Below are 191,300 nucleotides of genomic sequence, written 5' to 3'. Positions count from 1 at the left end.
CGAATTAAACCACATGCTCCACCGCTTGTGCGGGCCCCCGTCAATTCCTTTGAGTTTCATTCTTGCGAACGTACTCCCCAGGTGGGTTACTTATCACTTTCGCTTAGCCACTCAGACCGAAGTCCGAACAGCTAGTAACCATCGTTTACGGCGTGGACTACCAGGGTATCTAATCCTGTTCGCTACCCACGCTTTCGTCCCTTAGCGTCAATACATTATTAGTGATCTGCCTTCGCAATCGGTATTCTAAGTAATATCTATGCATTTCACCGCTACACTACTTATTCTAACCACTTCATAATGATTCAAGACCTGCAGTATCAATGGCAATTTTCCGGTTGAGCCGAAAACTTTCACCACTGACTTACAGACCCGCCTACGGACCCTTTAAACCCAATGATTCCGGATAACGCTTGGATCCTCCGTATTACCGCGGCTGCTGGCACGGAGTTAGCCGATCCTTATTCGTAGAGTACCGTCAGAGTTCCACACGTGGAACTGTTTCTTCCTCTATAAAAGTAGTTTACAACCCATAGGGCAGTCTTCCTACACGCGGCATGGCTGGATCAGAGTTGCCTCCATTGTCCAATATTCCTCACTGCTGCCTCCCGTAGGAGTCTGGTCCGTGTCTCAGTACCAGTGTGGGGGATCTCCCTCTCAGGACCCCTATCTATCGTTGCCTTGGTATGCCGTTACCATACCAACTAGCTAATAGAACGCATAGCCATCTTATAGCAATAAATCTTTAATGATTAAATGATGCCATCTTATCATACTATAAGGTATTAATCCAAATTTCTCTGGGCTATCCCTTACTATAAGGTAGGTTCTATACGCGTTACGCACCCGTGCGCCGGTCGTCGTCAAGTGCAAGCACTCACGTTACCCCTCGACTTGCATGTGTTAAGCCTGCCGCTAGCGTTCATCCTGAGCCAGGATCAAACTCTTCATCGTGTATTCTTAAATATTATTTAACAATAACAACAGGAATTTTAAATCGTATCTCAAAAATGCTTCTAGTCTTAATTCTTATTGTAATATGATCGTAATTAAATACAACCATAATACGCGCTGTCAATCAATATATCAATGAACTTTTTTAACTAACTGAAAACAATCTTCATTGCCAGTCGTTAATCGAAAATTAACAAGGAATCGAACCCTATAAATGAACCTAATCACTCTACTCCAGTACAACTTTTATTCTTATGAACTTCGCTTGTTTCTCAAAGCGGGTGCAAATATACAACCTCTTTTTAATTCCACAAAACTTTTTTGAAAAAAATAAAGTTTTTTTTAGAACCTGAACCAAATCTACAAAAGCATCTAAACCTCAGTAAAACCTAACTCAAACAAACAAAATCAATCTCAATGAACACAACAAAACAATATCCCGTTTTGCGGGTGCAAACATACAACCCTTTTTCTAATCAACAACAACTTTTTTGAAGAAAATTTTAATCTTTTTATAACAACCTAGAAACATACGGTTTACACAAACAAAAAAATAGAAAACAATCCACAATAAATCAAAACAATAATATCAAATTAAATAACAACCTGTCCTTATTATTATACCACATTAATAAAACAACTTAAAACATCTATTAAATTGGCATCTACAGCAAACAATAGCATATTAATATTTTGATAAATCTAGTCCTTAATTATTGTGAGGATTTTATTATCGTATTATCTTTGTGTCTTAATAATTTAAAGAATAATGATCAAGATTACATTACCGGATGGTTCGGTTAGAGAGTTCAGTGAAAGTATCACTGCTATGGATGTCGCAAAAGACATTAGTGAAGGATTTGCAAGAAATGTTATTTCGGCAAAATTTAATAACACTATTATCGAAACCTCAACGGAACTAACTACCGATGGAAATTTGGTTTTATTCACCTGGAGAGATAAAGAAGGGAAACAAGCTTTTAGACACTCTACCTCTCATGTTCTTGCACAAGCTTTAGAAGAATTATACCCAGGAGTTAAATTATCTATAGGACCAGCTATAGACAATGGTTTTTATTATGACGTAGACTTAGGAGACAAAACTATTTCTGAAAAAGACTTTAAAGCAATTGAAGACAAAATGTTAGAAATTGCTAGAGGAAAACATGAATTTAAAATGAGATCCGTTTCTAAGTCTGATGCTCTCGCTAAATACAAAAAGGAAGGAAACGAATACAAACTAGAATTGATAGAGAATCTAGAAGATGGAACTATCACATTCTGTGATCATGATACTTTTACTGATTTATGTAGAGGAGGACATATTCCTAATACTGGTTTGATCAAAGCCGTTAAAATAATGAGTGTTGCTGGCGCGTATTGGAGAGGTGACGAAAAAAACAAACAACTTACTCGAGTTTACGGAACTTCATTCCCAAAACAAAAAGAACTTAAAGAACACCTCGCACTATTAGAAGAAGCTAAGAAACGTGACCATAGAAAGCTTGGAAAGGAATTAGGATTCTTTACATTTTCACAAAGGGTTGGTCAAGGATTACCTTTATGGCTACCTAAAGGTGCAGCTTTACGTGAACGTTTAGAGCAGTTCTTAAAAAAGGCTCAGAAAAAAGCTGGATACGAAATGGTGGTAACACCTCATATTGGTCAAAAGGAATTATATGTTACTTCTGGTCATTATGCAAAATATGGGGAAGATAGTTTTCAACCAATAAATACTCCTGCAGATGGTGAAGAATTCTTGCTTAAGCCAATGAATTGTCCTCACCATTGTGAAATATACAAGAGTGGACCTTGGTCATATAGAGATTTACCTATACGGTACGCAGAATTTGGGACCGTTTACAGATATGAACAAAGTGGTGAACTTCATGGACTTACACGAGTTCGTGGTTTCACACAAGATGATGCACATATATTTTGTACACCTGATCAATTAGATGATGAGTTCAAAAAGGTTATAGACCTTGTTCTATACGTTTTTGGTTCTTTAGGTTTTGAAAATTTTACCGCACAAGTATCATTAAGAGATCCTGATAATCCTGAAAAGTACATTGGAGATGTTGAAAACTGGGAAAAAGCAGAAAACGCAATTATAAGTGCTGCAAAAGACAAAGGTCTTGATTATGTTATTGAAAGCGGTGAAGCTGCTTTTTATGGACCTAAACTTGACTTTATGGTAAAGGATGCTTTAGGAAGAAGTTGGCAATTAGGAACTATACAGGTAGACTATAACCTACCAGAACGTTTTGATCTTGAATACAAAGGCAGTGATAACGAAATGCATAGACCAATAATGATCCATAGAGCTCCTTTTGGTAGCATGGAAAGATTTATCGCTATTTTATTAGAACATACAGCTGGTAACTTCCCTTTGTGGTTAATGCCTGAACAAGTTATTGTCCTATCAATCAGTGAGAAATATGAAAAATACGCTGAAAAAGTTTTAAATTTGTTAGAAAATAACGAAATTCGCGCCCTTGCTGACCATAGAAATGAAACTATGGGTAAAAAAATTAGAGAGGCAGAAATGAAAAAAATTCCTTACATTGTTATTGTGGGGGAGCAAGAAGAAAAAGATAACACAATATCTGTTAGAAAACATGGTGGAGAAGATATTGGAGCGATTAGTATTGAAAAGTTCACTGAAATAATCACCGAAGAAATAAGTAGAACGTTAAAACCATTTAACGGATAATAAAATAAATTTTAAGTTTAATTTAAATTTTTAAGTCATAGCAATAAGAAGAAGAAGGTCTCAGAAACCACTAAGAGTAATTAAAGAAGATGCTCACAGAATCAATCACAAAATTAGGGTTGACGAAGTACGTCTTGTAGGCGACAATGTAGAAGTTGGTGTATATCCAACCAAAAAAGCACTGGCACTTGCTGAAGAGCAAGAATTGGATCTTGTAGAAATTTCTCCAAAAGCGGTACCTCCTGTTTGTAAAATAATGGACTATAAAAAGTTCTTATATGAACAGAAAAAAAGGGACAAAGCTCTTAAAACCAAGGCGACTAAGGTCACAATAAAGGAGATTAGATTTGGACCTAACACAGATGAACATGATTACGAGTTTAAGAAAAAACACGCAATCAAATTCTTAAGTGAAGGAGCTAAATTAAAAGCATATGTTTTCTTTAAAGGTCGTTCTATAATCTATAAAGATCAAGGTCAAATCTTATTATTAAGATTAGCCCAAGAATTAGAAGATTATGGTAAAGTAGAGCAAATGCCAAAATTAGAGGGTAAGAGAATGATTATGTTCATTGCTCCAAAGAAATCAAAATAAAAAAGAAGCTTTTTTTAAAGAAAAGCTCTAAAGATAATAAGTGAGATTATTATAAAAACAAGGATACAATGCCTAAAATGAAAACAAAATCCAGTGCTAAGAAGCGTTTCAAGCTTACCGGTACTGGTAAAATCAAAAGAAAGCACGCTTTTAAGAGTCATATTTTGACAAAAAAATCTAAAAAGCGTAAGCTAGCTTTAACGCACTCTACGTTAGTGCACAAAAGCGATGAAAATAGTATTAAAGAACAATTACGTTTAAAGTAATCGCTTTTTAATCAGGTTAAAATTATTACAAACCCAGGAGTTGGGCCTTTAGAAATTAGAGATCTAATATTTAGAACTCAAATTAGCAAAAAGACGAAGAGTCAATTTATTGACCGCCTACTACTAAAAAATTTAAAATTATGCCAAGATCAGTAAATTCTGTTGCGAAAAGAGCTAGAAGAAAAAGAGTTCTTAAGCAAGCAAAAGGTTACTTCGGACGTCGTAAAAACGTTTGGACAGTAGCGAAAAATGCAGTTGATAAAGCAATGTCATATGCTTATAGAGACCGCAGAAACAAAAAAAGAACTTTCCGTGCTTTATGGATTACTCGTATTAATGCGGGTGCTCGTATACACGGTATGTCTTATTCTCAATTTATGGGAAAAGTAAAAGCTAATAATATCGAATTGAATCGTAAGGTTCTTGCCGATTTAGCGATGAACAACCCAGAAGCTTTTAAAGCAATTGTAGAAAAAGTAAAGTAATTTTTAAATAAAATATTTTCTCACTTATAGTAAAAACCTCATCATTACGATGGGGTTTTTGCATTTCTAAAAGCATCTATTAAAAAACTAAAATTTAATACCTTATCTATATGACTAACCAATAATTAGTATATAGCGTTAACATACTTACACACTACAATCTTAGCTTCGTAAAAATACCTTTTCTATAATTCATTTAACACTCGTCTTAGTATATTTGCCTCTATGCTTAAACAAATTACCAGTATACAAAATCCAAAAATAAAATTCTTAAATCAGCTTAAGGAAAAATCCAGAATTCGTAAAAAGGAAAATCGTTTTTTTATTGAAGGAAGACGAGAAATCTCCCTTTCAATTTCTGGCGGATATAAAATAGAACATATATATTATTGCCCATCCATTATCACTTCTGAAGAAATTACAGGAATTCTAAAAAAAGCTAATGACCCTATTGATTTATTTGAAATTACTTTAGAGATTTACCAAAAATTATCTCATCGATCTACAACAGAAGGTATTATAGCAATTGCAAAATGCAAAGAAATATCACTTCAGCACTTAGTACTTGAAACAAAAAACCCATTAATTTTAGTTGCAGAATCCCCAGAAAAACCGGGAAATATTGGTGCGTTATTACGTACTGCGGATGCTGCAAAAGTAGATGCGGTTCTAATTGCAAATCCTAGAACAGATATCTACAACCCAAATATAATTAGATCAAGCGTTGGGTGTGTATTTACTAATAATGTAGCAACTGGATCCACTTCTGAAATTATCTCCTTTCTTACTGGTCAAGGTATTGATATATATGGAGCTGCATTACAATCCTCTGAAAATTATTACACACAAGATTATACTAAACCTACTGCCATTGTCGTTGGTACAGAAGATAAGGGCTTAACCGATGAGTGGTTGAATAACACAACACAAAATATTAAAATCCCAATGAGTGGTGTTATAGATTCAATGAATGTTTCAGTAGCAGCAGGAATACTAATTTTTGAAGCAAAACGACAACGTGATTTTGTTGTGTGATACTTAAAAAATCATTAACTTACTAAACCTACAAATCCCAAAGCTACAAACCTATAAAAATGACGTCAAACACGCTCTTTCAACTATTGATTGCTATTATTGTAATAGTATTTCTAATAGATTCTTTACTGGATATTTTAAACGCCAGACATTATAATAACGATATCCCTGATGAACTCTCTGATGTATACCCTGAAGATGAGTATCAAAAATCAATAGCTTATAAAAAAGCGAATTACAAGTTTAAGCTAATATCTTCTTTAGTTTCCTTATGCATTATGCTTATGTTCTTTTACTTAGATGGTTTTGCTTGGGTAGATGCTATAGCAAGAAGTTTTTCAAACAATTCTATTATTGTAGGACTTCTATTTTTTGGTATTATAATGATTAGCAGTGACATTTTATCGACACCTGCCGCATATTATAAAACCTTTATTATAGAAGAACAATTCGGGTTTAATAAAACAACTATCAAAACTTTTTTTATCGATAAAATCAAAGGCATTATTATGATGATCATTGTTGGAGGTGGTCTTTTAGCATTAATTCTGTGGTTTTATGAAATTACTGGAAAATATTTTTGGGTTTATGCTTGGGCATTAATTTCTATTTTCACATTAGCCATGAATATGTTCTATGCTAAATTGATAGTTCCATTATTTAACAAACAAACGCCTTTAGAACCAGGAGAATTAAGAGATACAATTCAAGAATACTCTAATAATGTTGGTTTTCAATTAAGAGATATTTTTGTAATTGATGGATCAAAAAGAAGTACTAAAGCGAACGCTTATTTTTCTGGTTTAGGTAGTGAAAAAAGAATCACATTATACGACACACTGATTAAAGACCTTAATAAAGAAGAGATTGTAGCGGTATTAGCTCACGAGGTTGGCCACTATAAAAAACGTCATGTAATAATGAATCTTCTATTATCAATTTTACTCACAGGAGTAACGTTATGGTTTTTATCTTTGTTCATTGCGAATCCACTTCTTTCGGAAGCATTAGGTGTAGAAATACCTTCATTTCATATTGGATTAGTTGCTTTTGGAATTCTGTACAGTCCAATATCTGAGATAACTGGGCTTATCATGAATGTTGTTTCCCGTGCTTTTGAATACCAAGCAGACGACTATGCTAAAAGTACATATGATGGTGAAGCCTTGATAAATAGCTTGAAAAAATTATCTAAAAACAACTTAAGTAATCTAACACCTCATCCAGCAATGGTGTTTATTCATTACTCGCATCCGACTCTTTTACAAAGGATTAAAAATATACGCAAATAAATGAGGTAAGATAGTCTTGGTGGTTACAATTCTTAATTGTATTTTTAACTCTTACTCGATGTTTAGAATCAATTATTTTTAACCGTTAAGTAAGCACACAATCACATTAAAACAGGCTTTCAAAGTAAACTTTATAGTATGACCGAAGCCGCTATAGAACAGGAAAACAAACAAATTGCTAAGCAATACAAGGAATTGCTTCGTATTAGTTATCGAGACCTTAGTAAGGACGATAAAAAATTAATACGGCAGGCATTTGATATTGCTGTAGATGCACATAAAGATCAGAGACGTAAGAGTGGAGAAGCCTACATCTTCCACCCTATTGCTGTTGCCAAAATAGTAGCAAGTGAAATAGGACTAGACGCAACTTCTATAGCCGCAGCATTACTTCACGATGTAGTTGAAGACACAGAATATACTTTAGTAGACATTGAGCAAATGTTTGGAGAGACTGTAGCTCGTATTGTGGATGGGTTAACAAAAATATCTTCTCTAAAAAAGGATAAGGATATCTCTCTTCAGGCTGAGAATTTTAGAAAAATGTTACTTACTCTTAATGATGATGTAAGAGTGATTATTATTAAAATAGCCGATCGTTTACACAATATGCAAACGATGGACGCAATGCGTCCTGACAAACAAGTTAAAATTGCATCGGAAACCTTATACATTTATGCACCATTGGCACATAGAATAGGGCTTTACAACATTAAAACAGAATTAGAAGATCTAGGATTAAAATATACAGAACCTGAAGTTTACAAGGATATTTTAGAGAAAATTAAAGAAAGTAAAGAAGAACAAGATGCTTATATAAAACGGTTTTCTAATAAAATAAAAGAAGGACTTGATAAAGAAGGTTTAGATTATGAAATCAAAGGAAGACCAAAGTCAATTTTTTCAATCAGACGTAAAATTCTGAAACAGAATATTTCATTTGACGAAGTTTATGACAAATTTGCCATAAGAATCATATACAAAGCAGATGATATCGAAAACGAAAAATTCATCGCTTGGAAAATATACACGATCGTTACTGACTACTATCGTCCTAATCCTATTAGACTAAGAGACTGGATTTCTCAACCAAAATCTACTGGATATGAAGCATTACACATAACTGTAATTGGTCCTGATAGTCAATGGGTCGAAGTGCAAATACGCAGTGAACGGATGCATGAGATTGCAGAAAAAGGATATGCTGCGCATTATAAATATAAAAACACCGAAGAAAAACAAGATCAAGGGCTTGATGGCTGGTTAAATAGATTACAAGAAGCACTAGAAAATTCTGAAACAAACGCAGTTGATTTTGTCGAAGAATTCAAACTTAATCTGTACGCAAAAGAAATCTTTGTCTTTACTCCTGAGGGAGATTTAAAATCCTTACCAAAAGGAGCAACAGCATTAGACTTTGGTTTTAGTGTACATACAGAAGTTGGACTGAGAACTAGAGGAGCTAGAGTAAATAATAAATTAGTTCCGTTAAGTCATGAACTTAAAAGTGGAGATCAAGTAGAAATTATTACTTCTACTAAATCAAAACCTTCCTCAAACTGGTTAGATTATGCAACTACCGCTAGAGCAAGATCTAAAATTAAATCTGCCCTACGTGATGAAAAGAAACAGATAGCCGAAGAAGGAAAAGTAGTTCTTAAACGTAAACTACGTTCCCAAAAAATAACCATGGGAGAAAAAGTAGTTAACGAACTGGTTCTATACTTTAAACTCAAAACTAGTCAAGATCTTTTCTATAGGGTTGGTATCGGAACTATTGATAACCAAAAAATTAAAGAGTTTGCTACTACGCGTAGCAATGTCTTCATGAATTTTATTAAAAATAAAATTCGACGAGGAAATGCCAAAGATGTAAATAAAGATGAAATTACGTCTAAGTATGATCTTTTAGTGTTTGGTAAGGATTCTGAAAAATTAGAATACAAACTATCCAATTGCTGTAATCCTATAGCTGGAGATAATGTTTTTGGCTTTATAACAGTTAACGAGGGCATAAAAATTCATAAAAAAGATTGCCCTAATGCATTACAGCTGCAGAGTAATTATGCATATCGCATTATTCAGGCAAAATGGATCGATTCTAGTCAAGAAGTATTTAAAGCAGTTATTAGACTCAATGGTATTGATAATATTGGTGTAGTGAATGAAGTGACCCAAATCATATCCAATAATATGCATCTTGCCATCTACAATATGAACTTTGATACAAATGATGGCGTATTTACAGGTAAAATTACTGTAGGTGTTAAAAATAAAAACACCTTAAAAACAGTTATTCAAAACCTTTCTAAGGTAAATGGAATTGATAAAGTAATTAGAGAATAGCTCTTTCTATTTTTTATTAATAAGTATTTATAATTTGGACTCGAACTTGTAAAAAATAATGTAAATTTGCTTTTTTAAGCATTATGAGTACCAAAACAACTACGCAAAACGATCAGAATATCGTTAAGAATGTGTTTACTAGTTTTCTAGAGGAAAATGGTCATAGAAAAACACCTGAGCGCTACGCTATACTTCAGGAAATTTATGAAAGTGAAGAACATTTTGATATAGAATCACTTTATATAAAAATGAAAAACAAAAACTATCGTGTTAGTAGAGCAACACTCTACAACACTATAGAGCTTTTATTAGACTGCAAACTAGTTCGTAAACATCAATTTGGTCAAAGTCAGGCTCAATATGAAAAATCATATTTCGACAGGCAACATGATCACCTTATTTTAACTGATAGTGGTGAAGTCCTGGAGTTTTGTGATCCAAGAATACAATCCATAAAAAAAACAATCGAAGAAATTTTTGACGTAGAAATTACAAATCACTCACTATATTTCTACGGAACCAAAAAGAAACCCACTAATCAAGAAAACTAATGGCGGTAAACTTATTACTTGGTCTTCAATGGGGAGACGAAGGTAAAGGAAAAATTGTAGACGTTCTTACAAAAAATTATGATATAATTGCGAGATTTCAAGGAGGACCTAATGCAGGACATACTTTGGAATTTGATGGTATCAAACATGTATTACATACGATTCCAAGTGGAATTTTTCATGATAAAGCAATCAATTTAGTAGGTAACGGTGTCGTAATTGACCCAGTAATATTTAAAAAAGAATTAGATAATCTTGCTAAGTTTAATTTAGATTATAAATCAAAACTTGTTATATCAAGAAAAGCACATCTAATATTACCAACACATAGAATTCTTGATGCAGCATCCGAAGCTTCTAAAGGAAAAGCAAAAATTGGTTCTACTCTAAAAGGTATTGGACCAACGTATATGGATAAGACCGGTAGAAATGGTATCCGTGTTGGAGATCTAGAACTAAGTGATTGGAAAGAACGTTATAGAAATCTTGCTAACAAGCACGAAGCTATGATAGATTTCTACGATGCAAAAATTGAATATGATTTAGAAGAATTAGAAGCTGAGTTTTTTACAGCTATAGAGACTTTAAAATCTTTGACTTTTATTGATAGTGAAGAATACCTATACCAAGCACAAAGAGATGGTAAGAAAATATTAGCAGAAGGAGCACAAGGATCTCTATTAGATATAGACTTTGGAACATATCCTTTTGTAACATCTTCTAATACAACTGCTGCAGGAGCTTGCACAGGATTAGGAGTTGCTCCTAATAAAATCAAAGAAGTATTCGGAATTTTTAAAGCATACACCACTCGTGTAGGAAGCGGACCATTTCCAACAGAATTGTTTGATGAGGATGGAGAAACTATGGGCCGTGTAGGTAATGAATTTGGAGCTACAACCGGAAGAGCACGAAGATGCGGATGGTTAGATTTAGTTGCATTAAAATATGCTGTTCACGTTAATGGTGTTACTCAATTAATGATGATGAAAGGTGATGTATTAAGTGGTTTCAAAACTCTTAAAGTATGTACTGCTTATAAATATAAAGGAGAAACGATCACTCACCTACCCTACAATATTGAACCAGAAAATGTAACTCCGGTATATACAGAAATGAAAGGTTGGTCAGAAGATCTTACTAAAATGTCTGATAAATCAGAGTTTCCAAAAGAGTTAAATGAATACATCGATTTCTTGGAAAAAGAATTAGAAACACCAATTACTATTGTTTCTGTTGGACCAGATAGGACTCAGACAATTCATAGATAATTTTACACATAAATTATTATAAAATATATTCCTCAAGCAGTAAAATGCTTGAGGATTTTTTTTTCATAAAGCCAAAAGCTCACTTCGAATACAAACGGTTTGTTTATTAACCTCCCAAATTTTCTATTCCGGAATATGGTTGATTAATTATAATTCAAAACCTTTTTTAGCTATATATATTAACTATACTTTTAGTAAGTTTTAAGAGTAGATCTTATATTACTTTTAAGAAGAATAGTATATTTGCAGCGAATTTGAAAAACCCTTAATTGAGAGTCTTTTTTTCTATATTAATATTCATTGCTTTTGCTTTAAGACCAGCAATAGAAATAAGTAATGTACTCTACTATCAGTTAAATATTGACACCATTGTAGAAAAATATTGTGTTAATAAAGAAAGGCCAAAATTAAACTGTAACGGAAAATGTTATCTAATGACTCAAATGAAGATGAGTAAGACGACTTCTGATACCCAAAACAGTTCTTTAACGGTTATTGTAGAAGCTTTTATTCCTCTCTTTTTTGAAGACAATATAATTCAAATCAAAAACATCTCTCAATTCTATTTTGAGGATAATTCTAATTGGAAACCAATTCACTTACACACTAAAAATGTTTCCAATAATATTGATCGCCCACCAGAAGTTTCTTTCTCTTAATCACTTAAGTAGTGATCTTTTTTTTAGTGAAATCGGCCAAGAATTATTCTAGGTTGATCAACTCTATATATTATTTATTTAAAGTTGTTTTAATCAAGTTACAATATCTGTATGTGATAATTTCTTGAATAAACAGCTATACAACTACAAATCATTTATCAAATGAAAAAATATATCTATGTCATTATTATAATGACAGCACAATTTATATCTGGGCAGGAAGAAAGCAAAGAAAATAAATGGTCAGGATCAAGACCTGATGGACACGCTCCTATATCCGTAATGGGAGATCACACACACGGAAAAGGTGAATTCATGTTTAGCTATCGCTACATGTATATGAATATGGAAGACCTTAACAGAGGCAGTGAAAATGTAGGTTTCTCTAATGCGTTACGCCCTAATGATGTATATATGGTTACGCCTACAAGTATGCCAATGAATATGCATATGTTAGGAATGATGTATGCGCCAAGTGATAAAATAACCTTGATAGCAATGGTAAATTATCTATCACAAGAAATGGATCACCTTACTGCTATGAACGGAGTATTTACAACAGAATCTTCTGGATTTGGCGACACAAAGATTGCGGCTTTATATAAATTCTTTAACAAAAACAAACAACAATTACACGGTCAAATAGGAATATCCATACCTACCGGTAGTATTGACGAAAAGGATGTTACTCCAGCTTCTACTCCAAATGAAGTGATACTACCCTATCCTATGCAAATTGGGAGTGGAACTTGGGATACTGAAATTACTCTAACCTATTTAAAACAATGGAATATTCTTTCGTTTGGTACACAGGCAAGAACTACACTTAGGGTTGATGAGAATGATAATGAATATCGTCTAGGAAATAAATATAGTTTAAACAATTGGGTAGCTATAACTGCTACTAATTGGTTAAGTTTTTCTGGAAGATTTGAATTTGGCGCTATTGATAAAATAAACGGAACTAATCCAGATCTAAATCCAATGATGGTAATCACAGCAGATACTGCTAATTCCGGAATGACCTATGCGAATGCAGGTTTAGGTTTTAATTTATATGCTTTTAAAGGGAGTCTTAAGAACCTTCGTCTTGGTTTTGAAGCTGCTATTCCATTATTCCAAAATATGAATGGAGTACAATTAAGAAATAAAGAAACCATTACGTTAGGCTTTCAATACGCCTTATAACATACTTACTTAAATAATTAACGAACTAGGTGTTCATCTATTTAATGATGATCCTGCCTATATTTTACATATAATGAAAAACGTACTAATGTTAGCTATATTCCTTGTTTATGGAATTCATAGCTACGCACAATCTTTTCAAGGAAAAGTTGTAGATAATTCTAACAATCCATTACCAGGAGCAACAATAATAGCATCTAATACTACTACAAATGGAGTGATGAGTGATATCAATGGAAGCTTCACAATAACACTTCAAAATTCAAATCAAGTTACCATTAGCTTTTTAGGATATACAACTAAAACGGTTTCTCTTACTAGTGGTGTTAACATTATTCGTTTATCCCTTGATAACGTAGCATTAGAAGAAGTTTTTGTGACTTCTGCTAGTAGAGAAATTCAGAAACGTTCTGATGTTCCTGGATCTATCGCTACTATATCCGCAAAAACTATAGAAGAGACAAAAGCTTTTGGTATCGATCAATTGGTGAATCAAGTACCCGGAGTTTTTATGTCTACTTCTAGAGCTGCTAGCAATGAACAGCATTTTATGGCGGTTCGATCGCCTATTTCTACAAAAGCTTTGTTTTTGTATCTCGAAGATGGATTGCAAATACGACCTACCTCTGTATTTAATCATAATGCATTATTAGAAATGAATGATATTTCTTATGATCGCATAGAAGTACTTAAAGGCCCCGCATCTAGTATTTACGGTAGTGAATCTATTGGAGGTAGTTTTAATTTTATCACCAAAAAACCAACAGAAAACCTTAGTGGTAGCTTAGGATTCCAGACGAATGATATTGGATTAACTCGTTATGAATTAGAAGTTTCTGACAGAACCAGTGATAAGTTTGGGTTTTATTTAGGAGGACATTATGTACAACGAAAAAATGGCCCCATAGAACATAGTGATTATGAAAAACTAGCTGTTACATTTAAGACGGTGTATGATTTTTCTACAACTACAAAATGGACAACAGTTCTAGATATTGTAGATTACAGATCAGATATGACTGGCTCTTTAAGTGAGTCTGATTATTTTGGTGGTAATTTCGAAAGTGATCAAACCTTTACTGAACGAGAAGCTTTAGCTTTTAGACTAAGAACGACATTAGATAAATTCTGGAATGATCGTAACAAAACCTCTTTCAATTTTATTTTTAGAGATAATACAATGGATCAAAATCCATCGTACAGAGTACGCCAATTTAGAAACCAAGGCCAATTGACTGGATTTGGATCCGGAGAAGTAAACTCTAACCAATTTAAGAGTTTTGTAGGTTTAATACAACATAAACTAGATTTCAACTTTGCTAACTCTTCTTTGATACTAGGTGCTACAGGTGATTTTTCTCCACAAAAATATGTAGCAGAAACAACTAGTGTTATTGTTGACACAGAAACAGGAAGGAATACAGACTTTATACTCAACTCAGGAGATTTTATATTGAATTATGAAGCAAATATTTTTAATTATGCTGGATTTCTACAATATGAAATATCGCCAATAGAACCTTTAAAAATTACAGCTGCCATACGATATGATGGATTCGAATATGACTATGACAATCAAGCCAATGGTACTGTAGGTGTAGAAGATGCAGTAGATAATTTTAATAATCTTACTCCTAAATTAGGAATTAACTATAATTTTTCCGATAGAACTGGGATCTACGCTAATTATTCTCAAGGGTTTACGCCTCCACAAGTATCCACATTATATAGAAATCGTAATCAAGTACAAGGTATCAAACCCAGTAGATATAATAATTATGAAATTGGAGGGTATTATTCGCTTCCATCAAAACTTACTTTAGATGCTTCAATATATGTTTTAGAAGGAAAAAACACACTTATTACGCTTCGAGATGATGATGATAATTTCTTTAATACAAATGCCGGTAAGACTAGATCTTACGGAGTAGAATACGGCATTACTTATAAAATCCTTAAAGAATTATCCATTTCACACAACGGTAGTTATGCGAAGCATGAATATATCGACTTTTTTGATTCGGGTATAGATTATTCTGACACAGAAAGAGAAACTGCTCCTAGCCTATTAGGGACTTCTGCTATCACCTATCGCAAGGGTTTTGGAAACCTTGGCTTTAGCATATCAGGAGAACACGAACTTGTAGGAAGCTATAATACTAGCTTTGAGAATCAAGTAGAAAATGATGATGGCTCTTTTAGTACAGCCACTTATGATGGCCATAACGTTTTTAACCTTAGAGCATCATTAAGTTATAAAGGAATTGAAATATGGGGGCACGCTTTAAATATTTTCGACGAATTGTATGCCGCAAGAGCTTCATATAACCGATTTAGAAATGAAAACAGTTTCACCATAGGAAATCCAAGAGCTTTTCATCTTGGAGTTCGATATAATTTTTAAAACCAGATGTTTTAAAATATAATTATGATCTACTGTCATATTAAATATGTGTTTAAAGAGTCGACATCTCTACAATTGGTATGTATTTACTGTTTTCTATTATGGGGTAATAGGAAATAATGACAGTAGATCTTTTTATAAACCTCTGATAATTATAAAATCATGAAAAAAAATTCAAAACTTAATAAATGGCTTTGGAAATGGCATTTCATAGCAGGATTAATATCTCTTCCATTTATTCTTATACTTTCTATTACCGGAATTATTTATTTATTTAAATCTGATTATGAGACTCCGAGACAAAAACACATAAAAGAAGTAGTTGTTACAGATAGTCCTATTTCCCTACAAGAACAATGGAAGATAGCTAATGAACTAGCTATTAAAAAGCCAAACTCTATTGTTATACCTAGTTCACCTAAACAGGCTACAGAGTTTGTCTCAGGCAGATTTGGTGGTAAGAGTAGTTTATTTATAAATCCATATTTGGGTACTGTTTCTGGTGAGATCGTTGCCAAACAAACGGATATGCATACGGTTCGAAAATTACACGGAGAATTGTTAATGGGTAAATTTGGTACTAAAATCATCGAATTGATTGCAAGCTGGATGATTGTTTTGATACTTACTGGCTTATATGTTTGGTGGCCAGAAAGGGGATGGAAATTAAAGGGATATTTTATACCAAGAACGAATCTAGACCGTAGAACGTTTTATAGAGATATTCATTCCATTTCGGGTTTTTGGATATCTATTTTATTAGTAATGATCTTACTAGGAGGTTTTCCTTGGACAGACATTTTTGGAGAAAATTTCAAAACCGTTCAAAAGTTAACAAATACTGGATATCCAACAACCTGGAGAGGCCATCAACTAAAATCGAATATTACTGGAACACCATTAACCTTAGATCAAATGGTGCAAAAAGCAAAAACTATAAAACTTCCAGGTGAGGTAACGGTAAGTTTTCCTAAAGGACCTAAAGGGGTATTTAGTGTATCTAACTTTAATCCTTCTGATTTAAACACCCAACAAAAAATACATTTTGATCAATACTCCGGTGAACCCATTCTAAAACTTACCTGGAAAGATGTAGGAGTTTTAATGCGCGCAAGAATGTGGTTTATGGCGTTTCATCAAGGTCAGTTCGGTATCGTTAATTGGTGGTTAATTCTTCTTACTGCGATCACGTTAACCATAATGAGTGTATCAGCCATTCTATCTTATTTATTAAGAAAACGAAAAAAAAGTTGGGGAGTTCCAAAAGTTCCTTCATCTTTTAAAGTTGGATATGGAATTATAATCCTACTTATACTACTATCGTTAGTATTCCCATTATTTGGAGCAAGTCTATTATTAATTTTAGGAATGGAATACCTAAGAAAAAAACAATCTCGTAAAATTTCCTAATCTATAATATATCAGAATAATACATATTCAAAAAAGTAATACATTTGAACTATTAAAAACCAAGACCAATGAAAAGTAAAAACATATATTTCTTAATATTAATTACCGGACTTCTAACAAACTTTGCGTGTAACAAATTGTCTCAAGAAGAGCAAGAGTTCGATGCTTTGATGCAAAAAGTAATTGACGTACACGATGAAGTAATGCCTAAAATGGGATCTATGAGCTCTTTAATAAAGGAATTGGAACCTAAGATTGATACCACTTCCGTTGGAAAACCATATGAAAAAGCACAAAAAGATCTTAAGGATTCTTATGATTTTATGATGGATTGGATGAGTGATTTTAGCTCTAAATTTCCTCACGGTGAAGAAAATACCGTTGATGACATGGAAAAGTTCACCGCAAAAATGAAAATGCTACAAGAAGAAGAAATCAAAGTTAATAAGTTGAAACAGCAAATTAATTTGAGTATTGCTAATGCCGAAAAGCTTTTGAAAAAGTCATAATTCTTCTTTCTACATATAGTTTCTAAAATTGTTTTATTTTTGCTGCTGCAACAAATCGCTTAAACCAATGAGAAAAATTATTTTATTAGCCTCTGTACTATTATTTACCAATTCGTTTGTACATGCACAAAAAAAGAAAGACCTAATTGCGGAAATTGATAAGCTTAGACAAGAACTAAAAGGCACCCAAGGAGAGCTCACAGAAGCCAAAAAGAATGAAAGAGTAAGCGAATCTAAGGTTAAAACTATGGAAGCGCAAGTAGCTGATCTTAAAGAAACCAACGCTAGTCTTTTGGCTAACATGAATAGTTTCACTGAATTATCAAATAAAAAAGCTACTAACTTACAAACGTCTCAAGAAATCATTAAAGCAAAAGATAGACAACTAAATGTTATTAATGATGCTATTACTGCTAATGATTCAACGAATTTAGCTGTATTTAGTCAATTTAAAAACGCCATTGGAGGCGATAATATAAAGATTAGCGGAAGTACTATATTTATAATTCTACCTAATACAACTCTTTTTGGAGAAAATGACAAAAATTATATTGTAGATGATAAAGCGAAACCAACTTTAGAAAAAATAGCTGCTACATTGAATGCAAATCCTAATCTTACTATTACAGTAGAAGGAAACAGCAATGCACTAAAGCTTGATGGAAAAAAACTAATTGACAATTGGGATTTAAGTTCTAGACAAGCTGCATCAGTAGTTAGAGTACTTCAATCTGATTATAAAGTAGATCCAAAACGCATGGAATCTTTAGGTAAAAGTGAATACGGTACGGAAGGTATAGAAACAATAACTCGTATTATAATTGATCCTAAATTTGATCAGTTTTATAACCTAGTTAAAGATAATATGAAAAATTAGTCTTTTAAAAGAATCTAATAATACAAATTAAAAAGCCCAACTAGTAATTACTAGTTGGGCTTTTTAATTATCATGATTAAGAATTTAGTAACTTATACTATGAATTAGTGAGTTTTCTATTTTTAAATTCTGTTGGATTCATAGTAGTATGTTTCTTAAAAAACTTAGAAAAATGTCCTGCTTCTTTATATCCCAATTCGTAAGCAATCTCTTCTGATGTTTTATCAGAATATAGCAACAATCTTTTTGCCTCTAGCACTATACGTTCATTAATTGTTGCCAATGGCGATTTATCACTGTATTTATTAAATAAATTAGACAGTGTCTTAGGTGATTTAAACAACAGCTCTGCGTATTCCGCTACTTGATGTTTTTCTCGAAAATGTTGTTCTATAAGAATATTAAATTTTCTAATTATGTCTAACTGGTTATTCGGAATCTCAGATTCTGGTAAGTCTTCCTTAATTAATCTTCTCGATTTTATCAAAAACCTTTTTAAAAGTGTCTGAAGCATTTCTCCTTGGATCTGATCTTTATTTTCAAATTCTTCTCTAAAAGAATCAAACATCGTAGAAAAACTTACTTTTTCTTTTTCATCAAGGGATAATATTTGCGGAACTGAAGAACCAAAAAACAAAAAACCATTACAAGATACTTCTTGATCATGATCCCTTATACAATAAAATTCTCTATTAAATACCAGCGAAATAATTCCATCCGTATTGTTTTCTATTTCTAATACATTAAGTGGAGTACAAAAAATAATTTGATCTTTTTGTAATTCTATAAGAGATCCATCTATACGAAAACTCACTTCATGATCTTTACTCCATATAATCTTATACAACCCTTTATTTCTGAGTAAATCTAGTGATGAAGAACAATTAAAATTCGTAAGAATAAATGAGCTCTCATCTTTTATACTTGAATAATCTAATCTCATATTCAAATTAACAAATAAATTTTATCAAAAAAGAAAAATCTACCATTCTTAAGGAATAATTATCATTACAGAACCTCTATTACCAGACTAACTTTGCATATATAATTAATCTTTAAATAAAATACATATGGAAACTACAATAGAAACCAATTTAAAACATGTTCATCAATTATTAGCTAAGGGAGCTTTCATCGAAGCAATGGAAACTTATTTACACGATGATGTAGAATTAAGAGAAAGCAATGACAAACCTAAAAAAGGAAAGGAATTCAATTTAAAATTTGAACAAGATTTTATTGATAACCAGCTTTCTGAATTTATTAGATATGAGGTTAGAAATTACGCCGTTAACGGAAATCATTCTTTTTATGATGCTATTATGGAACTGAAACTTAAAGATGGAAGTACTATGCTTTCTGAACAAACAGTAGTAACAGAATGGAAGGATAATAAAATCTATAGAGAGCGATATTATCACGCATAAGAAATCTTCTTTTTAAAAAGAAAACTTCCAATACATATTAAGATCCAATCAATTATTGATTGGATCTTAATATGTAAATACGTTAATAACGATATTCCTTTCTAAATTCTAAAGGTGTTTTATTTGTTTTTAATTTAAATACCCTAGAAAAATAAGCATAGTCCTCATAACCTAAATTTTGCCCTATTAATGACAAAGAGTTATCAGAGTGAACTATTAATCGTTTTGCTTCTAACATGACACGTTCTGTTATCAAATCTGTTGTAGTTTTATTCAGTGTGTTTTTTGCAATTCTGTTTAAATGTTTTGGAGAAATGCTTAGTTTTTCTGCATAAAACTTAGCTGATTTTTCATTTTTATAAAACTGTTCTATAACCACTTCTAGAGAAGCGAGGGTTTTTAGGTACGTTGGAGTTGATGATGAACATTCCGTCTTTCTATTAATATACAAACGGGATAAATCAATATAAATTAGATCTACTAAACTCACTATTTTATCCTTATTAAAAACCAACGTTTGGTTATATTCTGAATTTACTTGTTCAAAATATGATTTAATTACAGGCATCTCATCTTTAGTTAAGTACAAATAAGGAGGGTTTTTATATGAATAATAAAAAGGAAATCGTAAAAGTTTTTTGTTAGAAAACTGAAATTCATAAAAATCTTGAGAATGAAAAAAGATATACCCCTCTGGTTGTTCTTGAAATTTCCAATAATGTGTCTGGCCAGGCATCAAAAAAAATACACTTCCCGGTTTTACAGTATAAGAATCAAAATCAACCTCGTGCAGACCAGAACCTCTCGAAAAAAACACACATAAGAAAAAATCATGCTTATGTGGCTTATGAAAGATGTTCTTGTTTTTAATTAAATGATTTTTTAGATCATTACTGTAAAAATCGGTTAAAGATTCTTCCTTATCAAATTGCGTTATATTTAATATTGGGATCATTTAAATATATATATGTCTTAAAAGTACAAAAAAATGCAACAAACCTATGAAAACAAAAACGACACGGATTACTAATTTTGTAATCAAATAATGCATTTAATCATTTTATTTTAAGAATGAGTAACAAATCACAAAAGTCGTTAACTTACAAATTAAGAGCAGATGAATTTTTTAAAAGGAACAAAAGCTTATAGTATCATAAAAGGAACTTGTCCAGTTTGTCAAAACGAAAGTATGTATTCTAAGAAAAATCCATATTTAATTAAGGATACGCTAAAAATGAATGAACGATGCAGTTCTTGTAATACAAAATATAAAATTGAACCTTCTTTTTTTTATGGAGCTATGTATGTTAGCTATCCAGTAGGTATTATATTTGCCGGCACCGCCTTTATTCTGTCTTATCTTTTACTAGGTATCAACCTGATACCAACCTATTGCATAATTGTAGCGGTTATGATAGTTTCTCTTCCCATAATTCTTAGAATATCTAGAAACATTTGGATCAACTTTTTTATGAGTTATAAATAACTACGGGTTTAACATACAACATAAAACAACAACCCGTAAACAGCTAGTATACTTGCAAAAAAACAGCTTTCACTGAATAAAACCATCCATTCACAGAAAATAAAAAGTCATCTAGCAATACTTACAAACGTTCTACTGAAAGCTCCATTTCCTTCAACAATATTAGTCGTAATTATCAAGTTATTTCTTTTGAATTCGCTTAGCTAAGTATTTAAAGAAATTTTGATTTTGGATCAATCTACATTGTGAAGATATTATAAATATCATTTTAGAATTCGACACTTACTTTTTTAAATATTATTTGACGTCGAAATAATATTTAGAAAGCCGTATTCTCCAATCAGAAATGATAGAGCACGGTTTTTTAATCTAACAATTAACTATACAATTTATGAAACTATCAAACTTTAGAATACTACTAGTATTCTCTATTACGGCTATTTTTATACAATCTTGTTCATATGACAATGAAGAAATAGACTCAGAAACATTGGATACTGAAACCATTGATGATCTAAACAAAGGTCCTAATGAATCTGATACCACTATCGATTTGATCACTGACTGGAACTCTTTATGGGTCGAATTAGATCAATACGCATTCGGGATGCGACCTAATGCAACCGCTAGAGCTTTAGCGTATATACACTTAGCAGCATATGAAACTGCTGTGCACGATATGAGAGGATATCGTTCTATAGAAAATAGACTGGATGGATTGCAAATAAATGATCGCGAAAGAGATAGAAATATCAGTCTAGACTTAGCATTAAACACATGTTACGCTATTGTTATGGATCATTTTATGAATAACATTGATCCATCTATAGACAATAAGATAGGCCTACTACAATCTGAATATGAAGATCAACTTTCGCAAAGATTAAGACGACGAGATATCAGAAACTCTATCGAATGGGGAACCCACGTAGCAAAACAAGTTATTGCTTATAGTCAAACGGATACAGAAGCAGAAACACAAATTTTAGAACCACAACCACTTGATTACGAACCGCCTGTTGGTCCAGGTTTATGGAGCTATAGTGCAGAACCAGAACGTGGTTTATTTCCTTACTGGGGAAAAGTAAGAACTTTTGTAATTTCTTCTGAAGAAACTACTAGTATTCCTCCACCATTAAATTATAGTACAGATCCAAATAGTGATTATTTTGCAGAAATGAATGAAGTGTACACAGTAAGTACAAGAGCTGCAGAAGAAAATAATGAAGAATTATGGATCGCAGAATTTTGGTCAGATGATGTAGAAGGTTTAATGGTAAGTCCTCCTGGAAGACAAATTGCTATCGCTAATCAATTAATAGAAAAATACGATCTTGATTATGATAGATCATTAGCTATGCTCCTTAAACTAGGTTTTTCTTTAAATGATGCAGCTGTTTCTTCATGGGCTGATAAGTATGAGTATTTAGTAATGCGACCAAGTGTTTATATTCAAGAATTCATTAACCCTGATTATCAAACAAACTTATTTAAATTTATTTTTTGGCCAAACCCTACATTCCCAGGATACCCATCTGGTCACTCTACATTTGCTTCTGCTGCTGCAGGAATATTCATAGATGAGTTTGGAAACGATACTAATTTCACGGATCGAACACACGAAGGTAGAACAGAATTCTTAGGTCAACCAAGACAATTTGATTCATTTACAGAAATGGCCGAAGAAAATGCTTTTTCAAGAATTCCACTAGGAGTGCATATTAGGATCGATTGTACAGAAGGATATCGTTTAGGGTATGAAATATCCGATGCAGTAAATAGATATCGATTAAGAAACTAATCATATGTTCAAACTTATTCTAATATAAATTGATCTTATATTATAGTTTCTACGTATTCTGTTTTAATGATCTTTTATAAAAGAAGAGATAAAAAATCCAATCAGTAATGATTGGATTTTCTTTTGTCGGGTAGAGAGGATTCGAACCTCCGATCTCTGGTCCCCCAGACCAGCACTTTAACCGGACTAAGCTACTACCCGAAATTTGGGAAACAAATATAAAAATACTTTTGTTATAGAGAAGGGTTCTTATTCTGTTCTAAAATTTTAATCATTTTAAACGATTTCAAGAGATGAAATAAACCCGGAAGAATAACCGCTCCACCAATAATTAATGATATTCCTAGTACATTAATCACACTATCAGGAGCTATTTGATCTAATAAGCTTATACTTCCATTTTTACTAATAATAATATTAGGAAAATGTGATATTAATGCAGCAAGTAAAATTAAAAAAACCTGTAATCCAGCAAAAAGTCTGCTTAGCACTCTCCTACCCTTTTTTATAGTAAACCAAAGAGGTATTAATAATATTCCCGAAATTATCATGGATACAATAGCATAAGGATCTGTGATAAAATTCTTTACAAAAAAATAATCATCGACATATCCATATATAAAAGTTATCAAACCCATAACAAAAACTACAATGGTCGCTATGGCTGCTTTTCTTATATAAATATTTTCTTTTCCATCTTCAGATTCACCAATAAGCAATACTGATGATAAGAATGCACATAAAGCTGCAAAAAACAATCCCACTAAAATACTAAAAGCATTAAACCAAGGTTTTACAAAAATCTCGTAAAAAGTTAAATTACTCACATCTTCGGAAAGCTGAATTTGACCGCTAATTAATCCCCCAAATACCATCCCTAAAAATATCGGGGTAATCAAACTCGATATTTTAAACATAGCATCATACAATTTTTGAGAATTATCAATTATCGCATCATAATGTCTAAAAACAAAAGCAACTCCTCGTAGCGTAACTCCTAATAACACTATTGTTAGAGGAATATGTAGATTAACTACCAATATATTGTAATATGCAGGAAAAGCAATCCACAAAATAACGATCATAATGATAATCCATATATGATTTGCTTCCCAAACAGGACCCATTACTCTATAAATTGTTTTCTTTGTTATTTTTTGATTCTCTTCTGAAGAAAACAGTTCTACAATCCCTGCTCCATAATCTGCACCTCCTAAAACCACATATAAATACAAAGAAAATATCAAAAAGAATAATACTACATACAACATAAACTAATCATTTTTGGCATTAAGAACTTTAATTTGGCGAATCATCAACCAAGTAACGGCAACAGATAGTGCTAGATATACTACTATATATGTGTAGAAACTAAAAACGATTCCTGGCATTGGAGTCACCGCATCTTTAGTTCTCATTATTTTATGAATAATCCAAGGTTGTCTTCCTACTTCCGTTACAATCCATCCAGCCTCTAAGGCTATAAAACCAAGAGGAGCTAATAAAACAAAGAGTATCCAATATTTATTATTATTCAACCATCTTTTCTTTTTTAAAGAAATAAAATATAACAGTCCCGCAAGCATCAATATTCCCCCAATACCAACCATTGTCTGAAAAGCATAATGCACTATAGGAACATTCGGACGTTCATCCTCTGGAAAATCATTCAACCCTTTAACCTCAGCATCAAAATCTCCAAACGCTAGAAAGGATAGCATCCCAGGAATAGCAATTTTATATTTTACTACTTGGGTATCTGCATCAACGATACCGCCCAGATATAATGGAGCACCTTTTTCTGTATTGTAGTGTGCTTCCATTGCCGCTAATTTCACCGGTTGTCTCTCCGCGATATCTTTTGCTGATATATCTCCACTAATTGGTTGTAATATTGCAGCAATCGCTCCGAATGTTAATGCAATTTTAAAAGCTTTGGTATGCAGTGCTACCTTTCTTCCTTTATATACTTGATACGCATGAATTCCTGCTACAGCAAAACCAGTTGCTGTAAAAGCAGCTAATGTCATATGTAATGCCTGGGTAAACCAAGCCGGATTTAGCATCGCTTGTACTGGATCAATATTTAAAAACTGACCATCTATATAATCAAATCCACTAGGAGAATTCATCCATCCATTTGCTGCTACAACCAAAATTCCAGAAGCGACTCCGGATAATCCAATTATAACACCAGTAAACCAATGAAATTTTTCTGGTAATTTATTCCAACCATATAGATAAAATCCTAGCGCTATTGCTTCTACAAAAAAAGCTGCCCCTTCTAGTGAAAAAGGCATTCCTATAATAGGACCCGCATGCTTCATGAATTCTGGCCATAACAAACCTAATTCAAAAGACAAAGCAGTCCCTGAAACTGCACCAGTAACAAAAAAAATTGCCACTCCTTTTTGCCAAGCTTTTGTTAGCGTTAAATAAATTTGATCTTTAGTTTTTAACCACTTATAATGTGACACCACCATAAAAAAAGGCATTACCATTCCAATACATGCAAAAACAATATGAAATATTAAGGTAAATGCCATCTGGAGTCTTGCTGCATCAAGGTTTTCCATAGAAAATTTTTAGAGAAAGAATGCTATTCTAATTACTCTATAAAGATACGACTCAAAGCCCATTCTAAGAAGAAAAACAGTAAGTCTTTTACTTTTTTTTCCATTAAATTTTAAAGCTTACAAATATTAAAAAAACATAAAATCAAACCCATTATAAATCTATTAACATCTTCTCATAAAACTCAATAACTTTTTGATGATTATAAGTAGTATTTCTTAAATACACTTATCTTTAATAACACTTTACATTGAAATCTTTATTTTCGTGGAAAGACCAATTTATTTTACACAAATGTAATGGACATAATATCTATTAGAAAAATACTTATATGCATAACATTATGCTATTCTTTTCTTTGTATTGGGCAAGAATCGATTAGTATACAATTAGATAGTGCTATTGATTCTTTAGACGCTAATCCTAATTATTCTTATAGCGTTTTATCCAAAATTTCTAGAGATAAAGAACAACAAGATTCCATAAAATCTAAAGCCAAACTTTATCTAGGAAGCTACTTCAATTCCATAGGTGTTGTGGATTCATCTATGTATTACACAAGAGCCTCCTTAATCCACTTAAGAAATAAAAAACATTTAGCACAAGCATATAGATTATTAGGTTCCAGTTTTAGACGAAGCGGTAACATGGATGAAGCTATAGAAATGTTATATAGAAGTCTTAAGATTTCTGAAGAAATTGATTATATAGAAATGATTACTAAAGTCAAATCTGATTTTGGAATTTTAAACGCTAATAATGAAAACTATGATAAATCTATTCAGTTTTTTGAAGAAAGTAATGCAGCCACTACAGATAAAAAAATCATTTCATCTAATTACATAAATATAGGAGCTGTATATTTTAGAAAAAAAGATTATGACAATGCAGAAAAATTCTTTCTCAAAGCTTATGAAATGATTCCTCCTAACACCTCTCCAAAGGCCTCTGCTACGTTAGCTTTAAATATTGGAGATGTTTTACACGAAAATAAGAAATATGAAGAAGCTTTAGCATATTTTAATGATAGTAAAAAGATTGCTGATCTTCATGGTTTTAAAGACAAAAGTATCAATGCCATAGTCCACAAATCTAAAGCCATAGCTGCACTGGGAAAACCGCAGGAAGCTATTAACCTACTAAATAATAGCTTAGCTCCAGCAAAGCTGATCTCAAATTTAGAAATACAAAAAAACATTTATGAAAACCTAACGAATATTTACACTTCAATTGATGATTATAAATCCGCAAATCTAGCTTTAAACAATTTTCATACTTTAAAAGATTCTATTAGTGATAGTAGACAAAAAAAGACAATAACTGAATTAGAAGTAAAATATGAAACTGCAACTAAAGAAAAGGAAATTTTACTTTTAAAAGAAGATCAACTCTCTAGCGAAGCAGAAATAAAACGACAACGTTTATTAAGACGGTTTTATATTATTGGTTTTATCATTGTTCTAATCCCAATTATTGGTTTACTTCTAGTATATTATCAAAAACTACAAGTAAAAACAAAATATAATGCTCAGAAAGAAGAAATCAATCGCCAGAAAACTGCTTCTTTTCTAAATGAGCAAGAATTAAAACTGGCAAACACCTATGTAATCGCTCAAAACGAAGAACGAAATAGAATTGCAAGAGAACTGCACGATAGCATTGGAGGAAATATAGCAGCTATAAAATTACAGATGATTAACATCGAAAAAGATAAAAAAACACAAGCTACGATTATCGATCAATTAGATAATACATACCAACAAGTTCGAGAGATTTCTCATAATTTGATTCCAAAAAAAATTAATCAAACTGCATTTGCCAATTATATACGAGAATACATCGATACTATAGAAAAAGTTACAGATCCAGACATTACATTTATACCACATCCAATAGAGAAAATTAATACAATTAATGATAATCAAAAAGTAGAAATTTTTAGAATTATACAAGAACTAATGACCAATGCTCTTAAACATGCTAAAGCAAGAGTCATTGAAATATGTCTTAATGCATATAATGATTCTATAGAAATTATTTTTGAGGATGATGGTATTGGTTTTGATTCTAAAAAGGAAACAAATGGTATTGGTTTAGAAAATATAAAAAAGCGCTTAACGTTATTAAAAGCAAAAATCGACATTGATTCTGCTATTAATCGTGGAACGGCTATACGGATTGAAATACCCATTGTACTAAATGACAAAAAGTAATACATATAAACTAGTAGTAGCTGATGATCATAAAATGTTCTTAGATGGTCTCTTAAGCATCATATCACACGAATCTGATTATGAAATTGTGTATACTGCTAGTAACGGTTTGGATCTTAAAAAATATTTAGATATTAATACTACTGATCAAATTGATTTAGCGATATTAGATATTAATATGCCAAAAATGGATGGGGTAGCATTAAATCATTATATCAAAGAAAACCATCCCACTATTAAAACTCTTATTGTTAGTATGTTATCTGAACCTCAGAAAATTTATGAATTAACACAGGCATCGGTTAATGGATATATCCCAAAAAATGCTAAAAAAGAAGAGCTTCTTAAAGCAATTGAAACCATTTTAAAAGGTTCTAATTATTTTTCAAACAGTATCAAAGAAGCTTACACAAAAAGTATTTTTGAGCAAAAGCAGCATAACGAAATAAATCTCAGTAAGCGTGAGAAAGAGATATTACAGCTTATCGCAAAAGAATATACTACTCAAGAAATTGCGGATCAATTATTTTTAAGTAAATATACAATTGAGGGATATCGTACAAGTTTGATTTCTAAGTTGAATGTAAAAAATGTAGTTGGACTAGCTAAGCACGCTATTAAATTAGGTTTAGTTGATTAAAGATTAATCTCTAAACCTTTTACATACATCCTACACCAGCATCAATTACAATTTCAGTCCCTGTATTTACTAAATCACATACAGCATTTGGCATAGAAAAAATGTTATTTTCCGAAATATCCAATACTTGTAAATTTATCAAATTACTAAGTTTAACAGGTATTTCTTCTATCATATTCGTTTTTAACAACAGGTTTTCTAAAAGAAATAAATCCCCTACGTTCTCATTAATATCAACTAAATTATTTCCAGATAACTGAAGTCTTCTTAGATTGGATAGTTTTGTAATTCCTGAAGGAATAGTACTTATACCTGCATTGTAAATATCTAACCTAGTTAATGTCTCTATTTCTAAAACATGATCTGGTACGGATCCTAATTGATTGGAGGAGATTCCTAAACTAGTTAATTTAGATAGGTTTGTTATTTCTTGTGGCACCTCTAATAATTCGATATTATTAATGAATAATGTATTTAATTCCGAGAGTTCAAACAGTTCTGAAGGCAGTGTTTGTAAAGCATTATTAGACAAACTCAAATATCTCAGTTCTGTAAGTTTATTAATATCAGCTGGTATATCTACTAACATATTGGTATACATTCTTAGATCCGTTAGTTTTTCTAGGCTAAAAAATTCTCCTGGAATTATTTCTATCTGATTTCCACCGAGATTCAACACTCTTAAGTTATTAGACAAATCTTCAATCTGTCTTGGAATTTCTGTAATCATATTACCTTCTAACGATAATGTTTTAAGGTAAAACAAGTCACAGATTTCTGGCGGTAATATGGTAAGCCCTTTTTCATCTAACTCTAACCCTATTATCTTCTCATCTATAACTACGATACCTTCCCAAGCAGAAACATTGTCACTAGTTATATCCCAGCCAAGTGTATTATCAGGGTTTTGATTAAAAATAGTAAGTAAAATCTCTTGATCTGTACTAGCAACAACTCGTACTCTTACTGTATAGTCTGAAGTTGTACCATCTTCTGCAATCACGCTATAATTTAAAGGATCGGAAAAATCTACAAAAATATCTGTACCTTGGATAATGGATGCAGATTCTGAAACTTTTATATTGGGTTTCAATGCTCTAACTGGAGTACCATATGGTAATACTACAGATATTATCTTATCATTCTGATCTATACGAGCACTAACATCAATCTCTAATTCTTCATTATCTGATGAGAGAAATGTAAATTCTAATATTTCTTTTTCGTTATTTAGTAAAATAACATCTGACCCATCTATTTCTTTAGAACAAGAAAATATGATCAAACTACACATTACTAAAAGTAGGTTTTTATAGGTTAATAAGCCCTTCATAGGTATTGGTTTTAAGAGTTTTATTATTTGTGTGATATCTCTAAATCAAAAGTAGGAAATAAGGCTAGCGCGTACATCCATGATTTCCATAGAAAACATCCCCTGAAAACCACTGGATTTAGTATAGTATTTTTATTCTAAACGGACAGTTTTATAAAAAAATCATTTAATCAGAAATAAAACCAAGGTTACTCTTTTTTCAATTTGTATAACTTTTTATTAGTTTCACCAATAAGAGAATCTAAATGAGGGCTCTGCAAGAAATATTCTTTATCCTTGTAAATAATAGTTCCAAGATTTAGTTGTCCATTCGCATTATTTTCCACTAAGTCTTGTTGCACTAGATCAATAATATTTTTGCTCTTTTCAATAGGAATGAGTGAGTAGTCTTCTTCCTCGATATAACTAAACAACTTGAATACGGTAGAATCCTTAGAAATATTTATACTCATAGAAGCCCAAGCTCTCGGATCTGCTGACTCTTCTTTTATCCTTAAAAAGGCCCCTTCATAACTACCGTACCAATGCGATGAAATTTTTGAAGAATTTACTTCTTTATATTTTTCTGTATAACTTTTTTCGTCTTTAAGTAATGTTTGAATATCATTTTTAATAATCTGTTCAGAGTCACCTGAATCTATTTTGGTTAATAATTCTAATTCCTGTAATTTATCATTTACCTCAATATATAATTTCTCAGTTTTTTCATCAAAACAAAATAATCCTTTGTCAAAAGATTCGGTACCATATTCCCCCAAATATATTATGGAAGCCTTTTCAAACTTATAAGCTGCATAGGTAGCAAATTGTTCAGTGAATGAAGGAAATAATACATAACCACGATCCTTGTAGTTTCTATTTATCAAAAGATGAATGTCTTTCTCAGCACTTTCATAAGAATTATCGTAAAAGAAATTAATATTGACTAAATGCCATTTCGCATCTTTTTTTGATTGATTCTGAACTTGAATATAAGCCCTTTCATCTAAGTACTTTATAGTTAGGTGTATTGGTTGATATTGGATAGATAAAGTCTTAATTTCAGATTCATAATCAGATTTCCCAATAAAGACAACCTCTTTAAAGATGGTTTCGGTAATTTGTTGCCCAGTTTCGTAAACAGTTTTCTCATTGCTAATCGCAGTTTCCTTACTTTTGGGATCGAAACACGAAATCAGTAATAGTGCCACTAGTATTAGATATTTGATCATCAGCTTCATTTTATTGGTCTTTAAGGTGTTTTTCTTGTAATTTTTCAGCACCTACATATTCATTGATATAACCTCTGTTTTTTTCTGTGGTTTGTTCTATTTTCTCTGCTTCGGATTGCTCACTAAAATGCTTATACGGTACATAATAAGCTGGATTATAACAGTATCTAGTACCAGAAGGTTTTGAATATGTCGAAAAAATTTCAAAGTGTAAATGTGGTGCGTGCGTACCATCTCCCCCTATTCCTGATCTACCACATTTGCCTAAAACCTGACCAGACTTTACTTCTTCTCCAAATGAAAATTCATTTACACTATCTAAATGAGCGTAAAAAAGATAAATGTCCCCATTTTCGTTCCAATCAGACCCAGATTCATCTTCTCGTGTCGACTTATGTGTATATTGTCTTTTCAACGTCAAAAAGGCCTTTGGGTCCTTGACTTTGATTGTCACTGTATTCCCGTAACCACCGTGCCATCTTCTATTATATATGGTTCCGTCTACGCAAGCATAAATGTTGCTCCCTGTTGTTGCGAACAAATCTAAACCTGAATGCTTTCTATTAACTTCTCTCCTGACATCATCACCAAATAAACCCCATTGCTGTGCTACAATACCAGCATTGCCATTTTGAAAATAATTGGTAGAAATAGGATTATCAACAGGATCGTGCCAACCACTTGGTTGATCATTACAACAACCATAACCAAACTCTTTCAAAAACCCAGGCTCTAAATGTAAATAACTTTCTCCTGCTAATTCTTCTTTCAAAAATGTTTCATAATGTTCTAAAACTTTTTCCATTGGAGTAGCAGGCTGTAATTCTCCCCTAAACCTATATCTACTATTATCACCTACATGAGGTAAACTTGCCCAAATTCTACTACCACAGTTTCTTGTTGTTTCTTCTATTTTATCATTAATAATATCGTCGATAAACGTGGCGCATCCGCTATGATGTTTCATAAGAGCTAGACAATATAAATCTTGATTCATCTCATCAAAACCGGTTATACCATATTTCTTGGCATAATCTCTATTTTCAAAATAAACTCCCGTTTTATAATAAACACCAGAACTATTTTTTTTAACCTCAAAACCATTCCATTCCCACCAAGTATATTGCATTATTTGATAAGCTCCTGCTGCAGAAGAACCAGAACCTGGTCTTAAACCAGGATGTGTACTCATATCGCTAAATTGAACATTTCCAAATCTAGTTGTATAACCTCTTTGAGGATCTATTGGATTACCATCCTTATCTATTTCTCCCGTTCCTTCACCTATTCTTAACATTCGCATATAAGCTCTTACTTTTGCTTCACATTCACAAATATCTCCTATTCTAAAATATGTCGTATCATCTTGGTTCAAAAACTCTTCATTATGCTCTTCTTCTCCTCCATAAGCATGTGCCTTTAACCATAAAAATTCTGTTTGCGATCCTTTTTTATATTTGGGAAACACAAAAGAAGTAGTATTATTGTACGTACTACCTTCTACCAAAAGCTCAATAATATCTTCCTTCTTTACAATATGATCCGTTAAAGTATTATTACTATTGTTTTGAATATTTGTTGCAATAGCATCTGCATCTCCAGTGACCGAAAATTGATTTTTCACTTGATAGGAATGCATCCCATCTTCAGTACCACCCTTCAATTTCTCTGTCCAAGTTTGTAAATCTTCTGCAGATTTAGGGCGTAATTTTATTTTCTTTTTGGCTATTCCTTCTTCTACAACAGCTTTGATCTCGGTTATCTCGTTTTCTTCTGCATCCTTTTCTTCAGATTCTTCTGAAGTAGTTTCACTTTCTTGTTGGGAATCTGTAGAAGCTGAGCTTTCATCTATAGTCTCATTGTTTTCAGAAGTTTCTGTGTCTCTTGTCTCATTAGTACCACCTTCCATTCTTTCTTCATTGCGAGTATGGGTTTGATTTTCCCTAGCATTCTCTTGCTCTTCTTCTGGCATCTCTAAAACTGGTAACGGGGCATCTTTTGCTACCAATAATTCTTCTTTTTCTTGTATAGTGATTGTAACCGTTTCTTCATCAAGATTGGTGGTTTTTGCTACAATGAATACTTCACTGCTTAGCGGTGCACTATCAATTTTTTCATATTCGGGAATCATTTTGTAAGTAATAAAACTGATGGTATCTCCCTCACTATATGTATCCTTAGTAATACCATTCAGAATGGCTTCTTTTGTTGTAAACTCTTTCTTAGCATTCAATATACTTCTTGTATTTTCTAAGATATAATCAGCATCACCTTCTTTATTTCCTTGATTTTCGGGGTAATTCTTATCGTTTCCAAATCTATATTCATTGTAGGTTCCCGCTACTTCTTCTCCTTTTTCTACAAATATTTCTTTGGCAAAATAAGCATCATTAATACCATCTTCTTTAGCATCATTTGCTGCAGTAGAATTATCTGCTAATTCCTCTGTTGGTTCTTCTTGTCCGGAAGATTCTTCTTCTTCGGTTGTCTCTACATCTGTTTCGGTTGTTGGTTCCTCATCTACAGCTCCTTGACTATCAGGAACCAGATTTTCTGGTCGTGCTTCTGGACGTATTACAGGTTCTGTTTCTATTCCTCGTAAAACTTCTTCTATTTCTGCAGCCATATCCTTATCTGGAACAGGAATATCTGGTGTAGATGGAATAAGTGTATCTTTTACATTTGGATAAGCAAAAACCCCCACTACCACAACTACTGCAACCACTGCTATTAATAGTAACATATTAAAATGTTTTAATAAATTATAATATAAGTTCTATAGATACATCCTCAAAATGTATGTTAGAATACCAAAAAAAATCTCCACCTAGTTCTTGATCTTTTCTATAATTATGATAATTGGAAGCTGTAATTTTAAAACTCTCTTCTTCTATTACAGGTTCTTTACTAAAAACCACTCTATCTTTATCTATAATTTCGCAATAACTTAAAGACATCTCTTCATTATCTCTATTAAAGGTATATTGATCCTTTATATAAAAACCTAGACGCTCTATAAGAATTCCTATATGATCTTTCTCTTTAGTTATTTTACCTAAAGCAATTACTCTAAGCACGCAATCTGTAAATAATAAACCATCCATCTCATCATCAATCCCATCAACAACATACTCTTGTAACGATGCTTCATAAAAATGAAAGGTGTCAAATTTAGGCACTAACATATCATCTATATTCATTATTGTAGTAGCTATGCTGCCAAAATCATATATCCTCTCCTCTCGATAAATATCAATAACTTTCTGTATCTGATTGACCATTTTTTTTTTGATTTCATTTCTGTTAGATCTAGATATTTGAGCTATAACTTTTTCACAATGTTTTTGATAGAAACTCTTAAACAATGACGAAGTCTCTAATAAGGTTGTAAATTCTATATAACTAGTTTCTGGGTTTACTATTTCTGCATTATCTTCTGATGGTAAACAAAACCATTTGCTATGAGCTTGTTTAGCTTGTCTATATCCAGATATCTCTAACAATTCTGGTACATATTTTATAAAATGTACCCTATAGGGATTCGGAATTGAATTTTCTTCGTTTCCTATACAAACTGAAAAATAGAAATCTATACAATTTGGTAGTGCACTTTCTATACTCTTTATATATTTTGCTACTCTAGTATAATACCAATAATCTATATCCAAAAAATAAGCATTCTCCTCTAGCTTAATATTCATAGGGTCAGAAGTGTAAATCAGTACTTTATTACAATTTAGGAATGGGTTTTTTGCATACGCCTTTATGGCGTATTGATCTTGCTTAATTCCTAGCTCTGGTAGGAAATTTAATGTTACTCTATTTGTTTCAAATTGAAGTATCATAAGAAATTAATTAATTCGAGAATTTTGAAGATGTCAATGTGGTAGATACGGGTTCATCTGGAGTTATTCCATCTACATCAGTTGATTCTATAGCTTCTGGTTCTGATTTTTGAATGTGATCTTTAATTTTAATAGTTGCTCCACCATAACTACATTTTATAGTAGAACACTCTAATAAAGCTTTATTCCCTTGAATTAGAATTTCTCCAGTATTTATCCATTTTATAGGAGCTATAATTGCTTTACATGGAATTTTTTGTTTTGGGCTTTTTATACATTTACCACTAAATTTTAAATTAGCTTTTGTTTTATCCTTAATATTAGCCCAGGTTTTGTCTTGTAATTTTATCGAGTTAGAAGTCACCTTTAGTTTCCCAATAGGTTTGGTACATAAGGGACACTCGATTTTTGCACCATTGCAAACGTATTTCTTTCCACTCATACCTTTTGTTTTATTATACTTCTTGCTTTAACTGATAATTCTGAATTTTTCTATAATTTTCGCCGTACTCTGTCACAATATTAAGAGTAACACTATCAAAAACACCCATCTTTTTATCGTATCTATATTCTCCTTTGTAATCTGTCAATTTAATTGTATTAGCATCTAAAATATTTTTTCTTTTAAATAAGTTTTGAATTTTAGCAGCATACAGTTGTTCTTTATCTAAAACTCCAGAAATACTAAGAAGTGTATTATGATCATCTTCTTTTTGAAGTAATACTTTTTCTCGTATTGATAATGGCAACTGATATACCATATTTCCGTGTACGCGCGTTCTACTTTGAGCTTCTTTTGGATCATTAGAATGGTAACCAAATAAATCATTAAATAGTAATCCGTATAATCGATATTGTAAACAATCCGAAATTAACTTATCGTGATGGAGTATTTTTTTTTCAACTCCTATTAAATAACGTTCTACTGCTTGCCCCCTATATCTTTCTTTTAATTTCGGTTTATAACTCTTCCAAGTATCTATAATTTCTCTATGGTTTAGAATTTCGATTAACTCTCCTTTCCAATTCATACGAAATTCTATACTTTTTAATATCCCATAAATTTCCTTGGTTAAATTTTCTTGTTTTTTAAGTAAAGAGCCTAATTGCATCTCTATATTTTTTGTAACAATTTTTACTGTAAAAAACATAGGGTTACATTCTAAAATCTGCACTTCCATATCTTTAGTAAGTTTTTGCTGTTCCAGGCGATTACGGCAGTTAATTTCCGAATGTATTTTTTGATGATAGTTTACTATTCCACTGATAGGTAGTATACTAATTGCTACTTGATCTTCTATAAATGTTCTCATTCCCTAACCTTTACTAATTTTAACATCAGAATTACCTTGTAACGTGGAAATACCTTTGGCATGCATTGTTAAATCTCCAGCCACAGATATTAAACTCGTACTACCCGCGGATTGCATATACGCCATATTAACGTTAACCGATTTTGTTTGTGATGCAAACTCTATGCTTTTGCTCGTATTGATTTTATGAGTTTTATTTATTCGCTCCGTTTTATCGTTCCCTACATTAATGTCTAAATTTTCATCTACATTAATCTCCATGTTTTTAGAATTCAATGTCATGGTTTCCAATGCAGTGATGGTAATGTTATTATTGGCGGTATCAATATGAATTAGATTTTCATTCTTATCCTTTATAGTAATAAACTCCCCTTTATCAGTATCATTTAATTCAATGGTATGGCCACTTCGAGTTCTAATAGCTTTTACATTGTTTTTATCTGTTTTCCATCCTGATGGATTCTCAGATCCATTATACAATGCGCCCATGACAAAAGGCCTCTCTGCATTTCCACCCTCAAAACCTATTAATACTTCTTCTCCTACCTCTGGAATAAAATGAAATCCTTTATCTCCTCCAGAATGCGGAGTCATTACACGAAGCCAAGGCGTGTAAACTCCCAGCGGTTTTTGCCAATTTAATTGTACTTTTATTCTACCTATTCCTTCTGGATCATCATTAGCGGTAACTGTAGCGACCTCAGTCTCACTTTTAGGTATCTTAAAGATATTTGTATTAGGATATACATCTTGATCTACTGCAATTCCTTCAAAAAAATTTATATACTTCCCATTTTCGGTTGCTGTATGCGTTATTTTGATAATTCTATAAACGCCTTGATCGTTATTTTTTTCTTTTATTTTTACTATTCTTCCTAAACTAACACCAGGATTATCACTTTTACCGGTAATAATTACCTGTTTAATTTCTTCTGCCTTTTTTTGTTCCTTTACTAAATTACCAAGTCTTTGTTTAGTTTGAGTATCATTATAAGTATTTAAAAATACTTGTGTTTTATGAGGGAACATTTCTTTGCTTTTATTCGAAGCAAATCCATTATGCCCATTAATAGAACTTGTAATTTCTGAAGTGCCAACTTCATGTTTCTCATTACTTAGATAATCATTAGTAAAAAAAGAATAACTATTAGATCTAGGCTGTAAACGTCTAGAAAATTCTTGAAGATCAAACCCATAAGTTAGTGCAACTTCTTCTGAATTTTGAGGTTCTCCAAATATTAAATTTTCGCCATCATAATAAAACCATTCTCCGTATTGAGCGGATAGCCTACTCGCAAATTGAAAACTACTTTCTCCTTGCTGCACACAATAATGCAATGGATTATTAAATCTTGTAGTTATTGTAGTATTTAATTTTGAACGATCATATTTCTGAAAAACATCCGTAAGAATGGATGTTAGGTTTTCGTCACTAAATGATGCATAATGAGGCCCATCATCTGTAAGTATAGAATTACTTTTAGCATTGATTAAAATAGAATCTCCCATGGATTGATGAAACCCATTGGTCACTTTTACTTCTGTAACAACGCCATTAAACTTTAATTCTTTATAAACATTAACGGAATCTAATGATGAAATAGAAATAATAATAGTTTGCCCTAAAAAATCATTGCTTTCATCCTCATAAAGATCAGAAACCTTTTCTAAAACATCTTTACGACATAAAATTTCTAGTGTATGATGATCGTCTATTTCTTGCTTAAGTGTAAGTTTCTTAAATGCTTTTATAGAAACTCCCCCAATAAAAATTTGGATATTAGATTGAAGTGCCATTGCTGAGTTTTAAGATTAATTTGTGTAACCAATTAAAGTAACAAGCTATTATTCTTATTAACTAAATGTATTCAATGACAATAAATTAGGTTTCGAAGAATAAACAATAGTTCTTTTTGGTTATTCCAAATTTAGAAAACAACACCTCTTAGATCAACCAGATATTCAGTGAAAATATACCCCTGAAAACCACTATGATTATCAACGGTTCGTTACTAAAAAAAATAAGGATTACCCGTAAAAAGATTAATTAGACTAAAAAAATAAATGAGAAATTATTTGATCCCAATCAAATAGAAAAGAAAAACTGGATATAAAATAGATTCATATCCAGTTGTTAAAAGTATGTAGTATACATTTTGTTTTGGGGTTTAAATTGGTAAAAGTCTATCTATGAATTGCATGACTACTAGCCGCTGGTAATTCTTGTAAAAACTTTCTTAATATACTCCAATTGATTTTTAATGAAATAAAATTTGTCATGATTTCCTTTTTTTAAATTAATAAACATTTTTCAACCGATATTTTTATTGCCCTATCAGTTGCTTAGTAATTTTCAAAACGCGTGCCAAACTTTTCCTAACTCAAACAAAACAACAATAAACTACTGAAAAACAAATAATTAAATCGTTAAAAAAAATATTCCAAAATTACTTTACTAACTTAAAAAAAGTACTCATTTTAAAAACACACTTGATATTTAATCAAAAAAAAACCTGTTAAGGATATTCTCTAACAGGTTTCTATTTATTTCAATAAAATAATAATCTATTTAACCATTTTCATCACCTTCACATTCTTATTAGAAATTATCTTTAGAAGATAAATCCCCTTAGGAAGGTTTGCTGTATCCATGGTTATTGTATTTGTTTTGTTATCCTTGATAAGTGTAGTATTCGTATTCTTTCCTGCAAGGTTAAATATTTCTATACTAACACGATTATCATTCATATTTCCGGTAAAAGATAATGTCAAGGATTCAGTAAAAGGATTCGGCCAAGCTTTTACTAGCTGCAATGAGTCATTTCCCGGAACTTTATCGGAAAAAGAGCCTTTGATATCATCTACAGATGGACACTCATTAGGACAACTATCAAACCATTGATTATCATACCAACCATTACTAGTCCTAAATATGTCATCACTTTGTGATCCTCCATTATCATTAAAAACAATTCCTACTTCAACAGATTCATCAATTACATAAGAATACCAAGGGGATCCAATAATCTCATTCATCTCTACTCCGGGCCAAGCCGGAGCTCCAGATATCGAAGTATTTGCATTTTTATCATACAAATAAATAAAAGCAGTATTCCAAGAAGAAGGCTTTTTAAAATAAACATCAAATGAAGTATCAACAATTACTCCCGGACATTCTCCAGGACAGGTATCTGTCCAACTGCTATTATACCAACCATCTGTTCTTCTGACCAAATCATCCGTCTGAGATCCTCCGTTATCATTAAAAACAATACCAACCTCAACAGATTCTTCAATTGTATAAGAATACCAAGGAGAATCACTTAGTTGAGTCATTTGTATTCCTGGCCAAGCAGGAAACCCTGGAATTGCTGCATCCGCATTTCTATCATATAAATAAATATAACTTGTACTCCAATTATCAGGTTTTCTAAAATTAACCGTATATCCAGATACATCTTGGATAGTATAATTCTTACTAATTACTGCAGAACTTCCCGTACTATTTATAGCAATTGCATTTAATTCGGTAATTCCTACCTCAGATATTATAAAAGATCCATCGTACAAAGTACTTGTAACATCAGGAACTGATCCATCCAAGGTATAATATATAACTCCAGAATTAGTAGCATTCATACTAACTTGCACATTTCCAATAAATGTACCTGAGTCCGGAGAAACTGTCAACACTGGAGGTTGTGAAATAGTAGGGCATTCACTTGGACAACTATCAAACCATTGATTATCATACCAACCTTCTGTTACTCTTGTTAAATCGTCTGTTTGATCTCCACCATTATCATTAAAAACAATACCAACCTGTACATCCTGATCAATATTATAAGTAAGCCAAGGAGTACCTTCTACATTATTCATAATAACTCCAGGCCAAGCTGGAAATCCAGGTAGTGCATCTCCAGTATTTTGATTAAATAAATAAATATTTGCAGATGACCAACTAGATGGTTTTTTAAAATAGACATTAAAAGGTTCTCCATCACCTATTACATAGTTACGTGTAATAACTTCTGATTCATTTCCTTCTGTATCGATAGCTATCGCTCTTATAATAGTCGTATTACTTATATCAAAAGATGAAGAATATAAAGTACTGGATGCAGTAGGATTAGAACCATCGGTAGTATAAAAAATAGATGTAGCCGAACCTGAAGAGGATGTCGCACTCATCGTTACCAATAAAGGTTCAGTATAGAGTCCTGATACAGGGTTTATAGATAATGTAACATTATCAATTTGTATTGTAGAGGCAGGAACTCCAATTAAAACTAAACCAAAGCTAGTACCGAAATTTACATCACCTCCAGAAACCGTTGCTACATTTCCTGAAAAGTAATCCTTTAATTGCGTCCCATCCGGCCACATTCCAAAAACATCTAAGGAGCCATTAAAATCTCCATCATTTCCGGAATATACTAATGTCTTATCTGAACCTTCGGCTCCATTATATTCTCTTTTAAAAGTATATGGACTATCCTGTAATTTACTATGTCGCCCTCCTCCTACAGAAATATGTTCTCTTCTAAATCTTCCTAATTTTTTAAAATGTTCTAGTGTAAGATACGCTTTAGAATTAGTATTAGACAGCTCATTAAAATTCATATTAGAACGCAATGTAGCATCACCAAATGCACCTCCTCCGGGTGTTAACGTTCGTGCAGTCTCATCTCCATAATAAATTTGAGCTGGACCAGGAGTAAGCAGTAATTTTGTACCTGCTTCAAAAGTCCTTGTTCTGTCACGATCAAAAACTTGTTCTGTATCATGATTCGCTAAAAAATTCAAAGCACTTTTTCCACTACCCAACTGGTTAAAAAGCAAATTATCGTATTTACTAAAAATACTTTCTAACCCATCATTTGCATTAAATCGAAACTCGAAATTAATCAAATTGTCAAATCCATTGTCATAATAGTCTATATTAAACCCATCCCCGGTAAATCTTCTTCCCATACTTGGAGCCATATAGTTAAAGATTTCTCCAGTCATCCAGAAATCTCTATCATCAATCTTTTTATTTGGATTATTATTCTTCCATTCTCTTAGTGCAATTCTGCCTTCTTCTTCCAATTCTTTCCAAACAAATTCTTCTACATGTTTTACGGTATCTACTCTAAAACCATCTACTCCAAATTTTCTAACGTAATCAGTCAACCACTTAATTATATACTGTCGTGGAGAACGTGATTTTCCTGTTCTATTGAAAAAATCATTCAACTCTGCTTCTTCTTCTCCTCTTCTACCTTCATTACTCCATTTATCTAGTAACCAACCTGGCAAACCAACATTGTTATTCGATTCTGTAAGTATATCCGGTAAATTATCAACTAACTCGCATGGAATATTACCTCCTGGACCTTGGAAGTTACAAGTCGGATCCCTACGAACCCACTCATTAGGCCATGATTGATCTGCAGAATTATCTGGGCCAACATGATTTAAAACCACATCCATAATGACTCTTATACCATGCTCATGAGAAACATCAACAAATTGTCTAAAAAGATCTTCAGATCCTAAATTTTGATCTATTGTAGTCCAATCTTTTGCCCAGTATCCATGAAAAGCATATCCGGCATCACCGATAGATCCATGAATATTTTCATAAGGTGGTGTAATCCATATTGCACTAACTCCTAAATCATCAAAATATCCTTCATCTAATTTATTAATCAACCCCTGAAGATCTCCTCCTTCAAAGCTTCTTAGTGCAGGTCCGTTTCTTTGTCTTCCATAAGAAAAATCATTAGACGGATCTCCATTTTCAAAACGATCTGTCAAAACAAAATATACATTAGCATTCTCCCAAGCGAAAGGAAGATCTTTATCTGATTGTGCGGTTCCTAATTTGGGGATCAATAGATAGAATAATAGACCCCATAAAATTGTTTGTTTCATAATAAAAAGTGTTTGTGTGTGTGTTAAAATAATTGAGGGAAAAATCCCTTTTTGTGTAAAATATTCAAACGTTATAGTAAAGATGTTTAAAAAAACTCTTCACCATCACAAACAGGCTATCTTTTTTGTTACGCAAACGTTTGAGTGTTAATATTTATCATGTTTAAATGATAACATCTCATATTTATAGTTAAAAAACCACCAAATACCTAATAAAAGAAAAATACACTCAGCATCTATAACGATTCTTAATTTATTACATTTCTAAAATTTATCAATATTATTTTAAACAGTTTCTATAATCTAAAACCATTCATAACACAACACTCTTAATTCAACTCAATTTCTAGGACAATTAAAAGTATTTGTTCCTAGTTTATTTTCTCCACACTATACTCCTTCTTAATTAAAAAAGCTTTTCTCTTTTCAATAAAAAAAACCTGCCAAGGATAATCACTTCCTCAACAGGCTTCTTACTTCAGCAAAATAATCGTTTATTTAACCATTTTCATCACCTTCACATTCTTATTAGAAATTATCTTTAGAAGATAAATCCCTTTAGGAAGGTTTGCCGTATCCATGGTTATTGTATTTGTTTTGTTATCCTTGATAAGTGTAGTATTCGTATTCTTTCCTGCAAGGTCAAATATTTCTATACTAACACGATTATCATTCATATTTCCGGTAAAAGATAATGTCAAGGATTCAGTAAAAGGATTCGGCCAAGCTTTTACTAGCTGCAATGAGTCATTTCCCCGAACTTTATCGGAAAAAGAGCCTTTGATATCATCTACAGATGGACACTCATTGGGACAACTATCAAACCATTGATTATCATACCAACCATCACTAGTCCTAAATATGTCATTACTTTGTGATCCTCCATTATCATTAAAAACAATTCCTACTTCAACAGATTCATCAATTACATAAGAATACCAAGGGGATCCAATAATCTCATTCATCTCTACTCCGGGCCAAGCGGGAGCTCCAGATATTGAAGTATTTGCATTTTTATCATACAAATAAATAAAAGCAGTATTCCAAGAAGAAGGCTTTTTAAAATAAACATCAAATGAAGTATCAACAATTACTCCCGGACATTCGCTAGGACAGGTATCTGTCCAACTGCTATTATACCAACCATCTGTTGTTCTGACCAAATCATCCGTCTGAGATCCTCCGTTATCATTAAAAACAATACCAACCTCAACAGATTCTTCAATTGTATAGGAATACCAAGGAGAATTATTGAGTTGAGTCATTTGTATTCCTGGCCAAGCAGGAAACCCTGGAATTGCTGCATCCGCATTTCTATCATATAAATAAATATAACTTGTACCCCAATTATCAGGTTTTCTGAAATTAACAGTATATCCTGCTGTATCTTCGATAGTATATATTCTATTAATTACTGAAGAACTTCCTGCACTATTTATAGCAACTGCATTTAATTCATTAACTCCTAAAGAAGAAATGACAAAAGATCCTGAATACTCTGTACTTGTAGCATCTGGGACTGATCCATCCAATGTATAATATATTACTCCAGAACTAGTAGAACTCATACTTATATCTACATTTCCATTAAACGTACCAGAACCAGGAGAAACTGTTAACACAGGAGGTTGTGAAATAGTAGGGCATTCACTTGGACAACTATCAAACCATTGATTATCATACCAACCTTCTGTTACTCTTGTTAAATCGTCTGTTTGATCTCCACCATTATCATTAAAAACAATACCAACCTGTACATCTTGATCTATATTATATGTAAGCCAAGGAGTATCTTCTACGTTATCCATAATAACTCCAGGCCAAGCTGGAAATCCAGGTAGTGCATCTCCAGTATTTTGATTAAATAAATAAATATTTGCAGATGACCAACTAGATGGTTTTTTAAAATAGACATTAAACGGTTCTCCATCACCTATTACATAGTTACGTGTAATAACTTCTGATTCATTTCCTTCTGTATCGATAGCTATCGCTCTTACAATAGTCGTATTACTTATATCAAAAGATGAAGAATATAAAGTACTGGATGCGGTAGGATTAGAACCATCGGTAGTATAAAAAATAGATGTAGCCGAACCTGAAGCTGTTGCAGATCCATTCATTTCAACAGTTACAGTATCAGTATAAACTCCTGAAATTGGATTTACAGATAATGTAACAGAATCTGAAAGGTCAAAAGGCTCTCCAACCAAAACAATTCCAAAAGTTGTTCCAAAAGTTATAGTTCCGCCAGAGACTGTTGCCGTTGTATCAGAAAAATAATCCTTAAGTACAGTTCCATCTGGCCACATTCCGAAAATATTAAGTGCTCCTTCGAAGTCATTATCTTGACCCTGGAATACTAATGCTTTATCATTTTGACCATTACGATTATATTCACGCTTAAAAATATAAGGAGCATCACTTAGTTTCTGATGTGAACCTCCACCGATGGAAATATGTTCTCTTCTAAACTTTCCTAATTTCCTCCAATGTAATAACATGGCATCATCTATAGAATCCCAATTCATATCAGAACGATAGCCAGCATCCACATATGTTGTAGCATTAAAAAACTGACGTCCTGATTCATCACCATAATAAATCTGCGCTCCACCTGGAGATAACAATAACTTTACAGCTCCTTCAAACATATTACCCGTGTAGAATTCACTAAAGTCATGAGATCTCAGATAGCTTATCATGTTGTACTCTCCAGGGGTACCAAAACCACCATCATTATTATTTAGTTTTGCAGCAAAAGAACTAAATATTTCTTCCTGACCTAAATCGGTATAAGCTTCTTTCGGAGAACGAAAATTAATCATACTATTGAATTTTCCTACGGTAAAATCATCTGGTAATTGATCTCCAACATTACCTATTATATTTACCCCAGAATGCTCTCCAGTCATGTAAAAATCTAAATCATCCAATTTTTTAGTTGGATTGTTTTGTTTCCATTCTTTTAACGCTGAAACAGCCTCATCTTTAAGCTCAGCCCAAGCATCAACACCTACATGTCTTTCGGTATCTACTCTAAATCCATCAATTCCATATTCTCTAACCCAATCGGTTAACCATTTTATTAAGTAATATCTCGGAGCTCTAGGTTTCCCTGTTCTAGCAAAATATGCATCCAATTCATCTATTTCTTGTTGCCTTCTGCCTTCTACATCCCACTTATCTAATAACCATTGCGGAAGATTAACTGTATTAAAGGATTCCGTTCTAATATCCGGTAAGCCAAAAAGAGGAGTTGTTAAATCATCACAAGGAAGCTCTCCATTCTCAGTTCCGCATTGTAATCGTACCCAATCTGAAGGATAATCTTCATCGACAAACTCTAACTGTCCATTTACACTCTTATATGTTCTATAGCCAGAATGATTCATTACAATATCTACCAATACTCTTATTCCGTGATCATGTGCCGTATCAATAAACTCTTCAAAATCTTCAGCACTTGTAAAATTAGGGTCAAAGGCTGTCCAATCATTTGTATGATATCCATGATATGGATAATCTCTGAATGCTGGATCATCTGCAGGTGGATTATTAAATCCATGTCTATTCTCTACAACTGGTGTAACCCAAATAGCACTAACTCCTAGCTCATCAAAATATCCTTCTTCAAGTTTTTGTGTAACTCCAGAAATATCTCCTCCATGGAAATCCAATTCATTGTTTCCACTATCCTGAAATCGATCAAAGTTAGAATCATTAGTAGTATCTCCGTTATTAAAACGATCCGTAATAAGGAAATAAACTGTAAGATTGTCCCAAGAAAATGGGAGATTTCTTTCTGACTGTGCACTACCTACTCTAGGTATACATAAGCACAATAATACCCCTAAATAGAGTAATTTTCTCATAATTAAGTTTGGTTTGTGTGTTAATAAAAGACGCTCTAGAAAACATCCCTTTTATAAGGGAATTACTCAAACGTTGTAATAAATATTTCTAAAAAAAAACGGGAAAATATAATTATCGAAGAATCGATTTTACACGAAAACGATTGAGTGTTGATATTTAATTCTTATAGAGTTAAAATTATGAAGAATGATTAAAAAATTAGCAAGGAATATAACAAATAATCTGTTTTGTTAACTCACAAACCTAATTCTTAAAATTCTTTAATTATTGAAGTAAAGAATTAACAAATTATAAAAACAACAACATTAATAAACCAGTAAAAACAAGTTTTTAAGGATATCTAAAGACTATCTATAAGCTAGTGACAATCAAATAAAAATCTTTTAATACTATAATTTTAAAAGACAAAAATGCGAGTATTAACTTATCACTTTTAACTTCGCAAATCTTAATAAAAGCTTTTTTATACCTCCATTCTCAAAATTAATTTCAGCTTTTTTATCTTGCCCTACTCCTTCTAATTGAAGAACCTTCCCTTTTCCAAAACGCATATGTTCTACAATAGTTCCCGGTACTAAATCTCCATCAAAAAGATTTGTTTTAGGAGTACTTGTTGTTCCATTAGACACAGGTCTTAGTTTTCGTAATTTACGTAGTTGTTCTTCTGATGGTTTATGAGAAACCGGAGGTGATCCAGAAACAGGTTTTTTAAGTCTTAATTTACTTTTATCAACTTCGCCAAAAATATCAGTATCCACTAAAGGTTTATAACGATAAGTATCGACTGGAGTGATATATTCTAAATATTGATCATCAATTTCTTCTATAAAACGGCTAGGTTCTGCATCTACTAATTTCCCCCATCGATAGCGAGATTGTGTATAAGTTAAATATGCCTGCTTCTCGGCTCTTGTAAGTGCTACATAAAACAGTCTTCTTTCCTCTTCTAACTCTGATCGGGTATTCATACTCATCCCAGAAGGAAATAAATCCTCTTCCATACCTACAATGTACACGTACGGAAACTCTAATCCTTTTGCTAAATGTATAGTCATTAAAGCTACTCTATCATCATCTCCAGTATCTTGATCTAAATCTGTAGCTAACGCTACATCCTCTAGAAACTCAGCCAAAGTTCCCGTCTCGTCAGCTAATTCTTTCTGTTCTTCAACAAAATCACGAATACCATTTAACAATTCTTCTATATTTTCAATACGGGCAATTCCTTCAGGTGTACCGTCCTTTTTAAGTTCTTGTAGTAAACCAGTATTTTTAGCGACCATTTCGGATAACACAAAGGCATCGGAACTCTGATTAGTTACCTGAAAACTCTTGATCATATTCATAAAGTTTTCAAGTCTAGTTTTTGTACCACTGTTAATCTTAAGATTAATACGATCCAAATTTTCTATAACTTCAAAAATAGATCGATCATAATGATTGGCAGCTACTACCAGTTTATCCACAGTTGTAGCTCCTATTCCTCTTGCTGGGTAATTGATAACTCGCTTTAAAGCTTCTTCATCTTTTGGGTTGATAATCAACCTAAGATATGCTAAAACATCTTTAATCTCTTTTCTTTGGTAAAACGATAATCCCCCGTAAATTCTATATTTAATATCTCTTTTTCGAAGTGCATCTTCCATAGCTCTGGATTGTGCATTTGTCCGGTAAAGAATAGCAAATTGACCGTTAGTCAGTTGATGTTGCATTTGATTTTCGAAAATAGAACTTGCTACATATCGACCTTCGTCCCCATCAGTCAACAACCTGTTTACTAATATTTTAGGACCAGGATCATTAGCTGTCCAAACAACTTTATCAAGTTTTGTTTTATTTTTGTCAATTATAGAATTTGCGGCTTCAACAATATTCTTTGTAGATCGATAATTTTGCTCCAATCTATACTGTTGTACATTATCATAATCCTTCTGGAAATTTAGAATATTATTAATATTTGCTCCACGAAAAGCATATATACTTTGAGCATCATCCCCTACTACACATATATTCTGAAATTTATCTGATAATGCTTTTACAATTAAGTATTGTGAATGATTTGTATCTTGGTACTCATCCACCAATATATATCTAAAACGATTCTGATATTTGGCTAAAACATCTGGAAAACGGTTTAATAATTCATTAGTCTTAAGTAATAAATCATCAAAATCCATGGCACCTGCTTTAAAGCATCGATCTACATAATGCTGATAGATTTCTCCCATTCGCGGTCTTTTTGCCATGGCATCTGCTTCCACTAATTCAGCATTCTGAAAATATGCTTTTACCGTGATCAAACTATTTTTATACGAAGAAATACGAGACTGTACTTGTTTATATTTATAAATATCTTTATCCAATCCCATTTCTTTAATCACTGAAGAAATTAGTCTCTGAGAATCTTGCGTATCATAAATAGTAAAGTTAGATGGATATCCTAATTTATCAGCTTCTATTCTTAATATCTTAGCAAAAATAGAATGAAACGTTCCCATCCATAGATTCTTTGCCTCACTTGCACCAACAATATCAGCAATACGTTTCTTCATTTCCCGTGCTGCTTTGTTGGTAAAGGTTAGAGACAGTATATTAAATGAATCTACTCCTTGATTCATCAAATAAGCTATTCTAAAAGTAAGAACTCTCGTTTTTCCTGATCCAGCACCAGCAATCACAATCATAGGGCCATCTTTCTGCAGTACAGGAGCACGTTGTGCATCATTCAATCCAGCTAAATATTCTTCCAAGTTTTCTGTGTTTTATAAGCCTCGAAATTTAAGTAAACTATCTATTTTATTGAACTAATATTAATGATACTTATAAACAAGTCATCAACGTCTTACCTACATTGTCTCCAACCAAATTTAAATATCAAATGACACCTATTTCTTATAGTATTGATAATTTTTTAAGTAAAAAAATCGTTTAAATGCATTTTTGTAAGATAAAATACATATATTTAGCATAATTAATAATCTTAACAGATTATACAAACCCCAAAATTAACCTAATTTTTTTCCTATGTCCCCAAACATAAATCCCCAGCCTATAGAAAAAGAACAAATAAAGTTCCTAACATTTCCAAAAGAGGATGTCCTTAATAAAAGAAAAGATCAAATAGATAGAATTCTAGAATTACAAAGAGCACTATCGTTAGGAAATTTAGAGCGTCAAAAAGTAAGAATTGTATTTGTTGATAGTAAAGGTTTAAAAAAAGTAGAAACCACTATTTGGGGAATTACTGATAAGGAAGTAATTCTAAAACAAGCTACAATAATTCCTTTGGAAAGAATAATAAGTATCTCTTAAAAATTTTAAGTGTTATTGCCATGAAAGCTCTCAATATTTTCTTAATGATATATTGAGAGTTTTTATTTATCAATTTTCAAACAATAAACTCTTTTCAGAGATGTTATGTTGATTATTAATCAACGCATAACCATTTTACTAAAAAAAAACTAATAAACCTATACTAATTAATGATTTAAAGAAATCTAAAAATGATTAAAATCTACCTCAAAAGTTTCATCTCAACCCTTTTTATAATTAATACTTTTGCTACTTATGCGCAGCAAAATTCTTCACAATTAATTGCAGATAATGTGGAGGGTCTTATTAAAAATCTTACTACTAAATCAAGGAGTTTTTCTATTAGTTTACCTGCAAAAAATGCTTCTGTATCCTTAACAACTAAAGTAGAAGAGGTTCAAGATGATCAAACTACTTACATCGGAAGTATTGATAACGAAAAACTCTCCACTTTTACAATATATAAAACAAAAGATAAAATAGATGGGACTTTAGTGCTTAGAAATAATAAAACGGGGTATGAAATTTTCACGAATGATCTAGGAAAGGTATACATAAAAGAAGTTGATATTAATTCTCTAGTTTGTATAGACTTTGAAGCAATTAAAGAAGAAAATCAGTTAAACAAAAATGATACGTCTTCGAGAATGCCTCCTCAATTAGAAAGTCTTCCTGGAGCGTCAGGAATTATTTATTTAGATTTTGATGGAGAGGTCGTTTCTGGAACAAGTTGGGTAAGTGGAGGAACAATTAATGCGCAATCTCCAAATTTTTCTGATCAAAAAATAATAGATATTTGGAAAATAATGGCTGAAGATTTTAGTGCTTTCAACCTAAATGTAACTACTAGAAGAGATTTATATGATGCAGCTCCACAAAACAAAAGAATGATGTGTATTTTTACTCCTACTAATGACGCAGCGCCTGGTTCTGGTGGTGTAGCGTATTTAGGTTCTTTCTCTTCTACTAGGACTGATAATCCTTGTTGGGTATATAACTTATCTACAAGAGCCGCTGGAGAAACTGGATCACACGAAGTAGGACATACATTAAGACTAAGTCATGATGGTAGGCCTGGAGAAGAATATTATGCTGGTCACGGACAATGGTCTCCTATAATGGGATGGAGCGCCAGCAAACCAATAGGCCATTGGAGTATGGGAGAATATGATGATGCTACACAACAACAAGATGATATAGAAATTATCGCTGGATCACAAAATGGTATCGGTTTTAGAGAAGATGATCATAAAGATGTTCTAGCAGAAGCAACTCCTATTCTGGTAGATACGGATGGAAATGTCAGTGCTGATCAAAATTTTGGCTTTATTCATAATCGTACCGATAAGGACATCTTTTCTTTTGTAATTGAAACAGGAAATGTATCCTTCAATTTCAATCCCAGCCCAGACAACCCTAATCTTAATATACAAGCTCGTATTCTAAATGGTATTGGAGAAGAAATTGCTACTTCAGACCCTTCTGGTCTTAGTGCTAATATTGATTTAGATCTTACGTTTGGAACGTATTTTATAGAAATTGATGGTGTTGGCGAGGGTAATCTAAGTAATGGATATTCTGATTACTCTTCTATCGGTAATTATTATATATCTGGTAAATATATTCCGGGTGATAATAATCAACCACCAATAGCAAATTTTGAAGCAGCAACAAATTGTTCTACAGTTAATTTTAATAGCACCACAATAAATAATGTAAATACATATTCTTGGGATTTTGGAGATGGAAACACTTCTACAGAACAGAATCCAACTCATACTTATGCCAATAGTGGAACGTATAGTGTATCACTTACTACATCCAATAGTGCTGGTGAAGATACTAGACAAAGAGATGATTTTATTACTATTAATATTCCGCAACAACCAATTGGCGAAAATCAAAGTATTTGTATTGGTGAATCCGCTTCTTTAACTGTTACCGGAAATAGTGAATTTGAATGGTATGATGCTCCAACTGGTGGAAATCTATTATATACAGGAGCAACGTATGAAGCTAATACTTTGCAAACAAGTCAAACGTATTATGTATCAGGGTCCTTTGATAACTGTACAACAAATACTAGAACGGAAATACAAGTAATTGTCGAGGAGAACCCACAACCTCCTACCCTTTCAATTCCGGACACCAAAAATCTAACAGTAGAATCAATATATGCACAATACCAATGGTATTTTAATGGTGTAATGATAACTGGAGCTAATGATTCTCAGTATAGACCCGATCAAATAGGAGATTATAGTGTAGAAGTTTTTAATGAAACTGGCTGTAATGCTATTTCATCAATATTCTCAGTAGATTTATCTCAATTAAATCTAAGTCAAGGATCCAGTGTTTTCAATTTTTATCCAAATCCTACAAGAGATATACTTATCATTGATGGACTAACTATTAACGAAAAAGATATAAGAATTGTAAATACATCTGGACAAGTCGTAATGAATACGATCATACAGCCTCAAGTAGATTTAACTAAATTATCTAGTGGACTTTATATGATTTTAATAAATAATAAATCTGTTGGTAAATTCGTGAAACTATAATAAAATTAAGCCAGCATCAAAAGCATATTTTTAAAATATAAAAATATGCTTTTTTGTTTCATAATGATCAAAAATGCATTTTAACTTTCCTTTAATAGATTTTTGAATATCTTTAGAAACCAAAATTACTAGGCTTGAAACACACATTTTTATTTCTCCTCGCTTTACTCCCTGGGATGCTTTTTTGTCAAAAAGAACCCATAAAAGGAACTATTATTACAGAATATGGTAAAACATACGATGTTAAGAACCCAGATTTTAAAACTGATCTCGCAAATGATTTAAAAGCAGTTTTTGATGTAGGGCGATCCTTTAATGATAGTACTAAAGTAAATCCTTTAATAAATACAGCTGCCAGATATCTTAACATGCACGTACATGCTGGAGTATCTGTAAAAAAACTTAAAGTTGCGTTAGTAATACATGGGAGTGCCGCTAATGATATATTAAATGATGAAAATTATAATTCGAAATTTGGTATCAATAATCCTAATACTGCTTTAATTTCTGCACTTGCAGAAAAAGGAGTTCAAGTTATTTTATGTGGGCAAACTGCGGCTCATAGAAACATTTCTAAATCTGATACACATCCAAAAGTAAAATTTTCGTTATCGGCAATGACTGCTTTAGTGCAATTACAAAATAAAGATTTTAGACTCATTAATTTTTAACTCAACGTACTTTATGAAAAACAACATACTAATCGTCATACTTCTGTTATGTTGCGGTATACAGGCGCAAAAAATAGACCCTTCCATAAATTCTATGTCAGAAAAAGTAGAAAGTAAGGTGATAGAATGGCGAAGAGATTTTCATCAAAATCCAGAACTATCGAATAGAGAATTTGAAACAGCAAAAAAAATTGCAAAACATCTAAAAAGCCTTGGTATTGAAGTAACAGAAAATGTAGCTAAAACTGGAGTTGTAGGAATTCTAAAAGGTGGTAAAGAAGGAAAAGTCGTCGCTTTAAGAGCAGATATTGATGCATTACCTGTAACGGAAAGAGTAGAAGTCCCTTTTAAATCGACTGTAAAAACTACTTTTCTTGGTTCAGAGGTTGGTGTAAGTCATGCTTGTGGACACGATACGCATACTGCAATATTAATGGGAGTTGCAGAAGTTTTAAGTAAGAATAAAGAAAAGATAAGTGGTACTGTTAAATTTATTTTTCAACCAGCAGAAGAAGGTCCACCACCAGGAGAAGAAGGTGGTGCTAAATTAATGATCAAAGAAGGGGTTCTTAAAAACCCGGATGTAGATGCGATCTTTGGACTTCACATAAATTCAGGAACACCAGTAGGAATGATACGATACAAACCAGGTGGAACCATGGCTGCTGTAGAGCGTTTTGTAATCGATGTAAAAGGAAAACAAACTCATGGATCTGCTCCATGGACAGGAGTTGATCCTATTTTAATTTCTGCAAAAATTATTGACGGTTTACAAACTATTATTAGTAGAGAATCTCCTTTAGTAGATGAAGCAGCAGTTATAACAGTAGGAAAAATAACTAGTGGTGTACGATTTAATATTATACCAGAAAGTGCAGAAATGATTGGTACGGTAAGAACACTTGACCCAAGAATGCGTCAAATGATTATACGTCGTATGAATGAGATGGTTCCCGCTATTGCTAAAGCGTATGGTGGAGAAGCAACCATAACTTTTCAGAACAATACTTCTATCACTTATAATGATCCCGCTCTTGTAGCAAAAATGTTGCCTACCATAGAAGGAATTGCTGGAAAAGAAAATGTAATTTTATCCAAAGCTACTACCGGAGGAGAAGACTTTTCGTATTTTCAAGAAGTGGTACCTGGTTTTTACTTCTTCTTAGGAGGAAAATCACCAGATGAAAAAAAAGCGGCTTCGCACCATACACCTGATTTTTATATTGATGAAAGTGGTTTACTATTAGGTGTAAAAGTGATGTCGCAATTAACATTAGATTATTTAAATGCTCAATAATTTTAATTAATAAATGGATACTGTATTAGATTTTATTAGTTCTATATCTTGGTGGATGTGGATTTTAATCGCTCTTATATTCATTGCGATTAGAGATATATTCTTTAACAAAAAACATACGGTTAGTCATAATTTCCCTATCGTTGGACACCTTAGATACCTTCTGGAAAGTATCGGGCCAGAAATGAGACAATACTTTGTAGCTAATAATAGAGAAGAACTTCCTTTTAATAGAATTGAAAGAGGATGGGTATATGCTTCATCTAAAAATGAAAACAACTATGAAGGGTTTGGTACTGATCGAGATATTTATCAGCATCAACATATTTTTATAAAAAATTGTATGATTCCTTTTCAGATGAATACGGATCATCCTAATAAGCTTGATAAAACCTTTTTACCTTGTGCAAAGGTAATGGGAGCATATAATCAACGTAAAAAACCATATCGCCCCGCATCTGCAATCAATGTCTCAGCGATGAGTTATGGTTCATTATCCGCTCGTGCTATTGATTCTCTTAATAATGGAGTAAAAAAGGCAGGTGCTTATCATAATACAGGAGAAGGTGGATTATCACCATATCATAGTAATGGTGGGGATGTTGTTTTTCATTTTGGCACAGGGTATTTTGGTGTTCGTACAGAGGATGGAAACTTTTCTATGGAAAAAATGAAAACTTTAGTTGAAAAAAATCCATTTATAAAAGCCATCGAAATTAAACTTTCTCAAGGAGCTAAACCCGGTAAAGGTGGTGTACTCCCAGGTGCAAAAATCACATCAGAAATTGCTAAAATTAGAGGGGTAGAAATAGGTAAAGATGTCTTATCACCTTCCACTCATAAAGCTTTTAAAGATGTTCCAGAATTATTACAATTGATTGAGGATATAGCTTCAGAAACGGGATTACCTGTTGGGATCAAAGCCGCAATTGGTAAAACTGAACAATGGGAACTACTTGCGGAGTTAATGGTAAAATCTAATAGAGGCCCCGATTTTATTACAATTGATGGTGGCGAAGGAGGAACAGGTGCTGCTCCCCCAAGTTTTGCTGATCACGTATCGCTACCTTGGATTTATGGTTTTAGTGCTATTTATAAAATATTTCAAAAACACAATCTAACAGATAGAGTAGTTTTTATCGGTAGTGGTAAATTAGGTTTTCCTGCAAAAGCTGCCATGGCTTTTGCAATGGGGGCAGATTGTATTAATGTAGCTAGAGAAGCAATGATGAGTATCGGTTGTATACAAGCGCAAATTTGTCATACTAATAAATGTCCTGCAGGAATTGCTACACAAAGTAAGTGGTTACAAAAAGGAATAAACGTACCTCTTAAATCTGATCGACTGGCGCAATATTTTAAATCGTTTCGGAAAGAACTAATAGAAATAACCCACGCGGCTGGATATGAACATCCTTCTCAATTTACAATGAAAGACATTGATGTAAATGTGGATGATGGTGAGCTCACAAAAACCTTAGAACAATCTTTTAAGTATAGCAAAACCCCTGTAGAATTTACTTGTACTCAAGATTTAAAAGATTGCGCTCATCTTGGAGGAAATTATAAAGAAATAACTAACAAATAGTAAAACAATATACATGAATCTCGAAATTATTCCATTACTAATCTCACTAATACCTTCTCTCTTTATTACGATATTGGCACTCTTTTATTTCAAAACGCATACAGATAATGAAGAAAAGCGAAGACGGTTTTTATTACATCAAGAAAATCAAAAACAAGCACTTCCTTTAAGATTACAGGCTTATGAGCGCATGGCTTTATTTTTAGAAAGAATTTCTCCTGGTAAGCTATTACTAAGAACGGCTCCTATAGATGATGATAAAAAAAGTTATGAATCATTATTGGTAAATACAATTGAACAAGAATTTGACCATAATCTTACCCAGCAGATTTACATATCCGATGAATGTTGGAATATCGTAAAAGCTGCTAAAAATGGAACTATTGCTTTAATTAGAAAGACAGTAATGAAAGAAGAAATAGACTCTGCTAATAAAATGAGAGAATTTATCCTAACAGAGATCATAGAAAAAGGTTCGCCTAGTGATACCGCTTTATCTGCTATTAAAACTGAAGTTGAAGACTTATTTTAATCGTATTTAGAATTTCACATATAATCAATATCCTATTGACCTGAAACAAATAAAATCATATATATAAAACATTAAAATTATGTTGACTGATATTAATCCCAAGCTACCAATGAGAAATAAAAATGTTACTAAAGGTTTCTATATTGATAAATTAGGGTTTAAAGAGTTTGGGAATACTAATTTTAATGAATATTTAATGATCGAAAAAGATGAAATTCAAATTCATTTTTTTGAGTTTAAAAAAATCGATCCTAAAAAAAATTATGGACAAGTTTATATTAGAACTAATAACATAGAACAACTATATCAGACTTTATTAAGTAATAATGTAAGTATCCACCCGAATGGAAAATTAGAACCTAAACCTTGGGGACAGAAAGAGTTTTCTTTACTTGATCCAGATAGTAACCTTCTTACATTCGGTCAAGCTATTTAAAAAACGAATAAATAATTGCATATTATTATCTCTTCCCTTGTTGTAGCTGTATTTTATATTATTGAAGTTATTTTTAAATGGATTTGAAATTATATATACCAAAAATTGTCACTCTTTTTATTGGGCTATTCATGTTTTCACTTTCCAGTTCAATGGTAAGCATAACCAGTCCATCTACTATTGAATCTAGTATTATACCAATTTCAATTAATCAGAAAGGGGAAATACTATGTAAAACACGTTTTTCAAAAAATGAAATGGGGGCTTATAGTCCAATGGAAATTCAATATGGATTTTGTATTATCACAAAGGATACAATTAATGAATTCATAACTAAAACCCTACTCCCTACTCCCGAATCATCATATTTTAAACAAAAGGATTATTGGGATATCATCTTTAAATCAAAAACAAACCAACAACAACTGGACGAAATAAATAAAATAATACTAAAAAATAAATATAGCTTTTCATTAACGGATCTAAATATCTTTAAAATCAATAAAGTACTTTCTATTTCTAAATTTGAAAAGAATAAAAATACTTCGCTAAAAAACAACAAACAGAAAGGATTGAAGGGTGCAAAGAGTAAAGAATATTTTAGTGATAAAAAAATACGGGTATTGTATGATTTTGGCAACATAGTAATTCTTGAGAATGATAATAATATTGATCAAAACGAATTAGAATTGGGTGCTAATTTTGACTATCATAATTCTTCAAACATCACTACAGATAATAATGGTAACAATATAAGTTTAGGATTTGATATTAGTCAAGTAACGGGTATATTGATCATTAATAATATAAATCCAAAATGAAAGAAACTCTTTTAGGAATATTGATTATTATACATCTTGGATGCAAAGGACAAAACAAGGAACAAGTTTTACATAAAGAGACTCACAAAACAACTAGAGCTTCTTATCAACAAAAAACCAAATACATACAAACATTAAAAGAACTAAAATTAGCAACTGATTCGTCCAAAAGTTATGAATCAATAAAAAGCGGCATACAAGCTAAAAAGCTAGATTACAAGGGATCATCAACTGATTCCTTATCTAATTTATTCACAATTTCTTTAGTAAATCGAATAATCCCATTTTGGGAAGGTACAGAATGGTCTTTTGAAGGACATACATCCGTCCCGAAGAAAGGGAAAATCGCTTGCGGGTATTTTGTTTCAACAACTCTAAAACATATTGGTGTAAATATCAATAGGTATAAACTAGCTCAACAAAGCCCAATTAATGAAGCACAAAGTTTAGGAGTGGAATCTAAAGTCTTGAAAATTTCAGAAAATTCTATTGATCAAAATATCTCTAAAATTAACTCGACTCTAACAGAAGGAATTCATTTTATTGGATTTGATACTAGTCATGTTGGATATATTCTAAAAACAAAAGATCAACTATATCTAATTCATTCAAATTACATTGATTCTAAAGGAGTAGAAATAGAAAGAATTGAAGATTCAGATGTTTTTGCTTCTTATTCCGTTTATTACATTTCTGAACTTAGCACCAATAAACATCTTTTAAAAAATTGGATACAAGAAACTGAAATTCAAGTAATCAGTGCAAAATAAAATCCAATAGGAAAGCACATAAAAATAAAAAAAGCACTCCTAACTTAATCACGCTATAAAAAGATGATCTTTTTTTCAATCTTGATACGTTTATAAATACTAAAAGACATTTTTTCTTGTTATAAAACATATGTTTTACTCTGTAAAACAATAGTACATACTCCTGTGTTTGATGAATTTGCTTAGAAGAACCCAGACACTCTTCTAATCAAGCTGTCCTAAACCAGAATATTTAATTGGAAGCTGTTCATCATTCTTCCTCCTTTTTACGCACGGGTATTTATAAATATCAAGAAGACTATGTTTTCTTGATAAGCAAGTCATTTGTATAAGTGAATCAAACCATTATCAACAAATTCAATATCAAGTCAAATGAAAAAAATTGCACTCTTAAAAACAAAAAACCAACATTATTTTAAACAAAAGCAACACAGCTTTTTAAAAATACTTAGTTTATTTCTACTATGTGTTTTTTATCATAATACTGCATTCTCGCAAGAAAATGAATCATACCTTTTGGGAAATGAAAAGACTTTTACACAAACCTTTTGGAATAAAAAATCTGACATAATTACGCTCGACGTTTCAAAAGATATATCCTATAAAGGAAAGATCACCAAAACAGAAGGAAACACAGATACATACTCTATTATTGGAAGTATAAATGATGATAATACTTCTACATTTCATATTACAAAACAAAATAATATCATTTCTGGCCATATCGTATTATACAAAGAAAAAATAGCATATCGATACTACTCCGATGATGTGAACACTGTTCTCGTTCAAAAAATCGACATTCATAAAGTTCTTTGTATAGATTATGAAAAAGTAACTTCAGAAGAAACTAATACTAATAAAGCATCTTCTAGAGCACCTATATTATCTAGTCTTCCTGGATCTGCATATACCGTATATTTAGATTTTGATGGAGAAGTAGTTAGTGATACCTGGTGGGTTAATGGAGGTACGATTAATGCACAACCAACAGGATATAGCGATGCTAAAATCACAGAAATATGGAGAATAATGGCCGAAGATTTCAGACCTTTTGATATTAATATTACTACAGATAGAACTGCTTTCGAAAGTACTCCAATCAATCAAAGGATGATGTGTATTTTCACACCTACCACAGATGCAGCTCCTGGATCCGGAGGTGTCGCATATCTCAATTCTTTCTCTAATACCAATATAGATAACCCATGTTGGGTATATAATAGTGGAACCAGGTCAGCTGGAGAAACAGGATCTCACGAAGTTGGTCATACCTTAGGCCTATCGCACGATGGTGTGCCTGGAAATCAATATTATGCTGGTCATGCAGATTGGAGTCCAATTATGGGATGGAGTGCTAGTAGACCCATTGGACAATGGAGTAAAGGAGAATATGACAATGCAATTACACAAGAAGATGATATGGCAATCATATCAGGAAATAGAAATGGTTTTGGATATAAAGAAGATGACCATTCGGATGACATAGCACAAGCCACACCTATACAAGTAAGTACAGATGGAACCGTTAATCCATCATTACATCAAGCCTTAATTTCTACAAAAGGGGATAAAGATTTATTTTCTTTTATTACTGCTGGTGGCGAAGTGAATTTTAATATTGATCCAGATCCATTTTACCCAAATCTAAATATCCAGGCTAGAATAATTAGTGGTACAGGAGAAGAGCTTGCTATCTCTAATCCAACTAATAGTCTTAGTGCTAGTATTAATGCTACATTAGCGGGAGGAACATATTTTATAGAAATCGATGGTGTTGGAGAAGGAAATGTTTCTAATGGGTATTCGGATTATTCCTCTGTTGGTTTTTACGAAATCTCAGGATCCTATGCTCCCGGAAACAATAATCAGCCTCCTATTGCTAATTTCGAGGCATCTATAAATTGCGATCAAGTACGTTTTTTAAATACGTCTATCAATACAATTACTTCGGTTTCTTGGGATTTTGGAGATGGAACTACTTCTACAGAACTGAATCCTACGCATACCTATACGACAAACGGTACATATACGGTTTCACTAACAGCGACTAATACAATAGGGGAAGATACTAATACCAAAGAAGATTTAATCACGATCAATATTGCAACATTACCAGAAAACATGAACCAATCCATATGTCCTGGAAATACCACCACTATAACAGCATCGGGTAGTTCTGGTTACATCTGGTATGACGCTATAGATAGTAATACAGCTATTGCTACAGGTGCCGACTTAGATGTTTCTAATCTTACAGAAGACCAAACATTTTATGTAGCAGGAACTATTGAACCTATTATATCTGCAGTAACTGGAATACAAGACATATCATCTAATTCTGGAGATATTCATCAAGGAGGGTTTAATCTAGTTTTTGATGTAAATCAGCCTATTATCCTTAAAAAAGCGAAAGTAATAGCAGAAGGATCTGGAAACAGAACATTACAACTTATTGATGCGGCTGGAACTGTACTAGAAACAAAAACTATAAATATTCCTGATGGAGAAAGTATCATTGATATCAATATGAATATTCCTGTAGGAACAGATTTGGAAATAGGTTTTCTTGAAGAGGCAAATCTTTTCAGAAGTAATGACAATATTAACTATCCTTATATTGTAGAAAACGTAATTAATATTAAAAGAAGTTCTGCAACCACTGCGCCAGAAGGCTTTTACTACTATCTATATAATTGGGAAATTTCTACTTTAGGTGGATGCCAAACTACAGAACGTGCAGTAGTCGAAATAAGTATCTCAGATGCTCCAGCATTACCAACAATGAATATTAATGCAGAAACAAATGAAATTTCGGCGGTAGAACCGTATACCTCATATCAATGGTATTTTAATAACCAAGAAATAGAAGGTGCTACCGGTTCTAGCTACATAGCCGAAGAAACAGGTACTTACGCATTAGAAGTATTTAACGATGTTGGATGTAGCATATTCTCTGAGAATATTGAAATTCAGCCATTATCTATTATCGATATTGAATCACCAGAAAATCAAATCATCTTATATCCTAACCCGGCAAGAGAAATCTTAAATATAGGTGGAGTATCTGCATTAGAAGATAAATATTCTCTAAAAGTAGTAAATAGTTTAGGTCAGACAATCATAAATAGATCTGATATTCCTGAAACTTTAAATACTAGTTCTCTTCCAGAAGGGTTATACTTCTTACTTATCAATAATAAATTAGTAGATCGATTTATTAAAACAATAAATTAAGAATAGTATCGAATAATCTTATGTAAACTAGGCCATACTAAGTTTCTTTATTTTAGACTTACTTAGTATGGCTTACTTATAGTATAAACACAGCTAGAAAATTACCCTGCCATATCAATATTTTTTAATTTATTTTCTTCTGCTTGCTTTGCTTTATCGGCTGCATATTCGAATCCTTGCTGCCACCAATTACGCATCAATTTTTTATTAAATACAAGTGAGTTTTCTGTCAATTTAGAAGGTGTATAATATAAATTGAGTACTACATTTTTATTTTTTGCAGCCAACTTTCCTACCACAGTATCGTGACCTTCTACCTGATCAAACATAAAACTAAACAAGTTTACCATTAAAGAAAAAGGATTCTTACCTAGTATTTTATTATGTTCCATATTTTCGGATTCTAGGATAACAGCATCAACTTCGGTAGCACCTCTTTTGATTGCTTCTCTAATAGGAACCATTGAACCAAAGCCACCATCAGCATATTCGCAACCATTTTTGGTTACTAAACTCATAAAAGGAACATAATTACAAGATATCCAGATCCAATCACAAAAATCCTCATAAGAAAAATCCTTTATAGACTTATACTCCGTAGTATTTTTTGTTAAATTAGATACTGTTACAACAATGTCTTCCACCTTTTTTTTAGCAAGTTCAAACTCTATTTCAGAAAAATTTCTACGAATATTTCTTCTAAGATTCTTGCTTTCTCCAAAGGTTCTTTTTCGCTTCAGGAATTGTACAACCGTGTTAAAGAAATTAATTGAAACAAATTCTCGATTACCTTTCTTTCTGGTTCTAAAAGGATTTACACTAAAAATAGTACTTTGATTTACATTGGTATAGATATCATATACTTTATCAATGTTTCCTAATGCTAATTGAGGTATTAACAAACTTCCGGTAGAAGTTCCGAGAAAAAGATCATACTTCCTTCCTTCCTCCTGCATTAAATATTGAGCTACGCCACCTGCGTATGCTCCTTTACTTCCTCCTCCGGATATGACTAATGCGCGCATATATTTTGATTATAGTCTATTTGATATATTTTTTTCTTTGGCAAATTCATAGCCTTTTTTCCACCATTTTTTCATTTTCTCTTTTTCAAATACTAATGAATTCGTGGTTAATACTGTAGGTGTGTAATATAAATCCATAGCCACATCTTTTCTAGTCGCTATAAATTTACCAATTCTAATATTTTGATGCTCTATAGTATCCATCATAAAATCTACCATACTCGTTATTAGAGTAAATGGATTTTTTGTAGGCATGCGATTAAGGTAATTAATTTCGGTTTCTAGAACAATCACATCAACCTCTGTAGCCCCTCTGCGAATAGCTTCTTCTATAGGTACCATCGAACCCAATCCTCCATCAACATAATCACAATTGTTTTTCCTTACCAAACTCATAAAGGGTGGATAATTACAAGAAATCCATATCCAATCACAATACTCCTGATATGTACACTCTTTAATAGATTTATACTCTACTTCATTGGTTGATAAATTTGTCACCGTAATAATAACATCCTTATCAGTTTGTTTAATTTTATGAAAATACGTTTCTGTTACTGATTGCTTAATAAGATCTCTAAGGTTTCTACTATCCCCAAAAGATTTATTACCTTTTATTAAATTTCGGAATACATTAAAATGATTAATTGAAATTTCATTGTACCCTCTTTTCTTTTTAATAACAAAAGGGCAATTTCTAAAAATTGAAGATTGATTAACAGAAGTATATATATCTTTGATCTCTTGTATTTTAGCGAGAGCTAAATGAGAAATCAAGAGACTACCAGTAGATGTCCCTACATATAAGTCGTATTCCCTTCCTAAATCCTGAATTAAATACTGTGCTACTCCACCTGCAAAAGCTCCCTTACTTCCTCCTCCGGAAATTACTAATGCACGCATATCATAGTTTATGGGGTTAATTTCTTTTCTAAAAACTCTTGTTGCCTCTTCGGCAAATTATTCTTTAAATCTACATATTTCTTTTGAAAATTAGGACTCTTCAAAAGGTTATCCAAAACTTTTCTACAAAAGTTTCGAAATCTCCAATTATAATGTACCGCTCCATCAACAAGATCTATAAGGGATTGGTCGGAAAAAGCCTGTAAACTTTCTAAATATGTAAAAGCATTTTCTCTAGTACTAAAATGATGTTTCGAAGATGAATACCCTGATAATTCTGTATAAAAGTCTTGATGCTTCTCGCTTTGATATTCTTTGGTACTTAATGCTAAGACCAACCACAGAATTCGAACATTTTTATCATTAAATCCAATGATATCTTTAGTTTGCTCTAAATATCTACTTCGCTCCGAAGGAAAATTAGCCCATAAATGGTATAGTGCCGGTTCTATAGTAGCATATGATTGATCTTCTAATAAGGACTCATACTGTTTTTGTAAACTTTTAGGAATACTACTCATCGTATTGGCAATTGCTTGTCTAACATATATGTTATTAGTCTCAAATGCTTTTGTAAACAATGCCAATGCTTCTTGTGATGTATCTCCTTCTAATTGATAGATCACCTCTTGACCTAAATATTCGTTTATGGGAAAGTCTAAAGCTGTTGCTAACGTTCCCCATTTGCCCGCAATGGGTTGCGTTCGCTCTGCAGCAAGATTTAAATATTTTTTAATAAATGTAGACTTTGTCAATATATCTAGTGCTTCTTGCGAAGGAAACTCAATTGCTTCCAACCATATTTTTTGATATTCTGATAAATCTGCGCCACTTACTTCTTCAGCAATAGTAATAAAATCAGATGTGGTCACATTACCGTATTTATGTTTCTCTAAATAATTATTAATTGTTACCTTAAAATGCGCTTCACCAATATCATTTTTAAGAGCGTGTAGTGCCCAGGCACCTCGCTGATAGAACGTAAGAGAACTGGCCTTAGGATCTAATAAAGAAGTAGCATTATTAGCTTTAGATTGCTCTGTAAGTTGTTCTGCACTTTCATATAATTTATACTGAAAATATTCTTCACCAAAAATTTCTCTTTCTGCTAGCAATGCGTAATACGTAGCAAACCCTTCTTGAAGCCAATGATGTTTCCCTTCTGTTTCTGTAACTAAATCACCAAACCATTGATGAGCTAATTCATGAGCATTTACATTAATATAATTACGATCATTGAAACCAATATTATCAACTACAAAAGCATCAGAAAAAATCGTTGTTCCTGTGTTTTCCATCCCCGCATATAAAAAGTCTTTAACCGGAATTTGCTTATAATTTTGCCAAGGAAAAGCATATCCAATCTCTTTTTCGAGAAAATCAAATAGCTGTTTACTGTGCTTATAAGTAGGTTCGAATTTGTCTTTATCCTCTGGATAATAATACATTTCTAATGGAATACCACTTTCCGAGGTTTCCACCACTTTTTCATATTTACCAATAGCCAATGCTAGTAAATAACTACTCATAGGGTGTACCATATCATATTCCCATCGTTGGATAGAATCATTTACCGCTTGCTTGCTAACTAATTTACCATTAGCAATTACTTCATAATTTGAGTTATAATTGATTGTCAAATCAAATATGACCTTCTCATTCATATCGTCAAAACTAGGTAACCAATTAGATGTGTATTTACCTTGTCCTTGCGTCCATATTTGATCATTACCCTGATAATCATTTAAGAAATAAAGTGCCTTTTTAGGAGCAGCTATATACTGTATTTCGATAGTTTGCTCAGCTCCTAACTTAAAATCAGAAGTGATTTCTATTTTTTTATCATCATATACTACATCTATCTTCTCGCCATCTAATAAAACATTCATAATTCGCATGTTTTGTGCATCAATAAAAATAGATTGCGTAGGTTGCTTTATCCGAAAGGTATAAATTACTCTTCCTTCTACTTTTCTATAATTCGCATCTAGAAATATATTTACCTTTCCTGTTATAAAATCTACAGAGGATTGTTCTTTTTTTGTGTTTTCAAGTAAACTATCTACTTGCTGAGCATTGATTCCTATGGAAGCAACACTTATAATTAGACATAAAATAAATCGCATATCATTCAATAATCAAACGTTCTGCCAAAATAACGATTTTACTCTGGTTATGTGACAAATTTTACATTGAAGATTTTTATGATTAATAGTATCTTCGCTTTAATGAATCCTAATATTTTACAAACTCCAATTGATTATCTAAAAGGTGTTGGACCATCCAGAGCCGATCTATTGCGCACTGAGTTAGGAGTACATACCTGTCAGGATTTAGTAAACTTATTTCCAAATAGATATATAGATAAAACGAATTACTATAAGATAAGTGAGTTACAACGTACTTCTGCAGAAGTACAAATGGTTGGTAAAATTGTTCACATTAAAATGGTAGAGCAAAAACGAGGAAAACGTTTAGTGGCAAAGTTCATAGATGATACTGGAGAAATGGAATTAGTCTGGTTTAGAGGTCATAAATGGATAAAAGAAAACCTAAAACTTAATACGCCTTATGTTATTTTCGGAAAAACTAAGTATTATAATGGTTTCAGTATGCCGCATCCAGAAATGGAATTACTTTCGGAACATGAAAAGAATCTGAAAGTGATGATGCAACCAGTATATCCTTCAACAGAAAAATTATCAAATAGGGGTATTACTAATCGAGTGCTGAGTAAGATGATGCAACAATTATTTTTGGATACAAAAGCACGATTTTATGATACACTTTCTGAAGAAATTAGATCAGAACTAAAATTAATTCATAAAAGTGAAGCAATTCTTAATATTCACTTTCCTAAGAATCAGGAATTATTGGCTAAAGCGCAATACCGATTAAAATTCGAAGAATTATTCTATATCCAATTACAATTAATTACTAAAAAGTTAATCCGTAAACAAAAGATTAAAGGATTTCCTTTTACCGAAGTCGGTGATTACTTCACAAATTTCTATAACAATCATCTCCCTTTTGAACTCACCAATGCGCAAAAACGAGTGATTAAAGAAATTCGAAAAGATATTGGCAGCAGTGCCCAAATGAATCGATTGTTACAGGGAGATGTTGGATCAGGTAAAACAATTGTAGCCTTAATGACAATGTTATTGGCTATAGATAATGGATTTCAGGCATGTTTAATGGCTCCAACCGCGATTTTAGCCAATCAGCATTATCAAGGAATAGTAGAACTAACCCAAGAATTAGACATCAATGTACGGTTACTAATGGGTAGCTCTAAAGCAAAAGAACGTAGAGAAATCCATCAAGAATTAGAAGAAGGAACATTACATATCCTTATCGGAACTCACGCTGTTTTAGAAGATAAAGTAAAATTTAAAAATCTAGGTTTAGCGATTATAGATGAACAACATCGATTTGGAGTTGCACAACGTTCTAAATTATGGCATAAAAACACCTATCCTCCACATATTTTGGTAATGACAGCAACACCCATCCCTAGAACGCTAGCGATGAGCCTTTATGGTGATTTAGATATTTCTGTTATTGATGAATTACCACCAGGTAGAAAATCTATTAAAACAGTACATCGATATGATAGTAATCGCTTAAAAGTTTTCAAATTCATTGCCGAAGAGATTCAAAAAGGAAGGCAAATATATGTAGTCTACCCTTTGATTCAGGAATCAGAGGCTCTGGATTATAAGGATCTAATGGATGGATACGAAAGTATTGCACGCTCCTTCCCTACTCCCAGCTATCAAATCTCTATAGTACACGGCAAAATGAAACCTGCAGATAAAGACTATGAAATGGAACGTTTCGTAAAAGGCGAGACGAATATTATGGTTGCTACTACAGTAATCGAAGTAGGTGTTAATGTGCCTAATGCCAGTGTAATGATTATAGAAAGTGCAGAACGTTTCGGACTCTCACAATTACATCAATTACGTGGTCGCGTAGGTCGCGGTGCAGAACAGAGTTTTTGTATATTAATGACCAGTCATAAACTATCATCAGACAGTAAGACAAGATTAGAAACCATGGTACGCACCAATGATGGTTTTGATATTGCAGAAGTAGACCTAAAATTAAGAGGTCCTGGTGATATTATGGGTACCCAACAAAGTGGCGTTCTTAATCTTAAAATAGCAGACATCGTAAGAGATAATGATGTGCTGCAAACGGCAAGATATTACGCTATGAAAATTCTAAAAGAAGACCCAGCATTATCTCTAGAAAAAAATAAAGTACTATTATTTACTTATCAGCAACTTGCTAAACATAAAAATATCTGGAACTATATTAGCTAGGGCGTCCGAGCGGGCTATCCATTATATCTTTTTTTTAGAGCAGTGTTCTTCGAGAACCTAAGAATACTGCTCTAAAAAAAAGGATGCCATTCCTATCCCTGACGCAATTAAGCCTTATTCATATATGATTGCCATTGGATTAACACATATTTTTCTTTTTCGTTCTCCTTAATAGTCAAAAAACCATATTCATAACAGAATAAGTATACCTGTCCTTTATTATTTTTCCAATAATGAGTGAAATACTTAGGATCGAAACCTTCTTTTAGAAGCTTTTCTTTACGAATAGTTACTAACCCAGCTTTATTATAGTATTTTAAAACTTTTCGATTCTTTTTTAATTGTTTGTCTATTTTTTTAAATAAAGAATATTCTTTCTCTTTATTTTTCTGATAATAAAAAGCAGACCTGCAATAAGAAGAACAGAATTTTTTTCCTACCCTTCCCTCGATTTGTTCTTTACAATACGTACACTGTCGTTCCATAACACACCTTTGTAAGATAGTGTCTTCAAACCCATAAATGTTACCTATCCATCGAATTAAACGTTTATTAAACGTTTAATTCGATGTCTTATATTGTGATTGATTATAAAACAATACATCTTTGGAACAAATGAAACATATTAGTAAAAACATCACCTTAAAACACTTAATGATTGATCAACAAAAAATGATTGGTTTGCAATTTTATCCGGATAAAATAATCCAAGCTTTAATCAAAGAGCTACCTAATCCTAGGTGGAGTAGTCAATACGGAATGGTATATATTGTGAATACTAAGAGAAATTTAGATTTAATTTTTAATAAGTTTAAAGGGGTAGCCTGGATCAACACTAATACTTTTTTTAAAGATAAACCTTTATCCAATGACAACAAGGCTATCGACATTAACTATTACAGAAATAGGGAAAAAAGCGATAACTTTAGATTTTGCCCTGATACATATTTACTAAAATTAGAATTAAAAAAATATGCGCCTAACACAGTTAGAGCTTATGTTAATGCTTTTGAAACATTTATAAACTATCATAAAACAAAACCATTAATAGAGATCAATGAAAATGATATTAGACAATATCTACAATACATGATTAATAACAACAAATCTGATTCTGCCATAAATATTGCTGTGAATAGTATCAAATTTTATTTTGAAATTGTACTAGATATGCCTAATCGTTTTTATCAAATAGAACGACCACGGAAAAAAGAAAAACTGCCCGTAGTAATAAGTAAACAAGAGGTTAAATCAATGATCAATCTTACGACTAATATAAAACATCGTGCTATTATAAGTTTATTATACTCATCAGGTATGCGACGTGGTGAGTTATTAAACCTCAAACTTACTGATATTGATAGTAAACGAATGCTTATCAAAATTCATGATGCAAAAGGCGGAAAAAGTAGGATAACCTTACTATCTAAGAACATTTTAGATGAATTACGAACATATTTTAAGGAATATCATCCAAAAACATACTTATTTGAAGGGCAAAAAGGTGGGAAATATGGTGCTAATAGCACTTTAAAACTTGTAAAAATGGCAGCAAAGCGTGCTAACATAGAAACCGAAGTCACACCACACGTATTACGACATAGTTTTGCTACTCATTTGATTGAAAGTGGCACTAGTATTAGATTTATCCAACAACTATTAGGACATAATTCTATAAAAACAACAGAAATCTACACTAACGTATCTACCACCTATTTTAATGAAATAAAAAATCCATTAGATGAACTCTGATAAAGGAGATATATCACTACTTTTACGGATATACAATTGTTATCTGTAATTGCAATGACTGTAACCAAATATCATATTGAATTGTATAAAAAAGTTGGAGGTGATGTAGACCATCTTCAGCGAATAGGAACTTCCGAAGAAAAAAGTATCGCCAATCAAAACATCATTGTAGAGATGGAAGAACTTGTTTCTAATTTGGAATTAATAAAAAATGGAATGACCTCGAATCAATATGAGGAAGAAATAAACGCAAAGCTTGACAAATTATGCATTGATGATTCCATAATTGTTGAATTGAAAAAACTAAAATCATTTAGATAGAATTTATGAAACCATCTTTGGAATTACCGAAAACTTTAAGAGCTCCTGAAATTGATGAAGTTCCTATGAATTCATCAGTAAGTGAACGTTTAAAGCTACGAGAAACAGCAAAAATTGTGGAAGGATTCAAAATTCTACCAAAAGACAATAATCCGGAAAACAAAGAATTAGCTTTTAATTTCTACGCTGAAATTAATATTGACAACTCAAAACTTTGGGATTTAATACTTGAATTGAGCAATCAGATGCCAGATGAAATTTCATTGATTTTTAATCATTCTGATTGTGACCCTGAATACGGAAAATATTCCGACAAAAATCAAACTCTTGACTTTCTTTCTAAATATAAGACTGAAATTATTTCCGACACTTTTATCGATATTGGAATGATTTTTCACTCGGATTCTGAATTAATCGAAATTTTTGTTCCTGATTCTAAATACATAAAGTTTTGGGGAGTTGATCAAGAATCATTTCTCAAATCGATGGATAAGTTTGACCTTAAAGAAATTGACGGAATTGAATTTGTGGATGAATATCCAAAAGTTAGAGAACCTTTAAGATTATTTGATAAAAATACAACAGACTCGAACGAACTGATTGAATTATTTAGGACAAATTTTAAATAAAAAAACAGATAACACTATATAACAAAACATAGCTGCCCTTTAGGTCAGCAACGTTTGTTATATTAAACGTTAGTGGTAATTAACAAGAAAAATGAAAATAATGCGGTTAATTGGATACTGGAAAAGTGGATTTGAAATATCATTGCCCCATCCTATTAATTTTGTTGACTCTGAATGGGATACTAATGAGAAAAGTAAAGTAATTAAACATCTAAATAAATCGCATTTTCTTCCTGGTGTTGCTGCTGGATATAGCTATTGTAGACTATGTGACAAAACGGATAATGGATGCCGAGAAAAATCTGACGGTCAATTTGTTTGGCCAGAAGGTTTCTTACATTATGTGGAAGAGCATAATGTTAAACCACCTCAAGAATTTATAGATCATTGTATTAATAATCCTCAAATTCAAATAATTGATTGGAATCAAGAAATAGAATTCGATAGAAAATGGTGGAATAAACAGTGTGGGATGGAAACTCCAGAGTCCAAATCTTTCATAGACCCCTATGAACACACATATCCTAAATTTTATAATGTAAAACTCAAGAATTTTGATAATGATAAATTCAAATTAGAATACAGAAAATTTCTAAAAGATGTCGCTAATATTTTAGATACTACTGTTATTGAGATGCATCGCAAATTATCAGATGAAACTAAGGAACTAATTATTACGGAAAATGATGCAAAAAATATTGAAAAGCTTAGCAATAAAAATCTTTTTTTGAATATAAAAAACAACCACTAACACTATATAACAAAACATAGTTACCCTTCGGGACAACAACGTTTGTTATATTTACCGTTGTACAACATATGACAAAAATTTTGACCATATTATTCTTATTTATCACTCTGTTTTGTAGTGCTCAATCTGAAAAAGAAAATACTATTGAGATTAGCGGAATAATTTACTCATCTGTAAATAACAAACCATTATCTGATGTTATTGTTTCGTTTGATTCTAGATCTAGAGGAGCTTCAACGAATGAAAATGGAGAATTCAAATATGTTTATCATTTGAGATCAGGAGATAGTATAGAAAAAATTGAGACTATTGCGATGGGCTACAAACCATTGGACACCATAATAAATGTGAATAGTGGAAAAAATATTAACTTTAATATCATACTCAAACCGCATCTTGGAATTAACCGTCAACAAGCTCTTGATCATATAGAAATTGGAAAAATTAACTTATTGTTATCCGGAGGAATAGCTCCAGTGGTCTATCAGTCCGACGAAAAATTCTCTAAAAAGTACAATCTGAACTTTGTGGAGTTTGGATGCGAAGCAGTTGCTGAGGAAAGTCTTTATGAATATAACAAAACCGTTTTCGAATATCTTGACAAGAAGTACGGAAAAAAATGGCGTAAAGAAATACGGAAAGATATAATCGGATTAAAAAACAAATAAAATACGTTGTACAACAACATATATGTGCCATAGCAACTAAGTGATCAATCGGATGGTTGTTGTATTTTTGGTAAGGCGCAATGCTTGCAGAAAGTAAAAGTTGGCAATCAATGCGCAGTTTTTGTCGAAAACAGGGTAACATTTTGCTCTGCTACGACACATATATTAAACGTTGTAGGTAATCAATACAAAACAAACAATTACTTTTTTTTAAACTCTAAAACTAAATCTGTTTTGTAAAGTATAACTATAAATAACAGTTATGACTATAGTTATTAATCTAGATGGTGTTGGATAAAGTTTCAAAAAATCAACTAAAAATTTCATTGCACAATAACTTAATAAGATTGCTCCTATTCCAACAATAAAGTATCTGAAAAACTGAGCTTTAACTGATAGTGTTGAATTTTGAAAAGTAATATATCTACTGAGTATAAAACCAGTTAAAAACGTAATTGGAAAGACAAAAAACAAAGATGCTATATGCGGACTCAGAACAAAAAAGCCCATATCTACATTTTGTTTCGAGAAAATAAAATTATAGAAAACAAAATATAAAAAAGTATCAAAAACTAAATTACTACCTCCACAAACTCCATATCTATAAGTTTTCAAAGGAATGAATCTTTGAAACAAAAAATAAAAAGAGTCTATAATACGGATTATAATCTTTATCATAAAATCAAAGACGCTAAACTAATCAAGTAATACGCAACTGAAAAGAAAAAAATGATAATTGCTTAAACAAACTACCTACAACACGATATATATGTCATAGCAGCTAAGTGACCAATCGAATGGTCTTTGTATTTTTGCTAAGGCGCAATGCTTGCAGAAAGTAAAAGTTAGCAACCAATGCGCAGAAAAATCAAAAAGCAAGGTAACATTTTGCCCTGCTACGACACATATATTAAACGTTGTAGCCAATTAAACGACAGAATGATAAAGGATAAAATTTTGGGAGAAATTTTGGCGAGAAAAAACTCGGACAAAACAGTTGTTGTTTCAATTTGCGGAGCTGCTGATTTGGGGAAGTCCTTTTTGTCCCAAGAAATATCTGAATCATTAAGAAAACTGAATTTTAAAGTTGCCCATTTGACTTTAGACTCGTACTTATTAGATAGAGTGACAAGAAAGAATAAAGGAATTAGTGGTTATCAGACAGAATCATACGATTTAGAAAATGCCTTGAGTGATTTGATTGTCTTAAAAAATGGCAATTCCATTGAATTTTATCCTTATGACCATTCAATCGGTAAATCCAGTTCGAAATCCTCAAGAATGGGTGAATCTGATATTGTGATTTTTGACGGACTACATTCAATGCACCCTTCTTTTATTTCAAATGTTGATATGACTGTTTTTCTTTATACCCAAGACAGGTATCTGAAAACTATAAGAAGTGAAGCGGATTTAGCAAAACGGAATTACACAATTGAGTTCTCTAAAAGTATATCAGAAATTGAATTCAATTTATATAAAACCAATGTAGAGCCCTATAAAAGTAAAGCTGATTGTCTATTGTTTTTGGAATCCAAATGGAAATATAATTTAACAATAACTGGCTACAACACTATATATAGCAAATAGGGCTATTAGTGTTTAATCAAAAGGCTATTTTCTATTTGCAAAGCCACCAAATCTTTTGATTTGGTATTAAAGAGAAAAATTAAAACAAAATGCAAAAGATTTGGCTTGTGGCTAAACCGAGAATAATCGCTTGTTTTATGCCCTACTTGCCATATATTTAACGTTATGCACAAGCTAGTGAAATCTGAAAAGCAGTATGAATAATCGGACGGGATAATGGTCAACGACATGAGTATTTTTGTGATGGTAAGTTCTAATACAAAGATTCTCCCCTATCAGCATCTGACGGAATAAAGGCCATCGAAATTTTGTGATGGTAATCGCTAAACCCAAAGTCGCAAAGCGATCGCGGGAATTTGAAAAAACAGAACGCAAATAGTACGCAAGCAATCATCGCTTTGCCTGGACAAGTTTGCAAAATAAAGGCTGAATAAAAAAGCCAGTGCATAACAAGATGTATAATTCATAGCGGCGGAAATTCCTAACGGAATTTCACGCAGGTTTACTAATTTTGAACAATGCGGAATATTAGTTTTAGATTGTCCCGCTACAAAATCATACATTAACCGTTGTAGAACATTAACCAAAATAAATTCAAAATTAGAGTAACATTTTGCTTCTTTTCGACACATACTTATAACCGGTTTTAAAATATCTAATAAATTAAATTATGAAATTAAAGAATTTAGCTTTTATCATTATTGTCTTTTTATATAGTTGCGATACTGAAGAAAATGATTTAGAAGAATCAATAAATGAAGATTCTATTGCTTTTACTATAGCTATTTCAAATCTTGAAAATAAAAATGGAGTAATAATAACTGAAAATACCGTAACCTTCACAGAAGATATAACAATACCTGAAGATGTTGTTCTCAATTTTAATGTTAGAGATCGTATGATCATTAACTCAGATGTTACAGTAACAATCAATGGTATAATATCAGCTGGAAAATTTCAAATATTTGAAATAGCAGATGGAGGAAAAGTAAATGGTTGTCCACAAATTGAATATATTACCCCTCAATGGTGGGGAACAGACGATTCAGGATCTACTCCGGCATCAGACAATTTTCAAACTGCAATTGAATCCTTTGATTGTATTAAAAAATTTGTATCAAGTGGAAAATTTCTAGTTGATAAAGAAATTTTGTTAAATATAGATGAAAGAAGCTATGATTTTACTGGAAGTCATTTTATAGGAACAGAAATAGGAACTTTATTTGGTGCAGGAGGGTTGGTAACAATCGGAAATAGAAATTTTAATTTTGATAAAAATTATTCTGTTGAAAATGTAACTGTCCAAGGGGGGATATTTGAACCAAAATATAATCACGATAATTCTTTGTCAATCTTAAATTCTAAGAACATCAAAATATCTGATATTACTATATTCGGAGATAAAGGTCTAAGAGGAATAGCTCTTCAAACACCAGGAGAAAACCTTGTAAATAACCCAATTATTGAAAATATAATTATCGAAAACATTCTGCAAGAAGGAGGTGTAAATGTTATAAATATTGACTTGAATCACGGTTTAGTTAAAGATGTTATAATAAACAATGTAATTGGTTCAAGTATAAATGAAATTAATCCTCAAAACAATAAGCGAGAAGCAGCTTTTAGATGTAGTGGTCAAATAAGCCCTGAAAGTAATGAAATTAGAATAGATGGATTAACAATTGATAATGTACTTCTTGACGAAGTTTATATGGGATTTAACTTAAGAGGTATTAAAACAAGTATTTCAAATGTAGAAATTGATAAGGTTGATTTTAGAGGTTTTAATATATACGGAGCAGAATCGTTGAGTATAAATAATGTTCAGATAAAAGGTTCTGGGGCTAATTTCTCTACTACTGGCATATACATTGATCATTTTGAACCTATTAATGGATCCGATATTAATCTGAGTAAAATAGAGCTTACCGGGGAATTTGGGTTGGGTATATGGAATAGATCAAAAGAAGTTTCTTTTACTAATGTCTATGCTAATATTAAATCAAACAATACAGTTATTAAAAATACTGGTGATAATTGTGTTTACTCAAGTTTGTATATTAAAAATAATGAATCATCTCCGATACATGCTGCCATTTTTAATGGGTTTGAAAATAATGATATTCCATCTATAGGCATAAATGCGAATTTTGACGGAGTAATTTTAGGTAATTTTACTCACGGAGTAATCAACCAAGCTCAAAACTCTAATTTCAACTTTCAGTTTGACGGTACATTCAATAATGGAGCTTTTTTTACTTTCTACAATGCCAATGGGTACTCAAGTGTTTATAGAGCTAATATGAATTTAAGTTCTAATTCAACCCCCATAAACAACTACAGAAATGGAGATTTATATGAATTATATGTTTATGATCCTATAAATAATATATATGTGCTAAATCCATAAACGTTCTACAACAGTTTGTATAGTTCATTTGCTACCTTCGGGAAGCAAACGCACCATACAAGAGACGTTGTAAGTAATTTACTAACCCAAGAAACTGAATGGAAAAAATTCAAAATCAGAAACATTCAAGAGAAACTATCTACTACTCTATTTCACGAATGTTGGAAAGAGCATCTTATTATGGATTTCGAGCTCTTATGGTTCTTTATATGGTTGGAGAAACGCTGAAAATGGAAAGAACTGAAGCATTAAGCATTTATGGCTGGTTTACAGCTTCTTTAGTCTTTTCTCAAATTGTTGGAGCTCTTTTTGGAGACTTACTAATCGGAAATAAAAAATCAATAATTATTGGTGGAATTATTCAATCAATAGGAGCTTTTAGTTTGTGCATTCCTTCCACAACTGGACTTTATTTAGGTTTGTTTCTTGTCGTTTTAGGTAGTGGTTTTTTTACCCCAAATATCATCTCAAATTTCGGAAAGACATATCTGAATAAGACTAAACTATTAGATTCAGGATTTACGATATTTTATCTCGCAATAAATTTGGGTTCCTTCTTAGGAATTTTACTAATTGGATATTTAGGAGAAACATATGGTTACAATATCGGATTTATTATATCTGGAATATTAATGTTAGTCTCAATAATTCCTATTCTTCTTTCAAAAGAAAAAAGATTGGATGAAATTGAGAAAAATGAGTTTCCAATTTTTAACATTTTAATTGCATTTATAGTTGTTGGGTTATTTTGGGGATTTTACGAATTATCAAGCATTCGGTCTTTTGATTTACAATTACAATTGAGTGAAATATCAACTTTAGGTATTCCAAATCATTTATGGCAATCAATCAACTCTATTTTCATTTTACCAATTAGTATAATCTCAATTATTTTGTGGACTTACTTTTACAGCAGTCAATTCTTTAAATTAATGTTTGGATTTATTTTTGGAGTAATATCATTCGGAATATTATTCTTCATTCCAGAAGTACCGACTGAACAGCATACTGTAACTTATTTGATTTCATTACTTTTTCTTTCAATTTCGGAAATTCATATTGCGCCAATAATTGATTCAATTTTGACAAAATATTCTAATCCAAAATATTTAGCAATTCTAATTAGTTTGGTATTTCTACCAACGAGATTAATTTCCTTAGTTTTTGGACTGTTTAACGATAAATTATATGAAAATCCAATGTTAGGATTGAAAATTGGAATAGTTGGAATGACTATTATCGGAATTGGACTGATTGGATATGTAGTGTGGAATAAAAACTACCTACAACAACGTGTATAAAACATAGCTAATAAATGCTAAACAGAAAGGTTTGTGCTTATCTGCAAAGACCGCCAAATTTTTAATTTGGCTTTTAAAAAATGAAAAATTAAAAACAAAATATAAAAATTCGACTCTGTGTTAATCCGAAAAGTCGGTGTCTTTTTTTCACGCCACGTTTCATACACAAGCCGTTATGCCTAATTAAAACAAATCTCAGATCGAAATGAGTAAGGAATTAGAACTATTACAATCAGAATTAAATAATAGTTACCCCGAATTAATTAAATTAGAAAAGAATGCCCTTGTTGCTCAACCAGAGCCCTTCTCCTCTACATATGATCTTTTATTAAAAAATGAAATGAGAAGTTGTACAATCTCATTGTATGGATATGAAAAAATTCATAAATGCGTTTTTGAATGGGACAATTGCGCAATATTTGAAATATTTAGTGTCGACGTAAAAAGAATTGGAGAAATTATATTGGATTGGGTATTTAAAAAATCAATGCCATCTAAAATGAAAAATCAATTTCCTGAAATAGAATTTGGTTTACTTGCTGAATATTATGAAAAGGGAGAAGGAATAAAAGGTGAATTTATTGAGAGCTGGAATTCAATTGAAGAGTTTTATATTAGTTTTTCTGATAGTTGGAAATCAAAAGGAGAAGATGCTATAAGATTGATTAAAAAAATGAGAAAAGTAGGACTTGATGAAAGACTTAGAGCTGGACAATCATTATGGTTTTTTATTCTGTCAAGGTCGAGAAGGCACGGTTTAGAAGAAAATGCTTCTTATATCGAGATTACTTTTCTTGGTGATGATAAAATGTCGATAAAATCCAATTTTAATGGTAAAAAAACGAGTTTGGAAAGTAAAGTAGAATATGAAGGATATCTACAAGATAGCATCAAAAAATTGTTAATAGAAAAAATAAAATAAAAAGGCATAACAGGTTGTATATTGCATATGCTGCCTTCGGCTAGCAAACGCATCATACAAGCAACGTTAGAGCATATTATAAAAAACACTCATCTGAATTGGATATAAACTTCACAAGATTAATAACAAATGGAGAGTTTGGTTTTCTAAAAATCGGACAAAATAAATCCGAAATTGAAAATCAAAATCTTGTTCCTGAATGCTGGCTGAATAATGAGTCTAAAGAATCCTCTAGAATATGGAGATATGGGAATTTTGAACTGCATTTTGATGATAAAACTCATCTAACTGGAATATTCAATGATTACGTTGACGAACTTGACGGAGGAGAAAGTTTAAATGTTATGGATAATTGGATTCTAAAAAAAGGCATCCACCCTACTCTTGATGAAGTAACTAATGAATTGACTTCTAAAAAACTTAACTTTTCAAAGGACACGGACTCTTTAGGATTAATTACGATTAAATTAAACAACGGAGTATATATGATATTTGAAAATCTGAATGAAGGACGAGAAATATCTCAAGGAGATTACGGAATGACTGTTATCGGAAAAAAATAAACATGCTCTAACAACATATATGTGGTCATAGCAGTTCGGTGATAAATCGATTGGTTCGTGTATATTTGGTAAGGCGCAATGCTTGAAGAATGGAAAAGTTAGCAACCAATGCGCAGAAAAATCGAAAAGCAAGGTAACATTTTGCCCTGCTACGACACATATATTAAACGTTGTACACAATTATGAAAAAAAAATTACTAATAATATTGATATTTCAACTTGGAGTTTTAGTTGCGCAAGAAAATAAATCTTTAATTGGTGAATGGAGAGTTGTTTCAGTTGATAATGGAGAGGTATATCTAAATGTAAAAACGGATTCCGTTTCTACCACGGCCGAATTTGATAAGAAACATAAAACTAAAGTATCTCATCAAGATGGAATAGCGGAAATCAGAGCATTCTCATCTAAAAATGAGTTCATATTTTCGGAAAATGGTGAATTCAGAGTTTATATGAATTCAAAAAGAAAGACAAAATATTTAGATGGAAATTTAAGCCTTAATGTCAAAAGTAGAACAGGGAAAGAAATGCAAAAAGAACTTGAACTTGAATTTATTAATGAATTACTTTTAGTTCAGTTCAAATTTATAGCTATGAGAGGTAATAAACCGACTGAATATCTGCTTGAACGAATATAACAACTGTGTACAACAACATATATGTGATCATAGCAGCTAATTGATGAATCGAAAGGTCGTTGTATTTTTGGTAAGGCGCAATGCTTGCTCGAAAGTAAAAGTTAGCAACCAATGCGCGGAAAAATCAAAAAGCATGGTAACATTTTGCTCTGCTACGACACATATATTAAACGTTGTACAGCATTATGAATATTCAGAAACTAGTTATCATAATTGGAGTTTTAACAACTTTAGCTTCTTGCTTTAGAAAACCTAATATGGAAAATATTATTCTCTATGCGAATAGGGAAGCTCCTCTCGGACATGTGCATCTGACAGTATTCAAAGACAGTACTTTTGAATTTGAATTAAGTGGAGTCACAACAAGCAAAATATGGAAAGGAAAGGCTGTTATTAAAAAAGATTCTATTAATTTCAATTATTACGACTCAATTCCTGTGGTTGGTAAAAAAGCTTACTATAACAATAAATATGTTGAATATTTAGAAAAGTTAGAAAGAGTAGAAATTAAGTTCAATAAATTAAAATCTGAGAAAAAAAACGCTGTAGAGCATTAAAAAACAATAAGATGGGATTAGATTCTGTAGAATTGGTAATGTCTATCGAAGACAAATTTGGAGTAATTATTCCAGATGCAGAATATGCAAACATTAGTACGATTCAACAAATGGCTGATGCAATCTTTCAAAGATTAAAACTGGAACCGAATAAGAAATGCTTATCACAAATAATTTTCTATAGAGTAAGACGTGCTTTTGAGGAGTTTGGTAACGAGAAGCAAAGTATTTCACCAAATACTAAAATGATCGATTTACTCAACAAAACTGATCTAAAATCTGATTGGACTAAATTAGAGAATCGAATTGGACTAAAAGTCCCAGATTTAGTTGACCTAGATTTTAACAGCACTTTGAACAAAGAAGTTCGCTTTTTAGGTTTCAAAATATTTGATCGAACGGAACCTGTAGCAGAAAATACTTTGCGAAAACTTACTGATTGGATTATTTCAATGAATTCCGATGAATTGATTCCCATCGAACGTATTTCGAGTAAATACGAAATAGAAAGAATTATTTGTGGAATAACGGAGGATAAAACAGGAGTTCCGATAAGTGAAATTGAATTGCATCATTCCTTTACAAATGATCTGGGAATAGATTAAATAAAAACGCTGTACAACAACATATATGTGATCATAGCAGTTAAGTTATGAATCGAAAGGTTCGTGTATATTTGGTAAGGAGCAATGCTTGCAGAAAGTAAAAGTTAGCAATCAATGCGCAGAAAGATCAAAAAGCATGGTAATACTTTGCTCTGCTACGACACATATATTAAACGTTACCTGCAAGCCGAACAAACCAATGAAAAATATTTTAACATTCATTCTTATAGCATTTTTACTAACTTCTTGTTCGAATCAAGAAAAGCGGATAATACTATTAGAAAAAGAATTAAATATTGAACTTGGGAAAGATTATAAAATAATTCAGGATGACGATGTTTCCCATAATGGGTTTGAAAGTTATTACACTCTAAAACTGAAAATAGAACTCAACAAAAATGACCTCGAAAGAATTGTTAAACAGCTAGAATCTGAACCATATTTTGATCAACTCGGTAAATTCAGAAGTGAAACTGGACGTTACAGACTCGCAGGGCAAGAGAATATTGATTATTTTGAAAATGCAACTGACTCTTTAAAAAGAACAAAATATCGAGGGAGTTGGTTTAAAACAAATACTGGTTTTGAATTTATGGACTTGGGAAATAAAATGGAACCAATTGATGCGGAAATTAATTTAAAAGAACTTACTCTTAAATTTGAATTTAGTCATTTATAAAAACTGAACTCAATAGAAAGCCAGCAGGTAACATGGTGTATATAACATAGCTAATAAGTGCTAAACTGAAAGGTGAATGCTTATTTGTAAAGACCGCCAAATTTTTAATTTGGCTTTAAATAAGAAAAGATAAATCAAAATATAAAAATTTGGCTCAGTGCTAAATCGAAATGTAGTACATTTTTACACGCTACGATTTTATACACTAGCCGTTACCAGCAAGCTCAACAAAAAATATGCAAATGAACATTTTACAGAAAATAGCAAGACGAATAATCAAAATTTCCTTTGACACTTCCGTTAGGACAATTGAATATTTCAGTAAAATGGACAAATACCACAAACAAGTGAATGAATTAAGGGAACTAGAAAGTGGAACTTTAGGAAAAGAAATAGCCAATTGTCTGGACGAACATAATCTAACTTTAGTTCCTAAATACGAAAGTCACGATTTAAAACACGTTTTGCTAGATTACCAAATGACACCTGAAGACGAAATCCGAATGCAAGCTTTTATGGTAGGAAATGGAAATTACTCTATTCCGTCTTTTACTATTTTAACTTTTGGAGCAATTTTACTTCCAGACTTATGGTGGACTTTTTACTCGGACTTTAAAAAAGGAAAAAGAAATATTGGAATTTCGGAATGGACGATCGAAAAATATGCTACTCGAAATCTTACAGAATTAAGAGCTGAATTAATAATATCGGAACTAGAGCAAAAAACAACATTGGATATGAAACAAGTTACTAAATTTGGGGCTTTTGCTTCTATAATTGCAGGGGTTTTTGGAATGTTATTTTGTCTTCCATTTTTGTTTTCGTCGAATATCGCTGATTTAGTTGGAGCTGGATTTCCTTTTGTTGGCGGAGCAGTTTTAGCTGTTGGTGGACTTTTAGCTTTATCTAATTTATCACGACCAAATAAAAGCCAGCCGGTAACAACATATATGTGATCATAGCAGCAAAGTGATCAATCAAAAGGTCTTTGTATTTTTGGTAAGGCGCAATGCTTGCAGAAAGTAAAAGTTAGCAACCAATGCGCAGAAAAATCGAAAAGCAAGGTAACATTTTGCCCTGCTACGACACATATATAAAACGTTATAACATATAAAAAATAAAAATTATTAATTATGATTAATAAAACTATTTTCAATTTAATATTTATTGTTACTTTCTTTAACTTATCATTCTCTCAAGTAATTGTTTTCAAAAATTTCTCGGATTTCAGTGATAAAAAAGGGGAATTTTACGACGACTATTTAGGTTACAAGCAATCAAATAGTAACTTCAAATTAGTTTTAAAAAAGCAAGGAAAAAAATATAAAATTGATCCCGAAGAAATATGGGGGTTCGTATATAAAGATGCTCTATTCCGAATGGATATTGAAAATGGTGGAAAACTTCCCGTTCGTGTTATTTCTGTTGGAAAACTTGTTTATTATGAAAATGGAAAAGCTCACTTAGATATGCTATTGGATGATTCCTCAGAAGGTTCTTATAGTCGATTTGATGGTTATTCCTGCTATATCTCACAAAATCTAAACTCTAATTTAACACCAATTGGACGATGGAGTACTTTAGTAAAACGCATTAGACTTAAGAAAAAACTTAAAGCTTTTAGAAAGGAAAATCCAGAACATGAATCGTTTTTTAAGTGTTTAAGAAATTATAAAATGGAAACCATAAGAAGATGCATATCTGAATACGAGAAATAAAAGTTTCTTATTGAATACATGTTATAACACTATATATGTGATCATAGCAACTAGGTGATGAATCGAAAGGTTCGTATATTTTTGGTAAGGCGCAATGCTTGAAAAAGGTAAAAGTTAGCAACCAATGCGCAGAAATATCGAAAATCAGGGTAACATTTTGCCCTGCTACGACACATATATTAAACGTTGGCAACAATTCTAATTAAATGAAAAACTTTTTAATTTTATTAATGTTTTTTACTTTCAACAAAATGGTTTCGCAAGAAACAATTGAAATGAAGGAAACATATATTGACAATAATTTAGTTTACCAAAGCATTAATGACAAACTCTTTACTGGAATTGCTCAAAAAAAACGGAAAAACGGACATTTAGTTTATGAAGAGGAATACGAAAACGGAATTATTCTCTCAAGTAATTTGTACTATAATGGAAAAGAAAAAAGAGTGTCCAATAAGACAATATACAATCCAAATAAGCCATTAGTTCTTTTACAAGAGCATAAGTATGATTTAAAAGGTGAAATTTTCGAAACTGTAACTTATAATAACGACGGAATAAAAATTCTTCTAGAGCAGTTCGAAAAAGAAAAACTGACTTATAGCTGTCAATATTTAGGGAAAAAGAAAAACGGAATTGAATATTGCCTAAATAAAAACGGAGTTGAAACTCAAATAGAATATCGAAACGGAAAAAAAGTAAAATAACTGTTGCCAACAACATATATGTGTTCATAGCAGCTAAGTAATGAATCGAATGGTTCTTGTATATTTGGTAAGGCGCAATGCTTGCAGAAAGTAAAAGTTAGCAATCAATGCGCAGAAATATCGAAAAGCAAGGTAACATTTTGCCCTGCTACGACACATATATTAAACGTTAGCATTAAATTGGACAAATTGAACAGAAAAATATCATCTGACCTGACCAAAATTTTTCAAATCGCATTTATTGGAAAATTTCTGACTTTATCTGTTATATTTTTCATTACACTTTTCATATTTGACGTAAAAACTAATTTGATAGTTATTACTTTATGGATTATTGGTTTCGTTATACTTCGTCAAATTGGAATAACTAAATTGAAAACCATTTATTGGAATGAACAATCATTAAAAGTCGGAAATCGGAATTCTCAGACGACAATTCTATTTGCGGACATTAAAAAAATAAAAAGGACCTTTCTATTTAATGATTTTCCATTTAAGATAAAATTTATGGACTCTGGAAAGGTTAAGGAAGTATATTTTCTTCCAAAAAGCAGTGTATTTCAAGACTTTTTGAATGAGAATGAACTGATTGAAAAGCTTAAAAGTGAAATAAAAAAATCTAATGCTAACAATGTATAACCGCAATTACGGCGGATTCGACTACGTCCGAATCCACTCGGAATTGCTAACGTCAGTGCTAAACCGAAAAATTTGAGTACTTTAACCCGTAACTGACGGTTATACGAGACCGTTAGCTTGCATTAAAAAAAAGTGAAAGAAATAAATCAAATAATTCACCTAACAGAGTCTATAGAAGTAATAAAATCTATACTATCAAGTGGATTTTATACATCTTACGCTAAAGAAGTTTTTAATGGAAAAAATATTTTAATTCCGATGATAAGTTTTGCCAATATTCTTTTTCGTGATATTGGAGAAAATGAAGTTGTAAACTATGGTAAATATGGGATTGTTTTCGAGAGAGATTCAATCATTAAAAAATTTGATTTAAATCCTGTCTTTTATGTAAAAAACAAAAGTGATTTAGAAACAACTTTTAAAACAAACTTTGAAAATTCAATAATCCCGCAGACTTTAAAAGTTGCCAAAGATTTTTATACTGATTGCAATTGTGAAAAATTTACTGACTATATAAACTTTAACCCTATAAGTAATGAGGTTAAAAATCTACTAAATACACTAGATAAAAATGTTAATGATGAATTTATAAATTCCCTGAAAATAATCTTTGAAAATTATTACGAGAATTCACTAAAACAAATGTTGATTTTAAAACCATATTCAGTAGAAAACAAATCTGGAGAAACAAAAATTGCTTACAACGAACGAGAATGGAGAAAAAGCTTTTTCGACTTAAATTTTATATCTGAGATAACGCCAAAAGGAGAAAAGAATAAAGAATACGAAAAGTGGATAAATACTTCCAAACCTCATTATAAAGAAAAATATATCCAAAACTTTGAATTAAGTGATATAAAATTAATTTACGTTGAAAATGAACAGGAAATAAATGATTTACATGACTTTATAAAAGAAAACTTCGGAAATAAAACAGTTGAAGTTAAGACTTTAACTGAATGTAAAAACATAGAAAACGCATGCTAACAAGGTATAAAAAACATAGGGCGGTTTTGGCTTCTCGTGAGGTCTATGTTTCCTTATGAGGTCGCCAAATTTCCAATTTGGCATTTAGAGAAAAATAAAAGCAAAATATGTAAATTTGGCTTAGTAATAATCCGAAATGTAGTGTTTATCACCTGCCCTACGTTCCTTATACTAAACGTTGTAGCACATTGAAACAATGAAATCTACTAAAGAAATAATATCCGAAATAGAATCTTTTAAACCCGTTGATGGGAATTGGCTGGGATTGGACGAGCTTGTTAATAAACTTTGGGAAAGTGGAAATCCTGAACTTGGAATCAATGCGCTCTTCGGAGTTTTTGAACGATATCCAAATGATGACGGAGCTGGTGTTTTCTGGACGATCCTACACGGACTAGAGACGTTAAATTATGAAAAGTTTTTGTATAATTCTCTAATGGACAAACCATCACATATGGGAATTAATATGCTAAAACGAATTGAAAATACTGATTCTAAATTCCTAGCTGGAAAATCAATAACTGAATTAAAAGAATTTATCAAAAATAGCCCAAAAGCTGATTCGGAATTACTATCTGAATTGTAAATAAAAAACGTGCTACAACAACATATATATGCCATAGCAGCTAGGTGATTAATCGAATGGTTCTTGTATTTTTGGTAAGGCGCAATGCTTGCAGAAAGTAAAAGTTAGCAACCAATGCGCAGTTTTTGTCGAAAATAGGGTAACATTTTGCCCTGCTACGACACATATATTAAACGTTGTAAACAATTCCCTCTATTTCCTAAAAAATTAATTACTTTGAGGAAACGTTTTACGGAGGGAATCGGATTAAAAAAAGTAGTTGAATTTCAATTAATTACAAAAACGTTACTCAGAAGTATGAGACAAACAATATTTTTAGTATTATCACTGCTGATTTTCCAAATAGGAATTTCACAAAACCTAACTGAATCTGATTTAGTAGGAGAATGGGACTTTATAGAATTGCAAGATGAGAATGGAGAAAAGCAGACTAAAATCCCTCTGATTAGATTTGGAAGAGATATGGGAATTGAAAATGTCAATAGAGATAGTTATGTATTGAATGATGACGGAACTTATAAAAGTTTTAACCCTTTAAATACGTCATATGGTACTTGGTTTTTTGACAAAAAAACGAATGCAATAAATCTGGAATTAAGAATTGAACCCGATAGCCCATATTTACCTTCTCTAAAAAAAGCAAAAATTGTAAAAAAAAGAAAGGATGGATTTTACTATCAAAAACCTGTACAGAAAAAAATATTGATTTTTTCGAAAGACGGAATGATAATAGCCGATAGAGAAAAATACGTGTTGATTTACAAAAGAAAATAAACAATTATGAGTAAAACATTTAGCTTATTATTTTTCCTTGCGATTAGTTTGACTTCGTTGGGACAAAGTTTTGATAAGGGACAAATAAATGGAATTTGGAAAGTAAAATCTATAACAGAAAAACCAACAAGTCCTCAATTTAAGCCATTGATTGAAGGATTTAAAAATGCAAGTTTTGACTTTAATGAGAATGGAGATTTTAAATTGAGTACTTCTTCTCCATCTGAGTTATTCGGAATGATAACACAAATGACAAATGGAACTAAATGGTTATTTGAACAAAACAAACAATTTATCAAAATTGGGAATAAAGATGATGGCTATTCAATTATGGGAATTTCTGTAAGACAAACCAGCGGAAAGAAATTGTTTCATCTCGATGAAAGTGGAATGACACTTGAAGTGGAAAAAATAAAATAAAGTTTACAACAATTTGTATAATGCATATGCACCCTACGGGATGCAAACGCATCATACAAGAGACGTTGTGCCCAATGCGATTTGTGAATTTTTCTTCGTGTCTAATTCTTCATTTTGACGTAAAAATCTTTGTAAAAAAATTAGACGAAAAACTTATAAAACTGGGTAATTTTGACATAATGAAACCTAAAAATATGACACGATAAACTGACGTAACACGCTTAAAATTTGACGCAAAAACTAAATAATCTGACATAACTCAACAAACTACTAAACTTGATATGCGATGTACTTTAACTGAGTAATCTTAAACCAGATAAATATCCTAAAATGAAATTGTTGTAAAAACCGTATCTAAAAAAAAACTGCGCACAACAAAACCTATAATTAATGCGGGAGCCTGTAAGAGTCGAAATGTTGGCTGATTTGCATCGTCGCAAAAGCTTTTTTCTTATTTTTAAACCACAAACTAAAAAACGCTAAAAGCTTGTGCTCGTGCTAGGTTTGAAATTCTACGAATTTCTGCACCGCACTAATCATAGCCGGAACGTTGTATAGCATTCGAAATAATTAAAATGAAATATCTAAAAATCATATTTTTTAAAATATCTTTCCTAATATTATTTGTTTCCTTTTCAAATTGTGCATCCTTTCCAAAAAATAAAATAAACCCAACATTTTTAAATACACAGAACATAAAATCTTTAAATGGAAAATTCAGTATCGTAGCAAAAGAAACTGATTCCATTTCCAAAAAGTATTGGGTTTATAATAATTTCTTCAAAGAAGTTGACAGAGGTCAATCAAAAAATCATTTTAAATTCAATTCACTTAAAACTTACTCTTTCGGAATAGATATTTTAGGTGATAAAAATATAAAGATTAGTTTTCTCGAAAACAATGCAGGCATAAGGGAATTAATACTTGAATACAAACTTAAAAAAGATGGTTATCTTTATTTGAAAAACCGGAATTTAAAGTTTGTTGGGATTCCATACATTATGGGTAGAATTGATATAAAAAAAATGAGAATTACCCTAGATAAAAAAGGGGATTTAATTACAGAAATCGCAGAACATAATTCTGGTGCTGGTTTATTGATTATGTTTCTTAATTGGACAAATCGAAATTACACTCATAACTATGCAGCAATAAAATAAACGCTATACAACAAGACATATAAAATCAGAGCAAAATTTTAGTGCTAGATCGGAAGGTAATTTACTTTTTGCAGTGGCGCTATATTTTTATAAATTGAATAAGAAATAAAAATGCGCAGATAAATCGATTGGTTCAGGCTTGTTTACCTTGCTCCGATTTATATATTTGGCGTTGTACAGCATTAAAATACTCAAAAATGAATAAAATATTGATTTCACTTGTGTTTATACTCTTTTTATCAAATATCTATTCTCAAGATGATTATTTAAAATTACCAAGAACAAAAACTAATTGCCCAACAATTATCATCGAAAAAGACATTATTGCGAATGAAAGTGCTATCGGAACAACAAAAGAATTGATTACCGAAATAAGTGTTTTGAAGGACAAACCAAATCGTAAAGAGCACAAATTCTTTAATCTGACTGAAAATGGAATTATCTTTTTCAGTTTAAAGAAAAAAATTCCTTTTAAAAAACAATCTGAACTAAATGACTTTTTCGGAATTGAGAAAAATAGTGGAGTTTATGTGAATGGTTACTTATTAGAAAGTTCTGATTATAAAATCGCAACTGAAAGTATTCTGGAAGTTGAATTAGTTGAGCCTAATTCTGAAAATAAATTAAAAAACAAAGCGATTAACATCTGGACTTTGACAAAAGAAGAACGTACAAATGGTTGTAAAAAACAGAACGTCAATTAAAGAAACGTTGTACAACAACATATATGTGCTCATAGCAGCAAAGTGATCAATCGATTGGTTGTTGTATTTTTGGTAAGGCGCAATGCTTGTAGAAAGTAAAAGTTAGCAACCAATGCGCAGAAAAATCAAAAAGCAAGGTAACATTTTGCCCTGCTACGACACATATATTAAACGTTGCCAGTAATTAAATGAACGAAATATTATCTAAATATTTAAATGTAATTGAAGTTCCTAAATGGGAAAGAAAAAAACGTAATAAATTATTACAAAACTGGAATGAGCAAACACTGACTGAATTACCTTCATATAAAGAACTGAAAGAATTCGAAAATTTGTGTGAATCTGAAGGATATAGATTCGATACCTATTTTTTTATGAAAAAAATTTATATTCCTGTGTATTATAATGAGATTTTTTCCAAAAAGAATATTGATGCCTTAATGCGTATTTATGATAATTATAGCTCTACGTTTTTTTTCAGTAATCAAGCAAGAGAATCATTAAAAAATGAACCTGTTGATTTATTAAAACTAGGGTTAGAAATTGATCCAAAAAACAAAAGATTACTTAAAGACAAATATAACCGCTATATAGGCGGTTTTGAAAATGATATTCACGAAGTTCCTTGGATAGTGATTTTTGGACAAAATAGCGCAAGTATTGAAGAAACAGAATTGCTTTTAAATAAAATAAAAGATTTTAAATTGTTCTGTTTAGAAAATAACTTTGACATTCCAGAAATAAAAATTAAGAAATATGAGTTCTATTTCAACACGTGGAAGACTTATTTAAAAGACTTTGTCAAAAAGATGGATTATGAAACTTATTTATCTAATCATAAGCTTTCTGAATGGATTAAAATTATGAAAAGTGAACCTGAAAATTTAAAAACGTATGAGTTTTTATTAAACAAATACGAAAGCTAGAAAAATAAAACTACTGGCAACAAGGTGTATAAAACATAGCTGGTAAGTGCTAAATCAAAAGATTTGTGCTTATTTGTGAAGTCCGCCAAATTTTTAATTTGGCTTTTAGAATAGAAAAATTAAAAATAAAATATAAAAATTTCGGCTCTGTGTTAAATCGAAAAGTTAGTGTCTTTTTATTCGCTACGTTTCATACACAAACCGTTACCTGCAAGCAAAAAATGACATTACTTTGATTAACACAATATCTTCTATAACAATATTTGTCTCATTATTTATAGCGTTCTACTTATTAACGGTTCGAACGAAAACTAAAGTTAGCAATTATCTTTTTTCAATATTTTTAATTCTGATTGCCATAGATACCAGTGGAATTATCTTTGAAAAGATAAATTCAAAATCATACAACCTTATAATTTTTAGAAGTACATTTTCTTTTCTACAAATACCTGTTTTATACTTATATATAAAATCTGTTTGCTATTCTGACTTTAAATTAAAACCAAAACACCTAATACATTGCGCTCCTTTTGTATTGGGAAACTTATTGTTTTTTCCAAGGTTTTACCTTGTTGATACTGTAGATAAAATAAACTTCTTACAACAATATAAATACATGTTTGAAATACAACTCAATCATGTAATTTTTCATTTACAGTTTATATATTACATTATTATTATTTTCTTAACCCTAAGAAAAGTCAAAAAAATCTATTTAGAAAATTACTCTGGAGTTAGTATTAAAACATACGATTGGTTGTTTAAATTTACCGCAACCCTATCTTTTATATATATAATAGCACTATTAAAAAACATTATTAAATTCTCTCAATTTGATATTGTTTCTACTTACTTTAAAATAGGAATACATTTATTAATATTTCTTCTAATTTGTTGGTATTTATACAAGGCTTTAAATAACCCAGAACTTTTTAAACAAATAGACTCTACTTTAAAACTTATAAAAAATAGTATTCCTCAACAACAACCAAACAAAGAAGTACTAATACATGAACAAGAAAATATTGAAAAACTAAGAAATTATATGAAAGAGCAACAATCTTTTCTTAATCCTTCTTTAACAATTCAAAATGTTTCCGATGAAATTGAAATTCCGGTTAAAGAACTTTCGCTATTAATCAACCATAAACTAAATCAACATTTTTATGATTTTGTAAATTCTTATAGAATAAATTATGCTAAGAATTTATTAAGTGACTCAACTCAAAATAAGAGAACAGTTCTGGAAATTTTGTATGATTCTGGTTTTAATTCTAAATCTTCTTTCAATACTGCTTTCAAAAAAGAAACTGGAACAACGCCAACCTCGTATCGTAAAAACCTTATAATCAACACCTAGTAAATATTCGGTCTTTTATTACAAAAGATTCGAACGATTATAACAAAAAAAATGCGTTCGAATAGTTTTAATCGGTCGCATAGGTTTAAATACTTCATCAAATTTGTCTCATAATTTAAAAATCAAGAGACATGAAAAAACATTTGATCATTTTATTAGCTGCATTAGTAATTAGTAATTTTTCTTTTGGACAAAACTTAGTAACAAAGATAGATTCAATCGTAAAAGATAATTACAAAAAACACCCAGAAGTAAGCATTAGTGTAGGTTATATTCATAATAACAAAGAACAGTATATTAATTACGGAAAAATTAGCAAAGAAAGTTCAATGAACGTTAATGAATATACCGTTTTTGAAATTGCATCAATAACTAAAGCCATAACCGGTAATTTAATAGCTCAGGCAGTAAATGAAGGTAAAATTAAATTAAACGGTTATATAGAAAACTATTTACCAAAAGATTTTATTATACAAAAACAACTTAGACGCAAGATAACAATATCTGATTTAGCTTCTCATCAATCAGGGTTAGCTGATCTTGATTGGAAAAAACTTATCTCTGAAAACCCTCAAGACCCATTAAAAAATGTTAATCGTAAAACTTTTATTGATATTATTAATAATTGTAGTGAGTTACCTGATTACGGTACTTATAGATACCATACCACTGGTTTTATGCTTTTAGGGGAAATATTAGAAGAGGCCTACGGAAAAAGTTATGATGAAATTGTACGAGAGAAATTAATTCATCCAATAAAAATGAAAAACACTTTAACAAAAGAGTTTAACATCAAAAATATTGCAACGGGTTATAATCGTAATGGAATTAAGCAAAATCTTATGCTTTGGAATTCTGGTGCGCCTTCAGGTTTAATTAAGTCCTCTTCTAAGGATATGATTAAGTATTTAAAAGAAATATTGAATGACAGTTCTGAAATTTCTAAAGCAGGTATAATGACAGAAAAAATATTTTACAAAGCAAAAAAAGGACCTAGAAAAATAGGTTTAGGAATTAATATTTATAATAATGAGACTAACACCTTCTTCCAGAAGACAGGAGATACTATGGGGCAATCTTCTATTTTCTGTTATAATAGAAAGGATAATTGGGGTATAATTATTTTAATCAATCAACAAAACCCAAAAATGAGAAAAGAATTGTGGAATAAAATTTATGAGACTACCTTAAAATAACTTATGGATAAAACCAGCAGGTAACAATGTATAAAAAACATAGGGCGGTTTAGGTTAAATTTAAAAATATCTTTTTATGTACCAAAATCGCCAAATATAAAATTTAGCATTTTCAACATGAAAGATAAAAGCAAAATATTATATTTGGCTTAGTACCAAACCGAAACGTATCGCTTATCACCTGCCCAACGTTTCTTATACTGAACGTTAGTAGCAACCTCAAAAAAATGGAATCTGATTATAAAATACCAATAAGCATACTTAAAAAAAGGGTGGCGGAAATAATTACCGAATTAAAAATAGAGCGAACGGAAAGATTATTATCTGAAAAGCAAATACTAGATAATGCAATTAAATGGCTGGGTAAAGTTGAGAAACTTAATATTGACCCAAATAAACAGATTGTGAAATTACCCGAAACTCTAACTCGAACCCCTTCTTCTGAATATAGGATTGTGGAAGATCACGAATCTGAAGAAAAACAAAACTGGAAGGAAATTAAAATTGACGAAAAGAAAATCAGACCTTTACCTGGAAGTTGGTTAATCTTAAACTAAGCACGCTCAACGAAAAAAAACAAAAGCTACTAACACTATATATGCGATCATGGCTTATTTGGGATTAATCGAATGGTTCTTGTATATTTATGTAGGCGCAGTGATTTTAAAGCTGAATTAAAGTATAAAATCTGCGCAAAAATGTCTAAGGTTAGGTAACAATTTGTTCCGCCACGACACATATATTAAACGTTCTATACCATTTGAAAAAAACATTCTTAATCATATTGACCTTAATTGGATTTGTAACATTTGGGCAAGAAAATAAACTTGACCAAATTAATAATGTAGTTAATTCTATTGAATCGGACTCGACTCTTACGGAATCGGAATTTGATTGGGTTGAATTAACTGAAATCGCAACTGATGGTGGCGGAATTTTAAAATTATGGCGAAATAAAAACCAAGTCTTTAAAATCATAGAGGAAATTGGACTTTCTTACGGACGAATAAGAACTACGATTTATTTAGAAAGTGGATTACCAATCAAAATAGTAGAAACCGAAGAAAATTTCGGACATAAAAATGGCGAATTAAATTATAAGGAGCTAAATGAAGTATTTAAAGCGACAATTTATATTTTCGACTGGGAAAATGATAAAAGCAAAATTGAGCGAATTGGGAAAAGAGTTTTAAGCGAAGGTAGTTGCTCTACTTTCGATTACGAACCTATTTTAGAACGGGTTAAAAAAATAATTAAATGATTCCAGCGGATAGTGGATTTTCAATATTGTATTTCGCTTATGCAATTTTTTTGATTCTAATTGTGTTCGGCTTGTTTTTTAAATCAAACAAGAAGGAATTCTGGATTCATCTAATATTTTATTCTTTATATGCCGGATTGATGATTTATGTTTTCAGCGAAAAAGAAAATTTCCAAGGAGGTGGATCATTAGTTGTATTATTTTATGGATTTATTTTTCCGATTTTACATTTAGTTATTTATGGGATAATCAAATTGATCAAGTATCTCCGTAAAAAAAACGGTATAGAACATTATATATAAAATCAGAGCAAAGTTTCGTGTTAAACCGAAAGGCAGTTGTCTTTTTGCAATGGCGCTAGATTTTTATAAATTGAATAAGAAATAAAAATGCACAGATAAATCAATTGGTTTAGGCTTACTTGCCTTGCTCCGATTCATATATTTGGCGTTGTAGCTAATTAAATCAAAGTCTGTAAATGACAAAAAGTGACTTCATAAAATCAGTAACGAAATTACTAAAAGACAATGCTAAAGTTTTAGTATTAGTTAGAATCCCTAACTCTGGAAATAACCGAAACTATTTCTTTATGGAGAATTCAAATGAATTAGATGAACTTATTAATGAGAGTAATGAAAGTGACTCAATAACTGTATTCAAAGAGGTTAATGAATTAAATAATGGAATAGTAACTGAGGATTTTATAAAAACCGTAACGGAATCTCAAGTCGAAAATAATTTTGATCCTGAATTGTTAATTGTAAATAATACTTACAAAGAATATAAAAAAAATGGTGGTTCGGAATGGAATACTGTTGAGAATGTTAACGAACTCAAAGAGATTATGACGGATACTATTGGTGAAAAAATGTCAATAATTTCGGAGCCAGACTTTTGTGACGAAGTAAATACATTTCATTTGTATGTTCCTGATAAATATGGCGTAAGTAAATCTGGTACATCTTATTAAAAAACTAGCTACAACACGATATATGTGATCATAGCAGCTAAGTGATGAATTGAATGGTTGTTGTATTTTTGGTAAGGCGCAATGCTTGCAAAAAGTAAAAGTTAGCAACCAATGCGCAGAAATATCGAAAAGCAAGGTAACATTTTGCTCTGCTACGACACATATATAAAACGTTGTCTATAATTCCCTCTATTTCCTGAAAAATTAATTACTTTATGGAAACGTTTTACGGAAGAGAGCGGATTAAGAAAGTGTTGATTTTTAAATAATTATAAAAACGTTACTCAGAATTATGAAAACACCTTTTCTAATATTCATATTGTATTTCTTGAATTTAACAACTGTTGAAATTGTTGGTAAATATCAAATAGAAAATGACTTATCATTTGATACTCTTGAACTAAAAGATGACGGAACTTATGAATACTTATCTCGTGGAGATAGTTGCTGGACTTGGTCTGATATTAAAGGAATATGGGAATTAAAAGAGGACGTTCTTATTCTTCATCACAATTACTCTTACGTAGAAAACGCAACGGAATATATTGAACAAACTGATGAAATTTCTAAAGACTTTGTAATAGTCCAAATAAAGGATAATTTTGGCAAATCGATTTCGGATTTTGAAGTCAATTATTCATCTATAGACTGGAAGAAAAAACAGACTAAAAAAACTGATGAAAATGGAATTGTAAAATTTGATAAATATGGTGTCATTTATAACAAAAATGACTCTGCAAGTATTCAAATTAAATATCTCGAAAATGGTAAAGAAAGTTCAGAAAGCGCCGTAGTTGAAAGAAATTCTGACCGAATTACAATTAATATAAATAGTGAACCAAAAACTATTCATAAGAGAGAAAAATACAGTTTTGAATTCAAAAAAGGAAAATTAAAATCAATTGAATTTCCTTATGTTGATGAAATAAGTAGCTATAAAAAACTATAGACAACAATTTGTATAGTGCATATGCCGCCTTTGGCAGGCAAACGCAACATACAAGAAACGTTATCACCAATTAGTTGAATGATAGAAAAAAGAATCTCAGATCGAATAGAATACTGCTTAAAGAAGGGTAAGAAAATTTCTTTTCTAGTAGGAGCTGGAATTTCTGCAGAAAGTGGAATTCCAACTTTTCGCGGTGAAGACGGTTACTGGGTATCTGATTCTAAAAACTATAAAGCTCAAGAAATTGGAACAAAAAGGTTTTTTAATATAGCTTCTCACGAAGTATTGAAATTCTATTTGTATAGGAAATCTATAACTGAATTTGCTAAGCCTAATCAAAGTCATTTAATGCTCAAAGAGATTGAATCTTTATTGAATGATAATTTTGCTTTGATTTCCCAAAATGTAGACAGCTTGCATAAAAAAGCAGGTAATTCTGATAAAAGAACATATCTAATTCACGGCGATCACGATTTTATGAGATGCGGAGATGAATGTTCCAATGAATTATATCCTTTCCCAGAAGGAATTAAATTAAAAGGTAGACAAAAAGATCAACTAACCGAATCTGAAATTGAATTTTTAAAATGTCCTAAATGCAATGAAGATTTAAGACCTCACGTATTGTGGTTTGATGAATATTACAATGAGAAGTTTTTTAAAAAGGATAGTGTACTAAGAATTTCAAAAGAAACGGGAATATTATTTGTTTTAGGAACATCTGGAGAAACTACTCTTCCACAAATAATTGCTAAAAATGTCTTAGCTAAGAGTGGAACTGTAGTAGAAATAAATATTAATGAGAGTTATTTTTCGGAGCTTTTAAGTAACAAAGCAAACGGAATTGTAATTAACTCTAAAAGCACTCCATTCCTTAGTGAACTGAAAACTGAAATAGAAAAAAAGGTGATAACACGATATATGTGATCATAGCAGTTAGGTGATCAATCGAATGGTTCTTGTATATTTATGAAGGCGCAATGCCTGCAGAATGGAAAAGTTAGCAACCAATGCGCAGAAAAATCGAAAAGCAGGGTAACATTTTGCTCTGCTACGACACATATATAAAACGTTGTGTACCATGAAAACTAATAACATAAATGAGTTTTTGGAAGAAAATATTTGGAAAAACTAATGAGAACAGTAATAACAAAACTGAATCTCATTTTGATAAATATAGACGTGAATTGAATGAACTAAATTTGAAATCAACATCAGATTTGGAAAATTTGGTTAAGCCTTTAATTAGACAAGCAACCAAACTTGAGATTTCACCTGCTTCAAGACCTCCAGAAAATTCGCAGATGAATTCTCACTTTGGAGGTAACCCGTATTTTGAAAAAGGAGAAAAATGGCCTGTAACGAAAAAAGGTAAAAGTTTAGATTTTATTTTTCAGGTATTTAATAAGCCAGAATCTCAGTTACCTGACAACATCGAGCTAATCCAATTTTACTATGATTGGGATGAATTTCCCTGGGACACTTCTGATGACGGATGGTTAGTGAAAGTCTACAAAAAAATTGATCCTAAAAATACTGAATTTATAGTTAAACCAATTGATTTAGAGAAACCTAAATATTGTGAAATAATATTTGAACCTTCAAATTCATTACCAGATTGGGAAGGAATCAGTGAATATGACTATAATGCCCAAAAATTGTCTTGTATTTTAAATGAAGATCAACCTTGGGATAATTATGGGAAAATAGTAGAAAAATTAGTTGGTGAACAAAATTATCAAAGTCAACTTGGTGGATACCCTAAATGGATTCAAGGAGAGTCAACTCCTAAAGATAAAAATGGAAACAATATGAAACTCCTATTTCAAATTGATTCCGAGGAAAATGCTAATTTAATGTGGGGTGATTCTGGTTTGATTTATGTTTTTTATGATCACGAATCTGAAAGGATTGATTTTAATTTACAATGTTATTAACTAAAATAAACGGTACACAACAATTTGTATATTGCATATGCCGCCTTCGGCAGGCAAACGCAACATACAAGAAACGTTACAGCACATATGATGAAAAAAGAAATAATTCCAATACTGATTTGTATACTTCTCCTACTCTACTCAATCGGAATTACACTTCTAAAGGATTATGTACTAAATTATAAACATTATCTAGGAATAGCTCTCATTGGAATCTCAACAATACTTTATTTCAAGAATAAAAAGATGTTTGTTTATGTATTCGGATTGACATTGATACTCGGAATTATAAACTTAATAGATATTTATTATTGGGAAATTGTATTCAGCATTGGTCCCATTAATTTCAATCCAATATTTTTGACTTTATTAATTACATTCCTTGTTTTAAATAAAAGACAACTAAACGAAATGTTTCCCGAAAAGAAGTTGACAGAACAATATCTGAGGAATAAGAATGTAGAAACGGAAAAACTAATTGAGAGTTATCAACGAAAGTTCCAATCAAAACCTGAATCAGAATTGAAAAGTATTGCGGATGAAAATAGCGGTTATGTGAACGAAGCAAAAACTGCAGCAAAACGCATTTTAAAAACAAAAAACATGCTGTAACACGATATATGTGATCATAGTAGTTAAGTGATAAATCGAATGGTTCGTGTATATTTGGTAAGGCGCAATGCTTGCAGAAAGTGAAAATTAGCAATCAATGCGCAGAAAAATCGAAAAGCTAGGTAACAATTTGCCCTGCTACGACACATATATTAAACGTTGTACAACATATCCAAAATAAAGAAGTATGCAGAATATTTTTAAAACTAAACGAAAAAAAATAACTAACGATACTCTTGGAATTCTAACATTTAAAAAGTCTAATAAAATTGATGAATCTTACTGGAACGTTGATCGTAAAATAAATTCTATAAATGAATTAGTGCGATTTTATATTTACAACAATATTGATGGAATTAATGACAAACAAAAACAACTTACCCTGTTAATTGAAAATAAATACCCTGAATTGATTGACTCATTACAAAGTTTTTTAAATCAACAAATAAAAAAACTTGACTTTAACCATTCAAGTATATCCATTGAAAAAGATTTAGATGTTAGCTTTATCAATATCCCTAAAAATCCAACGGAATTGAACAAATGGGAAATCAATTATGTTGAGAAAAAAGGGTTTACTATTTACGGAATTGAAATTGAGAATTGGAATCCTATTGATTTAGGAGTTTCCGCATAAAAGACGTTGTACAACAACATATATGTGATCATAGCAGTTAGGTGATCAATCAATTGGTTCTTGTATATTTGGTAAGTCGCAATGTTTGCAAAATGGAAAAGCTAGCAACCCATGCGCAGAAAAATCGAAAAGCAAGGTAACAATTTGCTCTGCTACGACACATATATTAAACGTTGTGATTCATTCTAGAAGCTCATAAATATGACTAAAATTAATCTCCAAACTTATAAATTGTATTATAAATATGACGGACAAGCGGAATGGGAAGAAGACTCTAGAATAAGAAAACCTAAAGATGTTCATGAAGGAATAGGAAATGACTTTCATATAATAAGTACAATATCTAACAATTTATTTATGATCAAATCAGGATTGTATAGTGCGGAACTTATGTAAGGAATGAAAAAGGAAATTGACGAGTTAAAAATAAATCTGACGGACGAAGTATATGGATATATCGAACTCGACGAAAAAATATTTCCAGAACCAAAGCAAAACTTTTTACAACGTATTTTGAATAAAAATAAAAAATGAATAAAAAGAGATTAAGTGTTGCAGCTAATTTAGGAGCTCCTTCCTATAAAATGCTATTGGAATTAGGTTATGAAATAACTATAGAAGGTAAAACTTGGATTGCGGAAAGTGATGATTGGATTCTTAGATCTGAGGGACCAATCGAACTTTTAGGGCTAGCTAATATCGTGGAAAAAAAAGGAGAAAATTGGAAAGTAACCGATAGCGAAATTGCTGAATTTCTTAAAAAAATTGAATAAAAACGTATCACAACACTATATATGTGATCATAGCAGCTAAGTGATGAATCGAATGGTTGTTGTATTTTTGGTAAGGCGCAATGCTTGCAGAAAGTAAAAGTTAGCGACCAATGCGCAGAAAAATAGAAAGGTAAGGTAATATTTTGCCCCTGCTACAACACATATATTAAACGTTGTGATACATATATGAAATCAATAGTTTTAATATCAATTTTATCATTATTTAATTTGGGGTTTGGACAAAATACTGGAGGATACTTTGATTATGAAAAAACAAAAAGCTCTCTACCTGAATATGATACCAACGAAAATTTCATAAAGGAATTAGAGGGAAAATATAATGATTCTCTTTTATTAATAGTTCGTCCTTTTCAAAAACGTATCTCCGATGCTCCTCATATGGATTATTCTCCAACGGAATTAAAAATAATGCAAGATTCGATTCAAAAGTTGGAACTAAAAATAGAAACCTTTCGCAAATCAGCTATTGAAATTCTTGAAAAGAAGAAAAAAGAACTTAACAAATCCATAGATGGAATAATATTTTCCTCAATAACGGACTTTTGCAAACTCAAAAATATTGAATTTTTAACACCAAAAACTGAACTGCTTTTTTGTGATCAATGTATCGATTATACTAATGAATTGATTGAATTTATGAAACTAAAAAAATAAGGTATCACAACACTATATATGTGATCATAGCAGTTAAGTGATCAATCGAATGGTATGTGTATTTTTGCAATGGCGCAATGCTTGCAGAAAGGAAAAGTTAGCAAACAATGCGCAGAAAAATCGAAAAGCAAGGTAACATTTTGCTCTGCTACGACACATATATTAAACGTTACCACACATCAGAGAAGTATAAAGTTTGAAAATAATTTTTAAAATATTAATTCTAACATCCCTCCTATCGAGTTGTTCAAATTCGAATCGAGATTTAATAATTATCCAAAATGATTATGAAATTGATTTGACTGAATTGGACTCCGTTCGTGAAAATCTAAACGGATTTTGGGTTCCTGAAAATCAAATTGATGCGGAAGAAATACTCTGGCTAGATTTTCATAAAGAGAAAAATTCTGCAACTTGGGAAATTATACCATACAATGAACAAATAAAAAGAACCGAATCACTTCCTTATAAATCTTGTCCTACTATGGTTGAATTGATAAAACTGAACGGAAAAACTCAAATGGAATTTGTAAGTTTAGGAGGTTCAAGCACAACCGAAATCCAACATTTGACAAAAACCAAATTTAAAATTGACGGAATAACCTACTTGAGACATAAAGGTTATGATTTTTTGAAATCTTGGAATGTTCACGGATATGAAAACTAAAAGTAAAACGATACTAACAATATTATTTACGATACTGATTTTAGCATTTGTCATTTTATCAATGGGAGCTGGACACGGAACAAATTTATTTGCTAAAATATTTTATCCATTCACAATGATAATCGCAATTTTGTCCAAAAATGGAATTGGAATTTTTCCAACAATATTAGCAATTGTTCAAATTCCCATTTATGCTTTAATTATGACTAAAAGACCTAAATGGAAATATTACCTAATTGGAATTCATATAATTTCGGCAATTATTTGTCTGTATTTACCAACAGAAATTTTTAGCGGATAAAATGAAAAAAGGAATTTTAAAAACATCGTTGTTTTATGGAATAGGATTTGGAATTGCAGGAATTGCTTATGCGATTATTGGAAACCCATATATTCACGCTCCTGGATTTCATCATCTAATTTTATTTTTGACGTTAGTTGTTGGACTTATTTGGACATTGACAAGCACTGGGATTTTCTTTTTTAAGGAAAGAACTGATAAGTTAAAAGGTATAATAATTTCTAATAGCTTAATTATAACCTGCTGTTTTTTATACGTAGCAATTCCAATTTATTTAGACTCAAACAAAAAGACATTTATTGAATCTGATTTTGTTCGGACTGAAGTCAAAGGAGATACAACAGAATTATATCATAATGATAATCTAATTTATATAAAAGTTAAGGACTCTGTCATTTTAGACTTAAGATAAAATAAAAGGAATAAAAAACATGTGGTAACAACACCTATGCGATAATGCGGATTAGTGTTTAATCCAAAGGTCATTGCCTATTTGGTTTGTCGCCAAAGGTTTAAATTTAGTATTTTAGAAAATATAAAAACAAAACATAAACTTTGGCTAAGTGCTTGCTCGAAAACCAATGGTTTTTTGCTCCCGCACTACGCATAGCTAAACGTTGTAACAAATTTAAAAAAATGAAATTCTCGAAATATTCAGCAATTCTGATTTTGTTTTTAGTCTTAAGTTCATTTCATAAAACTGAGCCTATAACATCGGATTTTCTATTTCAAAAATGGATTTACAAGGATTACATAAACGAAAATTTGATATATGAAAGTAATCGGAAATTTAAAAAAGGTAAATCTGGAATTGAATTTAATAAAAATGGGACTATACTTCGCAAACAGAATTCAGGTTGGTGCGGAACTCCACCTATAGAATATGAAACAGTTTCTGGAACTTGGAGAAAAATATCTAAATCTTTACTAGAAGTTGAATACAAAAGTTGGAATGGGTTAAATAAGGATACGTTGGAAATTATTGAGTTGACAAAATCAAAACTTACTCTAAAACCTATTTATACTCTGGCAACCGAATAAAAACTTGTTACAACAAAACCTATAAACAATACGGACTTAGTTGCTTAAGATATAAACCCGGAATATCGACCAACACCGCCAAATCTTTTGGATTTGGCATTAAATAAAAAAAGAAAAAGCAAAACAAAAAGGTTTGGCTACGTACCAAACGGAAAGCAAACACTTATTTGCTCCCGTACTGTTCATAGCTCAACCGTTGTAGTGCATTTAAAATAAGATGCTAAGAAGATTATAATAGATGAGAACTTATCCAGAAAACACTGAAGAACTAGAAAAAAAACACAGTTTTAGTTTTCCTTTAGATAACAAAAAGTTAGAGCTTATTCATAATAATGTAATTTTACGTAATGATATTGCATTCGTATTTTTCAAATCAAGAATTTTAAATTCACTGAAAATGCAAAATCTATTCGAAAACGAATTATCCAGCGAGTCATTTTTGGACAAAAAATTTAACCAAACAGACAGACTTAAAATTTATAAAGCAATAAAAAACCGGCTTCCTCAGCCGATTAGTGAGAGTAAGAAATTGAGTTTATATTCTTTGTTTCATTTAAATGAAAAACCAAAAATCGATACTAGAGTATTAACAATTAAAAACTTAATTTGTGATTTAATCAAGCAAAACAGAGTAACTATTAAAGGAGAATTTGAAACTTTTTTTAAAGGTGAGCTTGATAACTTAAAATACTAAAAACGACACTACAACAATATATATGTGATCATAGCAGCTAAGTGATAAATCGAATGGTCTGTGTATATTTGGTAAAGCGCAATGCTTGCAGAATGGAAAAGTTAGCAATCAATGCGCAGAAAAACCGAAAAGCAAGGTAACATTTTGCCTCGCTACGACACATATATTAAACGTTAGCCACAATATATCATAACCTTCAACGATTGATGAATACTATTGAAATCAGATTAGCGAAAAAAGAAGATGCACAATTTATAGCTCTACTTGGGAGAATAACATTTACGGAAACATTTGGACATTTTTTTAGAGATCAAAAAGATTTGATCGATTACTACAATTTGACATTTTCAGTTCAAAAAATTGAAGATGGAATTAAGAAACCAAACAACATTTTCTGGATAGCTTTTGCAAATCGATTACCAGTAGGATATGCAAAACTTAAACTAAATTCCAATTCAGAATTTATTGAATCAAATGACGTTTGCCAACTTCAGAAAATCTACGTTTTGAAAGACTTTCTGTCAATGAAAATTGGATTTGAATTACAAGATCTTCTCTTGAAAAAAGCCAAGGAATTGAATTTTAATAAAGTGTGGCTTTCCGTGCTTAACAGCAACGAGAGAGCAATAAATTTTTACAAAAAAAACGGGTTTGAAAAAATTGGTGATCACGATTTTCAAATTGGTAAAGAAAATTTCGAATTTATTGCAATGAAAAAAGAACTTTAAAATACAGTGGCTAACAATGGCTATAAGTAATTGCTTGGGTTGGTAAGTGCTACTCGGAAAATTCTCCGAATTTTCCTCACTCAATACCTTTTTGCTATCTTTAAAACCTTAAGCAACTACTCATAGCCGAACCGTTGTGATTCATTCTAGAAGCTCATAAATATGAATAAAATTAATCTCCAAACTTATAAATTGTATTATAAATATGACGGACAAGCGGAATGGGAAGAAGACTCTAGAGTAAGAAAACCTAAAGATGTTCATGAAGGAATAGGAAATGACTTTCATATAATAAGTACAATATCCAACAATTTATTTATGATCAAATCTGGATTATATAGTGTAAAACTTATGGAAGGAATGAAAAAGGAAATTGACGAGTTAAAAATAAATTTGACGGACGAAGTATATGGATATATCGAACGGAATGAAAAGATCCATCCTGAACCAGAAAGGAACTTTTTTCAACGTCTTTTTAAATAAAACTTAAAAGAATAATTCTAAAATGACATTAAAGGAAACAGCTCTATGGTTATCATCAAAATCAATTGAAGATAAAATAATATTCAGTGAATTATTACTTTCTGATATGACCGTGATGAATAGAGTAATTTGGGATGACCCAAAATCAACAGATAAAACTAAGGTTGAATGCTTAAAATGGTCTAATGAGTTAGCTCATAGAGTTTGGAACACGTTATTTGAACTCAAGCGTGGAGAAGATAATAACTCAGATAAATCATTAATTGATAATATTAGCTTTTACGGGAAACAATCTGAAAAGTTCGCTGGTCATTTAGGCACAACAATTAACGGAACAATAGAAAGATATAATTACTTTAAATAAAAAAAACGTATCACAACACGATATATGTGATCATAGCAGCTAAGTGATGAATCGAATGGTTCGTGTATATTTGGTAAGGCGCAATGCTTGCAGAAAGTAAAAGTTAGCAACCAATGCGCAAGAAAAATCGAAAAGCAAGGTAACATTTTGCCCTGCTACAACACATATATTAAACGTTGGCAAACATTAACGAAAAAACTCACTACTAAACAAGAAACTACAGTTAATTGAAATGAATATTGAAAAAATACTAAAGCAAATAGGAGAGATTTACTCACCATTATCCAATAAATGTCTACAAGAATTCATTTCTAATTCCAAACTAATTACTTACAGAAAAGGAGATATTGTTGTTAGAGAAGGGCAGTATTCTAAAAAAGTATATTTAATTATTAAAGGTTGTGCAAGGGCTTATTATTTGAAAGATGGGAAAGACATTTCCGATTGGTTTACCTTTGAAAATCAATTTATGGCTTCTATTATAAGTTTTTTTAGCGACCAACCTAGTCCGCATTACGTAGAGTTTGTTGAAGATTCTACAGTCCTTGAATTTTCAAAAGAAACTGTAGACTTACTTTCAAACAATTTTCACGATTTTGAGAGATTTATTAGTAAAGTAATTATAGAAACTATGTTAGGGCTTTGTGAAAGGTTGCATACTATTCAATTTGCAAAAGCAGAAGAAAGATATCTGAACTTAATAAGTATTTACCCAGACATTACACATCGTATATCATTAACCCATATTGCTTCCTATTTAGGCATTACGCTTGAAACATTAAGTCGGATTCGCAACCCTAAAGTACGAATTTGATTTATATCAAATGATATGACTTCCATTAAAATGACCTTTGTAAAAAGATTTAAAAATGGAAGATTTAAACAGTCAACAAAAATCAGTTTTTGGCACTTGGTGGGAAACTATTAGAAAATGGTTTTATCCAACTTGGTTAATTTACGAAACCTCAATTCGTTTCTATGAATATTCTTTAGGTGTAAGTAACTATTTCATAGAACAGCAAGAAAGTATTGGAGTACTTTTTGCTCAAATTTTGGCAATTACTTGTGGAATAACAACATTCCTAATCTGCTCATTCTATTTAACTATTCCCTCCTGCATTATTCTTTATAAGTTTTTTAAAGAAGATAAACTTACAAACCCATTTTTACATAAAATCAAAAAATATTTCTAATTCAAAATTTTAAAAAATGAAAAAAATATACATAAAAATTGCAGGTATAATAAATCTTTTAGGTGCTATTCTTCATACCATAGGTGGTCAAATGGAATTGGTGAATCCACTTTTAGATAGCAATATTAGTATTCAACAAAAGAGTGAATTAGCCGCAGCGTGGCACATTGTAACTATCCTTTTATTTTTGACTTCTTACATCATCTTGAAAGTCGGGTTTTTAAAAGACAGTAATCAAGAAAAAGAACAACTTAAATCTATAGCTGTTCTTTATATTTTATCAGGAATTCCATTTATAATTACCAGTTATATATATAATGCTAATGCATTTCAATGGATATTATTAATGCCTATTGGTTTTCTACTCTTAATAGGTTTACAAAAATCATCTATTAAAAAACAAAATCTTTAACTTATTTATGGACCACTATATATGTGTTGCAGGTCTTTTATGTTTTATATTAGGATTAGTACACTCAATACTTGGCGAAGTTTTAATTTTTAGGAATTTAAGTAAGTCAAAAAAAATAATTCCCACAATTGCAACGTCTAAATTAAAGGTAAAACATTTTAGAATTATTTGGGCTACTTGGCACTTAACATCATTATTTGGATGGTGTATAGGTGCTATACTTCTTATGGTGGCAACTAAATATAATATACAAACTAATGAGTTATTTCAATTTATATTAACATCTACAACAATAACAATGTTCTGCTCTTCCCTTCTGGTTTTTATTGCAACAAAAGGAAAACATCTTGGGTGGGTGATTTTATTAATAATTGGAATTTTAACTCTATTAGAAATCTTAAAATAATACACAAATGAGTAAACGGGTAGCATTAATAATCGGTCATCCAGATAAAGGAAGTTACAATTTCGCTTTAGCGAAAGCTTATAAAAAGGGAGCTGAATCATCAGGTTGTGAAATTAGAGAAATCAGTATTCAAGATTTAAATTTTAATCCAAACCTGCAATTTGGTTATAGAAAAAGGACTGACCTTGAACCTGATTTATTAAAAAGTCAAGAAATATTAAAATGGGCAAACCATTTAGTTTGGGTTTATCCTGTTTGGTGGGGCTCAGTACCTGCAATTATGAAAGGCTTTTTAGATAGAGTATTACTTCCAGGGTTTGCATTTAGTAAAAGGAAAGACTCTTTATGGTGGGATAAACATTTTACAGATAAATCGGCAAGATTAATTTGTACATTAGACCAACCTAGTTGGTACTATAAATGGTTTTATTCAAGCCCTAGTCATAAGGCAATGAAAAAATTAACCCTTAATTTTATTGGAGTAAAAAAAGTAAGAACTACAACCATTGGTCCTATCAGGCTTTCTAAAGAAAATTTTAGAGCAAAATGGTTGAGAAAAGTAGAAAAGCTAGGTCAAATGGCTAAATAAAGGAAGTAATATATAAAATAACGTTTGGCAACAACGTATATAAAAAATAGCGGTTTAGATGCAAATCTTAACCGCTATTGCCTTTAAATAAGTATATTGCTATTTGAAAAGTTAGTACCCAAAAACCCGCTACTTTTCATATACAAAACCGTTACCCATCATTAAAAATGAAATCTGGAATAAAAATAACAGATAGTGAATTAGAATTTATAGAATTTTCTTCAAAAGAAATTGGACTAGCTTTATACTGTAAATCATTTAAAATGAATCTGGAGGAAATACAGTTAATTGGAATAAGTCCAAGAATGGTTTTAGATGATGAGACTCTTTTTATACTTATAATTGATAAATTTAATAGAATATATCCTTTACCTGATGAAATTCTTGGAACAAATGGGCTGAAAAACCTTGAGAAACACTTTGACTTATACCCTATCCAAAAAGAATGGCAAAAATTTGAACATAATGATCATTATGGTAAAGTTGACAAAGTAATTTATCCAAAAGAAAAATATTGGAATGATTTATTTGAGAAAGATTGGAAATTAAAGATCAGAGTTCTTTATAGCTGGTTAGTATCGAAATCATTTTATGGAAACTTGAATAAAAAAAACGTTGGGTAACACTATATATGTGATCATAGCAGCTAAGTGATCAATCGAATGGTTGTTGTATTTTTGGTAAGGCGCAATACTTGCAAAAAGTAAAAGTTAGCAACCAATACGCAGAAAAATCGAAAAGCAAGGTAACAATTTGCCCTGCTACGACACATATATTAAACGTTGTAGAGCATTGAAAAAATGACACGAGAAGAGTTAATAGAATTAGTAAAAAGTATTATAACCGTTGAAAACAAGACGGAAAAAGAAATTGACGAGCTACTTGAGGTATTGAAACGAAATGTTCCTGACCCAGAAGTATCTGACTTGATTTACTATGATGAGTTGACCCCTGAACAAATAATTGACAAAGCATTAAGTTATAAATCAATTCAATTGTAATTTTGAGATTAAATTTACTTGTAATACGAACATCCTATCCCGAAATTCTAAAAGAACAATATGAAAAGCTTGGGTTAGAATTTGATTATCATCGACACGGAAATGGCCCATTTCATTACGCATCTGAACAAAACGGATTTGTGTTTGAAATTTACCCTTTGACTAAATCAATGGAAAAGGCTGACAATTCATTAAGACTCGGATTTGATATTCAAGAACTGAAAACGAAAATTCGTAGTTTAGAAAACTCTAATTGGAAAATATTATCAGAACCTAAAGAAACTGAATGGGGTTTGACCGCCTTAATTCAGGATTTAGATGGACGAAAAATTGAATTAAAAAATAAATAAAAACGCTCTACAACAACATATATGTGGTCATAGCAGTTAAGTGATGAATCGAATGGTTGTTGTATTTTTGGTAAGGCGCAATGCTTGCAGAAAGTAAAAGTTAGCAACCAATGCGCAGAAAAATCAAAAAGCAGGGTAACATTTTGCCCTGCTACGACACATATATTAAACGTTGTAACACATTCACAAAATAATGAAGATAATTTTCACCAACTTAATTTTTTGTCTATTTACTATTTCTATTTTTAGTCAAAAAGCTGAACTTTTTGATACTAACAATTCGAATTTAATTGACAACGATCTTTGGGAAGTTTCGGTAGATAAAAATGGAAATAAATATTTAGGAACAGTAAAATTTGGGCTAATCAAATTAGAAAATGGTGAATTCAAAAATCTTAATAAAAATAATTCTATAATTAAAGGGGAGTCAGTAACGCCAATTTTCACAGACTCTAAGGGAAATATTTGGTTGAATTACTCAAAACCAAATTCAGAAATTGCTAAATTTGACGGAAAAGATTGGACTATCTATACAACTAAAGAAATTCCTGTTTCAAACATTTCTGTCATTGATTTTGCAGAAGATAAAGAAGGTAACATCTATTTTGGTGGTGGAAATGGAGTTTTTAAATTCAATGGAGTTTCTTGGTCAAAGGTTAAAGTTTCAAAAAAAGGAATCACAGTAAGAGCAATAGATGTGAATGATAACGGAGAAATTGCTATCGGACACAATTCTGGGCTTTTAGTTTACTCAAACGGAAAGTGGAATACTTATGACGATAAAAATTCAGAATTACAATTATCTGTTGTTAGAGCTGTAAAATATATTGACAATAAATTATTTGTCGGTTATGGTGGTGGATTTGGAAATGGAGGATTATCGATTATCAAAAACGGAAAATGGACTCATTTCAATAAAAAAAATTCTAAAATTCCTGACCATATGGTTAGAGATATCGAAATTGATGGTAATGGAACAATTTGGATGGCTACAAATAACGGAATGATTAAAATGGTTGATGGAAAAATTGAACCTATATATTTCAGAGAAGGTAGATATAAAAATACGATATTGGACATTGCAACTGAAGGAAACATTCTTTGGATTGCAACAAATTTTGGATTGATTAAAATAACGCAATAAGTACGTGTTACAACACTATATATAGCAAATAGGGCGATTAATGTTTAACCAAAGGTTGTTTTCTATTTGGAAAGTCGCCAAATCTTTTGATTTGGTGTTAAAAGGAAAAAATTAAAACAAAATAAAAAGATTTGGCTTGTGGCTAAACCGAAAATAATCGCTTATTTCCTGCTCTACTTGCCATATATTTAACGTTACCCACAATATAAAACACACGAAAAATTCTGAACATAATGAACAAATTTGATTTTGAAAATAGTATCTCAGAAAATAAAAATTATCTAATAGACTTATCTACTGAAAAAGATAACTCTGAAGATTTACAGTATTTAGTGAATAATTTTTGTGGTACTATTGTGAGAGATTTTTCAGAAATCCCAAATACTCTAAAAGAAATTAGAATTTACATAATTGGAAGTCTTGAACAGGTAAAAAACGAATCAAGAATAGCTTTTATTGTTAAAGAGTTATCTTCAAATTATGAGCATTTGGATACGGGAAATTTTTCAATAATTGAACTTGGAAAAGTTCCTATAAATATTCATAATGCAGGAGTTTTTTACAGACGTTTTTTTGATGATGATGATTTCTTTACAAAAATAGAATCTGAACATAAATTCCAGAATTTAACAGAGTCTAATAAGCAATCAATGGCTTTAAGAAAAGGAATTTATTTAAGTAAGGTTATTAAAGATAAAAAGGATGCTCTACATTTTAATTTGCTAAGATGTTCAAGTAACTTAACTGGTCCTACAGATAATTTAAGAAAGACTGACATTCAAATACTAAATACATTAAACCAAGCTATAAAGTTTGATTTTGAGAAAAAGACTGAATTAAATCATATTCTCGCTCAAATTTATTTGAACAAAAAAAACGATTTAAATTTAAAAGAAGCAAAAGCAAAAATCAGTGCGCACTCTGATAAAACTAAGGATATGTCAAAAGAAGGACTTATCACTTTTTGTACCTTCTACGATAAAGCAAATTTTGAACATTTATCACCTTCAAAAACAGATAAATTTGACTTAGTTTATAAAAAATCAAGTGGATTTACAAAACTTCTTTTTAAATTAAAAAAAACAGTTGATGATGAATCTTTAGTAAAAGAGTTTAGTGTAACATTATATCCTAATTCAGTTTTTTCGATTCCTCTTTCTACAAATAGGCTTTATACTCACGAAATAAGACCTTCGGTTTTAAACATTGATAAAATCCCTATTAGAATGGGTTATGTTATTCGTTGTTCAAACTTAGAAGCTGTATATGAAGATAATAAAACTTACATAAAAGAAAATGGAAATCGAATCCCTTTAGAACTTATGAATAATGAGAATATGGAAGATTTAAGAGATTCTTATTATAAAGAAAATAAAACTGAAAAAAATGTGAATTATGGGAAAGTTCATTTTAGTATGAATTCTGGTGATTATAAAAAACCAATTTACTAATGAGTCAAAATGAATTTATAAAAACAACCTTACCTTTTGAGTATAACCTTTTCAATGAATTATCTACCAATATTAATTTTGAAAACGTAGGAAAAGGAAGATTAGGAAACCATTTAGTAAAAGCCAGTGATAAAGGTATTCCTATCGTTAGAACAACGACTCAATATAATATTCCAGCTCATAATTTTTCTTCAATACATAATACAATTGTAGATACTGTAAATAATAATCGAGAAAATTTGCCTTTTATGAATTTCAATAATGCTCTAATAGAAATTTATGATTCGAGCTATACTAAAATGAAATATCATTCAGACCAATCTTTAGATTTAGCACCTAACTCTTACATAGGGCTTTTTTCTTGCTATGAAAAACCAAATGAGTTAACAGAACAAAGCATAAGAAAGCTAAAAATAAAAGACAAAACAACTAATAATGAATTTGAAATTCTCCTAACTCATAACTCCTTTATATTATTTTCAATATCAGCAAATTCAAGATTTTTTCATAAAATTGTTTTAGAACAAGTTCCAAAACAAAAACCATTACAATCTGAAAATAAATGGCTTGGAATAACTTTCCGAGAGTCTAAAAATTTTATTGAATTTAAAAATAATCTACCCTATTTTACTAACGGCAAATTATTGGAACTAGCAAATGATCTTCAGAGAAAAGAATATTATATATTAAGAGGAGAAGAAAATAGGAGTATGGATTTTGCTTATCCAAAAATCGATTATACACTTAGTAAAGCAGATACTATTATTCCAAAAAACAGTATCACTATCTAAATCAGAATTTCAAAAAATAGTAAACCAATTTATGATTATTGCTTTTGACACATACTACTATGACAATAAAGCCAAAACTATAGGTGTTAGCTTCAATAAATGGGAAAATAATACGCCTATTGAAATTTATAGCGAAATAATTGAAGGGGTAGCAGAATACGAACCTGGCTCTTTCTATAAAAGAGAAATGCCTTGCATATTAAGCTTATTAAAAAAAATCAACTTAGATCAAATTGATTTTATTATTGTTGATGGTTATGTCATATTAGATGATGATGGGAAATATGGTTTAGGCGGACATTTATATCAAAACCTAAATGAGAAAATTCCGATTATTGGAGTTGCAAAATCAGGTTATGATTCAAATAAACTAAATTCGAGGGCACTTTTACGAGGAGAAAGTAAAAAACCTCTTTATATATCAGCAGTAGGAATAGAACTAGACTTAGCCTTTGAATATATAAAATCAATGCACGGAAATTATAGGATGCCAACTCTACTTCAAATAATGGATACAAAAACAAAAGAAAACTGTGGGTAACAATTTGTATATTGCATATGCACCCTGCGGGATGCAAACGCAACATACAAGAGACGTTATCGGTAATTACAAAAACCCATCAATTTTAATATGAAACAATATGACTTCCTAAAAAACAAATACGGTAAAAACTTATTAGTTGATTTGGGGAGAATTGAAACATTAGAAGGATATGTACTTTCTAATGAACAACATTTCATTACATTTTACGAAGTCTTATTCATCTCAGAAGGTAATGGATTCTATAGTTTGGATAATCAAAAAGTTCCTTACAAAAAAGGAACTGTTATAGTTACACTCCCTAACCAAATACGAAAATGGGAAGTTAGCAAACCCACTAAAGGTTTTAGTTTTTTCTTTGAAGGAGAATTTTTAAACACATTTTTTAGAGACGATGTGTTTTTGAATCGCTTTATAATATTTTCCTATAATCGTCCCTCAATTCAAGTCCAATTAAATAAATCAAACTTCAAGAAATGCCAATGGGTTTTTAAAGAAGTAGAAAAAGAATTTAATTTACTAAAAGGAGACAGTTCACATATTTTTAGAAGCTTGCTTTATTATTCCATTAGCTTAATAGATAGAATTTACCGTGAAAAAAATCAAACTTACAAATCTGATTATAATCAAATTATATACAGGTTTCAAAAATTATTGGACAAACATATTATTGAATGGCATACTGTAAGTGAATATGCTTCGGCTCTTAAAATAAGTCACAACCTATTAAATAAGTTATGTAAAAAATATTTATTAAATACTGCACTACAAATTATACATGAACGCTTAATGATCGAGGTAAAAAGAGAGGTGCTATTTTCAAACAATACGGTTAGTGAGATTTCGAATCGGCTTAATTTTTCTGATGTTTCAAATTTTAATCGTTTTTTTAAAAAAATGACAGGTCAAACTGCAAATCATTTCAGAAAAACAATCTGACCTAGCAACCTACTGTTTTATTACATTTTTTATAATACCACCATCAAATGCTAATATAGGATTCGCATCACCGTATTTGACAATAACTGATGAAGCACAAGTGTTTGTATTAAAATTGTAGACTAGAGTTATAAAATTTTTCAATTTTGGTTCATTCCAGTTAACCATATAAACTCCAGAATCTAACTTTCTTGATTTATAAACATAAGTCTTTGGTGGCTTCCCAGCATTTCTTCCTGCAATCCATTGATAGGTTAATTTTCTTCCATTAAATGAAATATCGACAGCAGCTCCTGTCTGATATTGATAAGTAAAATTATATCCGTCTAACAAATACTCTTCTTTATCCAAGCTATTCGATGTTTGAGAAAAAGAGAAAAGACTAAAAACAAGCATTACTAAAAACAATATTTTTTCCATAACTATAAAATTTAAATTAAATGATCACAGCAAAGAAATGAAGGTTTGAAAAGAAAAAACAGGTCAATTTTCAATAAACACTATCTATTTTATGTATTAGAAAAAAACCGATAATGATAGTTCTAATTAATTATGGTTTCTGTCCTAGCCGAAATGTTTGTTAATTTATATTATAATAAAAGATTTTTCTTATACCAGATTTACCATCCTTTAATTCTAAATAACAACATAATAATAGCCCAATTAAAACGTAAACAAACGTCAACTTTTCAAAAACCAATTGAACTAAGCTAAAGATTGTTTTATCAAAATAATGAAAAAGCAACCCTATTAAAAGAAAACTAGAATTCATCAATTAACTTTAGATGTTGTGAAAATTCTTATTTGATATTTTTTCTTAAATAGATATTTAAATATTATTTCACTTCTAATCTTTTTTTATTTATTATTAATTAGCGCTATTAAGATTATAATACTTTAAGGAAAAATAGTTCTAAGTTTTTTCTGTGCTTTTAATTCTACAAAACGATGTGTTAAATATGAAGAACTAATTGTGGCGAAAAATAAAACAGTGAGCCAAATAAAATGATCTACAGAAGTGGGCTCACTCTCTGGATAATGTGGTTTATAATATAACTCAACCCACATTCTTCCGAATCGCATCAACCAAAAAATGTGTATTAAATAAATGGAATAGGAAAGATCACCTAAAAACACAAAAGGTTGTGCATTCAGTATTCTAGATGGCAAACCATTGTTTAATGCAGCACACAATAAAAAAACCGAAAAAAAAGGAATTATTAAAATTAAATAAATATCAAAATGTAAATTAAGTACTACTCCAATTCCAATTAAAAACATCATCCAATCACTAGCCCAAATGGATTGAGTGTTGTTGAGACTTTTATAGAATTGATAGATAGATACGCCTATAGAAAATTCGAATAAGCAGCGAAAAGTACTAGTAATTCTCCAAATTGGAGTACCTGCTGCATATTCTTTAGTAAAATGGTGTATTAATATTAAAGCAAAAAGACTTACAACAAGCGCTAAAGCAGTAATTGTATTTTTATTCTTATTAATAAAAGGGATAACTAAAATAGCTAATAGGTATATCCACCACTCCGAAGCTACTGACCAAGAAGGTACATTCCAAGACCATCCATCAATAAGACCTATGGCATCAAGGAAAAATAATTGCAAAACAAAATCATTAAAACCAGAAGGTGGTTTTAATTTATCTGCAAACTCAGGAACAAAGACAAGTAATGCTAAAAAATGAATTGCAAATAAAATCATGATGAAAAAATGCAATGGATATATTCGACTAAATCTTGCCCAAATATATTTTTTAATTACCTTTTTGTTTAAGTTACTCAATTGTTGACTGTACACATGACATATTACGAAACCACTTAGAATAAAGAAAAAATCTACCCAAAGGTCACCACGAGCTATAAAAAAGGTGCTATTTGTCGATATCAACCTAGGAAAACCTTGCATCATTAAAAATGCATCATAGTGAAAAAACATTACCATAATTGCAGCAATACCTCGCAATGGTGTGAGAGAATCTATAAATTTTATTTGTTTCATTTTGCAATATTTTTATTCATATAGTTAACTCAATTCATAAACTAATGGACTAGATTTAACAGAAGCCTCACAATTATCAAAAAGCAAGCGACAATAAAAAAAATTATTATATATAAAATATTAATATACCAATAGTTACCTCTAATAAATGAAGATCTTAAAAGAATAAACAGGTCAATTTTCACTAAATACTATCTATTTTAGATTTATTAGAAAAAAACCGATAACAAGGGCTATAATTAATACGGGGTTTGGGGTTTAATCCAAAGTTTAGCGTATTTTTATAAAGTCCGCCAAATCTTTTTGATTTAGCATTAAAATAAAAAATTAAAGCAAAATAAAAAGTTTTGGCTAAGTGCTTAATCGAAAGTTTACTACTTTTAATTCCCGTACTAACCATAGCCGGAACGTTACAGCCAATACCCGAAATACTTTATAAATAGTAAAAAACTTAAATGAGAAAAAAACTAAAAATTATATTTCTTACAATACTTTCATTAGTCCTATTCCTCTTAGTACTTCTTTCCATTCAATATACACCTACCTATGTTTATCGACTTATAACAATGAATGTCGCAGATGTTTATGATTATAAGAACTTTGAAAATCACGAGATTCAGGGAACGAAGAGTACCAATACGTTCATTTCTCAGCCTAAAGAGAAGTATATAGAATCCTTATTCGAAGAACTCGTAACTAAAACTGGATTTAATAGCTTTGAAGAGTGGGCAATCAAGTCTAAAACTACTGCGTTAATTGTCATCAAAAAAGACACCATAATTTATGAGAAGTATTTTAATGGATTTAATAGAGATTCCTACTTCCATTCTCAATCTGTGGCAAAATCTTTTATATCATTTTTAATAGGAACTGCTATTGATGATGGTCTAATTAAAAGTATAGATGATCCTATAACAAATTACGTCCCTGAACTTTTAGAGCGTGATCAGCGCTTTAAAAAAATAACTATCAAAAATTTACTCGAAATGCGCTCTGGACTTGCATACAATACAAGTCTTATACCTTTTACCAACATTCATTCTCCTTGGCACGACGAAGCGGTTGGGTACTATCATCCCAATGTTCGAAAGCTGTTACTTCAGAATGTAGAAATTTCATCCGAACCGGGAAAAGATTTTCAATATTCCAATTATAATACAAGTTATTTAGGATTAATTCTAGAAAGAGCTACTAACTTAACTGTATCCAATTATTTGGAGCAGAAACTATGGTCAAGAATAATGGAATATGATGCGCTTTTCTCCTTAGATAGTAAGGAATCTAATTTTGAATATATGCCAAGTCGTTTGATTGCCCGGGCGATTGATTATGCACGTTTTGGTCAGCTTATGCTCAATGAAGGTAATTGGTATGGTAATCAGATTGTATCAAAAAAATGGGTACAAGAATCTACCCGAGAAAACAAATCAATTCCACGGGATATTTATCCAAAATGGTTTGGAAGAAGCGACAAAAGAATTTATTACAATTACCAATGGTGGGGTCATGTAAATAAAAACGGTACTTATCATTTCTATGCAAATGGAAATCTTGGACAGAACATCTACATTATTCCCGAAAAAGAAACTGTAATTGTTCACTGTGGTAATTCACTTCAATATTACAGTAGTGATTTTGATTTATGGAATGTTGCTTTACAGTTGAATTAGAATTAAATAACAGTAAAGATTCAAAATAAAAACTGACTGTAACACAGTGTATAAAACATAGCTAATAAGTGCTTAACCGAAAGGTTTGTGTATATTTAGAATGTCCGCCAAATTTTTAATTTGGCTTTTAAAAAGAGAAAAATTAAAAACAAAATATAAAAATTCGGTTCTGTGTTAATCCGAAAAGTTAGTGTCTTTTTATACGCTACGTTTCATACACAAACCGTTATAAGCAATACCCAAATCATTTAATGAATAAAATAGAAGACAAAGGCTTAATCATAAAAGCTGCTGATGTTAAAATAAATACGGAAGCTCTAAATTCTGTAAATGGAAACTTTATTCTTGATTCAATCTTAACGAACAAAATCGAAGGGTCATCAATAAACAAAAGCTCTAAATACGTTGAACTAAACAAGGAAATTATTAACACGAACCATTTCTTGCTTATGCTTCAATTTGCTTTCAATCAGCATAAACCTATTTCTATATCTCCAGATAACATTTGGTTATTAATCTGCCAAGGATTCTCTGAACATATTAAACTTAATTCGGAAGATTTTAAAGATATTATAGGAGTGAACGAAAAGCAAACAATTCAGGTCAGAAGAGATGACTTTGTAATTGGAGAGGATAATCCGTGGGAACAAATTTTTCCTGAATTCACTAATAAAATTACGCAAACAATAAATGAAGGTTTATACTCAAATATTGTTTTAGAATTTTCCACATCAACAGAAAAAGAAATAAATGCCTTCGAAATAGCATTTATGGATTCAATGTCAAACTATTTTGATTATGAATTTGCCTCTTTATGTGGAATTCCAGAAATAGAAATTAAAGGAACAATTGAAGATTATATCAAGATAATAAATGCTATAGAAGAACTAAAAAAATACAATTTGGAATGGTGGATAAGTAGTGTCACTCCAAACATTAATAAAATCATACAAACTTTGAAAGGAGAAAGTAATACTGACTTTTGGAATTCGATATACAAAGAAAATAATGAATCTGGAGGTCCTTTTATTACTGGCTGGATTGCTGATTTCTTTCCATACTTAAAAACAAGTATTACTGAGCAGAATGGCAGTATCGACTTTAGTCAACAATCTATTTCTAAAGACCAAATCTTGAAAACTATTCAAATTGACGATTTGAATTTTGACAATTATAAGATTCATAAAGTACAAATTAGAAATCCTAGATTAACTAACTCTAATGATTCCAAATTAAAACTGGATGATTTTCCATCAGGTCTATCAATAGTCCCTTTTAAATGGAATTATATTGACAAAGAATTCGATATGAATTTCGTTTCAGGGTTTATGGGAATCAAGGAATCAGAACTAAATAATTCCCTAAATACTGATATTAATTGGATTGTAAATAGAAAGTAAAAAAAGCTTATAACAATTTGTATATTGCATATGCACCCTGCGGGATGCAAACGCAACATACAAGAACCGTTATAAACAAGCAAAAGATTGAAATTTAAAGATGCTTATCAAAGATTTACAAGAAATTCTATATCTGTTATAGGAGATTCTAAAATTTTGAATGTAAAATCATTACTTGAGTTAATGGTTAACGAATACTTAACAATAGAGATTGACAAAATTGACAAGAATAATCCTGACAGGGATATGTTGCTATTTGAATATGGAAATTATGACTGGACGGGAGAAGGTGAAAAATTCAATCTATCTCTGAAAAGACAAATATTCGTAGAAAACTCAGATGAATGTGGTTTTTATGGAATTCGAATTTATTATGACACTAAAAAAATTGGACAAATTAAAAGTTTTTCAAAATGGTGTATGAACTCAAATTCTAGCACTGAATGGAAATCTGTAATTGAAAACACTGACGGAATTAAAAAAGCAGAAAAACTTGAATTTTTAAAGATGGAATTCGAACTGGAAAAACCGTATTAAAAAAGCCAGTTTATAACACTATATATAGCAAATAGGGCGATTAGTGTTTAACCGAAAGGTTATTGTCTATTTGCAAAGTCACCAAATCTTTTGATTTGGTATTAACAGAGAAAAATTAAAACAAAATACAAAAGATTTGGCTTGTGGCTAAACCGAAAACAAGTACTTGTTTTATGCCCAATTTGCCATATATTTAACGTTGCCACCAATTAAAACAAACATTCTTGAGTACAATAGAATTTCATAAAACAACAACGAAAGAACTGCTCGCAATTAAAGACAGAGTTCGGAATTTAATAAATCATTGGGGAGAAGACGGTAGATATAAAGAAGCCGTAATTAAAACAATGATTCAGCGATTTTTACCTGAAAAATATCGAATTGGAACTGGATTTGTTGTTCGTCAAACAGCAAACAGAGGAAATCACGAATCTTCTAATCAAATTGATTTGATAATTTACGACACAGCATATCCAATACTTTTTAAAGAAACGGATTTTGTTATTTTAACACCTGATTCGGTAGTTGGAATAATAGAAGTTAAAGCGAATGCTACGAATCAAGGTTTAGCAAATATTGCGCGAAGAGCAAATGAAAATGGGAAATTCATTTTTGAAGAGAAAACGGACAAAACAAAACCTCTATTTAATGGAATTTTTTCTTATGAATCTACAGTAAACAATGTAGAAACTGTTTCAAATGCAGTAAATACAGCTTGGGCTGAATTTAACGAACAAGTAAATCGACAAAAATTTTGTGTTAATCATATTTCGTTAAATCAACATTGGTTTTATAAATTTTGGGAACACGAATTTGATGACGATAATCTTGCTCATTATTTTTATGAAATTAGAGAATTATCTTTCTCATTTTTATATCAAATTTAATGGATTGGGTAAGCGGAAATTCAGTACTTGAAAATAGCAATTTATGGTTTCCAGTTGACAAATCTGTTCAAGTAAGAAACCGATTCTGAAAAATAACTGGTGGCAACAATGTATATAAAACATAGCTAATATAGGCTTTTCGAAAGGTTTGTGTATATTTACGAAGAACGCCAAATTTTTAAATTTGGCTTTTTGAGAAAATTAAGATAAAAGAAAAATTTAAAAATTCGGCTCGTGTATAATCCGAAACGATAACGTCTTTTTGCGCGCTACGTTTCTTATACTCACCGTTGTACCTCATTGAAATGACCTTGAAAACCGAATGAAATTGTTCCCTAAAAAATACTATTCAATACAATTGCTAAATGAAAGTTCAATCGCAATTTCCGAATTGAAAAATCATACTTTGTTGGATGAACAATTTGTTGTTGACTGGAATAGTCAAGCATTTATTGGAAAAATAAATAATACTGAATTTGAAATAAAATTATCAAAAAAATTATACGGAACATTCTGCATTCTTAAAGGAAAATTAGATAACAAAAATGGAATTTTGGAAATTGGAATAAGTAAAATGATAAAAATCTTGTTTTATATTATCGTAGTATTCATTGGAACTGGATTGATTGCGGCTATAATTCAAAATAAACTTGAGGTATTACTTCTTCTTTTAATGACTTTAATAGTTTTTAGATTTATTTTTATAGAATTAGGATTCAGAATTACTTCTAAAAGTTTATTGAAAAAACTGACTGAAATAATCGGAATAACTAAAATTAAAAACGAGGTACAACACGATATATAATGTCATAGCAGCTAAGTGATCAATCGAATGGTTCCTGTATTTTTGGTAAGGCGCACTGCTTGCAAAAAATTAAAGTTAGCAACCAATGCGCAGAAAAACCAAGAAGCAAGGTAACATTTTGCCCTGCTAAGACACATATATTAAACGTTGTCTGTAATTCAAAAAATGGAAACTAAATTATTAAATAAAATAATATCTAAACTTGAGAAGAAGGAAGTTTCCTTTGACAATGGGCTTTCTGAAAAAGAAGTTTCTGGAATTGAAAAGATTTTTAATATAAGCTTCCCTGAAGATTTAAAATTGTTCCTAAAATCGAAATTACCTGTTTCAAATGGTTTTGTTCATTGGAGATATGGACTTAACTCTGAAGAAGGAAGGAAAGAAATAAATGAACGTTTAAATTGGCCTCTTGAAGGGCTTCTTCACAGTATTAAAGGTGGTTATTTTTGGTTTGATAAATGGGAAACTAAACCAAGTGATTTTCAAAGTCAAAAAAACATTGTGCAACAGGCGTTTAAATCATACCCAAAACTAATACCAATATACTCTCATCGCTATATACCTTCCATACCAAAGGAGGTTGGAAATCCTGTTTTTTCTATTCATCAAGCGGATATTATTTATTATGGTAATGATTTAGCAGATTACTTCTCAAACGAATTCAAGTTTGAAGTTCCTGAAAAGTTCGGAAAAGTTTTATCTCCTAAAAAAATTAATTTTTGGAGTGATATGGTTGAAGGAAATGTATAAAAAACTACAGACAACAACATATATGTGATCATAGCAGCTAAGTGATCAATCGAAAGGTTGTTGTATTTTTGGTAAGGCGCAATGCTTGCTCGAAAGTAAAAGTTAGCAACCAATGCGCAAATAAATCGAAAATTAGGGTAACAATTTGTCCTGCTACGACACATATATTAAACGTTAGGTATAATTAAAAAATGACGAAAGAGAAATCAAATACCGAAATAAAAGAACCAAAATCTGATCTAAGAAAAAGAGCTGACAAAATAAGAGATTTGCGGTGTGAAAATTTGATAGCGGTACTTGAGGAACCAACCGACATAAAAAATATTGGAACAGTTGTTAGAAATATAAATGCACTTGGAGTTGAAAAACTTTACATTATTGACAGTAAGAAACGGTTACCAACGGATTGGGAAGAAATGCGAGAACGAAAATCATTATTGAAACCATCAGTTTCTGCTATAAAATGGAGCTTTGTAAAGACTTTTGAAAGCACGGAAGAATGTTTTGAACATTTAGAGAACAAAAGGTATATATCAATAGTAACTTCCCCTCATATAAAAGGGCAAAACAATACTTTCTTACATAATGGCAATTATACTCAAAAAAGATTAGCCGTTTGGTTCGGAAATGAATCCCGTGGAATTAGTGATTTTGCTGTGAAAAAATCTAATGCTTGCGTTCAAATAGAAATGGCTGGAATTATTGAAAGTTTAAACTTGGCAACTAGTACAGGGATAGTATTATATGAAATTACTAAACAACGGAGACAGTACCAACGTGAAAATAAAAGAGGTCGGAAAATTGATCCTAAAGTAACTACGGAATGAAAACTATACCTAACAACATATATGTGATCATAGCAGCTAAGTGCTTAATCGAATGGTTTCTGTATTTTTGGTAAGGCGCAATGCTTGCAGAAAGTAAAAGTTAGCAACCAATGCGCAGAAATATCGAAAAAAAGGGTAACATTTTGCCCTACTACGACACATATATTAAACGTTGTGTAGCATAAACAAACTGAATGAGAAAAGTATATTTTATTCCCTTAATATTAATTCTAATATCAAATAACGTCTTAAGTCAATGTTATAAAAGTGCATATGATGTATTAGAGGAAAAACTATGTCTTAAAGATGGAAGTTTTGAATTTGAATTGATAGACCCACTTGATCCTAACATAATTGTAAAAGGAAAGTACATTAAGAATAATGACACTCTAATATTTAATCCTGGTATTAATCAGTCGGAATTGGTAGCCTCTAATAGTAGACTTGAAACTTATGAGCAAAATGGTAAGTTTATTAAATTGGTTGACAACAATAAGAAATCATTGAGCTTCGTAAATCTTATTATGAATGGTAATCATAAAACCACTAATAAAGACGGTTTGATACAAATTAAAACTGAGTTCCCAAAAGAACTCGCAGTCAACGTTTCTCGGATTTCGAACGAAATGTGGCCGAATCCATATCAGAAACAGTATTTTGATATTAAAACTGGCTATGAGTCTGGTAATGGGAATCTACTTATCATTGAGCTGAACTTAGAAAAGGAATTTAAAAAATCGTTTGAACACGAAACTAAATTATTAATGAAGGATGAAAAGTTATACTATGTACTTAGCGATGGTAAAGTGATGGACTTCTATTTCAACAAGCTTAACTAAAAACGCTACACAACATTATATATGAAATCAGAGCAATTTTAGGCGAGATCAAAAGGCCATTTACTTTTTGCTATGGCGCTATATTTTTATAAATTGAATAAGAAATAAAAATGCGCAGATAAATCGATTGGTTCAGGTATGTTTGCCTTGCTCCGATTCATATATTTGGCGTTGTGTATAAGTTAACCAAACTTTATGGAAAAAAACATTTTAGCGATATTATTACTTCTAATCTGTTTTACTACGAATGGACAAAATCTTCCTGAACTAGAATTACGAGAAAACAAAAGTATTGAAATACCAGAGAAAATTGAATCAAAAGAAATTGCAATCATTTTTGAACAATATGGAGGTTGGTCTGCTTATAACATTCTAACATATTACATTTTTAAAAATAATGGGGAAATTATTTCATATAGAAAACAAATACCTAAAAGTTATCTAAAAAAGAAAAAAGAACTTAAAGAAACCTTGACTGAAATAAAATTGACAGCAGAACAGATAAAGGAACTTAAAAAAAATATTAAGTCTGAATTGACAATTGATTTTCAAAATTATTCTCAAAGTAACTTTAAGAAAAGTAAAAATTCTATCGGAAAATGCATAATAACAGATGCGACAGGATACAAATTGACATTTTTACAAAATGAAAAACAGAACACATATAAATACTATGCGCCCAAATACCATTTAAACAATTGTAAAGACAAAAATATTAATATAAATGTATTGAGAAAATATCTTGAATTAATTGAAATGTGGAAACCGAAAATATAAAACCTATACACAACACGATATATGATGTCATAGCAGCTAAGTGATTAATCGATTGGTTCTTTTATTTTTTGATAAGGCGCAATGCTTGCAGAAAGGAAAAGTTAGCAACCAATGCGCAAGAAAAACCGAAAAGTAGGGTAACAATTTGCCCTGCTACGACACATATATTAAACGTTGCTAACAATGAAAAAGTATGAAAAATAGATTTAAAAAATTGTCCATATAAACAGAAAAATATTCTCTGAACTCACTCTTTTTCTTGCGGAACTTCAGAATTAAAAATTGAATTTGATAGAACAAAACGTGAATAAAACTTTGCGGAAACCCTGAACTGTTTGTAAAGTTGAAAAATAAGGAACATGTTATCTGGAATCATAATTTTACAGAACAGAACGTGAACAAGGCTTTGTTAAATTTAATAACCCGAAAAAGATGCTAACGCGAACGAAAGTAAACTCGTTGAATGAAATAAAAAACACTGTTTGCAACAAGGTGTAAAATTAATTGCTTGGCGGATTTTCCCTCGGGGGAAAATCTCGCTGACGAACTAAAGTCCGTCTTTTTTATTAATTTTACGCTTAACCTAAACAGCAACTAACATTACACGAAACGTTATCTACAAATGGAAAAATAGAATATGAGAATAATTGCACTGATGCTAGTTCTAAATATATTTGGAGTTTTAAATGCCCAGAACCAAACTACAAAGAAAGAAGTTCTATCTATATTCAAGGAAACTCTTGTTAAATCAAGAAATTTTGTACCAGAAGCAACAAATGAATGGTTCTTTGACAACACAAATAATGACTATTCAAAAAAGGATACAATTATTTTAAATAGTGCTAGAAGTTTTAAAAGAGATTATTGTAAAATAATAAATTGGAGTTTTTACTCTAACAACAAATTTGTACTAGAAAAAACTGACGAATGTAATGAACCACCAACTAAGTTAGTTTCAAAAAATAAAGACTCCATAAATATTAAAATTAAGGAACTAAATAATGCAACTTATTTAAACCTCTACAATATCAAAGGACTTTTTGAAACTTATAGAATACTAAGTTTAAAAACCAATAAGACCTCTGATCAAGATAATACTTTTGATTATACCTTAAAACTTCTTAGAATTGAATAATATCAGTAGATAACAACATATATGTGATCATAGCAGCTAATTAATGAATCAAATGGTTGTTGTATTTTTGGATGGCTCAATGCTTGCAAAATGAAAAATAGCAACCAATGCGCAGAAAATGTATGTGATTAGGTAACATTTTGCTCTACTACGACACATATATTAAATGTTATGCACAAATAAATGAAACATTGTCATTTAATAACATCCAGTACTTTTTCTTTTCAAGAATCATTTGAAAATACTTTAATTGAGGTATTTGACTTAACAAAAGTTTCTATAAAAGATTTATTTAATAATAAATTGAGAAATGACTCAAAATCTGAATTGGCTATTAGGATTAATAAATGTTTACAAAATGAAGAATTGGTTTCAACTGACTTGATTATGGAGTTAATTGCTGAGAATATCAAGGAAATTACAAACGGAATTTTAATCACAGGATATCCTCGAACAAAAGAGCAATTTAATTCCTTAGAAATATTACTATCAAAGTCTAACTTTAAAATAAGTAGATTATGGATTTTGGAATTAAAAAATATTGAAGATCTAATTTCGGCTAGGAATTATGAAGATGTTGCTGAAGAAATGAGAGTAAAATTTCGAGACACAATTAAGCAGAATAACGAAATAGCAAAATTAATTGAGAACCCAAAAATTATCTCAAAATTTGATCTTGATTATCCTGTGAATTGGGAAATGGATGAAATAAAAGAAAAAATAAAATCAGTGCATAACACGATATACATGTCATAGCAGCAAAGTGATTAATCGAAAGATTATAGCATTATTGGTAAGGCACAATGCTTGCTGAATGGAAAAGTTAGCAATCAATGCGCAGTTTTTGTCAAAAATAGGGTAACATTTTGCCCTGCTACGACACATATATTAAACGTTACCTGCAAGCTGAAAAAACTATGCTACAAGATTCAATAACTCTGAAAAACCGACATCTAAAGTTCATAAAAACTGTGTCTGAATCGGAAATAGTTTATGGCTTGAAAAGTAAAAAAGGATTTGCTACTTCAAGTTCGACACAATACGAAGAAGACAATGGAAACCCAATCGGAATGATATGCTTTTGGGCTGAAAAAGTTCGAGCCAAATCTTGCGCCAAAGACGAATGGAAAAAATATAGAGTGACCGAAATTTCATTAACTGAATTTATAGAGAACTGGTGTATCGGAATGGCAAATGACGGACTATTAATCGGAACTCAATTTGACCAAAATTTATTTGGATACGAAGTCGAACCATTGGATTTGATTTTGGAATTGACAACTGAATTAAAATCTAATGAAAAGGATTTGAACTTTAGAAAGTTTAATGGAATTGATGGTTTGGAAAAACAAATAAAAGATATAATAGAATAAGACAGTAATGAAATTCTACAAGCCTCTTTTTTCAATAATTGCAATAATTATCCAATTGATATTATCTCTAAAACATCATTCTGAACATATTGAGTGGGTTAAAGAGATGGAAAAAACTGATCCTGATTTTTTTGGTTTGATTTGCTATAATATTACCTATGACTCTTTATTTTTATTCGTTTTTATAATCGGATTTTATGAAATGCTAACTAAACCAAGCTGGTTTAAAAATCTAATCCGAATATTTTTAGTTTGCATAATTTTAGGAGCTGAATTTTCAGGGTTTATTCCAATCGATCAATTTTATTTTGGTGTTTATAATACAGCTTGGTTTTCTGCTGTTGTTGCCTTTATATTGGCTCTATGGAAAATATTGAGAAATGCTGATGAAAAATGGGCTAGAAAAAAGAAAGCCAGCAGGTAACACCGTGTATAATTAATTGCTTGGTCACTGCCGACTTACGAAAATTCCGCTGGAATTTTCTATCTGTGATTTGTTTGTTAACTTAGTTGCTTAACCACGCAACTAACCATACACAAACACGTTGTATGCAAGTTTAAGAAAGAATATAGAATCACAATAAATAAATTAGGATATTATGAAAAATAACATATTGAAAGTATTTTGTTATAGTGTCATCATTATTTTAATGAGCTGCCAAAGTTCTAATAAAAATAAAGAAAACATCGTAGAAACCAATGAGGTTAAGTTTATTGTTACAGACACATATCAAGACAAATTTTATAATGAAAAGGGAGAACCAATTTCTAAGCCTGGTGAAGACCAAGATTATTATGGTCAAGATGCACAGTTTAATGGTATTGCTCCTTCGTTTAAAGACAATAACGATGGTACAATAACAGATTTAAATACAGGATTGATTTGGCAAAAAACACCCGATTTTAAACGTCATAAATTTTACGAGGCCTTTACTTATGTTGATGAATTGGAAATTGGTGGTTACACCGATTGGAGATTACCAACCATAAAAGAATTATATTCAATTAGTAATTTTAATGGGCAACTTGTTCCTGAAGATATGACTAAGTCGCAACCTTATTTAGACACTGTTTATTTCGATTTTAAATATGACCAACGTATGTTTTTCGCCGGACAATATTGGTCTAGTTCGAAATATGTAAAAGGGCCATTACAAAATATAAAAATGGAAGGAGCTTTTGGTTTTAACTTTGCTGACGGACATATTAAATCATATGAAACAGGATTATATTTTAACGGAAAAGAAGGTGTTAGAGCACCCGGGTGTTTTGTAAGAGCAGTTCGTGGAAAAGAAAATATATACGGAGTTAATAAGTTTGTCGATAATAAAAACGGAACCATAACTGATAAAGCAACTAAATTAATGTGGCAAAAAGTTGATAATGGTAATACCTATGATTGGAAAGAAGCTCTTCTTTACGCAAAAAACAGTGAACTTGCAGGATTTACAGATTGGCGTTTACCAAACACTAAAGAATTACAATCCATTGTAGATTACAGCAAAAAAACAATACCTGCAATAGACGAAAACTTTTTTTCTTGTACCAACAATGATAGTTGGTTTTGGACAAGTACAACACAAGGAGATTTTAAATATACTGCCTGTTATGTAGCGTTTGGCAAAGCTTACAGCAAAGACAACAGCAAAGTAATAGATTATTATGATTGGCACGGAGCTGGAGCTCAACGTTCTGACCCAAAATCTGGAAACATTGAAGATTATTTAATGGAATCGGTTAATGCCGCAGATTTGATTAGAATAAAAAATTATGTTAGACTAGTTAGAGATAACAACTAAGAAAACCAGCATACAACAATGCATAAAAAACATAAGTGATTCAGTGGTTTACGAAACTTTGGTGCATTTATTCAGCTCCGCCTAATCTGCGATTTGACGGGTTTGTTTAATATTTTAAATTTGTGTCAAAACGCAAATTTGGCTCAGTGCAACTTGACAGGTATGTGCTTCGAAATCACTTACGTTTCTTATACTAACCGTTGTAAAACATTTGAATACTTGTTTTACTCATTGAAAGCTATCGCTGACTCATTATTACTATTAGAAAACAAAATAGGCTTTTAATATTGTGTAATCAAAACGAAAAAATGAAACTAATGATTACCTTAATACTATTGATTGGAATTAATTTCAATGGAAATGCACAAAATGATTCAATCAAATCGACCGAATTGGATAAATTATATATTCAAGCTTTAAATAGCAGATTTGACCTTTTACTTTCGAGTGGTTGGAAGTATATCGAGCTTAATGAAAATGGTAGGCGGATTTCTAAACTAAATGTATCTGAACAATACAAATTCTTGACTAATGAAGAATTGATTGACTTATCCATTAAAAAGAAAAAAACAATTCGAGTTTTGAGGTTGACTCACAAAATAATTGGAACTGATACTGTAGATGTGAATTTTGGAATTGTAAATGTGACTGGAAAACGAAAAATTCATTTCAACAACGGATTGAAATTCAAAAAGGTGGATTTTGCCTTGAACTGTGGCGGAGGAACAAATGGTTATGTGCCTGATATGAGATTTGTGCTTAACCGAAAGAAAAATGATTGGGAATTAATAGATGGAAAATATAAAATACCAACTGAATAAAAAACGTTTTACAACAACATATATGTGCTCATAGCTGCTAAGTGATCAATCGAATGGTTGTTGTGTTTTTGGTAAGGCGCAATGCTTGCAGAAAGGAAAAGTTAGCAACCAATGCGCAGAAATATCGAAAAGCAAGGTAACATTTTGCTCTGCTACGACACATATATAAACCGTTGTATGCAATTTGACAAAAAAACTAACAATTAATGATTGAATTTAATGGATGGGCAATAATCAGAGAGTCATTTCGAGAAGAAGATGATGATGACGAACTATTGAATTTAATTGTAACGCAAATAGAACAAAAAATATCGACTGAACTAGACTATGGAAATGAAATCTATTCACTGAAATGTTTAAATGGGACTTACCATTTGTCAATTATGGTAAATCATAACCATCGAGTAGAACATGTAATTGATTTCTTTAAGTGGATTGCGGAAATATCAAAAGGTTCTTACGGAATTTTATATGTTCAAGACGATGAGGATGTTGATAGAGGAAACGAAAACGAATTCAAAGTTTGGCGTATGAAAAAAGGCAAAGTGACAGAATTAAATGACACTTATCTTTCGCCACTAAATCCAGAAGTTGAAGAATAGTATTTATGGACAACGAAATACTTGATATTATAAATAATGATTTTAAAATCGAACAGAGGAATTCAGTGATTAAAGAATTATCTTCAATAAACCTGAATCACGTTATGGCAGAATCTGAATATAATTTAAAGAATACAAGAATGTCTATTTTGTATTTAGCAAAAGGAGAATATTCAGAAGTTGTGGAATTGACTAAAAGAGCGAAAATCGATTTTCGAGATGTTATTATGTGGGCAACAGAAGAAAAGAATTTAAAAAACAAATAAAAACTGCACACAACAAAGACTATAAGTAATTGCTAAGTTAAGTGCTAAACCACGCAACTACTCATAGCCGAGACCGTTAGCCAAAATTAAAAACGAATGATATTTAAAGGACATTTTAACCCTCTAAACGCACCTCTTGATTTCAATAAACTAACAATCTTCGAAAATAATAATGAAGAAAGATTTGTATGTAAGGAATATATTTATAATCAAGGAAAAGTTTTAAAAATTACTGACCATGTAAATGGAATTATCTCAGAATATGACCATCTAAATGATAATGAATATATTATTAAGTTTTACTTGTTCGAAGATTCTGTTTCAGATAAAGTTTTTGATTCAATAAAAGAAATAACATGTGTTGATGGAAAAGAAATAAAAGAAACGCTCATAGATATCGTAGAAAGTAAAGAAGTTAAAATTTACACAACTGAATTAGAATATTCTAACGATTACCTAATGTTTGAACGAACAATTTATCATACTGATGGAGAAGAATATAAAATAAAGCATGAATGGAATGATAAAAAAACAATTAATAATATCATTCATTTAGACGAGCCAGACAAAGTAAAATATTCATTTAACAAAAATCGTTTTCTAACTGAATGTCTTTACTTTAAATATGAAGGAAGTGTAAAAAAAACAATTTATGAATATAAAAATGATAAATTATTCAAGTTAGTTCAATTTCCACATCTTGAGTATAAAAAAACTATTTTAGGTAAAATCAAAATTATTGACGAAGCTCAGTTTATGAATGAAACTGAATATTATTATTATGACAATGGCCTACAGGAAAAAGAAATCATTAAGGATTATGAGACAAAGGAAATACAGAATATTATTTATTACGAATATGAAAAATAACTTTGGCTAACACGGTGTATAAAACATAGCTAATAAGTGCTAAACCGAAAGGTTTGTGTATATTTAGAAAGTCCGCCAAATTTTTAATTTGGCTTTTTAAAAGAGAAAAATTAAAAACAAAATATAAAAATTCGGCTCTGTGTTAATCCGAAAAGTTAGTGTCTTTTTGCACGCTACGTTCCATACACAAGACCGTTAGAGGTAATCATTAAAAATAATTCGGTATTGAAAAACAAAATAATAGCTTTAATTGTATTCTTTAATTTCATTGCTTGTTCGACTTATTTTGGTAAAGAAGATGGAAAGGGGAAATATCAAGTTAATGAAAAACATTGGACATTAAAAAACATATCTAACACAGGAATAAAAAGAGTTTTAGATACTAAATATTGGTATATTCCTGAATACTCTTTTACAAATCAAAGTTTCTTTTTTAATTATAACAATGAAAAAAAATCATACAATGGAAGAAATATATGGTTTTTTGACAGTGGTCACGTTTTATTTTTCAGTAATTATAGCTTGGATAATAACAAAATTGAGTTTTTAAAAAATGGACAAAGCGATATAGATTTTGGGAGTCAAGGTTTTTATACAGTTGGCTCTAAAGAATTCGAAATTGAATATTTTCAAAGGTCAAATGTATCTATCGCTGGAAGCATGGATAGATATTATTATCAAGCATCAATAGAAGGGAATAAGCTATACTTGACTAGAAAATCCCCTTTTAAAAAAAATGTTTATCATCATTATGTATACACAAGGGAGGCTATTCCAGAAGGATTACTTGATATAAAAGCAAATTGGTAAAAAACCTCTAACATCATATATGAAATCAGAGCAAAGTTTAGTGCCAGATCGAAAGGTCATTTCCTTTTGCAGTGGCGCTAGATTTTTATAAATTAAACAAGAAATAAAAATGCGCAGATAAATCGATTGGTTCAGGCATGCTTGCCTTGCTCCGATTCTTATATTTAGCGTTAGCGGCAATATGAAAAAGGTAATTCAATATATTAGTTTATTCTTAGTTTTGGTAAGCTGTTTTCCTAAACAAAAAGATGCTGTTACCGAAATTGAATTACTTAATGATATATTCGTTGAGCTAATAGGAACGGAGTATTATTATGAGAAACTTCCAATTCCTCCAATCCCTCTACAATATGCTAAAAACTGGCAAGACTCGATAAGTCACAAAATTCAAAAGGATAAATTTGACGAAGCTTTTAATAACCCAAAATTGGAAACAAAAGAATTGGTATTAGGTCTCGACCCTTTTCATCTTAATTCAAAAAAGGAATTTAGAAGTTGGAATATTAAAAAATCATCATTCCCAAGAATGTACTATTCAGATACTCTACACTCATTGGATTTTGACCAACTCTTCACTCAATTGGTGGACAGTACAACATTTAAGAAAGGTAAATTGGAACTGAATAAAATATCCCAAACAGGAAAATATATCATCAAGGATTTAAGAAAACTGGAAAAACAAAATAAAAAGTATTGGAATAATACAGATTATAGGTTCATTGGGGCAATAAGATTCTCTGATTTTAAAATAAACCCAAAAAACGATAGGGCGGTTTTCTACTTTAATTTTACTTGTGGAAGTTTATGCGGATCAGGCGAAATAATATTCTGTCTCAAAGAGAATGGAAAATGGAAAATTGTGGATAGGAATACGCTTTGGGTTTCATAAAAACAACCGCTAACAACATATATGTGTTCATAGCAAATAAGTGACCAATCGAATGGTTATTGTATTTTTGGTAAGGCGCAATGCTTGCAGAATGGAAAAGTTAGCAACCAATACGCAGAAAAATCGAAAATCAGGGTAACATTTTGCTCTGCTACGACACATATATATAACGTTACCAGCAAGCAAACTCAATATAAAGCTTAATAAACCAAATGAAAAAACTAATTTTCTTAATATTATTGAATGTTTTGTTATACCAAAGCTATGGTCAAACAAATAATTCTATTCCGAAAATACTAACTAAAGAGTTAGAACAAATTTATTCACAAGGTCATATTAATGGATTCTCTGTAGCTATTGTAAATCAAGATGGCATTCTATATGAAAAAGGGTTTGGGTACTCTGATATTAAAGCAAATAAGAAATACACTAATAATACAATTCAAAATATTGCTTCTATTTCCAAAACTTTTATTGGGATTGCATTACTTAAAGCTCAGGAACTTGGAAAACTTAACATAGACGACTCTATAAACAAACACTTGCCGTTCAATGTAAGCAATCCATATTTCCCAAATGAACAAATTACAATACGACAATTAGCAACGCACACATCTAGCATTAAAGACCCTTCTAGATATGAGAAGAACGGATATATTTTAAAAGAAAAAGAGAACAAGGAAACTAAAGTAAATAACAATTTTCGCTCACCAGATGAAAAAATAGTTCTTGATGAATTTTTAAAAAATATTTTAAGTGAAGAGGGAAAATGGTACAAAAAAAATAATTTTTTAAAGACAAAACCCGGAGCAGTATTCGAATATTCAAATATTGCCGCAGGATTAACCGCCTTAATAATAGAAAAAGCGACAAATCAATCATTCGACAAATTCACGAATGAACATATTCTTGAACCTATAGAAATGTCTGTCACAGGGTGGTCTTTTAATGAAGTAGATTTTTCAAAACATTCTAAACTATATCTAAACAATGAAACTGAATTAGCTTTTTATCAATTAGTTAATTATCCAGATGGCGGTTTAATTACTTCATCAAGTGACTTGGGAAAATATTTAACTGAACTAATTGCAGGTTATAGTGGAAATGGGAAAATCTTAAATAACAAAAGCTACAAAGAGTTATTTAAACCTCAATTGACTGATATAAATTATACAGAAAGAAATGAAAATGTTTACAATGATGAATACAATATGGGTATTTTTATGGGAATATCTGCTCACGGACAAATAGGTCATACTGGTGGTGACCCAGGTGTTGCAACACACATGTTCTTCAATTCTGAAACCAAAATCGGAAAACTACTTATTGTAAATACCGACCTTAAAAAAGAAGGAATAAAAGAATTTATCGACATATGGAAAAAATTAGAAGAATATGAAACTAAATTATAAGCCAGCTGGTAACAATAGCTATAATTAATACGGGGTATGGTGTTTAACTCAAAGTTTAGCGCTTTTAAACTAAGTCCGCCAAATCTTTTTGATTTGGCTTTAGAACAAAAATATAAAACAAAATAAAAAGTTTTGGCTAAGTGCTTAATCGAAAGTTAACTCCTTTTAATTCCCGTACTAACCATAGCCGAGACGTTGTACATAATTAAATCAAAGGAATACTCAAATTCAGTGTTTATTATAACAAAAATATGAGAACTCAAATTGCTTATTATAATGTAAACAGGTTTACATTATATGTTATATATAATTCCATTTTTCTCATAATATTTATCTACATTTTAATAATCAATAACAAAAAAATTGAGCTTCTAGGAATTATTATGTTGGTAGTATTTATAATAGGAACCTTATTTGATGTTATGTGGTTACTATTTGGTAAAATTCAACTAAGTATTGATAAAGAACAATTTGTAATTCAAAAGAAATTGTTTGACATAAAACTCTTTAACAAAAAAATACCCAGACCATTCGATGTCGAGTTAGTTTATGATCTTAAGTCTGATTACTATCTGGCACGTAATCCATTTAATTGGTTTACTTTTTATCATAAAACAGGACTTAGGTTTATGAAAAAAAATGGTGTTTTAATATATGAAATAGGACTTAATGATAATATAGATGCAAAATTAATATTTGATAAAATAAAATAAAAATGTACAACATTATATATAAAATCAGAGCAAAGTTTAGTACCAAATCGAAAGGTAATTTCCTTTTTGCAGTGGCGCTAGATTTTTATAAGTTTAATAAGAAATAAAAATGCGCAGATAGATCAATCGGTTTAGGCTTTTTTGCCTTGCTCCGATTCATATATTTAGCGTTGTAGCCAATTAAAACAAATGCTAGGAATCTCAACATATAAACCAAAATTTCATACTACTGCCGAAAGTTTTAAGAAGGAGTTTAGCAAAACTCTATCTAAACTTATTGGAATAGGAATTGAGCGATTTTGGATGATGTGGAATACAAAAGAAGATGAATGGCTAACCGATGGACCCATCATTCTAGAAATTGACGGAAAAAGATTTGAATTTACCGCTCATCAATTGGACGAGTTTAGTTTGACAATAAATTCATTTGAATTGACTGAAAAATTAGACTGGTATGGTATGGGAAATGAAATGCCACTCATTTGGAAAGAAAACGGAAAACCTGAACTCATTCGAAATTTAAACAAACCAATTGTTGACATCAATATTTTAACTTTTAACTTTGTAAGTGAATCCCTAGAAAGTGGAAAAAAACACGAAACTGGAGATATGCTCACCGGAATTGAATTCGTGCTTGAAAAGGAGAATGCATCTGACAAGAAAAACTTCTTTACTATTTTTAATAATCTAGATCAAAATGGAATGGATAACATAGAAATACAGCAAGAAGATCAGATAAAACGAATAAAAATATAACTGGCTATAACAACATATATGTGATCATAGCAGCTAAGTGATGAATCGAATGGTTGTTGTATTTTTGGTAAGGCGCAATGCTTGCAAAACGAAAAAAATAGCAACCAATGCGCAGAAATCGTCGAAAGTTAGGTAACATTTGCCACAGCTACGACACATATATTAAACGTTGCCAGTAATCCCGAAAAACCGAATAATGAATAAAATTAAGGACATAAATTTTGGAGATTTTCTATCGTTTAAAGCTTCTGACGGATTTTATCGAGTATTATTTTGTTCTAGTGTTCAAAAGTCAAGAAGTCCTTACTATTTCAACTTTTCTGCTACAACAATTAGGACAAAAGAGAAACCTACAATAGCAGATATAAGAAATTCAAAGTATTACGGAAAAGGGAATCGAAATGGACATAGGTTTGAGGAAAATGAATTGGAAAAAATATGGAAGTTCCACCCAGAAATTAAACCTAATTATTTAGGAACTTATGAACTGCTGATAACAAGAAAAGATTTTATGTCTTTTAGAGAAAAATTCGAACTGATTTCAAATCTACCCATACTAGAAAACTTAAACCAAAATGGAAGTGGTGGAATGAATGCAAGTGATTTGAATGTCTTGGATGACCTTTTTGTCAACCGAATTGAAATATTTATGAAAGAACAGAATCAGAAAAAGTACCTTACTGAAGCAATTCTTAAAATGGAATATAAAATAAAAGCACGTACTGGCAACAATGGCTATAATTCATTGTGGCAAAGAGCTAAAACAATGTTTAATTTATAAATTGAAAGTCTGGATTTCGGCGGAATAATCCTGCGGATGATTCCACAACGAAATCATAGCCGAGACCGTTACCAGCAAGCAGAAAAAATGGATTATACTCAAAAAACAATATTAATTTCTTTTATACTTATTTTCCTTTCTGTAAAAATGTTCCCATGCACTTGTGGATTATCTAGATTATCTGACAAGCAAAAATGGGAAATGGAAAATTCGGAATGTATATTCATTGGAGAAGTACTCGAAATTGATAGTGCAAATCATACATATAAAGTAAAAGTTGTTGAATCTCTTGACGGAGGAGATGAAGTAGAGAATATATACTTAGGAAAAAATTGGACATCCTGTACTCCATATATTGGAAAAAAAGGAAAATGGATCATTTATGGATATATGGAAGAAGGATTTTTGAGGTTAAATCTTTGTGGAATAAGTAGAAGTTTTAATTATCCAGTGGTAAATCCTGCTCCACCTCCTTTCCCTCAACTTAACGAAAAACCTAAAAGCAAAATAGAGCGTAAGAACCAATCTAAAAAACGAAGATCGAAAGATATTGAAAAAGGATTGACTGAATTAAATGCAGAAATAGATGTTTTACGCAAAGTAAGAGATAAAAAAAAGTAGCCAGTTGGTAACAATATATATGTGATCATAGCAGCTAAGTGATGAATCGAAAGGTTCTTGTATATTTATGAAGGCGCAATGCCTGCAAAAAGGAAAAGTTAGCAACCAATGCGCAAGAAAAACCGAAAAGCAAGGTAACATTTTGCTCTGCTACGACACATATATTAAACGTTGGCAACAATTAAAAAAACATTACAAATGAAAAAAATATTACCAATTATTCTCACAATTTTCATTTTTTCTAAATCATATTCACAATGTGGACAATATATTGAAAATAAGATAAGTGCTCTTTCAGACGTTAGGTTCTGGGATGAAAATAATGGCTTTGTAATAGGAGGTTCTTCATTACTGACAACCAATAATGGAGGAATTTCTTGGGAAACATATGAACTACCACATTACCAAGCTTTTTATTATAACCCATTAAATGATATCGAGTTAATTGATTCTAACAAAGCATTTGTTTTTGGTGCAGATGGAATTATTCTTTTCACTGAAAACAATGGAATAGATTGGGAAAGAAGAATAGGAATTACAGGTCTAGAAAATTTTACAGGAGTTGATTTCATTGACAGTGACATAGGTTATTTAGTCGGAATAGATGATTATTTAGTTAATGATACAGCTTTTTTATACAAAACAACTGATGGTGGAAATTCTTGGTTAGAAGTGACATCAAACATTTCCTCAATTGATTTTGGTGATTTTAGTCCTAAAGATATTTTATTTCTAGATGAAAACATTGGTTATGTTTGGGGAAGTAATAAATTTTATAAAACTACTGATGGTGGTGAGACATGGGAAGAAGAAAATAATCCATCAAACTCATATATACAAAAATTACAATTCATTGATTCTCAAACTGGGTATTTAAGTGGAGGAAATTCCATTTATAAAACTGTCGATGGTGGGAATTCTTGGACACAAACAAATTATTATGTCGAATGGACTACTGGAGCATTTACAATAAAAAATGATTTCTTATATTATTCAAGTTATGTAGTTAATGGAATTAAAAAAGTTAATATAAATAATGATAGTGAAGAAAGTGCAAATATCAACCAAGATGGTTTTTTAACTGACATATTTTTCACGAATGATAATGTTGGATTTGCTGTTGGTAAAAAAGAACAAGGGTCGCCAAACATGGGGAGATTCATTTTTAAAACAATAGATGGTGGAGTAAATTGGACTCAACTAGATAGTGGTTCGCCTAGAGAAGGAAATTCTAATAGTGCTAGATATTTTAAAAAAATTAATGAAAATGAGTATCTATATTCAGTTGTAAGTGGTGGCAACTATACTCATTCTTCAATCTTAATCTCTGAAGATAAAGGTTCTAGCTGGAAAAAAGTCTATGAGACAGATGACGTCGTCGGCTTTACTTTGTATGCAGAAGGTGATTATATTAGTCATTGGAGATATTCCAATCCAAATAATTATGGTGAAGGATATATTATATCTGAATCTTTTGACAAAGGAGCAACATGGGTAGATGGTCCAATTTTAAATATTACTGATTTGCCAGCTGACACAAACTATTCAGTAAGTAAACTTACCCAAGTATCAGTAAACGATTTATATGTTTTTGGGTTTGGAAACATACATCATTCAACTGATAAAGGCTTAACTTGGAGTTTAATTCCAACACCTAGTGATGTGACAACTAGACAATATCAGTTCATAGATGAAGATAACTTTATGTTATATGGTAGTTCTACAAATTCAGAACCTATAGTTTATAAAACAAACGACGGAGGAACAACTTGGGACTTTGTTGCACAGATTTCAGGCTATTCTCACAATCTTCAATATGATAGATTTGACTATAGTAACCCAAATAAAATATATTTCTACCCTAGATATCCAGGAGGTAAAATTTTCATATATGATATTCCCAACCAAAACCTTATTGAAAGTAATATTTCATATTATATCAATAAAATAAAAGCAATTGATGATGATTCATTTATGATACTTGATAATAGTGGAAATCTATATATTTCTCATGACGATGGATTAACATGGTCTCAGCGATTTTGGGCTGATTATAATAGCTCTTATCCAAATATTTACGTAGAAAATGAAGATAATATTTTCTTATGGGACTATAATTTTATTCAAAATCTAAAAACATATATACCTTCTGAACTTGAACTCATATTTGGTAATGATAATACTTTAATTAATACAGAAGAAGAATATATAATACCTGTTGATTTATTTTCAACAACTGAATGGTTACTAGATAGTGGAGGAACGTTAATAGTAGATAATAATTCGAGCTATTATAAAGTTAAAGTTTTATGGGAAACAGAGGGGTTACATACATTGAAAGCAAAAAAAATAAATGACTGTGGAGAATCTACATATACGGAAATTAATGTTGTTGTAAACACGGAATTAAGTATTGAGGATTTCTATGAGCAACAAATTGCAGTTTACCCAAATCCGTTTGATGAAAATATTAATATCTCTGTACCTGAAAGATTTGAAAACAAAAAATTATTAATATCAATAACAAATATTTTAGGTCAAACAGTATATTCAAAACAACAACATTATTCATCTCAAATAATCGAATTGAATAATATTCCTAATTCCATAAATTCAGGTATTTATTTTATAAAAGTTGAATCAGATAATTCTTCTATGACAAAAAAAATAATTAGGAAATAAAATAACTGTTGCCAACACTGTGTATAATTGATTGCTTTGGCAAGTGCATATTTTGAAAATTCCTTCGGAATTTTCTCGGGTTCGTAAAAGTTTGTTAATTTAGTTGCTCAACCACGCAACTAACCATACACAAACACGTTATAGCCAATTAAACAATAGAATATTATGAATAGAATAATACTACTTATTTCAATATCTTTCTTTATTAATGCCAGTTCAGCGCAGACTCTGAAAACACCTTCTTTTGAAGATGTCATTTCATTAAGATCTGTTTCTAATGCTGTGACCTCTCCTGATGGGAAACATATTGTATTTATAACTCAATCTGTAGATTGGAAGGAGAATAGATATGACAGGGAATTATGGCTTTCAAAAAATGGAGAAACTCCGTTTCAAATTACAAATAACCTTAAAAATAGTAGCAGTAACCCTAAATGGTCGCCAGATAGTAAATGGATAGCTTTTTTGTCGAATAGAGGTAAAAAAACTCAAATACATGCTATTCGCGTGGCTGGAGGAGAATCTTTTCAAGTCACTAAAAATGAAAATAATATCTCTAATTTTGAATGGTCTCCAAATGGTCGAAAAATTTCCTTTCTACAATCTGAAGATAAGTCTAAAGAAGTAAAAAAACGAAAAGAAAAATATGGAGGCTTTGCTGTTGAAGATGCTGAATATAATTTAAATCAACTTTGGGTTATTGATTTTAATCCAAAGCAGTTGCACTACATGCCATTACCAAATCAGATTAAAGATTCTTTATATACAGAAAAGCTTGAACCAAAATTATTAATTAATGATAAAACATTTTCTATAAACAAATTTAAATGGTCTCCTGATGGAAAAAAAATCGCTTTTGAGCACCAACCAGACCCTCTTAGAAATACGTTTTTTAAATCCGATATTTCAATCTATGATATAGCGTCTAAAACTCATAAAAAACTGATTAATAATAAGAGTTATGATGGATTAGTAAATTGGTCACCAGATGGGAAGTCAGTTCTTTATCAAACCAGTTTAAACGATAGTACTTCTAATTATTATTTAAACGGAAAATTATTTAGAATTAATGCAGATGGATCGGATAATAAACAATTAGCACAAAATTTTGATGAAAATTTATCTAGTATACAATGGAACGAAAATGGAATATTCGCTATCAGCTGGCAAAAGACGGACAGATCTCTTATAAAAATAGATCCTAAAAATGGTAATTATACAGCTCTATCATTAGGTTTAAAAAGAATCTGGAATTACACTTTTTCAAGAGATGGGAAGCATCTAGCATATACAGGTGTTAATGATAATAATTTAACAGAAGTCTATTTTTCAGAATACCTATCAAAAAACACTCAACAAATAACAAACTTTTCAAATCAAATTGATCAGTGGTCTGTTGCGCAGAGTGAGGTTATATCTTGGAAGAGTGAAGATGGACAATTAATTGAGGGAGTATTACATAAACCAATGGATTACGATCCAAATAAAAAATATCCATTATTAGTTATTATTCACGGTGGTCCAACAGGTATATCAACACCAAGCCCAACACCTTCTTATGTATATCCAATGATTCAATGGCTTAACAAAGGTGCTTTAATTTTAAGACCAAACTATCGAGGATCTGCAGGATATGGTGAAATATTTAGATCGTTAAACGTTAAGAATTTAGGTGTTGGAGATTCTTGGGATGTGTTATCAGGTGTTAAGCATCTAGAGAGTGAAGGTATTATTGATGGCGATAAAGTTGGTTCGATGGGTTGGAGTCAAGGAGGTTACATTTCAGCCTTTTTAACAACAAACTCAAAAAAATTTAAGGCTATTTCTGTAGGCGCTGGAATTTCTAATTGGATGACTTATTATGTCAATACAGATATTCACCCCTTTACTCGGCAATATCTAAAAGGAACTCCTTGGTCCGATAAAGAAGTATATGAAAAGACTTCTCCTATGACAAGAATAAATAATGCTTCTACCCCAACGCTGATTCAACATGGTGAATTTGATAGAAGAGTTCCAACTGCAAATGCATATGAATTATTTCAAGGACTCCAAGATGTCGGTGTTGAAACAAAATTAATTATATATAAGGGTTTTGGGCATGGTATAAATAAACCAAAAGAACGATTGGCAGCTACTTGGCACAACTGGCAATGGTTCGCTAAGTATATATGGGATGAGGAGATTGAATTACCTAAAAAATAAAAAAGGCTATAACACTGTATATGAAATCATAGCTCCCATTCGGTCGCTACGCTTCATATACTTACCGTTATAAGCAATTTCTCAAAAAATACGGGTAACAATTTGAAAAAATAAGACACTAATAGGAAAAAGAGAAAAATGAAAAAACGATTAGGATACTTTATCATTACGATATTATTAGTATTGAGTTGTGAAAAAGATGATATAAATATTCCTCAGGAAAATTTTGATTTTATACCATCCAATATTGAAATTCCAGAAAATGGTATTTTTAATGAATTAGTTAAGATCAAGGGCGAAAATATTGTTTTAGATTCTTTAAAATTTTATTTTGATGATATTCGTGTTTTCGAATTTTATCAACCTCAAAAAGATTCTATTTTTCTAAAAATACCTCGAAATCTAGAAAAAATAAATTCAAATTTCCTCATTTATGTTAAAACAGGGGAAAGAGATTCATTAATAACAAGTAAAAGTTTTAGCTTACGACCACCAAAAATTAATGGAGTTAATAAAAGTGCTACAACATTTGGTGAAGCCATTACAGCTTATGGTGAGGATTTTGATACTACCGAATTTACAGAGATTTATGTAAATGATGAAAAAGCTGAAATTTTATCTAGCTCCAAAGATTCTATTCAATTTATAATTCCAAACGAAATACTTACAAATAATCTTACTCTGAAGGTAAATGCGCAATTACAAGAGGATATTCTTGATAACTCTTTGAACCTAAAAGAACCAGAAATCATTCAAATATTAGATAAAGTTCATATAGGTGATAGAATCACTATCAAAGGGGAAAATTTTAATCTTACACCAGAATATTCAAAAGTAATTCTTAATAATGAACTCGAAGCCTCTATAGAAAATATATACAATAATGATTCACTAGATATTAAAATACCTCTTGGACCTTACAAAGAATTTCAGATCAATTCTGTAAAATATTCAACCGCAGGAATGGAGACTACCTATTCAAAACCAATAGAGATAATTTCTGACTATATTCTTTATGCAAAAAACAATCCTTTATATATTCGAGAAACGTTTCAACATGATGGTAATATTTTTTCATTAGGCTCAGATCAAAATTCTTCTCAAAATCTACATTTATGGAAATTTGATATAGAAAATCAAATGTGGTCAAAATACTCAGATCTAAATATACCCGATACAATTTATGCTGCCAACATTTCAAACAATGGAGAGATGTATATTTATTTCCCTTTTGAAGAAAATAATAATTTTTTAAGTATTAATCTCTTTTCAGAAGCGATAAGGTATTTACAGAACTTTCCTGGTAAATCTAGAGAGTATGCTATATTAATCCCTTTTTCAGGAAAAGTATATCTTGGCAAAGGAATAACTGGGGGAACTTATAATCCTTCTGAACTACATAAAGATTTATTTGAATATGATGAGGTATTGAATTCTTGGATTGAAGTAAATACAGATAATTCCATTGTATATTGCTATAATGATTATGAAGAAGTTAATGGACAATATTATTTTTTTACTCCGGATTTTCATAATCCAGATTTCCCTACTAATGACTGGCCAGAATCTATTGTGAGATTTGATGTTTCAAGTTTAAAATTTGTTCGGGAATATGATGGTTGTACTAGTTGTCATACAGAAGAGCTTTTTGAATATAAAAACCAACTGTTTTTAGGTGTTTCAAATACTGGTTTCATTCAACTTTACAATTACTTTAATAGAAATGAATATTTGTCAATAAATGGAGGAAGATTTTATAATCATCCAAGTAAATTTATATCAGTTCAGGATAATGTATTTTTTTATTCTAATGTTACTAATTATGTTGGCGCTAATGATGGATTATATATGATGAATCCAAAATTATTAGAAACTACTTTTTTATAATACAAAGTTTATAACACAAATGTATGAAGTCATAATAACCTCAAGGGATATTCTGACTCATACATTAAACGTTGGCAATAATTATGAACAAACTTTACTGCTTAGCGATTTCAATTTTTATACTTAGCTGTAATAATGATAAGTGTCTTGAAAAATACGCTACGGACACTTCTTGTTTTGATAGCTTGATAGAAAGGGATTTGACTTCTTTCCAAAAGGAAATTTATTTTTCAGAAAGGATTAATTGTTTTGAATGGGACAGTTTGGAAGTTGGATAAAGAGGTTCGTACGAAAATTATCCCTGTTTAAATTTCCATCAAATATGTGAAAAAGGATGTGGAACATATTTGGGCAAGGACTTAGAGAGCCATATGGATTGGTTGGACAGAGATAGATATTGGACTTTTATATATTTTTATAAAAATGGAACTTTATTGAATGACGTATTGGCTGTTCCTCTATCCAATTACTTATTTGATAAATTGAAAGAGAATAATGAATCAAATCTATTTCGGAAAATAAAATAACTGAAATAAATAACTATTGCCAACAACGGCTATAGCAAATAGGACAATAAGTGCTTAATCCAAAGACCTATGTATATCTGAAAGGTCGCCAAATCTTTTAATTTGGCTTTTAGAAAAACAAGATAAAACAAAATGCAAAAGATTTGGCTTAGTGCAAGACCGAAAGTAAGTGCTTATCACCTGCCCAACTTGCCATATGTTAAACGTTAGGCTTTATTAACTAAACTAAATGAACATACCAAAATATTTATTTCATTATTACGAACTTGAAAACGGACCATTCCGTAACATTACCGAGTATGGTCATGAAAAAGCTGAAAATATTCAAGATAAAATTACGGAAGGATGGAATAGTAAAAGACCTGAAAACTATCTTGATTTGAGATTCTCTTTAGAAAAAAAAATTAAAGATGGTTTTATTTTAAAGGGAGGAAGACCCAACAGGAAGGATCCTTTTTACTTTACTTTAGGAAAATGTGAGTTTGCAAAATCTTGGTATGTAAATCCAGGGGTCATTAAAATTCCACTAATTGATTTTAAACCTGAGCATATAAGTTTTACGTATCCTGACAGTATGATTTCTTATCAGTTTCATGATGAATCTAAACTTAAAACTTATCGAAAGAATTGTAACGGTCAAATTTTCTTGTTGGATGAAATAAATGATCTTATTGGAGAGTATGGACTTCCTAATGAAGAAAAATCTCAAACTGAGGAGAGGTTTAAATATGATAAATATATAGAAGCTCAAGTTTGGGATGATCAAATAATAAAAAAATATAAAACAAAAGCCTAATACTATATATGATGCCATAGCAGCTAAGTGATCAATCGAATGGTTGTTGTATTTTTGGTAAGGCGCAATGCTTGCAGAAAGTAAAAGTTAGCAACCAATGCGTAGAAAAATTGAAAAGCACGGTAACATTTTGCACTGCTACGACACATATATTAAACGTTGTACAACATATAAATTACTCTTGCGAAAAAATTTACAATGCTAAAAACTCTGACTTTAATTTTACTATTATTATGTCTGTTTTCTTGTAAACGAAGAAAATGTTCTTTACCGATTGTTGAAATTGAAATGATCAACAAAACGAAACACTCTTATGGAGGAAAAAACTCTTTGACGATTACGGATAAAGAAAAAATTAATAAAGTTGAGTCTCTTTAAAAAAAACTTAAAACTGATATTTCTAACAAAACTTCTGCTAAAAATAATTTTGGATTTATAGAGGTTTTATATTCAACCGCTGACTGTAAGAACGTTGAATTTTTTAATATAATGCTTACTAAAAATTCTGGAGATTTAATTCACTATAACTCAGATAATGACTATGATTACGAATACTTCAAGAATGATGAAATTGTTCAATATGTAAAAACGGAAATGATAATGTCAGAAGTTAGAAAGAATAAATAAAATACGTTCCAAAACAACATACATGTGATCATAGCAGCAAAGTGATCAATCGATTGGTTTGTGTATATTTATGAAGGCGCAATGCTTGTAGAAAGTAAAAGTTAGCAACCAATGTGAGGAAAAATCAAACAGCAAGGTAACATTTTACTCTGCAACGACACATATATTAAACATTACCCTATATTGCCAATGACAAAATTTACACCTCCTATTTCTGAACGCACTACTAATGATTTAATAAAGATTATTTATTTAAGTGAAGATAGTTGGAAAAAAGAAGCTATTACTCAAGCTAAACAAGAGCTTCTAAAACGTAGGGTTTCGCAACAAAAACAAGAAAAAATAATTAAACAATGGGAAAGAGAAACCGATAACTGTATAATTGAATTAAAAAAGACACATAAAAAAAATACATCCGAAAGTTATTCTAAACTAAGAATGTTATACATTTTCGCAGTTGCTCCTTTTATTCTTTTAGGTAAATGGACTGTTGGAAAAGATCTTATTGAATTACGCAATGAAAACTTTAAACTAAAATATAAACAACGACTAATTTTGCTTTTAACTGGAACACTATTTTGGATTACATTTGTTTTTTATGGGTTTAAAGCATCTGAAAAGAAAAGATTAAGACTATCACCTGAAGATAAAATCGAAATATCTGACTGGAAAAAGAAACACGGATATGAATAAAAAAACATTGGGTAACACGATATATGTGATCATAGCAATTAAGTGATGAATCCAATGGTTATTGTATTTTTGGTAAGATGCAATGCTACCTACTAAGAAAAGTTAGCTACCAATACACAGAAAAACGAAAAAGCAAGGTAACAATTTGCTCTGCTACGGCATATATATTAGACACAAGCCACCATAAAAAAGACATTCTGATGATAACGAAAATTCCATTTATAATAATCACTATCTCGTTTACAATTCTATCCTGTAAAGGAATCGAAAAAGAAAAAACCAAAGAAACTGTATTATTCGAAAAGACAATGCAACACCAAGATTATATCTTCTCTACCTTGGTTTCTAAAAATGGGAAAATTGTTTTTGAAGAATATTATAATGGAAAAACTAAAGATAGCCTTTGCGATGTGCAGTCTTTAACTAAAGGAATTATGAGCATTCTCATTGGAATAGCAATTGACAAGGAGTACATAAAGAATATCAATGAACCTATAGAAAAGTATTTTCCAGAAGAATTTAAAAATTTGACGGATAATAAAAAGAATACTATTACAATTGAACACCTTTTAAATCAGACTTCGGGGCTTTCATGGAAAGGATATTTAGAACACCAAGAATGGTTAACTAATGAAAATCCTATTTCTTTTGTCTTGAAAAAGAATTTAGAAAACAATCCTGGAGAAAAATATAACTATAACTCTGGAGCTACTCATTTATTATCTGTTATCATAAGTAGAGCATATGGAAATTCGACATTAGATTTTGCCGATCAATTTTTATTTAGCCACTTAAACATTTATGATACAAATTGGCAAAAAAGAAATAAAGGATACTATGACGGAAGTGGACTTGGTCTCAAAATGAAACCAATCGATTTGATGAAAATAGCTCAATTGTTAGAAAAAAATGGAAACTGGAAAGGAAAACAATTAGTTTCTAAGGAATGGATTCAAAAACTATTCGATAAAAATGAAAAATCTTCAACTAAATGGGGTTTGAGAAATTCTAAACATGGATTTTGCTGGTATCAATCTGAATTTAAAGGTAATAAAATTGATTATGGAATGGGTTATGGTGGACAATTTATAATTATGATTCCTAGTAAAAAAATAATTATTGTTACAACTCACAACCATGATACACCAAACGGAATTGAACAACAGATTAAATTCTTAAATGGAAAATTACCAATACTGATAGAAAAATACGATAGTTAACACACTGCTTAACAAGTATTCAATCAAAAAAATATAATCATTTACAGAAATTTATGAATTATTTATATTTTGTTTTTAAGAATAAAAAGCAAAATATAAATAATTCGGCTCAGTGTTAATCCGAAAATTTAGTACCCTTTTGAAAGCTACATTCCATACTCTAACCATTAATTGCAACAAAACAATGATATGATGAAAAGATACTTTGTCGTAGTCCTAACTTTAGTTTTCTTTCTTGATTTATCAGGACAGGAAACCAAATATAAACCTGTTAAATACCCTGTAACTTATGAAGCTAAAATTGACTTAATTTATACTAAAATAGATGATTGGGAAGGGCGCATGGATATTTATTTTAATCCCGTTTCTCAAAAACCTACTCCAATTGTGATTAACATCCATGGAGGAGGTTGGAATCATGGTGTTAAAGAATCTAAAACTGGCTTTTCTAGTTTTTTTAAAGAAGGGTTTGCTGTTGCAAATGTAGAATATCGTTTAGTTAATATTTCAAAGGCTCCAGGAGCAATTGAAGACATACGATGTGCTCTACTCTATTTGCATAAACACGCTAAAGAATTAAATATTGATCCTCACAAAATTGTTATCATGGGTGGTTCTGCCGGAGGACATTTAGCTCTCATGGCGGGTTTGTTGAATAATAATAGAAAGTTTGATAGAAACTGTATATACGATGGTAATATTAAAATAGCTGCCATTATTGATAAATATGGACCGACCGACCTAACTCTACTGAAAAATAAAGGTTCTGTGAAAAAATGGTTGGGTGATGGTTCTAAAAATAGAAAGTTTATTGAATCTGTTTCGCCATTGTATTATGTAGATAAAAACAGCCCTCCTGTATTGATAGTACATGGCACTAAAGACCCAATTATTCCTTATGAACAGTCATCTCTTCTTTATGAAAAATTAAAGGCACATAATGTTAAAACAGAATTCATATCAATTGAAGAAGGAGTCCACGGTAAATTTTCAAAAGAGCAGCGCTTAATGTTAAATAAAAAAACGTGGTCGTTTTTAGAAGAACTTGAATTAAAAAAGAATCAATAAAATTCATAAGAGACATTAAAACCACACTCGAACAAAATAACCTGGAACGGCAACTTATATAATTAATTACTTTGAATAGTATTTATTTAGGAAATTTCGCAGAACTATTTTATAGCTTACAAATGTTTACTAAATTAGTTGTTTACAGGGTCACTAACTATATGTGACACGATTCGAATAATTTAGAAAGTGGCTAAAAAAGAACTCCTAATTCAAACAAAATCTAGGAATAAGAACTTAGGAAAAAAAATCAAAAACGAGCTTGAATTGAACTATAACCAATCACATACACTAATACTTAATAATGTAGCGAGGTTTATTGATTTAACCGAGTTAGAAAAGCAAAAATATCTTTCGTTACTTACAGAAATAAAAGTTAAAAAGAAGACATTTTTAATGCAAGCAGGTGATATTACTAAACATGAGTACTTTATCACCAAAGGGTGCTTAAAAGTTTACACCTTAGATGAAGATGGTGCTCCACATATATCCATGTTTGCTGTAGAGGACTATTGGACTGGAGATATGGCTAGTTTTATGACTAATGAACCTACCTCCTATTTTATAAAGACAACTGAAGATTCTGAATTATTAGCCATCTCTAGAGCTAATTATGATTTACTATTTAAAGAAATACCAAAATTTGAAAGGTTTTATCGTATTCTTTATCAAAGATCGCTTATAAGTTACATAAGACGTTCTAATCATGGTATATCCTTAACTGCAGAAGAAAGATACATCGAGTTCAAAAAGAAATATCCAAAAATTGTCAATAGAATTACTCAAAAAGACTTAGCCGGTTATATCGGCATTACACCAGAATTTATGAGTAAAATTATTACAAAAGTCAATAGAATGTAAAAATCTTAAACTAGTTCATTTTTTTTCATGTATTCCTATCGGAATTTTGAAGCATGAAAAAAATAATTCTCATTACCTTCATTTTAACCTTTGGATTTGCAAACTACCTGCAAGCACAATTTACGCAAGTAGAACTGTTTTCTGGTTTTGATAAAACAGATTTTATAGTATACGCTAGTTATACAATTAACAAGAGTAAGACCTTTAGTATTAATACACTGGCTTTCTTTCAAAAATTTAGAGATGAAGAAAACCAAGTTTTTGATGAGACAGGTGTACAACCAACGGTATTTTGGAATATTAATGAGAATATCTCCATTGGTCCATCTCTATATTACAATAGTTTTTCTGGGTATTCAGAACGTTTGTCAGCAAAGTTCGCTATAAAAAATTCACGAGTATTATTTGTAATTATCCCTACAGTAGCACATTCTGATCAAAAGGAAGCTAGCTATACCGAGATATTTGCACAGTTTGAGTTTAATACTCCAATAAATAAAAAAGCATCTCTTTGGTTAAACGGTCAGTTTTTAACCGTATGGGATGAGTTTAAAACTCACTCTAGAAGTTTCCAACAATTACGTTCTGGTGTATCATTCAATAGGCATAAACCTATAAAAAAATCATCTTTCGGACTGTATTACCGAACAACTTTATAAACAATTTTAAATAGTAAACCTTATGAAAAACTTGATAAAAAAACTTTTAAAAACGCACCCAAATATTGGGTTTAGCATCGCACGATTAACACTTGGTTTAGTCATATTTCCTCATGGCGCACAAAAATTATTAGGACTCTTCGGGGGTTACGGGTATTCAGCAACTATGGAGGCATTGACTACACAAATGGGTTTACCTAGTATTGTAGCTGTCTCAGTAATCATGATTGAGTTTTTTGGGGCTATTTCGTTAATCATAGGAATCTTTAGTAGGTTTTGGGCAATATCACTTGCGGGAATGTTCCTAGGCATCATTTTTACCGCGCAGTTAGAACACGGCTTTTTTATGAATTGGTTTGGTAATCAAGCGGGTGAAGGTTACGAATATTCTCTTCTAATTATCGGTCTAGCCTTAACAATAATAATACATGGTAGTGGAAAATATTCCATAGATCATCTAATCTCTAAAAAACAATAATTATGAAAAAAATAATCACAATAGCAGGTACTAATAGTCAAAAATCAATCAATAAAAGTTTACTATCCTATACCTCTAATTTATTAGAAAATGTAAAAATCATTTCAATCGACTTAAACGATTATGTTTTACCAATATATGGAGTTGATTTTGAAGCCGAAAATGGAGTACCTACTGCAGTTAAAAGATTAGATGAGCTACTGAATATTGCTGATGGTTTTATTATATCTCTTGCCGAACATAATGGGACTTATGCGGCAGTATTTAAAAACACCATCGATTGGTTATCTCGAGTAGACATGAATATATGGCGAGAAAAACCTATGCTTTTAATGGCGACTTCACCTGGCGATAGAGGTGGTACTACAGTTTTGCAAGCTGCTAAGACATACTTCCCCTATTTAGGAGGTAAAATAATTGCAGATTTTTCATTAGCCAATTTCTATGATAATTTTTCAGAAAACGGAATTTCTGATAATGAATTAAAAGAAGAATTGAGTCGAAAAACCCTTCTTTTTGAACAGAAATTAAATAACTAGTTTCAATAACTAAAAAACTATTGTCGCCATCGCTAACCATCACACAAGTCTATCTTTTAAAAAAATAAAGTGATTATTGCTTTTTACACAATTTTTAAGTTGTTGGTTTTTTAGTATCAATAAGTTCTTTGAAATTATGAAAATTACTTGCTTAGATTAAAAACATAGTCTCGCAACAGATTCACAGTATACAACTAGTTATTAGTTGGCAAAGCGAATTCTTAGGATTTTATTACCTTTAATCCTATGTTTGGACAAGACATTTTAAAAAATTAAAAAGTTGCAATTGTCAGTTCAGTAAGAAAAATGAAATACTTTTCTATAAGTCTATACCTCAAGATAATTAATTGCGCCATAGCAGAGGGCATGTCTAGGGATGATTTTATCGATTTACCTACTTCAATAGATGCAGCAAAGCATTTACAGGTTGTTGCCGCTGAAGAATTTCTAGATTTACACGAGCTACTAGATGATAAACTTGGACCAGGATTTGGGGTTCGGGTAGGCCAGCAAATGATTATTGAGGATTATGGTGTATTAGGACTATCATGGCGTACTTGTTCTAAAGTAGGAGAAATCTTTGAACGTAGTGATCGTTATTTTAAACTCCTCTCAAATACATTTGTATGGAAAATTAAAAAAGAAGGAAACATTTCTCATGTTATACTCAATAGAGAAGCACATCGAAGAGGTATGGAATTGTCTACAGAAGCTAGCTTATCTGCCACAGTAGTTGTACTGCAAGCCATGTCTGAAAAAGATATCTCTCCGATCCAGGTTAGTTTTAAACACAGCCCGCCCCAAGACTTAACCAGTTATAATACTGCTTTTAAATGTCCAATACTTTTTAATCAATCTCGCTATTCCATAAGTTATAAAACGGCTGACTTAAACTTAAGAACTGCAAAGGCAGATGTCAGTATAAATAATTACTTACTAAAACAGGTAGATGAAAACACTAAAGGCATCAAAATACCCGGTAATAAGTTTGTACGCGATGTAGAATCTCTAATTAAAGATGGGCTTCCGACAGGTATCCCTGCGATTCAAAATATCAGTGAACTCCTAGCCATGAGTAACAGAACACTGACCAGAAGGCTTTCTGAGGCAGGTGTTACCTATAGGGATTTAGTGAAAAGAACTCAAGAAAAAATCGCTAAAGACATGCTACATGATAAAAATCAAAGTATTGGTGATATCGCATTCTTAACAGGTTTCTCTGAACAAAGTGCTTTTAATCGTGCTTTTAAAAAATGGACTAATCAAACTCCTTCAGAATTTAGGAAAAATAATTAAAAAATCCTTTTTGGCGTAAAATGTCAAGAGATTGTCTTTAAGTGTCAAAAAACTCTTTTGAACACTTGGCACCTTTGTATCATCAAATTAATAACACCATATAATGATGATAACAACAGTAAAATTAATAATAGGATTTTTTACAGTACTAACTATTAATTCAAAAAACACTTACGAATTGATTAAAGAGAATACGGAATCTATTTCGGTATACACTTTAAATTATGTAGTAAAAGATTCTAAAGCTGAAGCATTTAAAATCTTAGAAAGTAAATGTAATGTTTGTCATTACAAAAAGAATAAAAGACGTGTGTTCACATTAGAAAACATGAATTCTTGGGCTAATGATATCTACAAGCAAGTCTTCATAAAAAAAAGAATGCCTAAGGGCAAAAAAATAAAACTCAACTCTAAGGAATATCAAGAATTATTAACGTGGATAACGTCTACAAAAACATCAATTAATGGAATTTAAACTAAAATTTATCGTGTTAATGCTCGGTTTACTATTTACTGGTCTTACAGCTGGTTTATGTTTTACTTGGTCTAATGCTGTTACACCTGGTATTGGTCGACTAGACAACTTAACCTTCTTAAGGTCTTTTCAATCAATGAATAGAGCAATTATAAATGTCCGTTTTATGGTAGTATTTTTTGGTCCTGTCATATTACTCTTTGTAAATACCTATTTATTTAAAAACAACAATATAAGTTTCTGGTTATTCCTTACGGCTGCAATACTGTTTTTTGTTGGCATCGGCTTAGTAACCATTTTTGGAAACGTTCCATTAAATGAGGTTTTGGATACCTCTAACTTAGAAACTCTTTCAAAAATTGAATTGCACGAGCTTCGAAACAAATTCGAACAACCTTGGAATCGTTGGCATACCATAAGAACAGTATCATCATTTAGTGCTTTTACACTTTTAATCATAGGCATGCTTTACACAAAATAAGACAAGGTATCAGCTTAAAAAAATAATCAATCAAAAAACGAACAATCATGAAACAATTAAGAGCCATAAGCATTGGGGTTATTATCTGGATTATTGGAGTAAGTATTTACACAATTTCCTTCTACATCCCGATTTTAGAGGACCCAGAATTTCAGGCAAATATTTTATTGTCCTTAGGAATTCTACCTGTAGTGTGGTTAGGAGCAAAACTATATTACAGAAAAAAAAGTACTATAAAAGGATATTGGTTAGGGGTGATTTTCTTCTTAACCGCAACGGTTTTAGATATTCTAATTACTGTACCTTTTTTAATAGTTCCTAATGGAGGATCCTATTATAGCTTCTTTGCTGCTGCTGGTTTTTGGCTCATTGGAGTAGAGTTTATAGCAATGAGTACCACGTATTGGTATACTAAAGTTTTTAGTAAAACAAATACTGCAAATTGCTTATAAAAGTAAAATCAAAAAAATTAAATAATTAAAACACAATTAATATCAATTTAAAAACGAATAGAAATGAAATCAGAAAACATTTTAGTTATCGGAGGAAACGGTAAAACCGGTCGCCGAGTTGCAGAAAATTTAACAGAATTAGGCCATAATGTACGCGTTGTTGGACGAAAAACAACCCCAATGTTTGATTGGGAAAACACAGATACCTATGACGCGGCCTTAAAAAATATGGATAGAGCCTATATTGTGTATTATCCGGATTTGGCAGTACCAGGTTCAAGAGACGCTATCAGTACACTTACTAAAAAAGCTCTACAAGCTGGCTTAGAAAAAGTGGTGTTACTTTCTGGAAAAGGTGAGACAGAAGCCGAAGCTTGTGAGGATATCGTAGCAAACTCTGGTTTAAACTACACTTTGGTTAGAGCATCGTGGTTCAATCAAAATTTTAGTGAAGGTGCTTTCTTAGAATTTGTACTCAATGGTACTGTTGCATTACCAATGCCAGATGCAGAAATCCCATTTGTCGATGTCAATGATATAGCGGATGTAGTTTCTAAAGTCATCGTAGATGATAGTTATAATGGACAAACCATAACTGTAACAGGTCCTCAAAAAAGAACTTTTAAGGAGGTGGTTGAAATTATGGCTGAAGCTAGTAACAAGCATATTCAGTTTGTACCAATTTCTATTGATGAGTTTAAGGAAGGTATGAAACAAGCAGGATTACCTGATTCGTATGTATGGCTCTTCGGTTATTTATTCCAAGAAGTATTAGGAAATCCAGAGAACCAAGAAGTATCTGACGATGTCGCCAAAGTATTGGGTAGACCAGCTATAGATTTTGAAACCTTTGCTAAAGAAACTGCTGCAACTGGTATTTGGAATCAAAGCGTCACGCAAACATTGTAATAAAAAACAATCATACAATAGGGCCTTTAAGTCAATTAACAATTAAATTATTGGCCCTGTTGTTAATTGTAGATGAACAGTAATTATCAATTGAATATAGAGTAGAAATAATAAAACACATAACATGAAAAAGAAAGATAAAAAATTAGGTCTTGTTTTTGGAGCAGGGATTGGACTTTCTGTAGGAATCTTAACCGGTAATATTGCTATTGGATTAACGCTTGGAGCTGGTGTAGGTTTAATTTTTGGAACCGTTATTAAAAATCACAATGAAAAGATTTATTAAATACACCTCGCTATCGGCTGCCCTAATTGTTTTATGGACAGTAATGATTTTTTTAGGTACCGACCAAGGTTGGTGGCATACACCATTCACTGAACAAAAAGAGTCTACAAAGTTTATAGCATCAGTGCACAAAGAACTTAAAAAAGAATTTGTAGGCAATATGGCTATGGCTATATTTAAAGATGGAGCGCCAGTAACGGAATCTTTCCATTCAAAGAATACTTCAGTTAACCGAAATACAGTGTTTCAAGTAGCTTCTCTTTCAAAATTTGTCTCGACTATTGGGGTTATGCGATTAGTTCAAGAAGGGAAATTAGATTTGGATGTTCCCGTATCTAACTACCTTAAACGTTGGGAATTACCACCTAGTTCGTTTGACAACAATAAAGTTACGGTTAGAAGACTACTTAGTCATACTGCAGGATTGACCGATGGACTTGGATACTCTGGTTTCGAAAATTTAAAAGATGTGCAGTCTTTAGAATCTTCACTTACCAAAGCAAAGGACGCTGACCAAGGTAGAAATGGTAGCACGCAAGTAGGCATCTTACCAGGAAGCGAATGGCGATACTCTGGAGGAGGATTTACATTGCTTCAACTCATTGTAGAGGAAGTGAGTAGACAATCTTTTGATCAGTATATGAGAATAGAAATTTTTGAACCCTTAGGAATGCAATCGTCTTTCTATCAATGGGATGAAAAGTTTCGTAACAAACTCTGTGATTTTTACAACGCAGATGGTTCCAAAGCGCCTCATTTTTATTACACCTCTCTGGCTGCAACATCATTATATACAACATTAACCGATTTAGAAAAGCTTTTCGCTCTTTTTAATATAGAAAAAAGCACTCTAAAACCATTACAGCCAAAATATCAAAGGATGATGTGGCAAGCTGAAGCAAATAAACTTGGTGCTCCTATATATGGTCTTGGCACCTTCCTTTTCGCAGAAATTGATAATGGACAATTTATAATAGGACATGATGGTCAAAGCAATCCACCTATTAATACAGCCTTTCGATATAATCCAACAAATGGAGATGGTATTATCATTTTGACAACTGGAAACTCCGATTTTGCTACCCGAATTGCAAGTGATTGGGTATTTCTAAACACTGGAAAAGTAGATACTTTACTATTTGCGATGCAACAAAATAAGATGGTCAGTAATGTAATAATAGGTAGTGTAGTAATCATACTGCTAATTATAACTATTTCCCTTTCGCGAAAGTACTATAAAAGAAAAGTAACCCATAAACATAAAATTATATCTACGTCAAACGCAATATGACGTTTGCAGAAAGAAAACCTATAGAAAAAAAATAATGCACACTCTAATGCATTTGCTGATTTTACTAATGATTATTTTAAATCTAGTAAAACACTTAATATTAAAGAATTAAAATTAAAAAAAGCTTGGAATGTTTCTGATAACTGAATAAATTTTAAATGGAATTTTTAAATTAGCTAGATGAAACATTTCAAAACACTATCATCCTTCTTAAATTATATTGAACTCCCTCCTCCAGAGCATCCTATGCTCAGTGTTTTCTCTACTAAAGGTGAAGGTTTTTTACCTTGTCCGAAAGAAAGTTCGCCTCCTATTACAAATGATTGCTATTCCATTAGTTTGAAGAAAATCGTAAAAGGTGATTTAAATTATGGAAGAACAAATTATGATTTTACAAATGGTGTTTTGTTTTTTATTGCTCCAAGACAAGTTTTACAATGGGATAATAGTGTATTCTATGAACAAAAAGGTTTTTCTCTAAATTTTCATGAAGACTTTCTGAAAGGAACAGAATTGGCGAAGCAAATTAAGAAATATAGCTTCTTTTCGTATTCTGTAAATGAAGCGTTACACCTTTCGCCAAAAGAAGAAAAACAAGTAGAATCCATTGTAGAAAATATTAATATTGAATACCAGAATAATCAGGATGAATTTAGTAAAGAAATTATCATTTCTCAATTAAGTACACTTTTAAAATACGCCAAACGCTTTTATGAAAGACAATTTTTAAATCGCAAAGAGTTATCAAATAATCTACTAGAGCAATTTAATCAACAATTATCAAAGTATTTTGATTCGGGGCAATTGCAAGAAAAAGGTATTCCAAGCATAGAACAAATTGCAGATCAACTATCCGTTTCGCAACGTTACCTGAGTGATACGCTCAAAAAAGAATCAGGAAAAACTTCTACTGAACATTTGCAGTTGTATTTAATTGATGAAGCCAAGAATGTGTTACTAAATCCCAACAAAACAATTTCTGAAGTTGCCTATGAATTAGGTTTTGAATACCCTCCTTATTTTTCAAGATTATTTAAAAAGAAAGAAGGTATCAGTCCTAAAGAGTATAGAAAAAAATACAAAATGAATTAAAAAATGAAACATGCTTTATTTGTAATATTAACTCTTACAACTCTGATTTCTTGCAAATTAAATCAGAAAAAAAAAGAACAACAAGAACCAAATGGACAACGACCATCTTCTGCGCAATTAATTGATGAATTAGACAGTAACAAAGATGGAAAATTATCCAAAGTGGAAGTCAAAGGACCAATTGAAGATGATTTTAATAATATCGACAGTAATAATGATGGCTTTTTAACTTTAGAAGAGTTAAATAAACAAGAGAATAAGCCATCAAAAATAGCAAATACAAATAAGGATTTGTCTAATGAAATTGATTCCTCTATGAAGGTAATTCCTGTAAATACAGATTACTTCATTTCAGAAAATATAATTGACAGTATTAAAAAGGAAATGGTTGAATTAAATGGCATTAAGACACTATGCTACGTCATTAAAACAAATTCTCAAGCAACTGAACATGAAATGGGTCCTTGGTGCCCTCGACATATTGAAGATGGGATGGAGAAAGCAGGAATTTGGTTTAAGGATGATAAAGTTTATGATGTTTCGGGACACTTTATTTCCAAATTGAACGAATTTTATAGTGATGACAAATGGAAATTATATAGAGAAGATGGAACTATTAAAGTTACCGACACCGAAGAAGGTTGCTTGGCGGCGGCAAAACCACAAGTAGAGGAAAAATATCATAACTATTGTGTAGAATGTTTGCCAGAATATTTTAAAGATCAAATAACAACCTTTGTGATTCCGGTAACACCAAAATATATAAAAACTACTCAAAATTTTGGAAGAGGTGGAATAGGCATTGCTTTCAATGGAGTTAAATATGACCCACCTGCTCCAACACATGCAATATTAGCGGCACATACCATTGCTCCTTTGGACGACCACGGAGGTCACGTAAATCCACATGGAGGTTATCATTATCACGCAGTCACTGGCTCTACTAAAGAAATTACCCAAACTAATTCGCACTCCTCTATGATTGGGTATGCAATTGATGGTTTTGGAATTTATGGTTTGATAGATAAAAAAGGTAATAAATCCGAAAATTTAGACGAATGCGGTGGCCATTTTGATGATGAACGAGGATATCATTATCATGCGGGCGAACCAGGAGGAAACCAAATTATAAAATGTTTACACGGATTACCTGGCTATACGCAAACAAAAGAATAAAAAATATGAAACGAAGACTTTACATATGTGCATTAGATAAGGTACCGTAACCAAATCGTTAGCTGCAATGTCTAATATCTGGAATTAATAAAAAAGGTAATGAACGAACTTTATACCAATTTAGCCGAAGTTTATGAAGCAATGTACTCCTCTTTTATTGATTACAAGAGTGAATTCGAATTTTATGCAAGTATTCTTAAAAAAAACGATAAAAAGCAAGTACTAGAATTAGGAAGTGGAATCGGGCATTTGGGTAATTTCTTTCAAAAAAATGAATTTGAATATTCTGGTATTGATTTAAGTGAAGGAATGGTCAAAATTGCCAAAAGAAAATATCCCAAGTGCAAATTCTCAAAGGAAGATATACGTTCTTTTAAGTTGGATAAGCAAGTAGGAAGTATGCTAATGGTAGGCAGAACTATCAGCTATCTATTGACTAATAAAGATGTTTTATCCACTTTTCACAATGCATACAATAATCTTAAAGAAAAAGGAATATTTAGTTTTGACTTTATTGATGCTGAAAAATTCATACCCTCAATTCGGCATAGGAAAGAAGTCTTTCATAATGCAATTTATGAGAACGAGGAATATCTAAGAAAAAGTATATGGAATATAGACTTAGATAAAGGAATGACCTTTAACTGGGAATCTCACTATTTCAAGAAATCGAAAGATGGCTTAAAAGAAATCGGAATAGATAAATCAGTGATTAGAACTTTTACTAGAGAGGAAATTAGAATATTTCTAGAGCTTAATGATTTTAAAATAAAAGAAATCATATCGAAAGAATCTTACGCATTTCCAACATATGTAATCGTAGCAGAAAAGTGATGTATTATGCACATAAAATAATTTCTTTTAAATCTTTTAATTTTATATTATTTTCTTCAAAATCAATTACGGAATTACGTTTTGTTTAGATTTAATTTAATTTTATTCTAACAATATATTTTTTTCAATTTTAATTCGTTTATACGTTAAATTAAAAAGCTGCATTTGCTGTTTTAACCTTAAACCAACTAAAATAACCTCAATGAAAAAGATCACACTTCTCTTGGCAATTATTACATTATCTGTAATAAAATTAAATGCTCAACTTACTCTTCCATATACTTTTGAAAATAACTCAAGATATGCAGATGAAGATATTTATATTGGATTAGTTGGTAAGATGGAACCTACTGGTGATGTTTGGATGAATATAACTAATAGTTCTTTAGTAGCTATGTCTGCTGATGATAATACTGTAGATGGACCGGAATGGAGCGAACCTGCAGGATGGAAATACCCAGATATTTTTACCAAATTAAGTGAGATTACAGATAAAAAAATTCTAATCCCTCACGGCTTATATGCTTGTAGAATTTTTATTTCCTTTGAATCGCCTATGTATTTACGTTTTCATGAAACAGGTGGTTACGCGGGTGCTAATTTAAATTCAGAATCAGACCCTAATGATGGGATTCGTTGGGAATTGGTTGAATTAACTTGGGGAGATGCTGGTTTATGGACCAATACTAGTCGTGTTGATGCGTATCAATACCCAATGGGATTAGAAGTACATGGGTTTTCTGGCGGTGTTACAGGAGAAACTTACGAAGACTCCTATAACGACGCTGTTAACGGAAATGGAACTCCTCAATTTAAAAAAATTGGCGAATTATTATCCCATGATGAAATTTTAGCCGCTTGGGATGAAAATGTGAGTACTGATTATTTGGTTGCCAAAACAATAAAAACGCATTCTTATGATGGAGAACCTATAATAGAACAACCATCTAAAGTAGATGAATTCCCAAAAGATGTTTTAGACGCATATATTGATGATATTTGGGAGACTTATAGTATTCATGACTTACATATTAATATTGGAGACCGAGGAACATGGGTAGGTAGGATTAATAATGATAATCAATTTATTTTTACCGATCCGGCTGATGGAACTATTGCCACTATTTATGACAAACCTACAACGGTAAATGCAATAGAAGGTTCTGGCTATTTAGCTTATACTCCTCATGATGCTAGTGTAAATACTGAAGCGTATAATGAAGATTTAATGATTCAGGCACAAATGGCCGCTGCCATAAGTCGACATGCTATTTATACAAATATCACAGATGAAACTGTTCAATATTCTCATGATGCAACTCGTTTTTTTCAAATAGAACCTTATAACGAATACGTAAGCTTTTTTCATGATGACGTCATTAGTTTTGAATCTCAAACATATGCATTTGCTTATGACGACGTTGGTGATCATTCATCTACAATTCAATCTACATTCCCAACAGAAGTAAAAGTAATTATTGGTGGATATTCTGAAGATAATGTTTTATCTAATGCCGAAACATCAATAAATGATGAGTTAATGATACTATATCCAAATCCTACAAATGGAAACAATATTATTCTATCTGGTATAGAAAATGATGTTATGATAGATATTTATACTATTGAAGGAAAACTCATTAAATCCGAAGAAGCTATAAGCACTAAAAATATCCAAATCGAAACCTCTAATTTAACTAATGGTCTATATCTAGCTGAAATAAATAGTAAAGACAATAAGTATACTAAAACATTCAAGTTTTTAATAAACTAATAAAGTATATAACATCCTGTTTGTAGCAATTCTTAGAATCCTATTTAAAATCATCCACTTGGATATTAAATACCGGTATTAATATTAATATTATTTTAAAATCGTTTTGGTGGGATTTTAAATCTGTATTGACTGAGGAATTGATTTTTCGCGGAGCACTATTATATATTATAATCCAAAAAATTGGCTCTAGAAAAGGTATTTTAATTTCTGCAATTTCATTCGGAATTTATCATTGGTTTTCTTTTGGTATTTTAGGAAATATTGTTGCCATGATTTTAGTGTTCATTGGAACTGGATTGATGGGATACGCTTGGGCTTGGGCCTTTTCTAAAACTAAATCTATCTTATTACCTTTTGGACTTCATTTAGGTTGGAATTTTATTCATAACACCATATTTTCAAGAGGTCCGCTTGGTGAATTAGTACTAATTTCAAAAGGCGGGACTGAATTAACTGATTGGATATCTTTATTAAATTTCGTCAGTGGTCTGGTGATAGTCCCTATATTGATACTAATCTACGTTAGGTATTTTGTAAAACAAGAAACAGAATTTACATCAATTAATTAATAAAAAGTTTTGCTTAGTGCTTAATCTAAAAATCAGTAATTTTAGTTCTGTATTAACTATAACCTAACTCTTAGAGCCCACTTCTAAAACATCAAATGAAAAAACATATATTAATTCTAGCTTGTTTCTATTTTGTATACGGGATTAAAGCACAGGAAAAAATTATGGTGAATGCCATCAATCGCGAATCCACCTCACTTAATGGTTATTGGAAATATATTGTAGATCCATATGAAAATGGGTTTTACAATTATAGATATGAACCATTTGAAAATCAAGAAAATCCAGGAAACGGTGCTTTCTTTACCAATGCCAAACGTAAATCAAAATCAGATTTAGTGGAGTATGATTTTGATAAAATGGATAGCCTTAAAGTTCCTGGCGATTGGAACTCACAAAAGGAAAAGTTATTCTATTATGAAGGTACTTTATGGTATAAAAAATCGTTCGATTATACTAAAAAACAAGAAGATAGTAGAGTATTTGTCTATTTCGGGGCCTCAAATTACGAAACCGACGTTTATCTCAACGGAAAGAAATTAGGTAAACATATTGGTGGATTTACTCCATTTCAGTTTGAAATTTCCAAATTATTAAAACCTAAAGGGAATTATATAGTAGTTAAAGTTGATAACAAAAGAAAAAGAGATGCTGTTCCTACTTTAAATACAGATTGGTGGAATTATGGCGGAATTACACGAGAAGTAAAGCTTATAGAAACTAGTAGTACGTTTATTTCTGACTATCAACTTTATTTAGACGATGAGGATACTAAAATAATAACAGGTCAAATAGAGTTAAATGGCTTTAAAAAAGCAGAACAAGAAATTACAATCAATATTCCGGAATTAGGTATTAATGAAAAATTAAAAACAGATCATACTGGTAAATGTACTATTAAATTAAAGTCCAAAAACATTAGATATTGGTCACCAGAATCTCCAAAATTATATGATGTAACAATTAGTACGCAAGAAGATAAAATATCAGATCAAATTGGTTTTAGAACCATAAAAACAAAAGGGGCAGAAATTCTAATTAATGAGAAAAGCTTATTTCTCAAAGGTATTTCTATTCACGAAGAAAGTCCTATCAACGGTGGTCGATGTAATTCTAAAGAAGACGCAAAAAAATTATTAGAATATGCTCAAAGTTTAGGTTGTAACTATGTCCGATTAGCGCATTATCCTCATAATGAGTATATGGTTCGATTAGCGGATAAAATGGGGATTTTAGTTTGGGAAGAAAACCCTGTTTATTGGACAATTTCTTGGGATAATGAAGAAACGTATCTTAATGCTCAAAATCAGATTTCGGAAGTCATCAGACGAGATAAAAACCGAGCAAGCGTAATCATTTGGTCAATGGCTAATGAAACCCCTAATAGCGATACTAGAAATGAGTTCCTTACCAAACTTGCTAAATTTACCAAAGAACAAGATCCTACTCGTTTGATTAGTGCGGCTTTAGAACAGCACGATTATAACGGTAATCCTAATACAAGAACAATTGACGATCCATTTGCCGAAATTGTCGATGTTTTAAGTTTCAATCAATATATAGGTTGGTATGATGGTGAAATAGAAAAATGTCAGCGAATCAAATGGAAAATTACTCAAGACAAGCCTGTAATAATTTCAGAATTTGGTGCTGGAGCTAAATATGGACTGCATGGCGAAAAAGATGATAGATGGACAGAAGAATATCAAGAATTTCTATATCAAGAAACATTAAAAATGGTTGATGGAATAGAACAATTAAAAGGAATATCACCTTGGGTTTTAGTTGATTTTAAATCTCCCAGAAGAGTTCTACCAGAAATTCAAGATAACTATAATAGAAAAGGGTTAATTTCGGAAAAAGGTGAAAAGAAAAAAGCTTTTTTCGTCCTCAAAGAATATTACGAGACAAAAAAATAAGGTAACCAATGAAAATATCATATGGAAAAGCAAAACTAACGGACTCTTTGAGAATATCAGTTTTATTGAAAACAATTTACATTGAAACCTATGCTGTTGATGGAATAACATTTGAGTTTGCAAATTTTATAACTAAAAGGTTCTCTTTAGAGCTTATAGAAAACATCATAAAAGAAAATCCAAATAGACTTATTATTGCTTATCAAAATGAAAATCCAGTTGGTGTTGCCGAAATAATCTATAATAGCACTTGTCCTATTAGAAAAATAAAAGTTCCCGAGTTAAGCAAATTGTATGTTCTAAAAAGATTTTATGGAAAAGGAATTGGATATGGGTTAATTAACGAGGCAGAAAAAGCAGTTAAAGAACATGGATTTACTGAGTTTAATCTTGAGGTTTATATCAAAAATGATAGAGCAATAGCTTTCTATGAAAGACAAGGTTATACATCAATTGGAAATGTAGATTTCCCTATGGAATCTAACACCTATGAAAATCTAGTAATGAATAAAGTATTCAATTAATAAAGCATAGTTATATTCCTATCACTAAACTTTTTTTTAATAAGTATGAAGAATTAAATCATAAAAGAATACACAAGTAATGATATATTCTTCTACCCGATTTTACTGTTAAAAAATAGTAAAACATTTTTCAATTTGCTACACATTATGTAGCTTTGCTATCAATAATGTAGCAAATTAAACTATGTCACTACCCACACCAGGAAAACCAGTTAGAGGTTCAAAATCAGGAAATCATTTAATGGCACTATTTGACTTACTAGGAAGAAGTTGGTCGATGGGAATTATTTGGAGACTACAAGAAGGATCTTGTACATTCAGGGTACTTCAGGACAGGTGTGAATCTATTTCGCCAACAACATTAAATAGGAGACTGAAAGAATTAACCCAATCATTTTTAATTGAAAGAACAGTTGATGGATATGCGCTTACCGATAAAGGGAAAGAAATTTTCTTACTACTAAAACCTTTAGAATCCTGGGCAAAAGATTGGGCAAAAAACTTTGACACCAATGAATAGAATACAATCCTATAGCAATTATGACTTTGATAGAGCTGCTGAACTACGTGAAGTTGACACAAAATTTCGTGAGGTTTCTTATATCCCAATTTTTAAGAATGACTTTTTTATAATTACATCAGCCTTAAAAGATGAAGTGTTAATGAATATCCCTTTGGAATTAGCCTCTTTAACTAATCAAAAATATTTTCTTGGCGTATCTAATAATAAAAAAATTTGGTGTATTGATTTATCAGAAATTGAGCTTTCGACTATAGCAAATTTTATATCATATTCTAAATTACTATGTGTACGAGATTGTTTCCATCTCATTAATGAAAGAGAAGCTTCGTTACTAGCATATGCTAAAGGAATTACAAACTGGAACAACACGCATCAATTCTGCAATAATTGTGGTTCTACGACAATCAGAGAAGAAAAAGGGCATAGAAGAAAATGCATAAACAATCTTTGTAATTCATTACACTTTCCAAGAATTAATCCAGCTGTAATTGTATTAATAGAATACAAACCAAAAAATGGACCTCCACTATGTCTATTAAATATGCACGAAAAAGAATATGGTTATATGTGTTCTCTATTTTCGGGGTTTTCAGAAATTGGAGAAAGCCTTGAAGACACTGTTAAAAGAGAAATGAAAGAAGAAGTAAATCTAGCGGTCACCAATATAGAATATATCGGTTCTCAACCTTGGTCCTTTCCATCATCATTAATGTTAGGCTTTTCGGCAAAAACAGAAAGCAAAAATTTTACTATCGATAATAAAGAAATAAAAAAAGCACAATGGTTTTCTGCTAATCAAATCAACAAAATGGTGCAAGAAAATAAACTTGTGATTTCTAAAAAAGACTCTATCTCAAATTATATAATACAATTATGGATCGAAAAAAACAGTTAATCTAAATTAAAAAGAAAAATATGAAAAAAGTTAATGTAACAATCGTAGCTACAATAAATCAACAAGGCAAAGAGGCATTATCTCATTACTTAGAAAAAGTAGGAATTCTATATAAAAAAGTAGATGCAAAGCCTGTAAATAAATTTAAGGTCTCTAAACCTCTTATAGGTGATTACACTCCCAGTTTAGTTTCTATAATGGAATTTCCAGATATGAAATCATTACATGATGTATTTGATAGTGATGAATATAAAGAATTATTACCTTACCGTGAAAAAGCTTTTTCCAAACTAGAAGCTTATATTAGTGAGTAAATCTATTCATATTATATCTATCGTTTAGTTAACATTTAATTCCTTAGAATTCAATTATAAAATGAACAAAAAATTTCCGGTTTTAGAATCTAAAAGAGTAATCTTAAGACAGTTTAATGATTCGGACTTAGAAAACGTTTTTAAAGGGCTTTCGCACCCAGATATAATTAAATATTATGGCATTAGTTATAATAGTTTAGAGGCTACAAGAGAACAAATGTCTTGGTTTGCTGATCTGGAAGAAAATGAAACCGGAATTTGGTGGGCTGTCTGTTCAAAGGATGATGGAAGTTTTCTAGGTGCAGGTGGATTAAATAATATGAGTAAAGAAAATAGAAAAGCAGAAATTGGTTTTTGGTTACTGCCACAAAGTTGGGGAAAAGGTTTCATGACCGAAACAATGCCACTTATTGTTAATTACGCATTTGATACTATTGGATTACATAGAATTGAGGGCTTTGTAGAAACCGAAAACATAAATTGCAAAAAAGCTTTGGCAAAACTTAAATTCAATTTAGAAGGTACAATGCAAGACTGCGAAGTTAAAAATGGAGCATTTATTAGTTTAGATATTTATTCTAAAATAGCTAATGAATGAACTATTCTATCTAATAATAGTTGACCTTTTAGACTAGCAAAAAATTGGAAAGTAATAGACTTGAAAAATGGTAAGAAAAAATAATGAAATAACCCTCGATTTTTTAGATCACGTAGCCATTAGAGTAAAAGATTTGAAAATCTCAAGTGAATGGTATCAAAAAGTATTAGGATTAAAAGAATACAAACCACCTGAATGGGGTGAATTTCCCATTTTTCTGCTTTCCGGAAAATCTGGAATTGCATTGTTTCCGGCTGATTTAGATGATTCTAAACTTAATTTAAATTCTAAAAATGTAAAAATTGACCATTTTGCCTTTAATGTTACAAAAGAAAATTTTGAAAAAGCTAAAGAACGATATACAGAATTAAATTTAGACTTCAACATTCAGGATCATCACTATTTTCATTCAATTTATACAAAAGACCCAGATGGACATAAGGTCGAATTGACGACCATTGTTGTCAATGAGAATGAATTCTATTCCAAATTCAAATAAAAAACCGTGACTAATAAAGATTAATATACTTTTGTCTTTTACCCAAAATAGTACAAGTAATTAGTAAATGGACCAAAAATGAAAATTCAAAAATTAAAGTTATATACAAATAAACTAGATTTAGAAAAACAATTCTATTCAAATACTTTAGGATTTGAAATACTTGAAAGCACAGTAAACCACTTTACATTAAAAATTGGATGGAGTGAATTAACTTTCGAAAAGTCTGAAAAGGATTATAAGTACCATTATTGTTTTTTAATCCCATCCAACAAACTAAATCAAGCAATAAAATGGATGGAAAAAAGGGTTCCCATTTTAGACTTAGAAGAAGGAAGAAAGACCCAGAGATTTGAAAGCTGGAATGCTGATTCATTTTACTTCTATGATGCTAGTGGAAATATTGCTGAATTTATCGTAAGACATGAACTGAAAAACGCTATTGATTCTGATTTTAAAATTTCGGATGTATTATGTGTAAATGAAATTGGAATGCCTACAAGTGATGTAAAAAAAATGAATAATCAACTTCAAGAAAAGTTTGGAACAAAATTTTGGAAAGGTGATCCTCTAAGATTTGGAACAAATGGTTCGCAAGAAGGATTATTTTTACTACCAAACTATAACTTAAAAGATTTTTGGTTTCCTACTTCCATTAAAATTAAACCAGAACCATTTAGTGTTACAATAAATAATAATGATCAAACATTCTATCTAGAATATAAGAATGAAGAAATAAAAAAGTACTCCTAAAAAAACAACTATCAATTAATATAGCTTTTATTAATTGACCCAATATTTTGAGTTATTAACCTTATTGTTAGCTAAGTATTCAAACAAAAAACGTGTATATTTAATTACTAATTCTACATACTGTTAGTAATTAAATTACAACACATGAATAGAACTTTAAACCTTCAGAAAAGTCTAGCCATTTTAGGGATTCCTGTATTGATTATTGTTATTATGATACTTCTAACAAAATCGTCCATATTTACAAAAAACTTCAACAGTTTATCTATTGCAATTACATTTGATTTATTATTAACCGTTCCCTTTATATATTTTCTGCAAATTAGAAAAACCAACATTCCGAAAATTACTATTCTTTCATTTGTGATTATCGGTATGGTAGTTTGCACAATCATAATTCCTTCCAACAATCAATATTATTTGGATCTTTTTAAGACTTGGATATTTCCTGTTTTAGAACTTTCTATAGTATCATATGTGATATACAAGTTGACTAGGTTTATAAAGCGTTATAAAGTAAATAAAAATGGATCTGTAGACTTTTTTACTGTTCTAAAGGATACTTGTAGGGAGATACTTCCTAAAGCCGCTGTAATACCTGTAGTCACAGAAATTGCTGTTTTTTATTATGGTTTTATTTATTGGAAAAAAAGAAACCTCAGTAAAAATGAGTTCTCTTATCATAAAAACAGTGGAACAATATCTTTATTAATTGCTCTTATAGTTATTATTGGGATAGAAACAGTTGTATTTCATATTCTTCTTGCAAAATGGAATCTCGCTGCAGCTTGGATTTTAACTTTTCTTAGTATATATTCTGGTATTCAGATTATTGGTTTTATCAAATCGATGTATAAAAGACCTATTTCTATCGAAAATAATAAATTATTCCTTCGATATGGAATTATGAATGAGACTATTATTGAGTTATGTAATATTGATAGCATAGAAATCTCATCAAAAGATATTGAATTATACAAAATTACCAGAAAACTATCATTTTTAGGAGCGTTAGAAAATCATAATATGATTATAAGACTAAAAGAAGAAAACACCTTAATTGGGCTTTATGGAATTAAACGTACTTACAAAAATTTAGCAATACATATTGATGACAAAAATGAATTTAAAAATCGAATAATTAGTGTTTCTAATCGATTAAAACTAGATGCAACTTTATAATATAATACACGATCTAAAAAACTTCATAAATTGTTGTTTTTATAAGTCCTTTACCATCTGCTGTATTAATTGATAGTAACTCTTTTTCTTTTTTTATTTTAAAATTAAAAGGTGGTGCTAATAAATTTATTCCGCTTTGCTTTTTTAATCTGATTCCTTGCCCAGAAATCACATCTGTATTTGGATTAAAAATACCTTTTGGTATATGCTCTGTAAGAATAACATACTTAAAATCATATAGCTTATTCACTACTTGTTTTACTTCCTTATTTGACAAATGTTGTAATACTTGCCGTACTATCAAACAATCTGCAGAAGGTAAATCATCGACCGCAGCATCTAGACAATGAAACTCTAAATTTTGTTGCTTAAATTTTTCTTTATTGTACGCTATTAGTTCTTCTACTATATCTATTGCAATATATTTCTTACTGTATTCAAACAATTGCTTCCCTATATTAAAGTCACCACAACCAATATCACATACGATCAATGGTGTCTTAAACGACGTTAGAAATGATATTATAGCATCTATATAAGGAAGTACAATCTTAGGGTTATGAGATCCATCGCCAGAATAAAAATCAAATTCTGTACCTCCCCAAAGTTTCTTTTCATAAACCTGAGCCATTGCATCTTTTGTTGGCCAAGGAGTTTTCTTTTTATTCATATCTGTTTTTCTATTCGTCTTTAAAAACTGCTCCTGTAAACTATTAAAGGGATTCTCTTCTAAAAATAAAAATATAATATCGAAACAAACTTACAGATTATGAAGTATAACAACCTCTTAAATTGTTTGATCATTATTATAATGACAGCTTCAAAAAAGTACAATTAGTAGTCTTTTTTTTGTAGCATCAAAACCTTCATTCTACTTCATCTTTGCATTGTATTAATCATTAAATAAACAAAAAGATGAATATTAAAGACCAAGTACAAAAAATGGATGCAATCGTAGCACAAGGTGCTATTGTTGACGCTGTAAAAGATTTTTTTGCAGATAATGCAGTAACTGCTGATTACGGTAATAATGGAACAAATGGAAAACCTGAAATGGTAAAAAAAATGGAAGGTTTTGCTAATGCTATAGCTAAGGTTAATGGAATTACACATCATCATACCATTGTTGATAAAAATATTTCTGCTTCTGAATTCACTTTTGATTTTGATATGAAAGATGGCAGTAAAATATACTGGCACGAAATTATACGTCGAATTTGGAATGACCAAGGAAAGGTTACTCAAGAAACATATTTTAACGCAGAATAATTAACATCAATAATAACATTTAAATAAAAACATTATGAAACTTATAAAATCATCATTAATAATAATCGCACTAATTTTTACCGCTAATTTATCTGCACAAGATAAAAAAGCCAATAACGTAGACAATAGCAATATAGCATTACAAGGATATAGCCCAGTATCTTACCTAGATCTAGGTTTAGCGCAGAGAGGAAATAAACAATATAAATCAGAACATCAAAAAATCATTTATTATTTCACCTCATCAGATCAAAAACAAGCTTTTGATAACAACCCTGCCAAATATCTGCCGCAATATGGAGGATTCTGTGCATTCGGTTCGTATGCAGGTGCAAAATTTAGAGTTGATCCAACAAAGTTTATTGTTAAAGACAGTAAGTATTATCTATTCTTAAATAACGTAGAACTAGATGCCAAACAATTATGGTTAGCTGAAAATAATCATAATAAATTAAAAAGTACCGCTGATAAAAACTGGAGTAAACTAAGTAAAACTCACAATTAATTTTTCCATCACCTCAAATTTAAAAATCATGAAATTTGTAACCAAAAGAATACACGCATTTTTAGATTATCCTGTTGCGATTATATTAATATTACTACCATATATACTTGGTTTAGGAAGTTCCAATCCAATGGCGCTATATGTTTCTGTAGCAACTGGGGTTGCAGCTTTTATATTGACCTTATTAACAGATCATAGTTTAGGAGTATATCGTATTGTACCATATAAAGTTCATTTAATTGTAGATTTTTTAGTAGCAATTGTATTTATTATCGTTCCTTTTATTTTATCATTCCAAGGAATAGATGCTTACTACTATTGGATAAATGGTGCAATGGTTCTTATAGTAGTAAGCCTACATAAACCAGAAATATCTGTCTGATATATAAATATTTGATCAAATAGATTACAGTAATAACATTAATGAGTAATAACCGTTTGAATCCTAATTTAAGCGGTTATTGCTTTTATATATTATAATTAAAAAAGCTATCATTAATATCTTGAATGATTCATTCTAAAACTTCTTACACTTTTATTATCTTGCTTTTGAATAATGAATTTCTTGTTAATCTTGCGGGATCCACTATAAAAGATCCAGAAAGTGTATATTGTAAATTGAATGCATCACGTCGAAAAATTTTCACCAGAACTTAATAAAGTATACTTTATAGAAAAACATACGTTAATCCACATTTTATCGGGTAACGGAAGTATTCAGGTTGATTTTAAAAATTATTTTGACTGGCAAGAAAAAGCCATTTTTTTAGAAAAAGGACAATACATCAAATTTCTATCGGACAATTTCACTATCAGAAGAATTGAATTCTCGAACAAAGATAAATTCTATAATACAGAAGTTCGAGTATTATTTAAACATCTAATATCTTTAGGGTATATTGATTTATTAGAATGTGACGAATGTAATAACTTTTTATCAGAATCAACGTTAACAGATAATTCCTCTAATATTATAGATATTTCTTCAAAACAATGGTACTGGCAAAACCCTTTTAAAGCAAACAAAGAAGAATATCAGATTATTTTTGATATTAAAGATATTATTGATGAAGAATATTCTAATAATTTAACCAGTAACGATCTAGCAAATCTTATTAATGATAATGGATATAATGCCCAGGCACTTATTAAAAATAAAGTAGGATTGTCAATTAAAAATTTAGTTAGCTCTAAAAGATTACAGGAAAGCCAAAAACAAATTGCTTTTACCGATAAGAATATTCAGGAAATCTCTTATGATTTAGGGTTTAAGGATGATGCTTATTTTAATCGTGTTTTTAAAAATTCAACTGGACAAACGCCTAAACAGTTTCGAGAAAACTTCGATTTTGAAAAACGAGATACATTTACCCAAAATATTCTAGAACTTTTACAAAAATATCATACTCAAGAAAGAGCTCTAGAATTTTATGCTGATAAAATGAATCTATCTATTAAAGCGCTTTCTAGTAAAGTTAAATCTAAAATGAATATCACTTTAGGCCAATTAATCAGATTAGAACTTATCAATACTGCAAAATTTATGCTCATTGAAGGGGAATCTATTTCTGAGATATCTAGAACCTTAGGTTTTGAAGAACCTAACCATTTTACTCGGTTTTTTAAACATTATCTAGGTATTTCACCAACGGATTTTAAATCAAATGTTTAAATAAAAAATCCTAGCCAATATCCTGTTTACAAAATGTATCCGATTTGTAACAATTCAGCCAAAACATATAACAATTCGGTAATTATAATTACTTTCATACTACGTATCGCAGTAGCTTTCGCATAAATTAATATATTATGTTTTTAAGCGCTATAGGTATTGTTCATTTCGCCTCATCAATAATTTCATTATTATTTGGAACTCTAGCTTTAATCAAACCTAAAGGCACCAAAAATCATAAGAGAATTGGTTATATCTATACCATTGCTATGAGCGTTTTACTGGCAACTTCTTTTATGATATATCGATTACATGGAACATTTGGTGTACTACATTGGTTCGCAGTAATTAGCAGCATCACTTTATTATTAGGAATTATACCAATGTTCATAAAAAAGCCAACAAATTATTTACAACTACATCTTAGTTTTATGTATTGGAGTGTGATAGGATTGTACTGTGCATTTTTTGCCGAAGTACTTACGAGAATACCATTTATGCTAAAGGTTAATAGCAACATAATCCCTATTTTTTATTCATTAGTAGGAATTGCTGCAGCAGTAGTTAGTATAATAGGTTCAATTTATTTTAGAAAATATAAAGAATCTTGGATGAGTCTTATAGAAGATTCTACAACTAAAAAATAAACGCTGTATTTCTACAGCGCTTACAAATGATACAATGACTTTTATTTTGGCATTACAACATCACCAATTACATGAATCACTCCGTTAGAAGCCATTACATCAGTTTTTACAATTTGGCTATAATTACCATTTTGGTCTTTTAGCCATATTTTTCCATCCTTTTTCAGAACTTTTAATTTCGCACCATTCAGAGTAGTTAGTTCCGCTTTTCCACCGCCACTTTTCAATGCTTTTACTACAGCTCCAGCATCAATTTTACCTGATACTACGTGATATGTAAGAATTGAAGTTAACTTTGCTTTATTAGCTGGTTCTAATAAAGAATTTAAAGTTTTAGAATCAATCTTTGCAAAAGCATCATTCGTGGGAGCAAACACTGTAAATGGGCCATCGCCTTTTAATGCTCCTACTAAATCTGCTGCTTTTACCGCTGTAACCAATGTAGAGAAATCATCTACCGAAGCTGCCACATCTACAATATCTTTTTTTGATTGTGCAAACATCGATTGAGATACTACGAATAAGAAAAGAGTCGAGGTAATAAAAATTAGTTTTTTCATGATTTTATTTTTTAATAATTAAACAATGTTAAACGCGCTTTTCATTATCATATACACAAGTTTGTTTCGTTTGGATGAGTTTGGATGAGATTTTTTTTAAATTTGAAGAAGTCAATAATAAATGAAAGACGATTTAGAGCTCATAAAAAGATTACAGAATCAAGACACAAAAGCGTTGTCTAAGGTCTATGATCTATACTCTGGAGCGATTTATGGCGTAATTTTAAGAATGTGTAAAAATGAACCTTTAGCACAAGAATTATTACAAGAAACATTTATGAAAATTTGGCAAAAAGCAACTACTTATGATTCAGAAAAAGGAAAGTTTTTTACATGGTCCTACCGAATAGCTAGGAACCTTACGTTAAATTCTTTAAGAAAAACAGAAACCCTCATCCAAAATGAGGATTTAAGTGTATATAAAGATAGAAGTACTTCTGAAGAAGAAATAGATACAAAAGGGATAGTAGGTTCTTTAAAGAAATTAGAACCTCATCATCAAAAAGCTTTAGAACTTGTATACTTTAATGGACTCACTCATAGAGAAGCTCATGAAGAGATGAATGTACCATTAGGAACATTCAAATCGTATATAAAACAAGCTCTTAAGAAATTGCGTGAATCTTACAAAGAAGAACTTATTATCGTATGGATTATTATTGAACTGATGAGATGATGGATAGGAATACAATAAAAAATACAGGAATACTAGAACAATATCTATTAGGTGAGCTTTCGGAGAAGGAATCTATAGAAGTAGAAAATATTCTAAAAGAGGATGATGAGTTGCGAGAATACTTTAGCAAAATGGAAGATGATATGGAGCAAATAGCTTTAGAAAATGCCATCTCCCCTCCCACTCATTTAAAAACAGTACTATTTAATACGATAGAAAAAGCTACTATACATTCTGATGAAAAAGTAATTCCATTACAAAAAACAAAAAGAACATCTTATAATTTTGCAGTTGCGGCAAGTTTAGCTACCCTATTTTTATTGAGTTCTAGTTGGTTATATAATCAATGGAAAGAGACAGAACAGACTATAGTAAATTTACAACAAGAAACAGATAATTTACGAACCAAATTGGTAAATATAGAAGGAGATTTAAAGGAAACGAATGATTGGTATCGAGCGATTAATAAACCCGATGTAGTTCAATTGGTTTTAAAAGGAAATGAAAAATCACCTAATTCTGCTGCTGTTGCTTATGTTAATCATCAAAACAAAGAAGTTATATTAAACCCTCAAGGACTTTCTAAGCTAAAGAACAATAATACTTATCAAATGTGGGCGGATGTAGATGGAGAAATGATAGATATGGGGGTTATTTCTTCTGATGCTGAAATGATAAAAATGAAATACATAGAAAATGCTGAATCATTAAACATCACTATTGAACCAGCTGGTGGAAACGATCATCCTACGGTAGAACAGCTTATTTCTAATGTGATTTTATGATAAACCATTTTTGAAACTTTAGTATCCTATGGACAAAGCACTACAAACCATGATAAGTAACATGCCTGAAAAAACAGGTAAATCATTAGATGAATGGAAAAAAATTCTACAAGAAAAATCTTTCGCTAAACACGGAGAAGCTATGAAGTTTTTGAAGGGTGAACATGGAGTTACACACGGTTTTGCTAATACCATTATTGCGCTATCTAAAGAATCAAACGAAACTCCGGATGACTTAGTTACGAATCAGTATAAAGGAAAAGAAACTTTATTACCAATCTATCAAAAACTATTAGCTGTAGTTAATTCTTTTGGTACTGATGTCATAAATACTCCTAAAAAAACAAGTGTGAGTATTATCAGAAAAAAACAATTCGCACTTATTAAGCCAGCAACTAAAACAAGAATAGATCTTGGTTTAAAATTAAAAGACGTACCAACAACAGATCGATTACTAAATTCTGGTCCTTTTGGAACAATGTGTACTCATAGAGTTCAATTAACAACTGTAGATCAAATAGACTCAGAACTTACAGAATGGCTAAAAGAAGCTTATAAAAAGGCTGAATAACAACCAAGCATTTAATGTTATTTAATATAAACAACTATCTATCACTACATTACCATATAGTATACAATCATCAATAAAACTTTATATTTTATTTATGAGGTAATTCAAATGTTCAGGACAGTTTTATCAAGATATTGCTGTCAAATTAGAACACTCATAAAATAAAATTTAAATGAACATTACATTAGATCAAGCAGAAAAAATAATTAATGCTGCAAAAGCAAAATCAATTGCGCTAAACACTAAAATGAATATTTCTGTTGTTGATGCTGGAGCAAATCTAGTTGCTTTTGCACGCATGGATGGCGCATGGTTAGGATCTCTAGATATATCATTAAAAAAAGCTAAAACAGCGCGATTTTTTGATATGAATACAGGTGTTATTGGAGAGTTATCACAACCAGGAGGCGCTTTATATAATATAGAACATTCTAATGGAGGTTTAATAACCTTTCCCGGTGGAATACCTATAAAAAACGAAAAAGATGAAATTATTGGTGCAATCGGAGTAAGCGGTAGTACTGTAGAAAATGATCACGCGGTAGCAGAAGCTGGAGCTTCAGCTCTATAATTTTTTATAAAAAGGTGTAGATTATCTAAAAACAAAACTTATATAATCTACACCTTCTAATTTCATTCTTAGGCATTACTAATAGTATAAATATGAAAAAAATAGTTAGCTATATCTGGCCGCTTACCCGAAAAATCTCATCTAAGATCAACGGAACATTGGAGATTACCTGGATGAATGGTAAAAAAGTTTTGGATAGTGAAATGGCTAATTATTCCTACGGTTCATTGCAGCGTATTTTAGATTATGGTTTATCTAAGATATACTTTGATAGTAAAGCAAACATCCTGTTGTTAGGAATGGGGGGAGGAAGTGTCATAGAGACATTAAAAAAGAAGTATAATCATAGAGGACATATTACCGCTGTAGAAATTGATCCAGTTATAATCAAACTAGCAGGAGATGAATTCGATATTATTCAAAGTAATAATTTATCTATTATATCTGACGATGCAGCTAATTTTATTAAAAATTGTAAAAGTTCTTTTGACCTTATCGTTATAGATATTTTTATTGATTTAGAAGTACCGGACAAATTCTATACAATTGAATTCTGGCGTTCTCTCATAAAACAGTTGAAATCAAAAGGAAATATCCTTTTTAACGCCGGAATCCAGTTAGAAAATGATACCGATATACAATCAATAATACGAACATACTCTAAAGAGATTGAATTTCAGTTACATGATAATGTTTATGGAACAAATACCCTTCTTATAGGTAGGAAAAAATAGTATCTTCGTTTGAGATATTTATTTCGTCCTTCATGAATGCAAAAAGCCTTAGCACTACTGCTCAAACGATAGCATCCTATATCCATAGAACTCCCGTATTGACATCTAGACTTATCAACCAAATATCTGGTGCGGATCTTTATTTTAAGTGCGAAAACTTTCAGAGAATGGGAGCTTTTAAAATGAGAGGTGCTACTCATGCTATTCTTAAATTATCAGAGGAACAAAAATCAAAAGGTGTTGTTACTCATTCTTCCGGTAATTTTGCACAAGCACTATCTCTATCCGCTCAAATTTTAGGTGTTAAAGCCTATATCGTGATGCCATCTAATGCTCCACAAGTAAAAAAGGACGCGGTTAAGGATTATGGAGGAGAAATCATAGAATGTCCTCCTACCCATAAAGATAGAGAAGAAACCGCAAGTAAAATTCAAAAAGAAAAAGGAGCTACATTTTTACATCCATATAATGATCATAATGTTATATTAGGACAAGGGACTGCTGCATTAGAATTATTAGAAGATTACCCAGATTTAACATATATATTTGCTCCTGTTGGTGGTGGTGGATTAATTGCAGGAACGTCATTAGCAGCAAACTTTTTTGGAAAAAATTGTAAAGTAATTGGTGGAGAACCTTTTGAAGTTGATGATGCATACCGAGCATTACAAAGTGGTACTTTAGAAATTAATGAGACAACTAATACTTCTGCTGATGGACTTAAGATGCCTCTAGGTAATCTTACTTTTCCTATTATACAACAATACGTTTCGGAAATTATTCGGGTCGATGAAGAAGAAATTATAAGTGCTATGCGTCTTATCTGGGAACGTATGAAAATCATAATAGAACCTTCTTGCGCTGTTCCTTTAGCAGCTTTACTTAAAGAAAAAGAACGTTTTAAACATCAAAAAATAGGAATTATTCTATCCGGTGGAAATGTAGACCTTAGTAATCTTCCTTTCTAAAACCATTTTAATACTTATTTAACAAAGCCTAAAAAACCCTTATCTGTAAAGGTCTCAGCAACAAAACTCCTAATAAATTAGTTCAACTACTAATAGATTAGTTGTAAAACTAATTTATTAGGAGTATGTTTGTTCTATCAAATTGAAAATCATGCAAAAGTTAGCTAAACGAGAAGAACAGATTATGCAGAGTTTATGGAAACTCAAGAAAGCTTTTATTAAAGAGATTATTGAAGAGCTACCAGATCCGAAGCCTCATTATAATACCACTGCCACTATCGTGAAAATTTTAGAAGAGAAAGGTTTTATTAGTCATAAGGCATTTGGTAATAGTTTTCAATACTATCCTTTAATTTCAAAAAATGATTATCAAAAAGATGTTTTGGGAGAAGTTGTCAATAATTACTTCGATAACTCACCTTTAGCATTGGTTAAATTCTTTGCTAAAGAAGAAAAAATAAATACTGAAGAGTTAGAAGAAATTATTAAACTCATTAAAAGCAAGAAATAATGGCGTATATCATCTACAGTTCAGCACTTATAGGTTTGTCATATTTGATATATAGATTATTCCTATCTAAAGAGACTTTTTATCACCTAAACAGAGGAGTATTACTTAGCTTGATGGTGATCTCATTTTCCATACCTTTTATCTCGGTACCAGAAAATATATCTTTTAGAACGGCCTTATTTCAGAAAGAAATTATCGAAAATCCGGTACCTAACTTGGTTGAAACTAATGTTTATAACAATGAAGACTCAGTAAGCTTTTCTGAGAATACAACTACCATTACTGCTACTGAATCAATAAACCCTTCTATTATTTCTTTGGATTGGAAATCAATAATTCTCTATATCTATATTTTAGGTGTAATGGCGTTTGGAGTTAATTTTTTAATTCAATTGATTGTATTAGTATACAGAATGATAAAGTTTCCTACTATCGAAGTTGATGCATACAAAATTGTAGAAACGGATACTAATCATGCACCTTACTCTTTTTGGAATAGGATATTCATCAATCCAAATCAATACAATCCAGATACATATTTGCAAATACTAAAACATGAACAATTACATATTTCCGGAAAACATAGTTTAGATATGTTATTAGTAGAATTATTAGTTACTATACAATGGTTTAATCCATTTGCCTGGTTATATCGTAAGGCCATTGACAATAATCTAGAATATCTTACGGATCACGGTATGCTTATTAAAGGGGAGAATAAAGAAGTATATCAAATGAATTTATTAAAAGTATCAACCCCAGATATGCCTACAGGTTTGGCAACAAGTTACAATCAATCATTTCTCAAAAAACGAATCATTATGATGAATTCCAAAAAATCAACAGCAAAATCAGGATGGAAATACCTAATCATTATTCCATTACTGGCAGTAACCGTATTATCATTTAATCCGGTCAGTATTAACACATCAATCGACGAATCTATTTCTAATGAATTAGAAACCCCAAGTGATGAACATTTTAAAGAGTCCAAGTTTAAAAATGACTTTACCAAAGGAGCCTGGGATGCAGAAGAAGGAGGCGGTAAACTCTGTATTATGTATAGAAATGCAGAACCTCTAAAAAGAAGTTATTGGTCTATAACGCGTTGTTACGATCCTTCATTTTTTGCCGATTTCCCATCGGGTAACAAACAAAAATTCGAAATTACACGAGATGCAGGAACTATGGTATTTAGTGGTCAATACGAAAATGGGATTGGAGATGGAAAATATACTTTTACACCCAATACAAGTTTTAGCAGCGCATTATCTAAACAAGGATTTAAGGTAGATAATGAAGAGCTTGTACATTGTTTTCTTACTGATTTTGACAATGCTTATTTGGCTTATCTAAAACAAGAAAACCTTTCTCTAGATCAAGATGATTTTGAAGATATCATACACAAAGGACTTTCTTTGGAAAAATTAAAAATGTATAGAAAAGAATTATCCAAATTAGGATATACAGATTATACTATGAATGAGGTAAGTAAATTAAACTTATTTGATGTAGATGTTGCCTATATAAAATTCATTAACAACGTTAATGGTCAACAAGCTACATTAAAAGAAATTACGAAAGCTAAAATTCATAATCTATCTCCAGATTTTATTAAATCTTATAATGACAATGGATATAAAAAGATGTCATTAAATGACTATATGAGACTAAAGATTCATAATGTATCTCCTGATTTTATTGCCGATTTTAAAAAAGAAGGATACACAAATATTTCAGCAAAGGAGGCACAGAACCTGAAGATCCACAATGTGACTCCACAATATGTGCAAGCTTATAAAAACGTTGGATACAAAAACATTACTCTAAAAGAGGCTAAAAACCTAAAAATACATAATGTAACACCAGCATTTATAAGCAGTTTTAAAACATCGGGGTATCCAAATATCACATTAAAAGAAGCTAGAAATCTTAAAATACATAATGTAACACCAGACCTTATAAAATCTTATAAAAAAGCAGGGCAAACCAATCTTTCCTTAAAAGAAGCCATTAAATTAAAAATTCATGGAATTTCTCCTGAACAAGCAAAAGCTGCTCAACAAAACGGAAAATCAAGTTCTTCTACAAGTAGTTCGGGAAAAGGATATCAAGAAATTAAACAAAACCCTAATGACTTTATAAAACAATTTAAGGCACTTGGTTATGAAAACGCTTCCGTAGATGATATCATTTCACTTAAAATTCATAATGTGACTCCAGAGTTTATAAAAAAATATCACGCCGCAGGGTATAAAAACATTCCTTTAGATAAAGTTGTAGGTTTAAAAATTCATAATGTGACTCCAGAATTCATTAATACCTTTAAAAAAGCTGGATATCAGAATATTTCTATAGATGAAGCAATGTCATTAAAAATACATAATGTATCGCCAGATGTTGCTAAAGAGTATAAAAATATTGGATATAGTAATTTAGATATTGACGATTTGATGTCTTTAAAGATTCACAATATTTCTCCTGAATATATTAAAGAATTTAAAAAAACTAAGTTTGGTAATCTTCCTTTAGATGATATTATGTCTTTCAAAATACATAATGTAACTCCAGAGTTTATAAAAACATTTGAAGATATAGGTTATAAGAATATCACAGCTGATCAAGCGCAAAGTTTAAGAATTCATGGAGTAACTCCAGAGTTTGTAAAATCATTAAAGGAACAGGACAATGATGTCTCTCTTGATCAAGCAATCAGAATAAAAATTCATTTTTAAATGAATATTGTCAAGAACTAATCTATCATTTATACATTCATCAATCATAGAAAATGCTGTTACTAATAGTCTGTAACAGCATTTTTAATTAATCTTAAACGATTAGGCAGACATTCTAAATCATCAGATATAATCAAAATCTATATAGAACTTAGATTATTTGTGTATATGTAATCCTATTTGCCTATGTATTCTGAGTGAATTGTCTTTTTCTCTTCTCCAATATGAGATCCCAGATCCTGTGGTATTACCTGAAAATCCTGGCACCGTCCAATCTACATAAAACCCTCCATATTTGATATATCCATTTTCTACTTTATCATATGCATACGTCATAATTTCAAGGGAATCAATTTTTGCGGGATTCTGATAATATGCTTTATAATGATCTAACAAAACAGCTTTTCCAGTTTTAATGGTATCGGCGAATGGCAAATACATTGTATCGTCGGTATATGAATCTGCTGTTTTTTCAGGAATTCTAGCAATTACATTACTTTTTCCCAAAGTTGTATAGGCCATCAATTCTCTTGGTATCTCAATAGTTTTTAGTACAGATGTACTTGCTTCGGGAACCAAAAATACTTTAGGATCATCAATATGCTCTAAATAGCCTAATGCTTCTGCGCGTATCATTAGTTTTCCATTTACCATCTTTTTCCAAACATTAAAATACTTTCCTTTTAATTTTTTCGAGTTTTCAAAAACCGTGGTAAACAAACCTATTTCTATAATTCTATTAGAAAATTCTATAACATCAATCGTTTCCCTATGATATTCTTTAATATTCTGTCTCGCAAATATAGTGTCATAGTATATTTTAATATTATCACTATGAACTATTAATGGATTGTAATCCGTAAATAACAAAGATTCTTGATCATACAAATCATGTATCGCTTCAAAAGAACTTGTCTTTATTGCTGTACTAATTCTTTCATTATACTCTTGCAAAAGATCTTCCACCCTTTCTGATTCTTGTAATTCATCAATCTTATTACTCTTTGAGTTTTTACAAGCCAATAACGTTGCTAATACAATAGTTAGGACTATGAAATTTTTCATGTTTTGTTTTTTTAAATTCTCAATCTAGTTTAAGAAGTCATATTAAAAATCACTTTCCAAATTTTTAAAGAATCGTTTTTTATCCTTCTAAAAACAAATAAGTTTTTAGTACTAAAAGTATTCGATGTTTCGGTATTTGCTGGATAGAAAGTTCCAGTTACTTTGCCCTGCATCACTACTATTTCTTGATAAGAGTGTATCTCTGTTATTTCGTGTTTCATATCAGCAAAACCAAATTCTTTTTCTTTATCAATATGTGCTATCAATGCCATTTTATCCGTAATTAAAGGCTGATTCGGAGCCATATGAACGAGATCATCTACCCAAACTTTCATTTTATCTTCTGTAGAAATAGTATGATTATCTAATATTTTTAAAATAGCCATCACGGATTTCTGATCTTTTTCTATAGAAAAATTTTGTTTTTCTTTTTGATTATTACATCCCGTTCCTAACAATATAATTATCAATATTATTGTGATATTTTTTATCTGCATAAGTATCAATTTAAACATTCATTAAAAGGATAAATGTTTGTTTAAAAAAGGTAAAACTCTTGTGACTAAGCGCCCTTCATCTCCCCAATACTTATTCCAAGGATCTCCCACAAATTCTTCTCCCATATGATCTACTCCCAAATCCATCAGTTTTTTACTAAACCTACGATTAGAAATTACGTGTGCTTGTGTTTGATCAAATCTTGCCCAATCAAATGCAATTGCGGTAAGGTTTCTTAAATTATCAGCATACTCATCCAACCGTTCATCGAGATGAAATTCTCTTTGCTCTTTTCTTATATTTTTTGGATGAAGTTGTAAAACGTTATTTTCATCTTTTTCAAATAGAAAATCACAAAACAAAGGAGATCTATTTGGATTAGGAAGAAATGCCTGGCATACACTAGTAAAAATCTTAGTCCTAATATCATCACCTACTTCTTCATAAGATCTTGCCACCAACACTTTATCCCAATCAACGCCCAAAGAAATTCTTGGTAAATACCCCGAACCAGTAGCTACTGGATGCAATGCATAAACAATATTAAAAATTTCTGGATGCGCCATAGCAACTTTTAATGCTCCTCTTCCACCCATAAAATGACCGATTACCGCTCTGCTATTTTTATCAGAAATAGTTCGATACTTGTTATCTATAAAGGGAACCAATTCTTCTGTAATAAAATCTAGCCAAAAACCACTTGTACTTGAATTTTCAAATAGACTTCCAATGGTTGGCGATGTGAAATCAGGCACTACCAGAATAAATTTTTTAGATTTATTTTCTATGATATTCTTATCAATTATTTCTGGAGTTTTATGATCAGAAACCACCTGATTTGGATTCTCAAATAAACTATGGAAATAATAGACTACTGGATATTTATTTTTTGATGATGAATAACCTGGCGGAAGGTAAATTTTAATATTTCTAGTAGTATTTAATCCTATTTTATTTTTAGCTAGAATCCTGGACTCAATAGTGTCATCTATAATACTACCCTTTATTTTATATTGTGCAGAAGTAGTATGAATACATAAGAATATTAGACAGGATGATATTGATATTTTCTTCAAAAAAGTAGTATACATAATGGAGTTCTTTATGGATGGATTAATTTATTTACTTAATAGTTATAATCATACGTTGATATCTGTCTTACAATTTTTAAGGTCCCATTAGATGCTCTCCGCCATATCTTTATTCCTTTACCAGTACTAATGCCAGAATGTTCATTATTTCTCCAATTGGCTATATGACTCGCATAATTCACTACATAATCTCCTAAGTCATTTATGTAGTTGTTTCTAATATTTAGTTTCTCGAAAACTGGAAGTTCTACAACGTGATCTTTGATAAACTTATCTAGTGCAGCTTTATCCTTAAAAACTGGCTTATAGCTAAAAAAAGCGATAGCATCATCAGCATATAATTGCGCCCATAATGTATGATCTCTTTGTGCTATAAATTGCTCTGTGAAATGATTAATACTTGCAATTTCGAATCTAATGTTACTGTTTATCGGAAGATGCTCCTGATATGCCAAAATAGTACCTGGAATATTATCAAACTTTAATTGTTCAGTAATATCGGTATGATGGTTATAATTCCATATTTCTGAAAGTAAGGAAATGTTATTTTCTTGTTTTACCCATATATTCATATATTTTCCATTAAGTTCTTCGACTACACCTCCCTTTTTTAATCGAATTTTCATAACAAATTCACCTAATACACAAATCTGAGATCCTAAATCCAGAGTTTCAATATTCTTTCTTTTGTACTCGATAATAACAAATCGATCAAAGAATGCTTTGTAATATCGCATTGCATTCTTTTTTCCTATAAGTGTTTTTTGAAAAGCGGGCATCAGATAAATGTCATCAGAATAATAGCCTTCTATAATCTCTGGAGTAGCGTTTATCATTGCTTTATTACTATCCTCAACAAACCTATTTAGAGCAGTATTAATATCATTCTCACTGATCATTTTAGTCTGAGCTATTATCATTAAGGTATGTAGTAAAAAAAATAGCCAGAATAGTCCATCTCTAATTTGTTTCATACAGTTTTAGTTTTAGTGGTTTCAACTAAAATATTCTGAAAACGAACTTAGTAACTCCTGAAATTGACAAAATCATTATAAGTATTGATATATAACAAAAATGACGTATTTGCTTTCATAAAAGAGCACAAAACAAGATCAACACACTTTCATCAATAATTTGAATACGTTCATCAATAAATTAGAACCTCAACTCATGTTTAAAAACTATTTTCTTATTTTAATAGATTGTAAATGATATGATTTATGTCGATACAATTAGATACTATAAAAAACTCTAAAATACTTATTGGTTTATACCATTATAAGGCACATCATCTAGTGTTTTGGTTTGTTTATCATTATATGTGGTGGGCAATTGGTATTGGCAGTGCTAAAGAAGCTGCTTATAACATTTTTTTTTCGCCATATAATGTAAAATTTTTGTTCTATTTTATTTTTCAAGCTGCAGCTGTATATTTTAATTTATACTACTTGATACCTAAGTTTTTAGAGAAAAGAAAATACTTCACATACCTCTCCTTTTTTAGTTTAACCATATTAATTACCGTATTAATCATTACTGCTGGTTATTTTGTTGCAGCTTATGTTTCTGATACTACCCTTACTGAATTATTTGGTGAGCAAACCTTTGTTTCTCTATTAAAATCAGGTCCTTTATCTTCTACACTGGCTAGTATGACATTGGCGATGAGTATAAAATTGACTAAAAAATGGATTAAATCGCAGCAACAGCAACAGTTATTAGAAAAAGAAAAAATAGAAACAGAGCTTAAATTTTTGAAATCTCAATTTAATCCTCATTTCTTATTTAACACTATCAATTCCATTTTTGTTTTAATTCATAAAAACCCGGATATGGCCTCAGAATCATTAGCCAGCTTTTCAGATCTTATGCGGTATCAATTATATGAATGTAATGAAGCCAAAATTCCTCTAGAAAAAGAGATTGATTATCTTCATAATTTTATTAATCTTGGGAAACTTCGTCTTGACCAAACAGTAAAAGTGACTACTTCGATCAAAGATCAAATGTACGGTGATTGGTCTATAGCACCCTTTATTCTAATGCCATTTGTAGAAAATGCTTTTAAACACGTTTCTCAAGGTATAGATCAAAAAAACTGGATTGATATAAAACTTCATAATACAGAAAATGAAATCATATTTGAAATAACAAACTCTATTAATTCCTATGATAATTATACAACGGAAGATCTTATGAAAAATAATGGAATTGGATTAAAAAATGTACAAAGAAGATTAGATTTAATCTATAAAGATCAATATGATCTTGATACTAAAAACACTAAAGAATTGTATCGAATAGCACTTAAATTAAAGTTGAACTCACACTCTGTTTCTTCTGAAGATGTAATTACATCTATGGCGACATTACAATCTTAAAAAAGATAATTATGGTTTTAAAATGTATTGTAATTGATGATGAACCACTGGCAAGAGAATGTATAACAAATTACATTAATGAAGTAGATTTTTTAGAGTTACAAGGAACTTGTAGTAACCCTTTGGAAATTACTAAAATTAAAAATGCTCACGAAGTAGAGTTACTTTTTTTAGATATTCAGATGCCTAGAATGAATGGAATAGAATTTTTAAAATCTATGAAGTCTAAACCTTTGGTAATAATCACAACTGCTTTTCCTAACTATGCTTTAGAAGGTTTTGATTTAGATGTAATTGACTATTTGCTAAAGCCGATCACCTTTACTCGTTTTTTTAAAGCGGTATGTAAAGTAAAAGAGCAATACATTCTCTTACAAAATAACACTAATATAAACTCTAACAAAGAAAATAAAACCGCCAATTATGTTTTCATAAAATGTGATAGCAGTTATAAGAAAATATACTTTGACGATATTCTGTTTATTAAGGCTATGCAAAACTATGTAGCATTCCATACATCTGACGGAAAAAAGCACCTCTCATTAATCCCCCTAAAAGAAGTAGCAAAACAACTTAATTCTGAAATGTTTATGCAAGTTCATAAGTCATTTATTATACATATTCATAAAATTGAAGCTATCGAAACAGAAGGAATATCCATAAAATCTCATCATATTCCATTAGGTCGAAATTATAAAGAAGCTATTATGAAAAAGATAGTAAATGATAAAATTTTAAAAAGATAATCACATTCTAACCTTGCAAAAAGGCTGCTAACTGAATAGTTAGCAGCCTTTTATTAACACTAATATTGAATATTAGATTCTAAAAAACTAAATTCTTGGTAAGTCTCCATCCCCTTTAAGAGGTAAATTAGAACTTCCCATAAGATATGTATCTATATGATATGCCGCTTGTCTACCTTCTGCGATAGCCCAAACAATTAATGATTGTCCTCTTCGCGTATCACCCGCTGCAAAAACACCTTTTACGTTGGTAGCATAATTTTCTTCTGTAGCTTTTATATTTGTTCTTGCATCCATATCAATACCTAATTGTTCTGCAATTGTAGGTTCTGAACCAGTAAACCCTAATGCCAATAAAGCTAACTCACATTTCCATTCTTTTTCTGTATCTGGAATCTCTTTTAAAGTAAAACGACCATTCTCTTTTACCCATTCAACTTCAGATGTTATTAAACCTCTAAGATTACCATTTTCATCTCCCAAAAATTCTTTTGTAGAAATACTCCAATTACGTTCCACTCCTTCTTGATGTGAAGAACTCGTTCGTAATCTCATTGGCCAAAAAGGCCATGGTTGATTAGCAGGGCGTTCAACAGTACCTTTACCCATGATTTCAAAATTAGTCACAGATGTTGCACCATGTCGTACAGAAGTTCCAATACAATCTGATCCTGTATCTCCACCTCCGATTACGATTACATCTTTATCCGTTGCAAGAATTTCTTCGCCTAAATCTTTAATCCCATCGACTCTACGATTGTTTTGTGGAAGAAAATCCATAGCCTGAACCACTCCTTTTAGATCAGCTCCTTTTACCGGTAACTTACGTCTTACTGTAGCACCTGTACATAATACTACAGCATCAAAATCAGCTTTTAGTTGATCCGCTTTAACATCTTTACCTATATGTGTATTTGTTTTAAAAACAATACCTTCTTCTTCTAAAACAGCAACTCTTCGATCGATTACATTTTTTTCCATCTTAAAGTCAGGAATCCCATATCGTAACAATCCTCCTACCTTTTCATCTCTTTCGAAAACAGTTACTAAATGTCCAGCTCTATTTAACTGTTGGGCAGTAGCCAATCCAGCAGGTCCAGAACCTATAACTGCGACTGTCTTTCCTGTTCTCTCTTTAGGTAGATTCGCTTTTACCCATCCATTTTTAAAAGCTTCTTCTACTATATTTTTTTCAATATTTTCTATCGTTACAGGATCTTCATTAATCCCTAGAACACAAGCTTCTTCGCAAGGTGCTGGACATAATCTACCCGTAAATTCTGGAAAGTTATTAGTCGAATGTAATATCCGAGCTGCCTTTTCCCATTTACCACGATATACAGCATCATTAAAATCAGGTATTAGGTTTCCTAATGGACATCCACTATGACAAAAAGGGATTCCGCAATCCATGCATCTTGCACCTTGATTTTTAAGCTTACTTTCCTCCATTGGCACAGTAAACTCCTTATATCCTTTTATACGATCTTTAACAGGCTGGTACTGTTCAATCTCTCTTTCAAATTCTAAAAATCCAGTTATCTTTCCCATGTCTATTATCGTTTATGCTTGTGCTAATTTTTCTTCTTCTAATCTTTTTAAAGCCTGCTTGTATTCCTCTGGGAAGATCTTAATGAATTTTGGTAATTCGCTCTCCCAATTCTCGAGAATTCTCTGTGCTAAAGGACTTAGTGTTGCATTATAGTGTGATTCAATTAAGTTTTTAAGTTCTATCACATCTTCTGGTATTTCTACAGGATCCAAGTTTAGCGCTTCTTTATTACAATGCGCTTCGAATGTCTTTTTATCATCATATATATATGCAATACCTCCAGACATCCCTGCGCCAAAGTTTCTTCCTACTTCACCAAGGATAACGGCAACTCCACCAGTCATATATTCACATCCATGATCTCCAATACCTTCTACAACAGCTCTGGCACCTGAGTTACGAACACAAAAACGTTCTCCAGCCTTACCATTAATAAATACTTCTCCATCTGTTGCTCCATATAATGTGACATTTCCTGTAATTACATTGTTTTCTGGAACGAGTGTTGCTTCATCTGGAACTTTAATAATTAACTTAGCTCCAGAAAGTCCTTTCCCTAAGTAGTCATTTGTGTTTCCATTTACGATCATTGTTAATCCCTTGGTTGCAAAAGCTCCAAAACTTTGTCCAGCTGCACCTGTGAAATTTAATTTCAGTGTACTTTCTGGTAATCCTTGTGCTCCATAAATTTTAGAAATTTCATTACTAAGAATAGCGCCTACTGCTCTATCAGTATTTGTAATATCAAAGTCTAAAGTGGTCTTTTCTTTTCTAAACAACGCTTGATGCGCCTGTTCTATAATTTCAAAATCTATAGATTTTCCTAATCCATGATCTTGTATTTCGGAATTGTATATACCTACTCCTTCTGAAGCTTCTACCTGATGTAATATTGGTGAAAGATCAACTCCTGCAGTTTTATAATGTTCGATAGCTTGCTTACGATCTAATTTATGTACTTGTCCGACCATTTCATTAATCGTTCGGAAACCAAGCTGAGCCATAATTTCTCTTAGTTCTTGAGCTACGAAATACATGTAATTTACTACGTGTTCTGGTTTTCCTTTAAACTTTTTACGCAATGCAGGGTTTTGAGTTGCTATACCTACAGGACAAGTGTTTAAATGACAAACACGCATCATAATACATCCAGAAGCTACTAAAGGAGCTGTGGCAAATCCAAATTCTTCTGCCCCTAACAGACAAGCTACTGCTACATCTCTTCCTGTTTTTAATTGTCCATCACACTCTAATACAATACGACTACGTAGATTATTCCCTACTAAAGTCTGTTGTGCTTCGGCTATTCCTAATTCCCAAGGCAATCCAGCATGCTTTAATGATGTTAATGGTGATGCTCCCGTTCCTCCATCAAATCCAGATATTAATACTACGTCTGCCTTTGCCTTTGCTACTCCTGCTGCAACAGTTCCTACTCCTACTTCCGAAACTAATTTCACATTAATTCTAGCATCTCTATTAGCTGATTTTAAGTCATAAATTAACTGAGATAAATCTTCAATAGAATATATATCGTGATGTGGTGGTGGTGAAATTAATCCAACATACGGAGTAGAGTTACGAGTTTTAGCAATCTCAGGGTTTACTTTTGGACCTGGTAATTGCCCCCCTTCTCCTGGTTTAGCTCCTTGAGCCATTTTTATCTGTATCTCTGCAGCATTGGTTAAATAATTCGAAGAAACACCAAATCTACCTGAAGCAACTTGCTTGATAGCGCTATTTTTCCAATCTCCATTTACATCTTTATAAAAACGTAGTGGATTCTCTCCTCCTTCTCCCGAATTACTTTTCCCACCGATACGATTCATAGCAACAGCCAAGTTTTCATGTGCTTCTTGACTTATTGACCCATAGGACATCGCTCCTGTTTTAAAGCGTTTTACAATTTCTGTCCAAGGCTCTACCTCATCTAGTGGAATTGGATCATAGTTAGAGAATTCTAATAATCCTCGAATGGTCATTAAACTTTTAGACTGCTCATTAATTAAACTTGCATATTCTTTATAAGTTTTAGGATCATTATCTCTTACTGATTTCTGAAGTTTAGCTACAGAAAGCGGATTAAACTGGTGTTTTTCACCATTTCGTCTCCATCTATATTGTCCCCCAATTTCTAAATCTAAATCAGCATCTACTTCTCTTTCTATGTATGCTCTTTTATGACGTTTAGCAATTTCCTTTTCGATTTCGTACAATCCAATTCCTTGAATTCTAGTAGCAGTATTTGGAAAATATTTATCTACCACTTTAGTATTAATACCGATACATTCGAAAAGTTGAGAACTACGGTACGAATTTAAGGTAGAGATACCGATTTTATTCATCACTTTCAATACGCCTTTACCTACAGCCTTATTGTAATTATTAACCGCTTCTTCTGCAGCTAACTCTGTAATATTATTGTCTTCAATTTGTTCCTTGATAATTTCATTTACCATATAAGGATTTATAGCACTGGCCCCATATCCAAATAATAAAGCAAAGTGATGTACCTCTCTTGGTTCTGCAGATTCTATTATGATACTTACTTGAGAACGTTTCCCTAATTTCTGTAGACCACTATTTACAAAAGAACAAGCTAATAATGCCGGAATCGGTGCTCGATGCTTACTTATATTTCTATCAGAAAGTATTATAATATTACTTCCATCATCAATTGCCTCAGATACCTTTTGTAAAGTAGCTTCTAAAGCATCTTCTAACCCATTAAGCCCTCTATTAATATTATACAACATAGAAACAGAAGTTGCTTTAAAGCCTTTATCTGAATATGTTTTGATCTTATCTAAATCTTCTTTAGAAATTACGGGATTCTGAATCTTTAGTTTATTGCAATGCTTTTCATCAATATTAAAAATATTATGATCTGCTCCTAGTGTTAAACTAATATCTGTAATCAGTTCTTCTCGAATCCCGTCTAAAGGAGGGTTGGTTACCTGTGCAAATAACTGTTTAAAGTAATTGTAAATTAATTGCGACCTCTGCGAAAGTACAGCTATTGGTGTATCTGATCCCATAGAACCAATTGGTTCCTTTGCTAATTGACTCATCGGAACGATAATCGTATCAATATCTTCCTGAGTATATCCGAATACTTCTTTACGTTTACCAATAGTTTCTTCACCCAAAAACAAAGGGCAATCA

192 protein-coding genes, 1 tRNA gene and 1 rRNA gene (2 of these 194 cut by a window edge) are annotated in these 191,300 nt (G+C 31.0%); 163 read left to right on the top strand and 31 right to left on the bottom strand.

Annotated elements, in window-relative coordinates; all coding sequences use genetic code 11:
• Positions 1–954, bottom strand: a 16S ribosomal RNA gene (locus tag D1815_RS02800); it reaches 568 nt to the left of the window's first position.
• Between the two features lie 769 nt (positions 955–1,723).
• Here D1815_RS02800 and thrS point away from each other — a divergent pair.
• From thrS to D1815_RS02725, 15 genes are all read left to right on the top strand, one after another.
• A complete protein-coding gene (gene thrS / locus D1815_RS02795) occupies positions 1,724–3,670 on the top strand; it encodes a threonine--tRNA ligase (protein ID WP_118385847.1) in 1,947 nt (648 codons plus the stop codon).
• 79 nt (positions 3,671–3,749) lie between these two features.
• Positions 3,750–4,265 (top strand): translation initiation factor IF-3, encoded by a 516-nt coding sequence (gene infC, locus D1815_RS02790; RefSeq protein WP_255411848.1) that lies wholly within the window; start codon positions 3,750–3,752, stop codon positions 4,263–4,265.
• A gap of 68 nt (positions 4,266–4,333) precedes the next feature.
• Positions 4,334–4,531: a 50S ribosomal protein L35 gene (gene rpmI / locus D1815_RS02785; RefSeq protein WP_027394180.1), complete on the top strand. Its 198-nt coding sequence runs from the start codon at positions 4,334–4,336 to the stop codon at positions 4,529–4,531.
• 140 nt (positions 4,532–4,671) lie between these two features.
• On the top strand, positions 4,672–5,016 hold the full coding sequence (gene rplT, locus D1815_RS02780; protein ID WP_027394179.1) for a 50S ribosomal protein L20: 345 nt from the start codon (positions 4,672–4,674) through the stop codon (positions 5,014–5,016).
• A 225-nt stretch (positions 5,017–5,241) separates the two neighbouring features.
• The gene (locus tag D1815_RS02775; protein ID WP_027394178.1) at positions 5,242–6,051 is read left to right on the top strand and encodes an RNA methyltransferase; all 810 of its coding nucleotides are present in this window, start codon (positions 5,242–5,244) and stop codon (positions 6,049–6,051) included.
• 59 nt (positions 6,052–6,110) lie between these two features.
• A complete protein-coding gene (locus tag D1815_RS02770) occupies positions 6,111–7,343 on the top strand; it encodes a M48 family metallopeptidase (protein ID WP_027394177.1) in 1,233 nt (410 codons plus the stop codon).
• Positions 7,344–7,481: 138 nt separating this feature from the next.
• On the top strand, positions 7,482–9,689 hold the full coding sequence (locus D1815_RS02765; protein ID WP_027394176.1) for a bifunctional (p)ppGpp synthetase/guanosine-3',5'-bis(diphosphate) 3'-pyrophosphohydrolase: 2,208 nt from the start codon (positions 7,482–7,484) through the stop codon (positions 9,687–9,689).
• Positions 9,690–9,772: 83 nt separating this feature from the next.
• Entirely contained in the window at positions 9,773–10,240 is a 468-nt protein-coding gene (locus D1815_RS02760) for a Fur family transcriptional regulator (RefSeq protein WP_027394175.1), read from the top strand.
• On the top strand, positions 10,240–11,511 hold the full coding sequence (locus D1815_RS02755) for an adenylosuccinate synthase (RefSeq protein WP_118385846.1): 1,272 nt from the start codon (positions 10,240–10,242) through the stop codon (positions 11,509–11,511). The genes D1815_RS02760 and D1815_RS02755 overlap by 1 nt, the downstream gene beginning before the upstream one ends.
• A gap of 269 nt (positions 11,512–11,780) precedes the next feature.
• Positions 11,781–12,170 carry a hypothetical protein gene (locus D1815_RS02750; RefSeq protein ID WP_091412896.1) on the top strand — a complete coding sequence of 130 codons (390 nt, stop codon included), beginning with the start codon at positions 11,781–11,783 and terminating at the stop codon, positions 12,168–12,170.
• A 162-nt stretch (positions 12,171–12,332) separates the two neighbouring features.
• Positions 12,333–13,358, top strand: coding sequence for a transporter (locus D1815_RS02745; RefSeq protein ID WP_118385845.1), 1,026 nt, complete (start codon positions 12,333–12,335; stop codon positions 13,356–13,358).
• Between the two features lie 73 nt (positions 13,359–13,431).
• Positions 13,432–15,762, top strand: a complete 2,331-nt coding sequence (locus D1815_RS02740) for a TonB-dependent receptor (protein WP_118385844.1) — start codon at positions 13,432–13,434, stop codon at positions 15,760–15,762.
• A gap of 162 nt (positions 15,763–15,924) precedes the next feature.
• Positions 15,925–17,172 carry a PepSY domain-containing protein gene (locus D1815_RS02735; protein ID WP_118385843.1) on the top strand — a complete coding sequence of 416 codons (1,248 nt, stop codon included), beginning with the start codon at positions 15,925–15,927 and terminating at the stop codon, positions 17,170–17,172.
• Positions 17,173–17,240: 68 nt separating this feature from the next.
• Entirely contained in the window at positions 17,241–17,681 is a 441-nt protein-coding gene (locus tag D1815_RS02730) for a hypothetical protein (RefSeq protein WP_118385842.1), read from the top strand.
• A 67-nt stretch (positions 17,682–17,748) separates the two neighbouring features.
• On the top strand, positions 17,749–18,558 hold the full coding sequence (locus D1815_RS02725; RefSeq protein WP_108805564.1) for an OmpA family protein: 810 nt from the start codon (positions 17,749–17,751) through the stop codon (positions 18,556–18,558).
• Positions 18,559–18,655: 97 nt separating this feature from the next.
• Here the strand turns inward: D1815_RS02725 and D1815_RS02720 are convergent, their stop codons facing one another.
• Positions 18,656–19,501, bottom strand: coding sequence for an AraC family transcriptional regulator (locus tag D1815_RS02720; RefSeq protein WP_027394168.1), 846 nt, complete (start codon positions 19,499–19,501; stop codon positions 18,656–18,658).
• A 127-nt stretch (positions 19,502–19,628) separates the two neighbouring features.
• On the opposite strand from D1815_RS02720, the gene D1815_RS02715 reads away from it, so the two are divergent.
• Positions 19,629–19,985: a hypothetical protein gene (locus D1815_RS02715; protein WP_027394167.1), complete on the top strand. Its 357-nt coding sequence runs from the start codon at positions 19,629–19,631 to the stop codon at positions 19,983–19,985.
• Positions 19,986–20,067: 82 nt separating this feature from the next.
• Here the strand turns inward: D1815_RS02715 and D1815_RS02710 are convergent, their stop codons facing one another.
• Positions 20,068–20,940 (bottom strand): AraC family transcriptional regulator, encoded by an 873-nt coding sequence (locus tag D1815_RS02710; protein WP_233557602.1) that lies wholly within the window; start codon positions 20,938–20,940, stop codon positions 20,068–20,070.
• A 162-nt stretch (positions 20,941–21,102) separates the two neighbouring features.
• Between D1815_RS02710 and D1815_RS02705 the strand changes: the two genes are divergently transcribed.
• Together D1815_RS02705 and D1815_RS02700 are read left to right on the top strand one after the other, a co-directional pair.
• A complete protein-coding gene (locus tag D1815_RS02705; RefSeq protein ID WP_027394165.1) occupies positions 21,103–21,471 on the top strand; it encodes a DUF983 domain-containing protein in 369 nt (122 codons plus the stop codon).
• Positions 21,472–21,862: 391 nt separating this feature from the next.
• On the top strand, positions 21,863–23,272 hold the full coding sequence (locus D1815_RS02700; RefSeq protein WP_118385841.1) for a vanadium-dependent haloperoxidase: 1,410 nt from the start codon (positions 21,863–21,865) through the stop codon (positions 23,270–23,272).
• Between the two features lie 126 nt (positions 23,273–23,398).
• Here the strand turns inward: D1815_RS02700 and D1815_RS02695 are convergent.
• From D1815_RS02695 to D1815_RS02685, 3 genes are all read right to left on the bottom strand, one after another.
• Positions 23,399–23,473 (bottom strand) — tRNA-Pro (locus D1815_RS02695).
• 32 nt (positions 23,474–23,505) lie between these two features.
• Positions 23,506–24,543, bottom strand: a complete 1,038-nt coding sequence (locus D1815_RS02690) for a cytochrome d ubiquinol oxidase subunit II (RefSeq protein WP_118385840.1) — start codon at positions 24,541–24,543, stop codon at positions 23,506–23,508.
• Between the two features lie 3 nt (positions 24,544–24,546).
• Positions 24,547–25,848, bottom strand: a complete 1,302-nt coding sequence (locus tag D1815_RS02685; protein WP_118385839.1) for a cytochrome ubiquinol oxidase subunit I — start codon at positions 25,846–25,848, stop codon at positions 24,547–24,549.
• Positions 25,849–26,145: 297 nt separating this feature from the next.
• Between D1815_RS02685 and D1815_RS02680 the strand changes: the two genes are divergently transcribed.
• Positions 26,146–28,059, top strand: coding sequence for a sensor histidine kinase (locus D1815_RS02680; protein ID WP_118385838.1), 1,914 nt, complete (start codon positions 26,146–26,148; stop codon positions 28,057–28,059).
• On the top strand, positions 28,046–28,699 hold the full coding sequence (locus D1815_RS02675; RefSeq protein ID WP_118385837.1) for a response regulator transcription factor: 654 nt from the start codon (positions 28,046–28,048) through the stop codon (positions 28,697–28,699). The genes D1815_RS02680 and D1815_RS02675 overlap by 14 nt, the downstream gene beginning before the upstream one ends.
• 19 nt (positions 28,700–28,718) lie before the next feature.
• On the opposite strand, the gene D1815_RS02670 is transcribed toward D1815_RS02675, so the two are convergent.
• From D1815_RS02670 to D1815_RS02625, 10 genes are all read right to left on the bottom strand, one after another.
• Positions 28,719–30,032: a hypothetical protein gene (locus D1815_RS02670; RefSeq protein WP_118385836.1), complete on the bottom strand. Its 1,314-nt coding sequence runs from the start codon at positions 30,030–30,032 to the stop codon at positions 28,719–28,721.
• A gap of 188 nt (positions 30,033–30,220) precedes the next feature.
• Positions 30,221–31,243, bottom strand: coding sequence for a hypothetical protein (locus D1815_RS02665; RefSeq protein WP_147404155.1), 1,023 nt, complete (start codon positions 31,241–31,243; stop codon positions 30,221–30,223).
• Positions 31,244–31,253: 10 nt separating this feature from the next.
• Entirely contained in the window at positions 31,254–33,986 is a 2,733-nt protein-coding gene (locus D1815_RS02660) for a peptidoglycan DD-metalloendopeptidase family protein (protein WP_118385834.1), read from the bottom strand.
• 19 nt (positions 33,987–34,005) lie between these two features.
• Positions 34,006–35,088, bottom strand: coding sequence for a DUF6402 family protein (locus D1815_RS02655; protein WP_118385833.1), 1,083 nt, complete (start codon positions 35,086–35,088; stop codon positions 34,006–34,008).
• A gap of 10 nt (positions 35,089–35,098) precedes the next feature.
• The gene (locus tag D1815_RS02650) at positions 35,099–35,530 is read right to left on the bottom strand and encodes a DUF4280 domain-containing protein (RefSeq protein WP_118385832.1); all 432 of its coding nucleotides are present in this window, start codon (positions 35,528–35,530) and stop codon (positions 35,099–35,101) included.
• A gap of 13 nt (positions 35,531–35,543) precedes the next feature.
• A complete protein-coding gene (locus D1815_RS02645) occupies positions 35,544–36,401 on the bottom strand; it encodes a hypothetical protein (protein ID WP_118385831.1) in 858 nt (285 codons plus the stop codon).
• Between the two features lie 3 nt (positions 36,402–36,404).
• Positions 36,405–38,198 carry a type VI secretion system Vgr family protein gene (locus D1815_RS02640; RefSeq protein ID WP_118385830.1) on the bottom strand — a complete coding sequence of 598 codons (1,794 nt, stop codon included), beginning with the start codon at positions 38,196–38,198 and terminating at the stop codon, positions 36,405–36,407.
• A 768-nt stretch (positions 38,199–38,966) separates the two neighbouring features.
• Entirely contained in the window at positions 38,967–42,320 is a 3,354-nt protein-coding gene (locus D1815_RS02635; RefSeq protein WP_118385829.1) for a starch-binding protein, read from the bottom strand.
• Between the two features lie 494 nt (positions 42,321–42,814).
• On the bottom strand, positions 42,815–46,195 hold the full coding sequence (locus D1815_RS02630) for a starch-binding protein (protein ID WP_118385828.1): 3,381 nt from the start codon (positions 46,193–46,195) through the stop codon (positions 42,815–42,817).
• A gap of 420 nt (positions 46,196–46,615) precedes the next feature.
• Positions 46,616–48,946, bottom strand: a complete 2,331-nt coding sequence (locus D1815_RS02625) for an ATP-dependent helicase (RefSeq protein WP_027394152.1) — start codon at positions 48,944–48,946, stop codon at positions 46,616–46,618.
• A 274-nt stretch (positions 48,947–49,220) separates the two neighbouring features.
• Here D1815_RS02625 and D1815_RS02620 point away from each other — a divergent pair, with 274 nt between their 5' ends.
• From D1815_RS02620 to D1815_RS02575, 10 genes are all read left to right on the top strand, one after another.
• Entirely contained in the window at positions 49,221–49,508 is a 288-nt protein-coding gene (locus D1815_RS02620; protein WP_035085904.1) for a hypothetical protein, read from the top strand.
• 191 nt (positions 49,509–49,699) lie between these two features.
• Positions 49,700–52,072 carry a PKD domain-containing protein gene (locus D1815_RS02615; protein ID WP_118385827.1) on the top strand — a complete coding sequence of 791 codons (2,373 nt, stop codon included), beginning with the start codon at positions 49,700–49,702 and terminating at the stop codon, positions 52,070–52,072.
• A gap of 134 nt (positions 52,073–52,206) precedes the next feature.
• Positions 52,207–52,743, top strand: coding sequence for a DsrE family protein (locus D1815_RS02610; RefSeq protein WP_147404308.1), 537 nt, complete (start codon positions 52,207–52,209; stop codon positions 52,741–52,743).
• 13 nt (positions 52,744–52,756) lie between these two features.
• Positions 52,757–54,040 (top strand): amidohydrolase, encoded by a 1,284-nt coding sequence (locus tag D1815_RS02605; protein ID WP_027394148.1) that lies wholly within the window; start codon positions 52,757–52,759, stop codon positions 54,038–54,040.
• Positions 54,041–54,053: 13 nt separating this feature from the next.
• Positions 54,054–55,628, top strand: coding sequence for an FMN-binding glutamate synthase family protein (locus D1815_RS02600; protein ID WP_027394147.1), 1,575 nt, complete (start codon positions 54,054–54,056; stop codon positions 55,626–55,628).
• A 13-nt stretch (positions 55,629–55,641) separates the two neighbouring features.
• Positions 55,642–56,160 (top strand): hypothetical protein, encoded by a 519-nt coding sequence (locus D1815_RS02595; protein WP_027394146.1) that lies wholly within the window; start codon positions 55,642–55,644, stop codon positions 56,158–56,160.
• Between the two features lie 79 nt (positions 56,161–56,239).
• Positions 56,240–56,596: a VOC family protein gene (locus tag D1815_RS02590; protein WP_118385825.1), complete on the top strand. Its 357-nt coding sequence runs from the start codon at positions 56,240–56,242 to the stop codon at positions 56,594–56,596.
• A 77-nt stretch (positions 56,597–56,673) separates the two neighbouring features.
• Positions 56,674–57,417: a hypothetical protein gene (locus tag D1815_RS02585; RefSeq protein WP_162897328.1), complete on the top strand. Its 744-nt coding sequence runs from the start codon at positions 56,674–56,676 to the stop codon at positions 57,415–57,417.
• Positions 57,414–58,187, top strand: a complete 774-nt coding sequence (locus tag D1815_RS02580; RefSeq protein ID WP_118385823.1) for a hypothetical protein — start codon at positions 57,414–57,416, stop codon at positions 58,185–58,187. Before D1815_RS02585 ends, D1815_RS02580 begins: the two co-directional genes overlap by 4 nt.
• 372 nt (positions 58,188–58,559) lie before the next feature.
• A complete protein-coding gene (locus tag D1815_RS02575; protein WP_118385822.1) occupies positions 58,560–61,424 on the top strand; it encodes a PKD domain-containing protein in 2,865 nt (954 codons plus the stop codon).
• 101 nt (positions 61,425–61,525) lie between these two features.
• On the opposite strand, the gene D1815_RS02570 is transcribed toward D1815_RS02575, so the two are convergent.
• The 3 genes from D1815_RS02570 to D1815_RS02560 are packed head-to-tail and all read right to left on the bottom strand — an operon-like array spanning position 61,526 to position 65,478.
• The gene (locus D1815_RS02570; RefSeq protein WP_118385821.1) at positions 61,526–62,449 is read right to left on the bottom strand and encodes a patatin family protein; all 924 of its coding nucleotides are present in this window, start codon (positions 62,447–62,449) and stop codon (positions 61,526–61,528) included.
• 9 nt (positions 62,450–62,458) lie between these two features.
• Complete coding sequence (locus D1815_RS02565; protein WP_118385820.1) at positions 62,459–63,352, bottom strand: patatin family protein; 894 nt, start codon at positions 63,350–63,352, stop codon at positions 62,459–62,461.
• An 8-nt stretch (positions 63,353–63,360) separates the two neighbouring features.
• Positions 63,361–65,478 carry a M1 family metallopeptidase gene (locus tag D1815_RS02560; protein WP_233557641.1) on the bottom strand — a complete coding sequence of 706 codons (2,118 nt, stop codon included), beginning with the start codon at positions 65,476–65,478 and terminating at the stop codon, positions 63,361–63,363.
• Positions 65,479–65,580: 102 nt separating this feature from the next.
• On the opposite strand from D1815_RS02560, the gene recG reads away from it, so the two are divergent.
• Positions 65,581–67,683 (top strand): ATP-dependent DNA helicase RecG, encoded by a 2,103-nt coding sequence (gene recG / locus D1815_RS02555; RefSeq protein ID WP_118389836.1) that lies wholly within the window; start codon positions 65,581–65,583, stop codon positions 67,681–67,683.
• 107 nt (positions 67,684–67,790) lie between these two features.
• Here the strand turns inward: recG and D1815_RS02550 are convergent, their stop codons facing one another.
• Positions 67,791–68,168 carry a hypothetical protein gene (locus D1815_RS02550; RefSeq protein WP_118385819.1) on the bottom strand — a complete coding sequence of 126 codons (378 nt, stop codon included), beginning with the start codon at positions 68,166–68,168 and terminating at the stop codon, positions 67,791–67,793.
• 130 nt (positions 68,169–68,298) lie between these two features.
• Here D1815_RS02550 and xerA point away from each other — a divergent pair, with 130 nt between their 5' ends.
• The 5 genes from xerA (at position 68,299) to D1815_RS02525 (ending at position 71,804) form a co-directional block, all read left to right on the top strand.
• Positions 68,299–69,435: a site-specific tyrosine recombinase/integron integrase gene (xerA, locus tag D1815_RS02545; RefSeq protein ID WP_240337554.1), complete on the top strand. Its 1,137-nt coding sequence runs from the start codon at positions 68,299–68,301 to the stop codon at positions 69,433–69,435.
• 54 nt (positions 69,436–69,489) lie between these two features.
• Positions 69,490–69,756 (top strand): hypothetical protein, encoded by a 267-nt coding sequence (locus D1815_RS02540; RefSeq protein ID WP_118385818.1) that lies wholly within the window; start codon positions 69,490–69,492, stop codon positions 69,754–69,756.
• 5 nt (positions 69,757–69,761) lie between these two features.
• Positions 69,762–70,385, top strand: coding sequence for a hypothetical protein (locus tag D1815_RS02535; protein ID WP_118385817.1), 624 nt, complete (start codon positions 69,762–69,764; stop codon positions 70,383–70,385).
• Between the two features lie 100 nt (positions 70,386–70,485).
• Positions 70,486–71,136: a hypothetical protein gene (locus D1815_RS02530; protein WP_162897326.1), complete on the top strand. Its 651-nt coding sequence runs from the start codon at positions 70,486–70,488 to the stop codon at positions 71,134–71,136.
• 68 nt (positions 71,137–71,204) lie between these two features.
• Positions 71,205–71,804 (top strand): carboxypeptidase-like regulatory domain-containing protein, encoded by a 600-nt coding sequence (locus D1815_RS02525; protein WP_118385815.1) that lies wholly within the window; start codon positions 71,205–71,207, stop codon positions 71,802–71,804.
• Positions 71,805–72,014: 210 nt separating this feature from the next.
• Here the strand turns inward: D1815_RS02525 and D1815_RS24060 are convergent, their stop codons facing one another.
• Positions 72,015–72,482 (bottom strand): GtrA family protein, encoded by a 468-nt coding sequence (locus D1815_RS24060; protein WP_118385814.1) that lies wholly within the window; start codon positions 72,480–72,482, stop codon positions 72,015–72,017.
• Positions 72,483–72,659: 177 nt separating this feature from the next.
• Between D1815_RS24060 and D1815_RS02515 the strand changes: the two genes are divergently transcribed.
• The 54 genes from D1815_RS02515 (at position 72,660) to D1815_RS02240 (ending at position 113,155) form a co-directional block, all read left to right on the top strand.
• On the top strand, positions 72,660–73,394 hold the full coding sequence (locus D1815_RS02515; protein ID WP_118385813.1) for a uridine kinase: 735 nt from the start codon (positions 72,660–72,662) through the stop codon (positions 73,392–73,394).
• A gap of 670 nt (positions 73,395–74,064) precedes the next feature.
• A complete protein-coding gene (locus D1815_RS02505) occupies positions 74,065–75,804 on the top strand; it encodes a hypothetical protein (protein WP_118385811.1) in 1,740 nt (579 codons plus the stop codon).
• 98 nt (positions 75,805–75,902) lie between these two features.
• Entirely contained in the window at positions 75,903–77,105 is a 1,203-nt protein-coding gene (locus tag D1815_RS02500) for an MFS transporter (RefSeq protein WP_118385810.1), read from the top strand.
• A gap of 205 nt (positions 77,106–77,310) precedes the next feature.
• Complete coding sequence (locus tag D1815_RS02495; RefSeq protein WP_118385809.1) at positions 77,311–78,027, top strand: hypothetical protein; 717 nt, start codon at positions 77,311–77,313, stop codon at positions 78,025–78,027.
• Between the two features lie 98 nt (positions 78,028–78,125).
• A complete protein-coding gene (locus D1815_RS02490; RefSeq protein WP_118385808.1) occupies positions 78,126–78,590 on the top strand; it encodes a hypothetical protein in 465 nt (154 codons plus the stop codon).
• A 206-nt stretch (positions 78,591–78,796) separates the two neighbouring features.
• Positions 78,797–79,228 carry a hypothetical protein gene (locus D1815_RS02485; RefSeq protein ID WP_147404216.1) on the top strand — a complete coding sequence of 144 codons (432 nt, stop codon included), beginning with the start codon at positions 78,797–78,799 and terminating at the stop codon, positions 79,226–79,228.
• 185 nt (positions 79,229–79,413) lie between these two features.
• A complete protein-coding gene (locus tag D1815_RS02480) occupies positions 79,414–79,785 on the top strand; it encodes a hypothetical protein (protein WP_118385806.1) in 372 nt (123 codons plus the stop codon).
• An 11-nt stretch (positions 79,786–79,796) separates the two neighbouring features.
• On the top strand, positions 79,797–80,390 hold the full coding sequence (locus tag D1815_RS02475; protein WP_118385805.1) for a phosphopantetheine-binding protein: 594 nt from the start codon (positions 79,797–79,799) through the stop codon (positions 80,388–80,390).
• 199 nt (positions 80,391–80,589) lie between these two features.
• Complete coding sequence (locus D1815_RS02470) at positions 80,590–81,069, top strand: hypothetical protein (RefSeq protein ID WP_118385804.1); 480 nt, start codon at positions 80,590–80,592, stop codon at positions 81,067–81,069.
• Positions 81,070–81,311: 242 nt separating this feature from the next.
• Positions 81,312–82,025 carry a hypothetical protein gene (locus D1815_RS02465; protein ID WP_118385803.1) on the top strand — a complete coding sequence of 238 codons (714 nt, stop codon included), beginning with the start codon at positions 81,312–81,314 and terminating at the stop codon, positions 82,023–82,025.
• A 177-nt stretch (positions 82,026–82,202) separates the two neighbouring features.
• On the top strand, positions 82,203–82,787 hold the full coding sequence (locus D1815_RS02460) for a hypothetical protein (protein WP_118385802.1): 585 nt from the start codon (positions 82,203–82,205) through the stop codon (positions 82,785–82,787).
• Between the two features lie 275 nt (positions 82,788–83,062).
• A complete protein-coding gene (locus tag D1815_RS02455; RefSeq protein ID WP_162897322.1) occupies positions 83,063–83,494 on the top strand; it encodes a hypothetical protein in 432 nt (143 codons plus the stop codon).
• Between the two features lie 372 nt (positions 83,495–83,866).
• Positions 83,867–84,133 carry a hypothetical protein gene (locus D1815_RS23525; protein ID WP_147404212.1) on the top strand — a complete coding sequence of 89 codons (267 nt, stop codon included), beginning with the start codon at positions 83,867–83,869 and terminating at the stop codon, positions 84,131–84,133.
• A 132-nt stretch (positions 84,134–84,265) separates the two neighbouring features.
• Positions 84,266–85,120, top strand: a complete 855-nt coding sequence (locus tag D1815_RS02445; protein ID WP_118385799.1) for an abortive infection system antitoxin AbiGi family protein — start codon at positions 84,266–84,268, stop codon at positions 85,118–85,120.
• Between the two features lie 196 nt (positions 85,121–85,316).
• A complete protein-coding gene (locus tag D1815_RS02440; protein ID WP_118385798.1) occupies positions 85,317–85,706 on the top strand; it encodes a hypothetical protein in 390 nt (129 codons plus the stop codon).
• A gap of 297 nt (positions 85,707–86,003) precedes the next feature.
• Complete coding sequence (locus tag D1815_RS02435) at positions 86,004–86,480, top strand: lipocalin-like domain-containing protein (protein WP_120650644.1); 477 nt, start codon at positions 86,004–86,006, stop codon at positions 86,478–86,480.
• A 6-nt stretch (positions 86,481–86,486) separates the two neighbouring features.
• Entirely contained in the window at positions 86,487–86,900 is a 414-nt protein-coding gene (locus D1815_RS02430) for a hypothetical protein (RefSeq protein WP_118385796.1), read from the top strand.
• Positions 86,901–87,475: 575 nt separating this feature from the next.
• Positions 87,476–88,060 (top strand): hypothetical protein, encoded by a 585-nt coding sequence (locus D1815_RS02425; protein WP_118385795.1) that lies wholly within the window; start codon positions 87,476–87,478, stop codon positions 88,058–88,060.
• 197 nt (positions 88,061–88,257) lie between these two features.
• Positions 88,258–88,764 carry a hypothetical protein gene (locus D1815_RS02420; protein WP_118385794.1) on the top strand — a complete coding sequence of 169 codons (507 nt, stop codon included), beginning with the start codon at positions 88,258–88,260 and terminating at the stop codon, positions 88,762–88,764.
• Between the two features lie 188 nt (positions 88,765–88,952).
• A complete protein-coding gene (locus tag D1815_RS02415) occupies positions 88,953–89,690 on the top strand; it encodes a hypothetical protein (RefSeq protein ID WP_118385793.1) in 738 nt (245 codons plus the stop codon).
• Between the two features lie 616 nt (positions 89,691–90,306).
• Entirely contained in the window at positions 90,307–91,050 is a 744-nt protein-coding gene (locus D1815_RS02410; protein ID WP_240337540.1) for an AraC family transcriptional regulator, read from the top strand.
• A gap of 131 nt (positions 91,051–91,181) precedes the next feature.
• Positions 91,182–92,246: a serine hydrolase gene (locus D1815_RS02405; protein ID WP_118385792.1), complete on the top strand. Its 1,065-nt coding sequence runs from the start codon at positions 91,182–91,184 to the stop codon at positions 92,244–92,246.
• Positions 92,247–92,473: 227 nt separating this feature from the next.
• Positions 92,474–92,803, top strand: a complete 330-nt coding sequence (locus D1815_RS02400; protein WP_118385791.1) for a hypothetical protein — start codon at positions 92,474–92,476, stop codon at positions 92,801–92,803.
• A gap of 203 nt (positions 92,804–93,006) precedes the next feature.
• The gene (locus D1815_RS02395) at positions 93,007–93,507 is read left to right on the top strand and encodes a hypothetical protein (RefSeq protein WP_118385790.1); all 501 of its coding nucleotides are present in this window, start codon (positions 93,007–93,009) and stop codon (positions 93,505–93,507) included.
• A 478-nt stretch (positions 93,508–93,985) separates the two neighbouring features.
• A complete protein-coding gene (locus tag D1815_RS02385) occupies positions 93,986–94,477 on the top strand; it encodes a hypothetical protein (RefSeq protein WP_027394230.1) in 492 nt (163 codons plus the stop codon).
• A 292-nt stretch (positions 94,478–94,769) separates the two neighbouring features.
• A complete protein-coding gene (locus D1815_RS02380; protein ID WP_118385788.1) occupies positions 94,770–95,426 on the top strand; it encodes a hypothetical protein in 657 nt (218 codons plus the stop codon).
• Between the two features lie 78 nt (positions 95,427–95,504).
• On the top strand, positions 95,505–96,353 hold the full coding sequence (locus tag D1815_RS02375; protein WP_118385787.1) for a Sir2 family NAD-dependent protein deacetylase: 849 nt from the start codon (positions 95,505–95,507) through the stop codon (positions 96,351–96,353).
• Positions 96,354–96,526: 173 nt separating this feature from the next.
• Positions 96,527–97,363 carry a DUF1963 domain-containing protein gene (locus D1815_RS02370; RefSeq protein WP_118385786.1) on the top strand — a complete coding sequence of 279 codons (837 nt, stop codon included), beginning with the start codon at positions 96,527–96,529 and terminating at the stop codon, positions 97,361–97,363.
• A 90-nt stretch (positions 97,364–97,453) separates the two neighbouring features.
• The gene (locus D1815_RS02365) at positions 97,454–97,975 is read left to right on the top strand and encodes a hypothetical protein (RefSeq protein WP_147404181.1); all 522 of its coding nucleotides are present in this window, start codon (positions 97,454–97,456) and stop codon (positions 97,973–97,975) included.
• 187 nt (positions 97,976–98,162) lie between these two features.
• Positions 98,163–98,612, top strand: a complete 450-nt coding sequence (locus D1815_RS02360; protein ID WP_118385784.1) for a hypothetical protein — start codon at positions 98,163–98,165, stop codon at positions 98,610–98,612.
• Between the two features lie 201 nt (positions 98,613–98,813).
• Complete coding sequence (locus tag D1815_RS02355; protein ID WP_027394236.1) at positions 98,814–99,008, top strand: hypothetical protein; 195 nt, start codon at positions 98,814–98,816, stop codon at positions 99,006–99,008.
• 134 nt (positions 99,009–99,142) lie between these two features.
• On the top strand, positions 99,143–99,385 hold the full coding sequence (locus D1815_RS02350) for a hypothetical protein (RefSeq protein WP_035085983.1): 243 nt from the start codon (positions 99,143–99,145) through the stop codon (positions 99,383–99,385).
• A gap of 186 nt (positions 99,386–99,571) precedes the next feature.
• Positions 99,572–100,060, top strand: coding sequence for a hypothetical protein (locus D1815_RS02345; RefSeq protein WP_118385783.1), 489 nt, complete (start codon positions 99,572–99,574; stop codon positions 100,058–100,060).
• 298 nt (positions 100,061–100,358) lie between these two features.
• Positions 100,359–100,727, top strand: coding sequence for a hypothetical protein (locus D1815_RS02340; protein WP_118385782.1), 369 nt, complete (start codon positions 100,359–100,361; stop codon positions 100,725–100,727).
• Positions 100,717–101,028, top strand: a complete 312-nt coding sequence (locus D1815_RS02335; protein WP_118385781.1) for a hypothetical protein — start codon at positions 100,717–100,719, stop codon at positions 101,026–101,028. The genes D1815_RS02340 and D1815_RS02335 overlap by 11 nt, the downstream gene beginning before the upstream one ends.
• 1 nt (position 101,029) lies before the next feature.
• Positions 101,030–101,440, top strand: a complete 411-nt coding sequence (locus D1815_RS02330) for a hypothetical protein (protein ID WP_118385780.1) — start codon at positions 101,030–101,032, stop codon at positions 101,438–101,440.
• Between the two features lie 224 nt (positions 101,441–101,664).
• Positions 101,665–102,069, top strand: a complete 405-nt coding sequence (locus tag D1815_RS02325; protein WP_147404179.1) for a hypothetical protein — start codon at positions 101,665–101,667, stop codon at positions 102,067–102,069.
• Between the two features lie 238 nt (positions 102,070–102,307).
• Positions 102,308–102,763, top strand: a complete 456-nt coding sequence (locus tag D1815_RS02320) for a hypothetical protein (protein WP_118385778.1) — start codon at positions 102,308–102,310, stop codon at positions 102,761–102,763.
• Positions 102,764–102,969: 206 nt separating this feature from the next.
• Positions 102,970–103,491, top strand: a complete 522-nt coding sequence (locus tag D1815_RS02315; protein ID WP_118385777.1) for a GNAT family N-acetyltransferase — start codon at positions 102,970–102,972, stop codon at positions 103,489–103,491.
• 162 nt (positions 103,492–103,653) lie between these two features.
• The gene (locus D1815_RS02310; protein WP_027394223.1) at positions 103,654–103,974 is read left to right on the top strand and encodes a hypothetical protein; all 321 of its coding nucleotides are present in this window, start codon (positions 103,654–103,656) and stop codon (positions 103,972–103,974) included.
• 22 nt (positions 103,975–103,996) lie between these two features.
• The gene (locus tag D1815_RS02305; protein ID WP_035085970.1) at positions 103,997–104,338 is read left to right on the top strand and encodes a hypothetical protein; all 342 of its coding nucleotides are present in this window, start codon (positions 103,997–103,999) and stop codon (positions 104,336–104,338) included.
• A 232-nt stretch (positions 104,339–104,570) separates the two neighbouring features.
• Entirely contained in the window at positions 104,571–105,152 is a 582-nt protein-coding gene (locus tag D1815_RS02300; protein ID WP_118385776.1) for a Crp/Fnr family transcriptional regulator, read from the top strand.
• Between the two features lie 55 nt (positions 105,153–105,207).
• Positions 105,208–105,531, top strand: coding sequence for a hypothetical protein (locus D1815_RS02295; RefSeq protein WP_118385775.1), 324 nt, complete (start codon positions 105,208–105,210; stop codon positions 105,529–105,531).
• 16 nt (positions 105,532–105,547) lie between these two features.
• On the top strand, positions 105,548–105,943 hold the full coding sequence (locus D1815_RS02290) for a hypothetical protein (protein WP_118385774.1): 396 nt from the start codon (positions 105,548–105,550) through the stop codon (positions 105,941–105,943).
• A gap of 7 nt (positions 105,944–105,950) precedes the next feature.
• Entirely contained in the window at positions 105,951–106,349 is a 399-nt protein-coding gene (locus tag D1815_RS02285; protein ID WP_118385773.1) for a hypothetical protein, read from the top strand.
• Positions 106,350–106,356: 7 nt separating this feature from the next.
• Positions 106,357–106,938, top strand: coding sequence for an NAD(P)H-dependent oxidoreductase (locus D1815_RS02280; protein ID WP_118385772.1), 582 nt, complete (start codon positions 106,357–106,359; stop codon positions 106,936–106,938).
• Between the two features lie 167 nt (positions 106,939–107,105).
• A complete protein-coding gene (locus tag D1815_RS02275) occupies positions 107,106–107,561 on the top strand; it encodes a hypothetical protein (RefSeq protein WP_118385771.1) in 456 nt (151 codons plus the stop codon).
• A gap of 177 nt (positions 107,562–107,738) precedes the next feature.
• Positions 107,739–107,939, top strand: coding sequence for a bacteriocin immunity protein (locus D1815_RS02270; protein ID WP_118385770.1), 201 nt, complete (start codon positions 107,739–107,741; stop codon positions 107,937–107,939).
• 2 nt (positions 107,940–107,941) lie between these two features.
• On the top strand, positions 107,942–108,289 hold the full coding sequence (locus tag D1815_RS02265; RefSeq protein WP_118385769.1) for a glyoxalase/bleomycin resistance/extradiol dioxygenase family protein: 348 nt from the start codon (positions 107,942–107,944) through the stop codon (positions 108,287–108,289).
• A gap of 193 nt (positions 108,290–108,482) precedes the next feature.
• A complete protein-coding gene (locus tag D1815_RS02260) occupies positions 108,483–109,433 on the top strand; it encodes a two-component regulator propeller domain-containing protein (RefSeq protein WP_118385768.1) in 951 nt (316 codons plus the stop codon).
• Between the two features lie 233 nt (positions 109,434–109,666).
• A complete protein-coding gene (locus D1815_RS02255) occupies positions 109,667–110,884 on the top strand; it encodes a hypothetical protein (protein ID WP_118385767.1) in 1,218 nt (405 codons plus the stop codon).
• Positions 110,884–111,675, top strand: a complete 792-nt coding sequence (locus tag D1815_RS02250) for an alpha-ketoglutarate-dependent dioxygenase AlkB (RefSeq protein ID WP_118385766.1) — start codon at positions 110,884–110,886, stop codon at positions 111,673–111,675. Before D1815_RS02255 ends, D1815_RS02250 begins: the two co-directional genes overlap by 1 nt.
• A 31-nt stretch (positions 111,676–111,706) precedes the next feature.
• Entirely contained in the window at positions 111,707–112,216 is a 510-nt protein-coding gene (locus tag D1815_RS02245) for an endonuclease V (RefSeq protein WP_118385765.1), read from the top strand.
• 90 nt (positions 112,217–112,306) lie between these two features.
• A complete protein-coding gene (locus tag D1815_RS02240; protein WP_118385764.1) occupies positions 112,307–113,155 on the top strand; it encodes an AraC family transcriptional regulator in 849 nt (282 codons plus the stop codon).
• 9 nt (positions 113,156–113,164) lie between these two features.
• Here the strand turns inward: D1815_RS02240 and D1815_RS02235 are convergent, their stop codons facing one another.
• Both D1815_RS02235 and D1815_RS02230 read right to left on the bottom strand, forming a co-directional pair.
• The gene (locus D1815_RS02235; protein WP_120650662.1) at positions 113,165–113,575 is read right to left on the bottom strand and encodes a hypothetical protein; all 411 of its coding nucleotides are present in this window, start codon (positions 113,573–113,575) and stop codon (positions 113,165–113,167) included.
• 477 nt (positions 113,576–114,052) lie between these two features.
• Positions 114,053–115,171: an acyltransferase gene (locus D1815_RS02230; RefSeq protein WP_118385762.1), complete on the bottom strand. Its 1,119-nt coding sequence runs from the start codon at positions 115,169–115,171 to the stop codon at positions 114,053–114,055.
• Positions 115,172–115,626: 455 nt separating this feature from the next.
• On the opposite strand from D1815_RS02230, the gene D1815_RS02220 reads away from it, so the two are divergent.
• The 58 genes from D1815_RS02220 (at position 115,627) to D1815_RS01945 (ending at position 168,598) form a co-directional block, all read left to right on the top strand.
• Complete coding sequence (locus D1815_RS02220; protein ID WP_118385760.1) at positions 115,627–116,841, top strand: serine hydrolase; 1,215 nt, start codon at positions 115,627–115,629, stop codon at positions 116,839–116,841.
• A 251-nt stretch (positions 116,842–117,092) separates the two neighbouring features.
• A complete protein-coding gene (locus tag D1815_RS02215) occupies positions 117,093–118,241 on the top strand; it encodes a DUF4419 domain-containing protein (RefSeq protein WP_118385759.1) in 1,149 nt (382 codons plus the stop codon).
• An 87-nt stretch (positions 118,242–118,328) separates the two neighbouring features.
• Complete coding sequence (locus D1815_RS02210; protein ID WP_118385758.1) at positions 118,329–118,778, top strand: hypothetical protein; 450 nt, start codon at positions 118,329–118,331, stop codon at positions 118,776–118,778.
• Between the two features lie 224 nt (positions 118,779–119,002).
• A complete protein-coding gene (locus D1815_RS02205; RefSeq protein WP_118385757.1) occupies positions 119,003–119,665 on the top strand; it encodes a DUF6602 domain-containing protein in 663 nt (220 codons plus the stop codon).
• A 322-nt stretch (positions 119,666–119,987) separates the two neighbouring features.
• Positions 119,988–120,470, top strand: a complete 483-nt coding sequence (locus D1815_RS02200) for a hypothetical protein (protein WP_118385756.1) — start codon at positions 119,988–119,990, stop codon at positions 120,468–120,470.
• 165 nt (positions 120,471–120,635) lie between these two features.
• On the top strand, positions 120,636–121,220 hold the full coding sequence (locus D1815_RS02195) for a hypothetical protein (protein WP_118385755.1): 585 nt from the start codon (positions 120,636–120,638) through the stop codon (positions 121,218–121,220).
• 191 nt (positions 121,221–121,411) lie between these two features.
• Positions 121,412–122,047, top strand: a complete 636-nt coding sequence (locus tag D1815_RS02190) for a TrmH family RNA methyltransferase (RefSeq protein ID WP_118385754.1) — start codon at positions 121,412–121,414, stop codon at positions 122,045–122,047.
• A 194-nt stretch (positions 122,048–122,241) separates the two neighbouring features.
• Entirely contained in the window at positions 122,242–122,886 is a 645-nt protein-coding gene (locus D1815_RS02185; RefSeq protein ID WP_118385753.1) for a hypothetical protein, read from the top strand.
• 195 nt (positions 122,887–123,081) lie between these two features.
• The gene (locus D1815_RS02180) at positions 123,082–123,663 is read left to right on the top strand and encodes a hypothetical protein (protein WP_118385752.1); all 582 of its coding nucleotides are present in this window, start codon (positions 123,082–123,084) and stop codon (positions 123,661–123,663) included.
• A gap of 637 nt (positions 123,664–124,300) precedes the next feature.
• Complete coding sequence (locus D1815_RS02175; protein WP_118385751.1) at positions 124,301–124,798, top strand: hypothetical protein; 498 nt, start codon at positions 124,301–124,303, stop codon at positions 124,796–124,798.
• Between the two features lie 183 nt (positions 124,799–124,981).
• Positions 124,982–125,554: a nucleoside monophosphate kinase gene (locus D1815_RS02170; protein WP_118385750.1), complete on the top strand. Its 573-nt coding sequence runs from the start codon at positions 124,982–124,984 to the stop codon at positions 125,552–125,554.
• A 161-nt stretch (positions 125,555–125,715) separates the two neighbouring features.
• Positions 125,716–126,171, top strand: coding sequence for a DUF2750 domain-containing protein (locus tag D1815_RS02165; RefSeq protein ID WP_118385749.1), 456 nt, complete (start codon positions 125,716–125,718; stop codon positions 126,169–126,171).
• Positions 126,172–126,277: 106 nt separating this feature from the next.
• Positions 126,278–126,595, top strand: coding sequence for a hypothetical protein (locus D1815_RS02160; protein WP_147404360.1), 318 nt, complete (start codon positions 126,278–126,280; stop codon positions 126,593–126,595).
• Positions 126,596–126,770: 175 nt separating this feature from the next.
• Entirely contained in the window at positions 126,771–127,970 is a 1,200-nt protein-coding gene (locus tag D1815_RS02155) for a DUF1566 domain-containing protein (RefSeq protein ID WP_118385747.1), read from the top strand.
• Between the two features lie 317 nt (positions 127,971–128,287).
• A complete protein-coding gene (locus D1815_RS02150) occupies positions 128,288–128,791 on the top strand; it encodes a hypothetical protein (protein ID WP_118385746.1) in 504 nt (167 codons plus the stop codon).
• Between the two features lie 206 nt (positions 128,792–128,997).
• Complete coding sequence (locus D1815_RS02145) at positions 128,998–129,393, top strand: Imm7 family immunity protein (protein WP_027391804.1); 396 nt, start codon at positions 128,998–129,000, stop codon at positions 129,391–129,393.
• Between the two features lie 5 nt (positions 129,394–129,398).
• The gene (locus tag D1815_RS02140) at positions 129,399–129,659 is read left to right on the top strand and encodes a hypothetical protein (RefSeq protein ID WP_027391805.1); all 261 of its coding nucleotides are present in this window, start codon (positions 129,399–129,401) and stop codon (positions 129,657–129,659) included.
• A 96-nt stretch (positions 129,660–129,755) separates the two neighbouring features.
• Complete coding sequence (locus tag D1815_RS02135; RefSeq protein ID WP_118385745.1) at positions 129,756–130,529, top strand: hypothetical protein; 774 nt, start codon at positions 129,756–129,758, stop codon at positions 130,527–130,529.
• 225 nt (positions 130,530–130,754) lie between these two features.
• Complete coding sequence (locus tag D1815_RS02130; protein WP_118385744.1) at positions 130,755–131,339, top strand: hypothetical protein; 585 nt, start codon at positions 130,755–130,757, stop codon at positions 131,337–131,339.
• 181 nt (positions 131,340–131,520) lie between these two features.
• Positions 131,521–132,228 (top strand): hypothetical protein, encoded by a 708-nt coding sequence (locus tag D1815_RS02125; protein ID WP_027391815.1) that lies wholly within the window; start codon positions 131,521–131,523, stop codon positions 132,226–132,228.
• Positions 132,229–132,440: 212 nt separating this feature from the next.
• Complete coding sequence (locus D1815_RS02120) at positions 132,441–133,640, top strand: serine hydrolase (protein ID WP_118385742.1); 1,200 nt, start codon at positions 132,441–132,443, stop codon at positions 133,638–133,640.
• A 251-nt stretch (positions 133,641–133,891) separates the two neighbouring features.
• Positions 133,892–134,353: a hypothetical protein gene (locus D1815_RS02115; protein ID WP_118385741.1), complete on the top strand. Its 462-nt coding sequence runs from the start codon at positions 133,892–133,894 to the stop codon at positions 134,351–134,353.
• Positions 134,354–134,542: 189 nt separating this feature from the next.
• A complete protein-coding gene (locus D1815_RS02110) occupies positions 134,543–135,109 on the top strand; it encodes a hypothetical protein (RefSeq protein WP_118385740.1) in 567 nt (188 codons plus the stop codon).
• A gap of 196 nt (positions 135,110–135,305) precedes the next feature.
• A complete protein-coding gene (locus D1815_RS02105) occupies positions 135,306–135,890 on the top strand; it encodes a hypothetical protein (RefSeq protein ID WP_118385739.1) in 585 nt (194 codons plus the stop codon).
• Positions 135,891–135,926: 36 nt separating this feature from the next.
• Entirely contained in the window at positions 135,927–136,511 is a 585-nt protein-coding gene (locus D1815_RS02100) for a hypothetical protein (RefSeq protein ID WP_118385738.1), read from the top strand.
• Positions 136,512–136,709: 198 nt separating this feature from the next.
• The gene (locus tag D1815_RS02095; protein ID WP_118385737.1) at positions 136,710–139,193 is read left to right on the top strand and encodes a YCF48-related protein; all 2,484 of its coding nucleotides are present in this window, start codon (positions 136,710–136,712) and stop codon (positions 139,191–139,193) included.
• A gap of 165 nt (positions 139,194–139,358) precedes the next feature.
• The gene (locus D1815_RS02090) at positions 139,359–141,398 is read left to right on the top strand and encodes a S9 family peptidase (protein ID WP_118385736.1); all 2,040 of its coding nucleotides are present in this window, start codon (positions 139,359–139,361) and stop codon (positions 141,396–141,398) included.
• 138 nt (positions 141,399–141,536) lie between these two features.
• Positions 141,537–143,285 carry an IPT/TIG domain-containing protein gene (locus D1815_RS02085; RefSeq protein WP_118385735.1) on the top strand — a complete coding sequence of 583 codons (1,749 nt, stop codon included), beginning with the start codon at positions 141,537–141,539 and terminating at the stop codon, positions 143,283–143,285.
• A gap of 756 nt (positions 143,286–144,041) precedes the next feature.
• The gene (locus D1815_RS02080; RefSeq protein ID WP_118385734.1) at positions 144,042–144,608 is read left to right on the top strand and encodes a hypothetical protein; all 567 of its coding nucleotides are present in this window, start codon (positions 144,042–144,044) and stop codon (positions 144,606–144,608) included.
• A 489-nt stretch (positions 144,609–145,097) separates the two neighbouring features.
• On the top strand, positions 145,098–145,235 hold the full coding sequence (locus tag D1815_RS23520) for a hypothetical protein (RefSeq protein WP_158594506.1): 138 nt from the start codon (positions 145,098–145,100) through the stop codon (positions 145,233–145,235).
• A gap of 189 nt (positions 145,236–145,424) precedes the next feature.
• Positions 145,425–145,928: a hypothetical protein gene (locus D1815_RS02075; protein ID WP_118385733.1), complete on the top strand. Its 504-nt coding sequence runs from the start codon at positions 145,425–145,427 to the stop codon at positions 145,926–145,928.
• A gap of 200 nt (positions 145,929–146,128) precedes the next feature.
• Entirely contained in the window at positions 146,129–147,148 is a 1,020-nt protein-coding gene (locus D1815_RS02070) for a serine hydrolase (protein WP_162897321.1), read from the top strand.
• 192 nt (positions 147,149–147,340) lie between these two features.
• Complete coding sequence (locus tag D1815_RS02065) at positions 147,341–148,216, top strand: alpha/beta hydrolase (protein WP_118385731.1); 876 nt, start codon at positions 147,341–147,343, stop codon at positions 148,214–148,216.
• Positions 148,217–148,405: 189 nt separating this feature from the next.
• Positions 148,406–149,077, top strand: coding sequence for a Crp/Fnr family transcriptional regulator (locus tag D1815_RS02060; RefSeq protein WP_233557552.1), 672 nt, complete (start codon positions 148,406–148,408; stop codon positions 149,075–149,077).
• Between the two features lie 53 nt (positions 149,078–149,130).
• Positions 149,131–149,736: a hypothetical protein gene (locus D1815_RS02055; protein ID WP_118385730.1), complete on the top strand. Its 606-nt coding sequence runs from the start codon at positions 149,131–149,133 to the stop codon at positions 149,734–149,736.
• A 22-nt stretch (positions 149,737–149,758) separates the two neighbouring features.
• A complete protein-coding gene (locus D1815_RS02050; protein WP_118385729.1) occupies positions 149,759–150,214 on the top strand; it encodes a DoxX family protein in 456 nt (151 codons plus the stop codon).
• A gap of 2 nt (positions 150,215–150,216) precedes the next feature.
• Complete coding sequence (locus D1815_RS02045; protein ID WP_118385728.1) at positions 150,217–150,753, top strand: NADPH-dependent FMN reductase; 537 nt, start codon at positions 150,217–150,219, stop codon at positions 150,751–150,753.
• A 366-nt stretch (positions 150,754–151,119) separates the two neighbouring features.
• A complete protein-coding gene (locus D1815_RS02040; protein WP_162897320.1) occupies positions 151,120–152,049 on the top strand; it encodes an AraC family transcriptional regulator in 930 nt (309 codons plus the stop codon).
• Between the two features lie 103 nt (positions 152,050–152,152).
• The gene (locus tag D1815_RS02035; RefSeq protein WP_120650282.1) at positions 152,153–152,524 is read left to right on the top strand and encodes a hypothetical protein; all 372 of its coding nucleotides are present in this window, start codon (positions 152,153–152,155) and stop codon (positions 152,522–152,524) included.
• Positions 152,514–153,005: a DUF1772 domain-containing protein gene (locus tag D1815_RS02030; protein WP_118385725.1), complete on the top strand. Its 492-nt coding sequence runs from the start codon at positions 152,514–152,516 to the stop codon at positions 153,003–153,005. Before D1815_RS02035 ends, D1815_RS02030 begins: the two co-directional genes overlap by 11 nt.
• A gap of 47 nt (positions 153,006–153,052) precedes the next feature.
• Positions 153,053–153,457 (top strand): DUF5367 family protein, encoded by a 405-nt coding sequence (locus D1815_RS02025; RefSeq protein WP_027391840.1) that lies wholly within the window; start codon positions 153,053–153,055, stop codon positions 153,455–153,457.
• 63 nt (positions 153,458–153,520) lie between these two features.
• Complete coding sequence (locus D1815_RS02020) at positions 153,521–154,366, top strand: NmrA family NAD(P)-binding protein (RefSeq protein ID WP_118385724.1); 846 nt, start codon at positions 153,521–153,523, stop codon at positions 154,364–154,366.
• Between the two features lie 124 nt (positions 154,367–154,490).
• Positions 154,491–154,652 carry a glycine zipper domain-containing protein gene (locus D1815_RS23515; RefSeq protein WP_162897319.1) on the top strand — a complete coding sequence of 54 codons (162 nt, stop codon included), beginning with the start codon at positions 154,491–154,493 and terminating at the stop codon, positions 154,650–154,652.
• The gene (locus D1815_RS02015) at positions 154,636–155,943 is read left to right on the top strand and encodes a serine hydrolase (RefSeq protein WP_118385723.1); all 1,308 of its coding nucleotides are present in this window, start codon (positions 154,636–154,638) and stop codon (positions 155,941–155,943) included. Before D1815_RS23515 ends, D1815_RS02015 begins: the two co-directional genes overlap by 17 nt.
• A gap of 180 nt (positions 155,944–156,123) precedes the next feature.
• Positions 156,124–157,035: an AraC family transcriptional regulator gene (locus D1815_RS02010; protein WP_118385722.1), complete on the top strand. Its 912-nt coding sequence runs from the start codon at positions 156,124–156,126 to the stop codon at positions 157,033–157,035.
• A gap of 3 nt (positions 157,036–157,038) precedes the next feature.
• Positions 157,039–158,211 (top strand): YHYH protein, encoded by a 1,173-nt coding sequence (locus D1815_RS23880; protein WP_118385721.1) that lies wholly within the window; start codon positions 157,039–157,041, stop codon positions 158,209–158,211.
• 99 nt (positions 158,212–158,310) lie between these two features.
• On the top strand, positions 158,311–159,045 hold the full coding sequence (locus tag D1815_RS02000) for a class I SAM-dependent methyltransferase (protein WP_118385720.1): 735 nt from the start codon (positions 158,311–158,313) through the stop codon (positions 159,043–159,045).
• 202 nt (positions 159,046–159,247) lie between these two features.
• Complete coding sequence (locus tag D1815_RS01995; protein ID WP_118385719.1) at positions 159,248–160,819, top strand: beta-1,3-glucanase family protein; 1,572 nt, start codon at positions 159,248–159,250, stop codon at positions 160,817–160,819.
• Positions 160,820–160,947: 128 nt separating this feature from the next.
• Entirely contained in the window at positions 160,948–161,391 is a 444-nt protein-coding gene (locus D1815_RS01990) for a CPBP family intramembrane glutamic endopeptidase (RefSeq protein WP_199726734.1), read from the top strand.
• Between the two features lie 95 nt (positions 161,392–161,486).
• Positions 161,487–163,310 (top strand): glycoside hydrolase family 2 protein, encoded by a 1,824-nt coding sequence (locus D1815_RS01985; RefSeq protein WP_118385718.1) that lies wholly within the window; start codon positions 161,487–161,489, stop codon positions 163,308–163,310.
• A gap of 8 nt (positions 163,311–163,318) precedes the next feature.
• Positions 163,319–163,834, top strand: a complete 516-nt coding sequence (locus D1815_RS01980) for a GNAT family N-acetyltransferase (protein WP_027391850.1) — start codon at positions 163,319–163,321, stop codon at positions 163,832–163,834.
• A 184-nt stretch (positions 163,835–164,018) separates the two neighbouring features.
• Entirely contained in the window at positions 164,019–164,354 is a 336-nt protein-coding gene (locus tag D1815_RS01975) for a helix-turn-helix domain-containing protein (RefSeq protein ID WP_027391851.1), read from the top strand.
• The gene (nudC, locus tag D1815_RS01970; RefSeq protein WP_118385717.1) at positions 164,347–165,252 is read left to right on the top strand and encodes an NAD(+) diphosphatase; all 906 of its coding nucleotides are present in this window, start codon (positions 164,347–164,349) and stop codon (positions 165,250–165,252) included. The genes D1815_RS01975 and nudC overlap by 8 nt, the downstream gene beginning before the upstream one ends.
• A 20-nt stretch (positions 165,253–165,272) precedes the next feature.
• Positions 165,273–165,566, top strand: coding sequence for a DUF1330 domain-containing protein (locus D1815_RS01965; protein ID WP_118385716.1), 294 nt, complete (start codon positions 165,273–165,275; stop codon positions 165,564–165,566).
• Positions 165,567–165,627: 61 nt separating this feature from the next.
• Positions 165,628–166,164 (top strand): GNAT family N-acetyltransferase, encoded by a 537-nt coding sequence (locus tag D1815_RS01960; RefSeq protein ID WP_027391853.1) that lies wholly within the window; start codon positions 165,628–165,630, stop codon positions 166,162–166,164.
• Between the two features lie 67 nt (positions 166,165–166,231).
• Positions 166,232–166,663, top strand: a complete 432-nt coding sequence (locus D1815_RS01955) for a VOC family protein (protein WP_027391854.1) — start codon at positions 166,232–166,234, stop codon at positions 166,661–166,663.
• A 78-nt stretch (positions 166,664–166,741) separates the two neighbouring features.
• Positions 166,742–167,416, top strand: coding sequence for a VOC family protein (locus D1815_RS01950; protein WP_118385715.1), 675 nt, complete (start codon positions 166,742–166,744; stop codon positions 167,414–167,416).
• A 144-nt stretch (positions 167,417–167,560) separates the two neighbouring features.
• Positions 167,561–168,598 carry a hypothetical protein gene (locus D1815_RS01945; RefSeq protein WP_118385714.1) on the top strand — a complete coding sequence of 346 codons (1,038 nt, stop codon included), beginning with the start codon at positions 167,561–167,563 and terminating at the stop codon, positions 168,596–168,598.
• Positions 168,599–168,611: 13 nt separating this feature from the next.
• On the opposite strand, the gene D1815_RS01940 is transcribed toward D1815_RS01945, so the two are convergent.
• The gene (locus D1815_RS01940; protein ID WP_118385713.1) at positions 168,612–169,268 is read right to left on the bottom strand and encodes a class I SAM-dependent methyltransferase; all 657 of its coding nucleotides are present in this window, start codon (positions 169,266–169,268) and stop codon (positions 168,612–168,614) included.
• A gap of 245 nt (positions 169,269–169,513) precedes the next feature.
• Between D1815_RS01940 and D1815_RS01935 the strand changes: the two genes are divergently transcribed.
• From D1815_RS01935 to D1815_RS01915, 5 genes are all read left to right on the top strand, one after another.
• Entirely contained in the window at positions 169,514–169,867 is a 354-nt protein-coding gene (locus D1815_RS01935) for a hypothetical protein (RefSeq protein ID WP_118385712.1), read from the top strand.
• Positions 169,868–169,901: 34 nt separating this feature from the next.
• On the top strand, positions 169,902–170,372 hold the full coding sequence (locus D1815_RS01930; protein ID WP_035084482.1) for a YHS domain-containing (seleno)protein: 471 nt from the start codon (positions 169,902–169,904) through the stop codon (positions 170,370–170,372).
• A 28-nt stretch (positions 170,373–170,400) separates the two neighbouring features.
• A complete protein-coding gene (locus tag D1815_RS01925; RefSeq protein ID WP_027391859.1) occupies positions 170,401–170,754 on the top strand; it encodes a hypothetical protein in 354 nt (117 codons plus the stop codon).
• 240 nt (positions 170,755–170,994) lie between these two features.
• A complete protein-coding gene (locus D1815_RS01920; RefSeq protein ID WP_118385711.1) occupies positions 170,995–172,044 on the top strand; it encodes a helix-turn-helix domain-containing protein in 1,050 nt (349 codons plus the stop codon).
• Between the two features lie 137 nt (positions 172,045–172,181).
• On the top strand, positions 172,182–172,691 hold the full coding sequence (locus D1815_RS01915; RefSeq protein ID WP_051335973.1) for a DUF2306 domain-containing protein: 510 nt from the start codon (positions 172,182–172,184) through the stop codon (positions 172,689–172,691).
• A gap of 41 nt (positions 172,692–172,732) precedes the next feature.
• On the opposite strand, the gene D1815_RS01910 is transcribed toward D1815_RS01915, so the two are convergent.
• Positions 172,733–173,251 (bottom strand): fasciclin domain-containing protein, encoded by a 519-nt coding sequence (locus D1815_RS01910; protein ID WP_027391861.1) that lies wholly within the window; start codon positions 173,249–173,251, stop codon positions 172,733–172,735.
• Positions 173,252–173,372: 121 nt separating this feature from the next.
• Here D1815_RS01910 and D1815_RS01905 point away from each other — a divergent pair, with 121 nt between their 5' ends.
• From D1815_RS01905 to D1815_RS01870, 8 genes are all read left to right on the top strand, one after another.
• On the top strand, positions 173,373–173,927 hold the full coding sequence (locus D1815_RS01905; protein ID WP_027391862.1) for an RNA polymerase sigma factor: 555 nt from the start codon (positions 173,373–173,375) through the stop codon (positions 173,925–173,927).
• Positions 173,927–174,712 (top strand): anti-sigma factor, encoded by a 786-nt coding sequence (locus D1815_RS01900; protein WP_158594471.1) that lies wholly within the window; start codon positions 173,927–173,929, stop codon positions 174,710–174,712. The genes D1815_RS01905 and D1815_RS01900 overlap by 1 nt, the downstream gene beginning before the upstream one ends.
• 28 nt (positions 174,713–174,740) lie before the next feature.
• Positions 174,741–175,283: a DUF4287 domain-containing protein gene (locus D1815_RS01895; RefSeq protein ID WP_118385709.1), complete on the top strand. Its 543-nt coding sequence runs from the start codon at positions 174,741–174,743 to the stop codon at positions 175,281–175,283.
• 172 nt (positions 175,284–175,455) lie between these two features.
• Positions 175,456–175,854: a heme-binding protein gene (locus D1815_RS01890; protein ID WP_027391867.1), complete on the top strand. Its 399-nt coding sequence runs from the start codon at positions 175,456–175,458 to the stop codon at positions 175,852–175,854.
• Positions 175,855–175,946: 92 nt separating this feature from the next.
• Positions 175,947–176,588: a spermidine synthase gene (locus tag D1815_RS01885; RefSeq protein WP_118385708.1), complete on the top strand. Its 642-nt coding sequence runs from the start codon at positions 175,947–175,949 to the stop codon at positions 176,586–176,588.
• Between the two features lie 32 nt (positions 176,589–176,620).
• Positions 176,621–177,556, top strand: a complete 936-nt coding sequence (locus D1815_RS01880; RefSeq protein ID WP_118385707.1) for a threonine/serine dehydratase — start codon at positions 176,621–176,623, stop codon at positions 177,554–177,556.
• Between the two features lie 151 nt (positions 177,557–177,707).
• The gene (locus D1815_RS01875) at positions 177,708–178,067 is read left to right on the top strand and encodes a BlaI/MecI/CopY family transcriptional regulator (protein ID WP_027391870.1); all 360 of its coding nucleotides are present in this window, start codon (positions 177,708–177,710) and stop codon (positions 178,065–178,067) included.
• Positions 178,067–180,802, top strand: coding sequence for a M56 family metallopeptidase (locus D1815_RS01870; RefSeq protein ID WP_118385706.1), 2,736 nt, complete (start codon positions 178,067–178,069; stop codon positions 180,800–180,802). Before D1815_RS01875 ends, D1815_RS01870 begins: the two co-directional genes overlap by 1 nt.
• A 156-nt stretch (positions 180,803–180,958) precedes the next feature.
• On the opposite strand, the gene D1815_RS01865 is transcribed toward D1815_RS01870, so the two are convergent.
• The 4 genes from D1815_RS01865 to D1815_RS01850 are packed head-to-tail and all read right to left on the bottom strand — an operon-like array spanning position 180,959 to position 184,430.
• Positions 180,959–181,867, bottom strand: coding sequence for a hypothetical protein (locus D1815_RS01865; RefSeq protein WP_027391872.1), 909 nt, complete (start codon positions 181,865–181,867; stop codon positions 180,959–180,961).
• A gap of 29 nt (positions 181,868–181,896) precedes the next feature.
• Positions 181,897–182,364 (bottom strand): hypothetical protein, encoded by a 468-nt coding sequence (locus D1815_RS01860; RefSeq protein ID WP_147404393.1) that lies wholly within the window; start codon positions 182,362–182,364, stop codon positions 181,897–181,899.
• Positions 182,365–182,385: 21 nt separating this feature from the next.
• The gene (locus tag D1815_RS01855) at positions 182,386–183,456 is read right to left on the bottom strand and encodes an alpha/beta hydrolase-fold protein (protein ID WP_118385704.1); all 1,071 of its coding nucleotides are present in this window, start codon (positions 183,454–183,456) and stop codon (positions 182,386–182,388) included.
• 35 nt (positions 183,457–183,491) lie between these two features.
• Positions 183,492–184,430, bottom strand: a complete 939-nt coding sequence (locus tag D1815_RS01850; protein WP_118385703.1) for a nuclear transport factor 2 family protein — start codon at positions 184,428–184,430, stop codon at positions 183,492–183,494.
• Positions 184,431–184,676: 246 nt separating this feature from the next.
• Here D1815_RS01850 and D1815_RS01845 point away from each other — a divergent pair, with 246 nt between their 5' ends.
• Both D1815_RS01845 and D1815_RS01840 read left to right on the top strand, forming a co-directional pair.
• Positions 184,677–185,837, top strand: a complete 1,161-nt coding sequence (locus tag D1815_RS01845; protein WP_118385702.1) for a sensor histidine kinase — start codon at positions 184,677–184,679, stop codon at positions 185,835–185,837.
• Positions 185,838–185,848: 11 nt separating this feature from the next.
• Positions 185,849–186,583: a LytTR family DNA-binding domain-containing protein gene (locus tag D1815_RS01840; protein ID WP_118385701.1), complete on the top strand. Its 735-nt coding sequence runs from the start codon at positions 185,849–185,851 to the stop codon at positions 186,581–186,583.
• Between the two features lie 87 nt (positions 186,584–186,670).
• Here the strand turns inward: D1815_RS01840 and D1815_RS01835 are convergent, their stop codons facing one another.
• Positions 186,671–188,134 (bottom strand): glutamate synthase subunit beta, encoded by a 1,464-nt coding sequence (locus D1815_RS01835; RefSeq protein ID WP_118385700.1) that lies wholly within the window; start codon positions 188,132–188,134, stop codon positions 186,671–186,673.
• A 12-nt stretch (positions 188,135–188,146) separates the two neighbouring features.
• Positions 188,147–191,300 carry the 3' portion of a glutamate synthase large subunit gene (gene gltB / locus D1815_RS01830; protein WP_118385699.1) on the bottom strand. The gene runs 1,346 nt beyond the window's last position, so only the last 3,154 of its 4,500 coding nucleotides appear in the window; its start codon lies beyond the right edge, outside the window; the stop codon is at positions 188,147–188,149.

Source organism: Aquimarina sp. AD1 (assembly GCF_003443695.1).
GTDB lineage: Bacteria > Bacteroidota > Bacteroidia > Flavobacteriales > Flavobacteriaceae > Aquimarina > Aquimarina latercula.
Note: the sequence above shows the minus strand (reverse complement) of the source record. Positions and strands in the feature narration are given on the sequence as shown.

Bases quoted from the DNA above. Each gene is read 5' to 3' on its own strand.
- D1815_RS02065 (WP_118385731.1), top strand. From the start codon at position 147,341: ATGAAAAGATACTTTGTCGTAGTCCTAACTTTAGTTTTCTTTCTTGAT.
- D1815_RS01925 (WP_027391859.1), top strand. From the start codon at position 170,401: ATGAAATTTGTAACCAAAAGAATACACGCATTTTTAGATTATCCTGTT.
- D1815_RS02190 (WP_118385754.1), top strand. From the start codon at position 121,412: ATGACGAAAGAGAAATCAAATACCGAAATAAAAGAACCAAAATCTGAT.
- D1815_RS02295 (WP_118385775.1), top strand. From the start codon at position 105,208: ATGGAAGATTTAAACAGTCAACAAAAATCAGTTTTTGGCACTTGGTGG.
- D1815_RS02735 (WP_118385843.1), top strand. From the start codon at position 15,925: ATGAAAAAAAATTCAAAACTTAATAAATGGCTTTGGAAATGGCATTTC.
- D1815_RS02425 (WP_118385795.1), top strand. From the start codon at position 87,476: ATGAAATATCTAAAAATCATATTTTTTAAAATATCTTTCCTAATATTA.
- D1815_RS02010 (WP_118385722.1), top strand. From the start codon at position 156,124: ATGAAACATTTCAAAACACTATCATCCTTCTTAAATTATATTGAACTC.
- D1815_RS02420 (WP_118385794.1), top strand. From the start codon at position 88,258: ATGAATAAAATATTGATTTCACTTGTGTTTATACTCTTTTTATCAAAT.
- D1815_RS02480 (WP_118385806.1), top strand. From the start codon at position 79,414: ATGAATATTCAGAAACTAGTTATCATAATTGGAGTTTTAACAACTTTA.
- D1815_RS02675 (WP_118385837.1), top strand. From the start codon at position 28,046: ATGACAAAAAGTAATACATATAAACTAGTAGTAGCTGATGATCATAAA.
- D1815_RS02080 (WP_118385734.1), top strand. From the start codon at position 144,042: ATGAACATACCAAAATATTTATTTCATTATTACGAACTTGAAAACGGA.
- D1815_RS02165 (WP_118385749.1), top strand. From the start codon at position 125,716: ATGCTACAAGATTCAATAACTCTGAAAAACCGACATCTAAAGTTCATA.
- D1815_RS02115 (WP_118385741.1), top strand. From the start codon at position 133,892: ATGAGAACTCAAATTGCTTATTATAATGTAAACAGGTTTACATTATAT.
- D1815_RS02045 (WP_118385728.1), top strand. From the start codon at position 150,217: ATGAAAAAAATAATCACAATAGCAGGTACTAATAGTCAAAAATCAATC.
- D1815_RS02335 (WP_118385781.1), top strand. From the start codon at position 100,717: ATGAAAACTAAAAGTAAAACGATACTAACAATATTATTTACGATACTG.
- D1815_RS02015 (WP_118385723.1), top strand. From the start codon at position 154,636: ATGAAAAGATTTATTAAATACACCTCGCTATCGGCTGCCCTAATTGTT.
- rplT (WP_027394179.1), top strand. From the start codon at position 4,672: ATGCCAAGATCAGTAAATTCTGTTGCGAAAAGAGCTAGAAGAAAAAGA.
- D1815_RS02285 (WP_118385773.1), top strand. From the start codon at position 105,951: ATGGACCACTATATATGTGTTGCAGGTCTTTTATGTTTTATATTAGGA.
- D1815_RS02410 (WP_240337540.1), top strand. From the start codon at position 90,307: ATGTTTGAAATACAACTCAATCATGTAATTTTTCATTTACAGTTTATA.
- D1815_RS02030 (WP_118385725.1), top strand. From the start codon at position 152,514: ATGGAATTTAAACTAAAATTTATCGTGTTAATGCTCGGTTTACTATTT.
- D1815_RS02620 (WP_035085904.1), top strand. From the start codon at position 49,221: ATGTCCCCAAACATAAATCCCCAGCCTATAGAAAAAGAACAAATAAAG.
- D1815_RS02105 (WP_118385739.1), top strand. From the start codon at position 135,306: ATGAATAAAATTAAGGACATAAATTTTGGAGATTTTCTATCGTTTAAA.
- D1815_RS01960 (WP_027391853.1), top strand. From the start codon at position 165,628: ATGAACAAAAAATTTCCGGTTTTAGAATCTAAAAGAGTAATCTTAAGA.
- D1815_RS02020 (WP_118385724.1), top strand. From the start codon at position 153,521: ATGAAATCAGAAAACATTTTAGTTATCGGAGGAAACGGTAAAACCGGT.
- D1815_RS02380 (WP_118385788.1), top strand. From the start codon at position 94,770: ATGAAAACACCTTTTCTAATATTCATATTGTATTTCTTGAATTTAACA.
- D1815_RS01995 (WP_118385719.1), top strand. From the start codon at position 159,248: ATGAAAAAGATCACACTTCTCTTGGCAATTATTACATTATCTGTAATA.
- D1815_RS02585 (WP_162897328.1), top strand. From the start codon at position 56,674: ATGGATTTGAAATTATATATACCAAAAATTGTCACTCTTTTTATTGGG.
- D1815_RS01840 (WP_118385701.1), top strand. From the start codon at position 185,849: ATGGTTTTAAAATGTATTGTAATTGATGATGAACCACTGGCAAGAGAA.
- D1815_RS02360 (WP_118385784.1), top strand. From the start codon at position 98,163: ATGCAGAATATTTTTAAAACTAAACGAAAAAAAATAACTAACGATACT.
- D1815_RS02515 (WP_118385813.1), top strand. From the start codon at position 72,660: ATGCGCAGAAAAATCAAAAAGCAAGGTAACATTTTGCCCTGCTACGAC.
- D1815_RS02615 (WP_118385827.1), top strand. From the start codon at position 49,700: ATGATTAAAATCTACCTCAAAAGTTTCATCTCAACCCTTTTTATAATT.
- D1815_RS02100 (WP_118385738.1), top strand. From the start codon at position 135,927: ATGATTCCACAACGAAATCATAGCCGAGACCGTTACCAGCAAGCAGAA.
- D1815_RS02260 (WP_118385768.1), top strand. From the start codon at position 108,483: ATGAAGATAATTTTCACCAACTTAATTTTTTGTCTATTTACTATTTCT.
- D1815_RS02590 (WP_118385825.1), top strand. From the start codon at position 56,240: ATGTTGACTGATATTAATCCCAAGCTACCAATGAGAAATAAAAATGTT.
- D1815_RS02725 (WP_108805564.1), top strand. From the start codon at position 17,749: ATGAGAAAAATTATTTTATTAGCCTCTGTACTATTATTTACCAATTCG.
- D1815_RS02270 (WP_118385770.1), top strand. From the start codon at position 107,739: ATGACACGAGAAGAGTTAATAGAATTAGTAAAAAGTATTATAACCGTT.
- D1815_RS02680 (WP_118385838.1), top strand. From the start codon at position 26,146: ATGGACATAATATCTATTAGAAAAATACTTATATGCATAACATTATGC.
- D1815_RS02595 (WP_027394146.1), top strand. From the start codon at position 55,642: ATGAATCTCGAAATTATTCCATTACTAATCTCACTAATACCTTCTCTC.
- nudC (WP_118385717.1), top strand. From the start codon at position 164,347: ATGAATAGAATACAATCCTATAGCAATTATGACTTTGATAGAGCTGCT.
- D1815_RS02405 (WP_118385792.1), top strand. From the start codon at position 91,182: ATGAAAAAACATTTGATCATTTTATTAGCTGCATTAGTAATTAGTAAT.
- D1815_RS02475 (WP_118385805.1), top strand. From the start codon at position 79,797: ATGGGATTAGATTCTGTAGAATTGGTAATGTCTATCGAAGACAAATTT.
- D1815_RS02540 (WP_118385818.1), top strand. From the start codon at position 69,490: ATGACTGTAACCAAATATCATATTGAATTGTATAAAAAAGTTGGAGGT.
- D1815_RS02245 (WP_118385765.1), top strand. From the start codon at position 111,707: ATGATTATTGCTTTTGACACATACTACTATGACAATAAAGCCAAAACT.
- D1815_RS02085 (WP_118385735.1), top strand. From the start codon at position 141,537: ATGAAAAAACGATTAGGATACTTTATCATTACGATATTATTAGTATTG.
- D1815_RS02180 (WP_118385752.1), top strand. From the start codon at position 123,082: ATGGAAAAAAACATTTTAGCGATATTATTACTTCTAATCTGTTTTACT.
- D1815_RS02400 (WP_118385791.1), top strand. From the start codon at position 92,474: ATGGAATCTGATTATAAAATACCAATAAGCATACTTAAAAAAAGGGTG.
- D1815_RS02730 (WP_118385842.1), top strand. From the start codon at position 17,241: ATGAAAAGTAAAAACATATATTTCTTAATATTAATTACCGGACTTCTA.
- D1815_RS02075 (WP_118385733.1), top strand. From the start codon at position 145,425: ATGACAAAATTTACACCTCCTATTTCTGAACGCACTACTAATGATTTA.
- D1815_RS02240 (WP_118385764.1), top strand. From the start codon at position 112,307: ATGAAACAATATGACTTCCTAAAAAACAAATACGGTAAAAACTTATTA.
- D1815_RS02370 (WP_118385786.1), top strand. From the start codon at position 96,527: ATGAGTTTTTGGAAGAAAATATTTGGAAAAACTAATGAGAACAGTAAT.
- rpmI (WP_027394180.1), top strand. From the start codon at position 4,334: ATGCCTAAAATGAAAACAAAATCCAGTGCTAAGAAGCGTTTCAAGCTT.
- D1815_RS02500 (WP_118385810.1), top strand. From the start codon at position 75,903: ATGGAAAAAATTCAAAATCAGAAACATTCAAGAGAAACTATCTACTAC.
- D1815_RS02505 (WP_118385811.1), top strand. From the start codon at position 74,065: ATGAAATTAAAGAATTTAGCTTTTATCATTATTGTCTTTTTATATAGT.
- D1815_RS02250 (WP_118385766.1), top strand. From the start codon at position 110,884: ATGAGTCAAAATGAATTTATAAAAACAACCTTACCTTTTGAGTATAAC.
- D1815_RS02765 (WP_027394176.1), top strand. From the start codon at position 7,482: ATGACCGAAGCCGCTATAGAACAGGAAAACAAACAAATTGCTAAGCAA.
- D1815_RS02600 (WP_027394147.1), top strand. From the start codon at position 54,054: ATGGATACTGTATTAGATTTTATTAGTTCTATATCTTGGTGGATGTGG.
- D1815_RS02120 (WP_118385742.1), top strand. From the start codon at position 132,441: ATGAAAAAACTAATTTTCTTAATATTATTGAATGTTTTGTTATACCAA.
- D1815_RS02690 (WP_118385840.1), bottom strand. From the start codon at position 24,543: ATGTTGTATGTAGTATTATTCTTTTTGATATTTTCTTTGTATTTATAT.
- D1815_RS02530 (WP_162897326.1), top strand. From the start codon at position 70,486: ATGCGGTTAATTGGATACTGGAAAAGTGGATTTGAAATATCATTGCCC.
- D1815_RS02560 (WP_233557641.1), bottom strand. From the start codon at position 65,478: ATGCGATTTATTTTATGTCTAATTATAAGTGTTGCTTCCATAGGAATC.
- D1815_RS02770 (WP_027394177.1), top strand. From the start codon at position 6,111: ATGACGTCAAACACGCTCTTTCAACTATTGATTGCTATTATTGTAATA.
- D1815_RS02290 (WP_118385774.1), top strand. From the start codon at position 105,548: ATGAAAAAAATATACATAAAAATTGCAGGTATAATAAATCTTTTAGGT.
- D1815_RS02650 (WP_118385832.1), bottom strand. From the start codon at position 35,530: ATGAGTGGAAAGAAATACGTTTGCAATGGTGCAAAAATCGAGTGTCCC.
- D1815_RS02300 (WP_118385776.1), top strand. From the start codon at position 104,571: ATGAATATTGAAAAAATACTAAAGCAAATAGGAGAGATTTACTCACCA.
- D1815_RS02195 (WP_118385755.1), top strand. From the start codon at position 120,636: ATGGAAACTAAATTATTAAATAAAATAATATCTAAACTTGAGAAGAAG.
- D1815_RS01910 (WP_027391861.1), bottom strand. From the start codon at position 173,251: ATGAAAAAACTAATTTTTATTACCTCGACTCTTTTCTTATTCGTAGTA.
- D1815_RS02230 (WP_118385762.1), bottom strand. From the start codon at position 115,171: ATGAAACAAATAAAATTTATAGATTCTCTCACACCATTGCGAGGTATT.
- D1815_RS01870 (WP_118385706.1), top strand. From the start codon at position 178,067: ATGGCGTATATCATCTACAGTTCAGCACTTATAGGTTTGTCATATTTG.
- D1815_RS01940 (WP_118385713.1), bottom strand. From the start codon at position 169,268: ATGAATAAAAAGAAAACTCCTTGGCCAACAAAAGATGCAATGGCTCAG.
- D1815_RS02365 (WP_147404181.1), top strand. From the start codon at position 97,454: ATGAAAAAAGAAATAATTCCAATACTGATTTGTATACTTCTCCTACTC.
- D1815_RS24060 (WP_118385814.1), bottom strand. From the start codon at position 72,482: ATGATAAAGATTATAATCCGTATTATAGACTCTTTTTATTTTTTGTTT.
- D1815_RS01965 (WP_118385716.1), top strand. From the start codon at position 165,273: ATGAAAAAAGTTAATGTAACAATCGTAGCTACAATAAATCAACAAGGC.
- D1815_RS02720 (WP_027394168.1), bottom strand. From the start codon at position 19,501: ATGAGATTAGATTATTCAAGTATAAAAGATGAGAGCTCATTTATTCTT.
- D1815_RS01915 (WP_051335973.1), top strand. From the start codon at position 172,182: ATGTTTTTAAGCGCTATAGGTATTGTTCATTTCGCCTCATCAATAATT.
- D1815_RS02035 (WP_120650282.1), top strand. From the start codon at position 152,153: ATGATGATAACAACAGTAAAATTAATAATAGGATTTTTTACAGTACTA.
- D1815_RS01920 (WP_118385711.1), top strand. From the start codon at position 170,995: ATGCATCACGTCGAAAAATTTTCACCAGAACTTAATAAAGTATACTTT.
- D1815_RS02055 (WP_118385730.1), top strand. From the start codon at position 149,131: ATGAAAAAAATAATTCTCATTACCTTCATTTTAACCTTTGGATTTGCA.
- D1815_RS02570 (WP_118385821.1), bottom strand. From the start codon at position 62,449: ATGCGCGCATTAGTCATATCCGGAGGAGGAAGTAAAGGAGCATACGCA.
- D1815_RS02655 (WP_118385833.1), bottom strand. From the start codon at position 35,088: ATGATACTTCAATTTGAAACAAATAGAGTAACATTAAATTTCCTACCA.
- recG (WP_118389836.1), top strand. From the start codon at position 65,581: ATGAATCCTAATATTTTACAAACTCCAATTGATTATCTAAAAGGTGTT.
- D1815_RS02460 (WP_118385802.1), top strand. From the start codon at position 82,203: ATGATTAATAAAACTATTTTCAATTTAATATTTATTGTTACTTTCTTT.
- D1815_RS02235 (WP_120650662.1), bottom strand. From the start codon at position 113,575: ATGGAAAAAATATTGTTTTTAGTAATGCTTGTTTTTAGTCTTTTCTCT.
- D1815_RS02000 (WP_118385720.1), top strand. From the start codon at position 158,311: ATGAACGAACTTTATACCAATTTAGCCGAAGTTTATGAAGCAATGTAC.
- D1815_RS02095 (WP_118385737.1), top strand. From the start codon at position 136,710: ATGAAAAAAATATTACCAATTATTCTCACAATTTTCATTTTTTCTAAA.
- D1815_RS01865 (WP_027391872.1), bottom strand. From the start codon at position 181,867: ATGAAAAATTTCATAGTCCTAACTATTGTATTAGCAACGTTATTGGCT.
- D1815_RS02220 (WP_118385760.1), top strand. From the start codon at position 115,627: ATGAGAAAAAAACTAAAAATTATATTTCTTACAATACTTTCATTAGTC.
- D1815_RS02305 (WP_035085970.1), top strand. From the start codon at position 103,997: ATGACATTAAAGGAAACAGCTCTATGGTTATCATCAAAATCAATTGAA.
- D1815_RS02430 (WP_118385796.1), top strand. From the start codon at position 86,487: ATGAGTAAAACATTTAGCTTATTATTTTTCCTTGCGATTAGTTTGACT.
- D1815_RS02715 (WP_027394167.1), top strand. From the start codon at position 19,629: ATGGAAACTACAATAGAAACCAATTTAAAACATGTTCATCAATTATTA.
- D1815_RS01905 (WP_027391862.1), top strand. From the start codon at position 173,373: ATGAAAGACGATTTAGAGCTCATAAAAAGATTACAGAATCAAGACACA.
- D1815_RS02135 (WP_118385745.1), top strand. From the start codon at position 129,756: ATGATATTTAAAGGACATTTTAACCCTCTAAACGCACCTCTTGATTTC.
- D1815_RS02145 (WP_027391804.1), top strand. From the start codon at position 128,998: ATGATTGAATTTAATGGATGGGCAATAATCAGAGAGTCATTTCGAGAA.
- D1815_RS02470 (WP_118385804.1), top strand. From the start codon at position 80,590: ATGAAAAATATTTTAACATTCATTCTTATAGCATTTTTACTAACTTCT.
- D1815_RS02315 (WP_118385777.1), top strand. From the start codon at position 102,970: ATGAATACTATTGAAATCAGATTAGCGAAAAAAGAAGATGCACAATTT.
- D1815_RS02375 (WP_118385787.1), top strand. From the start codon at position 95,505: ATGATAGAAAAAAGAATCTCAGATCGAATAGAATACTGCTTAAAGAAG.
- D1815_RS02580 (WP_118385823.1), top strand. From the start codon at position 57,414: ATGAAAGAAACTCTTTTAGGAATATTGATTATTATACATCTTGGATGC.
- D1815_RS01855 (WP_118385704.1), bottom strand. From the start codon at position 183,456: ATGTATACTACTTTTTTGAAGAAAATATCAATATCATCCTGTCTAATA.
- D1815_RS02255 (WP_118385767.1), top strand. From the start codon at position 109,667: ATGAACAAATTTGATTTTGAAAATAGTATCTCAGAAAATAAAAATTAT.
- thrS (WP_118385847.1), top strand. From the start codon at position 1,724: ATGATCAAGATTACATTACCGGATGGTTCGGTTAGAGAGTTCAGTGAA.
- D1815_RS02275 (WP_118385771.1), top strand. From the start codon at position 107,106: ATGAAATCTGGAATAAAAATAACAGATAGTGAATTAGAATTTATAGAA.
- D1815_RS01860 (WP_147404393.1), bottom strand. From the start codon at position 182,364: ATGCAGATAAAAAATATCACAATAATATTGATAATTATATTGTTAGGA.
- D1815_RS02635 (WP_118385829.1), bottom strand. From the start codon at position 42,320: ATGAAACAAACAATTTTATGGGGTCTATTATTCTATCTATTGATCCCC.
- D1815_RS02775 (WP_027394178.1), top strand. From the start codon at position 5,242: ATGCTTAAACAAATTACCAGTATACAAAATCCAAAAATAAAATTCTTA.
- D1815_RS02050 (WP_118385729.1), top strand. From the start codon at position 149,759: ATGAAAAACTTGATAAAAAAACTTTTAAAAACGCACCCAAATATTGGG.
- D1815_RS01950 (WP_118385715.1), top strand. From the start codon at position 166,742: ATGAAAATTCAAAAATTAAAGTTATATACAAATAAACTAGATTTAGAA.
- D1815_RS02755 (WP_118385846.1), top strand. From the start codon at position 10,240: ATGGCGGTAAACTTATTACTTGGTCTTCAATGGGGAGACGAAGGTAAA.
- D1815_RS01875 (WP_027391870.1), top strand. From the start codon at position 177,708: ATGCAAAAGTTAGCTAAACGAGAAGAACAGATTATGCAGAGTTTATGG.
- D1815_RS02345 (WP_118385783.1), top strand. From the start codon at position 99,572: ATGAAATCAATAGTTTTAATATCAATTTTATCATTATTTAATTTGGGG.
- D1815_RS02040 (WP_162897320.1), top strand. From the start codon at position 151,120: ATGTCTAGGGATGATTTTATCGATTTACCTACTTCAATAGATGCAGCA.
- D1815_RS01955 (WP_027391854.1), top strand. From the start codon at position 166,232: ATGGTAAGAAAAAATAATGAAATAACCCTCGATTTTTTAGATCACGTA.
- D1815_RS02125 (WP_027391815.1), top strand. From the start codon at position 131,521: ATGAAAAAGGTAATTCAATATATTAGTTTATTCTTAGTTTTGGTAAGC.
- D1815_RS01835 (WP_118385700.1), bottom strand. From the start codon at position 188,134: ATGGGAAAGATAACTGGATTTTTAGAATTTGAAAGAGAGATTGAACAG.
- D1815_RS01880 (WP_118385707.1), top strand. From the start codon at position 176,621: ATGAATGCAAAAAGCCTTAGCACTACTGCTCAAACGATAGCATCCTAT.
- D1815_RS02025 (WP_027391840.1), top strand. From the start codon at position 153,053: ATGAAACAATTAAGAGCCATAAGCATTGGGGTTATTATCTGGATTATT.
- D1815_RS01900 (WP_158594471.1), top strand. From the start codon at position 173,927: ATGGATAGGAATACAATAAAAAATACAGGAATACTAGAACAATATCTA.
- D1815_RS02575 (WP_118385822.1), top strand. From the start codon at position 58,560: ATGAAAAAAATTGCACTCTTAAAAACAAAAAACCAACATTATTTTAAA.
- D1815_RS02155 (WP_118385747.1), top strand. From the start codon at position 126,771: ATGAAAAATAACATATTGAAAGTATTTTGTTATAGTGTCATCATTATT.
- D1815_RS01890 (WP_027391867.1), top strand. From the start codon at position 175,456: ATGAACATTACATTAGATCAAGCAGAAAAAATAATTAATGCTGCAAAA.
- D1815_RS02465 (WP_118385803.1), top strand. From the start codon at position 81,312: ATGAACATTTTACAGAAAATAGCAAGACGAATAATCAAAATTTCCTTT.
- D1815_RS02320 (WP_118385778.1), top strand. From the start codon at position 102,308: ATGAGAACTTATCCAGAAAACACTGAAGAACTAGAAAAAAAACACAGT.
- D1815_RS02745 (WP_118385845.1), top strand. From the start codon at position 12,333: ATGAAAAAATATATCTATGTCATTATTATAATGACAGCACAATTTATA.
- D1815_RS02215 (WP_118385759.1), top strand. From the start codon at position 117,093: ATGAATAAAATAGAAGACAAAGGCTTAATCATAAAAGCTGCTGATGTT.
- D1815_RS23520 (WP_158594506.1), top strand. From the start codon at position 145,098: ATGCTTACTAAAAATTCTGGAGATTTAATTCACTATAACTCAGATAAT.
- D1815_RS02440 (WP_118385798.1), top strand. From the start codon at position 85,317: ATGAAATCTACTAAAGAAATAATATCCGAAATAGAATCTTTTAAACCC.
- D1815_RS02175 (WP_118385751.1), top strand. From the start codon at position 124,301: ATGAGAATAATTGCACTGATGCTAGTTCTAAATATATTTGGAGTTTTA.
- D1815_RS02705 (WP_027394165.1), top strand. From the start codon at position 21,103: ATGAATTTTTTAAAAGGAACAAAAGCTTATAGTATCATAAAAGGAACT.
- D1815_RS01850 (WP_118385703.1), bottom strand. From the start codon at position 184,430: ATGAAACAAATTAGAGATGGACTATTCTGGCTATTTTTTTTACTACAT.
- D1815_RS02280 (WP_118385772.1), top strand. From the start codon at position 106,357: ATGAGTAAACGGGTAGCATTAATAATCGGTCATCCAGATAAAGGAAGT.
- D1815_RS02185 (WP_118385753.1), top strand. From the start codon at position 122,242: ATGAGAAAAGTATATTTTATTCCCTTAATATTAATTCTAATATCAAAT.
- D1815_RS02670 (WP_118385836.1), bottom strand. From the start codon at position 30,032: ATGAAGGGCTTATTAACCTATAAAAACCTACTTTTAGTAATGTGTAGT.
- D1815_RS01945 (WP_118385714.1), top strand. From the start codon at position 167,561: ATGAATAGAACTTTAAACCTTCAGAAAAGTCTAGCCATTTTAGGGATT.
- D1815_RS02740 (WP_118385844.1), top strand. From the start codon at position 13,432: ATGAAAAACGTACTAATGTTAGCTATATTCCTTGTTTATGGAATTCAT.
- D1815_RS02550 (WP_118385819.1), bottom strand. From the start codon at position 68,168: ATGGAACGACAGTGTACGTATTGTAAAGAACAAATCGAGGGAAGGGTA.
- D1815_RS01975 (WP_027391851.1), top strand. From the start codon at position 164,019: ATGTCACTACCCACACCAGGAAAACCAGTTAGAGGTTCAAAATCAGGA.
- D1815_RS02330 (WP_118385780.1), top strand. From the start codon at position 101,030: ATGAAAAAAGGAATTTTAAAAACATCGTTGTTTTATGGAATAGGATTT.
- D1815_RS01885 (WP_118385708.1), top strand. From the start codon at position 175,947: ATGAAAAAAATAGTTAGCTATATCTGGCCGCTTACCCGAAAAATCTCA.
- D1815_RS02435 (WP_120650644.1), top strand. From the start codon at position 86,004: ATGAGACAAACAATATTTTTAGTATTATCACTGCTGATTTTCCAAATA.
- D1815_RS02110 (WP_118385740.1), top strand. From the start codon at position 134,543: ATGCTAGGAATCTCAACATATAAACCAAAATTTCATACTACTGCCGAA.
- D1815_RS01935 (WP_118385712.1), top strand. From the start codon at position 169,514: ATGAATATTAAAGACCAAGTACAAAAAATGGATGCAATCGTAGCACAA.
- D1815_RS02160 (WP_147404360.1), top strand. From the start codon at position 126,278: ATGGAAAAAACTGATCCTGATTTTTTTGGTTTGATTTGCTATAATATT.
- D1815_RS02455 (WP_162897322.1), top strand. From the start codon at position 83,063: ATGAAGGAAACATATATTGACAATAATTTAGTTTACCAAAGCATTAAT.
- D1815_RS23515 (WP_162897319.1), top strand. From the start codon at position 154,491: ATGAAAAAGAAAGATAAAAAATTAGGTCTTGTTTTTGGAGCAGGGATT.
- D1815_RS02630 (WP_118385828.1), bottom strand. From the start codon at position 46,195: ATGAGAAAATTACTCTATTTAGGGGTATTATTGTGCTTATGTATACCT.
- D1815_RS02170 (WP_118385750.1), top strand. From the start codon at position 124,982: ATGAAACATTGTCATTTAATAACATCCAGTACTTTTTCTTTTCAAGAA.
- D1815_RS02070 (WP_162897321.1), top strand. From the start codon at position 146,129: ATGATAACGAAAATTCCATTTATAATAATCACTATCTCGTTTACAATT.
- D1815_RS02325 (WP_147404179.1), top strand. From the start codon at position 101,665: ATGAAATTCTCGAAATATTCAGCAATTCTGATTTTGTTTTTAGTCTTA.
- D1815_RS02150 (WP_118385746.1), top strand. From the start codon at position 128,288: ATGATTACCTTAATACTATTGATTGGAATTAATTTCAATGGAAATGCA.
- D1815_RS02310 (WP_027394223.1), top strand. From the start codon at position 103,654: ATGAATAAAATTAATCTCCAAACTTATAAATTGTATTATAAATATGAC.
- D1815_RS02710 (WP_233557602.1), bottom strand. From the start codon at position 20,940: ATGATCCCAATATTAAATATAACGCAATTTGATAAGGAAGAATCTTTA.
- D1815_RS02660 (WP_118385834.1), bottom strand. From the start codon at position 33,986: ATGTTACTATTAATAGCAGTGGTTGCAGTAGTTGTGGTAGTGGGGGTT.
- D1815_RS02525 (WP_118385815.1), top strand. From the start codon at position 71,205: ATGACAAAAATTTTGACCATATTATTCTTATTTATCACTCTGTTTTGT.
- D1815_RS02665 (WP_147404155.1), bottom strand. From the start codon at position 31,243: ATGATCAAATATCTAATACTAGTGGCACTATTACTGATTTCGTGTTTC.
- D1815_RS02415 (WP_118385793.1), top strand. From the start codon at position 88,953: ATGAACGAAATATTATCTAAATATTTAAATGTAATTGAAGTTCCTAAA.
- D1815_RS01930 (WP_035084482.1), top strand. From the start codon at position 169,902: ATGAAACTTATAAAATCATCATTAATAATAATCGCACTAATTTTTACC.
- D1815_RS01845 (WP_118385702.1), top strand. From the start codon at position 184,677: ATGTCGATACAATTAGATACTATAAAAAACTCTAAAATACTTATTGGT.
- D1815_RS02495 (WP_118385809.1), top strand. From the start codon at position 77,311: ATGAGTAAGGAATTAGAACTATTACAATCAGAATTAAATAATAGTTAC.
- D1815_RS02760 (WP_027394175.1), top strand. From the start codon at position 9,773: ATGAGTACCAAAACAACTACGCAAAACGATCAGAATATCGTTAAGAAT.
- D1815_RS01980 (WP_027391850.1), top strand. From the start codon at position 163,319: ATGAAAATATCATATGGAAAAGCAAAACTAACGGACTCTTTGAGAATA.
- D1815_RS02140 (WP_027391805.1), top strand. From the start codon at position 129,399: ATGGACAACGAAATACTTGATATTATAAATAATGATTTTAAAATCGAA.
- D1815_RS02355 (WP_027394236.1), top strand. From the start codon at position 98,814: ATGACTAAAATTAATCTCCAAACTTATAAATTGTATTATAAATATGAC.
- D1815_RS02535 (WP_118385817.1), top strand. From the start codon at position 69,762: ATGAAACCATCTTTGGAATTACCGAAAACTTTAAGAGCTCCTGAAATT.
- D1815_RS01895 (WP_118385709.1), top strand. From the start codon at position 174,741: ATGGACAAAGCACTACAAACCATGATAAGTAACATGCCTGAAAAAACA.
- D1815_RS02385 (WP_027394230.1), top strand. From the start codon at position 93,986: ATGACAAAAAGTGACTTCATAAAATCAGTAACGAAATTACTAAAAGAC.
- xerA (WP_240337554.1), top strand. From the start codon at position 68,299: ATGAAACATATTAGTAAAAACATCACCTTAAAACACTTAATGATTGAT.
- D1815_RS23880 (WP_118385721.1), top strand. From the start codon at position 157,039: ATGAAACATGCTTTATTTGTAATATTAACTCTTACAACTCTGATTTCT.
- D1815_RS02090 (WP_118385736.1), top strand. From the start codon at position 139,359: ATGAATAGAATAATACTACTTATTTCAATATCTTTCTTTATTAATGCC.
- D1815_RS02645 (WP_118385831.1), bottom strand. From the start codon at position 36,401: ATGAGAACATTTATAGAAGATCAAGTAGCAATTAGTATACTACCTATC.
- D1815_RS02200 (WP_118385756.1), top strand. From the start codon at position 119,988: ATGAAATTGTTCCCTAAAAAATACTATTCAATACAATTGCTAAATGAA.
- D1815_RS02565 (WP_118385820.1), bottom strand. From the start codon at position 63,352: ATGCGTGCATTAGTAATTTCCGGAGGAGGAAGTAAGGGAGCTTTTGCA.
- D1815_RS01985 (WP_118385718.1), top strand. From the start codon at position 161,487: ATGAAAAAACATATATTAATTCTAGCTTGTTTCTATTTTGTATACGGG.
- D1815_RS02700 (WP_118385841.1), top strand. From the start codon at position 21,863: ATGAAACTATCAAACTTTAGAATACTACTAGTATTCTCTATTACGGCT.
- D1815_RS02640 (WP_118385830.1), bottom strand. From the start codon at position 38,198: ATGGCACTTCAATCTAATATCCAAATTTTTATTGGGGGAGTTTCTATA.
- D1815_RS02605 (WP_027394148.1), top strand. From the start codon at position 52,757: ATGAAAAACAACATACTAATCGTCATACTTCTGTTATGTTGCGGTATA.
- D1815_RS02685 (WP_118385839.1), bottom strand. From the start codon at position 25,848: ATGGAAAACCTTGATGCAGCAAGACTCCAGATGGCATTTACCTTAATA.
- D1815_RS02350 (WP_035085983.1), top strand. From the start codon at position 99,143: ATGAATAAAAAGAGATTAAGTGTTGCAGCTAATTTAGGAGCTCCTTCC.